The sequence below is a fragment of the Niveibacterium umoris genome (genome assembly GCF_014197015.1).
Lineage (GTDB): Bacteria > Pseudomonadota > Gammaproteobacteria > Burkholderiales > Rhodocyclaceae > Niveibacterium > Niveibacterium umoris.
The window spans coordinates 794,433-1,022,035 of record NZ_JACIET010000002.1 but is presented as its reverse complement, the minus strand read 5'-3'; the positions used below and the strand labels follow the sequence as shown (position 1 = coordinate 1,022,035).

Genomic DNA, 227,603 nt, shown 5'->3' with positions numbered 1-227,603 from the left:
GTCGCACCAGTCTGAACGAGGGGCGCTCCGGCGCCCCTTTTTGTTGTACCGGCGCCTGCCGAAGCGATCAAGGCGGATCGCCGAACGCCGGCCGGCAGCTAGAATCGACGCTCCTTACCGCGGCCCGCCCCATGTTCCTGCGCATCGTCTCGATTCTGTTCCCGCTCTTCGCCATCATTGCCCTGGGCTGGCTGGTCGGGCGCCGCGCGAAACCGGATCTGACGATCGCCAACAAGCTCAACATGGATGTCTTCATCCCGGCGCTGGTGTTTGCCGCGCTGGTGTCCAAGGACTTCCGGCTCGGCGAATTCCTGCCGCTCGCCGGCATTTCGGTCTTCATGGTGGTGGCCTTCGGCGCCGTCGGCTGGGTCGCGGCGCGGCTGAGCGGCGTGGCGGTGAAGACACTGGTTCCGCCGACCATGTTCAACAACTGCGGCAACCTCGGCCTGCCGCTCGCGGTGCTGGCCTTCGGCGAACAGGCGCTGGCGCCGGCAGTGGTGATGTTCATGGTCTCGAACCTGCTCCATTTCTCGTACGGCGCGTGGTTGCTCGACCACAAGACCCGGCTCGCGACGATCTGGAAAGTCCCTTCCGTGCTCGCGACGCTCGCCGGTATCGCGGTCGGCGCGGCCGGCATCACGGTCTGGGCGCCGCTGCTGCTGGCGATCCGGATGGTCGGCGACATCGCGATTCCGTTGATGCTGTTCTCGCTCGGCGTGCGACTCACCGACGCCAACTTCCACGCCTGGCGCATCGGTGTCGGCGGTGCGCTGTTGCGGCCGCTCAGCGGCCTTGCGATTGCGGCGCTGGTGGTGTCGGTGGCGGACCTGCCGCCCTTGCAGCGCGCATTGGTGATCGTCTTCGGCGCGCTGCCACCCGCGGTGCTGAACTTCATCTTCGCCGAGCGCTACCGGCAGGAGCCGGAGAAGGTCGCCTCGATCGTGATGATCGGCAACCTGTTCGCGCTGATCTTCCTGCCGATCGCGCTGGCGCTGACCTTGCAGCACTGACAAATTCTTACGATTGCGACACGTTGGCGATCCAATCGCCGCTGAACATGCGCAGGCCCCATTGACGAGACCTGCCATGAAGCCCATCTGCCTCGCCCTGCTGCTGTTCCCGCTCGCCGCCTATTGCGACGAAGTGCCTCCCGCACCCGCAGATGCGCCGTTGGTGTCCGACAAGATCGTGGTGAAGGGCGTACGCGACCCGGCGATCATGCCCTACGCCGACGCGTACAAGTTCTTTACCCAGGTGGACAAGGTGCCGCACGACAAGGTGCGGATGCGCATGCAGATCAAATCGGCGGACAAGTCGGTCAAGGCCTCCGACATCCGCATCCGGCTGGTCGGGGATGAGACCGACATTCCCGTTCCGCTGGGTGAAGAAGGCGACATCGACGTGCCGCGCTCCGAGGCGGCGCTGGCCGACAAGGCCGAGTTCGTCACCAACCAGAAGAAGGGCAGCCTGCAGGTGCACCTGACCCTGTCACCCGAGTTTCCGAATGCAGAACGCATCGCCTACGCCGATGCGCTGATCTCGCGGGATCAGGCCATTCACCTGATGAAAGAGATCGTTCCCTGGTACTTCCGCCTGCTGATCGCAGAACCGAATGCGATCCGTGCCTGTTTCGAGCGCGAGGGTGCGCATGCCACGCTGATCACGACGGCCGGCGAAGAAACGCTGCCGATCAAGAGCAAGCGCCAGTGTGCGGTGCTCAAGCTCGACGCCGGCAAGCGCGAGAGCTGGCAGGCATTGGCACTGACACCACCGAGCAAGCTCGAATTCACGCACGTCAATTGGTTGTCCGACGGCCTGCCGGACTGATCAGGCGTTCGGCGCAATACCCTGCGCGGCGCGCCAGGCAGCGACGCGCGGGTCCATCAGCCGACGCCACAAGGGCGGCACCAGCGCCAGCACGACCAGTGTCGCGTAGCCGGCCGGCAACTGCGGCGCGGCTTCCATATGGCGCAGGATCTGGTAGCGCCGCACCGCATGCGCGTGATGGTCGGAATGCCGCTGCAGCTGGAACAGCAGCAGGTTGGTCAGCAGGAAGGGGCTGTTCCAGGAGTGATGCTCGGTGACCGGGCCATAGCGCCCGTTCGCCAGCGGCACCCGCAGCAAGCCGTAGTGTTCGAGGTAGTTCACGATTTCGAGCAGCGCGATCGAGCCGATGCACACCACCGCGTAGACCACGATCGCGAACGGCCCGAGCCAGATGCCGAAGCCCGCCGCCCAGGCGAGGGTCAGCCCCCACAGCAGCAGCATTTCGTTGCGCCACCAAGGCAGCTGGCGCCGCGTCAGGCGCGCACGCTCCAGCGCCCAGGCGCGCGCCGGGTTGGTCGTGAAGGCGCGCCACAGGAAGGCATACACGTTCTCGCCAAGGCGCGCGGTCGAGGTGTCGCGTGGCGTTGCCACGTCGACATGATGGCCACGGATGTGTTCGATCTTGAAACCGCCGTAGCCCACGCTCGCCAGCAGCCAGCCGCCGGCAGCACGTTCTCCGCGATTCGTCTTGTGCACCAGTTCGTGACCGACGTTGATCGCCACGGCACCGCCGATCGTGCCGAGTGACACGAGCAGACCGAGGATGCCGACCACACCCAGCCCGGTGGTAGCCACCGCGTGGATGCCCCACACCAGCAGCACGGACCACGCCGGCACCGCGAGCAGCGTCAGCAGCGGATACCAGCGGTCGGCGAGCAGCACGCGTTCTTCATCCGCCGTCGGGTTCGCGGTGTCGCGACCGATCAGCGCATCGAGCAGCGGCACCAGGCCGAACACGACGAACACCGTCAGCCAGGCACCGAGCGCCGGCACGCCAAACTGCGCCCCCCAATGCAACCCGAGCGGTGGCAGCGCGAGCGGGATCAGGAAAGAAGCGAAGCCGAGGCGCTTGAGTCGGATGATGCCCTGCATGCACGGTCTCCTGAAGAATGGGCGATCAGCATAGTCCGGCGGGGCGATGCGACGTCTTGTGCGATCGCGACAGCGCACGGCCGTTGCCGCGGCAGGCATCAGGGCTTCTTGCGCGCGCGCGGGTGGGCGGCGTCGTAGACCTTGGCGAGGTGCTGGAAATCGAGGTGGGTGTAGATCTGCGTGGTCGCGATGCTCTCGTGCCCGAGCAGTTCCTGCACCGCGCGCAGGTCGCCGGAGGACTGCAGCAGGTGTGTCGCAAAACTGTGGCGCAGCATGTGCGGATGCACGTGCACGCCCAGCCCGCTGCGCTGCGCCCACAGTGCCAGCCGCTGCTGGATGCTGCGCGGCGCCATGCGCGCACCCCGGGTATTCACGAACAGTGCGACTTCGTCCGCACGGGCATGTTTGGCACGCTCGGCGAGCCAGGCTGCGATTGCCTCGCGCGCCTGCGCGCCAACCGGAACGGTGCGCGTCTTGTTGCGTTTGCCGGTGACCGTGACCTCGGCTTCGCGCAGATCCAGCGCCGGCCCAAGGTCAAGGCTCGCGAGTTCGGACAGCCGCAATCCGGAGGAATAGAACAACTCGAAGATCGCCCGGTCACGGGTGATGAAGGGGTCGTTGGCGGCTTGCGGCGCATCGAGCAGTGCCGCCGCCTGATCCGGCGACAGCGCCTGCGGCAAGGCCTTGGGCGATTTGGGCGGGCGGATGCCGACGACCGGGTTGGCGCCGAGCGCACCGCTCTTCGCCCACCAGCCGAAGAAGCCGCGCCAGCACGACAGGTGACGTGCGATCGAGCGCCCGCTCAGCCCCTGCGCATGCAGGCGCGCGACGTAACGGCGGATATCGTGGGGCGACAGGTTTTCGAGCGCGCGCCCGGCGGAAAGACTGAGCAAGGCGCGCAGGTCGCGCCGGTAGGCTTGCAGCGTCAGGGCTGCGAGCCGGCGCTCGAAAGCCAGCATGTCGAGCCACTGCTGTACCGGCGCAGGAAAGTCCGCTTCGTCCTGCGTTTGCATCTCAAGCCAGTGCTGGCGACAGCCGCGCCATGATCACGACATCCTCAAAGCCATCCGGCACCCGCACGGCAAATCGCTTGATGCCTTCCTGCACGAAGCCATGCTTGCGGTACAACGCCATCGCCGCGGCGTTGTCGGCACGCACCGACAGTTCGATCCGCAGGAAACCCGCCTGCGCCGCGCGGGTCAGCGCTTCATTGAGCAACGCATTGCCGACACCGCGACCGCGCCAGGCGGCGACGACGCCCATGCCGAGCAGCCCGACGTGACGTTTGAGCGGGCGACCTTCCGGCGTGATGTCGCACCAGCCCACCAGCGCGCCGTCGGCCAGCGCAACGATTTGCGGGTAACCATGTTCGAGATTGGTATGGACGAATCGCTCGACGGCTTCGAGCGATGGCGCTTCGTAGCTGGCAAGGAAACGGCCCTCGCGCGCAACGCTATCGACCGCCATCCGGAATGCAACGATGTCTTCTGCCCTGATCGATTCGATCGAGACCGACATGGTCACCGGCGTGTCGAGCTAACCGAGGTGGTTGAGCAACGAGGCACTCACCAGATCCGCAATGCGCGCGACGTACAGCGTGCCCATCTCGGGGTAGAAGCGCTCGATGTCTTCGCTGCCCAGCGCCAGCAGCCCGAACACCACACCGTCGCGACGCAGCGGCAGCAGCGCCACCGAACGCACATGGTTGCCCGCCTCGCCGAACCAGCCGCAAACCTCGGGCTGGGTGGCCGGGCCGCAGTAGGGGTGGCGCAAGTCGGCCGCGAAGAAACGGAACTCCTCCGAGACCGGCGAAAACTCGACCGTGTCGCGCTGGATGATGCTGTTCCAAATCCGCAGCGCGATATGCGGCACCGCAAAGTCTTCGACCAGATGGGTGTCGATCACGCCGACCACCGCCTCGACGCTGTTGCATTCGAGCAGGCCGAGCGTGAGGCGATGCACCTTCTCGCCGATCACATCATTCTCTTCGCCGAAACGCACCAGCTCGGCCATCTTGTCCTGCAGCAGCTGCAGCTTTTCGCGCATCGCCAGCAGCTGGCGCTCGGTCAGCGAAATCGCCTGCCCGGTATCGGGATGCGGCACCGCCAGCTCGGCCAGCAAGGCAGGCTGCTCGTTGAAGAACTCGGGGTGCGCCAGCAGATAGCCAACGACTTCGTGATCGGTCATGCGTGTAAACCTCGTTTCCGCGGTGGAGTGCCACCGCAGTCATCAATCGATTTCGATCTCACCTTCGAATACCGTCACCGCCGGGCCGGTCATCAGCACCGGCTGGCCCGGGCCGGCCCAGGCGATGCTCAACTCGCCGCCGCGCGCATGCACGCGCACCGGGCTGTCGAGCAGACCACGGCGAATGCCGGACACCACCGCCGCACAGGCACCTGTGCCGCAGGCGAGCGTTTCACCGGCGGCACGTTCGAACACGCGCAGACGAATGGTGTGGCGGTCGACGACCTGCATGAAGCCGGCGTTCACCCGCGCCGGAAAGCGCGGGTGGTGCTCAATCAGCGGACCTTGCGTCGCGACCGGCGCACTATCGACATCGGCCACCACCTGCACCGCGTGCGGGTTGCCCATGCTCACCGCACCGATCGTGATCGTCTCGCCCGCAACGTCCAGCGGCTGGGCCGGCGCATCGGTATCGGAAATGAACGGGATGCGCGCCGGATCGAGCACCGGGGCGCCCATATCGACCGTCACCAACCCATCGGCACCGAGCCGCGGCGAGATCACGCCCGCGAGCGTCTCGACGCGGATCTCGTCCTTGTCGGTGAGGCCCTTGTCGCGCACATAGCGCGCAAAACAGCGCGAGCCGTTGCCACACTGCTCCACCTCGCCGTCGAGGTTGAAGATGCGGTAGCGGAAGTCGACGCCGGGCAGGCGGCTTGGCTCGACGATCAGGATCTGGTCGCAGCCCACGCCAAAGCGGCGGTCGGCCAAGAAGCGCGCCCGCTCTGGCGTCATCTCGAAGGGCTGGCGCACCGCGTCGATCACGACGAAGTCGTTGCCCAAGCCCTGCATTTTCGTGAAGCGGAGTTTCATGTGTGCAATTGTCCCACAGGCCAGCGCGGCTCGATCATTCAGACAGCTGCCGCCAGCGGCGATAGATGCAGTCGTCCATCACCACCGTGGCGCCCGCATCGCGTGCGCGCTGAGCGGCCGCCTCGTCGACAACATGGTCCTGCATCCAGATGAAGGAGATCCCGAGCGTCACCGCTTCGTCCACCATCGGCCCGACGCGCGCCGCGTTGATGTAGAAGTCCGCCAGATCGATCTTCTCGGGCACGTCGGACAGGCGTTTGTAGACCTTCTCGCCGAAGATCTCCGCCGCCGCCGGATGGATCGGAATCACCCGATAGCCTTGCTGCTTAAGGAAGGCGCCGATGGTGTGACTGGGCCGCTCGGGCTTGGGCGATGCGCCGACGATCGCGATCGTCTTCACCTTGCCCAGCGCCGCGCGTAACGCGTTGGTGTCCGGATTCTTGAACATCTCATGCTCCACAGATGTGTCAGCGCGCCTTGCGCTGCGGGGTGGTGCGAATGAAGGGCCGGATCGCCGCAACCTGCCACGGCCGGCAAGCGAGCAACAGGCTCACCGGCTGGCGCTCGCTCTGCGGCAGCGTGCCCTCGTCCCAATGCAGCTCCGCAAACTCACGCGCGAGTTTCTTCAGGCGTTCGGCCAGCGCATGACGCGCACCGGGCGTAAGGCGCCCGTTGAGCAGAAACATCGCCTCGCCGGCGCCAGCGAAGTCGCTCGCGAAGAAGTCCGCCACGTTGTCCTTGAAGGCTTCCATGATCGGCCCGTTCGGCGTCCACGAGAAGGTGCGGGCCACACGCAAACGTATCCGGTTGTTAGGCATCAACTCGATGAAGCCGATGCGATCGAGCCGCGCGAGCAGGCCGATCAACTCGGCGCGCTCGAATTCGTAGAGCGCAAGCATGTCCTCGAAACCGAGCAGATTGAGTGCGGACAAGGCCGCGAGGAAGAGCTTGGGCTCGCTGACGATCTCGCGCTCCTGCGCGACGGTCAGCCGAGATACCAGCCGTGCCTCGCGATCGAAGCCGCCGGTCAGCTCGGCAAAGTCGATGCCGACCGCATCGCACACGGTATCGAGCCGCGCCAAGGTGAAGTTGCGTTGCGCAAACCAGCGCTTGACGCTGGCCTCTGACTGCCCGACGCGACGGGCCAACTCGGCGTAGGTGATGCCGCGCGCCTTGAGTGCGGCTTTCAGCAGATCGACGACTTCCACAGCTTGGGTCATGGTGGCTGGCCAGTAGTGCGTATCAGGAAATGATACCGGCGGCCGCGCGTACCTCGACAGCGAATCCGCCACGCGAGCATCCGGTGCGTGCAGGCACAATGGCGCCATCGCTCCGCCCCGAAGGCCAGACATGACGCTCCGCATTCAACGCGCCGACCTCGATGCCGCCAGCCAGGCCGGTCTGTTGCCCGCCGAGTCTGCCGACGCACTGTGGCAGTTCCTTGCCGCCCGCCGCGCCGGCGACCCCGACGCACCGCGTTTCGACTTTACCCATGTGCTGTACTACCTCGGTGGCCTGCTCGCGATCGGCGCCATGTCGCTGTTCATGACGCTGGGCTGGGAGCAATTCGGCGGCTGGGGCATCTTCTTCATCGCGCTGCTGTATGCGGGCGTCGCATGGAAGCTGGCGGAACGCTTCGAGCGTATGGGGCTGGCGGTGCCGAGCGGGATCATGGCCGCGCTGATCGTGGTGCTGGTGCCGCTGGCGGTGTGGGGCCTGCAGAACGCCTTCGGGCTATGGGCCGAAGCGGAGCACATCAAGGGCTACCGCGATTACCACGTGTACATCGACTGGCGCTGGATCACGCTGGAGTTCGCCACGCTGGTCGCCGGCACGCTGATGCTCTACCGCTGGCGCACGCCCTTCCTGGTCATGCCGATCGCGGTGACGCTGTGGTACATGAGCATGGACCTCGCCGTCTTCATCCTCGCCGCGGACGACAACTACCACTGGAGCGAAGCCTCATGGACCTTCCGCAAGTGGTTCTCGCTGGCCTTCGGCCTGATCATGCTGCTGGTAGCCTTCTGGGTCGAGCTGCGCAGCCGTTCGCGCAAGGATTACCCGTTCTGGCTCTACCTGTTCGGCCTGATGGCGTTCTGGGGCGGGCTCAGCTCACTCGGCTCCGGCTTGTTGTCCGGCAAGCTGATCTACCTCGCGATCAACCTGCTGCTGATCGGTATCGGCGCGGTGCTGGTGCGGCGCACCTTCGTGGTATTCGGCGCGCTGGGCGTCGCGATCGTGCTGGGCGACCTGTCGCACCACTACTTCCGTGACAGCTGGCTGTTCCCGCTCGCACTCACCGCGATCGGGCTGGGGATCGTGTTCGCAGGGGTGGCGTGGCGCAAGCACGAAGCGCGGCTGACCCAGCAACTGCGCGCCCTGCTGCCGGACGAACTGAGGCGGCTGATCGAAGCGCGTCAGGCCACGCGCTGAGCGAGCACCCGCACCGCGGAGGCGTGACCCGGCTGCATCAGCCAGCGCTGCAGCAAACGGGCCACCTCCAGATCGAAGGCGCGCCGTGGCGGCGATTCGAGCAGATCGGCGAGCGCAGCTTCGTCGCGCGCCGAGCCGAGATGGCACCACTGGTCGAACACATGCGTCGCAGCACGACCGCTTGCCTCATGCAGTTCGGCGATCGCGACCGGCCCCGGCCAGGGCCAGGCGCGCGGCGCCAGCGACGCCAGGGCTCGCAGCAGGCGCGCGTCGTGGATCTCGGGTCGTTCGGCATCGACGCAGACGCCGTCGCAGCGCTTCAAGCCGTAGGCCTGACACGCGCCGCGGCCGTTTTCCAGCCCCAGGCGCTGCGGACACAGACGGTGCAGCAAAGCCAGCTCGCGCAGCGTGTTGTCGGCCTCGCGCTGGCCGCGGAAAGTGCCGAACACTTCGCGCCATTCGAGCGGGTCGCTGCCCTGCAGTTCGAGTTCTTCCAGCACAGGCGGGCGCCGGCGGTTAGGGACGAAGTGCCAGCCGAGTGCGCGGGTCGGGTGTTTCTCGGGCACATGCCTCCGCAGCAGGGTCAGCTCGCGCAGTTGTGCGTCGAGATCACCGGCGGTGAATTCCGTTTCCACACGGCGGACCTGATTGCCGAGCTTCACGCTCTTGCTGTCGCCGCGTCCGGTGAAGAGGCCCAACACCTTCGAGCGCAGATGGTTCGAGCGACCGCTGGCGAGCAACTGGCCGCCCGCGCCAAACAGCAGATAGACACCCGGCGCTTCGGGCAGGGCTTCGAGGTCGCCCTCGGGCAGCTTGGGCACCGCGGCGCCCGCGCTGCCTGCGCGCCGCAGCGCGAGCAGCAGACGGTCGTCATCGAAGGCGCCGGCTGCATCCTGCAGCAGGCGCCAGACGAGGTCGGCATCGGTCATCGCACGGTGGCGGTTTTCGACGACATAGCCATGGCGCTCGATGATCGCGTCAAGGCCGTGACGTGCATGTTCGGGGTAGAGCGCACGCGAAAGCTTGACGGTGCATAACACCGGCGGATCGAAGGCGATCTGCCTTGCAGCGAAGGCCGTGCGCAGGAAGTTGTAGTCGAATCGCGCGTTGTGGGCGACAAACACCGCGCCTTCGAGACGCTGCGCGATGTCGTCGGCCAGCGCGCGAAAGTTCGGCTGCCCCGCCACCATCGCGTCGCTGATCCCGGTGAATTGCTGGATCCGGTACGGAATCGGGATTTCCGGGTCGATCAGGCTGGACCAGCGATCAACCACCTCGCCGCCCTCCACCCGCACGATCGCGACTTCGGTGATGCGGTCCCGATGCGGATCGGCACCCGTGGTTTCCAGATCGACGATCGCAAGCGGACGTTCAAAGAGCGGATTCATCGGGCTGCAGATGCGAAAAGCCTCTCCGCAGAGAGGCTTGGGGAATCAGACTTCGTTCTGATACGGGTAGGGTTTCTGCGCGACCTTGGATTCGGCATTGCGGCGCAGGGTTTCCAGATCCTGCGGCTTGTCCCACCACAGCGCGCGGCCCTTGCGCTGCTCTTCGCGCTCTTCGGGATGCTTTTCCATCCACTCGCGCATGAATTTGGTGTGCTCGGATTCGTACATCGCCATCGTGATTCCTCCTCGATCCGGGATTCTAGCAGGCCGCTCAGCCCGGCCGTGCTTCGGAAGCCTTGAGGCGGGCGATACGCACGACTTCGGGAATGCGGCGCACGGCGCGCATCAGGCGCGCCAGATGCAGGCGGTCGCCCACCTGCAAGGTAAAGTAGATCTGGTGATGCACCGCGCCCTCGCCATCCATGCTCACATGCTGGATGTTCGAATGTTCTTCCGCGATCGCGGCCGCGATCTTCGCCAGCACGCCGCGCCGGTTCTCGGTGATGACGCGGATCTGCACATCGAACAGGCGCTCGGTCTCCGATTCCCACTCGACATCGACCCAGCGTTCGCGATCGGCACGATTGCGCGAAAGGTTGGGGCAGTCGTTGAGGTGCACTTCCATGCCCTGCCCCTTGCGCAAGAGGCCGACGATCGGGTCACCGGGAATCGGCCGGCAGCAGCGGGCGAGCTGCACCGCCATGCCCTCGCTGCCGCGGATCAGGATCGCGCCGGCAGGTTTCGGCCGGATCGGCTGCCCTTCGACACCTTCGACACCCACCGACTCGACTGCGTTTGCGAGTCGCTTGGCCACCACCGCCGGCAAGCGTTTGCCCAGCCCGATGTCGGTGTAGATCTCGTTGCGTTCGCGCGCGCCGGCATCGCGCAGGAAGCGATCCCACACCAGCTTGTTGAGCGCCGCCGGGGTCAGCCCGTGCGCGCGCAGCGCCTGCGCCAGCAGCCGCTCGCCGAGCGCGACCGACTCGTCCTGCTGCGCGGTCTTGAGGAAGTGGCGGATCTGCGCGCGCGCCTTGCCGGATCGCACATACGACAGCCAGGCCGGGTTTGGGCTCGCGTGCGAGGCGGTCACCACCTCGACCTGATCGCCATTCTTCAGCTCGGTGCGTAGCGGCATCAAATCGCCGTTGATGCGGCAGGCGACACAGCGATTGCCGATGTCGGTGTGCACCGCGTACGCGAAATCCACCACCGTGGCGCCACGCGGCAGATTGAAGATCTTGCCCTTGGGGCTGAACACGAAGACCTCGCCGGGGAAGAGATCGATCTTCACGTGTTCAAGGAATTCGGTCGAGTCGCCCGATGTGGACTGCAGTTCGATCAAGGACTGCAGCCAGTTGTGCGTGCGCTGCTGGATGTCCGACAGCGGACCTTCGGATTCCTTGTAGAGCCAGTGCGACGCGACACCGCTGTCGGCGACCTGGTTCATCTCGTGCGTGCGGACCTGCACCTCGATCGGCGTGCCATAGGGGCCGAACAGCGTGGTATGCAGCGACTGGTAGCCGTTCGCCTTCGGGATCGCAATGTAATCCTTGAACTTGCCCGGTACCGGCTTGTACAGCTCATGCAATGCGCCGATCGTCAGGTAGCAGGTCGGGATGTCCTTCACCACGATACGGAAGCCGTAAATGTCGAGCACCTGCGAGAAGGTCAGGTGCTTGTCCACCATCTTGCGGTAGATGCCATAGACGTGCTTTTCACGGCCCCAGACTTCGGCGTCGATCTGCCACATCGGCAGGCGTTCCTGGATCGCGCCGAGCAGCTTGCCGACGATCTCGCGCCGATTGCCGCGCGCCGCCCGAACCGCCTTGGACAACACCCGGTAGCGCATCGGGAAGAGGTAGCGGAAAGCGAGTTCCTGCAATTCCCGGTACAGGTTGTTGAGCCCTAGGCGATTGGCGATCGGTGCGTACAGTTCCAGCGTTTCGCGCGCCACGCGCCGCTGCTTTTCAGGCCGCACCGCGTCCAGCGTACGCATGTTGTGCAGGCGATCGGCGAGCTTGATCAGGATCACCCGCACGTCGCGCGCCATCGCGAGGAACATCTTGCGGAAGTTTTCCGCCTGCGCCTCTTCGTGGGTACGCGCTTCGATCTTGTCGAGCTTGGAGACCCCGTCCACCAGTTCGGCCGAGACCTTGCCGAAGGCGTCGGCGATGGCCTGCTTGGTGATGTCGGTGTCTTCCATCACATCGTGCAGCAATGCGGCGATCAGCGCCTGTGCATCGAGGTGCCATTCGGCGAGGATCTCGGCCACTGCCACCGGGTGCGAAACATAGGGTTCGCCGCTGCTGCGGAATTGCCCAAGGTGGGCTTCGGCGGCAAAGAGGGCGGCGCGTTCAAGCCGCTCGCGATCCTCTTCTTTCAGATAAGTGGCCGTTCGGGAACGCAGGATCGACAGATCGACGCCGTCGAGCGGATCGCCGTCGCCGAGCGCACGCGGCGCATCGTTCAGAGGCACCAACGCGACAGGAACCTGGGGAGCCGCGGCTTCCATGCTCACCCCTCGCGCTGACGGCGCAAGCACGATTCCGCCGTCGCACACCCTGCGAGAGACGAACATCGCTTCATGCCATCAGCATTCATGCGTCGTTCCCCGTTTCAATCGTTCGACTGAAGAAATGCAAAGGCCTCCGGATGGCGGGCTTTCTGCACGTTCAAGCGCACCCGGCATGAACGCACGATTGCCAGCAGGTCGGCGTGAGCCTCTGCTAAGTCCTTGTTGATAATACAGTAATGGAATTCGTCCACGTGCTCCATCTCGCCCCGCGCTGCTTCGAGGCGACGCGCGATCACCGCGTCGCTGTCCGAATTGCGACCCCGCAAACGCCGTTCGAGTTCCTCCAGCGACGGCGGCAGGATGAAGATGCCGACCGCCTGCGGAAACGCCAGCCGCACCTGGCGCGCGCCCTGCCAGTCGATTTCGAGCAGGATGTCCATGCCGGTCGCCATCTGCGCTTCGATCCACGCGCGCGAAGTACCGTACAGGTTGCCATGCACCTCGGCGGATTCGAGGAAGCCTCCGCCCGCCCGTAGCGCCTCGAAGGCGGCGCGATCGGTGAAATGGTAGTGCTGGCCATCAACTTCACCCGGACGCGGCGCCCGCGTGGTGTGCGACACCGACAGCCGGATGCCGGCGTCCTGTTCAAGGAGCCCACGCACCAGGGTGGTCTTGCCGGCGCCCGACGGCGCTGAAACGATATAAAGCTGTCCTGGCATGGGATTACTCGATGTTCTGGACCTGTTCGCGCATCTGCTCGATCAGCAGTTTCATTTCCAGCGCGATGCTTGAGAGCGCGCCGGACACGGCCTTGGATGCCATTGTGTTGGCCTCGCGGTTGAGCTCCTGCATCAGGAAATCGAGACGCTTGCCGGCTTGGCCGCCGACCTTCAGCACACGCTCGACCTCGTCACAGTGGGCCCGCAGGCGCGAAAACTCTTCGACCACGTCGGCGCGCTGGGCGAACAGGCTCACCTCCTGGCGGATGCGGTCTTCGTCCAGCGTCGCGACGGCTTCGCGCAGGCGTGTCGTCAGCTTTTCCTGGTACTCGGCCACCGCGGCGGGCAGGATGGGTTCGGCCTTGGCGACCAGCGCACGGATCGCCTGGACCCGCTCGAGAATCATCGCCGCGAGCTTTTCGCCTTCGCGCGCACGTGATGCGACCAGATCATCGAGCGCCTGCTTGACGAGTTCGCCCGCCGAGGCGAGCAAGCTGTCGAAGTCCGGCCCGCTCTCGCCGAGCATGCCCGGCCAGCGCAGGATTTCGCCCACCGACAAGGGCGCGGCATCGCTGAATCGATCGCGAATCAAGGCTTGCGCCGTCGTCAGCTGGTCGATCAGGGCAGGGTTGAGCGTGATCTCGGCCGGGACGGCCGCATTGGCCTGCCAGTACAAACGGCACTCGACCTTGCCACGCGACAGCCGCGCCGTGATCGCCTCGCGCAACGCCGGCTCGGCCAGCCGCAGCTCTTCGGCCATGCGGAAGCCGAGGTCGAGGAAGCGTGAATTCACGCTCTTGAGTTCAAGATTGAGCCGCGCGCGCCCGGCTTCCCGGGCACAGACCGCGTAACCGGTCATGGAATGAATCATCGGAAGCTTCCGGTCTGACGACTGCAAAAATGACAAATTCACGCAGCCGAATTGCAGGGGGGGGATAAAAAGCTGAAAATCAAGGCCCTTTCGCCGAATCATACGTGCGCCCCGATGCCCGCTCAAGCAAACTGCCCGTTGCCTTCCGGCTTTCAGTTGGAGCAGTACCGCATCGAGCAGCAGCTCAGCCTCGGTGGTTTTTCGATCGTCTATCTGGCGACCGACCCCGACGAAATCCCCGTCGTGATCAAGGAATACCTGCCGAATTCACTCGCGCTGCGCAAGGAAGGCGAGATCGAGCCGCGCGTGCCGGACGACCATCAGGCCGCCTTCCGCTACGGCATGAAGTGCTTTTTCGAGGAAGGCCGTGCGCTGGCGAGCCTCAACCACCCGAACCTGGTGCGCGTGCTGAACTTCTTCCGCGCCAACGGCACGGTGTACATGGTGATGGCCTTCGAGCGCGGCCGCACGCTGCAGGACTTCATCAACAAGAACAAGGGCGACATCCGCGAGAAGTTCATCCGCGGCGTGTTCACCCGCCTGCTCAACGGCCTGCGCGAAGTGCATGCGAACAAGCTGCTGCACCTCGATATCAAGCCCTCGAACATCTACCTGCGCAACGACGGCACGCCGGTGCTGCTCGATTTCGGCGCGGCGCGGCAGACGCTGTTCAACGACGCACCGATGCTCAAGCCGATGTACACACCCGGCTACTGCGCGCCGGAGCAGTTCCGCGACCGTGAGCATCTGGGGCCGTGGAGCGACATTTATTCCGTCGGCGCCAGCATGTACGCCTGCCTGTCGGGCGCGCCCCCGCAGCGATCCGACGAACGCATCAAGAAAGACCAGCTCGACGCCGCGCGCAAGCGCTGGTCGCAGCAATACTCAGCCCAACTCCTTGACACCATCGACTGGTGCCTCAAACTCGATCCGCTGGAACGCCCGCAAAGCGTCTATGCCCTGCAGAAGGCACTGGCGCGGCGGGTACGGCAGCCCAGTCCGGGAGACCCGGTCGAAGCCAACTGGATCGGCTCGATCGGACTCAAATTGCGGTCACTCATCTCGCGCTCATGAAATTCACCATCTATCAGGAAAGCCGGCCGGGCAAGCGCCGCTCCAACCAGGACCGGATTGCCTACTGCTACTCGCGCGACGCGTTGCTGATGGTCGTCGCCGACGGCATGGGCGGCCACCTGCACGGCGAGATCGCAGCACAGATCGCGGTGCAGTACATCACCGAGAGCTTCCAGCGTGAGGCGCGCGGCCAGCTGCAGGACGAGATGCTCTTCCTCTCGCGTGCGCTGACCAACGCCCACCACGCGATTCTCGACTACGCCTTCGACAAGAACCTGCCCGACCCGCCGCGCACGACCATCGTCGCCTGCGTGGTACAGAACAGCCTCGCGCACTGGGCGCACGCCGGCGACTCGCGGCTCTATCTGCTGCGCGACGGCCGCGTTGCTTTCCACACGCGCGACCACTCGCGGGTGCAGGTGATGGTCGAGCAAGGCCTGATCAAGGAAGGCGAGCAGGCCACCCACCCCTTCCGCAACCGTATTTTCAGCTGCCTCGGCGGCACGCATTCGCCGCAGATCGAATTCTCGCGCCGCACGCCGCTGTATGCCGGCGATACCCTGCTGCTGTGCTCGGACGGCGTATGGGGCCCGGTCGGCGCCGAAGAGGCCATCGCCGAAGTCGACACCCGCAACATCCTCGAATCGCTGCCCAAACTGATGAGCCGTGCCGAGATGCTGGCCGGCCCGACCGCCGACAACCTGTCGATTGTCGGCATGACCTGGCACGACGACTTCTCGGAATCGCCGCCAACAACGATCTCGACGATGACGATGCCGATGGACAGCTTCACGACCAAGATGGAAGGCTTCGCCGCCGGCCAGACGGCACCCGCCAACAGCGAATTGAGCGACGACGACATCGAACGCGCGATCGCCGAAATCAACTCTGCGATCCGGAAGTACACCAAATGACGAGCACCCGACCGAGCGGCCGCGCCGCCGACGCCCTGCGCGAAGTGCGCATCACCCGTGGTTTCACGCGCCACGCCGAAGGCTCGGTGCTGGTGGAATTCGGCGACACACGGGTGCTGTGCACCGCCAGCGTCGAGGAGTCGGTGCCGCCTTTCCTGCGCGGCAAGGGCGAAGGCTGGGTCACCGCCGAATACGGCATGCTGCCGCGCTCGACGCATACCCGCAGCGCCCGTGAAGCCGCCAAGGGCAAGCAGAGCGGTCGCACCCAGGAGATCCAGCGCCTGATCGGACGCAGCCTGCGCGCGGTGGTCGACCTCAAGGCGCTCGGCGAGCGTCAGATCACGCTCGACTGCGACGTGCTGCAAGCCGACGGCGGTACCCGCACCGCCGCGATCACCGGCGCCTGCGTGGCGCTGCATGAGGCGCTCGACAAGCTGGTGGTCGCCGGCAAATTGCCCGCCAACCCGATGCGCGAACTGGTGGCGGCGATTTCGGTCGGCATCGTCGATGGCCGCCCGGTCGCCGACCTCGACTACGCCGAAGACTCCAGCTGCGACACCGACATGAATGTCGTGATGACGGCCTCTGGCGGCATCGTCGAGGTGCAGGGCACCGCCGAAGGTGCCCCCTTCTCGCGTGCCGAACTGGACGCGCTGCTGGCCCTGGCGGAACGCGCCATCGCGCAGCTGGTCGAAGCACAGAAGCGGGCACTCGCCGGCTGACTTGTGTCTGCTGTCACCGCGCACGCCTGTTTGGCGGCGCAGTGTCGACCCCGCCATACGACCCCGGCTCACGCGCGGTGATTCGCGATCCGCGCGCGTCGACGCTAACTGAAGCAACCCATTCCGTGAGTGCTCCACGATGAAACAACTCGTCCTCGCATCCAACAACGCCGGCAAGCTGCGCGAATTCGCCGCGCTGCTCGCACCGCTCGGCATCGAAGTCCTGCCGCAATCGCGCTTCAAGGTGCCGGAAGCCGAAGAGCCCCACTGCACCTTCGTCGAGAACGCGATCGAAAAGGCGCGCCACGCCGCGCGACTCACCGGCCTGCCCGCACTCGCCGACGACTCGGGACTCTGCGTGGCAGCACTCGGCGGCGCTCCCGGCGTGCAATCAGCACGCTTTGCCGGCGAACCGAAGTCGGACGCGCGCAATAACGCGCTGCTGCTCGAAAAGCTGGCAGGAAAGGCCGACCGCCGCGCCCACTATGTCTGCGTGCTGGTGCTGGTACGCAGCGCCGACGACCCGCAACCGCTGATTGCCGAGGGCGAGTGGCACGGCGAGATCATCGATACGCCGCGCGGCGAAGGCGGTTTCGGTTACGACCCGCTGTTCCTGCTGCCGGATCTGGAACAGACCGCGGCGGAACTGGAGCCCGCGCTGAAGAACACCTTGTCGCACCGCGGCGCGGCCTGCCGTCACCTGCTCGAGCGGCTGCAGCGCAGCGCCGGCTGAGACGGGCGCATGAGTGAACGCCGCGTCATCCCGCTGGTATCGCGTCCGAAGGCGGTCGCCAGTGCGCGCCTGAGCGCACCGCCGCCGCTTTCCCTGTACGTGCATTTTCCGTGGTGCGTGCAGAAATGTCCTTACTGCGATTTCAACTCGCATGCGGTACGTGGGGGCATCCCTGAGCAGGCCTACCTCGACGCGCTGGTGGCGGATCTCGAGGCTGCGCTGCCCCAGGTATGGGGGCGCCGGGTGCAGTCCATCTTCATTGGCGGCGGCACCCCGAGCCTGATCTCGGCGGCCGGGCTCGAACGGCTGCTCACCGATATCCGCATGCGCCTGCCGCTGGCCGGGGACTGCGAGATCACGCTGGAAGCCAACCCGGGCACGGTCGAGGCCAGCCACTTCGCGGATTTCCGCGCGGCGGGCGTCACCCGGCTTTCACTCGGCATCCAGAGCTTTGACGATGCCTTTCTGGAGCGCATCGGCCGCATCCACGGCGGCAGCGAGGCACGCCGCGCTGCCGAACTTGCGGCGAAGCACTTCGATACCTTCAACCTCGATCTGATGTATGCCTTGCCGGGTCAGACACCGCAGCAGGCACTCGCCGACGTAGCGGTGGCACTGAGCTTCAGCCCGCCCCATCTGTCCTGCTACCACCTGACGATGGAGCCCAACACTGCCTTCGGCGCGAATCCCCCCGCCGATCTGCCGGACGACGATACCGGTGCCGACATGCAGGAGGCGATCGAGGCACGGCTCGCCGAGGCCGGCTTCCTGCACTATGAGACTTCCGCTTTTGCGCAGCCAGGCCACAAGTGCCGCCACAACCTCAACTACTGGGCGTTTGGCGACTATCTGGGCATCGGCGCTGGCGCCCACGGCAAGCTGTCGTCGCACACCGGCATCGTGCGCGAAATGCGCCACAAGCATCCGAACGCCTATCTTGAAGGGGTCGCTGCAGGCAACGCGGTGCAGGAAAGACGCGAAGTTGGCCTGTCTGACCTGCCCTTCGAGTTCATGATGAACGCCTTGCGCCTGACCGATGGGGTGCCGCTGAATTTGTTCGCCGAGCGCACCGGGCTGCCGCTGTCGAGCATCGAACCGACCCTTGTGCGCGCGCGGCGCGACGATCTGCTGGCGGTCGACAACGAACGCCTGTTTCCGACGCTACGGGGCCAGCGCTACCTCAACGCGCTGCTCGAGCGCTTCCTGCCCGATGAGCCAGGCGCCTGAAAGCAAATCGCCCCTGTTCGTGCAAACCGACACCCGCAGGCAAAGAGGCGCGCGCTAGACTGGGCTTCCCGCCATCGAGTCGCTTCACGTGCGCGTATTCATCGCCCTCTTCCTGCTGACCGCAGCCGCCGTCACCGGCCTCTTCGCCCTGATGCACGGCGACCCCCGCCCGCAACTCAAAGCCGCCGTCGAGCGTGCGACGCCCCCGATCCCCGCGCTGCCGGATCCGGCCGGCGTGGTGCAGGTGGAGCCCGCCCAGCCGCCCGGGGCCGGCATCCACAAGTGCGTCAAGCGCGGTCAGGTGGTCTACACCGATCAACCCTGTCCGAAAGACCACGATCAACGTGCGCTTGACCCGGAGCGCAGCCGCATCGTGACCCTGCCGGCGACGAAACCGGCGGCGCCCGCCGGCCAGAACGTCGCAAAGCCGGCGAGCGGCGGCCTCGATATCGCCGAAGACGGCAGCGTGCGACGCGCGCCATAGGCGCTCAAGGCCAGCAATGCTGACGCGCCTAATCGGTTGATCCTGGTTCCAGCGCGCCTGGACTGCGAGCCGTCCCGGCGACGGCCTCAAGATGCAAAGTCAGGGATTCGCCGTGCGCGCGATCCACTCGCGCAGCTTCTGTTCGAGCACCGGAATCGGCAGCGCACCATCGACCAGTACCTCACGATGGAAGGCGCGGACATCGAAGGCTGTCCCGAGGCGCTGCTCGGCAGCTCGGCGCAGCGCCAGTATCCGCAGTTGCCCGAGCTTGTAGCCCAGCGCCTGCCCCGGATCGGCCATGTACCGTTCGACCTCGATCACCGCATCGCCGTCGGACATGACCTGGTTGTGCTGCATGTAGGCGATCGCGCGTTCGCGCGACCATCCCATCGCATGCAGACCGGTATCCACGACCAGACGCGACGCGCGCAGCATTTCATCGTTGAGCTTGCCAAAGCGCTGATACGGATCGCTGAACAGCCCCAGGTCGCGACCCAGTGTTTCAGCGTACAGCGCCCAGCCTTCGGCGTAGGCGTTGTCGTCGCGAAAGCGCCGGAAGCGGGGCAGATCGGTGATCTCCTGGGCGAGGGACATCTGGAAATGGTGCCCGGGCGAGGCTTCGTGCAGCGACAGTGTTTCCATGCCCCAGATCGGCACCGCACGCAGATCGTGCGTGTTGATGTAGAACACGCCCGGCCGTTTGCCGTCCGCCGACGGTGCTTGGTAGAAGGCGCCCGGTGCGGCATTCGCGCGAAACGCCTCAATCGGCCGCACCTCGTAGTCCGCAACCGGCATGCGGGAGAACAGCTGCGGCAGTTGCGGATCGACACGACGCTTGATCGCCACGAAGCGTTCGACGATCTCTTCCGGCGTGCGGGCATAGAAGCGCGGATCGCTCGCCACATGCGCGAAGAAGGCCTTCAGGTCGCCTGCGAAACCCGCTTCCTGGCGAACACGATCCATCTCGTCGCGGATCCGCGCCACCTCGGCGAGCCCGATGCGGTGGATCTGTTCCGCGCTGAGGTCGAGGCCGGTATTCGCGCCGATACGCTCGCGGTACCAGGCGGCACCATCGGGCAGCCCGGACCAGCCGTCGCTGGCACGGCAACGCGGAAGGTATTCGTGTTCGAAGTAATCGGCCAGACGACGATAGGCCGGCAACAACTCGTCGCCGATCAGCTTCTCGTAGGCCGCAACGAGGCGGTTCCGATCCAGCGTCGACAGATCTTGCGGCAGGCGTGCGATCGCGCCGCGAAAGACGCTCTTGTCGAGCGGCGTGTTGGCGATCACGCGCAGCTGCGGCAGCACTTTCTCGGCGGCGCGGCGCGGCAGCGTGACGCCCCGCGCCACACCGAGCCGCATGTTGGCAATCGCCGCATCGACCCAGGCCGGGAATTCTGCGGCCCGCTTGAGCCAGGCTTCGTGTTGCGCGGTCGTTGCGAGCGGCTGCTGGCCTTCGCCCGACCCCAGCACCGCGAGATCGATTGCAACGCTGTTCAACTGGGTGATCGGCATCAGATGCGACGGGAAGCGCATCGCAGCGAGCGTGCGTTCGCAGTCTTCGATGAAGATGTCGAGCGTCAGCCGGTCGGCCGGCGACAAGGCCGCGCGTGGCAGCGCGCGCGCTGCGCGCAAGGCCTCCCGTTGCAGGTTTTCAAAACGCACCCGTTCGAGCGTCGAGGCCGGGTTGCCAAGGCGATCGTCATAGCGCGAATCGCCGATTGCGGTGGCAAACAGTGGTGCGAGTTCGAGTGTGCGTTCGAAGTGGGTTTCAACCAGTTCGTGCAACGCGTGCGCGGCTTCCGCCGCGGGCGGATGCACCGCTTCGACTGCTTGCAGGTGTGTGCTGAACACCGCGGCCGCAATCCAGAGTGCTGCACGCAGCCGTGTATGAGCTTTCAATGTGTGGGTACTCGCTGCTGATCAACGCCGCAACAATGGCGCGGCAAAGCGCGGAGCGTATCAGCCGAAGCCTGTGGCACGCCACGCAATCATCGCGACGCTTCAGCGTGGCGCGTATTTGGCACGCGATGGCCCAAGCAGGCCGACGCCCCCTTCGAACGATTCGTGTGCGAACGCTGCGTCATGCGCTTGCGGACGCACACCATGGAGGCCTCGGGTACCGGCGCGTCGTTTCGGGAGCGCCATGCGGCGCTCGCTCACCCGCAATCGCCACCGGCCAGCGCTACCAGCGGATCAGAGCACGTAGCGCGAGAGATCTTCGTTGCCTGCAAGCGTCTCGAGGCGCGCATCGACATAGGCGCGATCGATGCGCAAGGATTCCGTACCCGGCTTACCTGCATCGAAGCTGATTTCTTCGAGCAATTTCTCCATCACGGTGTAGAGCCGACGCGCACCGATGTTCTCGGTCTTTTCATTGACCTGGAAGGCGATCTCGGCGAGGCGTCGAATGCCTTCGTCGCCGAATTCGAGCTTGACCCCCTCGGTCGCAAGCAGCGCCTCGTACTGGCGCGTCAGGCAGGCGTCGGTCTGGGTCAGGATGCAGACGAAATCCTCGACCGAGAGCGAATCGAGTTCGACACGAATCGGAAAGCGGCCCTGAAGTTCAGGGATCAGATCCGAAGGTTTGGCAAGGTGAAACGCGCCGCTGGCGATGAAGAGGATGTGGTCGGTCTTGATCATGCCGTACTTGGTCGTCACGGTCGTGCCTTCGACCAGCGGCAGCAGATCGCGCTGCACCCCTTGGCGCGAGACGTCGGCGCCACCCACCTCCGAGCGCGAGGCGATTTTGTCGATCTCGTCGAGGAACACGATGCCGTTCTGCTCGACGTTCTTCACCGCGTCGAGCTTCACCTCCTCGTCGTTGACCATGCGCGCCGCCTCTTCATCCGCCAGCACACGCAGCGCCTCGCGGATCTTCAGCTTGCGCAGTTTCTTCTGCTGGCTGCCGAGGTTCTGGAACATGCCCTGCAATTGCTGGGTGAGTTCTTCCATACCCGGCGGCGCAAAAATCTCGGCGGTGGGGCCATGGGCCGATGCCTCGATCTCGATCTCCTTGTCGTCCAGCTCGCCTTCACGCAGCTTCTTGCGGAATTTCTGGCGTGTCGCATTGTCCTCGGCGCTCGCGGGTTCGGTGCCAAAGCCGACCGGACGCGCCGGCGGTAACAGCACGTCGAGTACCCGATCTTCTGCGGCATCTTCGGCGCGCGCGCGGACGCGGCGTGTCGCCAGTTCGCGCGCGTCTTTCACCGCGATTTCGACGAGATCGCGGATGATGGTGTCGACATCGCGGCCGACATAGCCGACCTCAGTGAACTTGGTGGCCTCCACCTTGACGAAGGGGGCGTTGGAGAGCCGCGCGAGTCGCCGCGCAATCTCGGTCTTGCCAACGCCGGTCGGCCCGATCATCAGGATGTTCTTGGGCGTGATCTCGTGGCGCAAGGATTCATCTACCTGCGCGCGGCGCCAACGGTTGCGCAGGGCAATTGCGACAGAACGCTTGGCGCGCGTCTGCCCGACGATATGCTTGTCGAGTTCGGAGACGATCTCCGGCGGGGTCATCTGGGTCATGTTCGTGCCTGCATGGCTGGGAAGGTGAGCGGGGCGCGCGGCCACTCCAGCTGGCCGCCAGCTACCCCCTTAACTCACCATTCCAGGGTTTCGATGGTGTGACTGTGATTGGTGTAGATGCAGATGTCGCCCGCGATTTCGAGCGACTTCTTCACCACTTCCGCCGCCGGCAATTCGGTGTTTTCAAACAAGGCGCGCGCGGCGGACTGGGCGAATGCGCCGCCTGAGCCGATCGCGCCAATGCCGAGTTCGGGTTCGAGCACATCGCCGTTGCCGGTGATGATCAGCGTGTGGTCCTTGTCCGCCACCACCAGCATCGCTTCAAGGCGGCGCAGCATGCGGTCGGTGCGCCAGTCCTTGGCAAGCTCGACGGCGCTGCGCATCAGGTGGCCCTGGTGCTTTTCCAGCTTGGCTTCGAAGCGCTCGAAAAGGGTGAAGGCGTCTGCCGTGCCGCCGGCAAATCCTGCAAGGACCTTGCCATGAAACAGGCGACGCACCTTGCGTGCGGTGCCCTTGATGACGACGTTGCCGAGGGTGACTTGTCCGTCGCCACCCAGCGCGACCTGGTTCGCGCGTCGGACCGACAGGATGGTGGTGCCGTGATATTGCTCCATGGCTCTTCCGGTAGCGGCCGTCGGGTGCGGCCCGTTCTACCAGTGTGGGGTCGCTGTGCCGAAACGCAAGCGCCCTGTCGCCGGTTCCTAACTTAGAGCGCGCGCACTTCCATGCTGGCGACCTGATGCACGCCCATCACCCGCAAGAGCGCCGCCACCATCGCATTGAGGTTGTGGAAAACGCACAGCTTGCCCTGTGCCTGAAATTGCACCAGAACATTGAAGAGGTTGCCGGCCGTCACGAAGTCCATGCGCCGCAGGCGGCTGGCATCGACTTCCACGGTGCTGCGGTCGGCGCCGTACTTGGCGAGCTTGCGAATGGCTTCGGCCTGCGCGGAGGTGAGGTCACCCTCCATCACGAAAGCAGGCGCTTCTTCTTCGATCGGCACCAGCTCAAGCCCCGGAGAACTGGTCGCCGCATCCGGCTGCTTCATCCGCGGACCGGGTTCGGCCGCCGGCGCTTCGTAGGAAGGCGGCGACTCTTCGAACGTAATCGCGTAATCGAGCGCTACTTCTTCAAATCGATCGACTTCAGACAGCGCCTGCAAGAGTTCGAGCACCATCAGCCAGATACTCTGGCCTTCGCGCCGCCCCTGCACCACCTGCCCTTCGATCATCGGCAGCATGTTGCGGGCATTGAGAAGAGACACCTGGACTCGCGCCTGGCGCAAGCTCCGCAAGCCGCGCACCAGAACATCACAACCTGCCTCGTCGGCGCCGCGCAGCTTGCCCAGATCGATCCGCAGCTTGCCGGCCTTGATCGCAATCTTGGAAATCTGTTCGAACTGGGGCCCCGCCGCTGCGCTCAAGGTACCGGTCAGGCTCACCGACGGTGTGGCGTCGCGCGAACTGGGTTTGGGCGCCTCGGCGCTTGCATCCGCGTCGCTCCAGATCGGCGGCGAGCGACCGAACTGTTCGGCATAGCCGACACCACGCGCTTCGAAGGGCTCACGACGGCCGGTCAGGCGATAGAGGTCGAAGAGCATGTGCCACAAGGTCTCGTTGCTGGCGGCACCTTCGTCGAGCGCGGCTTCGAGCACCGCGGCCGCTGCCTCGTCGCTGGCATTGGCGAACAGGATCGCGGCTTCTTCCACCGCCGGATGGTCGGCGTCGGTCAGCTCGTCGACATGGATCTTCCCCGCGGCGACCGCGAGTGCACGGGCGTCACCCTGGGTGAAATCCAGCGTCGAAGTGCTGTCGGACTTGGGCTTCGGACGCGCAGCGGCGGCATCGCCAGGCGCTGGTTCCTGCGGCTGAGGTCCTTTGCGGAAGAACGGGATGACCACGTTAGTTTGCTCAGAGTTGTCGAGAGAGGCCCCACCTCCTACCCTCGCACGGACGCATAGGATAGGCAGCAAACGCCTTCACTGCAAATGACGATACCCTAGACTGGCGGGCTTACCGAGTACTTGCACGAGAAAAATCTCAAGACGGGATGTGACTGATTTCACCTCCGGCATTCGGCCGACCTAATTCGAGGTGTTGCACGCGTTGCTTCAAAGCCGAGACGTCCTGTTACAACTTCGGTCATTCTATTCACTTGAAGTTTACGAAATATGGGAAATAATTCCATTCAATGACGAGCGAATCACATCGCCATCTGGACGAGGCCATGGACGCACCCACAGGACAACCCACCCGCGCTGACGTACTGCTCGACGAAGCGGAGCGCTTCCTGCTGCCGCTTGCGCGGCTGCTGATCGCCAATGGCGTCGGCTATCCGCAACTTGCCGCGCGACTCAAGGGCGTGTTCCTCGACGCAGCCCGCTACGAACTCGCGATGGCCGGCGGCCGGCAGACCGACTCTGCGCTGAGCCTGCTGTCCGGCGTGCACCGCAAGGACATTCGCGCAGCCAAGGCAGCGGAAGAGTCCGGATTCGGACAGAACGGCAAATCACTCTCACTCGCGGCCGAAGTATTTACGCGCTGGCTGCACGACCCGGCTTTCCGTGGTGTCGATGGCAAACCGCTCGAATTGCCCCGTAGCGGCCCCGCACCGTCGTTCGAAAGCCTGGTCGCCTCGATATCCACCGATTTCCATGCGCGCAGCATGCTCGACGAGTTGTTGCGGCTTGGCGTCGTGACACTGCAGGGCGAGGTGGTCATCCCCAGCGCGAACGGGTTCGTGCCGCGTGAGGGCTTCCGCGAACTGGCCTTCTATTTTGGCGAGAACCTGCGTGACCACATCGCTGCCGCCGCCACCAACCTTCGCGCGGCCGAAGGCGGCGCGCAACCCGTCTTTCTCGAACAGAGCGTTTTTGCTGACGGCCTGTCCGAAGCCTCGACCGAAGCGCTCGGCGAACTGGCACGCACGCTCTGGCGAACTGCGTTTGACCGCATGGTGACAGAGGCGGGTCGCCACTGTGACGAAGACACCGCGACGGCCGCAAACCGCCGCATGCGTTTCGGCGTCTATTACTACGCCGAACCGACGACACCCAAGGAGGACGAATCGTGAAACTCGGTATCAAGGGATGGCTCGCCGCACTGGCGACTGGTGTGCTGGTCGCCGCATGCGGCGGCGGGGGCGGAGGTGACTCCGGTGTCGGCTCGGGCGGAACCGGCGTCGTCACGCCACCTGGCTTGGCCAGCGGCACGGTGACCGGTTTTGGCAGCGTGATCATCGACGGCAACAAGTTCGATGACAGCGGCGCAACGATCGACATCGATCGTGATCCCTCCAGCCCGAGCGCGGGCACCAGCAGCGATGTCAAACTCGGCATGAAAGTGGAAACCGAGTTGTCGCCATCCGACAAGATCACGCACCTGACCGTGCGACCGGAACTCATCGGCCGCATCACCAGCGTCAGCGGCACCGGGTTCGTCGCGGCGGGCCAGACGGTGCTGATTTCAACCGACCCGGCCGCACCGACCGTGTTCGAGGGTGCCAGCAGCCTGGCGGACCTCGCTATCGGCGACATCGTCGAAGTGCATGGCGCACGCGACACCACCGGCGCGATTGTCGCGACGCGGGTCGAGCGCAAGGACCCGACCAGCGCGCTGCTGATCCGGGTGGTCGGAACCCTCGCCTCACTCGACGCCACCGGCAAGACCTTCAAGATCGGTGACCTCGTGGTGGACTACAGCGAGGCCACCGTGCTGCCGGCGGCAGCCACCCTTACCGAAGGGCAGCGGGTTGCCGTCTGGAGCAATGTCGCGCTGAACAATCTGGGCGTCATGAAGGCCAAGGTGGTGCGGATCAAGAATCCGACCGCCGCGGATGGGGCCAAGGTGCGCCTCGGTGGCTTGATCAGCGGCCTCGACACCACCGCAGTGAGCTTCAAGGTGGCCGGCGTCAGCGTCGACGCCAAGAGCGCCACCTTCGAAAAGGGCACGGCTGCAGACCTTGCCAACGGTCGCGCAGTGCGGGTCGAAGGCGTCTGGAAGGCCGGCGTGGTCGTGGCAAGTAAGGTGCATTTCATCCGCGATGAGGGCGATGCAACGGTCGACCTGACCGGTGCGATCACCGACTTCGTGTCTTCGTCGAGCTTCAAGCTGCGCGGCGTTCCGGTCGATGCGTCGGCGGCTACCTTCAGTGGTGGCACTGCTGACAACCTCGCGAACGGCGTCATCATCAAGATCGAAGGCGCCTACTCGGCAGGGGTAGTGAAAGCCACCTCGGTGAGCTTCTCGACGACACCGGACGGCGGCGTGCGCACCTTCCCTGGCAAGGTCGGCAGCTATGACGCCACCACCGGCGACTTCAAACTCACCGGTTTCGACGTCGCAATGCGCATTACCGACGCAACCACCTTCAGCAACGCCAATGGCAGCGCCGCGAGCAAGGCGGATTTCGTGATCGGCAAGCGGGTGCTGGTGCGCGGCAGCTTCGTCACCGGCGTGCTGGTCGCCAGCGAAGTGAAATTCGTGCCTGACGCCACCATCGGCGTAAAGCTCGAAGGCCTGATCTACGCACTGGACGCCACGGCAAAGACCTTCACGATCAATGGTGCGACCGTGGCGTGGGATGACAGCACCAAATTTGCCGACAACGCGAGCGCGAGCGACCTCGCCAACGGCGTCAGGGTCGAGGTTCGCGGCAAGGTGGTGGCGGGCAAACTGGTCGCGAGCAACATCGAGATCAAGCGCAGCGAGTTGCCGACGATCGGCGAAGTCAAAGGCAGCATTACCGACTTCGTCTCGGCCACCAGCTTCAAGGTCGGCGGCCAGAGCGTAACCACCACTACGAAGACCGTGTTCAAGGATGGCACCGTAAGCAGCCTGGCCAACGGCCGCGTTGTGCAGGTCAAGGGCACGCTCAGCGCAGGCGTCCTGAGCGCGGCAGTCGTCGAATTCGAGGACTGACGCGGCGCCCCGCCGGCGCTATCGGCCGGGGTGAGCAACAGGGTCGGGCGAAAGCCCGGCCCTTTTTCATTGCGGCCAGGATCGGTCTCTGGCAGTCTCGCGCCTATGCCCCTGGTATTTTTCCGGACCTTTGCAGCTTGGCTGCTACTCCTCGTCGTTCTACTCGGCGGATGTGGCGGCGGAGAAGCCTCGCCCGCCGCGCCACCGGACACATCGCCGCGCCAGCAGTTCTACGCACCCGGTCTGGCGGCCGACGTTTACCTGCCCGCGACCTTTGCTGCCGCCCGGCCGGCGGTCCTGTTGCTTCACGGCGGGGGGTGGGGGGCCGGTGACCGCGGCGAGTTTGCGGACCTCGCCCGCTGGCTTGCTGCACAAGGCGTGGTAGCCGTCGCTATCGACTATCGCCTGACCACGGCAGGCTATCGTTGGCCCGCGCAACTGGAGGACGCCCGGCACGCGGTCTGGTGGATGCGCATGCACGCCGGAGATCTCGGCATCGACCCGCAGCGCATCGCGGCACTTGGCGGCTCGGCGGGCGGCTTGCTCGCCGCCTGGCTCGCAGTGGATGACGCACACGATGCCGCCGGACGCAGCGATCGCGTGCAAGCTGCGGTGAGCTTGTGGGGCCCCTGGGACCTGACGCAGCCGGATGACAGCCTGCTGCCGGACGCGCGCGGCATGCTCGAAAGCCTGCTCGGGCCCGGGCGCCCGGGTGCCCGCGACGCCTCGCCCTATTTCCGCATCGCGGCCGACAGCGCACCGGTCTTGCTGGTGCATGGACTGGACGACCGCCTCGTGCCACCCATCCAGTCACAGCGCGCCTGCGCGCGTTATCGCGAACTTGGCGCCCGTTGTGATCTGCTGGAGCTCCCCGGCGAGGGACACGGCCTCGCCCGCAGCGAGGACGTGAACCGTGTCACAGAAGCGGTCAGGGCCTTTCTGGGCCGGGAACTGCTGGCGAGACGGTAGTCGCCCGGGCGGCACGCCACCGTCCGGTAGAATCCGGCCTCCACGCCTGCGGTTCCGATCCCGATGCTGTCTACCCTCAACGCCCCGCAACGCGAGGCGGCGAAATACCTTGATGGTCCCTGTCTCGTGCTGGCCGGCGCCGGCTCAGGCAAGACGCGCGTCATCACCGCCAAGATCGCGCATCTTGTGCAGACCTGCGGCATGGACCCGCGCAACATCGCCGCGATCACCTTTACCAACAAGGCGGCGAAGGAAATGCAGGAGCGCATCGGCAAGCTGATCGACAGCCGCGCGGCGAGCCAGCTGACGGTATGTACCTTCCATGCCCTAGGCGTGCGGATCGTGCGGCAAGAGGCCAAGCTCGCCGGTCTCAAGCCGCAGTTCTCCATCCTCGACTCATCCGATACGGCGCAGATTGTCTCGGACCTCGCGACCAACGCCGACAAGGCGATGCTCAAGGCGATCCACTGGACCATCTCGGGCTGGAAGAACGCGCTGATCACGCCGCAAGACGCCGAGAAGCTCGCCAGCGATGAGATCGAAGCGGCGGCAGCAAAGCTTTACCCCGCCTATGAGAAGACCCTGCGTGCCTATCAGGCGGTGGATTTCGATGACCTGATCGCGCTGCCGGCGCGTCTTTTCGACGAGCACCCGGACGCCCGCGAGCGCTGGCAGAACAAGCTGCGTTACCTGCTGGTCGACGAATACCAGGACACCAACCGCGCGCAGTACAAGCTGCTGCGCCAGATCGCCGGTGTGCGCGGCGCCTTCACCGCGGTCGGCGACGATGATCAGGCGATCTATGCCTGGCGTGGCGCCGACGTCGAGAACCTGAACCAGCTCGCGCGCGACTACCCCAGCTTGCGGGTCATCAAGCTCGAACAGAACTACCGCTCCACCAACCGCATCCTCACCGCCGCGAACACGCTGATCGCAAACAACGAGAAGATGTTCGACAAGCGGCTGTGGTCCGAGCACGGCATCGGCGACCCGATCCACATCGTTGCGACCCGCGACGCCGAAGCGGAAGCCGAGGTGGTGCTCAAGCGCATGCAGGCGCACAAGTTCGAATCGCGCACCCACTGGCGCGACTACGCGATCCTTTACCGCGGCAATCACCAGGCGCGGGTGATCGAACAGGCGCTGCGCAACTTCAAGGTGCCCTATGTGATCTCGGGCGGGCAGAGCTTCTTCGATCGCGCCGAGATCAAGGACATCACGTCTTACCTGCGTCTGCTGTTGAACCCTGACGACGATCTGGCCTTCATCCGTTCGATGACCACGCCGCGTCGCGGCATCGGGCCCGCGACGCTCGAAGCGCTGGGCAACTACGCCGGCAAGCGCCACATCAGCCTTTTCGCAGCCGCCTTCGAGGAAGGCGCGGAGCAGCATGTGCCGCATCGCCAGCTCGAAGCGGTGCGCGAATTCGGCAACTTCATCAACAAGATCGAATACCGCGCCCAGCGCGAGCCAGCCAAACAGGTGCTCGATGACCTGATCCGCGCGATCGGCTACGAGGCCTGGCTTTACGAGCACTGCGAGCAGCGCGAGGCGGAAACCAAGTGGAGCAACGTCTCCGACTTTGTCGGCTGGCTCGGTCGCAAGGGCGAGGAAGACAAGAAGAACCTGATCGAGCTGACGCAGACGATCGCGCTGATCTCGATGCTCGACAAGGAAGACGAAGATTTCGACGGCGTCCAGCTCGCCACGCTGCATGCGAGCAAGGGCCTGGAGTGGCCGCATGTGTTCCTGATCGGCGTCGAGGAAGGCCTGCTGCCGCACCAGAGCAGCATTGACGAGGACAAGGTCGAGGAAGAGCGCCGCCTGATGTATGTCGGCGTCACGCGCGCGCAACGCAGCCTGACGATCACCTACTGCGACCGCCGCAAGGCAGCCGGCGAATGGCACACGGTGGAGCCCTCGCGCTTCATCGAGGAACTGGGCGCCGAGAGCGTGAAACGGCCGGACAAGAACGCGGTCGTCTCAAAGGAAGACGCCAAGGCCAAGCTCGCAAACCTGCGGGCGATGCTCGGGCGCAACTGATCGCCGCCATCAGCACGCTGGCGCAACGCGCAGCCTGCGCTACGCTGAAGACATCCAGTTCGCGAACGGAATTGCCATGCGCTACCTGCTCGTGCTGTCGGCGCTCTGCTTGAGCCCGACCGCTATCGCACAACGTTATGTCGAAGTGAAGTGCCCGCCGGCGTTCGACGCTTCGCTCAAGCTCGACGGCGGCTTTTCGACCTTCGCGCCGGCAGATGCCGCCCCGGGCACTGCCGATATTCCGACCACACCCGCCGCGCTGGCCGGTGCCGAAGTGTACGTCGGCGATCCGACCAAGACGCCGCAACTGCAGGAAGAGCGTGGCAGCGGCAGCAAGCGCATCGTGTGGTATCTGCCGGGGCCGAAAATCATCGCCTGCCGCTACGAAGGCACCGAGCGGCGCATCTACCGCATGATCTATCCACCTGCCAACGAGTGCTCGGCACTGCGCAACCCACCCGCGGGCAAACCTCTGATCGTCAGTTGCAGAACGCGCTGAGTAACACGCGCCAGAACCTGGGGCCGTCAGCCGCCGGAAAGCGCGGCAACGATCATCACCTCGTCGCCATCGCGCACTGGCGCAGCGATCCCGGGCACTGCGGCGTTGCCAACAAAGATGCGGATGTGGCGGCGGATGCCATCCTGTTCGTCGATCACGCGATGTCGCACGCCGGGCCAGCGCGCATCGAGCGCGGCCAGCACATCGCCCAGCGTGGCCGGCGCGGCGCAGTCGACCTGAACGTCGGCGAGCCCGCCGCTGTACTGGTGCAGATGCGTGGGCAGGCGAACCGCCACCCTCATGCGAACTGCACCGCCTCGACTGCGTAGATCTCCGGCAGATGGCGTGCGATGCAGCGCCAGTTCTCGCCCTCGTCGGTGCTCGCCCAGACCTCACCGCCGGTGGTACCGAAATAGACCCCTGCCGTGCGCTCACCATCCACCGCCAGCGCTTGGCGCAACACCGTGAACCAGGCCTGTTCGGCAGGCAGCCCGGCCGTGCACTTCTGCCAGCTGTCACCGCCATCCCGTGATCGCAGCACGCAAGGCTTGCCCTCTGGCGACACCCGCGGCCAGACGCTGCCGGCATCCATCGGGAAGGTCCAGATCGTGTCGGGCTGGTGCGCGTGTATCACGACGCCGAAGCCGATATCGCGGCGCACGCCGTCCTGCGGAATGTGGGCGCCGATGTCGACCCACTTGCCGTCGGCTTCGTCGCGGCGGAAAAGGCCGCAGTGGTTCTGCTGATAGAGCCGACTCGGGCGCGCCGGGTGCATGCGCACGCAGTGCGGGTCCTGACCGAACACCGGATAAGGATCAGGGTAGAACTCGGCGCGCACGCCCTGGTTGATTGGCGTCCAGTCAGCGCCGCCGGCGCGTGACTCGAAGGTGCCGCCGCTCGACATCGATACGAACAGGTGTGCGGGGTCTCGCGGGTCAACCAGCACCGAGTGCAGCTTGCCGCCATCCGGCGTCTGGTCCTTGTCATCGCCGCACCATGCGCGTCGGTCGGGGTGCGCGTTGAAACCCTCGACACTGGCCCAGTGGAGGCCACCGTCACTCGAAACGAAGAGGCCTTGCGGACTGGTACCGGCATACCAGGTGCCGGGCTCGCTGGCATGGCCGGGCGTGAGCCAGAACACATGCTCAACCACCCGACCGCCTTCGGCTTTCGGGAAAGCCGGCGGTGTCTCGGCCTCCTGCCAGCTCGCACCACCGTCGGCCGAGCGGAACACCGTCGGGCCGAGGTGGCCGGTGCGTGCCGCCACCACCAGGGTGCGACCATCGCGCGGGTCGAGCCGTGCATGGTGAATCACGTTGCCGAGGAAGTGCGGCCCTTCAAGGCGCCAGTCTGTGCGCGCGGCGTTGCCATGCAGAATCCAGAGTCCCTTGCGGGTTGCGATCAACAGTGCGGTGGCAGCCATGGCGCGCTCCTCACTCGATCCGGGTCACCATGACCTGGTCGATCTTGAAATTGTCGATATCGACCGCCTCGAAGCGGTGGCCGGCGAACTCGAAGCCTTCAGCGCGTTTGGGGATGCGCTTCATCATGTACATCATGAATCCGGCGGCGGTGTCGTAGCCCTCTTCGCCCGGCGCGTACTCGACATCGATCAGCCCCTTCACATCGCCGATCGGTGTCATGCCATCGACCAGCCACGACCCTGGGCCACGCTGCACGATCTGCTGGTCGTACTGCGGCACGACGATGTGGTCCATCAGGCAGTGCACCAGATCGTCCAGCGTCACGGTACCGACCACCAGCGCGTACTCATTGACCACCACGGCGAAGTCGTTGCGCGCATCCTTGAAGCGTTCGAGCATGTCGGCAAGGTTCAGCGCGTCGGGCACCACCAGTGGCTTGCGCAGCTCCAGCTTCGACAGCACCGCCGGCAGGTTGTCGATGTCACCGGCGGCGAGCACCGGCATCAGGTCGCGCAGTTCAAGAAAACCGATCACATCGTCGATGCGCTCTCGGCAGACGAGAAAGTCTTCGGCGCGGCCTGTCATCAGCTTCTCGCGCAACGTCGCGGCGTCTTCGGTGATGTCGAGAAAGACCACGCTGTCGCGCGGCGTCATCGCAGCGGCAACCGGGCGTTCGCCGAAACCCAGCACGTTGCCGATCAGCTGATGCTCATTGCCCTGCAGGGCACCCGAATCGGCCCCCGCATCAACCATCGCAACGATATCGTCGGTGGTGACACGGTCTTCCCGCGCCGCGGGCAAGCCAGTCAGATGGAAGAAGAGGTTGGCGACACCATTGAAGACCAGCACCAGCGGCGCCATCAGCACCGTCAGCACGCGCATCGGGCGCACGATGCGTATCGCCCACTGCTCCGGCTCGGCCATCGCAATGCGCTTGGGAATCAGATCGGCAAACTGGATGAAGGCCGCGGTGATCGCCACGAACGAGAGCAGGAAGCCGAGCGACGCGGACATGTCTGCCCCCGCCCCGGTCAACTGCACCAGCCGCGTGAAGGTGGGAGACAGTGCGCCCTCGCCGACCATGCCGCCGAGGATGGCCACCGTATTGAGCCCCACCTGCACCACGGTGAAGAAGTAGCCCGGTTGCTCCTGCAGGCCCATGACTTGCGCCGCACGGGCCTCGCCGTTGTCGAGCATGGCCTGCAGCTTGATGCGGCGGGCGCTGGCCAGAGAGATTTCCGAAATCGAGAAGAACGCGCTGAATACGATCAGGACCAGCACGATCATCAGTTGCAGCGACGTCGACATCCCCATCTCTCCTTGTTTCGCGATCCGCCCTGCGGACTATAGGGGATGACGCGCGGCACGGCGAGCACCGCCCGCAAACGACAAGGGCGGGCCACTTGCGCGACCCGCCCTGCGGCCTGCCCGGCGCGAACGTTCAGTCGCGGCCGTGCATCAGCTTCTTGAGCATCGGCGTCAGCGCGAGCAACACGAGGCCAGCACCGACCGATGAGCCGACCAGGAACCAGTAGAGCGGCACGCCGCTGCCGGCAAGCATCGCTTCAAGCGTACCGGAGAGGTAATTCGCCACCGCCGAACTGAGCATCCAGACCCCCATCAACAGGCCGGCAAATCGCGCTGGCGCGAGCTTCGAGACCATTGACAGACCGACCGGTGAGAGCATCAACTCGCCGATGGTGTGCAGGAAGTAGACGATGAACAGCCAGTGCGGGCCAACGCTGCCGAATTTCTCGGCGCGACCCTGCGCGATGGCCAGCACGATGAACCCCAGCCCCAGCACGACCATGCCAAGCGCCTGTTTCGCGCTGACCGACAAGGCAAAACGGGTGCGATCCAGCCGCGTCCACAAGGCGGAAAAGGCCGGCGCCAGCAGCACGATCACCAGTGGATTGATCGACTGGAACCACGACGCCGGAATCTCGAAACCAAAGGCGTGGCGGTCGGTCTGCTGATCGGCGAACAGGTTCATCGTGCCGCCGGCCTGCTCGAAGCCCATCCAGAAAAAGATGACGAAGAAGCAGACGATGCAGATGGCGAGGATCGCATCCCAGTCTGCGCGGGTGAGCGGCTTCGCATCCGGATCAACGGAGCCGAAGCGGGTCGGGATCCACAGCGCGGCGCCGATGACGGCAAAGCCCAGCAAGAGCTTCACCAGCAGCGGCAACGGTGCGATTACGCCGGAAACTGCACCCCACAGCGCGATCGTACCGAGCACGGTCGGGATCGCAGCGGCAGTGAAGGCAAGGATGCGCACCCAGTCACGGCGGTCGATGCAGGTCTGTCCGGCGCGCAGGCCGGCGTTACCCAGCAGGCCCTGCCAGCGCAGCAGCGTGAACACGCCAATCGCCATGCCGACGCCAGCAGAGGCAAAGCCCCAGTGCCAACCCAGCTTCTCGCCCAAGGTGCCCGCCACCAGCGGCGAGAAGAAGGCGCCGAGGTTGATGCCCATGTAGAAAATCGTGTAACCGCCGTCGCGGCGAGGGTCGTGCTCGCGATACAACTGCCCCACCATGGTCGAGGTGTTGGGCTTGAAGAAGCCGTTACCCAGGATCAGCAGGCCGAGCGCGAGATGCAGCAGCGGTTCGAAGGCCATCGCAAAGTGGCCCAGCATCATGATCAGGCCACCGATCACCGCACCCTGGCGCAGGCCAAGGTACTTGTCGGCGAGGTAGCCGCCGAGCAAGGGCGTGAGGTAGACCAGTCCGGTATAGATGCCGTACAGCTCGAGCGCGTCCTTGCGGTCGTAATGCAGGGCGTTGACCAGATACAGCACGAGCAGCGCCCGCATGCCGTAGTAGGAGAAGCGCTCCCACATTTCGGTGAAGAAGATGACCTTGAGGCCGGGCGGATGGCGCTCGAACTCGTCTGCGTCGGGGACAGCCGGATGGACGATCGTGGACATGGATTCTTTTTTCTGTCGTGTTGGGGCCGGATAGGCCGGAAATGAAGGCGGCGCTCCGGTAGGAGCGCCGCGATTGTCGCACTACTGTTGCAGGCCCGCAGCGCTTTGTTGGCGGGAACCTGTCGCGCCGGATTCAGTGCCCGCCGCAACCGCCGCCGCAGCCTTCGGCGGCGGCTTCCGCCTCGCCATGGCAGGCGTGGTCGTGCTCGTCATCATGGTGATCGTGATTCTTGCAGGCGTGCGAGCCACCGCAGGGCGAGGCGATCGGCGCCTTGTCGATGTCGGCCATGGTGAGGCCATTCTTCAGCATCGCGGCCAGCGCGGCGTCCATGCTCGCGGCGTGGTGCTTGAACCAGACCGGCAACTCCTCGGCCAGGCGGCGCCCAAGTCCGTGATCGCCCTTGTCGAGTTCGACACGCACCGCACGCATCACCGCCAGCACCCGTTCATGCTCATTGGCATGGCAGCCGGGAAAGCCGATCGCGGCGGCCCAGGCGTTCTCCTGCGCGAAGTGCGATTCGCAGTGCGCGATCAGGGCGTCGAGCGCGACGCCCATGGTGTCGTCGTCGGCGACACGCAAGGCATTCACCGCCCACACGAAGTCTTCGTGGGTGGTGTCCATGTCACGGTGGCCAAACAGGAGATCGGGAGTCAATTCGAACGGGGTCATGCTGCAGCTTCCGGCGATTCAAACCCGGCATTGTAGGCGAGTGCGCCGGGCCGGGGCGTGAGCCGCATCAAGCAAAAAGGGGGCGCTTTCGCGCCCCCGCAAGGCATCCCGGAGGTGACCGGGGAGGCCGACTACCCGCGAGCGCTCAGCGCTCGTTGGAGCCCGACATCACATCGACCCAGACCGCCAGCAGCAGGATGCTGCCCTTGACGATCATCTGCCAGAAGGTTTCCACGCCAAGCATCGACATGCCGTTGTCGAGGCTGGTCATGATCAGCGCACCGATCATCGCGCCCGACACCGTACCGGCGCCGCCGCGCATCGAGGTGCCACCGATGAAGCAGGAGGCGATCGCGTCAAGTTCGCCCATGTTCCCCGCGGACGGCGAACCGGAAGCGAGCCGCGCGGTGGTGGTCAGGCCGGCGAAGGCGCACATCAGGCCCATGATGCCGAAGATCGTCATCTTGACGAACTGCACGTTCACACCGGAGAGGCGCGTCGCTTCAAGGTTGGAACCAATCGCGTAGATGCGGCGGCCGAACACCGTGCTGTTGGCCATGAAGCTGAACGCGCCGGCAATGACCAGCAGCACCAGCACCGGCACCGGCACGCCCTGGTAGGACTCCAGCGTATGCACGAAACCGAAGATCAGTGCGCCGGTGAGGCCCAGCTTGAGCGCGTCCTGCCACATCGGCGCAATCGTCAGGTTGTACTTGGCGCGGTTGGCGCGGGTACGCAGGCTGATGAAGACGAGCAGCGCAAACAGCGCCAGCGCCAGGATGTAGCCGATGTTGGCCGGCAGGTAGGCCTGCCCGATCGCGATCAGCCCGGCGGATTCGACCGGCACGGTGGAACCCTGGGTCAGGCCGACCAGGACGCCGCGGAAGGCAAGCATGCCCGCAAGACCGACGATGAAGGACGGCACACGCAGGTAGGACACCCAGTAACCGTTGATCAGGCCGGCCAGCACACCGCCAAAGCAGACGATTGCGATGGTGCCCGCGACCGGCACCTTGTAGGTCGCATCCAGCACCGCAGCGAGGCCGCCCAGCAAGCCGAGCAGCGAGCCGACCGACAGGTCGATTTCGCCGGCGATGATGACGAAGACCATGCCCGAAGCAAGCATGCCGGTGATCGCCATCTGCCGCAGCAGGTTCGAGAAGTTACGCGACGTGAGGAAGGACGAGCCATCGTCCGTCATCGTCATGTAACCGAAGAAGGACCATATCAGGACGATCGCGATCCCGAGCGCCAGGACTTTGTACTGTCCGAAGAGCGTCTTGATGTTTTTGGCAACGGAACTCATTTTGGTGTGCCTCTGTATGTTCTTGTGGTGGTCTCGCGGATCACGCCGCAATCGGTTGATCGGACTGGCCCAGCGCCGCGGTCAGCACCTGTTCCTGCGTCAGGCCCTGATTGACGAAGTCGCCGCGCAGCTTGCCTTCTCCCATCACCAGTACCCGGTCGCTGATGCCCAGCACTTCGGGCAATTCGGAGCTGATCATGATGATCGACAGGCCCTGCTTTACCAGTTCGAACATCAGCTTGTAGATCTCGTACTTGGCGCCCACGTCGACGCCGCGCGTCGGCTCGTCGAGGATCAGCACCTTCGGGCTGGGCAGCAGCATCTTCGACACCACCGCCTTCTGCTGATTGCCGCCTGACAGGCCGCGAATCTGCAGCAGCGGGGTTGCGGTCTTGATGCGCATGCGGGCGATCGACTGCTGGATCGTGTGCATCTCGGCTTCCGCGTCGACACGACCGAAGTGCGCGTAGCTCGGAAGCGTGGACAGCGTGATGTTGTGCCCCACGCCCATCAGCGGCACGATGCCGTGGCGTTTGCGGTCTTCCGGCACCATGCAGATGCCCTGCTCGACCGCGTCCTTCGGCGTATGGACGTGAAGCGGCTTGCCTTCCAGCGTCATCTCCAGCGAGTGGTGGCCGGCGTAGCAACCGAAGATCGCCATCGCGAGTTCGGTACGCCCGGCACCAACGAGACCGGCAACCCCAAGGATCTCGCCTTTGCGCAGCTGGAAGGAAACGTTATCCACCCGCTTGCGCTTCGGGTTGTTCACGTCGTAACAGGTGACGTTCTTCGCTTCGAAGATCACCTCACCGATCGGGTGTTCTTCGCGCGGGAAAAGGTTCTTGATTTCGCGGCCGACCATCATCGTGATGATCTCGTTGGTGTCCATCTCGGACATCGGCCGGGTGCCGACGTGGGTGCCGTCGCGGATCACGGAAATCGTGTCGCAGACCTCGGCAATCTCGTCGAGCTTGTGGCTGATCATCACGCAGGCCACGCCCTTCTTCTTCAGATCCTTGATGATGTTGAGCAGGATCTGGGTTTCGGACTTGGTCAGCGAGGATGTCGGTTCATCGAGAATCAGCAGCTTGGCCTTCTTGTTCAGCGCCTTGGCGATCTCGATCAGTTGCTGGTGTCCGCCGCCGTAGTTAAGTACCGGCAGCGCGACATTGATATCCGGCATCTTCAGTTCATGCATCAGTGCTTCGGCGCGCTGGTACATCGCCGCATAGTTCATGCGACCGCCGGGCAAGGTGATCTCGTTGCCCATGAAGATGTTTTCGGCGACCGACAGCTGCGGGACGAGCATCAGTTCCTGGTGGATGATGACGATGCCGGCATCTTCGGTTTCGCGGATGGTTCGGGCGGTAAGTTCCTTGCCTTCCCAGAAGATCTGCCCCTCCCAGGTTCCATGTGGGTACACCGCGGAGAGCACCTTCATCAACGTGGACTTGCCGGCACCGTTCTCGCCGCACAAACCCACACATTCACCAGCGCGCACCTTCAGGTCGATCCCGTCGAGTGCCTTGACGCCACTGAACTCCTTGACGATGCCTCGCATGTCCAGCAGGTATTCGGACATGTCTGTTCCTTCTTTCGAAAGTTGGGGGCGGATGCAGCGGGAAGGGGGTGCTGCACCCGCCGGGGGCCGGCGCCCCTTCCGCACCGGAGCGGAAGGAGGCCGGTGCTGCTGACTTACAGGCCGAGTTGCTTGGCGGTGTAGAAGTTGTCCTTCACCAGCGTGTCGATGTTGGCCTTGGTGATGATGGTCGGCGTCAGGAGCAGCGAGTCGACCTTCTTGGCACCATTATCGAGCGCGTTGTTGTAGGCCGGCTTCTCACCCTTGGCGAGTTGCACCGACAGCTTGGCGGCTTCGGAAGCGATCAGCTTGAGCGGCTTGTAGACCGTACCGGTCTGCGTGCCAGCGATGACGCGCTTGCAAGCGGCCAGGTCAGCATCCTGACCCGACACGGCAACCTTGCCAGCCAGGTTCTGGGCAGCCAGGGCCTGGATTGCGCCGCCGGCGGTGCCGTCGTTCGAAGCGACGATGGCGTCGATCTTGTTCTTGTTCGCGGTCAGCGCGTTCTCGACGATCGACAGCGCTTCAGACGGGTTCCATTCCTTCACCCACTGCTGGCCGACGATCTTGATGTCGCCCTTGTCGATGCTTGGCTTGAGGACCTTCAGCTGGCCTTCGCGCAGCAGCTTGGCGTTGTTGTCGGTCGGCGAACCGCCGAGCAGGAAGAAGTTGCCCTTCGGCTGGGCCTTGACGATCATTTCGGCTTGCAGCTGGCCGACGCGCTCGTTGTCGAACGAAATGTATGCGTCGACATCGGCGTTCAGGATCAGGCGGTCATACGACACGACTGCGATACCGGCCTTCTTGGCTTCCTTGATGACGTTGGTCAGCACCTTCGAGTTGAAGGGCACGATCACGATCACGTCTACCTTCTGAGCGATCAGGTTCTCGATCTGCGAGATCTGGCGCTGCTCGTTGGCATCGGCCGATTGCACGCTGACGGTAGCGCCCAGGGTCTTGGCGGCTTCAACGAAGTAGTCACGGTCGCGGGCCCAGCGCTCGACACGCAGGTCATCGATCGAGAAACCAATCTTCGGGTTGGCCTTGTCGGCGAACGCCGGAGCGGCCATGAGGGCGGTACCAACGGCAAAAGCGGCAAGCAGGGCACGACGCATCGGGCTGGATTTCATTGAAGTCTCCTTTGTAGTGGCTCTCGCGGGCATTTGCCCGCCATCTCTTCTGGCCCGGTCGCTAAGCGACCGGGGGTGAAGGCTTTGGATCTCTTTCGGGAACCCTAGGGTTATCCCTGACTAGGGTGAACCCTAATCGAGATTTCTAGCTTTGCCAATGGGGTCATCAATGTTTTTTTTGATCCAGGTCGAGTTTCCGCAATCGGCATCAAGCGCGCCGTTGGAAACCCGCTCGACGGGATCGGCGTCAGCGCATGGCTTCGGCGCGCAAACGCAGGGCTTCGTTCATGGCCTCGAAGCCGGGGCGCGCCTCGCGCTCGATGCGGTCGCGCAGCAAGGGCACCAGCAGCCCGGTGAAGCACTCACTATGGACGAGGCGGGTGCTGCCGTCAGAACGCTGCACCAACTTGAATCGATGTTCGCCCTCAAGCAAGCCGCCAAACATCATGCGCTGTTGCCAGCGCAACTCGCGCGGCGCTTCGGAGCTGAGCACGCGCGGCCAGTAGCTGCGGGTACGCTTGGCCGCGCCGCTCACCACGCTCACATTCAGCGAACGGCCGGCGATCGGCTCGCCGCGCACCGCGCGGATGAAGGGATTCCACTCGGGATAGGTCGCGAAATCCGTGAGGATCGCCCATACCTGATTGGGCGATGCCTGGATGTCCACCGTTGTACGCAACTCATGCATCGGGCGACCTCTGGGGCCGGTTCGTGGCGGCCCTCACCTATTTGATTTGCATTGCAGTCTAGCAGCGCCGCCGGCGCAGGGGCAGCGCCACTTGCGCAAGACTGGTCAAACCAGTCCCGCGGGCCTCAGAAAACCGCCGCTGCGCTGCGCAACGCCGGCCTGCACCAGCGCATCGACGAGCCACTCCGCCAGCGCATCCGGCGTCTGCTGCAGGTAGCGCGCGTTGGCCTCGCGATACAGCGGCACACGCGCCAGGTAGTCAGGCAGGGCATCAATCGAGAACACGCCGCGTTCGAGCAGCGTGAAGGTCATGCAGGCACGCAGCGCGTTGCGCGCCATGCGGCTTCCGTCCTGCTCGAAGGCTTGCAGGCGGGCAAACGCCGACTCGAAGGCCTGGTCGACCTCGACGAAGGGCGCGCCGTGCCCGGGCAGCACACAGTCGATCGGCAAGCGCGCCAGCATCTCAAGTGTGCTGCGCGCGGCCTCCAGCCCGCCACCGGCGCCGATCACATCCGCGAACAGGATGCCGAAACCGTGCCGCCAAAGCGCATCGCCCGAAATCAGGAGGCGCGCATCGGCGCAGTGAAAGACCAGCGCGTCCATGTCATGGCCCGGCGCGGCGATCGCTTCCCACTCCAGCCCGCCGGCGATGAAGCGATCGCCCGCGCGCAACACCGACTGCGCGGCGAAGCGCTCACCGCGCTGATCGGCGGCGGAAAGCAGCAGCGCTGACTCATCCCAGCACGCCACCGCATCGGCCATCCCCTCCGGGACGCTCACGCTGCACCCGAAAGCGCGCACCAGAGCGGCATTGCCGCCGACATGGTCCGAATGGGAATGCGTGTTGAGCAGCCGCGCGAGGCTGCGACCGCAGAGCGCGTCGCGCACAAGCTGCACCGTCTGCGGTGCGTCGGTCACATAGCCAGAATCGATCGCGCTTGCGCTTGCGCCGTCAAACAGCAGGATCGTGTTGGCTGACAACCACCCGCGCTGCAGCACGCGAACCGAATCGGGCAAGGCAGCTTGCATCGCGCGCTGCAGCTCAGCGGTCGCAATCGCCGCGCAAATCGCCCTCGAACCACTCAGCCGCTGCGCGTCGCTGGGCGACCCGCTGCAGGATCGCCCGCTGACCGGCGAACCCGGCCTGCGACCAGCCGCCTATCTCCTCAAGCGTGCGCTGGCAGCCCTCACACAAGCCGTTGCGCGGGTCGATGCGGCATACGCCAATGCACGGCGATGCGGGCGTCGTCTCTTGCATCGCTCAAGCAAAAACCCAGGGCAGCGCGTGTGTCAGCACGCCATCGACCAGACGCCGGTCACGTTCAGAGCGGGTGTTCGCCATTTCAAGGAGTCGCTGATAGGCGCTCGCCTGCAAGGCAAGATCGCCGGCGGCAATCGCCATCTCGATCAGCGTTTCGTGCGCCTTGCGCAGCCAGTCCTCGCGCATCGCGTCGGGTGTCGCAACGACGCGCTGCAACAGTTCCAGCGCTTCGGCATTCTGGCCACGCAAGCGGGCCACACGCGCGCGATGGAAAAGCTCCGCCACTTCCGAATACTCGGTGCGATGGCTCTCGAAAGGGTCGGTGGCGCGGCGGATCATGAACTCCGCCTCGTCGGCATCGCCACGTGCCAGCAAGACATCGATCAGGCTGTCGCAGATACGCGCCTTGAGGTAGCGCGGCAAGCGCTTGTCCACCAGATAGGGCCGCAGCAACTCATAGGCTTCGTCGGGGCGACCGAGTTCGATCATGCTGCACGCAAGATTGTTGGCGGCACCCACTTCACGTTGCAACAGACCACGGATGCGCCAGTCCTCGACCACCTTGCGCCCGATGCGCACGGCGTCTTCGTTGCGGCCGGAAATCGCGAGGAGGAATTGCAGGTCTGAATGCGCCGCGAGCACATCCTCGTCGCGCCCGAGCGCCTCGAAATCGGCAATCGCCCGGCGCAGCGCGCGTTCCGCCGGCAGCCCCGCCCCCAGCAGCGCCAAAACCAAGCCGAAAGCCTGTCGTACCTCGGCACGGGTCAGCGCGTCGTCCAACTGCCCCGCAATCATGCCGGCGCGGCTGATGACCTCAAGCGCCAGTTCGCCCTCATTGAGGATGGCGCTGAAACGTGCCGACCGCGCCAGCAGACGCGCCTGCGCGCTCGCCAACGCAGCGTCGGCGGCCTGTCGCACGCCCTCGTCGCACAGCGCGCGCGCAGCGTCGAGTTCGCCCGCGGCGTAGCGCGCCTGCGCATCTGCGAGCAGGCGCTCGACATCCAGCACTTCAGACTCGTTTGGTTCCATCTCAGCAGCCTAGCACTTCCCTCAAGCCGGTTTTGCAAGACCTTGTTGCCGCGCCAGCCACGCGCGCGCGACACGACTGGCAGGCGCACGGCCAAGCGCCGCCGAGATGAAGGCGGCGGCGTCGACGAGGCGCTCCAGCGACACGCCGGTGACGATGCCCAGACCGTCGAGCATGTAGACGACATCCTCGGTCGCAACGTTCCCGGTCGCGCCCGGTGAATAGGGGCAGCCACCGAGGCCGGCCACCGAGTTGTCGAAGGTGGCGACGCCAAAGTCGAGCGCGGTGAGGATATTCGGCAGCGCCTGGCCCCAGGTGTCGTGGAAGTGACCGGCCAACTGGGCGGCAGGCACGCTTGCACACAGCCGCTCGAAAAGCCGCGCCGTCGACCCCGGCGTGCCGACGCCGATCGTATCGCCCAGGCTCACTTCGTAGCAGCCGATCTGCAGCAGGCGTTGCGTCGCGTCCAGTACCGCCTGTGGCGCAATCGCACCCTCGTAGGGGCAGCCCAGCACGCAGGAGACATAGCCGCGCACCGCCACACCGGCATCGCGCGCCGCCGCCATGATCGGCGCGAAACGCACGAAGCTCTCGTCGATGCTGCAGTTGGTGTTCTTCTGGCAGAAGGTTTCCGAGGCCGCGGTGAAGATCGCCACCTCTTTCGCGCCGGCGGCCAGCGCCGCCTCGAAACCTTTCAGGTTGGGTGCCAGCACCGGGTAAGCGATGCCCGCGCGCTGCGGCAGCCCGGCCATCACTTCAGCGGCGTCCGCCATCTGCGGCACCCATTTGGGTGATACGAAGGCAGTCGCCTCGATCACGCCCAGGCCCGCGTCCGCCAGACGCTCGATCAACGCCAGTTTGGTCGTGGTGGCGACCGGCAGCTTCTCGTTCTGCAGCCCGTCGCGCGGGCCGACTTCGACGATTCGCACCCGCGCCGGGTAATTGCCGTTCAGCATGTCTTTGCCTCGCTCCCCTTCACAGCCAGCCCTTCATGCGCAGCAAGCCGAGTGCCGCGATCGTCGTTGCATCCTTGATCTCGCCCTCGCAAATCATGCGTTCGACGTCCCGCAACGGAAAGCGCCGCGCCACCAGATCCTCTTCTTCCGCATCTCGCGCGTCGCCCTCGAACGCAAGATCGGTCGCGAGAAAGACGCGGTAACCCTGATTGCAGAAGCCGTAGGCGAGGAAGAGGTGGCCCGCGTCACGGATCGCGCCAGCGACAAGCCCTGTCTCTTCCCGCAACTCACCCACCGCCACCGACTCGGGCGTGGCATCCGGCTGCCCCTCCCAGGCACCCTGCGGTAGCTCCCAGAAGCGCGCGCCGACCGGGTAACGGAACTGCTGCACCAGGTACAGGGCGTCGTCCTGCAACGGCACGATCACCACGAAATCCGGCTTCTCGACCACGCCGTAGATGCCGGTCGCGCCGCTGCGGCGCCGGATCCGGTCTTCACGCACCTTCAACCAGCGGTTTTGATAGATGACCTCCGAGGCGAGGCATTCAATGTCCGGCACCTCATCGTGCGGCGTGTGTTCGCTTTTCATCGTGGCCTCCTTGGGCCTGGCATCCGGGCAGCGAGCGTCAGTATCCGCGCACACGATCGACCACGCCGCTGACCGGCAGCCCGGCTTCCAGCCGCGCGATCTTCGCAGTGACCTGTTCGGCCGTCAGCGGGATCTGGGTGCGGGCCGCAATATGCGGCGTCACCGTGACACGCGGATGGCTGAGGAAGGGATGCCCTGCAGGCAGAGGCTCCTCACGGAAAACGTCGAGCACCGCTGCGCCGAGCCGGCCGCTGTCGAGTGCGGCAAGCAGATCGGCTTCGACGATCAGCGAGCCCCGACCCGCGTTGAGCACCAGCGCACCGGGCGCGAGTCGCGCCAGACGGCCGGTATTGAGCAGATCCACCGTGTCTGCCGTGTGCGGCAGCACGCAAACCAATGCGTCGAGTTGATCGAGGAAGACGTCGAGCGCGTCGGCGCCGGCATGGCAGGCGACGCCCGGTAGATCGCGGGGGCTACGGCCCCAGCCGCGCAGCGTGAAGCCGAGCGGCGCAAGTGCTGCCAGCACCGCCTGCCCCATCACCCCCAGCCCCATCACGCCTACCCTCGCGCCGGTCGCCGGCGGGCTGCGCCAGCCGCCCCAGTCTTCACCGCGGCGGGCTGCCGCGGCACTGGCATCGAACTGCCGCAGATGGCGCAGTACGCCCCACACCGCGTAAGCGGCCATCTGCGGCGCCATGCCCGCGTCTTCCAGGCGGATCAGGGGCAAGTTCGGCGGCAGCGCAGGGTCGCCCAGCAGGTGTTCGACCCCCGCCCCCATCGAGAACACCGCTTCAAGTGCTGGCTGGCTGGCATAGAGCGCCGCTTGCCGCCCCCACACCAGGGCGTAGCGGCAAGGCGGCGCGACGGCAGCCTCATGCACTTTGATCGACGCACCGCTGGCGTCGAACCCGGCTTGCCAGTCGGCCGCCGAGTAGCCGCCCGCCACCACCAGGTCAATGCTCATCCGGCCACCCAGTCGAACACCAGCGCCTTGTCGAGGCGCGGCTGGATGTATGCCACGAAGGCCTTATGCGCGGGGTGGTGCAGGTAGGCGTCACGCGCAGCCGCATCCTCGAAATCGAGCAGGAAGGCGTGCGTGAAACCGTGCGCAAGCCCTTCTGGGCTGACGTTGGTGCCGTCCTCGAATGCGCGCACTTCTGGGATCTTTTCCTGCAGGGCACGGAAGCTCGCGATCGCCTCGGCGACCTGCGCAGCGTCGAGTTCGTCGCGGAAGCGGAACAGCACGATATGGCGGATCATGGCGCGGCCTCCTCGAACTCGACCAGTTCGGCGCCGTCGCTGACCTGGTCGCCGACGCCGTAACGATAGGCCTTCACCGTGCCGGCCGCCGGTGCGGTGATGGTGTGCTCCATCTTCATCGCTTCGAGCACCAGCAGCGGCGCACCGCGCTCGACCGCCGCACCGGCCTGCGCCAACAGTGCGACCACCTTGCCCGGCATCGGCGCGGCAAGCCCGCCGCCGGCCTCGCGGCCCTGTGCGCTGCGCGCCAGCGGATCGACCGCCGCGACGACCCAGCAGCGGCCATGCAGGAACACATGGCGGCGTTCCTGCGCCACGACCACCGTCGCATTCAAGCGGCTGCCATCGAACACCGCGCGCAATTCGTCGCGCGGGCCGAGCTCGCCACCGGCGAGTACGCTTTGGCCGTCGCAACTGAGGCGGAAGCCGCCTGCCTCGTAGGCCACCGTGACCTTCACCTCGCGCTCGGCGTGACGGTAGGCAAGTACGCGCCGCGCCGCACCGGTGACGCGCCAGCCGTCGCGGGCCGCCCACGGCGAGGCATCGACCACCGCGTCCTGCCGCTCGCGCAGCAGGCGTGCCAAGGCGGCAAGCAGGAAAACCTCGGCCGGCGCTTCGGCCACGGCAGGAAACAGGTAGCCGTGCTCGCGTTCAATCAGGCCGGTATCCAGATCCGCCGACGTGAAGGCCGGGCAGGCCACCAGCCGCGAGAGGAATTCGACGTTGTTGCCGACGCCGACGATGCGATAGCTGCCCAGCGCCTGCAGCATGCGGGCGATGGCGCGCTCACGGCTGTCGTCCCACACGATCAGCTTGGCGATCATCGGGTCGTAGTGCGGCGTGATCGCGTCGCCTTCTTCGATGCCGGAATCGATGCGCACATGCACGCCCTCGGCCGGTGTCTGCAAATGGTTCAGCGTTCCGGTGGCGGGCAGGAATCCCCGCGAAGGATCTTCGGCATACACCCGCGCCTCGATCGCATGGCCGCGCAGCGTGATCTGTTCCTGCGCCAGTGGCAGTAGTTCATCGGCCGCCACCCGCAGCTGCCACTCGACCAGATCCAGCCCGGTGATCATCTCGGTCACGGGGTGCTCGACCTGCAAGCGGGTATTCATTTCCATGAAGTAGAAACGCCCGTCCGGCTCGCAGATGAATTCGACCGTGCCAGCGCCCACGTACCCGATGGCACGCGCCGCGTCGCAGGCCGCCGCACCCATCGCAGCGCGGCGCTCGGCGCTCATGCCGGGTGCCGGCGCTTCTTCCAGCACCTTCTGGTGGCGTCGCTGCACCGAGCAGTCGCGCTCGAAGAGGTGCACCACATTGCCGAAGCGGTCGCCGAAAACCTGCATCTCGATGTGGCGCGGGCGCTGCAGGTAGCGCTCCACCAGCACCTTGTCGTCGCCGAATGCGGCGCTGGCCTCGCGCTTGCAAGACGCCAACGCCGCCATGAAATCGTCCGGCCCATTGACGATGCGGATGCCCTTGCCGCCGCCCCCGGCGCTCGCCTTGATCAGTACCGGAAAGCCGATCGCCGCCGCTTTCGCTGCGAGCAGGTTCGGGTCCTGATCCTCGCCGTGGTAGCCGGGCACCAGCGGCACGCCGGCTTTTTCCATCAGTGACTTGGCCGCCGACTTCGAGCCCATCGCGCGGATCGCCGCGGCCGGCGGGCCGATGAACACGAGGCCCGCCGCTGCGCACGCCTCAGCGAAGTCCTCGTTCTCTGACAGGAAACCGTATCCGGGATGGACCGCCTGCGCGCCGCTGCGACGCGCCGCGTCCAGGATCGCGGTAATCGACAAGTAGGACTCGCGCGCCGGTGCCGGCCCGATGCGCAACGCCTCGTCGGCCAGCCGGACATGGCGCGCGCCGACATCGGCATCGGAATACACCGCCACCGTACGGATACCGAGCCGCCGTGCGGTGCGGATGACGCGGCAGGCGATCTCGCCACGGTTGGCGATCAGGATCTTGTCGAACATTCATCTCCCCCGATGAAGGTTTGGGTGCGCCGCTGGGGCGGCGTTCGGTTGTGGTTTGCGTTGCGCTGGCAGATCCCCCGATCTGCCAGGCGACGTTGTTTTTGGGCGGCGCTTGATACGTGCCGAGCAAGACTTTCCGACGCCCGACCAAGAGAGCTGCGGTTTGCCACTTGCAAAGTTCAGGATCAAGGCACAACCGTACGTTGGCCGGGGTCCCGCCCCCGACAGGCGTCTTACTTTCTGGCAACAGCACCAGAAAGTAAGCAAAGAGTGCCGCCCGGCGTTCGCGGCCCTACGGGCTTCCCTCACTGCGGCATCGCCCGTCGGCCGGCCTCGCGAACTCGGCGCTGCGCGCCTCAAACAGCGAGTCCGGACTGCCCCGCCGGCCGACACCTCCGTTCGGCGCTCTCGACGGGACCCGAAAATCAAAACCATCTGCGGCGCGACGCTAGGGCGATGTTCATAGCCTGGATAGAGCGCATCAGAATTCGGGGTGGGCGTATCCGGAGGCTCAACCGCGTCTCCCAGATTCCGGCCTTCGGCCTGCATCGAGGCAGCGAAGTTCCGACAACGACGAAACATCGACGCCTTTCCCTCCCCCTCTGAAACGCCGAGCAGCGCAGAAGCGTCGGGTTCCGACGCGCAGCGGCGGTGGCGAGGACTGTCTGAGGCCCGCCGGGCCGAGTTCCGCAGCCACCCGATGCTTCGAGCAGCGCAGGGCACCGCGTGCGAAGCGCGCGGCGTTGAAGCGGGGCGATTTTCTTTGGGTACTTTCTTTGTTCGCACAAAGAAAGTACCCCGGCCGCCGGGCCGGGACCCGGCTTGAGAGGGACAGCCGCCACAAAGCGGCAGCGCTGATCGCAAGCCGACCACACCGAAAGGTCGGGCCAGCCGGCCCAAGCCCGCCCTCACCCCCTTACTCCCCGTCCCAATAATCCACCGCATCCCCCCGTCGCCCGACATGGCGAAACGTCGCCACGCCCTCGGCGCCCGGCGACTTGCCGGCCATGACGAGGAACTTGTCCGAATCCGGGTACTCGCACACGTCGGGCTCGCGCATCGAACTCATCACCAGCACCCGCAGCGGCACGCTGCCGGTGTTGATCAGGTGGTGCGCAGTGTCACGCCCGCCGGCGGGTGCGCCCATCACGTCGCCGGCGGCAACCGGGTAACGCGCATCGCCAAAGCGGTAGGTGCCCTCGCCTTCGAGCACCACATAGAACTCGTCGTTGGCGTAGTGGTTGTGGAAGGGGCAGATGGCCTTGCCGGGTGGAATGACGTCGTAGCTCACGCCAAGGTGGCGCAAGCCGAGCAGCGCCCCGACCGCTGCGTAAGCGTCGGCGTAGCGCTCGCCGTGGGTGAAGCTTTCCAGCGGGACATCGGCAAGCCTCACGACAGGTTTCGCGTCGCTCATCGCATCACCCCTTCGGTACCCAGTTGGGGGGACGTTTTTCGAGGAAAGCGGCGATGCCCTCGCGCCCTTCCTGTCCGGTGCGGATCATCGCAAGGCGCCGCGCGGTATCGTCGGTCAGCGCGCGCGACAGCGGCTCGCCGTCGAAGTCGCGAACCATGTCCTTCACTGCGCTTTGCGCATGCGGCCCACCTAGCAGGAGCAGCGCGACGATGCGATCGACTTCGGCATCGAGCTGCTCGGCGGCCACCACTTCATGCAGCAAGCCGTAGGACCGGGCGCGGTGCGCATCGAAACGCTCGCCGGTGAGCACCAGCCGACGCGCTTGCCGTGCGCCCAGCGCACCCAGCACGTAGGGGCTGATCGTCGCGGCAGCGAGCCCGAGCCGCACCTCGGTCAGCGCAAACTGCGCCGTCTCGACGCCGATCGCAATGTCGCACACGCAGATCAGGCCGACACCGCCGCCGTAGGCCGCGCCCTGCACGCGGGCCACCACCGGCTTCGGGCTGCTCGCGATTGCGAACAACAGGGACGCGAGCTGCCGCGCGTCCTGATAGTTGGCCTGCCCGTCGAGCTGCGCGGCGCGTTTCATCCATTCCAGGTCCGCCCCCGCGCAGAACGAGGGGCCATCGGACCCGATCACGATCACGCGCACCGACGGGTCGCCGACCAATACGTCGAACGCACGGTGGGCGTCGTGAATCAGTTTCTCGTCGAGTGCGTTGTGACGCTCGGGGCGGTTCAGATTCAGCCGGGCCACGCCGGCCGTAATCGTGACGTTGACGACTTCGCTCATGCGAATCTCCTTACATGCGGAACACGCCGAAGCGTGTCGGTTCAATCGGCGCGTTCAGCGATGCAGCGATTGCGAGACCCAGCACGCGGCGGGTGTCGGCCGGGTCGATGATGCCGTCGTCCCACAGGCGCGCGCTGGCGTAGTAGGGGTGGCCCTGGGTTTCGTATTGCTGGCGGATCGGCGCCTTGAAGGCCTCTTCCTCCTCCGCGCTCCAGCTGCCGCCCTTGGCCGCGATGCCGTCCTTCTTCACCTGCGCGAGCACGCTCGCGGCCTGCTCGCCGCCCATCACCGAGATGCGCGCGTTGGGCCACATCCACAGGAAGCGCGGTGAGTAAGCACGGCCACACATGCCGTAGTTGCCGGCGCCGAAACTGCCACCGATCACCACGGTGAACTTGGGCACCTTCGCGCAGGACACCGCGGTGACCATCTTCGCGCCGTCTTTCGCGATGCCGCCGTTCTCGTACTTGCGGCCCACCATGAAGCCGGTGATGTTCTGCAGGAACACCAGCGGAATGCCGCGCTGGCTGCACAGTTCGATGAAGTGCGCGCCCTTCTGTGCGCTCTCCGAAAACAGGATGCCGTTGTTCGCGACGATGCCGACCGGGTGGCCGTGGATGTGTGCGAAGCCGGTGATCAGCGTGGTGCCGTAGCGCGCCTTGAACTCGTCGAAGCGCGAGCCGTCGACGATGCGCGCGATCACTTCGCGCACATCGAAGGGTTTCTTCGCATCGGCCGGAATCACACCGTAGAGCTCACTGGCGTCGTACAACGGTGGTCCGTGCTCCGCCATGGCGGGGCCAACCGGGCGCTGCGTATTCAGGTGCGAAACGATGCGGCGCACCTGCCCGAGGGCGTCGTGATCGTCTTCAGCGAGGTAGTCGGCCACGCCCGAGAGCCGCGTGTGAACATCGCCGCCACCGAGGTCTTCGGCACTCACTTCTTCGCCAGTGGCGGCCTTCACCAGTGGCGGGCCGCCGAGGTAGATCGTCCCCTGGTTCTTCACGATCACGGTTTCATCGCTCATCGCCGGCACATAAGCGCCGCCCGCGGTGCACATGCCCATCACGCAGGCGATCTGCGGGATGCCCGCAGCACTCATGTTGGCCTGGTTGAAGAAGATGCGGCCGAAGTGATCGCGATCGGGGAAGACCTCGTCCTGCATCGGCAGGAAGGCGCCGCCCGAATCGACCAGGTAGATGCAGGGCAGCCGGTTCTCGGCAGCGATCTCCTGCGCACGCAGGTGTTTCTTCACCGTGATCGGGTAATAGGTGCCGCCCTTCACCGTGGCATCGTTGGCGATGATCAGGCATTCGCGGCCCGATACGCGACCGATGCCGGCGACCACGCCGCCAGATGCGACATCGCCGCCATACATGCCCCACGCCGCCATCGGCGAGAGTTCAAGGAAAGGCGTGCCCGGATCGAGCAGCGCTTCGATGCGTTCGCGCGCGAGCAGCTTGCCGCGTGCGCGATGCTTGTCGCGCGCATCGGCGCTGCCGCCCTGTGCGACCAGCGCAAGCTTGGCATGCAGATCGTCGACGACTTTGCGCATCGCCTCGGCATTGGCCTGGAATGCCGCGTCGCGCGGATTCAGATGTGAGTGCAGGACTGTCATTGTTGCTGGCCACCCCCATGGCCGGACACTTCAAGCACAGCGCACGTTCGCACGCTGTTTTCCCCCGCATGCGCACCGCCCACCGGCACGCATGCGCCTTGCGCGCTCAGAACACGCGCGTCCCGAACACCGTGGCGCGGTAGTTCAGGACATAACGGCCCTCCACTGCATGCGCCTCGAACGTCGCGGCGATCGCCGCTTCCGCTTCGGCACGGCGCGGGCTGTTGGCACGCGGCATGTAGGAGCGTGACAGCGCAAGTGCGACAAAGGCTTCGCGATCGACCGCCAGGCGGTGCGGCACTTCGAAATGGCGCGCCGCCGCGCCCAGAAAGGCCTCTGGCGCACAGTCTTCGAGCATCCGCATGCGTTCGTGCGCATCCCCCCGGAAGCGCGCGAGCAGATCTGCGAAGGCTGCATCGGCATCGGCGACGACATGGCGTTCATTGCCGATCAAGGCGACCCAGCCCCCGGGGCGCAGGATGCGGCGGAATTCGGCGCGCGTCAGCGCCGGATCAAACCAATGGAAGGCGGTGCCGACCGCGATGCCGTCCACCGACGCATCGGCCAGCCCGGTTTGCTCGGCCGTGCCGCCGCGCATGTCGAACGAGGGCAGCGCCGCCAGCAAGCGGGCACCGGCCTCGCGCATCGCATCGTTCGGTTCGATCCCGGTGACACGAAAACCACGCTGCAGGAAGGCCTGTGCCAGCAAGCCGGTGCCGCAACCCACATCGGCCACCTGCTGGCCAGGGCTGGCGCCGACCGCCTCGGCCAGCAGGCCGATCAAGATCGCGGGATAGCCGGGACGACCGACGATGTAGTCACGCACCTTGTCCGTAAACAGTGTGCTGACATCCGCGTGCGTCATCTCAGAAAGCCCCTTCCGACAGCCACTTCTCGATCTGCGGCAGGCGGTCGACGCCCCAGAAGGGCTCACCCTCGACGATGAAGAAGGGGGAGCCGAAAACGCCGCGCGCCAGCGCCACGTCGACTTCGGCCTTGAGCCGCTCCTTGATCGCGCCGGTGCTGATCGCGTCGGAGAGCTCGACGCGCGCGATGCCAAGCCCTGCAGCGATGTCGAGCACCGTGTCCGCTTCGGAAATGTTGATGTCTTCGACGAAGTAAGCGCGGTACAGCGCACGGGCCAATTCGCGGGCCTTGGTCGTGTTGCGGTCGTTCAGCCACAGGAAGGCACGCGCCGCGTTCTGGGTGGGAATCGGGAAGTGCGTCGGCCGCTTGAACGGGAGCCCGAGAAAGCGGGCCGAACGTGCCACGTCGCGCAACACGTATTCCCCTTTGAGCGGCACATTGGGCAGTGGCACCGCGCCCATCGCCTTGAACGCGGCGCCGAGCAGGATGGGGTGCCAGATCACGGCACGACCATGCTTGCTGGCGATCGTGTCGATCACCTCAGCCGCCAGGTATCCGTAGGGCGAGGAAAAGTCGAAATAGAAATCGATCGGAGCGGGCATCGCGGTGTCCTCAGAACGGGCCGTCGGCCAGCCACTTTTCGAGAATCGGCAAGCGCGAGTAGCCCCAGAAGGGCTCGCCGTCGACAATGAAGAAGGGCGCAGAGAACACGCCGCGCGCGATCGCAAGCTCGGTCTCGGCCTTGAGCCGCTCCTTCACCGGCGCGCCATTGAGCGCCTCGTGAGCGGCGCTGCGATCGAGCCCGAAGGATTCGATCAGGTCGAGCACGACGTCCAGTTCGGCAATGTTGCGCCCCTCGACAAAGTAGGCCTGAAAGACCTGCGCGGCGAAGGCCTTGGCGCGCTCGGGGTCGCGGTCCTGCCCCCACAGGAAGGCTGCCGCCGCGTGCTGTGTCGGTATCGGATACTGCTTGGGGTGCTGGTAGGGCAGGCCGTAGAACTTCGCCAGGCGCGTGACGTCTCGCTCGACATAGTCGTGGCGCAGCGGCAAGGTCGGCAGCGGCGCGCCGCCCACGGCCTTGAAGGCAGCACCCAGCACCATCGGATGCCAGATGACCGTGCGGCCATGCCGCTCGGCGATCTCTTCGATCAGCTTCGAACCGACGTAACAGTAGGGCGATGCAAAATCGAAGTAGAAATCGATGAAGGCGCTCAAGTCAGTTCTCCATGGACGAGGTATTGCTCAAGCCGCAGGCTGCGCGACATCCGGCAATGCTAGTCCAAGGCGTGCGCAGCGTCTTGCGCTTTGCTGCAACGCGCGTCGCTCAGCCGGCCGCCAGCGCGCGACTGATCACCAGGCGCTGGATATCGCTGGTGCCTTCGTAGATCTGGCAGACCCGCACATCGCGGTAGATGCGCTCGACCGGAAAGTCGGTGACATAGCCATAGCCGCCGTGGATCTGGATCGCGTCGGAGCAGACCGCCTCCGCCATCTCGCTGGCGAAAAGCTTGGCCTGCGAGGCTTCCTTCAGGCACGGCCGGCCGGCGTCTTTCAGCGCGGCTGCGTGCCACACCAACTGGCGTGCAGCCTCCAGCCGCGTCGCCATGTCGGCGAGGCGGAAGGCAACCGCCTGATGCTGGATGATCGGCTGGCCGAAGCTCTCGCGTTCCTTCGCGTAACGCAGCGCCGCGTCGAGCGCCGCCCGCGCCATGCCGAGCGCCTGCGCAGCGATCCCGATGCGGCCACCTTCGAGGTTGGCCAGCGCGATGCGGTAGCCCTCGCCCTCGCTGCCAAGCAGCGCATCAGGGCCCACGCGGCATTGCTCGAACAGGATCTGTGCAGTGTCCGACGCGCGCTGACCCATCTTGTCTTCGACCCGGGCGACGACATAGCCGGGGGTTGCGGTGGGCACGACGAAAGCCGAGATGCCTTTCTTGCCGGCCTTCGGGTCGGTCACGGCGAAGACGATCGCGACGTCGGCGTGCTTGCCGGTGGTGATGAACTGCTTGACGCCATCGAGCACCCAGCCGTCGCCATCCCGTACGGCGCGGGTACGGATGGCGCCTGCGTCGGAGCCGACATGCGGCTCGGTCAGACAGAAACAGCCGAGTTTCTCGCCGCGCGCCAGCGGCACCAGCCACTCGAGTTTCTGCGCCGCGTTGCCGAAAGCATTGAGCGGCCCGCAGACAACCGAGTTCTGCACGCTGACGATGGTGGAGGTGGCGCCGTCTGCCGCCGCGATCTCTTCGATCGCCAGCGCCAGCGAGACATAGTCTAGGCCCGCGCCGCCGTGCGCTTCGGGAACCACGATGCCGAGCACACCGAGTTCGGCGAGACCGCGCAGGGCCTCGCGCGGGAAACTGTGGTCGCGATCCCATGCCGCGGCGTGGGGGGCGATGCAGTCCTGCGCGTAGGCGCGCACCGCATCGCGGATCATTTCCTGTTCTTGCGTGAGCAGCATGTCTCCTCCTCGCCGCCGGGTAGGCGTGCCGATCAGGCCGGATGTTAATCGCACCCCGTGTGCGGGGCTGTCACCGGAGGGACGCTTGTGGCGGCACCGTCGGGGCCGCGATTGTCGCTGCTACGTGGGCGGGAGTCTGACGCCAGGAAGACGATCGCTCGCGCCGGGACACCCCGACGCGAACCGATGCTGCGCGATCAGGGCCCCGTGTTGGTCGAGCGCGCGCCGTCCGGGATCGAGCGCCGGATCGAGTCTTCGACCGCATCCTTGTCGGCGGTGGTCACGCTGTCAGCGCGGACGCGCTTGGGGATGTTGCTGCCGGTGGAATAGACGACCCGCTCTTCCGGGTCGCGCGCTTCTTCACCATCGGTCGCGCATCCGGCGAGGTTGGCGAGGCCGGCAAGCGCAGGAATGATCAGCCATTTCTTGTTCAAGGGTAGCTCTCCACAAGGGTTTCAGGCGCATCGGGTAGACGCGTTCGTGAAGACTATCGACACCTCTGCTGCTTGAACAGTTCTGCGACGGACAAAGTGCGCATTCGCCAACAAAAACGCCCCTTCGGAGGGGCGTCTGTGTTCTTGCGAACCGGTGGCAACAGGCGATTGCGTGCCCGCCGCCAGCTCAATGGCGATCGTTCTTGTTCTTGTTTTCCAGCGTCGTCACCAACGCGATCAGCAGGACGCCGACCACAACCGCCACCACATAACCACCAAACACCCCGACCAACCCCGACGTGATATCCATTGCGCCTCCCCTGGCATCAGGGCGCCACCGCGCCCGTTCGTGTTCCTCTGGATGCGGCAGCGGGCTTTCCCCTGCTGCCAACAGGGGGAAGCGTACGGGCGGGCGCTCCGCCGGCGTTGATGCGGGTCAAACCGTCGCGCGGGTCGCAGCGCCGGGTCAGCCCATGGTCTTCGCGATTGCATCGCAGACCGGGCGCTGCGGATCGCCGGATGGCAAGCCTTTGCATACCGCACGCGCCTTCGCCGCGATTGCGGCATGACTGGCCGTGTGCTTGCCTGTGGCATGCCAGGCAGCCAGTTTCTTCGCGCTGCGCTCAAGCGCCGTGCGGTTGCGCAGGTAGAACGCGTCCGGCGTGCTCGCGACCTCGTCCAACAGCCGCGTAGCAGCCGCTTCGATCCGCACCGCGTCATCCGGCGTCAGATCGAGCAGGCCGTTGAGGTAACCCGTGCCCCACTGCAAACGGGTTGCGCCACCGTGCGAGGCGGCCCAGGCGTCCTCGTACCATTTGAGCGCGGCGGCGGTGTCGCCCCGCTTCTTCGCATTGCCACCCAGCATCCGCATGAAGTAGTAGGGCGCATGCGAGCGTTTGAGTTCGGCCTTGAGGAGCGCGTCGGAATCGTCGAGCAAGCCCGCGTCGGTCAGCACGCCGGCAGCGGTGTAGATCACCGACTGGCGCTCGAAGCCGTTGTTCGTCGCCGCGTCCGCAGCCTGAATCTGTTTGCGCAGTTGCGCCGGCTCGACCGGTGTGGCGCCTTCCAGCTTGCCGAGCGCCACCCGCGCCCCGAGTGCGGACAGGCGATCGGTGGTCGACAGCGTGGCGTCCTGCGTCAAACGTTCGAGCGCCTGGCTCCACTGCTGCGCAAGCGCGCGGCGCGCCGCGCCGCCCGACGGTGTCACCAGCGGCACCACCTTGTCGGGGTCGATGATCAGCAGATCGAAGAGCGACCGCGCTTCCGCCGCATCCGCGAGCAGCTTCTCGATTAGCTGCGCACCGGCGTCGCTGGCCAGCGTCGGTTGTGGCGTCATCTGCGCCTGCGCAATGAAGGCCTTGAGCGCGAGACGCGTCGCCAGTGCCGATTCGGCCGGCGGCACGCTGGCGGCGAGCTGCGCCAGCGTGGCGGGCAACGCCGCCTTGCGGACGAGTTGTTCCTCGTCCGCATCGAACGGGTAGTACGCGAGCAGGCGCCAGTCGTCGGCCGTGGTCGGGCGTCCGGCCAGCGCTGCGGCGAGGACTTCCTTTACCGGTCGGCCCGCGTTCATCCCGAGCGCGAGGACTTGCAGGTAGTGCTGGGGATCGACTTCGCCGGGCAAGCGGGTGAGCTCGGTGCCGTCGGGGCGGAAGAGGATCATCGTGGGGTAGCCGCTGACCTTGAAGCGGCTCGCGAGTTTCTGCCCGTCGGCCGAATCGCCATCGAGTTCGACCGGAATGAATTGCTTTGCGCGTTCGGCGAAATCCGCGCGGTTGAACAGCGTCGCCTTGACCTGGTTGCAGTAGGGACACCACTCCGCACCCCAGTACAGGAACACCGGCTTGTTGGTGCGCGCGGCCTCGGCGAAGGCGGCATCCACACCGCCGTTGAACCACGACACAGCACCACTGCCGCTCGCGGCCGGAAGGCTTTGTCCGGTGGCGGGCAGAGCTGGAGCGGGTTTGGGGTCAGGCGCTTTCGAGCAGGCCAACAGCAGGAACACGCTGAGCGGCGCCAGGCGCCATGCGAATGCGGGCATCGGAGTATCCAGTGGGCCGGCGGATGGCGCCGGCGGTTTCAGGGCGCACCGCGCTTCTGGCGCGGCAGCAAGTGAGCATTTTGCCCCAAGCCACTGCAAAGACTTTGCGGGATCGCTGCAAAGCAATCCCGCGCAAGGCCTTACCAGGGAATCGGTGTGCCGTCGTAATTCAAGTAAGCGCCGTTGTCGGCCGGACCGACACGATCGAGCACGCCGCGCATGCCGAGCACCGAGTCGTAGGCTTCGATCTGCGCGTTGGGTCCGCCCATCGCCGTCTTGACCCAACCCGGGTGCAGCGACACCACGGTAAGGCCGCGCGGGCCATATTCGCTGGCAGCGCACTTGGCCACCATGTTCACCGCCGCCTTCGAGGCGCGATACAGCAGCCCGGTGGCCGACGTGGTGCCACTGATCGAGCCCATCGTGGACGAGATCACGGCGATCTTGCCGCGCCGACTGATGAGCGAGTCGGCAAACGCCTGGATCACGCGCATCGGGCCCAACACGTTGGTGTGCATCACCGCATCGAAGTCTTCATTGCCGGGCGCGAGAAAACCCTGGGTTTCTGGGCCGTAGAGCCCGGCACACACGACCAGCAGGTCGAGCGGATCCTCGTCCGCATGCCAGGCCGCACCTGCGATCGAATTGGCCGAGGTCACGTCGAGCGGGATCACCTCGACGCCCTTGACCCGCATCAGCTCGGTCGCCTTCGCCGGCGTACGCACGCCGGCATAGACCTTCCAGCCCTGGATCGCGTACTGGCGGGCGAACTCCAGCCCGATACCGCGCGATGCCCCTGCAATCAGAACCGTCTTCTGCGCCATCAACCCCGCCCTCCAGGATTCCTGAGATTCGTCAGCCACACCCCGGCCAGCACCAGCACACCGCCCGCCAGCACCGACATGCCGACATGTTCGTCGAGGATCAGCGCCGCAAGCAAGACTGCGCTGATCGGCACCAGATTGATGAAGACGGCGGCGCGCGCCGCGCCCAGGCGCATCACGCCCTGCGCGTACCAGACATAGGAGAACCCGCTGCCGAGTATGCCGAGGTAGAGCAGCGCCGCCACGGCATGCCACGACACTACGGGCAGCGTGCGCAGGCTGCCTTCGGCGAGGCCCGCGCACAGCAGCATCAGACCGCCGGCCACCGAGGCATAGAAGGTCATCGTCAGCGGTGCGAGGGTACGACTCACGCGCCGCCCGATCAGCGTATAGGCACACCACCCGGCGACGCAGCCGAGGATTGCGATCTCGCCGCTGCCGATTTCGCCACGCAATAGCGCCAGCGGGTCGCCGCGACCGATCACCATCAGACACCCTGCCAGCGCAATCGCAACACCTGCCAGGCGCGCGAGACTCAGCGCCTCACCCATCAGAAGCCATGCGGCAAGGGCCACCGCCACCGGGTTGAGCGCGATCACCAGTGCGCCGCGGCCTGCCTGCACATGCTGGAGTCCATAGAAGAAGCAGAGGTTGTAGGCGAGGATGCCGGTGAAGCCCATCGCCAGAATGCGCGCCAGATCGGCGCGACCGATCCGTGGCAGCTTGCCCGCGCTGTGCCAGACCAGCAGGCCCAGCGTCAAGGTGCCCAGCAAGAAACGCCAGCCGGCCGCAGCCAGTGGCGGCATCTCGGCAGCAACGATGCGGCCCGCGATCCAGGTGCCACCCCAGATGAAGGCAACCACGACTTGCAAGGCAATCACGGGCGCGAGACGGGATTCCGGTTTCACTTCAGTCCCTGCTTGCAGAACCCGAACATGGTAACGGCAGCGACGCCGCCAACAAAAAGGCCGCCCGCAGGCGGCCTTTCTGATGCGCAATAAAAACTCAGAGCAGTTCGACCGCCATCGCGGTCGCTTCACCGCCGCCGATGCACAGGCTGGCGACGCCGCGCTTGAGGCCGCGCTTCTTCAGCGCGCCGATCAGCGTCACGATCACGCGCGCACCGGAGGCACCGATCGGATGGCCCAGCGCACAGGCGCCGCCATTGACGTTGACCTTCTCGTGCGGCAGCTTGTGGTCGTGCATCGCGGCCATGGTGACCACCGCGAAGGCTTCGTTGATCTCGAACAGATCGACGCTGTCGGTGTTCCAGCCGGTCTTGGCGTAGAGCTTTTCGATCGCGCCGACCGGGGCAGTCGTGAACCAGCCCGGCTCATGTGCATGGGTGGCATGGCCGACGATCTTCGCGACCGGCTTGAGGCCCAGCTTGTCGGCGGTCGAGGCGCGCATCAGCACCAGCGCGGCGGCGCCGTCGGAGATCGACGACGAGGTTGCGGCGGTCACGGTGCCATCCTTGCGGAAGGCCGGCTTGAGCGACGGGATCTTCTCCGGCTTGGCCTTGAACGGGGATTCGTCCTTGGCGATCTGGACGTCACCGCCCTTGCCGGCCACGGTCACCGGTGCGATTTCCCACTCGAAGCTGCCATCGGTGTTGGCGGCCAGCGCGCGGCGGGTCGATTCGATCGCGAAGGCATCCTGCGCTTCACGCGTAAATCCGTACTTGGCCGCGGTGTCTTCGGCGTAGTTACCCATCGACTTGCCACCGCCGTTGGGGGTCTTCTCGTAGGCATCTTCCAGGCCGTCCAGGGCCATGTGGTCGAACACCGTGGAATGGCCATAGCGGTAGCCACCGCGGGCCTTGGGCAGCAGGTAGGGCGCGTTGGACATGCTTTCCATGCCGCCGGCGACGATCACGTCGACCGAGCCGGCGAGCAGCTGGTCGTGCGCCATCATCGTGGCCTTCATGCCCGAGCCGCACACCTTGTTGATCGTGGTGGCGACAGCCGACAGCGGCAGCCCGGCGCCCAGCGTGGCCTGGCGCGCCGGGGCCTGGCCCTGCCCGGCGGGCAGCACGCAGCCCATGATGACTTCCTGCACCTGCTCCGGCTTCAGGCCGGCGCGCTCCACCGCCGCCTTGATGGCGACGCTGCCCAGCTGATGACCGGCAAACCCGGACAGTTCGCCCATCATGGCGCCGATAGGCGTACGGGCGACGGATACGATGACGACGGGATCAGACATGATGCGTTCCTCGATATGGGTAGAGAAATCAGACCTGCCGAGACTGCGCTGCCTGGCCTACGTGGCGCTTACGACGCCCGTTCCCCCGGCCATTGCACGCCCAGTCAAGAGTGTTCCGCAGTGCAGCAATCCACTTGATGGTACAGAGAAAACGTGAAGTTTCCACTGCATAAGCAGCAGGCAGAGTGTACGCCGAAGGGGCGATCTACTCGCAAGCGTTCATGCACGGGGCATCGATCAACGCCGGCAGTTTGTGCGCGGCGCCAGGCCCCGAGCGGTCGTGCCGTGACTCAGGCGGTCTCGGCGAAGAGCTCGCGCCCGATCAGCATGCGCCGGATTTCGCTGGTGCCGGCACCGATCTCGTACAGCTTGGCGTCACGCCACAGTCGACCGACCGGGTATTCGTTGATGTAGCCATTGCCGCCCAGCGTCTGGATCGCCTCACCTGCCATCCAGGTCGCCTTCTCCGCTGAGTAGAGGATCGCGCCGGCGGCATCCTTGCGCAGACTGCGTGCGTGGTCGCCGCGGTCGCAAGCCTGCCCCACCGCATACACATAGGCCCGCGTCGCCTGCCAGGTGGTGTAGAGGTCGGCCACCTTGCCCTGCATCAGCTGGAATTCGCCGATCGCCTGACCGAACTGCTTGCGGTCGTGGATGTAGGGAATCACCACGTCCATGCAGGCAGCCATGATGCCCAGCGGGCCACCCGACAGAACCGCGCGCTCGTAATCGAGGCCGCTCATCAGCACCTTCACGCCGTTGCCCACGCCACCCATGACGTTGGCCTCGGGCACCTCGCAGTCGACGAACACCAGCTCGCCGGTATGCGAGCCGCGCATGCCGAGCTTGTCCAGCTTCTGCGCGACCGAGAAGCCTTTCATGCCCTTCTCGATCAGGAAGGCAGTGATGCCGCGCGGGCCGGCCTCCGGGTCGGTCTTCGCATACACCACGAGCAGGTCGGCGTCGGGGCCGTTGGTGATCCACATCTTGGTGCCGTTGAGCACATAGCGGTCACCGCGCTTGTCGGCCCGCAGGCGCATCGACACCACGTCGGAGCCGGCGTTCGGCTCGCTCATCGCGAGGGCGCCGACATACTCGCCGGAAATGAGTTTCGGCAGGTACTTGTCCTTCTGCGCGGCGTTGCCGTTGCGGTGGATCTGGTTCACACAGAGGTTCGAATGCGCCCCGTACGACAGCCCCACAGAGGCCGAGGCGCGCGAGATCTCTTCCATTGCGATGATGTGCGCGAGATAGCCCATGTTGGCACCGCCGTAGTCCTCGCTCGCCGTCATGCCCAGCACGCCCAGATCGCCGAACTTGCGCCACAGGTCCATCGGGAACTGGTCGGTCCGATCGATTTCGGCCGCGCGCGGCGCGATCTCCTTCGCCGCGAAATCGGCGACCGAGTCGCGCAGCATGTCGAGGGTTTCGCCGAGGGCGAAATTGAGGCCAAGGCTCATCGGTGTGCTCCTGATACGTGCGAGGAAGGCAACGCCGCGCTGCGTTCGTGGCGCAACGCGGCACTGCCGGTTTCGGGCCACCCTCCCCTGGTTGGCGACCCCTGCGGTGCGGCGATGGTAAGCCGCGCGATGCGCCGCGGGTGTCCCGCGCCTGACAAACGGCCTTGACAGGCAATGCCGCAGCGCAACATAAGAGCGCTACACTGCCCGGCTGGACACCGCAATGACCGATACGCTCGACTTTCCTTTCACAGAATTGCCCGCACCGGGCAGCACACTCCCGCTCGAAGGCGGTGTGCGCTGGGTGCGCATGCCGCTGCCGTTCGCGCTGGACCACATCAACCTGTGGCTGCTCGACGACGGCGAGGGCGTCGCGATCGTCGATACCGGCATTGGCGACGCCACCACCCGCGGCCTGTGGGAGCAGATCTTCGCGACGCTCGACCGCCCGGTCACACAGATCGTCGTCACCCACGCGCATCCCGATCACATCGGCAACGCGCGCTGGCTGTCGGACCGTTTCGGCGTGCCGGTGCATGCCACGCTCGGTGAATACCTGTGGGCGCATGCGATCCGCGATGGCCACGCCGGTTTCACCACCGAAGCGCTGGTCGCGCTGTTCCGCCGCCACGGGCTGGATGAAGCACGCGCCGACGCGCTGCTTGCGCGTGGCAACCATTACGCCCGCGGCGTACCGGAACTGCCGGAAAGCTATCTGCGGATCCGCGACGGCAGCACGATCACGATCGGCGGCAACGCGTGGCGCGTGATCAACGGCTACGGCCATTCCGCCGAACACGCCGCGTTGTGGTGCGAAGCGCTGCACGTGCTGATCTCCGGCGACATGCTGCTGCCGCGTATCTCCACCAACGTCAGCACCAGCACCGTCACGCCGCAGGACGATCCGGTCGCACAGTACGTCGAATCGCTCGGCCGCTTCGCCGCATTGCCCGCCGACACGCTGGTGCTGCCCTCGCACGGGCGCCCCTTCCGCGGCGCGCAGGCGCGCATCCAGCAGTTGATCGCGCATCACGAAGAACGTTGCGGCGCGCTGCTCGCCGCACTGGATCAGCCGATGAGCGCCGGCGAGCTGCTGGCCACCTTGTTCCCGCGCGAACTCGACACCCATCAGGTGATGTTCGCGATGGGCGAGGCCATCGGTCACCTCAATCACCTTGCCGCCCGGGGCGCCGTAAGCGCCATGGAAGCCGCGGACGGCATCCTCCGGTTTGCGCGGGCCTAGTACCCGCAACGAACACGTCACTCAGGGAGTCCATCCACCATGTCCACTGCCGAAACCGCCAAACCCGAACTGCCCGATCCGCAGGAAGTCGCCAAGACCTACGCGGAAGTCGCCCAGCGTGCCTCGAAGCTGCTGCACGAACATGTGAAGCGCCAGGCCGCGCGCGGCATCACCCCGCCGGAGGACGAACTGGGCATCGCCCAGGCCTTCATGGACATGATGGCCAAGCTGCTGGCGAACCCCTACAAGCTCGCCCAGGCACAGATGAACCTGGTGTGGGACTACTTCTCGCTGTGGCAGCACTCGACGATGCGCTTCATGGGCATGAGTGGCGCGCCGGTCGCGGCCCCTGCCAAGGAAGACAAGCGCTTCAAGGATCAGGAGTGGCAGGATCACTTCCTGTTCGACTTCATCAAGCAGAGCTACCTGATTTCCGCCCGCCATATCCATGACGTGGTGGGCGGCGTTGAAGGGCTGGACGAAATCTCGCGCAAGAAGGTCAACTTCTTCACCCGCCAGTACATCGATGCGCTGTCGCCGTCGAACTTCGCGCTGACCAACCCGGAAGTGTTCCGCGAGACCGTGAAGAGCCACGGCCAGAACCTGGTCAAGGGCCTCAACAACCTGCTGCGTGATGTGGAAGAAGGCGACGGCCAGCTGCGCGTTCGCATGACCGACACCAGTGCCTTCGAGTGCGGCAAGAACGTCGCCACCACGCCGGGCAAGGTGGTGTTCCAGAACGATCTGATCCAGCTGCTGCACTACACCCCGACCACCACCGACGTGCTCAAGCGCCCGCTGCTGATCGTGCCGCCGTGGATCAACAAGTACTACATCCTCGATCTGCGCGAGAAGAACTCGCTGATCAAGTGGGCGGTCGAACAGGGCCACACGGTGTTCGTGATGAGCTGGGTGAACCCGGACGAAAAGCTCGCCGAAAAGGGCTTCGACGACTATGTGAAGGAAGGCGTCGTCGCCGCCGTCGACGCGATCGAAAAGCAGACCGGCGAGAAAGAGATCAACGCTGCGGCGTACTGCCTCGGCGGCACGCTGCTCGCCACCACGCTCGCCTACATGGCTGCCAAGAAGGACAAGCGCATCGCCAGCGCCACCTTCTTCACGACGCTGACCGACTTCTCGCAGCCGGGCGAACTGGGCGTGTTCATCGATGAAGGCCAGGTCACCAGCCTCGAGAAGAAGATGGCCGAGCGCGGCTACCTCGAAGGCAGCGAGATGGCCAACACCTTCAACCTGCTGCGCAGCAACGACCTGGTGTGGTCCTTCGTCGTCAACAACTACCTGATGGGCAAGGACCCCTTCCCCTTCGACCTGCTGTACTGGAATTCCGATTCCACCCGCATGCCGGCGAAGATGCACAGCTACTACCTGCGCAACATGTACATGAAGAATGCGCTGGTGCAGCCGGGCGGCATCGAGATCGACGGCGTGAAGATCGATCTGGGCAAGATCAAGGTGCCCTGTTACTTCATCTCGACGATCGAAGACCACATCGCGCCGTGGAAGTCGACCTACCTCGGCGCGCAGGTGTTCGGCGGCCCGGTGCGCTTCGTGCTGGGCGGCTCCGGCCACATCGCCGGCATCGTGAACCCGCCCTCGGCCAACAAGTACGGCTACTGGACCAACCCGACCAAGGCGCTGCCAGAATCGTCGGAAGACTGGCTCGCCGGCGCCTCGCAGAACCCCGGTTCGTGGTGGACCGACTGGCAGGCTTGGGTCACCGCGCACGACGATGCAAAGGTGCCGGCACGCGATCCGCTCAAGGGCACGCTCAAGGTGCTGGAAGATGCGCCCGGCAGCTTCGTGAAGGCAAGGCTGGACAAGGCACCCAAAGCGGCCTGAGCGGGATCAAGCTTGCGCAAGAAGGGGCTTCGGCCCCTTCTTTTTTGCTGCATCTGCGCTTCCCATTGTCACGCCGACAGTCCTACACTGGCCGTCTGCCGCGTACCCAGGAGAAAGCGCATGCCGTCCCGGCCGTCCCGAATCCTTTCGCTGCTCATCTCTGGCGCTGTCGCATTCACAGTCAGCGCCCCGCTTGTTCCGGCGTTTGCCGAAACCGCGCCGGCGAGCGCACCCGCGAAACAGTCATCTGGCAAGGTCTTCTCGCAGCAGGAACTCGATGAGCTGCTCGCACCGATCGCGCTGCACCCCGACGCGCTGCTCGCGCAGATCCTGATGGCTTCGACCTACCCGCTCGACATCGTGGAGGCGGCGCGCTGGCGCAAGGCCAATCCGAAGATCGAGGGCCAGGCACTCGAAGACGCCATGGTCAAGCAAAGTTGGGATCCGAGCGTCAAGTCGCTGACGACTTTCCCGACCGTGCTCGACATGATGAGCGAGAAGATCGACTGGACCCAGAAGCTCGGCGACGCCTTCCTTGGCCAGCAGACAGAAGTCATGCAGACGGTGCAGAAGCTGCGTGCCAAGGCCAAACAGGCCGGTTCGCTGGCTGACACCAAGGAACAAAAGGTCACGACCAGCAACGAAGGCGGCTCGTCGGTGATCATCATCGAGCAGGCCGACCCCAAGGTCGTCTATGTGCCGACCTACAACCCGGCCGTCGTGTATGGCACCTGGTGGTACCCGGCCCCGCCGCCCTACTACTACTACCCGCCTGGCTACGTGCCCGGTGCGGCGTTCTTCACATTCACCGCAGGCGTGATCGTCGGGGGCGCCCTGTGGGGTAACTGCAACTGGGGCCACAACGACATCAACATCAACGTCAACCGCTACAACCAGGTCAATCACTTCGACAGCAACAACGTCAACAACATCAAGAACGGCAACTGGCAGCACAACCCGGAACAGCGCCGCGGCGTGCCTTATCAAAGCCAGGGTGCGCAGAGCAAGTTCGGCGGGGCGCAGGTGCAGAACAACAAGGCGCGGGACGAGTTCCGTGGCCGTGCGGAATCTGGCCGGCAGGACCTCGGCCAGCAGGGCTTCGACCGCAATGCTGCGGGCAATCGCCCGAGCGCCGGCACCAGTGATCGCGCCAGTGCGGGCAACCGAGCCGGTGGCGGGGCTGCCGACAACCGGGCGTCGAGCATGGATCGTGGCGGCGGGTACGACCGTGGCAGCGCGCAACCTCGCGCGTCGTCAAGCGATCGCAGTTCAAGTTCCGCATTTGGCGGAGTGAGCTCAGGCGCGCGTGCCAACGACTACAGCAGCCGCGGCAGTTCCAGCCGCGCCGGCATGAGTAGCGGCGGCGGCGCACGGGCCGGTGGTGGTGGCGGACGCCGCCGTTGAGTGATGCGCAACGCAGAACGGATGATGAACTGATGACCCTATCGCACTCTTCGCGCATGGCGCGCACCCTGCGTGGATTCACCCTTGCAAGCGCACTGATCGCGCTTCCCGCCTTCGCAGCCGGCAGCGCGCCGCGCGTTTTCCCGCAACCCGAAGAAGCCGCCGCGGCGCTGGTCGCCAGTCTCAAGGCAGCCGACGGCAAGGCCGTACTGGCGGTACTCGGCAGTAGCGCCCGCGAATGGGTGTTCAGCGGAGACCGGCCCACCGACGTCAAGCTGTGGCAACTCTTTGTAGATGCCTACGACGCGCAGCACACGGTGGTCGAGGTCGCCGACGGCCGTGCCGTGCTGATCGTCGGCCCCGGACGCTACCCGTTTTCCTTCCCGATTCTTCGCGTCGCGGGCGGATGGCGCTTCGATGCGGAGCAGGGCAAGGAAGAACTGATCAACCGCCGCGTCGGCATGAACGAACTCTCGACCATCGAGGTGCTGAAGGAAGTCGTGGCGGCCCAGCGTGAATACGCGCTGATGGATCGCAACGGAAACGGCTCGCCCGAATATGCGGCGCGCTTCACCAGTACAGCGGGCAAGCGCGACGGCCTTTACTGGGACACGGCGGCAGGCGAGGCACCGAGCCCGCTCGGCCCGCTGGTCGCCGAAGCGCAGGCCGCCGGCTACAGCAAGCACAGCAGCGGCAAGCCCTTCCACGGTTACATGTTCAAGATGCTCGACGGGCAAGGGCCGGACGCCGTCGGCGGCGCCCAGACCTATACGGTGGACGGCAAGGTCGGCGGCTTCGCGGTGCTTGCGTACCCGGCAAAATACGGCCTCAGCGGCGTGAAGTCCTTCATCGTGAACCAGGTCGGCGTGATCCTGGAAAAGGATCTCGGCGCGAAGACCGCGAGCATTGCCGAGAAGACAACGCTGTTCAATCCGGACAAGAGCTGGGCGCCCGTCGCCAAGCGCTGATCCGTGCTGCACAAAATGACGGGCCGGTCGCTCACGCGCACCGGCCCGTTTCCTTGATGCCGCTGCGGCCAGATCAGCGCAGGCTCAGGTCGAGGAAGGTCCAGGTCAGCGCCCACATCCGCGCGCGCTGGGTGTTGTCGGCTGCGCCGGCATGGCCGCCTTCCATGTTCTCGAAGTACCACACGTCCTGACCGAACTCGCGCATGCGGGCAGCCATCTTGCGGGCATGGCCCGGATGCACGCGGTCATCGCGGGTTGAGGTCACGAACAGCGTGCGCGGGTAGCTCACCCCCGGCTTGAGGTTCTGGTAGGGCGAGTACTTCGAGATGTAGGCCCATTCCTCCGGGATGTCCGGATTGCCGTACTCACCCATCCACGACGCGCCGGCCAGCAACTGGTGGTAGCGCTTCATGTCCAGCAGCGGCACCTGGCACACCACCGCCGCGAACAGGTCGGGGCGCTGTACTTCGGTCGCCCCCACCAGCAAGCCACCATTGCTACCGCCCATGATCGCGAGCTTCTTCGGCGAAGTGACGCCGCGCCGGATCAGGTCTTCGGCCACCGCGATGAAGTCGTCGTAGGCGTTCTGGCGCTTCTCTTTGAGCGCTGCCGCATGCCAGCGCGGGCCGAACTCGCCGCCGCCGCGGATGTTCGCCACCACATAGGCGCCGCCGCGCTCCAGCCAGCCCGCGCCGACGCCGCCGTTGTAGCCGGGCGTCATTGCAATCTCGAACCCACCGTAACCGTACAGCACTGTCGGCAAGGAACCGTCGCGCGGCGCCCCCTTCGGTGCAACGATGAAGTACGGCACTCGGGTGCCATCACGCGAGGTGGCTTCGTACTGCGCCACCTCCAGCCCGGAGGCATCGAAGAAGGCCGGCAGCTGCTGCAGCGTTTGCACACCCGGCTTGCCGAACTGCACATAACTGAGCGTGGAGGGCGTGAGGTAGTCCGAAGTCGTCAGCAGGTAATCGTTCGACCCCTCCGGATCGATCGGGGTCGCCTTGCTGTCGCCCAGCGCCGGCACCGGTACCACGCGCTGCACCCAGCCGGAGCGGCCACGACGCACTTCGAGCACCCGACCGCGCACCTTGTCGAGCAGGTCGAGCACGAAGCCGTCCTTGACCGCGTGCCAGTCTTCCATCGCCACCGTTTCATCGGGGACAAACAGCACTTCGGGCAGCGCACGGCGCGCTTTCGCCACGTCCAGCGGCAGGGCCAGCAGCGAGCCCTTCATGAAGGTGTGGCCGTTGCGCGTCCAGTCGTCGCGCAACTCCAGGATCAGGCGGTCGCGCCACACCCGTGCCTTCGCGCTGTCCGGCTTGTCGATCTTCGCCAGCTTGCCGTCGCGCCCGAGGGCATACAGTTCTTCGGTGAAGAACGTCGGCAACTTGACGATGAAACTGCGCGACACAGGCTGGGTCTGGTCGAGCAGGGCGTAGGCCAGCATGTCTTCCTTGCGCGCCTCAAAGACGGTCTGCGCCTGCGCCAACGGCGTACCGCGTTTCCAGCGCTTGAGCACCCGCGCATAGCCCGAATCGGTGAGGCTACCGGGGCCGAAGTCTGTACCCACGATCAGCGTATTGCGATCGACCCAACTCGCGCCCGACTTGGCCGTCGGGATACGGAAACCGCCATCAACGAAGCGCGACGTCTGCGTATCGAACTCGCGGATCTCGACCGCATCGCCGCCACCCGGCGACAGGCTGATCAGGCAGCGCTCGCCCTCCGGCCCCAGACAATCGGCGCCTTTCCAGACCCAGGATTGGCCTTCCGCACGCCCGAGCGCATCGACATCCAGCACCGTCTCCCACTTGGGCGCGCCCTTGCGGTAGTCGACGAGCGCGGTGCGCCGCCAGATGCCGCGAGGGTGTTCGGCGTCCTGCCAGAAGTTGTAGGCCCACGCCCCGTTGAGCGTGATCGGCACCAGCCGCTGCGGCGAGTTGTAGATGCCGAGCAGGCGCTGGTGCAGTGCTGCGTAGCCGGGCGCCTGCTCGAGCTTCGGCAAGGTTTCGGCGTTGCGCGCGCGTACCCAGTCGAGCGAGGCCGGCGCATCGATCGCCTCCAGCCATTGATAAGGGTCTTCATCAGCGGCGCGCGCGCTGCCAGCAACGGTGACGGCAGCGACAAAGACGGCGCTGAGGGCAAAACGCAAGCTCATCGGACTTTGCTCCGGATTCGGGTGGTCGTGATCAGGGCAGCCACGCGGGCCACGCCAAGGCAAGCCAGGCAGGCTAGCACCCGGCAGACGCAGAAGCTTGTCAGTGTGTATCCGCGTCGACGATTTGCGCCGCGCAGGCCTGCAGCAGCACGGGCAGTTCCGAAGTGTCCGGATCGAAGCTGTGTGCCATCACGTGGCAGGAATCCACCAGCTTGATCACATGGTCGTCGCTGCTGGCGGTCGCCGCCGAACGCAGCGCCGGCCAGCGAGGCAACGGATCGGGCAGGGGCTGCAGTGCCATCGGCCAGGGGCGGCCGATCGCCACGTACGCGGCACAGAAAGCGAACCAGTAACGCTGCAGCACCGCTTCGCGATCCTCGATCCAGGGCCACAGCACCTGCAGGGCATGCAAGCTGGTGATCAGATGCAGCGCCGTGAAGTCGCCCGTCGCCCGGTAGAGCCGTCCAGCCGTGACGGCGAGAGAATGCCAGGCGCGATCGGCGCCCTTCTCGATGCGCAGGCTCGGCACCGCGCCGAGAAAGGCCGGACGCGCCATCACCTCGATCAGCCGCCCCATGATCAGCGGCCGCTCGAAGCTGACACCTTCGAGCGCCGGGCCTTGCGCCAGGCAACGCAGCCCCTCTGCCGCGCCGATGCTGCCCGGCGCCGAAGGCCGCGGCGTCTCGCGCCGGTGCGCGGCGAGCAGCGCCAGCCCCGCAGCCGTCTCGCTGATCGATTCGAAGCGCACGCCGTAGGCGAGCCGGATCAGGCCATGGAACGCCGCCGTGGCAAGGCCTTCGAACAATACCGGCAACTCGCGGCGCAAGACCGCATCGCGGTGTTCCGCCGACAGCATCGCCTGGAAGCGCGCCCACTGCGCCGGAAAGTCGTGCGGGGTCTGCGAGGGCGGCAAGGGTCGCAGCTGCGATCGATACGCGGCGGCGAAGGCATCGAGCCGATCGACCGACGCCCCCAGCGCATGCAGTGCCGCGAGCGCCATCGGCAGGTGATTGGAGAACCCGTTCGTCAGAGACGCGTCATCGCCGCGCAGGGCGTCGAGACGTGCGATCAAGTGTGAATCCGGCGCCATCGTGAGTGGTTCCATCCATCGGCGATCCGCGATTGTGTCACCCGCAGCGGTGGTACGCTCCGCGATCCGCTCATCTCGCTCGTCCGCATTACATGTCGCCAATCCGCACGCCCCGTCTCGCCCCCCTGCTCGCCGCGCTGTCCGGCGCGTTGCTCGCCCTTCCGCTGCCCGCACTGGCCGAAGACTGGCTGGTCATCTCCGGCTACTCGTACCACTTCGAACGCCGCGACGAGTACCGTGCCGACAACCCCGGCCTCGGCTGGGAGCGCCCCTCCACCGAGTACCCCTGTTCCTGGATGGCCGGCTACTACCGCAACAGCTACGACCGCGACACCTTCTACGCCGGCGCCCGCTGGGAGCCCGACGTGGTGAAGTGGGAGCATGTAAAGCTCGGCGTCTTCGTCGGCCTCGCCAGCGGCTACTGGACCCCGGTCGTCGCGCTACCGATGGCCAGTTTCCAGTGGGGCCGCGTCGGCCTCAACCTCGTCGCCCTGCCGTCGATCCGCGAGTACTCAGGCTATGTGGGCGGGCAGGTGAAGTTCAGGTTTGACTGAACGAATCAGCCACGCGCTCCGATCGCCGCCAGCAGCGCCCGCGCCTCTCCCCCGACATTCGGAATCACGCTTTCCTTCGCGATGCGGGTCAGGGGTTCGCGGGCGGTTTGCTGCAGCAGGCTGCGAAGTTCGGGGTGGCGGGCGTAGAGCTGGCCGAGGGCAGTGATGGCCTTGGTGCGGTCGGCGTGGCTGGGCAGTGCGATGGCGCGCGCAAGGCTGCCGGCGAGGGCTTCGGCGACAGCCGGGTCGCGCACACGTTCGATGAAGCTCAGCACGAAGCGGCCGGTGAGGTTGCGCACTTCGGTGTCGGGATCGAGCAGGCGCGCGTGGATCGCGTCGATCGAGGCTTCCGGGTTGCCGGTCCAGGAAAGCAGTTGGATCGCGTCACGCCGATCGGGGTGGTTGGCATCGAGCGCCATCGCGACCATCGCCTCACGCTGCCCCACCATCAGGTCGCGCAACTGGGCGTCGTACATGCGCAGTTCGGAATCGTCGGCGACGAGAACGCCGGAAGGCGTGATGCGCTCGCCGGGCGAGTAGCCTTCGGCAGCGATTTCCTGCACCCGGTATTCGCGATGCGCGAGCATCTGGTGCACGTCCGGCGGCACGCGACCGATCGCCCTCGGCGCGGTGGAAGGCTGCAGACCGAAGTCGACATTGGCGTCTTCGAGAATCTCGACGATGTAGTGCAGCTGACCGCGGTCCATCGCGCCATTGCAGCTCACCGCGGCGATTGGCAGCTTCTTGAGCCGCTCGCACCACTTGAGCATTTCCTTTTCCTTCTGCGTCACCTCTTCGCCAAGGCGTATCGGCAACAGGGAGACGACCTGCTCGCGGGTGATGCGCTGGATGCCGATGATTTCGGTCTCGCCCCACACCATCTTGCGCTGCGCAAACGCGACGGCGGGCAGGGCGGCAACAACGAGAAGGGCGAGACGAACGGTGGCGTGCATGAAAGAATGATCCGGACTGGGATGGCGGGATTCTGGGGCGATCCGTGCGCGCACTCAAGCCGGCACCACCTGGCGGGCGCGTCGCCACCGCGGGAATCTTTCCACCTTCAGGCAGTCAATCGCAGACCCAACAGACGGAGCGTACCGATGGACACGATTCAGAAGGACCCGTTGCAGCAGCAGTTCGACAGCCTCAACCCGGCGATCCCCACCGACCGTCGCGGCTTCATCGCGGGCCTGGTCGCAAGCGGGTTTGCGCTTGCAGTGCAGCCGGTAGCGGCGCAGACGGTGATCAAGACCCCGGCCGACGGGCTCGTGACCGGGGCGGTCGACATTCCCGCCGGCGACCTCACGATCCGCGGCTACCGCGCGATGCCGGCCGGCAAGGGCCCCTTCCCGGTGGTGATGGTGGTTGAGGAGATCTTTGGCATTCATGAGTGGGTGCAGGACATCTGCCGCCGCCTGGCCAAGGCCGGCTACCTGGCCGTCGCGCCCGACCTGTTCGCGCGCCAGGGCGACCCGAGCAAGATCGATTCGATCCCCAAGATCATCGAAACCGTCATCTCCAAGGTGCCGGACGCACAGGTGATGCGCGATCTGGACGCGACCGCCGCCTGGGCCGCGGCCAATGGCGGCGATGCCACGCGGCTGGGCGTGACCGGCTTCTGCTGGGGCGGCCGCATCACCTGGCTGTACGCCGCGCACAACCCGAAACTCAAGGCCGGCGTGGCCTGGTACGGGCGCCTGGTCGGCCAGCCTGCGGAACTGACGCCGAAGCACCCGATCGACCTGATCGGCGCGTTCAAGGCGCCAGTGCTCGGTTTCTACGGCGGCAAGGATCAGGGCATCCCGGTCGCTTCGGTCGACCAGATGCAGGCCGCCCTGAAGGCGGCCGACAGCAAATCGGAAGTCCGCCTCTATGCCGAGGCCGACCACGGTTTCCTCGCCGACTACCGGCCCAGCTACAACCCGGCCGCGGCCGCAGATGCTTGGCCGCGGGCGCTGGCGTGGTTCAAGCAGCACGGCGTCTGATCGGCCGGAATTGGCCGGGCGCAATGCCCGGCCGGCGGGGGCGGCGTATGCTGGGCCGCCCTTTCCGCCAACGGCGATAACCATGCAGATCCCCACACCTCCGGTCAATATTCCGCTGCTCGGCTACTGGCTTGGCATTGCCGCGGTAGCGGCGTGCGCGGCGGCCGCGGTGCTGGAAGTGGGGCGCAAGCGTTTCGATGCCTTCGGCGTGGTGGTCGTCGCGTTCGCAGCCGCATTGGGTGGCGGCACCACTCGCGACCTGCTGCTTGGCCGACAGGTGTTCTGGATCGCCGATCCGACTTACCTGATCGCCGCCGCGCTCGCCGGCATCGCGGCCTTCGGGCTGGCGCGCCGCATGCGCCTGCCGCTCGACCTCTTCCTGATCCCCGACGCCATAGGGCTGGCGCTGTTCACCATTGTCGGTACCAAGGTCGCATTGAACGAAGGTACGCACTGGACGGTCGCCGGGCTGATGGGCGTGATCACCGGCGTGGTCGGCGGCATCCTGCGCGACGTGCTGGCCAACGAGGAGCCGGTGGTCTTTCATGGCGAGCTGTATGCAACGGCGGCCGGTGCCGGTGCGCTGACGCTGCTCGGCTTGCTGGCCCTCGACATCGACCCGCGCTGGGCGGCCTTCTGGGCGGGCAGCCTGATCTTTGCGGTGCGGCTTGCGGCGATCCGCTGGCACCTCCGCCTGCCGGAATTCCAGTCGCTGCGCTGAGCGTTACGCGCCGCCGGCATTGGCGTATAGTCCGCGCCTTCGCAAAAAGGAACCCGCCATGCAACTCGACCGCATCCTCCAGTCCCAGGGCTTCGGCAGCCGCAAGGAATGCCGCGGACTGGTCCGCCACGGCTTCGTCGTCATCGGCGGTGAAGTGCAGGAAGACCCGTTCGCCGACCTCGACCCGACTGGCCTCGAAATCGAGGTGGATGGCGAAACCTGGGCCTACCACGAGGTGGCCTATGTGATGTTGCACAAGCCGACCGGCTACGAGGTTTCGCACAAGCCGATCCACCACCCCAGCGTGTTCTCGCTGCTGCCCTCGCCGCTGCGCGCGCGCGGCGTGCAGGCGGTGGGCCGGCTCGATGAGGACACCACCGGCATGCTGATCCTCACCGAAGACGGCCAGCTGATCCACCAGCTCAGCTCGCCCAAGCGCGCGATTCCGAAGATCTACCAGGTCACGCTGAAGCACCCGGCCAACGATGAACTCGTTGCGGCGCTGCTCGCCGGCGTGCAGCTGCATGACGAGCCGGAGCCCGTGGTCGCGGCGGGCTGTGAAATCGTCGGGGAATGCGCGCTGCGCCTGACCATCACCGGCGGCAAGTACCACCAGGTCAAACGCATGATCGCCGCCGCCGGCAACCGGGTCGAGGCGCTGCACCGCAACGCCATCGGCCGGCTTGAGTTGCCGGCCGATCTGGCGCCTGGCGAATGGCGCTGGCTCACGCCGGCCGACCTCGCCGCACTGCGCTGCGAGGCCGACTGATCCGCTGCCCCTCAGCGCGCGACGGTTACCGATTTCGCGTTGAGGCCGCCTGACAGGCTGAATTCCCACTGCCCGCCGGCGGGCAGATTGTCCAGCGGCAGACTGGCGCTACCACCGGTCAGCCGCAGCGCCAGCACCGTCGCCTCGGCGCCGAGGTGCCGCACGCGCAGCACCGGGTAGCGCGCGGCGTCCCAGGTCAAAGTCAGCTTTCCGCCGGACTCGCTCCAGCTCACTTGCGCCGCGCTCGTCGTTGCGGTCGTACCGGCCACCGACGCAGCGGCCACAGGCGGTGCATCGAGCGTCACCGGCAGGCTCCGCGTGCCGCTCAGCACCTCGACTTTGGCAATTTCGCCGGGATTCTTCAGGAAGACGTGGAAGTGCTTCACGTCACCGGCCTCGTCGGCGACCTTGATCGGCGCGAATGGCACATCGACCACCGCGTTCGCGCTCGTCGTCACCCGCAGCGTATGGCTGCCGCCGCCGGCATAGGGCTGATCGCTCATGCGCGCGCCGGGCGGCTGCAGCCGCACCTTGCCATCGCGGATCTCGCCATAGAAGTCGAGCATCTCTACCGGTGCCGCAAACGGCGTCACCGCGGGGTAGGCGAAGGTCTGCATGTAAGTCTGAACCTGCGCATAGTAGTAGTCGGAGAACCACTCACCGTCGCAGTAGCCCATCACGTCATGCGCGATGCTGGCACCCGGGAAGTAAACCGTCTCCGGCCCGGTCGTGCCATTGCGGTCACTGTCGAATTCATGCACCGGATACGGCCCGAGCCCGCCGCCGGAATACGGGAAGCTGGTATCGGCATCCGGCGGGTTGCCACACGGTGCGTGGCCGAGCGTCATGTTATGGCCGACCTCGTGGGTGATCGTGTCGAGCGAGGCATTGGCGCTGAAGCCGTGACTGGGCGACAGGGCCACAGCGTCGAGAACGATCGCGCTCATGAAGCCACTGCCGCCCGAAGCGGGGTCGTTCTGGTAGGCCAGACCCGAAGTGCCACCGCTGAACCCGGGGGACGGCACCAGACCGACATAGTGCTTGCCGTTGCCTTCGAGATTGCGCAGCGCGTTCACTTCGGCGAGCGCGCTGCTCCAGCTGCCGCCCGCACTGCCCGACACGACAGTCGTGGTCAGCGTGTAAGGCGTGCGCACCGTCACCTGGATATTCGCGGCGTCGACCGGATAGGCGCGCGCAAACATGCGGCGCACGGTTTCGGTGTCGGGCACGGTACCCGTCGAACCGTTTGTCACCAGCGGCACCAGCAGCACTTTCAGGTTGGTCGCCTTGCCAACCGCGGGCGTTGCAGTCCGCGTCGCGCCGCTGTTGACCGGCGCCGTATTCGCGACGGTGATCTGCACGGACAGCCCGGTCTTCACGCAACTGGCCGGGATCTGAGCGCTGAAGGTGCCGGCCAGATTGTCGAGCGCCGGCGTTGTGGTCGGCAGACTCGACGGGCCGCTCAGCGTGACGCTGGGCAAGGCCGCGCAGCCGCTGATCGTGGCCGTCACGGCCGGACTCGCGATGGCCTGGTTTGCAGTGACATAGGCACGCAGGAGCGCCGCTTTTCCCGGAACCAGCAACTGCCGGGTACCGCCACTGGGCTGCGACATGGCCTGGGCCACGTCGACCTGGCTGATCGAAACAACCGGTGCAGTGCCGGTTGTCAGCGTGAAGCTGCCTACATTGAAGCTCTGCCCGCCGGAAATGCTTAGCACGATCGCACCACTGGCGTTCGGCGCGGCGAGATCGAGCGTCGTTGAAGTCTGCGCGAGGATGCTCGCAGCGACGCCGCCAATCGTTGCGCCCGTCGCCGAATCGAGCGCCGTGCCGGTCAAGCGAATCACCGTACCTTGCGGGCCGGAATTCGGCGAAATGCTGGTGACCGTGATCACCGCCGGCAGCAGGTTGAAGGTCTGGGTGACGGTACGGGTGGAACCATTGGTCATCAGCAGCGCGAGCGTGCCGTTGCTGGCGCCGGTCGGCACCACCACGACCACTTCGGTACCGCTGCGCGAGGTCGGTATCACGCTGACGCCGCCAACGATCACCCGCGACACATTGGCCAGGTTCACACCCGCCAGGGTCAGCGAGTCGCCCGGCCTCGCCGAGGCGGGCGTGACCGCGGTGACCTGCGGCACGCCGAGTACGGTCAGCGCGGTCGGCGCCGGGAAGGAAGCGGTGCCCGACAACAAGGTCACGGTGCCGCTGACCGCGGCATCAGGAACCACGAACGTCAGGCGGGTTTCGCTGACCAGGGTAAAGCCGACGTCGAGCGTGCCGACACGCACCCCGGTCACGCTGCTCAGGCTGGTGCCGGCCACGGTCACCGTGTCGCCCGGATAGACGAAAGCCGGGCTGATCCCGGTAATGGTGAGCGTGGTCGTATTGCCACCGCCCGACGAACTTCCACCACCCCCGCCACCGCAGCCGGCAATAAAGGAAAGGGCAATCAGCAGCGTCAGGAAACGAGTCAGGCAGCGCATGGCGGGCATCCTCAGACCGATCAGGTCTGGTTGAAAACAATCAGTGGGTGGCAGCGGAAGATCCGGTCTGCGAATCGCTTCCAGTTCAGCTTGCCGGGGCGGACTCAATGGCGATGGCTGCGGGCAGCCAGTTCGCGAATCAGTCTCACGGTATCAATATCGGCAGCGTGGTACGCGGCCTTAACGTAAGCGGCATATTCGCCGTCGCGACCCTCGCTGGTGTCGTCGAGCGTCGTGCTGTAAGCAAAGCGCAGCACCATCAGCCCCTCGCCCGGCTCTTCGATCGTCACCGCGAGTCGCGCTGCCGGTCTCGCGCCTTCGGCCTCGGACTCGAACCTCACCGACCGCTCGGTATCGAGATGCACCGTGTCGCGCATGCGGAAATTGCCGAAATCCAGCACGCGTTCGACCTGCGACCCAACCCGACTGAGGATTTCGCAACCCACCAGCGCCGGCTGAAAGGCGCACGGATCTTCGACGCGCCACATCAGTCCGGCCCACACTTGCTCGCGCGTCAGCGTGTCGGCAAGGGGTTCCAGAGGATCGTTGATCACCACTACATGTTCGAACTGCACGCGGACCTCGATTTCCGGCGGAATATTGCCAAGTCTCGCACAGGCGGCACATGCCTCGGCGAGTCGCAGCGGTTTCCATTTGTTTTCAGCGAGATAGCTTGGGCTTGCCGGATGCGTCGTCTATAATCCCGGAACTCCGAGGAGCGCTGCGAGAGGCGGGCATGGCCCGCATCCCAGGCTCGGACCCCGCCGGTCGGCGCAATGCCGCGGCAGGCAAGAACCGCGCTCACCCTGTCCAACCCTCGCCGGGCTTGGGTAGCGTGAGACGGCCAGACTGCCCCACCTCCCTCCCGGCCACACCGTTCAAGGAGTTCACATGAACACCGTGGCTGATACCAAAGATTACGTCATCGCCGACCTGTCGCTCGCCGACTGGGGCCGCAAGGAAATCAAGATTGCCGAGGGCGAGATGCCCGGCCTGATGGCGATCCGCGACGAGTACGCCGCTGCGCAGCCGCTCAAGGGCGCGCGCATCACCGGCTCGCTGCACATGACGATCCAGACCGCCGTGCTGATCGAGACGCTCACCGCGCTGGGCGCCGAAGTGCGCTGGGCCTCGTGCAACATCTTCTCGACGCAGGACCACGCCGCCGCCGCGATCGCCGCGCAGGGCATCCCGGTCTTCGCCGTGAAGGGCGAAACGCTGACCGATTACTGGGACTACACCCACCGCATCTTCGAGTGGGCCGACGGTGGTTTTTCCAACATGATCCTCGACGATGGCGGCGACGCCACGCTGCTGCTGCACCTGGGCGCGAAGGCCGAGAAGGATCTGTCGGTGATCGCCAAGCCGACGTCCGAAGAAGAAACCATCCTCTTCGCGGCGATCAAGGCCAAGCTCGCGACCGACCCGACCTGGTACTCGACGCGTCTGGCACAGATCAAGGGTGTCACCGAAGAGACCACGACCGGCGTGCATCGCCTGTACCAGATGCACCAGCGCGGCGATCTGAAGTTCCCGGCGATCAACGTGAACGACTCGGTCACCAAGTCGAAGTTCGACAACCTCTACGGCTGCCGTGAATCGCTGGTCGACGGCATCAAGCGTGCCACCGACGTGATGATCGCCGGCAAGATCGCCGTGGTGTGCGGCTACGGCGACGTGGGCAAGGGCTCCGCGCAGGCGCTGCGCGCGCTGTCGGCACAAGTGTGGGTCACCGAAATCGACCCGATCTGCGCACTGCAGGCCGCGATGGAAGGCTACCGCGTGGTGACCATGGAGTACGCCGCCGACAAGGCCGACATCTTCGTCACCACCACCGGCAACTTCCATGTGATCCAGCACGACCACATGGCGGCGATGAAGAACAACGCCATCGTCTGCAACATCGGCCACTTCGACAACGAGATCGACGTCGCCTCGCTCGAGAAGTACCAGTGGGAAGAGATCAAGCCGCAGGTCGATCACGTGATCTTCCCGGACGGCAAGCGCATCATCCTGCTCGCCAAGGGCCGCCTCGTGAACCTGGGCTGCGGCACCGGCCACCCGAGCTACGTGATGTCGTCGTCCTTCGCGAACCAGACCATCGCGCAGATCGAACTCTTCACCAAGACTGCCGACTACCCGGTAGGCGTCTACACGCTGCCCAAGCACCTCGACGAAAAGGTCGCGCGCCTGCAGCTGAAGACCCTCAACGCCCAGCTGACGACGCTGCGCCCCGAGCAGGCCGCCTACATCGGCGTGCCGGTCGAGGGTCCGTACAAGGCCGAGCACTACCGCTACTGATGCGCGCACGCGCCCTCGCACCGCTCTGCGCACTGCTGCTCGCCGCTTGCGGCGGGCAGCAGTTCGTGCGCCTGACACCCGAGGAACAGCAGAAGCTCGCCACGCCCGGCATCCGCATCAACGCGATCGCAGAGCAGGCCACGCCCGTCGTGGCCGAGCTGCTGGCGCGCACGGAGGCCGAGGTGCTCGCCGCCGGTCGGCCCTTGAGCGATGCCGAACGCGAGATCGCGCGCGCGCTCGGTGTTGCCGCGCCGGAAAAGGTCCGCATTGAAGTGCGGCAGCGTTTCCCGATGCCGGACGATCCGCGGCTGGTCACTGTCGCACGTGAGATGGGCCTGATCTTCGGCACCGACGAGGAAGCCGGGCGCACGCAGGGCCACGCGATTCTGGTCAAACCCGGCTTCGCGGAATCCCGCCGCGTGATCTCGCACGAGCTGGTGCACGTCGCCCAGTACGAGCGTTTGGGTGGTGTTACGCCTTACGCACGGGAGTATCTGATCGAGATGCTTGCGCTGGGCTATGCTCGCGCGCCACTCGAACAGGAAGCCTACGCGCGGCAGATCACCACGCCGTAGTCCGACCGATGTCGATGAACTCCTTCCACGCGCGCAACAGCAAGCCGCGCGCCACGCAAAGCAAACGCAGCGTCACCGCGCATGCCGGCACCCGCGCCGACCAGTTGCTCGTCGAGCGCGGCCTCGCTGGGTCGCGCACCGCGGCGCAGCGGCTGATTGCGGCGGGCCGAGTGAGCTGGCAGTCGCCGCAGGGGACGCAGCGGGTTGGAAAACCGGCCGACTACCTGCCCGACAGTGCCGAGCTGCAGGTCGCCGAGGATGCCGAGGACCGCTTCGTGTCGCGCGGCGGCCACAAGCTGGCTGGCGCGCTGGCGCAAAGCGGCGTCGCAGTCGCCGGACGCTGCTGCCTCGACCTGGGCCAGAGCACCGGCGGTTTCAGCGACTGCCTGCTGCAGGCGGGCGCGGCGAATGTGATTGGTGTCGAGGTCGGGCATGGCCAGTTGCATGCGCGCCTCGCGGACGACGCACGCGTCGTCACGCTGGAAGGCCTCAATGCCCGTTCGCTGAGCGCCAGCGATCTGGGCGAACACTTTCCACAAGGCGGCTTCGACCTGGTCACCGGCGATTTGAGCTTCATCTCGCTGACCCTGGTCTTGCCCGCCGCTGCCGCACTGATGCACCCGCAAGCTGACCTGCTGATGCTGGTGAAGCCGCAATTCGAAGTGGGCCCAAAAGGCCTCGCGAAAGGCGGCATCGTGCGCGACACGGCGCTTTACCCGGAAGTCGAAGCCAGGATCCGTGCGGCCTGCGCCGACTGCGGCCTCACCGTGCAAGGTTGGTACGACTCGCCGATCACCGGCGGCGACGGCAACCGCGAATTTTTCGTCCATGCGCGCCGCGCAGCGGACGCCCCCGAATCAGCAGGTCAGTCATGACAGACAAACCCACATTCAGCATCGAATTCTTCCCGCCCGCGACGCCCGAAGGCGTCGAGAAGCTGCGCCTTGCACGCGCCCAACTGGCGCAACTCAACCCGGCGTTCTTCTCCGTCACCTACGGGGCCGGCGGCTCTACGCGCGACCGCACGCTGGAGATCGTGCGCGAGATCCAGGCCGAAGGCCTGCACGCGGCGCCGCACCTGTCGTGCATCGGCGCAACCAAGGACAGCATCCGCGACCACCTGGCGGAGTTCCGCGAGATGGGCGTGACCCGCATCGTCGCACTGCGCGGCGACCTGCCCTCCGGCATGGCCGACCCGGGCGAGTTCCGCTACGCCAACGAGCTGGTTGCCTTCATCCGCGCCGAAACCGGTGACGCCTTCCATATCGAGGTGGCCGGCTATCCGGAATTCCACCCGCAGGCGCGCAGCGCCACCGCCGACCTCGACGCCTTCGCGACCAAGGTGCGCGCCGGGGCCAACTCCGCGATCACGCAGTACTTCTACAACGCCGACGCCTACTTCCAGTTCGTCGACGAAGCGTGGGCCCGCGGCGTGGAGATCCCGATCGTGCCAGGCATCATGCCGATCGCGTCGTTCAGCAAGCTGGCGCGCTTCTCGGATGCGTGCGGCGCCGAGATCCCGCAATGGATGCGCCGCCGCTTCGAGGCACTGGGCGACGACACGGCGAGCGTGAAAGCGCTGGGCCTGGATATCGTGACCGAGCTGTGCGAGCGTCTGCTCGAAGGCGGCGCGCCGGGCCTGCACTTCTACACGCTGAACCAGGCCGGGCTGACCACCACCATCTGGCAGCGGCTCGGACTGGCCTGAGGCCGCTCAGAAGCTGGAACCCGGCTGGGCGAGGAACTGGCGCTCGACTTCGGTCGTCTTGCGGCCGAGTTGGGCGTTGCGATGCGGGAAGCGCCCGAAACGGGCGATCACCTCGCGATGACGGCGGGCGTAATCAAGGTAATCGGCGGCGCCCGGCCACTCTGCGGTGAGCGCCTCGAACAGGGCCACGGCGCGATCCTGCATCACCAGTGATTCCGAATGCTCGAAGGGCAGGTAGGCGAAGACGCGCTTGACCGGCGAGAGGTAGCGGTCTTCGCCGGCGTCGATCAGAAGCTGGGCCGTCGCCAGTGCGAGTGCATCGCCCGCAAAGGCGAGCGCGGTGCCGCGATGGACGTTGCGGGTGAATTGGTCGAGCACAATGATGCGCGCCAGCGCGCCTTGAGGGTCGTCGGCCCACTCCTGGAAGCCGCCGGCCAGGGCTGCATCGATGACAGTGCCGAAGCGCCGCGCAATCGATGCATCGAAGGCGTCGTCCTTGGCAAACCATTCGCGGCGCGGGCGGCCGTGCGCCGGATCGTGCGCAGGCAGGAACCAGAAGTCGAGGACGGCACGTGCGCCAAGGCTCATCCCTTGCTCCTGTCGCCGCGCACCGTCGCGAGCGCGGGCGGCGCATCGCCGTAAGCCGATTTCCAGCGTGCGTTGAGTGCCTCAAAAGCATCGGCGCGTTGTTCCGGCAGACCATCGGGGGTATGCCAGTTCGCCACCCTTGTCTCGATCGCGAAGTGGCTGGTCGGCGGAATCGCCGACGGGTCGTCGAAGCTGCCGATGGACAGGTCGAGCCGCGGTGAATCCGCAAACTGAAAGCTGAGCGGCGTGCCGCAATGCGGGCAAAAGCCGCGTTCGGCGATGCGCGACGAGGCATACCGCCGCGGCTGCTCTGCCTGCCACTCGACGTCGGCCGCCGCGACGTTGACCCAGGGTGCGAAGACGCTCCCGAACGCCAGCTGACACATCCGGCAGTGGCAGTAGTAGCCCTCCGGCCTTTCGATGCGTACCCGATAGCGGACCGCGCCGCACAGGCAACCGCCGTGATAGATGCGCGCAGCTTCGTTCATGACGCCCCCGTCTGACAGTGCTTCGCCTCGGAACGCCCCAGGGGTGCGGGCGGCGCAACCCGCACCGGGTGGATCTTGCGATCGCCAGGTTACGGCCGAGATGCGGCAACAAAACCTGAAGGCGCGAGTGTCACCGAGCCTTGTCGGATCCCGCCATCAGGTGTTCCCAGTACTGGGTGCGGCGAGGATAGTCCTCTACCGGCTCGAGCCAGATCAGCTTGTCCTCAGGACGCGCCCCTCCGCCGCCGCCCGACGCGAGCGTGTTGGCCAACCCCTGCCGGGCCGTGAGTTGTGCGCTAACTTCCGGCGTCAGCGTGAAGTTGATCCAGGCTTCGGCAAGGGCCCGGTTCTTTGCGCCGCGCATCACCGCCCAGCAGTCGAGCCAGGCCAGCGCCCCTTCTTTCGGGATGACGTAGCCGATGTCGGCGCCCGCCTTTTCGAGTTGCTGCACCTGCTGGTCGCCATAATTGGCCCACACCAGCGCTACCTCCTTGGTGCGGAACAACTCCACAACCTGCTCGGGCTTGCTGTAGAAGACGAGCGCACTGTCACGCAATTGCTTGAGCCGGTTCTCGGCCTGTACGAACTGCGGCTGCGAGAGATGGAAGGGGTCGCTGACACCGAGCGACAGCGCTGCGAGGCTGAAATTGTGACTGCTGCCGTTATAGGCCAATACCTTGCCGCGGTACTTCGGATCCCACAGCGCGTTGATCGAGGCCGGCGCCTTCGGCACGAGCTTGCGGTTGTAGATGATGCCCATCGCCGAATAGGTGAAGGGGACCGCATAGGGCACGCCCTTGCGGGTGATGCCCGGGATGTTCGCCGTGCTCCGGAATCGCGCACTTTGCTGCTGCGTGTTCGGCACATTTGCAAGCCGCAGCGGCACCACCAGCTCCCGATCGATGTAGCGCTGCAACTCGGCCGTATTCGCGGCGATGACGTCGAATGCCTTGCTGTTGGCGCGTTCCCACATTTCGTCGTCGGAGCCCACGAAGGTGACTTCGACACTGACCTTGAAACGAGACTCGAAAGCCTGCACCCAGTCCGGATCTGCATACCCTGGCCAGGTGAGCACCCGCAGGGTTTCGCCAGCCAGCGCGACAGGCGAAAGGCACAACGCAAGCAGCAGAGGAAGGAGTTTCCGCAGCACCGTCGTCATGCCCGCACCCTGTTCGCTACGCGCTCTTGCGGCGGCTGCGCGGCGCCGGCTTCTCCGCCGGAGCCGCCTCGTCGGCATCCGCCTTCTTCTTCGCCGGCGCCTTTGGCGCCTTCTTCTCGAACTCGAAACCCACCTTGCCGTCCTCGCCACGTACGAGGAAGGCGGAGAACTTGCGCCGCGTGCGCGACGAGACGAAGTTCTTCAACAGATCGGTGCGCCCTTCGCCGAGCAGCTTCTGCATCTGCGACGCTTCGATTTCCTGCTGCAGGATGACCTTGCCGGAGCGGAAATCGCAGGATTTCCCCGGGCCGACCGACTTCTCGCAAACATACGAGAGACCATGGTCGTAGACGTTTGACCGGCACTTCGGGCATGGCCCCAAGGCTTCCTGACCGGAGAAGTCGACCGGCTCGGCGTTCTCGTCGTCCTTCGGTTGGCCGAAATCGAATTCGGGCTGCTTCTCGTCGTTAAGCTTGATGATCGCGTTGAACGGCCGCCCCATCTTGTTGCGGAAGCCGACCAGCGGGCCGACCGTGCCGTCGGTCAGCAAGGTTTCGATCTCGCCCGGTTCGAACTGACGCCCGGCGACGATCTTCCACAGCGAGTAGTCGCAGTCGCTGCACTGGAACTTCTTGTAGGTTTCGCGGATCAAGCCGCCGCACTTCGGGCACGGCGACTTCAGGATGCCGAAATCGCCCGGAATGGTGTCGCTATCGTAAGTCTTGGCGCGCTCGACGATGTGCTTCGTCATCTCGGCGATCTCGCGCATGAAATCGGCGCGCGAGAGTTCACCGCGTTCGATGCGACCCAGCTTGTATTCCCACTCGCCGGTCAGCTCCGGCGAGGTCAGCTCCTCGACCGACAGGCCCTTGAGCAGCGTGATCAGCGAGAACGCCTTGGCCGTGGGAATCAGTTCGCGGCCTTCGCGCAACATGTACTGCTCAGCGATCAGGTTCTCGATGATCTGCGCCCGCGTAGCGGGTGTGCCAAGGCCGCGGCCACCCATCGCTTCACGCAGCTCTTCGTCATCGACCAGCTTGCCGGCACCTTCCATGGCCGACAGCAGCGTCGCTTCGTTGTAGCGCGCCGGCGGCTTGGTGACATTGGCCCTCACGATGACGTCATCGGTACGTACCACCTCGCCCGGTTTGACCGGCGCAAGTGCGGGGGTGGCGTCGTCCTTGTCCTCGGCACTTGCCGCTTCCTTGCCCCACACCGCGAGCCAGCCCGGATTGACCAGCACCTTGCCCTCAGTCTTGAAGGCCTCGCCCTCGACGCGGGTGATACGGGTGGTCACCAGATACTCGGCGGCGGGATAGAACACCGACAGGAAGCGTTTGACGACGAGGTCATACAGCTTCGCCTCGGCATCCGACAGGCTCTTGGGCACCGTCCCGGTCGGGATGATGGCGAAGTGATCGGAAATCTTGGCGTTGTTGAAGATGCGCTTGTTCGGCTTGACCCAGCCCTGCTTGACGATCTGGTTCGCAAACGGGGCATAGCGGTCTGGCAGCCCGGCAAGTACGCCGCCGACGGTCGGCAGATAGTCTTCCGGCAAGGCGCGCGAATCGGTCCGCGGATAGGTCAGGGCCTTGTGCTTTTCGTACAGCGCCTGCGCCAGTTGCAAGGTGGTGCGGGCGGAAAATCCGAAGCGGCCGTTGGCTTCACGCTGCAGGCTCGTCAAATCGAACAGCAGCGGCGAGAGCTGGGTGGAAGGCTTGCTCTGCTCCTCTACCTTGCCCGGCTTGCCGTCGCACTTGGCGCGGATCGACTCTGCACGCGCCTTGTCCCACAGACGGCTGGCGGTCGCGTGCTCGTCGTTCTCGTCTTTCTTGAACTTTTCATCGAACCAACGCCCGACGTAAGGCCCCGCCGCCGCGCCGAACTGGCCTTCCAGTTCCCAGTAATCGCGCGAGACGAACTTGCGGATGCGCTCCTCGCGCTCGACCACCAGCGCCAGCGTCGGCGTCTGCACGCGACCGACCGTGGTCAGGTGAAAACCGCCACTCTTCGAGTTGAAAGCGGTCATCGCGCGGGTGCCGTTGATGCCGATCAGCCAGTCGCTCTCGGCACGGCTCATCGCGGCGTCTGCCAGACCGGCGAGCTCCTTGGCCGGGCGCAGGCGCGCAAAACCATCGCGGATCGCTGCTGCCGTCATCGACTGCAGCCACAGGCGCTGGGTCGGTTTGTCGGTCTTCGCATGCTGGGCGATGTAATTGAAGATCAGCTCGCCTTCTCGCCCCGCGTCACACGCGTTCACCAAGCCTGTCACGTCCTTGCGCTTGATCAGCTTGCTCAAAAGCTTGAGCCGATCGGCGGTCTTGTCGATCGGGTTCAGGGCGAAGTGCGGCGGAATCATCGGCAGGTGCGCAAAGCTCCACTTGCCGCGCTTGACCTCATATTCCTCGGGCACCGCGAGTTCGAGCAGGTGGCCGATCGCCGAGCTGAGCACGTACTGCTCCGACTCGAAGTAGTCGCCTTCGCGGGTAAAGCCGCCCAGCGCGCGGGCGATGTCCTGCGCCACGGAGGGCTTTTCGGCAATGATCAGTAGCTTGCTCATGTTGGATCGATTACGGCAGCATCCGCGCCGCCTTGAGGACGACAACGGGTGGACTGAAATGCGGGACGCCGCGCGCCATCGCGCGCCGGCAATGTTTTGCTAATGCAGCAGTTCGGCGCCGGAGCCCTCGTCGCTCCATGGCGGCACCTCGGCGTTCGACAGCAGCTCTTCCATGATCAGGGCATCAACGTTGTCCTGCTGTTGCCACAGCACCATCAGGACGATGACCTTCAGCTTGGCAAGCGTCAGGTCGACGCCGGGCAAGGCCAGTGCGCGCTCGATGATGCGCTCGCGACCCAGCGGGTCAAGCACGCCGGAGTGTTCGAGGAAGGCGATGAAGCCGCGGCAATCCGCGTCGAGGCGCGCAAGTTCGGGCGCACCGTAGATGCGGAACGAGCGATTGTCGCGTTCGATTTTGGGCGAATCCGTTCCCGCTACACGCTGCAGGCCCGACAACCACTCGAGGGCGGTATCGATGTCCTCTGGCTCGAAGCCGGCCGCGGTGAGCTTGCGGGCGAGCTGTTCCGGCTCGGGGCAGGCTTCCGGGTAACCGTAGCTTTCAAAGACGTAAACGAGGATGTCGATCATTGCGCAGCCAGTATTTATTGGAGACGCTGGAAGCGTCCACCGGGCAGTCGTGCGACCCGGCCGTCAAGCTCCAGCTCCAACAGGATGGCGAAGAGGGCATCGGGCGTCAAGTTGCTGCGAGTGCACAATGTATCCACGTCGGCCGGATCGAAGCCCATCGCAGCCAGGACACGCTCTTCACCCGGTGCAGGCGGCGTACCCGCCACAAGCGTTTGCGGCGCTGCTGACCGGGCACCCGGCACCGCCCAGCGCAGTTCATCGAGCACATCTTGCGCGGATTCGACCAGCTTGGCGCCTTGCTTGATCAGCTGATGGCAGCCTTTGGACATCGGTGAGTGGATCGAGCCGGGTATCGCGAACACCTCGCGCCCGAGTTCGCCGGCCAGCCGCGCGGTGATCAAGGATCCGCTCGCCGGCGCTGCCTCCACCACCAGAACCCCTTGCGCGAGCCCGGCAATGAGTCGGTTGCGCTTGGGGAAGTTATGCGCGACGGACGGAGTGCCGAGCGGAAACTCGCTCACGATCGCGCCGCCTTCGGCGATGCGCCGTGCCAGCGGCGCGTTTCGCGCCGGGTAGATACGATCGGCGCCCGTCCCGATGAACGCGAGCGTGCCGCCCACGCCTTCGAGTCCGCCGCGATGCGCCGCCGCGTCGATGCCCAAAGCCAGGCCGCTGACAATCAGCAACCCCGCTTCCGACAACGCTCGCGCGAAGGCCTCTGCATTGGCCAAGCCCTGCGCTGTAGCGTTGCGGCTACCTACCATGGCAAGCGCCGGCCGGTTGAGCAGCTCGGTGCGCCCTTTGACGTACAGTAGCAGCGGCGGGTCGGCCGATTGCAGCAGGGCTTGCGGATAGTGAGCGTCGGCAAGCGTAACGATGGCGTTGCCGGGCTCCTCCACCCAGGCGAGCCCGGCGTCGATGGCTGATCTGTTGTCGGTATCGAACAGCTTGGCGGCCAGCATGTCGCCGACAACGCCTGCCACTGCGCGGCGCCCCGACGCAAAAACGGCCTCCGGTAGTCCGAAGGCCGTCAACAGGGCTCGCTGTTTTTCAGGGCCGACGCCCGGCGTCAGCGTCAGCCTCAGCCAGGCCGAGCGTTCGGCCGTCGGGTCGCTCAAGGTTGGCGCACGGAATCGGCAACCTTGACCGGGCCACCGCTTTCCATGACCAGCGCGTAGGCGACGCGGTCGAACACGCGGAACACGAAGATCAGCCCATAGCGTTCATCAGGCAGCTTGATCGTCTCTTTCTTGCCGTCCATGTCGTACTTGGCGTCGCCACGATTACGATAGACCGCCAGCACATGCCCCGGCTCAACGCCGGCCGCGCGGCCGGCGGAAATCGTCACCACACTGTACTTGCCGGTGTACTGGATGCCGTCGTGAACCTTGACGATGCGGGCATCGACATTGCCCGAAGGCGCGTGCGGCACGAAGGACATGATGTCGGCCTTGGCCGCCGGCAACATCCGGTCGCCGGCATTGACTTCATGCTGAACGGAGGTCACCTGCAGCGTTGCCGGCGCACCTTCCTGCATCACACGGGCGGTGCCGAGATAGGCCGCCTCGTAACCGAGCAACTCGTTGGTGACCGGATCCTTGACCGGCTGAGCACGGCGGTAGATCTGCCAGTCACGCACCCCGGCGGTCACGTCCCGACCGAAGATCGTGTCACCCGGACCATTGAGGAGGCGCGCATCGTCAGAGGCGACGATGGTGGCGCTGCCGGCGAGATCTTTTTCCGACACGAACAACGGACGCGTCAGGAAGGGCTCGATCCGGTGCAGCGGCACGCTCGGAATCGGGCTGATGTCTTCCACGCGAACCTGGGGCTTGAGCTTGACGGTGTCGCCGCTGGCGCCCGGCGGGGTCGTAGTCAGGTAGGGGCCGCTGCGATCCAGATAGATCGTCTGACCCGGGTAGATCCAGTGCGGATCCTTGATCTGCTCGCGGTTAAGACGCCACACCTGGGGCCACAGCCACGGATGCTTGAGGAACTTGCCGGAGATATCCCACAGGGTGTCACCTTTGACTACGGTGTAGGAATCCGGGGCGTTTTCGGCCAGCTTGACGGTATCGGCCACCGCGGAAACGGAAGCGGTGAAGAGTCCCAGAGTCAGGGCCAGCACGGATATAATGCGGAGCATGAATGCGCCTCGGTGTTGTTGAGCCGTCGCGGGCGAGTGCCGCAGCGGCCTGTTATTGGTGCTTTAGCACACGAGCATCGAGATTTCACTTCAGATTCTGCACATAGTCACTTCTTCCAGCAAGCATTTATGGCGCTCTTGCCCATTCTTCACTACCCCGATCCGCGCCTTCACAAGAAGGCCGAACGGGTCACCGAGGTGGACGATTCGGTCCGCCAACTCGTACGCGACATGGCCGAGACCATGTACGCCGCGCCCGGCGTCGGGCTCGCCGCAACGCAGGTCGACGTGCACAAGCGCATCGTCGTCATCGACGTCAGCGAGGACAAGACCGGCCTGCGAGCGTTCATCAATCCGGAAATCACCGAACGCTGGGGCGAACAGGACTGCGAAGAAGGCTGTCTGTCGGTTCCCGGCATCTACGAGCGGGTTTCCCGGGCAGAGCGGGTGAAGGTACGCGCGCTGGACGAGAACGGAAAACCCTTCGAGCTTGAGGCCGAGGGCCTGCTCGCGGTGTGCATCCAGCACGAACTGGATCATCTGGACGGCAAGGTGTTCGTCGAATACCTGTCGCACCTCAAGCAGAACCGCATCAAGGTCAAGCTGGCGAAGCGCGCGCGCATCACCGCCTGACCGCCGCAGCGGAGCCTGGCTCCGCGCCCTGACTACGAGAGCGGACCCCCATGCGCGTCGCCTTTGCCGGAACCCCTGAATTTGCCGCCGAAGCCCTGCGTGCGATCCTCGCCGCCGGCTACGACGTGCCGCTCGTGCTGACCCAGCCTGACCGCCCCGCCGGGCGTGGCATGCAGATGGTCGCAAGCCCGGTCAAGCAACTCGCGCTGCAGCACGGAATCCCGGTCGATCAGCCGGAAAAACTGCGCACGGAAGAGCAGCAGGCCACGCTGCGGATGGTCAAGGCCGACGTCATTGTTGTCGCCGCCTACGGACTGATCCTGCCGCAAGCCGTGCTCGACTTGCCGCGCTTCGGCTGCGTGAATATCCATGCCTCGCTGTTGCCGCGCTGGCGTGGCGCAGCCCCCATCCACCGTGCGATCGAAGCGGGTGACCGGGAAACCGGCATCACGATCATGCAGATGGACGCAGGACTCGACACCGGCGACATGCTGCTGCGCCGCGCGCTCCCCATCGATCCGGCGGACACCACCGCGACACTGCACGACAAGCTCGCCGTGATGGGCGGCGAACTGATCGTCGAGGCACTGCCGCGCATCGCGCTGTGCGAGATGGCGCCGGCACCTCAGCCAGCGGCAGGCGTTACCTACGCGGCAAAGATCACCAAGGCCGAAGCGGCGATCGACTTCCGGCAACCCGCCGAGCTTCTGGCCCGTCGCCTGCGCGCCTTCGATCCTTTCCCCGGCGGCGTGGCGACGCTCAACGAAAGTGCCATCAAACTCTGGAAAGGCTTCGCCGAACCCGGCAGCGCGGCGCCCGGCAGCATCGTTGCCGCCGACGCCGAGGGCGTGCTGGTGGGCTGTGGGCAAGGCCTGTTGCGTCTGACCGAGTTGCAGAAGCCCGGCGGCAAACGCCTCGCGGCGGGCGACTTTCTGCGCGGGCTCCCGCTGCAGGCCGGTGCGGCATTCGCCCTGCCACAGGCTTGATTTCCGCCACACCCGAACCCAACTCAGCGCCTGAAAGCATCGCTTCGAAAGGACCTCCGATGTTCGGAAACTGGCTGAAGACCTCGATCCTGATGGCCGGGATCATTGCGTTGTTCGGCATCGTCGGCGCCGCCATCGGCGGACGCAGCGGCATGCTCCTCGCGCTGCTGCTCGGCGGTGGCATGAACCTGTTCTCGTACTGGTTCTCCGACAAGATGGTGCTGCGCATGTACGACGCGCAGGAAGTCGACGCAGCCACATCGCCCTACCTGTACAACATGATCGCTGGCCTGGCACGCAACGCCGGGCTGCCGATGCCGCGCGTCTACATCATCAACGAACAGCAGCCGAACGCCTTCGCCACTGGCCGCAATCCCGACCACGCAGCCGTTGCGGCGACCACCGGCATCCTGCAGATGCTCACCGAGCGGGAACTTCGCGGCGTGATGGCGCATGAGCTCGCGCATGTAAGGCACCGTGACATCCTGATTTCGACCATTTCGGCGACGCTCGCCGGCGCAATCTCGGCTCTGGCCAACTTTGCGATGTTCTTTGGCGGCCGCGACGAAAACGGTCGCCCGGCCAACCCCTTGGTCGGCATCCTGGTGGCGCTGCTCGCGCCGCTCGCCGCCAGCCTGATCCAGATGGCCATTTCGCGCGCCCGTGAATACGAAGCCGACCGTGGCGGCGCGGAAATCTGCGGCGATCCGGACGCACTCGCCGACGCGCTGCAGAAGATCGACTACTACGCGCGCGGCATTCCGATGCCCGCGGCCGAAGCGCATCCCGAAACCGGCCAGATGATGATCATGAATCCGCTCTCCGGTGGCGGCATCGCCGGCCTTTTCTCGACCCACCCGCCGACAGAAGAGCGCATCCGGCGCCTGCGCGCACTCGCCCGGGCATGATCAGTGTCGCGGACAGTACGCTGCCCGCCTCGCTGATCGAGGCCTACCGCAGCGCCCGATACCGCATCCTCGCGCCGCTCTCGCTCACGTTGCAGATCGATCAACCCGAGCCTGCGCTGACCAAGCTGTTGAACGCCCACGGCAGCGCCGCAATCGTGACGGCGGTGAACCCCGGCAGCCGACTCCTTGGCGCAGAGGAGAACGCGCAAAGACTCGCAGCACTGCGCCGCGTCGTCGCCGAACACGGCGTAGCGGCTTGGCCAGCACGCGGCGAATCGCCGCTTGGCGAGTGGCCAGATGAAGAGAGCCTGTTCCTGCCCGGCGCCTCGCACGCATTTGCCAGAACGCTTGCCGAATCCTTCGGCCAGAACGCCTTCGTTGCCATCGCGCACGACCTGACGCCACGTCTGATCCTGTTGCGCTGAACCGCGGCAGCTTGCGTCGCGGCCGCCAAACGGGTACATGTCATGGCCAAACCTTACCGGACCGAAAGCGGCCCCGCCTCCATGTCCAGCTTCCGCCCCCGCCCGCCCGGGCGCACCCCGATGCGTTCTGACGCATCGGCCTCGCCACGCCGGCCCGCGACTGACCGGCCGCCGCAGCTGCCGCCACTACCTCCGGATTCCCTGGCGCGTGCCTTGTGGGTGGCTGCCGAAGCGGTCGCCCAAGTTCGCGAGGGCTACGCCCTCAATGACGGACTGGCCAGCCTGTGGAGCGCGCACCCCGATCTGCCACCCGCGACGCGTGGCGCCGCGCAGGACCTGATCTTCGGCACGCTGCGCGACTATGGGCGCGGCGATGCGATGCTCGCCCGACTGCTGCGCCAGCCGCTCACCGAACCCACCATCGACGCACTGCTGCGCGTGGCGCTGCATCGGCTGGAGGTGCGGCCCGACACCGCCCACACCGTGGTGGACCAGGCCGTCGAAGTCGCTGCGCGGGTCGCCCGCGGCGGACTCAAGGGCCTGGTCAATGCGGTGCTGCGCAACGCGCTGCGTCAGCGCGACACACTCGCGAGCGCGCTGACGCGCAGCCCGGAGGCTCACTGGCGGCATCCGGTATGGTGGATTGAACGCCTCAAGCGCAACGCGCCGCACGACTGGGAAACCGCACTCGCGGCGAGCAACATGCATCCGCCCATGACCCTGCGGATCAACCCGCGCCGCAGCGCGCCCGAGGCAGTCATCGCCGGTCTCGTCGAAAAAGGCTATGCCGGACGCCCGCTCGGCCCGCACGGCTGGCGGCTCGACCACCCCGTTCCGGTCGCCACGCTGCCGGGCTACGCCGAGGGCCTGCTCTCAGTGCAGGACTGGGGTGCGCAGCAAGCGGCCCCGTTGCTGGACGTCGCACCGGGCATGCGGGTGCTGGATGCCTGTGCCGCCCCCGGCGGGAAGGCCGCACATTTGCTGGAACTCACCGACTGCCAGCTCACAGCCATTGACGCAGACCCACGCCGCGTCCTGCGTATCGAAAAAAACCTTGAACGCCTCGGCCTCGTCGCCGACGTGCGCTGCGGCGACGCGCGCGAACCGCGCTTCTGGTGGGACGGCCTGCCATTCGACCGCATCCTGGCAGACGTTCCCTGCTCGGCATCGGGCGTCACCCGGCGCCACCCGGACATCAAGTGGTTGCGCAGAGCCGACGATATCGGCAATTTTGCAACAGTGCAGCGCGAGATTCTGGACGCGCTCTGGCCGCTCCTCGCACCGGGCGGCAAAATGCTCTATGTGACGTGCTCGGTGTTCCCGGAGGAAAACAGCCTCCAGATTGCCCGCTTTGCGGGCAGCCATGCGGATTGCCGACGCGCCCCGCTCGGCTCGGCGCTCGAGCGAACGCTGCTGCCCGATGCGGACCATGACGGTTTCTTCTTTGCTTTGCTCGAAAAACAGGCTTGACCCGACTGCCCCCTTGCGGGCGCTGCTGCTCGTCGCAGCGCTGCTGCTGGCTGCATTTGCGCCCCTCGCCCAGGCACAGAGCACGGCGTCGATCCGTTACGCCGAGCTGCTGCCGACCGACGATCAGTACATCCTGAACGCCGACATCTCGGTTGAGCTCAATCCGCGCCTTGAAGAGATCGTGTTGCGCGGGATTGCGCTGAATTTCGTCGCCGAGTGCATCCTGACGCGTAGCCGCTGGTACTGGCTGGACGAAACCATCGTTGAACGCCGTGTCGGCTATCGACTCACCTACCATGCGCTGACGCAGAAGTACCGGCTGGCGGTGGGCGCCCTCGGGCAGAACTTCGACAGCCTCGGCGAAGCGTTGCGCACGATGACCCGCCTGCGCAACTGGAGCATCGTCGATCGCTCGCGCCTGCGCGGAGGGGATTCCTACAACGTCGCCCTGCGATTCCGCCTCGACACCGAGCAGTTGCCCAAGCCGTTCCAGGTCACCGCAATCGGGTCGCGCGACTGGAGCCTCGAAACCGACTGGTCTCGCTGGACTTTCCTGGCGGCGCCCGCCGAACACCGATGAAGGCCGTCGTCGCCGCAGTCTCGGCACTCGCGGGCATCCTGCTCTTCCTGCTCGCGGCGGCGAGTTCAAAGTCTTCGGTCCTGATCCGCAACTACCCCTTGCTGCTCGGCCTCAACGGCTCGGTGGCGGCACTGTTGCTCGGGCTGGTCGGCTTCCAGGTACGCACACTGTGGATCCAGTACCGCGAACACCAGTTCGGTTCGCGCCTTAAGGTCAAGCTGCTAGGGCTGTTCGCCCTGATGGCCCTGGTGCCGGGCCTGGTGATCTACGGCGTGTCGCTCCAGTTCGCGACCCGGTCGATCGAATCCTGGTTCGACGTCAAGGTGGACGCCGCTCTCGACTCCGGCATCCAGCTCGGCCGCAACGCCCTCGATTACCTGCTGGAGCAACTGGCAAACCGCGCCAAAGACACCGCCGAGGCGCTCGGCGAGAGCCTCACCAGCGGCAACGCGGCGGTATCCGCCGCGCGCCTCGATCGGCTGCGAGACGAAGCCGGCGCCGATACCGCGGCACTGCTGGCCGGCAACGGCAAGGTGCTGGTGTCCAGCGTCGGCACCGGCACCGCGCTGGCGCCCGAGTCGCACTCCAGCGCCACCCTGCGCCTCGCGCGCGGCACCCGCGGGCTGCGTACGGTCGAAGGCGAGGGCAGCGGGGAGCTGTGGCTACGCGTGATCGTGCCGATCCCGGCCCGCAACCTGGCCACCAATGCCGAATTCCTGCAGATGTCCAAACGCGTGCCGCCGCAGATCGCCCGCACGATGGAAAACATCCAGAACGGCAATCGTGACTATCAGGAACTGCTGCTCGGCCGCGAGGGCCTGATGCGGATCTATGGCCTAACCTTGACACTGACCTTGCTGCTGGCCTTGTTCGCCGCGATCGCCGCGGCCTTCGAAATCGCGCGCTCGTTGTCGGCGCCACTGTCGATCCTCGCCGAGGGGACGCAGGCCGTCGCGGCGGGTGACTTCAGCCCGCGCCAGGCGTTGCCGGGTCGCGATGAACTCGGTGTGCTGACCCAGAGCTTCAATCGCATGACGCGGCAGTTGCAGGACGCGCGCGGCCAGGCCGAACGCAGCCGCGCCGAGGTGGAAGCGGCTCGGGTCTACCTCGAGAGCGTGCTCGGTAACCTGTCTGCCGGGGTGCTGGCGTTTTCCGACAACGGCCGCCTGCGTGCAGCCAACCGCGGGGCCATGCAGATCCTCGGCGATGATCTCGCCGGCTTCGAGACACTGACGCTCGAGACCTGGCCGCGGCACCACGCCTTCCGCGACGCCGTGCTGCGCGGTTTCGACACGAATGACGAAGACTGGGCGCGCGAGACCGAACTCACCCGCGACGACGGTCGCAACCAGACGCTGCTGTTGCGCGGCTCGCGTCTGCCGCCGGGCAGTGCCGGCGGCTACGTCGTGGTGTTCGATGACGTCACGGAACTGATCTCGGCCCAGCGCAATGCCGCCTGGGCGGAAGTGGCGCGGCGACTCGCGCACGAGATCAAGAATCCGCTCACGCCGATCCAGCTCTCGGCTGAACGCCTGCAGCACAAGCTTTCTTCCAAGCTGGATCCGGATTCGCAGGCGATGCTTGCGCGCGCCACGCAGACCATCGTGAATCAGGTCGAAGCGATGAAGAACATGGTCAACGACTTCCGCGACTACGCCCGGATGCCACCGGCCACGCTCGCGCCCCTCGACCTCAATGCGCTGATCCGCGAAGTGCTCGGCCTCTACGAAAGCTCGCGGGTGCGCATCGAACTGGTGCTGGCGGCCGACCTGCCGCGGGTGTTGGGTGACCCGACACAGTTGCGCCAGGTCATCCACAACCTGCTGACGAATGCGGAAGATGCGCTGGTCGAGACCGATGCACCTCAGGTGAGTTTGCTCACCCGTCGCGAAGGGCGCCGCGTTGAATTCCTGGTGCGCGACAACGGTCCGGGCTTTCCGCCGGCGATGCTCGCGCGCGCCTTCGAGCCTTATGTCACCAGCAAGGCGCGCGGCTCCGGGCTTGGCCTTGCGATCGTCAAGAAGATCGCCGATGAACATCGCGGCGATATCACGATCACGAATATCGAACCCCACGGTGCGGAAATCCGGCTTCGACTTCCGCTTGCTCCCACCGTCTGATACCGTTGCAGGCTATGGCAAAGATTCTGGTGGTCGACGACGAGGTCGGCATCCGCGAACTGCTCTCCGAAATCCTGTCGGACGAAGGCTACGACGTGATGCTGGCCGAGAATGCAGCGGCAGCACGTAACGCACGGCTTTCTGCGCGTCCGGACGTGGTGCTTCTGGACATCTGGATGCCGGATACCGACGGCGTCACCCTGCTCAAGGAATGGGCAGCGAACGACCTGCTAACCATGCCGGTGATCATGATGTCCGGCCACGGCACGATTGATACCGCGGTGGAAGCAGTGCGCCTGGGCGCGATGGACTTCCTGGAAAAGCCGATCGCGCTGCAGAAGCTGCTGTCGGCCGTGCGGCGCGGTCTTCAACGGCAACCCTCGGTGCGCCCACGTGCGGCGTTGTCGCTGGCATCGTTCCCGCGCTCGGCACCGCTCAAGGAGCTGCGCCGTCGGCTGGAACAGATCACCGAGAAATCGCGCTTGCTCACGCTGCGCATCGGTTCCGGCAGCATTGTCGAGCTGTGCGCGCGCACACTGCAGAAGCCCGGCGCGCCGTGGTTCGATCTCGCCACACTAACGCAACCGATCGACCTCGCCGCGCTTGAAAACGCGCGCAGTGGCGTGCTCTTCGTCGAAGATCTGGCGAGTCTGTCGCGGGCACAGCAGAAGAACCTGAGCTTCGCCCTCGAGCGCCTCGACAAGTACGACCTCAGCGCGGTCTGCGGATCGAGCCGCAGCGCCGAGGACCTGATCGCCGAGGGCTGGGATCCGCTCACCCTGAAGCGCCTGTTCGAAGTGACGCTGGCACCACCGTCGCTGGCCGAACTCAAGGACGAGATTCCCGAACTCGCGAATCAGGCGCTGGTGCAATTGTCGGAATCGGGCGAAGTGCCACCGCGCCGCTTCGCGACGGCCGCATTGAATGTGTTGCGCACGAAGGGCTGGCCCGGTGGTTTCAACGAGTTGCGCGCCGCGGTGCGCTCGCTGGCGCTAGGCACCCTCGAAGAGGAAATCGGTGCCGAGGATGCGCAGCGCCTGCTCGGTCGCACACCGACGGCCGCCGCGTCCGCGTTGCCGCTCGACCTGCCGCTGCGCGAGGCGCGCGAGTGCTTCGAGCGGATGTACTTCGAATACCACCTGCAACTTGAGAGCGGCAACATCACCCGCCTGGCGGAGAAAACAGGGCTGGAGCGCACCCACCTGTACCGCAAGCTCAAGCAGCTGGGCATTCCACTCGGTCGCCGCAACGACGTCTGAACGATCGCCGCTTCAACGAAAAGGCCGCCCAAGGGCGGCCTTTTGTTTCGGCGCACAGCGCCTCAGGCGACTTCGCCGAGATAGGCGGAACGCACCTTCGGGTCGTGCAGCAGATCCTGACCGCTGCCGGTCAGCGTGATCTTGCCGCTCTCCATCACATAGGCACGGTTCGAGTAGCCCAGCGCCAGATTCGCGTTCTGTTCGACCAGCAGCACGGTAACCCCCTGCTTCATGACCGTATGGATCACCTCGAAGATCTTTTCGACGATCAGCGGCGCCAGCCCCATCGACGGTTCGTCGAGCAGCAACAGCTTCGGACGCGACAGCAGTGCCCTGCCGATCGCCACCATCTGTTGTTCGCCCCCCGAGAGCGTGCCGGCGACCTGCGCCAGACGCTCCTTCACCCGCGGCAACAAGTCATAGACGCGCTGCAGATCGGCTTCGATCTCGGCGCGGTCCTTGCGGGTATAGGCACCCATGCGCAGGTTCTCTTCCACCGTCAGCCGGGTAAAGATGCCGCGCCCTTCCGGCACCAGCGCGATGCCCGCGCGCAAACGCTTGTGGGCAGGCAGGGCGCCGATCGGCTCGCCGAGGTAGCGCAGGCTGCCGGCGGAGAGTTGCAGGGTGCCGGCGACTGCGTTGAGCGTCGTGGTCTTGCCGGCACCATTGGCGCCGATCAGCGAGACGAGTTCGCCGGGAAAGAGCTCAAGGCTGATGCCCTTGACCGCTTCGATCTGGCCGTAGGCGACCTTCGCCTCGCTCAGCTGCAGGATCGGGGACGCCGGATTAGTGTGCGGCATGGTGCGCCCCTCCCAGATAGGCCTCGATCACCGCAGGGTTGCGTTGCACTTCGGCGGGTACGTCTTCCGCAATCTTCTTGCCGAAATCGAGCACCGCGACGCGATCGCACAGCCCCATCACCAGCTTCACGTCGTGCTCGATCAGCAACACGGTCGTGCCATCGCCGCGGATGGTTTCGATCAGCGTGCGCAACTGGCCAGTCTCGGTCGCGTTCATGCCCGCGGCGGGTTCGTCGAGTGCGAGCAGGCGGGGTTCGGTCGCCAGGGCGCGGGCGATTTCCAGACGCCGCTGATCGCCGTACGAGAGGTTGCGCGACAGCGTACGTGCATGGCGCTCGATGCCGACGTACTTGAGCAGTTCGTAGGCGCGCTCGGTGGTCAGCTTCTCTTCCTCGCGGGTGTGGCGGGTTTGCAGCAGCACGCCGAGCAGCCCGGTGCGGGTGCGGATGAAGTGGCCCGCCATGACGTTTTCCAGCGCCGTCATTTCGCGGAACAGACGGATGTTCTGGAAGGTGCGCGCGATGCCGCGCTTGACGATGCGATCAGGCTTGCCGAGCGGCAATTCGGAGCCGTTGAAGACGAATTCGCCATCTTCCGGGGTATAGGCGCCGGTCAGCACGTTGAAGAAGGTCGTCTTGCCGGCACCGTTCGGGCCGATCAAGCCGTAGACCTCGCCTTTGTTGATCGTCAGCGAGACTTCGCTGAGCGCCTTGAGTCCGCCGAAACGCTTGCTGACAGCGCGGGCTTCGAGCAGACGGATCATCGCGCCGTCTCCTTGTCGCCGAGCAGATCGGCCCGGGAGTAACGGGCCTGCGCGGGAATCAGGCCCGCCGGTTTGAGCAGCATCATCAGGATCATGGCGAGTGACAGAAGCAGCATGCGCAGCACTTCGGGGTCGAGATAGACCTTGCCGAAGAGCATCTGCTGCACCGGCAAAGCGATGTAGCGCAGCACCTCGGGCAGGAATGACAGTGCGAGCGCGCCGACGATGACGCCGGCGAGGTTGCCCATGCCGCCGAACACGATCATCGTCAGGATCGCGATCGACTCCATCAGCGTGAAGCTCTCCGGACTGACGAAGCCCTGAAACGCGGCGAAGAGGCCGCCAGACACGCCGCCAAACGTTGCCCCCATCGCGAACGCCAGCAACTTCAGGTTGCGGGTATTGATGCCGATCGCCTTGGCTGCCAGTTCATCGTCGCGGATCGCCGCCCACGCGCGCCCGATGCGCGAGACCTGGATGCGCTTGATCAGGATCACCGCCAGCACCACCGCCGCGAGGAATACGAAGTAGTAGAGGTAGAGCGACTTGATCTGCAGCGATTCGGTCAGCACGAGCGAGCGGTTGATCTCGACACCGAACAGCGACATCCCGTCGATCTGATCAATGCCCTGCGGGCCATTGGTGATATTCACCGGATGGGTCAGGTTGTTCATGAAGATGCGCACGATCTCGCCGAAACCGAGCGTCACGATCGCCAGGTAGTCGCCACGCAGGCGCAGGGTCGGAAAACCGAGCGCGATGCCGGCCAGCGCCGCAAACGCCGCGCCGAGCGGCAGCACGATGTAGAAGGGCAGGTGGATGCCGAAGTGCGGCGACGCGAGGAAGGCCCAGGTGTAGGCGCCGACCGCGTAGAACGCGATGTAGCCGAGATCGAGCAGGCCGGCAAAGCCAACCACCAGGTTGAGGCCGATCGCGAGCAGGATGTAGAGCATCGCGAAATCGAGGATGCGCACCCAAGTGTTGCCGAACATGCCAGCCACGAAGGGTGACAGTACCGCCAGGGCCACCAGCGCCCCCAGCGCCGCTTTGGGGTTGCGCTTGCCGAGATAGGGAATGGCTTGCGAGATGTCGTTCATGTCCGCTCCCCGACTCAGGCGCGATCCGCCACACGCTCACCGAGCAGGCCGGTGGGGCGGAAGATCAGCACGATGCCGAGAATGATGAAGGCGAAGATGTCCTGATAACTGGAATTGAGCCAGCCTCCGCTCCAGGTCTCGATGTAGCCGGCGCCGATGGCCTCGACCAGACCGAGCACGATACCGCCGACCATCGCGCCGGCAAGATTGCCGATGCCGCCGAGCACGGCTGCCGTGAAGGCCTTGAGGCCCGGCATGAAGCCCATCGAATAGTGGGCAACGCCATAGTTGGACGCAATCATCACACCGGCCACCGCGGCCAGCGCAGAGCCGATGACGAAGGTCATCGCGATGATGCGGTTGGTATCCACGCCCATCAGGCTCGCGACGCGGTGGTTCTCGGCCGTGGCGCGCATCGCGCGCCCCATATTGGTCTTGGTCACCAGCACGATCAGGCCCACCATCATCGCAGCCGACACGCCGACGGTCGTCATCTGCACCGGCGTCATGAACACGCCGCCGAGGATTTCAACCGGCGCGGTCTGGATCAGTTGCGGAAAGCTGTGATAGCTGCGGCCCCAGATGATCATCGCGAGCGTCTGCAGCAGGAAGGAAACACCGATCGCCGTAATCAGCGGTGCAAGGCGCGGTGCATTGCGCAAACGTCGGTAGGCGGTGCGCTCGATCGTGTAGCCGATGAGCATGCACACCGGCATCGCGACCAGCAGCCCAAGCACGAAATAGGTGATCGGGCTCAGCCCCGGCACGGCGATCTGCAGGAACGAGATTGCCGAGAAGGCCACCAGCGCCCCGACCATCAGCACATCGCCATGCGCAAAGTTGATCAGGCCGAGAATGCCGTAGACCATCGTGTAGCCCAGCGCGACGACGGCGTACACGCTGCCGACCACCAGGCCGTTGATGATCTGTTGAAGAAGGGTTTGCATCACGGGAGGAGTCCTCGCGGAAGGGGCGCTTGGCCCCGGTCGGATCCGGCGCGCGGCGGAACGCCGCTCGCCGTTCGCCCCTTGCGGAGCGCATCCGAACACGGAGCGCGCCGGGATGGCGCACTCCGGGGTTACATCAGTTCTTCAAGGCCTTCCAGGCACCGTTTTCGTACTGGTACACGGTGATCGAGCCCGCCTTGATGTCGCCCTTGTCGTCAAACGCGACGACGCCGGTCACGCCCTTGAAGTTGCTGGCCTTGAGTGCGGGCAGATACTTCGCCGGGTCGGACGAGTTGGCCTTCTTCATTGCCTCGATGAGGGCCGCGGCCGCGTCGTAGGCATACGGCGCGTAGATCTGCACGTCAGCACCGAACTTCTTCTTGAAGCGCTCCTTGAAGTCCTTGCCACCCGGCATCTGCTCAAGCGGCAGACCCGCCTGGGTGCAATAGTCGTTGGGGCCGATCGCGTCGCCCGCCAGCTTGATGATCTCGCCGGTGCAACCGCCGTCGCCGGTGATCCACTTGGCCGTGATGCCCAGCTGCTTGACCTGCTTGAGCATCGGGCCGCCTTGCGCATCCATGCCCGAGTACACGATTACATCCGGGTTGGTGGCCTTGATCTTGGTGAGAATCGCCATGAAGTCGGTGGCCTGGTTGTTCGTGAATTCACGTGCAACCACGGTGCCGCCGCCAGCCTTCACACCCTTGTCCACTTCGTCGGCAAGGCCCTGGCCATAGGCGGTGCGGTCGTCGATGATGGCGACCTTCTTGCCCAGCTTCTGGGCCGAGTACTTGCCGATCACCGCGCCCTGCTGCACGTCGTTGGCGATGGTACGGAACACCGCCTTGTAGCCCTGCTGCGTCAGCTTCGGGTTGGTTGCCGACGGGGTGATGACCGGGATACCCGCCTGATCGTAGATACGCGAGGCCGGGATCGTGGTGCCCGAGTTCAGATGGCCGACGACGCCCTTGACGCCGGCGTCCACCAGGCGCTGCGCAACCGTGGTGCCGGTCTTCGGGTCGGCTGCGTCGTCTTCGCCGATCAGTTCGAACTTCACCGCCTTGCCGCCGATCTTCACGCCCTTGGCGTTGTACTCGTCGACAGCCATGCGTGCGCCGTTTTCGTTGTCCTTGCCAAGGTGAGCGATGTTGCCGGTAAGCGGGCCGACGTGGCCGATCTTGATCACATCTTCGGCGTGGGCTGCGGACAGACCCAGACCCAGTACAGCAAGGGCGACTGCGGTTTTCTTCATGAACTCTTCCTCCTGTTGAGAAATCGAACTGGTGCGTGGCCATGATGCCGTTGAGGCCGATGACACCCGCCTGACGACGTGAGGCGCGGCGAGCGTTGCCGCCGCATCTGCTGGCACGATGGTAACCAAAGCGGTGAAGCGCGGTGCATTATGCCCCAGCGCGGGGCGGCAAATGACCCGGAAAATACGTACGCCGACACCTGCCACAACAGTGACGCAAGCGTCGTGCCATCACTCGCCGCGAGCAAGCGAAGAGATGACAGGCGCGCGGCCGGCGGTATTCGCGATGGGCGAGGTGTCGTTCGCCGCGCTGGCGGCGAGTCCCACGCGTCTGCCGGAGTCTGGCTTCGATGGCAGGCGTGCTTGCGGCAGTCGGCCCGCGAGAGGATGTTTGGCAGCACCCGAACGGTGCGCAGTAGTGCAGCTTCTCGGTGATGTCTGACGGCTGACTGGCGACGCTAGATGCCGGCGTCGGCTGGTTGCAAACGAGCTCGCGAAGCGACACGTCAATGGTGTAGCTCAGGGCCAGCAGGCGCCGCAACACCCAGTCGCAAACACCGGCTGACGCCCGCCGACTTCGCCGGTAGAAGTTCGCGCTGTGGGTGTGGAGGAGGAGGCGCCGAGGAAGGGGTGGGGCGCCTGGTCAGTGCATTTCGGTGCGGATGGGCGCGTGCTGCGCACCACCCGGACCGATGTGCCGCGGCTCCAGGCCGCGCCAAAACACTGCAGCCAGTTCAGGCGCGCGCCGCAGCGGGGATCTGACTCCAGCCGCGCGCACGCGCTTCGTAGCGTGACAGCGCAAGATCGTCGGCGCGAATTTCCGGCACGCGACCCAAGACCAGATCCGAGACCACACGGCCTGAGCCGCAGGCCATCGTCCACCCCAGCGTGCCGTGGCCGGTGTTGATGAAAAGGTTCGCGAATCCGGTTGCGCCCACGATCGGTGTGCCATCCGGCGTCATCGGGCGCAAGCCGGTCCAGAACTCCGCCGCTTTCAGGTCGCCGCCGCCCGGGAAAAGATCGTGGGTGACCATTTCCAGCGTGGCACGGCGCTTCGGGTTGAGGCGCAGATCGAAACCGCCGAGTTCGGCCATGCCGCCGACACGGATGCGGTCGTCAAAGCGCGTGATCGCAATCTTGTAGGTCTCGTCCAGCACCGTCGAGACCGGCGCACGCGCCGCGTCGATCAGAGGCACGGTCAGCGAGTAGCCTTTGACCGGATACACCGGCAGCTTCAGGCCCAGCGCTTTTGCGAGGCCACGCGAGTAGCTGCCCGCAGCAAGCACATAGCGATCGGCAACCAGGCGCTCGCCGCCGGCGCGCACCGCGGTGATGCGCCCGCCTTCGGACTCGATCGCCTCGATCGTCGTGTCAGTGCGGAAACGAACACCCAATTTCTCGGCCATCTGTGCGAGGCGCGTGGTGAACAGCTGACAGTCGCCCGTCTCGTCGTTGGGCAGGCGAAGGCCACCGCTGAGTCGATCGGCCACGCGAGCCAGCGCCGGTTCCGCGCCAGCGAGCTGGTCGGCGCCCAGGAGTTCATGCGCGACACCGAGTTCGCGCAGCACGGCGACGTCACGTGCCGCGGCTTCGAGTTGCGCGTCTGAACGGAACAGCTGGAGCGTGCCTTGCGTCCGTGCTTCGTAGGCGATGCCTGTTTCGTGGCGCAAGCTGCGCAGGCAGTCCCGCGAATACTCGGCCAGCCGCATCATGCGCGCCTTGTTCTCGCTGTAGCGTTGCGCCGTGCAATTGGCCAGCATCTGGGCCATCCAGTTGAGCTGGAAGAGGCTGCCGTCCGGGCGAATGGCGAGCGGCGCGTGTTTCTGGAACAGCCACTTCATGGCCTTCAGCGGAATCCCGGGTGCGGCCCAAGGGGTTGAGTAGCCGGGCGAGACCTGCCCCGCGTTGGCGAAGCTGGTTTCCAGCGCGACACCGGGCTGACGGTCGATGACCGTCACTTCGACGCCGGCACGGGCAAGGTAATAAGCGGTGCTGACACCGATGACGCCGCCACCTAGAACTAGTGTTTTCATGGCACTTTCAGTCCGAACTCAAGTTATTTCGAAGTCTATGGACCTGTCGGCAGAGCTTTTCACTATTTTCGTGGTGCATTACAGTGAGCGTGCAGCCCGAGGATCGGGCGTCACCGAGAGAAACAGGAAAAATGCGGGCGCTCGACAAGATTGACCGGAAGATTCTCGACGTCCTCCAGCAGGACGGGCGCATCACGATGACGGAATTGGCCGAACGCATCGGCTTGTCCACCACGCCGATCGCGGAGCGCGTCAAGCGCCTGGAGCGCGAGAAAGTGATCACCGGCTACTACGCCCGGGTTGATCCGAAAGCGCTGGGGCTAAACCTGCTGGTGTTCGTCGAGATTCGCCTGACCTCCAAGTCGGGCGAGATCTTCGATCAGGTGAAGCGTGCGCTGGAATGGATGCCGGAAGTCATGGAGTGCCATCTGGTTTCCGGCGACTACGACTATCTGATCAAAGCGCGGATCACCGAGATGGCGGATTACCGCCGCCTGCTGGGGCAGGTGCTCAATCGCCTGCCCGCGGCCGCCGAATCGCGCAGCTATGTGGTGATGGAAGAACTGAAGGAGACACTGTACCTGCCCACCGCTTAAGCGACCCAAGCCACGCTAGGTGGCTTGCACGGGTTCGGGATAGGTCGGCTGCTGCGCGAGGATGCGCCGCCGGGTCGCACGGGCGTGGCTGACCCAGGCGAGGCGACGCCAGCGGATGTACATGGCAATGCCGCGCACCCACTCATCAGCCGCCATCGCGATCCAGACCCCGAGCAGACCCCATCCGGCGTGGACCCCGAGGAGCCAGGCCACACCGACCGCCACGCCGAACATCGAGAAGACACCGAAACCCACCGGAAAACGCGCGTCGCCGGTGGCACGCAAGGCGTTGATCACGACAAGGTTGAAGGCGCGACCGGGTTCCAGCACCAGCGTCACCCACAGCAACTGGCTTCCCGCCGCAATGATGGTCGGGTCGTCGGTAAAGAACGAGAAGATGGCGCGGCCGCAAAGTGCAGCCACCAGGGCCAAGGTGGTCGAAACGCCCAGCCCCCATGCGAGGGCACGCTTCACATCGGTATTCGCATCATGCAGGTGCCCGGCACCCACCTGATGGCCGACCACAATCTCGGTGCCAAACCCGATCGCAAGACCGGTCAGCAGGATGAAGTAGCTGACCTGCAGCAGGTAGGTGTGGGTCGCGAGTTCCGAGCTGCCCATCGCCGCGACGAAGGCGAGCACCCAGGTGAATGCGATTCGGTAGGCGACGTTCTCGCCCGCCCCGGGCAGTCCGATGTGCGCCATCTCGCGCATCGGGCCAGCGCGCAAGCGCCACCAGTCCGAGCCGTGGGGGCGAATCTGCAAGCGCAGCCGCCAGAGCCAGAGGTGCAAGGCAACCGATGCGATGCGCGCAAAGAGGAATCCAAGCCCGATACCAACCAGACCGAGTTTGGGGATGGGCCCGAAACCGAACATCAAGGGCAGGCCCGCCGCCAGCGAGACCACATACATGCCGACCATCAGACGCAGGGTGTCGCGGGTGTGGGTGTGGGCGCGCAGGACCGATGACATGGTGGCGATCACCGCGTCCGCGCACAGGACGAAGCCGAGGATCACCAGATAGGGTTGCGCTTCGGGTCGCAGTGCTTCCGGCAATTGCATGAGGCTCAGCAACGGCCCCGCACCCAACGCAACCACCGCACCCGACGCAAGCCCCAGCCAAACGGCCGCGCCGAGGCTGGCACGCGCGATGCGCTCGGCACCGGCGCCGTCGCGGGCACCGAGATACTGCGTGATCACGACGCTGGCCCCGACCCCGACGAGGCGAAACAGGATGATGAAGAAGGCCATGATCTGGTTTGAAAGACCGAACGCGGCGGCCGTGTCATCGGAAATGCGAGCGGTGAGCCATACGAAGAGCAAACCCACCAGCGCGTGCAGCAGGTGCTCCGAAAAGATGGGCCAGGTAATTGCGAAGAGTCGCGGCCGGGGAGGAATGGGATGGCGGGTCATGCGGGGCACTCGAGGTGATGTGGGTGCGCCGCGTTCGCAAGGCGATGTGACGCGGCAACGGGCAAAAGTATGCCCGACGCACTAATCGCCTCCCCGGTGGATTTTGTAGGGTTGAGCCCCCAAAAGTGTTAGCAGAAACGAACAAGGGCAGCTTTCGCTGCCCTTGTCGGGGTACTGCTGCAAGACCGCTCGGCTCAGTGCCCGCGCTTCTTCATCCGCTCGATCATCGCCAACTGCGCGGCGGCCTCGGCCAGTTCGGCCTGAGCGCGCGCGTAGTCCAGCTTGGATTCGCGATTGGAAAGGGCTTCCTCTGCCTGGCGCTTGGCATCCATGGCCTTGGCTTCGTCCAGATCGCGACCGCGAATCGCGGTATCGGCCAGAACGGTCACCAGACCCGGTTGCACTTCCAGGACGCCGCCCGCGACGAAGATCAACTCGTCGTGAGCCTGATCCGGCAGCTTGAGACGCACCGCGCCCGGACGGATCCGGGTCAGCAAAGGCGTGTGACCGGGCAGGATGCCCAGTTCGCCCGCTTCACCCGGCAGCGAGACCGCTTCCGCCAGACCCGAAAAGATCTGCTCTTCGGTGCTGACTACGTCGACATGAACTGTCATTGCCATTTGCGTTTCTCCGCTCCAAGGGCCGCACGCCGCTCACGCACCGTGCGGCGCCCATGGATTACTGCAGGGTCTTGGCCTTTTCGAGTGCTTCCTCGATGCCGCCGACCATGTAGAAGGCCTGTTCCGGAATCGCGTCGCATTCGCCGGAGGTGATCATCTTGAAGCCCTTGATCGTGTCCTTCAGCGTCACGTACTTGCCCGGCGAACCGGTGAAGACCTCGGCCACGTGGAACGGCTGCGACAGGAAGCGCTGGATCTTACGGGCACGGGCGACAAGCAGCTTGTCTTCCGGTGCCAGTTCGTCCATACCCAGAATCGCGATGATGTCGCGCAGTTCCTTGTACTTCTGCAAGGTGGCCTGCACAGCGCGCGCGGTCTGGTAGTGCTCTTCACCCACGACCAGCGGGTCGAGCTGACGCGAGGTCGAGTCGAGCGGATCGACCGCCGGGTAGATACCCAGCGCGGCGATGTCACGCGACAGCACGACGGTCGAGTCGAGGTGCAGGAAGGTCGTCGCAGGCGACGGGTCGGTCAAGTCATCCGCAGGCACATACACGGCCTGGATCGACGTGATCGAGCCGACCTTGGTCGAGGTGATGCGTTCCTGCAGACGGCCCATTTCTTCCGCCAGGGTCGGCTGATAGCCCACCGCAGACGGCATACGGCCCAGCAGCGCGGACACTTCGGTACCGGCCAGCGTGAAGCGGTAGATGTTGTCGATGAACAGCAGGATGTCGCGGCCTTCGTCGCGGAACTTCTCGGCCATCGTCAGACCGGTCAGCGCGACGCGCAGACGGTTGCCCGGCGGCTCGTTCATCTGGCCAAACACCATCGCGACCTTGTCGAGAACGTTCGACTCTTTCATCTCGTGATAGAAGTCGTTGCCCTCACGGGTACGCTCACCGACGCCAGCAAACACCGAGAGACCCGAGTGCTGCTTCGCGATGTTGTTGATCAGCTCCATCATGTTCACGGTCTTGCCGACGCCGGCGCCACCGAACAGACCAACCTTGCCGCCCTTGGCGAACGGGCAGATCAGATCGATAACCTTGATGCCGGTTTCGAGCAGTTCCACCGACGGCGAGAGCTCGTCGAACTTCGGCGCCGCAGCGTGGATGACACGCTTCTCGTCGCCTGCGATCGGACCCGCTTCGTCGATCGGACGGCCCAGCACGTCCATGATGCGACCCAGCGTACCGTGACCGACCGGCACCGAGATGCCGGCGCCCGTGGCGTTAACCTTCATGCCACGACGCAGACCGTCCGACGTGCCCATCGCAATGGTACGTACCACACCGTCGCCCAGTTGCTGCTGGACTTCCAGGGTCAGGCCGGACTCGACCAGACCGTTGTCTTCGGCAGCATCCAGTTGGAGTGCTTCGAAGACCTTGGGCATCGCCTCGCGCGGGAACTGAACGTCCACCACCGCGCCGATGCACTGAACAATGGTTCCTTGACTCATCGTCTTTCCCCAATCATTAAAACCGTTACACCGCCGCGGCGCCGCTGACGATCTCGGAGATCTCGCGGGTGATCGCTGCCTGACGTGTCTTGTTGTAGACCAGTTGAAGCTGCTTGATCACGTTGCCTGCATTGTCGGAGGCCGCCTTCATCGCAACCATGCGCGCGCTTTGCTCGGACGCCATGTTCTCGGCAACGGTCTGATAGACCGCCGCTTCGACCAGCCGCAGCATCACCTCATCGATCACCGCCTGCGCATCGGGCTCGTAGATGTAGTCCCAAGAGCTGTCCGGCGTACCCATGCTCTCGCCCGTGAGCGGAAGCAGTTGGACGATCCGTGGCTCTTGCTTCATCGTATTCACGAACTGGTTGAAAGCGATAAAGACCGCTTCGACCTGCCCCGCCATGTAGGCGTCGATCATGACCTTCATCGGTCCGATCAGGCGCTCGAGGTGAGGCGTGTCGCCCAGCTGCGTGACATGCGAGATGACCTTCGCACCCATGCGCTGCATGAAACCCAAGCCTTTGTTACCGATACAGGTCACGCGGATGTCGCTCGCGCCTGCCTCTTCCCATTCCTTCAGACGGTTGAGGACCATCCGGAAGAGGTTGGTGTTGAGACCGCCGCAGAGCCCCTTGTCGGTGGAGATGAGTACCAGTCCCACCTTCTTGGGATTCTCGACCTTGGCGAGGAACGGATGCCGGTAGTCGGTAACGTTCGCAAGCGCGAGGTTGGCGGCAAGCCGGCGAATCTTCTGGGTATAGGGTCGGCCCGAACGCATGCGCTCCTGCGCGCGACGCATCTTTGAAACCGACACCATCTCCATGGCCTTGGTGATCTTGCGCGTGTTTTGTACGCTCTTGATCTTGTTACGGATTTCCTTTCCGCCCGCCATGTCGCTCTCCGCGCCTTATTGCCAGGTCTTCTTGAACGCTTCGATCGCGGCGCACAGAGCCTTTTCGCCTTCGGCGTCGAGGTCCTTGGTGCTTTCGATCTTGGCGTGCAGATCCGAAGCCTGACTACGCACGTATTGCTGCATTGCGGCTTCGCAAGCCAGTGCGCGCACGACCGGAACGTCGTCAAAGTAGCCCTTGTTGACAGCGATCAGCGTGACAGCCATGTCGGCCACCGACAGCGGCGCGTACTGCGCCTGCTTCATCAGCTCGGTGACGAGACGGCCGCGCTCGAGCTGCTTGCGGGTGGCTTCATCAAGGTCAGAAGCGAACTGTGCGAAGGCCGCAAGTTCGCGGTACTGCGCGAGTGCGAGACGCACACCGCCGCCGAGCTTCTTGATGACCTTGGTCTGTGCAGCGCCACCGACGCGAGACACCGAGATGCCAGCGTTGATCGCGGGACGGATACCGGCGTTGAACAAGTCGGTTTCAAGGAAGATCTGGCCGTCGGTAATCGAGATCACGTTCGTCGGAACGAACGCCGACACGTCACCCGCCTGAGTTTCGATAACCGGCAGTGCGGTCAGCGAGCCGGTCTTCCCCTTGACTTCGCCGTTGGTGAACTTCTCGACGTACTCTTCGTTCACGCGAGCGGCACGCTCGAGCAGACGCGAGTGCAGGTAGAACACGTCACCCGGATAGGCTTCGCGGCCCGGCGGACGACGCAGCAGCAGCGAGATCTGACGGTAAGCCCAAGCCTGCTTGGTCAGGTCGTCGTAAATGATCAGCGCGTCCTGGCCACGATCGCGGAAGTACTCGCCCATCGTGCAGCCCGCGTAGGGGGCGATGAACTGCATCGCCGCCGACTCCGAAGCCGAAGCTGCGACCACGACGGTGTATTCCATCGCGCCGTGCTCGGTCAGCTTGCGCACCACGTTGGCGATGGTCGAGGCCTTCTGGCCCACCGCCACGTAGATGCAGATCATGTTCTGACCCTTCTGGTTGATGATCGCGTCAACCGCGACGGCAGTCTTGCCCGTCTGACGGTCGCCGATGATCAGCTCACGCTGGCCACGGCCGATCGGCACCATCGAGTCAACCGACTTCAGACCGGTTTGCACCGGCTGCGACACCGAACGACGCGAGATCACGCCCGGCGCGACCTTCTCGATCTTGTCGGTCTGCTTGGCGTTGATCGGACCCTTGCCGTCGATCGGCTGACCCAGCGAATTCACGACGCGACCGATCAGTTCCGGACCGACCGGCACTTCCAGAATGCGGCCGGTACACTTGACGGTGTCACCTTCGGAAATGTGCTCGTACTCGCCCAGCACCACGGTGCCGACCGAGTCGCGCTCGAGGTTCATCGCGAGGCCGAAGGTGTTGCCCGGGAATTCGAGCATTTCACCCTGCATGACGTCCGTCAGGCCGTGCACCCGGCAGATGCCGTCGGTCACGGAAACGACGGTGCCTTCGTTGCGCGCCGTCGCCCCCAGTTGCAGGTTCTGAATGCGACTCTTGATGAGATCGCTGATTTCAGACGGGTTGAGGTTCATACCTAGTGCTCCTAATTCTGTAGCGCGGCGGCCATGGCGGCGAGCTTGCCGCGGACCGAGGCATCGATCACTTCGTCGCCGACGGCGATCTTCACCCCGCCAATCAGCTCGGGGTCGATCTTCACGGTCGCCTTGACCTTGGCCTTGAAGCGAACCTCAAGGTCGGCAATCAGGCGTGCCAGCGTTGCGTCATCAATCGGGAAAGCGGAACTCACCAGCGCATCCTTGACACCCTCGTGCGCATCTTTCTGCGCTGCGAAGAGATCATGGATTTCCGGAAGAACACCCAGGCGCTCGTTTTCAGCGAGCACAGAGACGAAGTTCTTCTGGTCTGCGGTCAGATCGCCGGCAACTTCGACAAACATGCGCGCCGCCTGCGAGGCGGTGACGCGGGGGTCGCCGATGCTGTCCTGGATACGCGGCTCGCTGGCGACCGCCGCCAAGCGCGACAGCGCCTGAACCCAAGCATCGAGTGCATTGGCTTCACGCGCCAGCTTGAACGCCGCTTCGGCGTAAGGGCGCGCGACGGTGACGTTTTCGGCCATGGCGTCTTACAGTTCCTGTTTCAGGTTGGCCAACAGGTCGGCGTGGACTTGGGCGTTGATTTCCTTGCGCAGGATCCGCTCGGCACCTGCCACGGCGAGCAGCGCGACTTGTTCGCGCAGACCTTCCTTGGCCTTCTGCATTGCGGCACCCGCTTCCTTCTCGGCAGCCTCGCGGGCGGCAGCGACGATACGCGCTGCTTCTCCACGTGCTTCATCGATCAGGGCAGCGGCCTGCTTCTCAGCCCCGGCACGGACATCGGTCGCGGATTCGCGCGCTTTGCGCAGCTCGTCGACAACCTTCTTCTCGGCCAGAACGAGATCTGTCTTGGCCTTGTCCGCAGCCGCCAGCCCGTCGGCGATTTTCTTCGCACGCTCGTCCAGTGCCTTCGCAATCGGCGGCCACACGAACTTCATCGTGACCAGCGCGAGGACGAAGAACACAACAAGCTGGGCAAACAGCGTTGCGTTCAGATTCACGGCATTACTCCCGAATCAGTGGAAGGAATGGACCGGATCAGAGCTTGAACGGGTTGGCGAAGGCGAACATCATCGCGATACCGACACCGATCAGGAACGCGGCATCGATCAGACCGGCCAGCAGGAACATCTTGGTCTGCAGCGCGTTCATCAGTTCCGGCTGACGAGCCGAGGCTTCGAGGTACTTCGAGCCCATGATGCCGATACCGATACAGGCACCGATAGCGCCGAGACCGATGATCAGACCAGCGGCCAGAGCAACGAAACCAAGAACGTGTTCCATGACGACTCCTCTATTTCACAAAAAGTGGGGTTGAATCAAAAACGGTACTGAAGCAGCAACTCTAAGGTCAGTGGCTTTCGTGAGCCTGACCCACATAAACCAGGGTCAGCATCATGAAAATGAAGGCCTGCAAGGCAACGATCAGGATGTGGAAGATCGCCCATGCAGAGCCGGCAAGGACATGGCCGGCGAACAGCAGCGGGCCGGCAACGCCCGACGTGCCCCACGCCGCACCCATCAGTGCAATCAGCATGAACAGCAGTTCGCCTGCGTACATGTTGCCGAACAAACGCATGCCGTGCGAGATCGTCTTGGCGGCGAACTCGATCATCTGCATCAGGAAGTTGATCGGGTACAGGAACCACTTGTCGCCGAAGGGTGCCGCGAACAGTTCATGCACCCAACCGCCGATGCCCTTGATCTTGATGTTGTAGTACAGGCAAACCAGCAGCACACCGGAAGACATACCCAGCGTGGCATTCAGGTCGGCCGTCGGCACAACGCGGAGGTAGGCGTGATGATTGCCGGTGATGGTCTGCCAGATCATCGGCAGCAGATCGAGTGGCAGGAAGTCCATCGAGTTCATCAGGAACACCCAGACGAACACGGTCAGCGCGAGCGGCGCGACGAACTTGCGCGATTCGGCGCTGTGGATGATGCCCTTGGCCTGGTCATTGACCATTTCGACCAGAATTTCAACAGCCGCCTGGAAGCGCCCCGGCACGCCCGAAGTCGCCTTGGATGCAGCACGCCAGAGCAGGAACACGGTGATCAGGCCGAGCCCGATCGAGAAGAACAAGGTGTCGTAGTTGACGACGCCCCAGTCAACGATGTTCTGCTGCGCGTGGCCGGTTGAATTGTTGTGGGTCAGGTGGTGAACGATGTACTCGCCCGCGGTAGGCGCGCTTGCTTCGTGTCCGGTGGCCATGTCAGGTCTTAACCAAAAAAGCGAAAACGTTAGCTTGGAGCGTGACCACCAAACCGAGGACCACCGCGCCCCAATGGACGTCGGGATACACCAGTCGGGCAGCCGCAAGTAATCCGATACTCAAGGCAATCTTGATCAATTCACCCAAGAAAAAGGCCAGCGCATAAGAAGCACCGGGGCGCTTCGAAGCAGCATGGAGCCTTATGGCGAACAGCCAAGCAGGAAGGACGCAGGCGGCGCCCCCCAACGCCGCCGAGAACGCACCACGTAATCCGAAAAACACCGATCCCAGAACGGTGCCAATCAGTGCGGCCACTATCTGCAGGACAACCACCTTGTACATTCCCTGCACCGCCGCGTGTGTTCTTGCGCCTCGAAAAACCATGCAATCTTAGGTATTTAGCTGATCGAAGTCAAACCTAGAGCTTCCCCTAGGTGGCGGATCTTTTGCGGCGCAACACGCGCCGGCGCAAGTGGTGCCGAGGCCCTGCACACCGATTCGAGCATGGCGACCACGCGGCGTCGCCGGCATAATCGCTGCGCCGGGAAGTTCCCCGACGCCTGCCCCCAGATGCCATGACCATTGAGCACAACCCGTTTTCCCTCCTGAAGACGCGGCGCTTCCTGCCCCTCTTCACCACGCAGTTTCTCGGCGCCTTCAACGACAACGTGCTCAAACAGGCGCTCTTGTTGCTGATCACCTTCCAGGGCGGCGAGGTCATGGGACTGTCGCCAGCGCTGATGGTGCAGGTGGCATCCGGGCTGTTTGTGCTGCCGATGTTCCTGTTCTCGGCTTCCGCGGGCCAGATCGCCGACGCTTTCGACAAGGCGCGGCTGATCCGCTGGGTGAAACTCGCGGAAGTCGGCATTGCGCTGATCGCCGCGGCGGGCTTCTTCTTCAAGCAGGTGCCCTTGCTCCTGACGGCATTGTTCCTGATGGGACTGCACTCGACCGTTTTCGGCCCGCTCAAGTACGCCATCCTCCCGCAGCACCTGCATCCGGACGAAGTGGTGGGCGGCAATGCCTGGGTCGAGAGCGGCACCTTCGTCGCGATCCTACTGGGCTCCATCCTTGGGGGTCTGTTGATCGCGGTGCCGGGCACCGGGCCCGCGTGGGCCGGCGGCGCCTGCGTCGTGCTGGCGATCTGCGGCTTCTTCGCCTGTCAGGCCATCCCGTCGGCCCCGCCGCTGGGCACGGTGAAGCTGAACTGGAACCCGTTTACAGAGATCGCGCAGAACATGCGCATCGCGCGCGGCAATCGCACGGTGTTCATGGGCATGATGGGCATCTCGTGGTTCTGGTTCTACGGCGCGATGATGCTGTCGCAGTTCGGCCCCTTCGTGAAAGACGTGATCGGCGGCAGCGAGCACCTGTCGACCTTCCTGCTCTCGACCTTCATCATCGGCATCGCACTCGGCTCGCTGCTGGCGGAGCGCGCCTCGGGCGGCAAGGTGGAACTGGGGCTGGTGCCGCTTGCCTCGATCGGCATGACCGTCTTCGGTGTCGATCTGTACTTCGCGAGTCCGGCCACCCCGCATGCGGGCATCGAGGTCGCAGGCTTCCTCGCCCTTCCCGGCGCGTGGCGGCTGATGGCCGATCTGGTGCTGATCGGTGTCTTCGGCGGCCTCTACACGATTCCGCTGTATGCCTTGATCCAGACGCGCTGCGAGCCCGCCTATCGCTCTCGCATCGTGGCGGCCAACAACATCCTGAACGCGGGTTTCATGGTGGCCTCGGCGGGATATGCCTTCTTCGCGCTCCATCAGGGTGCGACGATTCCGGAGATGTTCCTGTACGCCGCGCTGATGAACGTCGCGGTGGCCGTCTTCATCTACAGCCTGGTACCGGAGTTCCTGCAGCGCCTGATCGTCTGGCTGCTGGTGCACTCGTTCTACAGGGTGAAGGCGCGCGGCTATCAGAACATCCCGGCCGAAGGGCCGGCGGTGGTGGTCTGCAACCACGTCAGCTTTGTCGACCCGCTGATCCTGATGGCCGAGAGCCGGCGCCCGATCCGCTTCGTCATGGATCACCGGATCTTCCGCATGCCGATCATCAACTTCGTCTTCCGGCAGGGCCGCGCCATCCCGATCGCACCGGCCAAGGAAGATCCGGCCATGCTCGAGGCGGCCTATGAAGAAGTCGCCAAGACGCTGGAAGCCGGCGATCTGGTCGGCATCTTTCCGGAAGGCCGCATCACCGACACCGGGGAACTGAACCCCTTCAAGGGCGGCATCAGCCGCATCGTCGAACGGACTCCCGTCCCGATCGTGCCGATGGCGCTCTCCGGGCTTTGGGGCAGCTTCTTTTCGCGCAAGGATGGCCCCGCCATGAGCAAGCCTTTCCGGCGCGGCCTTTTCAGCAAGATCGAACTGCACATCGGCGAAGCCCTTGCCCCCGGCGACGCAACGCCGGAAGCGCTGCAGCAGCGTGTTGCCGCACTGCGCAGCCGCCCCTGACCCCACCCCTCACATTGCCCCGGAGCGTCGCCCATGCACAACTACCCCCTCACCGCCGGCGTCACCCTGCTGTTGGTGCTGCTGATGTTCGGCACGGCCTGGAACGTCGGCCGCGCCCGCGAGAAATACGGGATCAAGGCGCCGGCGACCACCGGTAACGAATACTTCGAACGCGCCTACCGCATCCAGCTCAACACCATTGAATGGGCGCTGATTTTCCTGCCCACGCTCTGGATATTCGCCGCTTTCGTCGGCGACCGTCACGCGATGATCGCCGGGCTCGTCGGACTCGCGGGCCGCATCCTGTACGCGGTCAGCTACCAGCGCGACCCGGCCACGCGGGGCACCGGCTTCATGATCGGCATGGCGGCCTTTGGCGTCGCCGGGCTGTGGTCCGGTTTTGCCGTGGTGAAAGCCCTGCTCGGATCCTGACCCTTGCCAGCCTCCTGACACCACGCTGTCAGGAGGCCGCCGGCATCCTGTGCGCACCTCAAACGCAACAGGAGCCACACCATGGACAAAGCCCTCCGCCAGCCGCAGCGCGTCGTCTGGTTCGAAATCCCGGCGCTCGATCTCGATCGCGCCTGCAGCTTCTACGAGCATCTGTTCGGCGAGCCGCTCAAGCGCGAAGCGATGGGCCCGGATGTCACCATCGCGGTCTTTCCGTATGACGGCACCGGCGTATCCGGCTGTCTTCAACACGCGCCGGGCGTTGCGCCCGCACTCACCGGCAGCAAGGTCTATCTGAACGCCGATGCCGGCCTGGACACGCTGCTTGGGCGCGCCGTCGCCGCTGGCGGTAAAGTGGCACTGCCACCGGTGGCCCTGCCGGAAGGCATGGGGCGCTTCGCCCACATCGTCGACACCGAAGGCAACCTGGTCGGCCTGCACGAAGCCTGAGCACGGAGAGGAGCCCGCGATGAAGTTCGGCTACACCATCATCTATGTCGCAGACGTCCGGGCGACGCTGGACTTTTATGCGCGGGCATTCGGTTTCGCAACCCGATTCGTCACCGACGACGCCCAGTTCGGCGAGCTGGAGACCGGCGCCACTGCACTGGCCTTCGCGCGCCACGATGTCGCGGCGGGCAGCCTGCCCGCCGGCTATCGTGCGCTCGACGAAAGCGACTTGCCGGCCGGCATCGAGATCGGTTTCACCACCGAAGATGTGCCGGCCGCGTATCAGCGCGCGCTGGATGCCGGCGCGGTGAGTCTCGCCGCGCCGCGCACCAAGCCTTGGGGGCAAGTCGTCGCCTACCTGCGCGCACCGGAAGGGACCTTGGTCGAACTCTGCACACCGATGGGCTGAGCGCCGATGCGCCGTGCCGACCGCCTGTTCCAGATCACGCAAATCCTGCGCGGGCGCCGTCTCACAACAGCGGCGCACCTGGCGTCCCGGCTCGCAGTGTCGGAGCGCACGATCTATCGCGACATTGCCGATTTGTCCGCGTCCGGCGTGCCGGTCGAAGGCGAAGCCGGTGTCGGTTATCGGCTGCGGCCGGGCTTCGACCTGCCGCCGCTGATGTTCAGCGCCGACGAACTGGCTGCCTTGGCGCTTGGCGCCCAGGTGGTCGGCGCCAAGGCGGGCAGCGGCCTTGCCCAGCATGCCGCCAGCGCGCTCGAGAAAATCAGTGCGGCGGTCGGCCCGACATTGCGCGCCCGGCTCGAAACAACCGGCCTTCATGTGCCGGATTTCGGCGAGACGCCCGGCGCACAACACATCGATCTGCTGCGCCGTGCGGTCGATCAGCGCCTGCGCATCGCCTTCGATTATGTCGACGAAAAGGCCGCCCGCAGCACCCGCTTCGTGTGGCCGCTCGGCCTGTTCTTCTGGGGTGCGGTGTGGACGCTCGGCGCATGGTGCGAATTGCGCGGAGATTTCCGGAGCTTCCGCCTCGATCGCATGCTCACGCCCGAGGCCGCCGGCGATCGCTTCCCCGATGTCGAGGGACGACGCCTCGCGGACTTGCTGCGCCACTACCACGCCTGAACTCAGCGGGCGGGGCCGGCGCCATCCGGTGGCGGGATGATCGGCGGGCTGTCGTCGGGTGGCGGGATATCCGGCACCTCGGGGTCGGCCTGCGGCGCGGTCTGCTGCAGAATCGCCGCGGCACCATCCTGCATGTCCGCGGCCGGCGCGGCCTCGAGTGGCGCCCGCAGCACGGTTGTGAGCGCGGGCCAACCCAACACTGCAGCCAATACCACCCCCTGTGCGAGCAACCATGGCATCACCGCGCGCGCCAGTGCCGCCTGCGGCACCGGGCGTCCGCGCAAGGTCTGCAGCATCATCAAGGCATAGCCCAGCGGCGGTACCAGAAAGCCCGCTTGCAGGATCAGCAGGAAGAGCACCGACACCCAGGCCGCGTCGGGCACTTTCATCAGCAGCGGTGGCGCGACGATGGGCACGATCACGAACAGGATCTCGAAAGCATCGAGCACCAGACTCGACACGGCCAGTACGCCGAGCACCGCGGCCAACACCGTCGTCGCCGGAAGCGCTGGGTCGCCGAGCAGCGCCGCGACCCAGCGGTCGGTGCCGTACATGCGCATCACCAGCGTGAAGACGTTCGCCGCCAGCAGCAACGCGAACAGTGCGCCGGTGAGCGCTAGCGTCTCCCTCAGCACCTGGGCAAACACAATACGGGTCAGCGTGCCGCTGAGCGCGCCGTACAGCACCAGCACGGCGCCACCAGTGGCCGCCCCTTCCACCGCATACAGATAGCCCAGGGCGACGCTTACCAGCAGCGCAACGATCAGCAGCAACGCAAGCGCTGCCACCACGCGTTCGCGCATCGTCGTCGCTGGCGTGACCGCAACTCGGGGCTCGCCTCGTGCAGGCCAGGCGGCGATGACGATCGCCAGCAGCAGGAACAGTCCGGCGGCGGGCAGGGCAGCGCGAAAGACATCCTGCGTGTTGAGGATACGCACCGCCGCGTGAGTGGCGTTCACCGCTTCGGTGTGGGCGCGCATCATCGCGTCGCCGAGCAGGATCAGCACCAAGGACGGCGGCACGACGATGCCCAGGGTGCTGGCGGCGGCGACCAGCGCGGTGGCGCGCACCTCCGGCACGCCTGCCGCCTCAAGACGCGGCAGCACGGTGCGATGGAGCATCGACACGCTGGCGCCGATCGATCCGTTCATCGGCGCCAGCACCATCCCCAAGCCCAGGCCAGCAATCCGCGGCGCCGCGGCGCGACGCCCCAGACACGCCACGCCGACGCGATAGAGCACGTCGGCCAGTGGCAACCGGTTCAGCAGCACGCCGAGCAGCACATACAAGGGCAACGCCTGCAGCAGATCGTGCTCCAGCAGCCCGACGATGCGGCCCGGCAAGGCCATCAGCAGCGTCGCGGGAATCGCGCCGAGCGCGCTGCCCACGGCGGCGAACGCACCTGCGATGCCGATCAGCACCACCCATGCGGGCAGGCCGGTGAGCACGATGCCTAGCGCGACACAGAGCAGCATCCACACGCCTGTGGTCGGGCTCATGCGTCGTCCGCCGGCAACAGATCGAGAAGCGCCTGCAAGGCCACCAGCACCGCCAGCAAGAGGCCGGCAACCCGGATCATGAAATACCCCGGGTTGTAAGTGTCCGGAAACCCCTCGCGCTGCAATACGGACTGCCAGGCTGCCGGCGCGCCCGCCCAGATCAGGAACAGCGAGAAGGGCAGCAGCACCAGCGCCGCGGCGGCGCGTTCCAGCGCGTGGCGCGTGCGGCTTCGATAGCGGTGGGCGAGCAGATGCGAGGCGAGATGGCTGCGAGCGCGCGTTGCTGCCGTGATCGCCATCGCCACATACAGCGCGAACAGCCACTGCGCGAGATCGTTCGCTTCGCGCGACCAATGGTGCAGCCAGTCACGCAATGGCCATTGCAGGCACAGCAGCAGCGACACCGGAATCACCAGCACGCCGCCGAGCATCAGCGCGCGGGACAGCAGTACGTCGAGTGCGGGTCGCATTGCACGCATGGCGGCTTGGGCTGGCAGTCGCATCGACGTTCCCCGAAATGGTGTGCGCCGATTCTAGGGCAGTCGCCCTATTCGCGCCGCATGGGCGGTCAGCTTCAGCCATGAGGGCGCACAATGGACTTTCGCCTATGCGCCCGGGAGCCGCCATGAGCAAGAACGACAAGCCCAAACCCAAGCCGCACTATGCGCCGGCCCTGCAACGCGGCCTGCACGAAGTCAGCCACCAGGTCGAAGCCATGCATCGCGCGATTGCGGGCAAGACCTTCGGTGCGCTGAAACAGGTGCCGGTGGTCGCGCAACCCGCTGCCTTGATCGAAAGCATTCACGACGCGGTGAGCACCGGCATCCACGCCGCTGTGCGGCTGGGCAACCGCGGGCTTCTGAACCTTGCCGGTCGCGCGGAAAGCGCGCTCGCCAGCGACGCCCCGCCCGGCCGGCGCGAGAGTGGTGTGCGCGCTGCGATCAACGGCGTATTCGGCGACCATGTGGCCGCCAACGGCGAGGCGCTGGCGACGCCGATGCAGTTTTTCGAACGGGGCAAGACCGCGCCCGTCGCAATCGAGCACCTCAAGCTGCGCCACCACCGGGTCTGCATCTTCCTGCACGGGCTTGCCTGCGACGAACATTGCTGGACGCCCGACGACGAAAGTGATCAGCCCGACTACGGTGCGCGTGTCCTGGCCGATTTCGGCTACACGCCGCTGTACCTTCGCTACAACACCGGACTGCCGATCGCCGACAACGCCGCGGCATTTGCCGAACAGATGGAATCGCTCGTCGCCGCACGGCCTGACATCGAAGAGTTCCTGCTGATCGGCCACAGCATGGGCGGCCTGGTGGCACGCAGCGCCTTCTGGCAAGCGGCCGGGGCGGAGTGGCTGACGCGGGTGCGCATGCTGATCTGCCTCGGTTCGCCGCAGCTTGGCTCGCCGCTTGAACGCCTCGGCATGATCACCAACCGCGTGCTCGACAGCTTCGACGTCACCGCCCCGATTGGCGCCATCGCGCGGCGCCGCAGCGCCGGCATCCGCGACCTGCACGACGGCATCGGCAGTGACGAAGGGCAAGACCCGCCGGATATCGAGTTGCGCTTTCTCGGCGCGACCATCGCCGAGGACAGCGACAGCACGCTCGGCAAGCTGGTCGGCGATGGTCTGGTCACGCCCGACAGCGCACTGGCCGAAAGGACCCGCGCCAACGTGGCCCGGGCGCAACTCGGCGGACTCGGCCATATGGCCATGCTGCATGATGCACGCGTCTGGCAGCAGATTCGCACATGGATCGGCGAAGGCTACGTGCCAGCGGCGTAAAATCCCGCGTTTCGCCCGAACGCAGCGCCGACAACCATGAGCAAACCCGATCCCGCCCGCTGGGGCTTCACCACCCGCACCGTACATGGCGACCGCCTCGGCGGCGTCGAACATGGGGGCATCCACAAGCCGATGCACACCTCGGTGCAGTACGGCTATGCCAACGCGGCCGAACTGATCGGCGTGTTCCAGGGCGAGATCGCCGGCTTCAATTACGCACGCCAGGGCACACCGTCCGTGGCCGCGCTCGAAGCCTGCGTCAATCGCATGGAAGACGGCCGCGGCACGATCTGCTTTGCCACCGGCATGGCGGCCATCGTGGCGGTGTTCACCACATTGCTGAAAGCGGGCGATCACCTGATCGCGAGCAAGTTCGTGTTCGGCAACACCAACAGCGTGCTGGGCACCCTGCAGGGGCTGGGCATCCGCGTGAGCATGGTCGACGCGACCGACGCAGCCGAGGTGGCAGCTGCCGTCACCCCGCAGACACGCATGGTCTTCGTCGAGACGGTTGCCAACCCGCGCACCCAGGTCGCCGACCTCGCCGGCATCGGTGCGCTCTGCAAGGCCCGTGGCCTGATCTACGTCGTCGACAACACCGTTACCTCGCCCTGGCTGTTCAAGCCCAAGGCGGTCGGCGCCTCGCTGATCATCAATTCGCTGACCAAGTCGATCGGCGGCCACGGCAACGCGCTGGGCGGCGCGGTCACCGATACCGGGCTGTTCGACTGGTCGACCTATCCGAACATCTTCGAGGGCTACCGCAAGGGCAACCCGGCCGGCTGGGGGCTCGGGCAGATCAAGAAAAAGGGCCTGCGCGACCAGGGCGGGTCGCTGTCGTCGGAAGCCGCGCACAAACTGTCGGTTGGCGCCGAAACGCTCGGCCTGCGCATGGATGCCACCAGCCGCAACGCGCAGGCACTGGCCGAGATGCTGGAAGCCCACCCCGCCGTGCGCCGCGTGTACTACCCCGGTCTCGCGTCACATGCGCAGCATGCCCGCGCGCGGGAACTGTTCTGCGGCAACAGCTGGCTGCTCGCTTTTGAGCTCAAAGACGATGCCGACTGCCTGCCCTTCATAGACCGTCTCAGCCTGCCGATCATCGCCACGGGCCTCGGCGACACCCGCACATTGATCATCCCGGTTGCCCACACCATCTTCTGGGAAATGGGCGCCGAGAAGCGCGCCGAGATGGGCATCGCCGAATCGCTGATCCGGGTATCGGTCGGCATCGAAGACGCGCAGGACATCCTCGACGATTTCACCCGGGCGCTCGGTGGCGGATCGGCCTGACCGCCCAAGTGGCGCACGACGTGCATTTCGCACAGCGGCCGACACATCGGTCAGCGCAGAGGGACACATGAGAAACCCCTCCGATCATCTAGATGTTGCGACGCCCCGGTAGAATCGTGCGCTCGATGAACGAGGGGCTGCACACGGGATGAAACAAGGCAAGTCAGCGGGGGTGGAACGCGGCAGCGGCATCGCGCTGTGGCGGCAGATCGAAGAGGCGCTGGTCGCTGACATTTCCGCGCAGCGGATCAAGGGCCGCCTGCCGAACGAGCTGGAGTTGGCCGAGCGCTTCACGGTGAACCGCCACACCATCCGCCGCGCGGTGCAGGGGCTGGAAGGCCGCGGGCTGGTCACGATCGAACAGGGGCGCGGCACCTTCGTGCGCGAGGACGTCATCGACTACCGCCTCGGCCGCCGCACACGTTTCTCGCATTCGCTGGAACGCCAGCATCTTGCCGGCGGCAGCCGCGTCTTGAACGCGCGCCATGAGGCGCCGGCCGAAGACATCCGCAAGGCCTTGCAGCTCAAACCCCGCGCCAAGGTGCTGCATGTCGAGGCCCATGACATGGCCGACGGCCGCGTGGTTGGCGTCTGCGACCAGTACTACCCGCTACCGCGGTTCGATGGCTTCGACCAGGCCTACGCCGGCAGCGCGACCACCGCGCAAGCACTGGAGGCCTTCGGCGTGCAAGGCTTCCAGCGCCTGCTGACCCGCGTCAGCGCGCACATGCCGGACGCCGCAACCGCGGCCGCACTCGGCCAGCCGCGCACCCGCCCGGTGTTGCGGGTCGAAAGCCTTTATGGCGACGGCGGCGGGCAGCCGGTGGAGTACAGCGTGACACGGTTTTCGGCCGACGCGATCCAGCTGGTGTTCGACCCGGCGAACCCGGATCTCGCATGACGGCGCCGCGCTTCATCGCGCCCGATGACGTGCGCACGCAGCGCCTGCCCTTCGAGGTGCTTGGCCTGCAGCTCGGCTGGGTGGAAGCGGACATCGCGGAATGGCTGCTGGCACGTTCGTCGGCTTTCCAGCGCCGCGCTGGCAGCCTGACGCTTCAGGTGGCGAGCTTTGCCGAAGCGGGCGAGACGCTGCGCACCCTTGCACCAGACATGCGCGACGCCGGCCTGATCCGCGGCTGGCGCAACGAGGCCTACACCTGTTTCGCGCCAAGCGCCGACGGCGATCTGGATCTCGCGCGTCCGCTCTTCGAGTTGGAACGCGCGGCCTTCCGGCGTTTCGGCCTGACCAGCCGCGCGGTGCATATCAATGGCTACACCGCATCGGGTGATATGTGGATCGGCCGCCGCGCCGCCCACAAGGCGATCGACCCCTCGCTGCTCGACAACCTTGCCGCCGGCGGTATTTCCGCCGGTGAAACGCCGGATGCCTGCGTGATCCGGGAACTGTTCGAGGAAGCCGGGGTGCCGGAAGAGATCGCGACCCGCGCCGTCGCCTGCGGCGCCATCCGCACCACCCGCTGCGAGCACGACGGTACGCACGACGAAGTCATCCATTGCTTCGACCTGCTGCTGCCGGACGACTTCACGCCGGCGAATCAGGACGGCGAGGTGTCGGGATTCCAGCGCATCGCGCGCGGTGCCTTGCCGGCGCACTTGGCCAACATGACGCCGGACGCCGCCGCGGTGACGCGCGACTTCCTGCGTCGTCACACCGCCTGAGCGCGCGACTCAGCCCTTGTCCGCCTTGCCGGCGGCACCAGCGAGCCGCGACAAGCGCTGATCGATCCACGTCGCGCGGCGGCCCTCGTCTTCCGCGCACTCCTTGCGGCGGATCGCGTTGCGCACCATGTGTGCGCCGACCCAGCGCACCGGCTCGGGCGGGAACAGGGCACGCGGGCCGCCGACGAAGCCGCAGCGGCTCCATTCGTCATCGCGGTCGAGCGCCAGCGACGCGAGAATCTTGCCGCCGAGATAACAGGTGCCGACACCGTTTCCCGAGTAGCCGAAGCCATACAGAATCTGTGGCGCGTGATCGAAGCGCCCGAAGAAGGGGAAGCCTGTCGCCGAACGATCGGAGGGGCCGGTCCACGATGCCACGATCGGCACGCCGGAATAGGCGGGAAAGAAGCGCTGCAAGGCGTCGGCCAGCATTGGCGTCAGCGTGCTCGGTGCGTCGAAGGCCGGCACCATGCGGTTGCCGTAGGGAAACAGGTTGCCGCCCTTGCCCATCATGATGCGGCCGTCCGGCGTGCTGCGCGCGTAATGCACGAAGGTGCGCAGGTCGCAGACCGAAACGCCGCCCGCCGGCCCGCGCGCGGCGACCGCTTCGGGTGCCGGCTCGGTGATCACCATGTCCGACGACACCACCGCGATGCTGCGTGCGAAGCGCGGGAACAGCGTCGCCATCCACGCATTCAGCGCGAGTACGACACGCTTCGCGGTAACGCTGCCTTCGGCGCAGCGCACACGCGGCGGGTTCGATTCCTCCAGCGCAAGCATCGGCGAGTGTTCGCGAACGTCGACACCCATCTCGCGCGCGACCCTTGCCAGCCCGCGTGCAAGCAGCGCCGGTTGCACGCTGCCGGCCGCCGGCGAGAAGTGGCCCTCGAGGTGCGCCGGGCTGCCGGATCGCTGCGCCAGCGCGGCGGCGTCCTGCGCCTGCCAGCTGTTGACGCTGTTCGCCTGCAAGGCAGAGAGCACCTGCGCCAGCGCGCTGAGCTGCGCACGGTTGGTCGCCACATACAGTGCGCCGTCGCGGCGCAACTCGGCATCGATGGCGTGCCTCGCACAGAAATCGGCGATCTGGTCGACGGCGGCCTCCGAGGCGCGCACCAGGCGCACCGCCTCCGCCTCGCCATAGCAGGCGCGCAGCGACAGGAACTTGGTTGCGAGCGTGAGCAGGCAACCGCCGTTGCGGCCGGAGGCCCCCGCGCCGCAGACATCCTGTTCGAGCAGCACGATCTTCAGCGCCGGCGCGGCCTGTTTGAGCTGGATCGCCGTCCACAAGCCGGTGTAGCCGCCGCCGACGATGCACACGTCCGCGCTGTGTTCGCCCCGCAGCGGCACCGGCGTCGGCGGGTCTTCCCGCCGCAGCGCCTGCTCCAGCCAGAACGGGCGGAAGGCCGCAGTCGCCATCAGGGGCGTTCACCCACCGCGAGGCGCGCCTCGATCAGGTCGATCAGCGGCAGGATGTCGGCAACGCTGTCGACCACGTAATGCGCGCCGGCCGCGAACAGGCGCTGCTCGGCGGCGGCGCGCAGGCGATGCTGCTCGGCCGGTTCGAGCGCGTCCCACTCGGCGCGGGTCAGGCCGACCTCATTACCGGAAACAGCCAGGCCGATACACCACATGCCTGCATTGCGCCCTTCCTGCATGCCGACGCCGGTGTCGTCGACCTTCACACAGGCGGCGACACGGCCGATGCCCAGTTCGATGACGTTGGCGAGTGCCATCCACGGGCCCGGGCGGGCACCGGCCTGGAGGTCGTCGGCGGCGATCACGCAGTCGGGGGCAAGGCCGAGCGCACGGGCGTGCGGGATCAGTGCGTCCATCACTTCGCGCGGGTAGCCGGTGCAGCTGCCGATGCGGATGCCGCGACTGCGCAGCGTACCGAGCACCTCCAAGGCGCCGGCGATCGGGTAGGAGTATTCGGCCACTTTTGCGATCTGCAGCGGCATGAACTTCGCGTACACCGCGTCGACGTCCGCGTCGGTCATCTCGCGGCCGTACTTCTCAACCCAGCGCGCCGCGACGGCGGGCAGCTTGCCAAGCGTCTGGATGTGCTTCCACTTCGCCATGCCCATGGGCACGCGCGCTTCGGCCAGCGTGACCGGCACGTCAAAGCCGGCGAACGCATCGATCAGCACCTGGGTCGGTGCGAAGGAACCATAGTCGGCAATCGTGCCGGCCCAGTCGAAGATGACGGCTTCGATCTTGCGTTGCGTCTGGATTTCGGTGGCATTCATTTCGGGGGTCCTTTGCAGATCAGGCAAGCAGGTGTTGTTCGCGGATCACGCGGGCGATGGCGGACACCGCCTGCAGCATCTCGGCGCGATCCACCGCGCCAATGCAGCCGATGCGGAAGGTGTCGGCCTCGGTGAGCTTGCCCGGGTAGAGGATGAAACCGAGCGCGCGCACGCCCTGGTAGAAGCGCTGGAAGTCGTAGTTCGGACTGGCCGGCGCGTGGAAGGTCAGGATGATCGGCGCCTGGATCGCGCGCGGCAGGTAGAGCTTGAGGCCCAGTTCGGTGAGCCCGTCGATCAGTGCGTCGCAGTTGTCGCGGTAGCGCGCCAGCCGCGCCGGCTGCCCGCCTTCCTCGATGAAGCGGGTGATCGCCGCGTCGAAGGCGGCGACCACATGGGTCGGCGGCGTGAAGCGCCACTGGCCGGTCTTCTCCATGTACTGGTGCTGGTCGTGGAGGTCCATCGCGAGCGAGTGGCTGTTGCCGGCGCTGGCCGCGATCGCGGTCTTTTCGACGATCACGAAGCCCATGCCTGGCACGCCTTCGATGCACTTGTTCGAAGAGGCGATCAGCGCATCGAAGGCGATCTCGCGCGCATCAATCGGCAGCGCGCCGAAGGACGACATGGCATCGATGATCAGCTTGCGGCCGGCCTTCGCGACAACCTGCGCGATGGCTTCGAGCGGGTTCAGGATGCCGGTGCTGGTCTCGCAGTGGATCAGGCCGACATGGGTGATGGACGCGTCCGCAGCCAGTATCGCGGCAAGGCGCGCGACGTCCGCCGGCTCGTTGTCGCGCGTTTCATGCACGAGAAACGGCCGGCCCAGCACCTCGGCAATGCGCGCCATGCGCTTGCCGTAGGCGCCATTCACCAGGATCAACAGCTTGCCGTCGCGCGGCACCAGGTTGCCGATCGCCGCCTCGACTGCGAAGGTGCCGGAGCCCTGCAGGGGTACGCAGACATGCGTGGCACCTGCGTGGGCAATGCCGAGCAGATTGCGGCGCACGCGCGCGGTGATGTCGTTGAAGGCGCTGTCCCACGAACCCCAGTCGGCCAGCATGGCGGTCTTGGTGGCGGTGGCGGTGGTGAGCGGGCCGGGGGTGAGCAGGATCGGTTCGCGCATGGATATTCTCCTGGACGTCTAGATGACTAAGGGGATGCGAAGGGTGATTGTTGGGAGGCCATCGGGAATTCAGCGGTGGCGCCAGGCGCCGTTGCGACGGACCACGCCGGCGGACAGCAGCGCAAAGATCAGCGACGCAGCCGCCGAGGTGCCGACGATCATGCTGGCCATGGCGGCCGCGGCGGCGGTATCACCGGCGTCGTCCATGTTGAGGACGGCGACCGAGGCGATCACCGTGTCCGGCGTGTACAGGAACACCAGCGCCGACACGGTGGTCATGGCCGAGATGAAGAAGTAGCGGGCGATTTCGAGGATCGCCGGCAGACAGACCGGCACCGTGACACGCGCGAAGGTCTTCCAGAACGGCACGCGCAGCGAGGCGGCAACGTCTTCGAAATCGTTGTCGAGTTGCTTCAGCGCCGTGACCGCAGTCATGTGCGCGGTGGTGTAGAAGTGCGCGACGGTGCACAGCACCATGATCGCCAGCGTGCCATACAAGCCATGCAAGGGATTCGCCGGCGCATTGAAGAAGAAGATGTAGCCCAGGCCCAGCACCAGCCCCGGCACCGCCATCGGCACAATCGCCAGCATGCGGATCGCGCCGTTCAGCAGTTCGGGCAGCGCGCGTTTCTCGCTCAGGTAGGCACCACCGAACACGGCGACGACACCGGCAGCGGCGGTGCCGAGCGCGATCAGCAGGCTGTTGCGGTAGGCCAGCCAGCCGCCACCATCCATGTTCTCGAAGTCGAAGTTGCGCAGCGTCGGGCTCAGGTTATAGGGCCACTGCGTCATGAAGGCCGCCGCGATGGAGATGCCCAGCATCAGCACCAGCAGACTGCTGATCAGCATGCAGACCGTTGCGCCGGCGAGGTCGGTCGGCAGATGGCGTTGCGGCACCAGGGGGCGAGCGCGCGCGCCGAGCCCGCCACGCTGGCGACGCTGCAGCGTGCGATCAACGAAGAAGGTCAGCACCGCGGGGGCGAGCAGCAACAGGCCGATCACTGCGCCACGCGGAAAGTTCTGCTGGCCGATGACCTGCTTGTAGGCTTCCAGCGAGAGCACGTTGTAGCCGCCGCCGATCACCTTCGGCACGCCGAAGTCGGTGATCACCAGCGTGAACACCACCAGCGCCGCCGACGCGAGTCCGTAGCGCACACCCGGAAAGGTGACCGCCAGCCAGCGCTTGAACGGACCGGCGCCGAGCGCGCGCGCCGCATCGTGCAGACTCTGGTCAGACAAGGACAGCGCCGTGATCAGGATCATCAGCGCATGCGGAAAGGTGTAGAAAGCCTCGCCGATCACGATGCCCCACAGCCCATAGATGCTGCTGCCGGCCGGCAACAGGCTGCGGAACAGCCCCTGGTTGCCGAACAGGTACACGAGCGAGATGCCCGGCAGCAGCGAGGGCGCCAGCAGCGGGATCAGTGCCAGCGCACGGGACAAGGCCTTGCCCGGCATGGCGGTGCGGGTCAGCGCGGCAGCGAAGGCGTAGGCCAGCGGCAGCACCACTGCCACGGTGATCAGTGATGCGGTGAAGCTGTTGGCCAGCGCCCCGACGAAGCCCGGCGAAGACACGACAGCGACGAGTTGCGCCGCGCCCACCCAGCGCCCCGCACCGTCTGTGGTCGCCTTGCCGAGGATGCTGAGCAGCGGTGCGCCCACGCCGAGCAGCAGCGCGAGCAGCAACAGCGCCGCCAGCGCGATCGCGAGCCAGCGTTCGCGATCGATGATGCGCATCGGCGCGGATGGCAGCGCGACGCTGCTCACCTGCTCGCTCCGTCGGCCGGGAACACGCGCAAGCGTTCGGCCGGAAGGGTCACCGGGATCACCGAGGCCTCGGCGCAGCGCTGGCGGTACACGCTGCGGCTCACATCCGCCTGCACACGCGCGGCGCCCAAGTGCGGCAACAGCAGGCTGACCCGATAGGCGCCGCCAATCAGTTCCGCGCCGAGCACCTGCGCCAGCCCGGTGTTGGGGTCGCCCGCCATGTCTGGCGTCCATCCGCCATGGAGGACGAGATCCTCCGGCCGGATCATCAGGCGAACCTGCGCGCCGCTTGGCATCGATGGGGACACCTGCGCGGCAAGCTCGCTCTGCGCGATGGCGACGCGGCCCGCGTCGACGACCGATCCGGCGAGCCAGTTTGCCTGGCCGACGAAACCGGCGACGAAGGCGTTCGCCGGCGCTTCGTAAATCTCTTCCGGTGTGCCGATCTGCTCGATGCGGCCGGCGTTCATGACCACGATGCGGTCGGCCATCGCCAACGCTTCTTCCTGATCGTGGGTGACCATCACCGTCGTCACGCCGAGGCGCTGCTGCAAGGCGCGGATCTCGCCACGCAGGTGGGCGCGCACCCGCGCATCCAGCGCGGAAAGCGGCTCGTCCAGCAGCAGCAGGCGCGGATTGGTCGCCAGCGCCCGCGCCAGCGCGACGCGCTGCTGCTGGCCGCCAGACAACTGCGCCGGATACTTCTCCTCGTTGCCGGAGAGCCCGACCAGCGCCAGCAACTCGGTCACCCGCGCGCGCTTGCGATCGCCCGGACCATCGAGGCCGAAGGCGATGTTCTTCGCGACGTCGAGATTCGGAAACAGCGCATACGACTGGAACACGATGCCGAATTCGCGCCGCGCCGGCGGCAGCCGCGTGATGTCTTTGCCGAAACTCGACACCGAGCCAGCGTCCGGTTTTTCCAGGCCGGCCAGAATGCGCAGCAGCGTTGTCTTGCCGCAGCCGGACGGACCCAGCAGACACACCAGCTCACCCCGCTGGATGTCGAGGCTGACCTGTTGCAGGGCGCGGAAGGCTTCGAAGCGCTTCTCGATGCCATCGATGCGGATGTGCGTCTCGCCTGCCACGGCGTCGGCCGCCAAAGCTGCGGCGGCGGGATGCAGATCGGTGTCGGGAAGCGCGTCGCGGTGCATGCTCGGTGTCTTCAAGAGGGGCGTGCGCGGCCGGGGCAGCGGCCGCGCGTTCCGGGCTGTGTGCTTACTTCTTCGGTTCGGACTTGGCGTCGTAGCGGCGCGTCCACTCGGCGAGGATGCGGTCGCGGTTGGCCGCGGCCCAGCGCAGATCCTGCTTGACCATCATCTGCGGGTAGTTGGCCGGGATGTGGGCGTTCGGCTGCGCCACGCCCGGCATCGCGACGATCGCGAAGTTCTTCTCGTACAGCTCGTTGGCCGAGCGCGAGGCCGACCAGTCGGCGAGCTTCTTCGCTGCCGCAAGGTTCTTCGTGCCCTTCATGATCGCTGTGGCTTCAACGTCCCAGCCCAGGCCTTCCTTCGGGAACACCAGGTCGATCGGCGCGCCGCTGTCCTTGAGCTTGGCGGCGCGGTACTCGAACGAAATACCGATCGGGAATTCGCCGGCCGCCGCCTGCTTGCAGGGCTTGGAACCGGAGTGCGTGTACTGCGCAATGTTCTCGTGCAGCTTGTCCATGTAGGCCCAGCCATCCTTCTCGCCGAAGGTGGTGAGCCAGGCGGTGACGTCGAAGAAACCGGTACCGCTGGAGGCCGGATTCGGCATCACGATGCGGCCCTTGTATTCCGGCTTGGTCAGATCCTTCCAGGATTCGGGTTTCTTCAGACCGAGCTTGGCGGCCTCGACGGTGTTGAAGCACACCGTGGCGCCCCACACGTCCATGCCGACCCAGGCGGGCGGATTCGCGTCGTCGACGTAGCGCTTGTCGAGCTTGTCGACGCCGACCGGCGCGTAGGCTTCGAGCATGCCTTCCTTTTCCAGCACCAGCAGCGAGCTGGCCGCAACGCCATAAACGACGTCGGCTTGCGGGGCCGCCTTCTCGGCCAGCAGCTTGGCGGTGATGATGCCGGTCGAATCGCGCACGAAGCGCAGCTTGATGCCAGGGTTCTCTTCTTCGAACTTGGCCTGGTACACCTTGAGCTGATCGGCTTCCAGCGCGGTGTAGACGGTCAGCGTGGTGTCGGCGTGGGCTGCCGCGGCAAACGCGGCGACGGAAAGCAGTGCGGTACGGAAGATGGCTTTCATGGCGTTTCCTGTGGGAAGGGAAGCTGGAGAACGCGGCCATTCTAGAAAGCAATTGTGACAATATAGAGACGTCTAGATGTCTTTGAGAAAACCCTTGTTTTTCATAAGTTTGCTTTTACGGATTGCGCGGCACAAGCGGCTGGCATGACGCCAGCCGCAATCCCCAGAACGGGCGTGGCAGCCTGCTCAGGTCGGCTCGGCCGCAGGCTTGGGCGTCACCGGGTCGACGTGCGTCATCAGGTACAGCACCGGGTGCCGCGCCATCACCGTGAGCTTGGCCTGGCGCGCGATGTCGTGCCCCTGCGTCACCGTCAGCGAGCCGTCGATTTCGAGATGTACGTCGGCGAGGATCATGTCGCCGGTCTTGCGTGTCTTCAGTTCGTGCATGCCCAGCACCCCCGGCGTGGCGAGGATGTCGGCGGCGATCGCGGCAACCTGCTCTTCGGTGGCGGCGCGATCGGTCAGGTCGTGCAACGCGTCCCAGGAAAAACTCCAGCCCATGCGCGCCACCATGAAGCCAACGATGAGCGCGGCGATCGGGTCGAGCAGCGCGTAGCCCATCAGGTTGCCGCCGATACCGATCGCGACCACCAGCGACGAGGCGGCATCCGAGCGCGCATGCCAGGCATTGGCTACCAGCATGCTCGAGCGCACCTTTTCAGCGACATGCAGCATGTAGCGGAACAGCACTTCCTTCACCACCAGCGCGCTGATCGCCACCCACAAGGCCGTCATATGAACGGTGGGGATGCTCTCCGGCGTCTGCAGCTTGTGCGCGGCCGACCAGATCATGCCAACGCCTACCGCGAGCAGCAGTCCGCCGAGCACCAGCGAGGCCGCATTCTCGTAGCGCTGGTGACCGTAGTGGTGATCGTCGTCGGGGGCCTTCTGGCTGTGATGCACGGCGAGCAGCACGACGAAGTCGGCCACCAGATCGGACAGCGAGTGGATGCCGTCGGCGATCAAACCTTGCGAGCCGGACCAGATGCCGGCGACCACCTGCCCGATGGTGAGGCAGACATTGACCACCACGCTGACCCAGGTGCTGCGCTTGGTGGCGGCCTCTCGCTCGGGCGCGGCGTCTTCGGTTTCGAGTTCGGCGAGGTCTTTGAGTTCGTTCATGATGGTCGCAAATCGGGGGGAGACGGTCGGGAAGCATGCGGCAGGCGCCCTTCGGGCTGCCTGACCTGCATCATCCCGCTGTTTGGATGATGGAAGCCAGCGTGCTCAGGCCATCAGGGTGCTCACACCATGGGCGCCGACATACAGGCCAACCAGCAGGATCAGCGCGCCGGAGAAATACGGCGCCTTCTGCGCAAAGCTGCCGAAACCGCGCCAGCGCTTTGAAACGTGCCGCACGCTCAGCGCCGCCAGCGCACCGGAAGCGACCAGCGTGATCGCGAGACCAACGCTGAAACCCAGCACCAGTGCGGCACCCAGCGCCACCCGCTTGAGCTGCAGGCACAGCAGCAGCACCGTGATCGACGCCGGGCAAGGGATCAAGCCACCGGTCAGCCCGAACAGGACAATCTGTCCGGTCGTCACCTGACGATTCGCAAAGCGGCGCCGGATGTCGTTCGCGTGCGCCAACTCATGGGGATCCTGATAACCCGGTGCCGCCTCGTCGAGTACGCCATAGTCGGCGAGCGCGTGGTGATGCGCGGGGTCGTGCTCAACAAACTCGACGTCGAAGTCGTGCGCATGGCGACCGTCATCGAGATGCAGGCGCGCGACGAATTCGTGGGGCTCTGGCACCGCTTCAAGGGAATCAAAGCCGCCGTCCCGCGCTGCGAAAGAGAAGGACTGCCGCGAACCATCCGCGCGCTCGGTTTCGACGCGAATCTGCCCGGCACGCCAAGCAAGCGCCCCCGCCGCCGCGGTCAGCCTGAAACGCGGCGCGGCGCCGCTCTCGTCGATTTCGAGTTGCACGACGCCGTGCCCGGTGTCGATGCGCTTCGAGGAATCATGGGTGTGATGCGCGTGATCGTGGTCAAGAGCATGGTCATGCCCATGAAAACAGCTGTGCTGCGACCGCCAGGTCCGCCACAGCATCCAGGCGGCCACGCCGACGATCAACACCGCGGACAGCACCTGAAAGTAGGGCTCGCTGGTTTCCGGGTTCCAGTTCTGTCCGAGGTAAAGGCCCGCCATCGCCACCGCCCACACGACAGCGGTGTGCGACACGGTCGCCGCGAGGCCGAGCAGGACTGCCTGGGTCAGGGTGCCGCGCACCGCGACGATGAACGCCGCCATCATGGTCTTCGAATGCCCCGGCTCAAGGCCATGCAGCGCACCGAGCAGCACGGCGCTGGGCAGGAACAGCCAGGCATTGCCCTGCTGCAGCAAGGCAGAAAAATCCGTCATGGAATGCTTTCAGAGGTACTTGGTGATGGCCTTGAACTCGCTGACGGTGTCGCTGGCGTTCCTCTTGCCATCGCGAACGGCGTGTTCCAGACAGTGGTCGATATGGTCGTGCACCAAGGCCTTCTTGGCGTTGACGATGGCCCTCTCCACCGCCAGCAATTGCTGGGCGATATCGAGGCAGGGCCGTTCCTCTTCCAGCATCGTGACGATGCTTTTCAGGTGACCCTGCGCCCGCTTGAGGCGCTTGATGATTTCCGGGTGTGATGCATGGGTGCTCATGCCCGCCATTATCCCCTCCCGGGGGATAGGTTCATAGCGAAATTCGGCATCCCCATTTTCCGAGGCTCAATGCGCGGTGATGACGGCCATTGCGGACATCTCACGCCGCAGCTCGGCAGTGCGAGCCGATGCAGCAACAAACCGATACAACTTTCGCGACAACGATACGCATCGGCAGGACAAATCGCGGCACAGTACGCCACCGGCATGACGCCGGTGCGGACCCGGAAGCTGCCATCGCCAGCGCTGCATTGCGGCGATGCAGTTCGCGGCGGGGCGCTTGAAAACGCTCCCCGCGACCGGATATTCGCAGCAACGATGAATCGGAGAACGGACATGACACGAACGCTCATTGCCAGCCTTGCCTGCGCCACGCTGCTGATGACCCCGGCGCTCGCATCGGCCGCGGAACCCACGCTGCATCAGGTGTATCAGACGGCCGAATCGGGTCGCCTCAAAGAGGCGGAAGACATGATGGCGCAGGTCTTGCGCGACCACCCGAACAGCGCGAAGGCACACTTCGTCGAGGCGGAGATCCTCGCGAAGGAAGGCAAACTCGCCGAGGCACGCAGCGAGCTTTCACGGGCAGAGCGCATCGCCCCGGATCTGGGCTTCGCCAAGCCCCAGGCGCTGCAGTCGCTGCGCACCGCGCTCGCAACACCGACTGTCGCAGGATTCCCGGACGGTGCCGCGCCTTCCCGCGGCTCACCGTGGATCTGGGTGCTGTTCGCCGGCGCCGCCATCGCGATCTTCTTCCTGCTCGCGCGCTGGGTGCAGGCACGCGCGCGCGCGCCGCAGGTTGTTGCAGCTGGCGGCTACGGTCCGGCCGCGTATGGCTATGGCGCCCCCGCGCCGGGCTATGGCCCGGCCCCTGCCGGCGCAACCGGCAGCGGCATCGGTTCGAGCATGCTCGGCGGGCTGGCCACCGGCGTCGCAGTGGGCGCTGGCGTAGTGGCGGGCGAAGCGCTGATGCACCGGGTACTCGACGGCGGCGAACGCCACACCAGCAGCTACACCCCCATCGACACCGGCAGCGAAGTGTTTGACGACAAGCGCTACGACATGGGCGGCAGCGACTTCGGCGTCAGTGACTCCGGCGGCTGGGACGACAGCGCCAGCAGCGGTTCCGACGACTGGAGCTGAGCAAAAAAAAGATGACCGCCCGCTGCTCGCCGGGCGGCCGTCAAATCCGGCCCCCCTGCGGGGCCGGCTCCCCCTACTTCGCAGTAATCGTGATCGGCATGGTTACCTGTGCGGTCTTGCCGCTCGCATCTTTCGCGGTAATCGTCAGCGTGTAGCCGCCGGTCACCGGTCTCGCCCAGTTCAGCAGGATCGATTGCCCGCTGAGCGCCAACGTGACACCCATCGGGATCCCGGTGATCGTCACCGACAGCGACTGGCCGCTCGGGTTCGAGACGCTGATCGTGCCCGACAGCGGCACCCCCGCCACACCGGTGAGCGGCGGCGCCTTGATCACCGGCCCGGCGACAGGCGCGGCAACCGTCAGCTTGATGACGCCCTGACCCGTGAGCCCGGTCTTGCTGTCCTTCGCCCTTACCGTGACGGTGTAGCTGCCGACGAGCGGATTCGCCCAGCTCAGCACACCGCTGGTGCTGATCGTCATGCCGGTCGGAGCGCCAGCCAGCGTGTAGCTGACCGCGTTGCTGGCGGTCACCGCCACGTTGAAGGACAGCGGCGTTCCGGCGGTCGCGTTGATCGAGGCCGAAGCCACCGTCGGCGCTGTCGGCGGATCGATCTTGACGGAGTAGACCGCCTGACCGGAAAGGGCGGTCTTGCTGTCCCTGGCCACCACCGTCACCGCGTAGCTGCCGGCGACCGGGCTCGCCCAGCTGACCACGCCCGATGTGTTGATCGACATGCCGCTGGGCGCGCCGCTGAGCGTATAGGTCACCGGATTGGCGGCGCTCACCGTGACGCTGAAACTGAGCGGCGTACCGACCTTGCCGCTGATCGCTGCGGCGGTGACAACCGGCGCCGTCGGCGGCGCGCTCGCACTGCTGCCACCCAAGGCGCTCAGCAGCGCCGCGGCGTTCGGCGTGCCGAGCCCCGTCAGATGGTCGTACCCGGTACGTGCGGTGCAGCTGGCGCAGCTGCCATCCGCGCCGGTCGTCACGTCAGCGAAGGCCGCGGCGTAGCTGCCGGGGATCGCGCCGATCTGGCCGTACAGCGCGATGTGCGGGGCGCCCAGCGCCGGCTTGCCAGCTTGCGCGCGCATCGCGTTGGCCACCGCTACCAGGCCCGCCCATTGTGGCGTCGAGAGACTGGTGCCACCGGCACTGATCCAGTTCACCGCAGAACTGCCCGGCTGGATCACGGCGACGAACTGGCCGGTCGCCGGGTCCGCGTTGAACGCAACGTCGGCGACGCCACGGCTGGCGAGACCGCCCACGCCCGGTACCGCGCTCTTCTGGTAGGCCGGCGTCGGCACATAGGCGCTGACGCCGCCGCCGGTGCCCGACCAGCCGGTTTCACGCCGTGCACCGCTGCCGGTGTAAGTGAGCGAGGTGCCGCCCACGGCAAGCACGTTGGCCGACACCGCGGGCCAGGACACGGCCGCGCCGGAATCGCCGGTCGCCGCAAGGTAGCTCATGCCCGCGCCAGTGAACGCAGCATCCACCGAACTGGTCCAGCTGCCTTCATTGGCGCCGAAACTCATCGACACCACGCCCGGGCCCATCGTGTTGGCGAGGCGCACCGCGCCGATCAGGCTGTTGAGCGAAGCGTCCGGCGCTTCGATCAGGACGATGCGCGCCAGCGGCGCGGTGGCATGCGCCCACTGCACGTCGAGCGTGATCTCGGTGGCCCAGCCCGAATCGTAGGCAGGCGCGGTATTGGTCAGGGTGCCGCTGGCGCTGCTGTAGGCCACGGCGAATTCGCAGCCCGAGGTGGACGCAGCGGCGAGCGGCAGGGCGGTGCCGGCCGCGATCGTGCGGCTGGTGCAAGCCGGCAGGCCGAACTTCTGGTTGAAGGCATTGAGCTCGGCCACGACGTTCGGGTCGTGCTGCGCATCGACGATGTAGATCGTCTGGCCCGCGCCCAGTTGCGCCGCTTGCGCCGCGCTCAACGCAGCGCCCGCAGCGGGCAGCGCCGGCAGGCCGTAGGCGGCGCGGATCTGCGCCGGGGTGTAGGTGGATACCGCCGTGCTCGCGGCCAGCGGCGCAACGCTGCCATCCGGATTGAGCGGCAGCGTCATGCGCGGCTGCATGCGCCGTGCGGTCTGCAGCGCGTCAACGGTGAGGTGGCGCGTCGCCATGGCGGCCTGTTCGGACGGCACGGCCTGAACATGCGGCTTGATGCTCGCGCTTGCGGCGTTGTCCGACTCGTCGAGGTCATCCGGTTCTTCGAGCAGCACCGGCGCAACGTGGAAGGCGGGCTCGGCCAGCATGGTCGCCGCCGCGGCCGGCAGGGTTTCCGCCGGCACCACCAGCGTCGCTTCGCTCAGCGCGACCGGTACGGCCTGCGCCTCGCTCGCGCTGTTGCCGCCGCTGCCACCGCCACACGCGGCGAGCAACACGGACGCGGACGCTGCGAGTACGGCCCAGCCGCCTCGCGTCGATCGTATTTGGGGAAACTGCTGTTGCATGACCGCTCCTTCGTGACCGATGAGGAGGGCCGTGCACGCTGACAACAGCCGCGCAGAGTGCGCAAGTGGCTGCCGGCAACCCCGCTACCGTGGCGCTTGCGCGCTGTAGGCCGGAGGCTTTGCGTCCCCGTCTTTCGACGGGTTTGCCCTCGATGTTTCGCTTCGGGGCCGCAGCGTTGGCACGCATGGACCCCGGTACGACTTCAGATTAAGTGAGCGTTGCTGCAATTGAAAGGCGCGCTTTGTGGAATTGTGTGTCGCCCTGGCGAATGGCCGCCGCGCAGTGCTCTGCTATACATCCACGCATCCGCACCACCTGCCCACGCCGCATCGTCAGGAGCCCGCCTTGTCCCGATTCAAACCTTCGCTGTCGCACATCCCTGAAGGCGCAGGCGCGCTGTTCTTCATCCAGATCTTCGCGACCCTCGGTTTCGCGGTGCTGTACTCGACGCTGGTGCTGTACGCCACCCAGCATCTGAAGTTCAGCAACGCGCAGGCGGCCGCGACGATGGGCGTGTTCGGCGCCTTCAACTACGGCCTGCACCTGTTCGGCGGCTACCTCGGCGGGCGCTTCCTCTCGAACCGCAACCTCTTCGTCGGCGGCATGGTGCTGCAGGTGATCGGCTGCGCCGCCATCGCCGGCGGCAGCACGGCACTCTTCTACAGCGGGCTTGCGCTGTTCCTCACCGGCAGCGGACTCAACGTAACCTGCCTCAACATGATGCTGACGCAGCGATTCCACCCGGACGACATCCGCCGCGAAGGCGCCTTTCTGTGGAACTACGCCGGCATGAACGTCGGCTTCTTCGTCGGCTTCACGGTCGCCGGCCATTACCAGCTGACCGGCGACTACCCGAGCCTGTTCATCTTCGCGACGATCGGCAATGTGCTCGCCATCGTGATCGCCGCGCTCAACTGGCGTGTGCTCGCCGATCTGGATACGCCGCTGATGAAGACATCGCCGGCGCAGTTTCGTGTGCGCGCCGCAGCGGGCCTGGCGATCCTGGTCGGACTGGTGCCGGTGGTGTGGATCATGCTGCAGCACACCGACTCGACCAGCTGGCTGGTCAAGGGCATCTGCGCGCTGGTGGGGATCTGGCTGCTGGCGCTCACGCTCAAGCACCCGGACGCGCGCGAGCGCGACAACATGAAGGCCTACCTGATCCTCGCGCTTGGCTCGCTGGTGTTCTGGACGCTCTACCAGATGGCCCCGAACGGCCTGCAGCTCTTCGCGCTGAACAACGTGGACCGCATGGTGATGGGCGTCGAGATCGCGCCGCAGTGGATCCAGAACATCAACGCCGCGGTGATCGTGATCGGCGGCCCGCTGATGTCGGCGCTGTTCGTGCGCCTGCGCGCGCGCGGCTGGACGATCGACATTCCAAGGCAGTTCGCGCTCGCGCTGGTGCTGATGGGGCTGGGCTTCCTGGCGCTGCCGGCCGGCATTGCGCTGGCCGGCAGCGACGGCCGTTCCGCCTTCGTGTGGCTGTTCGCCAGCTATGTGCTGCAGAGCGTGGGCGAGCTGCTGATCTCGCCGATCGGCTACGCCATGATCGGCCAGCTCGCCCCGCGCGCCTACCAGGGGGTGATGATGGGCAGCTGGATGCTGGTCACCGGCCTCGCCTCACTGTTCGCCGGCGATTTCTCGGGGATGATTCCGGAGCCCTCCGAAGGCGCCGCGCTGTCGACCAACGCCGCCTACTCGTCGCTGTTCGGCGAACTGGGGCTCGGCAGTCTCGCGGTGGGCATCGTGCTGTGGCTGCTGATCCCCTACCTGCGGCGGCTGATCACCGACAAGGCGCCGCACCGCGCGGCCGCGGGTGCAACACCGGTGGCCGCCGCCCAGCCGGACTGATCGCGCCGGCTCAGCCCGCGAGCGCGAGGTTGAGCGGCGACACGACGCAGTTGCGCCCGCGCTGCTTGGCAGCGAGGGCCAGTTCGCCAACGCGATCGAAGAGCTCCACCGCGCGCATTTCCGCGCCACGCTGCACCACTCCGATACTGGTGGTCACCTTCACCGGGCGACCATCGCTCGACACGATGGTCAGCGCCTCGGTGTGCTCGCGGATGCGCTCGGCGACTTCCACCGCTTCGGCCAAGAGCGTATCCGGCAGCACCAGGCAGAACTCTTCGCCGCCGTAGCGCGCCGACCAGTCGATCATGCGCACGCTGCGCTCCAGCACGCCGGCAAAGGCGCGCAGCACCGAGTCGCCGGTCGGCCAGCCGTAGGTCATGTTGATGTCGTGGAAGTGGTCGAGGTCGAGGAAGACCAGCGACAGCGCGCGGTGGTTGCGCTGCGCGGCTTCGAGTTCGCGCTCGACATGCTCGTCGAGGTAGCGCCGGTTGTGCAGGCCCGTCAGCGCGTCGCGGTAGGCGTCGCGCGTGGCCTCGTTCATCAGGCGCCGGCCCATCAGCGTGATCAGGCTGGTCACGCGCTCGGTCACGACCCGGGTGACGTTCTCGAAATGATCGACGCGCAGATCCTTGCCTTCGCTCGCCAACACTTCGGCCAGTTCGTCCACCACGATCAGGCGGCCACGCCCCTCGCTCTTCGCGCGATAAAGCGCCAGATCGGCCGCCTCGACCAGTTCATCGAGCGCGAGCTGCCCGCGCACGAAGGTCAGCCCGCCGCTGACCGACAGGGGCGCGCGCTGTGCCGCGCCGCCCGCTTGCGTGCCGCGCCAGTAGCCGCGGTTGCGCGCGCGGGCGCGTTCGCCGCCTTCGCCGGCGCCGGGCGAGATCGGGTAGCGGATGGTGCAGAAGTGCGCCACGAAACGCCGCGCGTCGTTGGCCACCGCGAGCTCGTCGTCGCGTCGCAGCATGACGACGAACTCATCGCCGCCCAGGCGCGCGATCAGGTCGTCCGGCGCGAACCAGTCGCGCAGGCAGTCGGCGACAAAAAGCAGGATCTCGTCGCCGATCGCGTGCCCGTAGCGATCGTTGATCGCCTTGAAATGGTCCAGATCGAGATACAGCAAACCAACCGTCGTGGTGCTGCCGACGCAGGTCTTGACCAGCTTTTCGGCACGCTCCTGCCAGGTTGACCGTCGCAGCAGCCCGGTCAGGCTGTCGTGATTCACCCGCGAGAGTTGTGCGCGTCGATGACGATGCAGTTCGGTCAGGCGCCACACCCGCCACGCCAGGAATTCTTCGACATCGGCGGCGCGCAGCACGTCGTGCAGCGAATCCGCCTCGGGCCGCTGGTCGAGCAACGCAAAGTAATCTTCGACCGCCGCGGCATCACTGATGATCAGCACCACCGGCAAGCCGCCCGCGGGCAGCGCAAGCTTCACGGCGGCAGGCTCGATCAGCAGGTCGGCGCGGATCACGAACACCGCGTCCGGATACTGGCTCTGCAGCCCTGGCGCCACACAACGCACATCGTGGCCCGCCTGCCGCAGCACCGCCGCGCGCACCTCGTCGGCATGCTCGATCCCGTCAGGGGTGACCCAATACACCTTTGCCTGCACCACACGCTCTCCATCGACAACGACCCGGCACGCCTCATGGCGTGGTCCGAGGGTCAGCTTAGCGTAACGGCAAGCCGATGCCCCAACTTGATGCAAACCATCATTGTCGCAAGAGGCACCGCTCAGGCAGTGCGCAGCGACGCGGACAAGGCCTCGCGCAACCAGAGCTGCGCTGGATCGGCGTGGGCACGTGGGTGCCAGCCCATCAGCACCGAGAAACCGGCGACGTCGCACGGCGGCGCGAGCACCGCGAGCGTTTGCCCCCAGGCGCGCGCGAGGCGGGCCGGCACGGTGGCGATCAGGTCCGACCCGGCAAGCACCGCAGGCACCAGCATGAAGCTATTGACCGAGATTGCAACGCGGCGCGAGCGCCCAAGCGCCGCCAGCGCTTCGTCCACCGTGCCGTGAAAGCCGCCGCCCGAGGGCGAGACCAGCACATGATCGAGCGCGCAGAAACGATCCAGATCGAGCGGTTCGGCTGCGGCCGGGTGCTCGCGCCGCATCACGCAGAGGAACTGTTCGTCGTAGAGCGGCCGTGCGTGCAACGCGGCCGGCATGGACGGGCGCGCGGCGAGCATCAGGTCGATTTCGCCGGCCGCCATCAGCTCGACCACGCCGCGCAGGTCGGCGGCCATCAAGGCAAGACGGCAGCCGGGCGCCTCGCGTGCAAGTCGCGCCGCCAGTGGCGCGCTCGCGGCATTGTGGATGGCGTCGCTGGCGACGATGCGAAAGGTCTGCTGAGCGGTGGCCGGGTCGAAGCGGCGGCCCGACGCAACCAGCCCCTGCAATTCGCCGAGCAGTTGCCGCAAGGGCGCGCGCAGGGCTTCGGCGCGCGCGGTCGGGGTCATGCCCCGCGCCGCCGGGATCAGCAGCGGATCGGCAAAGGCCTCGCGCAATTGCTTGAGCTGGGCCGACAGCGCAGGCTGCGAGAGCCCGAGACGCTGGCCGGCGCGGGTGACGTTGCGCTCAGCGAGCAAGACGTCGAGCGAGACAAGCAGGTTCAGATCAAGGCGCGGCGGGATCACAGGTATCGATGTCATGGATTATGGCTATCACGATAATCCATTTCTCCAATGCCTTGCAGCCCCCTAGGATGAAGCAATCGCACACCACAACCGGAGTTCAACGTGGCCTTCGCACAGCAACGCATCCTCATCATCGGCGGCAGCAACGGCATGGGGCTCGCCGCCGCACAGCGGCTTGCCCGCGCCGGCGCCGAGGTGTTCATCGCCGGTCGCTCGCAGGCGCGGCTCGACGCCGCCCGCGCGCAGATCGACGGACGCGTCGCCACGCTCGTCATCGACTTCACCGACGCTGCCTCGCTCGCCGGCGCAGCCGCGCAACTCGGCCGCCTCGACCACCTGGTGCTGGCCGCATCCAGCGAGGCCGCCTGGGGCCCGTTCGCGCAAACGCCGGCCGACGCCCTGCGCCGAGCGCTCGACAACAAGCTGCTCGGCTACTGGCAGGCGCTGCAGGTGATGCTGCCGATCCTGCGTCGCGACGGTTCGGTGGTGATGCTGAGCGGCGCCGCGTCGCGCACCGCGATGCCGGGCACCGCCGGCCTGGCGGCGGTCAACGGTGCGATCACGCAGATGGCACAGACGCTCGCGAAAGAGCTCGCGCCGCTGCGGGTGAATGTGGTCTCGCCGGGCCTGGTCGACACGCCGGCCTACGACGGCATGCCTGCCGACGCCAAGCGCGGCATGTTCGACAACGCCGCGCGGCACCTGCCGGCCGGCCGCACCGGCACCAGCGCGGACATCGCCGCCGCGATCGAATACCTGCTCGACAACGGTTTCACCACTGGCGCGCTGCTCGATGTCGACGGCGGCGCCCGCATGAGTCTTTAAGGATTACCCGATGAACGTACTGATCGTCTTCGCCCACCCCGAGCCGCAAAGCTTCAACGGCGCGCTGTTCGACACCGCCGTCCGGACGCTGCGCGAGGCGGGCCACACGGTAGCCACCAGCGACCTCTACCGCATGGGCTTCAACCCGGCATCGGACCGCCACAACTTCACCACCGTCAAGAACCCGGAGTTCCTGAAACTGCAGCAGGAGGAAATGCATGCGACCGAGACCCATGGCTTCGCGCCCGATATCGAAGCAGAGCTGGCCAAGATCGAAGCGGCCGATCTGATGATCTGGCAGTTCCCGCTGTGGTGGTTCGGCCTGCCCGCGGTGCTGAAGGGCTGGGTGGATCGCGTGTTCGCGATGGGCCGCACCTACGGTTACGGGCACATCTACGAGACCGGTGTGTTCAAGGGCAAGCGGGCTCTGTTGTCGCTGACCACCGGCGGACCGCAAGAGGCCTACACGCCGGAAGGCTTCAATGGCGACCTCGACGCGATCCTGCGGCCGATCCAGCGCGGCATGCTCGAATTCACCGGCTTCTCGGTGCTCAAGCCGCAGGTGCATTGGCAGCCGGTGCGCGTCGACGACGCCACCCGCGAGGCATGGCTGGCCGCCTGGGCCGACCGCCTGCGCAACATCGAAGCGGAATCACCGATTGCGGTCGGCCGCTACTGAGGCGAATCATCCGGCGGACGACGATCGCACGCCTGCCGGATCCTCGGCTGTGGTGTGATGACGCCGTTGCCTCACCTACAGACCCCATGCCTACACCGGACTTCACCGACCGCATGCCGGACCTGCGGATCCGCCCCGCCGAACGGCGCGATGCCGCCCGCATCGCCGCGCTGGGCATGCAGGTGTGGCTGCACACCTATGCCACCGGCGGCGTAAGCGGCGCGATGGCGGACTATGTGCTGAGCGAGTTCACGCTGGCGAAACTCGCGGCGCGCATCGAAGACCCGAAGCGTCTGGTGCTGGTGGCGGAGGAGGAAGACCACCTGCTCGGCTACGCGGTCACCAACTTCGACGCACGCCACGGCGACATCGCAAGCGAACTGGAAACGCTTTACGTGCAGGCGCATCTGCTCGGGCGCGGCATTGGCCATGCCCTGCTGCTGGCGGCACACTCGGCCGCCGCCCGCTACCACGGCGACAGCCGGCTCTGGCTGACGGTGAACGCGCAGAACGCGCGCGCGATCGCCTTTTATCAACGGCAGGGCTTCGTCGAAGCCGGCGAGACCGACTTCGAGCTGGGCGGCAAACCGCACCGCAACCTGCTGATGGTATCGCCGCCGGGCTGAGCCGCCGGCGCTCAGGGCGCGAGCGGGTCTTGCAGGCGGATCAGTTGGCGAACCGGCCGATAGGGCGTCATGCCGAACGGCAGCTCGGCACGGCACGTAGCTTCGTCAATAGCGCCCACATCGTGTTCCGCGAACAGCGGCACCACCGAGCTGGACAGCAGGGCCGTGCTCAGATCCGCCGCCCGCGCGGTCTCGCGCTCGATCGCATCGCTCACGACATGGCGGGTCGCGAGCAGGATCACCGCCGTGGCCAAGGCGTAGATGACGCAAGTCACCACTACGAGTTGCTGCCGGAGCGTGTTCATGAGCCTCGCGCAAGTCCTGACGGCAGCCAGTTTCTGCCCCTTTGTATTGACGGCGCCGGCCTTCGCGACTTGAGCGCAATCCGAGGGTGCCCGACTGCGCGGTGGCCGGCACGGGTGCGGCGTGCTAAGGTCTGCGCGTTCTGGTGATCGGTCGTGCGGGATAAAAAAGGCGGATTTGGCGGTAGGTGGCGCCGGGAATAACCCGGCAGCCCGAACGACCAGCCCAGGACACACCCATTACTCTCTTTGGAGAACCAAGATGAAACACAGCAAGCTGATCCTTGCGGTGTTCGTCAGTGCCATGGCTGCCGCCGTCATGGCCGACGAAATACCGCAGGAAACCATCGATGCATGCCAGAAGGCGGCCAACGCCAAGAAACTCAAGGGCGAGGCCTTCAGCAAATCGGTCGGGCAATGCATTGCCGCCAAGGGCAACAACAAGGCGGGCACCACGGCCGGCGGCGCCATGCCCGACGAGAAGGAGCGCGGCTGCGACGCGCAGGCCAACGCCAAGAAACTCACGGGCGACGCGCGCAAGACCTTCGTCGACCAGTGCCTCGCCACCGAGAACAAGGCGGGCGATTCGACGCTGAACGTTCCGGCCGAGAAGAAAGCCGCCTGCGATGCCGAAGCGAGTGCCAAGAAGCTCAAGGGGGCGGCACGCAACAGCTTCGTCACCAAGTGCGAGAAAGGCTGAACGGCTGCGCTGCACGATAGCGCCGTCACACGGCGGCGCAAGCTTTCGCACCAGAACCAGAAGGGGGCACAGCCGGCCCCCTTTTTTCATGGCAAGCCGCCTTGGCTTCGAACGCGCGCGACACGCGTGCGCCGCCGATTCAGCACGGCCGTGTCAGTTCCGCGATGCCAGCGCGGCTGGTTTGCCGCGCTCCGCGCCGAGGGAAGGTCTGAATAAGTGAGCGAGAGGGATGCAGCGCAAGGCGCGGCGCGCGCAGCGACCAAGACATATCAGATGGATAGGCGCGGAAGCGAGCACGCCGCAACGCAGCGATGCGCCATCGCAGCCACTTAGTCAGGCCTTCCCTAGACTTCGGCCCACATCCGCAATAGGTTGTGGTAGCTGCCGGTAAGGCGCACCAGTTCGCGCGTCTCGCCATGCTGCTGACGCAGTTGCGTGATCGCCAGATCCATCTCGAACAGCAGTGCACGCCGGCTGTCTTCACGCACCATGCTCTGCAGCCACATGAAGCAGGCCACGCGCTCACCGCGCGTCACAGGCTCGACCCGGTGCAGGCTGGTCGAGGGGTAGAGCACCAGGCTGCCCGCGGCGAGCTTCACTTCATGTTCGCCGTAGGTGTCTTCCACCACCAGTTCGCCGCCGTCGTAGCTATCCGGCTCGGCAAGAAACAGCGTGGCCGAGACGTCGGTGCGCACCGGGCGTCCGCCACCCCCCGGCAACCTGCGCACCGCATTGTCGACGTGGGCGCCGAAATGCTCGCCGCCGCCGTATCGGTTGAACAGCGGCGGATACATCTGGGCCGGCAGTGCGGCGGAGAAGAACATCGCGTTGCGCGACAGCGCGGCCAGCACGATCTCGCGCGCCTCGGCGATGACCGGGGATGATTCCGGCAACTGCCGGTTGCGCTTGACCTGCGCGCTCTGGCTGCCGGCCGTGACACGCCCGTCGGCCCAGTCGGCCGCCTCGAGCAAGTGGCGCAGGCGCCTGAGTTCGTCGGCGTCGAGGACCGAAGGGACTTCTATCAGCATGGTGTGTGATCCGGTGGCGGCGACCACCCTCTACAGGGCGGCCGCCGATTTGTCAGAAGTTGATGTCGAGCGTGACCGAGCCGGAACGGCCGACGCCCGGCACCACATGGCCGCGATACAGCCCGTCGTAGTAAAGCTTGTCGAGCAGGTTGTCGAAGTTCACCCGCAACGTGTAGCGCTGCCAGTTGTATTCGGCCATCGCGTCCCAGCGCGCGTAACCCGGCGCCCGGTTGGTGTAGTTCTCCGGCGGCGTGCGGCCGCTCATGCCCTGCACCCCGGTGCCGACCTTCCACGCACGCCATGCGTAAGTGGTCCACAGGCTGCCGGAATGACGCGGCGTGTTGCCCGGCACCTGGCCGACCTGCGACGCCGCCCCTGCGTCGATGAGCGCGTTCATGTAGGTGTAGCTGCCGTAGACCTGCCAGCCCGTCGCCAAGGCGCCGGCGAAGGACACTTCCACCCCGTTCGTGTGCCGCTTGCCCGAGAGCAGGTAGTTCGTCTGGCTGGCCGATTCCACATCGGTGTTGCGCTCGTGGTACTTCTCGGTCCGGAAAACAGCAGCAGACAGGTTGCCTGCGCCATCAAACAGCACCCACTTCGCACCGAGCTCGATGTTGCGGCTCTCTTCCGGCGGTGTATTGGCCGACCGTGCGTCGAACTGGTAGAGGTCACCGGAGGTTGCGAACGCACTGCCGGCGCTCAGGTAGTAAGTGGTGAAATCGTCCGGCTGGAACAGCAGACCCGTGCGGTAGCTCCACTTCCCGTCGCTGCGTTCATAGATCGGGTTCGGGTCCGCCGCGCTGGGGGTACGCACATAGCGGCCACTGAAGTCGTCATGGCGGGCGCCAATGAGCAGCTTCCAGTGTGCGGCGAAGCCGACAAGGTCCTGCGCATAGAAGGCGAGGCTCTCGGCGTCAAAGCTGTTCGGATTCGCACGCACCCGCTTGTCGATGACGGCCGCGTCGTTGCGCGCATCACCAATCGTGGCGGCAGGCTTCGTGCCGGCGCCGGTGTAGCTCCAGCGCGCATCGGACTCGCGCCCGATCTCGATACCGGCGGCAATCTGGTGCTGCATGCCGAAGACGAATTCGTCGGCGGTATAGTCGGACTGCAGGAAGCGCTGCGCGTACTCGCCGCCGCGTGTCTGGTTGCCGCGCACCACCGGCGTCGCGTCGGTGATCGGCGCGTTCAGCGGCCACTGGCCGGTACCGTTGCCGCTGTTGACGCCCGCCGTGGTGGCCCACAGGTCGCGCTTGTATTCGCCGTAGCGCGCGACCGTGCGCAGCTGGCGCTGGCCGTCGAAACGGTGCGTCCACCTGAGCGTGCCGATGTCGGCGGAATCGCGCTGCGTGTCCTGCCTCAGTCCGTACCACTTCTGCGCCGCCTCATCGACCGGGCGACCATTACGCCAGCGAAAGCCGTAGTCCGGGTTGTCGTCATAGTCGAGGTGATAGTAGGCGACATCGAACTCGTTGGCGCTGCCGATGCCCCAGCGCACGCTCGGAGCGATGCCCTTGCGCTCGGTCGTGGGCCCTTCGCGCCCCGGTTCGCCACCGGTGTACATCGCGTTGATGCGGACAGCCGCGTCGTCGGCGATGACACGGTTCACATCGGCAACGATGCGCTGGTAGTTGTCGAAGCCCAGCGTGGCGGAGACGCGCCCCTGATTATCGAGGTAGGCCTGCTTGCTGACCTGGTTGATCACGCCGCCGGTGGTGCCCCGCCCGAACAGCATCGATGCGCCGCCCTTGAGCACCTCGACCTCGTCGGTGTTGAACAGATCGCGGTTGTACTGGCCGACATCCTTGATGCCATCGATGTAGATGTCGTTCGCCGCCGAGAAGCCGCGGATGTTCATGTTGTCGCCGATGCGGCCGCCCTCGCCGGCGTTGAAGGTGATGCCGGCGACGTTCGACAGCGCCTCGCGCATCGTGTCCTGCCCGCGGTCGCGGGTCAGCTGCTCGGGCACGGCGCTGTAAGTGTTGGGAATTTCATGCGGCAACTGCTTGGTCTTGCCGATCGTTGTCGTGCCCGGCTGGTAGGTCTGGCGCGGTGCGTCCGGCACCTCGCGCGTGGCCTCGACCGGCACTTCCTTCAGCGTGTTCTCGGCGGGCTCGTTGCTGCGCTGCGCATGCGCGCCCTGCGCCGCGAGCAGGCTTGCCGCGATCAGTGACGCAAGCGGTTTCTTTCGACTCTTGATGCTCACAAGTGACTCCGTGGGGTTGGGGTTGGCGCTTCCGCACTTAGTGGCGGATTGCGTCGGGTTTGGTAACGAACTGGATGCGGGTGAGCCCCGCCTGCGCCGCGTCGGCGATCAGCTTGGCGACATCGCCGTAGGGCACGCTCTCATCGGCCAGCAACTGGATCTCGCTCTCCGGCTTGTCGCGGCCGAGCGTCGTCAGCCGCTCTGTAAGTGCCTCGCGGGTGATCGGCTCGCCGTTCCAGTGCGGCTGGCGCGCGGCATCGATCGCGATGCGAAGCGGATCCGGTGGCGTCTGCATCGGTGCGGTGCTGGCGCGCGGCAGTTGCAGCTTCACCGCCTGCGACACCGAGGCGGTGACCATGAAGATCACCAGCAACACCAGCATCACGTCGATCAGCGGCACCATGTTGATTTCGGCGCGCGGCGCGCCGACTTCGGATTCGAAACTCCCGAATGCCATGGCGGGCGACCTCAGGCCACCTGGCCGCGCGTGCGCGCCGCCAGGCTCATCACACGCTCGCCGGTCTGGCGCGCATCCTGGCTGCCAAGATCGGTCTTCACACCGGTCGACAGGAAGGCGAACACGTCGTACGCGAAGGCGTTGAGCTGCGAGAGCGTCTTCGCGTTCTCACGCGCGATCAGGTTGTAAGCCAGCGCCGCCGGAATCGCGACCGCGAGCCCCACACCCGTCATGATCAACGCCTCGCCAACGGGGCCGGCGACCGCCTCAAGGGTATTGGTGCCCGCCGCGCTGATCGCCGACAGCGCGTGGTAGATGCCCCACACGGTGCCGAAGAGGCCGACGAAGGGCGCGATCGATGCCACCGAGGCAAGGAAGGTAAGGCCGTTCTCGAGCCGCGTACGGTCCTGCTCGATCGCACGGCGCAGCGCACGGGTGAGGAATTCGTCCGGGCTCGCCGACGCAATCACGCCGGCAACTTCACGGCCACGGGTGCGCAGGGTATCCACCGCGTTGAAGCCGTGGTGCACCAGATGCGAGAACGGGTCGGTCACGCCACGGCCGCGCAGCCACTGCGCGATCTCCTCGATCGACGCGGCCTGCCAGAAGTGCGTCAGAAAACCGCGGCTCGCGCGGCGCTGGCGGACACCAGTCACAAGACGCGTGAGGATCAGCGTCCAGCTACCGATGCTGGCCGCCAGCAAGATCACGAAAGTGCCACGGATCACGCCGTCGGCTTGGGCAATCAGGGGGCTGAGGTTGGCGAGGGCTTCCAAGATGGGCTCCAGTCAAAATGGGCGAAGGCGGTCGTATGCCGCCGTCGCGGGTCAATGCAGGATGAAAGGAATGGGCACCAGCACCCATTCGGCGATCGCTTCGCTACCGCGGCGGGCGGGTACGAATTTCCAGCGGCGCACCGCTTGCAGCGCCGCTTCGTCGAGCCGGCTGAAGCCGCTGCTGCGTTGCAGTTCCACCTGGCTTGCGGCGCCACTCGGCTCGACCCGCACGCGCAGCACGACGCGGCCTTGCTCGCCGAGTCGGCGCGAGAGCGAGGGATAGTCCGGGCGCGGGTTCTGCAGGTAGTCGGCATCAAAGCGCGGCGCGCTGACCGGCGCCGGCTCCGCGCTGGCCTCGCCGCCGGCGGGTGGCGACGCGGGCGCGGCCACCGGCACAGCCGGCGCATCGTTGCTTGCCACGCTGCTGGCCGGTGCGCTGACGACGGTCTCACGCACCGGGCGCGGTTGCGGCTGGCTCGTCGGTCGCGTGTTCGTCTGCGGCAAGGGCTTCGGCGGCGTAACCGGCGCGGGCTCCGCCTGCGGCGCCGGTGCCATGGCGACCGATACCGACATTGACGCGATGCGCGGCATCGTCACGGACGGCGCACGCGTCACCACGAATACCCAGAGCACCAGCGCATGGGCAAGGATCGCAGCGATCGGAATCCAGAATCGGTGTGTCGGCACCGGCAGGGCGAATTGCATGGTGTGGGGCTCAAGAAAACGCGGGCACGACTGCGTCGAGCCCGCTTTCGAAACGCGAATTATTCGCATTTGCACTTATCGCGTCAACCCGAGAGCCTGTGGCTGGGCTGACGCCGCAGTCGTGCCGCTCGTGTTTGCTCAACAAATCGCGTTGATCGGCGCTGCCTTGACACGCCGCAAGGCCCCCCGGACGGCCACGACATACCCTCGCCGGGCTCATTTCTGGAGGGCTGTCTTGCGTAAACCCGAACTTGTCTGCCCCGCCGGCAGCCTGCCTTCGCTCAAGGCCGCGATCGACCACGGCGCCGACGCCGTCTACATGGGCCTGAAGGACGCCACCAACGCGCGCAACTTTGCCGGCCTGAATTTCGATGCGGCCGCGGCGCGTGAGGGCATCCGCTACGCGCACGCCAAGGGCCGCAAGGTGCTCATGGCAATCAACACCTTCCCGCAGGCGGGCCAGTCCGCCACCTGGCGACGCGCGGTGGACACCGCGGCCGACTGGGGCGTCGACGCGGTGATCCTGGCGGACGCGGCCTTGCTCGACTACGCGGCGAAAACCCATCCGAACCTGCGACGCCATCTTTCGGTGCAGGGGTCGGCAACCAACTACGAAGCGATCAACCTGTGCCGCGATCTCTTCGGCATCGAGCGCGCCGTGCTGCCGCGCGTACTGACGGTGCCGCAGGTGGAGCATGTGATCCAGAACACCCCAGTCGAGATCGAAGTGTTCGGCTTCGGCAGCCTGTGCGTGATGGTGGAAGGGCGCTGTTTGCTGTCCAGCTACGCCACCGGTGAATCACCGAACACCGCCGGCGTCTGCTCGCCGGCCAAGGCGGTGCGCTGGGCGCAGACGCCGCAGGGCATGGAATCTCGCCTCTCCGGCATCCTCATCGACCGCTACGGCAATGACGAGCCGGCCGGTTACCCGACGCTGTGCAAGGGCCGTTTCGAGGTCAATGACGAGACCTACTACGCACTGGAAGAGCCGACCTCGCTGAACGTCGTCGCGATGCTGCCGGATCTGATGAAGATCGGCGTCTCGGCGATCAAGGTGGAAGGGCGCCAGCGCAGCCCCGCCTATGTCGCGGAAGTCACCAAGACGCTGCGCGCCGCGATCGACGCGGCCGTCAGCGAAGGCGCGCGTTACCACGTCAAACCCGCCTGGCAGGCAGGCCTCGGCAAACTCGCCGAAGGTCAGCAGCAAACCCTCGGCGCCTACAGCCGCCCGTGGAAATGAGTCGTTCGATGAAGCTCTCTCTTGGTCCCCTGCTTTACTTCTGGCCGCGCGATACCGTGATGGCCTTCTACGCCGAAGCGGCCGCATGGCCGGTCGACACCATCCACCTTGGCGAAGTGGTCTGTAGCCGCCGCCAGCAGATGCGTATGGCCGACTGGCTGGATCTGGCAAAAACGCTCACCGCCGCGGGCAAGGAAGTCGTGCTGTCGACGCAGGCGCTGCTGGAATCGGAATCCGAACTCAAGACGCTGCGCCGCCTCGCCGAGAACGGTGAATTTCTCGTCGAAGCGAATGACCTGGGTGCGGTGAACTGCCTGCGTGGAAAAGGCCCCTTCGTGGCCGGCCCGCACCTGAACATCTACAACGCCGATACGCTTGCGCTCTACGCCGGACTCGGTGCGACCCGCTGGGTGCCGCCGGTCGAGATGAGCCGCGAGCGACTCGCCACGGTGCTCGAAGGCAAACCGGCGGGCATCGAGACCGAGCTCTTTGCCTGGGGCCGGCTGCCGCTGGCCTTCTCGGCCCGCTGCTTCACTGCGCGCCACTTCAACCTGCGCAAGGACGACTGCGAATTCCGCTGCCTCGAGTTCCCGGACGGCCTGCAACTCGACACCCGCGAAGGTCAGCCCTTCCTCGCGATCAACGGCATCCAGACGCAGTCGGCGGCGAGTCATTCCTTGCTTGGTCACCTGGCCGAAGTGCAAGCCCTCGGTGTTGAACGCCTGCGCATCAGCCCGCAAGCGCAGCACACCGAAGCACTCATCAAGCACTTCCGCGCCGAACTCGCGGGCCAGACACCCCCGGATGCCACCAAGCTGGCGCCCACCACCACCTGCGACGGTTACTGGCGCGGCGTGCCCGGAATCCAAATGGAACAACACGATGCCCTTGCCTGACTTCACCCTGCCCGCCCCGTTCGCGGCAATCGCTCGCCACCTGCCTGAAGCACCAGCGGCATTCGCCTTCACGACCGCTTTGAACTTCGCCAAACGCGCCGGCAAGCTCGCCGGCGACTGGGCGTTCCTCGAAGGCCGCACGGTGCGAATCGAGGTCGAGGATCTGGGCGCTGGCGTCACCTTCACCGCTGCGGCCGGTCGCTTCCGCCCGGTCGGCAGCGCAGCGGAAGTGCGTTTCGCTGCCCGCGCGGCGGACTACCTGAAGATCGCACTGCGCGAAGAAGACCCCGACACGCTGTTCTTCCAGCGCCGCCTGAAGATCGAAGGCGACACGGAACTCGGGCTGGAACTGAAGAACCACCTCGACGCCCTCGAACTGCCCGCCTTCCTCGACCGCCTGCGTCCGCACTGAACGCGCTCACCGGCCTGCAATGGCCGGTGAACGAGGCATCGCCCAGCGGCCCGGCACACGCGATCGATTCGCGCCCGTTCGGCCTGACGCATCGCACGCACCGCCGCGCCCGCCGGGGGCATTCGCTTGTCATGCTCAAACCCAAGCCCGGCGCGGGTTTGCGGAATGTTAATCCCTGTGTCGACGTGACGCAGTTCACCGACGCAAGTCCCCCGGCACGGCACTCTCCGATCAGGCATCATCCGCACTGCGGCCGGGCAACGCTGTGCATTCGTTCGCCTCGCCCGATAACGTTTCTTGCACGAAGGCGGGACCCCGATGTGCCAGCTGCTTGGCATGAACTGCAATACGCCAACGGACATCTGCTTTTCGTTCACTGGCTTCCAGGCGCGAGGCGGTCTGACCGACCACCATCGCGATGGGTGGGGTATTGCCTTTTTTGACGGCTGTGGCGTGCGTGTCTTCCTCGACGCGCAGGCAACGGTGGAATCGCCGATTGCGTCGCTGGTACGCAGCTACCCGATCCGCTCGAAGAACGTCATCGCGCACATCCGCAAGGCCACTCGCGGCGCGGTCGGTCTTGAGAACACGCACCCGTTCCAGCGCGAGTTGTGGGGCCGCTACTGGATCTTCGCGCACAACGGCCATCTGCGCGATTTTTCGCCACCGTTCGACGGTAGCGTGCTGCCGGTCGGCGCGACCGACAGCGAGCGCGCGTTCTGCTGGATATTGCAAAGCCTGCGCAGCCGTTTCCCGGCTGGCGAACCAGAAGCGCAGGTGCTGTACCACGCGCTGCGCGAGCTGGCTGCCAGCATCGGCCGGCACGGCGAGTTCAATTTCCTGCTCTCGGACGGACGCCGGCTGTATGCGCACTGCGCCTCGCGTCTCGCGTACGTCGTGCGCAAAGCGCCTTTCGGCGTCGCACACCTAAAGGATCAGGACCTCAGCGTCGATTTCAAGGAAGTGACCACGCCTCACGACCGGGTGGCGGTGCTGGCGACAACGCCCTTGACCGACGACGAAGCGTGGCAGCAGGTGCCTCGCGGCACGCTGCTTGCATTCAAGGATGGTGAAGCCGAACACTTCGACGACATGAGCACCGGTGCCGGATGTGAACCGGGTTGCAGTCTGGAGGCTGCCGCATGAGCACTGATGCTTGCGAACTCTGCACCACTGCCTGTGGCGAGGTCCTCTGGCAGGACGCCGACTGCCGCGTCATCAAGGTCGACGATCCAGGCTACCCCGGCTTCTGTCGCGTGGTCTGGAATGAGCATGTTGCCGAAATGAGCGATCTGAGTGATGAACAACGCACCCGATTGATGCATGTGGTCTGGGCCACCGAGCGCGTGATCCGTGAATTGATGCAACCAAAGAAGATTAATCTGGCGAGCCTGGGGAACGTGGTGCCGCATCTGCACTGGCATGTGATCCCGCGCTTCGCCGACGATCCGCACTTCCCGCAACCGGTCTGGAGCAGCGCGCTGCGCACCGGTGCGGTGCGGGATGCGCCGGCGAGCGAAACGCTGGCCGCAGCGCTGGCCGCAGCACTGTCGCTGGTTTAGGCCGGGCGACAACAAGAAGACAGACAAGAACGCGCAGCACAACGCCGTCCTGGACGGCACGGAGAGGAACAGCACATGGCCATCGCGACCGAAAATCGGCCCGATTTCAGCAACCCGGATACCTGTCTGGCCTGGCTCGCAAGCCTGAACCCGACGAATCTGCACGAGGCGCACAGCGCCTTGTCGGCGATGTTCAGCGCGCTTGCCGAGACGCCGCCGCTGCCGGCCCGCCACCTTGAGGTGCTGGAGGCAGCGCGCAGCCCGGTCGAGTTCGTGCAGACCGAACTGGCGCGGCGCTATGCCGCGCGGCCCCTGCCGCCAGTCAGCCAGGAAGACGAAACGCTGCGTATCGTGCTCGAGCTTTGGCAGCACATGTTGCGCAGCTACACCCTGATCGCGCAGCGCAGCGCGCTCGACCCCGCCTTCATCGACCGTCGCCCGATGCTGGCCCAGCGCCGCATCCACTACCACGGCGCGCTGATCATCGAGTACTTCCGCGCGCGTCGCGAAGTCCCGCCGGGGATGTGGTCTGAACTGCATCGTTTGTACGGTGCAGCCGAGGACTGGAGCGTCGCGACCGTGCGCGTCGCCGAGCCGCTCAACGAGACGTGGCGTGCGCAGAGCTGCGCAGAAGCCTATATCGCAATCCTGCTGACCGACGCCTCCAACCCGTATGGACGCACGCCGCGCGAATTCACCTGGATCTTGCGCTGGGCCCAACGCTTTGCGCCGCACTGCTCGATTCACACCGACGTCAGCGTCGATGAAAAGTCCGCTTACGCCATCGACCTGTCGCAGGACTTTGGTCTGCGTCCGATAGCGGTGGCCACGGCCGGCAAGTCGCTGCGGCGGGTCGATAGCCAGCGGCTGGCCGCGCACATCCAGGCCGTCGTGGCGCAGTTCAAACGTGGCGCCTCGCCAGCATCGCTCGGCTTGGGTGAAGACTGCGTGCAGCCGGCATGCGCGCGACTGCTCGTTTCCCTCTATCGCCCGTGGGGCCTTGCCGCCGCCGGGCGGCGCTTCCCGCGTCGCAGCAGCGCCGGCTCGATCCAGATCGCCACAGACCTGCCCTCGATCGGCTTTTTCGTCGCGGGCCGGCCCTTCGAACAGCCGTCCGAAATGCGCGCGGGCACCTTCCGCGACACGATGTCGGTCTACACGATCGGCGAACAGGTCGAATCCGCAGCGCGTAGTGAAGCCGAAACCTACGCCCGCGCAGCGCAGCTCGGGTTGGTGCTGGAGCACTGGGAAATTGCTGACCAGTCGTTGCAAGGCTTCCGCATCGCGCGCCACACGTCCGGATCGCGGATCGATCACCGCCAGCTGGTGGCGCTGCGGCCAGCCGACGGCGAGAACTTCCTGCTCGCAGAGATCAGCTGGCTGATGTACCGCGGCAACGGCCAGCTTCTCGCCGGCGTTTCGCTGATGGCAGGCGTGCCGCAGATGGTCGGTGCGCGCATCCGCAACGCCAATGGCGTGGGCCTGCGCGAGAACTACCACCAGGCCTTCATCCTGCCAGCGGTGCCGGCGCTCAAATCGGAATCGTCACTGGTGATCCCGGCAGGCTGGTATCAGGCCGACCGGGTGATCGATGTGCACGGCGAGAAACCCTTCACTGCACGCATCTTGCGTCTGGTGGCGCGCGGGACAACCTTCGACCGCGTTACCTTCGAGCGCCTGCCAGCCTGATTGCGGCGCCCGGTAGTATCGGGCGCCCGCTCAAGCGTCGGTCGGACGCGCGATCCGTTCGGCCGGAAAGGCCGCGGCGAAGGTCGAGCCGTGCCCGGGCCGTGACTCGATCTGCAGCGTCGCCTGATGTCGGCTGAGCGCGTGCTTGACGATCGCCAGACCAAGCCCGGTGCCGCCACTCTCACGTGAACGGCCACGATCGACGCGGTAGAAACGCTCGGTCAAGCGGGGAATGTGCTGTGGTTCGATACCCAGCCCGGTGTCGGTGACGGCAAAGCGTGCGCCGCCGCCAGCGGCAACGTTCCAGCGCAGGTCGATGCGCCCGCCGGCCGGCGTATAGCGGACGGCATTGGACACCAGATTGAGCATGGCGCTGTGGATTTCCTTGCGTGACCCGCGCAGGTTGGCCGGGCCGTCGAAATCGAGCGTGATTTCGTGACGTCCGGAAGACAGCGCGCGCCCCTCTTCAAGGATCGTATTGAGCAGCGACGCCATCTGCACGGTTTCGTCGTAGGACGCCGCGGCGCTGGTTTCGAGCGCAGCCAGTTGCAGCAGGTCTTCGACCAGATGCTGCATGCGATCGGCCTGCTCGCTGGCCAGATGCAGGTAGCGGCGCACATCTTCGGGGGGCAGTTCGTCTATCAGGTCATCGAGGGTTTCGAGAAAACCCGACACCACCGTGAGCGGTGTCTTGAGTTCGTGCGACACGTTGGCCACGAAATCGCGCCGCATGGTTTCGAGCTTCTCGAACTGAGTCACGTCACGCGACAGCACCATGCTCTGGTCTTCGCCGAAGGGCACGATCTGGATCGAGAGCACCGTGCCCGCCTGACGCGACAGGCGGCAGGTCAGGGGCTCGGCGGTGCGCGTGCCGGTCAGGTAGGCCACGAAGTCGGGCTGACGGACGAGATTGGTGAGCGGCTTACCGACATCCCGCGCGCCTTCGAGGCCAAAGTGCTGGGCTGCCGCCGGGTTGATCCACTCGATGAAATGCTCCGCCGACAGCAGGATCACGCCCGATGGCATGGCGGTGGTCGCTTCGCGGAAACGTGCCAATGCTTGCGCCAGCCGGTCGCGCTGGTCGAGGCTGACGCGTGCGCGCCGCGCCAGATCGGCGTAGACGTAATCCCACACGCCGAATGCCTGCGGCAGCGGCGCGCCGATCGGCTCACGCGACCACAGCACCAGCTTCTTCAGGCAACGAATGTGGTACAGGAACAGCGCACCGAGCTGCAGCGAAAACACTGCCAGCGCGGCCGTGCCGCCCAGCAGCGGCCAGAAAATCAGCGCGATGACAAGAAAGGCAATCAAGGCACCGCTGAAACCGCCCCAGACGTATCCAGCAGGCCGCATCGATTGTCCTTATTCGCTGACGGCAGTGACGTCTGACGAGAAACGGTAGCCCGCACCACGCACGGTCTGGATCAGTGCGTCATGCGACGTCGGTTCGAGGGCGCAGCGCAGGCGCCGGATGTGCACGTCCACCGTGCGCTCCTCGACAAACACATGGTCGCCCCATACCTGGTCGAGCAACTGCGCACGCGAATGCACACGTTCAGGGTGCGTCATCAGGAAGTGCAGCAGCCGGAATTCGGTCGGGCCGAGCGAGAGCGGCGTCGCGCCGGCGCTGACGCGATGCGTGGCGGGGTCGAGCCGCAGGCCGCCCAGTTCAACCGCATCGTCGGTCACCTGCGGCGCGCGGCGCCGCAGCAGCGCCTTGATGCGTGCGACAAGCTCGCGCGGCGAGAACGGTTTGGTGATGTAGTCGTCGGCACCGATTTCCAGCCCCGAGACCTTGTCCGCCTCGTCGGAACGGGCGGTGAGCATGATGATCGGGATCGCGCGGGTGCGTTCTTCCGCCCGCAGGCGCTTCGCCAGTTCGATGCCGGAGATGCCGGGCAGCATCCAGTCGAGCAGCACGAGATCCGGCAAGGCGTCACGCACGATGCGCTGCGCGGTTTCGGCGTCCGCGGCGCGCACGACGGTATGCCCGGCGCGGGTGAGGTTGGCGGCAATCAGTTCTTGGATTGCGGGCTCGTCTTCGACAAGGAGGATGTTGGCTGGCATGGCGTAACTCCGGTCGCCTCCGGGTAGAGGGTTCGGCCGCGAGTCTATTGCGTTCAGTTGAACGATTTATTACACGTCATGCGAATGAAACACAATCGCTCGTTTCGCTGACGTCCGGACGACACATGACACTCTGGCGACAGACTTCCCGCGCGGCCCTGCGCAGCATTGTCGCGCGCCGTCCCGCGCGCCGCCGGGGTCGTCCGATGAACCACCATTACGATGCACTTGAATCTCGCCCTCCCGCGCTGCGCGAAGCCGCGCTGATGGCGCGCCTGCCGCGGCTGGTGGCTCTGGCGCAGACCCGCGCCCCGGCGTTCGCCCGCATGCTGCGCGAGGTCGACGCTGCAGGTATCACGTCGCGCGCAGCACTGGCCCAACTGCCTGTGCTGCGCAAGTCAATGCTGCTTGCGTTGCAGAAACAGCAGCCCCCGTTCGGCGGCTGCGCGACGGCGGAATGGGGCCCCGAATGTGCGCGCGTGTTTGCGTCCCCCGGCCCGATACACGAGCCGGAGGCACCCCGGCGCGACTACTGGCGCACCGCCCGCGCGCTGCATGCGGCGGGATTCCGGGCGGGGATGCTGGTGCACAACACGTTTTCGTATCACTTCACGCCGGCCGGATCGATGCTCGAATCCGGCGCGCATGCGCTCGGCTGCACGGTGTTTCCGGCTGGCACCGGGCAGACCGAGCTGCAGCTGCAAACCATGGCCGCGCTGCAGCCGCACGCCTATGTCGGCACGCCATCCTTCCTGCGCATCCTGCTCGAAAGAGGCGATCAGCTCGGGCTGGCCAGCCCCCGCCTCAAACACGCCGCGGTCTCGGGGGAAGCGTTCCCGCCCGCGCTGCGCGACCTGCTGGCGAACTGCGGCATCGAAGGCTTCCAGATCTATGCGACCGCCGATCTGGGCACGATCGCCTACGAAACTGCCGCGCGCGACGGCCTGGTGGTTGAAGAGGATGCCGTGGTCGAGATCGTCCGGCCCGGCACCGGCGATCCGGTGGCCGACGGCGACATCGGCGAGGTCGTGGTGACCGTCTTCAACCCGACCTACCCCCTGATCCGCTACGGAACCGGCGACTTGTCACGCGTATTGCCGGGCACCAGCCCGTGTGGCCGCACCAACATGCGACTGGCCGGCTGGCTCGGGCGCGCGGATCAATCGGCGAAGATCCGCGGCATGTTTGTCCATCCGGTCCAGATCAACGAAGTGCTGCGCCGCTTCAGTGAGGTCCGGCGCGCCCGATTGGTGGTGGACAACCCCGAAGGACCGGACCGGGTGCGCTTGCAATGCGAAGCCACCGAGGCCAGCGCCGCGCTGGCTGACGCGCTGGCCGTGGGCTTCCGCGATGTGACGAAACTGCGCGCCGAGATCCAGTTGCTCGACCCCGGCACACTGCCTGACGACGGCAAACTGATCGACGACCAGCGTCGCTTTGACTGACCCGCCGCCCAGGCCGACGCCGCGACGGGCGGCTCAGGTCGGCAGATTGCGTGGCTTGTGCTTGGCCTTGGCGAACACGCGATCAAACAGCCAGTTCGGCGCAATCGCGAGGATCCGGGCAACCACCCCCATCCGCCACGGGATCACCGTGTAACTGGCGTTGCGGTCGATCGCGCGGGCAAAGCGTTGCGCCGCATCGTTCGCATCGATGATGAAGGGCATCTTGTACGGGTTCTTGGCGGTCAGCGGGGTACGGATGTAGCCCGGCGCAATCGTCACGACCTTGACGCCGCTGGCACGCATCTCCACCCGAAGGGCTTCGAGATACTTGACCGCCGCGGCCTTCGAGGCCGAGTAGGCACTCCCGCCCGGCAATCCACGCACGCCGGCGACCGAGGCGATGCCCACCAGCTTGCCCTGGCCACGTTCGCGCATCGGCACCACGAAGGGGTGAAAAGTGGCGAACATGCCCAGCACGTTGGTGCGCATGACCGCTTCGAAGACCTGGAAATCTTCCGCATGCTCGGTCAGCACCCCGACCGATATGCCGGCGTTGGCGATCACGATGTCCGGCAGGCCGTGTCGCGCAACGAAGGCCTCGGCGGCAAGCTTCATTGCGGGCAGGTCGGCCACATCGGCCGAGAGGGCCATGTGGCCCTCTCCGGGCAGGGACCTGACGAGATCGTCGAGCTTTTCCGCACGCCGTGCCACCAGCCCCAGCACCGCGCCACGCGCCGCATAGTGGCGCGCAAGCGCTTCGCCGATGCCGCTGGAGGCGCCGGTCAGGAAGACGCGTTCGCGCGACCCTGCGGCCGCCGTCTGCTGCGTCACTTGCGCCCGCGCTCGGTGCGCGCGCGCGCGATCAGCTGATCCACCACCACGAGTGTGCCGTCGAGCGAGTTGGTCATGCTCGGCGCAGTCATGAACTTGCCGTCGACGACCATCGTCGGCACGCCCTGGATCTGGTAGGCGGCGGCGACCTGGGTGGCGCGTTGCAGCTTGCTGCCCACCGAGAAGGAACGGAAGTTCTCATTGAACTTCGCCACGTTGATCCCGCTCTTCTGCAGCCAGGCGTTGCGTGCCGCCTCGTCTTCCAGCGGCACATGGTCGTTGTGCACGGCCGAGAAGGTGAGCGGCACCATCTTTTCGGTCTCGCCCATCACTTCGTAGGTCAGGTACATCTTGGCCAACACCGCCCACGCATCGCGATTGAAGGTGATCGGAATGCGACGGAACAGCACATCCTTGGGCAGGCGCTTGACCCACCCCGCCACCGAGGGTTCCAGCTCATGGCAGTGCGGGCAGCCGAAGGAGAAGAACTCGATCACCTCAACCCGGTCGCCGCTTTCAGTGGGCTGGGCCGGGTTGATGGCGCGGAAGTCCTTGCCCACCTGCAGCGCCTTCTGCGCGAGTGCGGGGGAAGTCACCGCCGCCAATGCGGCAAACGACGCAAGCTGCTTGATCAGGTCACGACGATTCATTCAGAACGGCTCCGTTGGTTTCAGTGTCCGGACTGCGAGGCAGCCGGTACGCTAGGTTTGACCTTGACGACACTCGATTCGATACCGGCCTGCGCCAGCTGCGCACGCGCCGCGTTCATGTCTTCCGGCTTGGCATACGGGCCGATGCGCACGCGATGCAAGGTTCCCTTGTCGCCGGCGTCGACCCGTTGCACCGTCGCCTCGACCCCCATCAGGGCAAGCCGCGCCTTCAGGTTGTCGACTTCGGACGGATCGGCGAACGCGCCAAGCTGCAGGAAGAATCGATCCGCGGTTTCGCTTTTGGTTCCCGGCTTGGCGCCGTCGGCCGAGGGGAGCGTCGCCTGATCGCCCTTGGGCAGGATGTCGTAGAAATCGAACTTTTTCTCGCCTTCAGGCGCCGACTGGGCCGCAGGCGGATTAGCCGCGTGCGCCGCCGTGCCGGTGTCCGCAGGCTTTTCCACCGGCTTGTCGCCGGGCTTGCCGGGCAGCGCGATCGGCGCGGTCGGAATGCTTTGCGGCGCATCCCCAGCGCCGCCGCTCTTCTGGAAGTTGTAGGGCCGCGAGAAGTACCAGGCCAGCGCGGCGGCGATCAACACGCCGATGACAAGACCGACGAACACGCCGATCAGGGTGCTGCCATGGTTGCTGTTGCGGGCGGCCGGTTGGCGCGGTTTCTGAGCGCGGCTCATCATGTATGGGCGATTGGACGGTAACGCGGCAGTATAGCGTGCTGCCCGTTGCCACGCCGACGCTGCCGGCTTTGTGGCGCGGAGCTTTGCTGCCAGAGTCTGGTATCTTCCGCGTTCCGGCCCCTGTGGGGTGCCGGCCCACCCAACCCCGACCAGCCCCCGCTCCCTGTGCGCCTGTTCCGTTTGATCAAGATCGTGCATGTCAGCGCCCGTTTCGGGCTCGACCGCATCGTGCTCGACAGCACCTCGGAGCGGCTCTCGGCCTGGGCCGGCCGTCTGCTGTTCTGGCGCGACCTGTCGGCACCGCGCGCGGTACGCCTGCGCGAAGCGCTCGAATCGCTCGGCCCGATCTTCGTCAAGTTCGGCCAGGTGCTGTCGACCCGTCGCGATCTGGTGCCCACCGACATCGCCGACGAACTGGCCAAGCTGCAAGACCGCGTACCCCCCTTCCCGACCGAACAGGCGTTGGCGCTGCTCGAAGTCGACTACGGCCGGCCGGTGGACGCGGTTTTCAAGCACTTCGAGCGGGTGCCGGTGGCATCCGCTTCGATTGCACAGGTGCACTTCGCCGAGTTGCATGACGGCACGGAGGTCGCGGTGAAGGTGGTCAGGCCCGGCATCGAGCGCGTCATCGAGCATGACCTCGGCTTGCTCGAAGCGGCGGCCTACCTGATCGAGAGAGTCTGGGTGGACGGCCGGCGCCTGAAGCCGCGCGAGGTCGTCGCGGAATTCGCCAAGCATCTGCGCGACGAACTGGACCTGATGCGCGAAGCCGCCAATTGCTCGCAGCTGCGCCGCAACTTCAAGGGTTCGTCGCTGTTGATCGTGCCCGAGGTGCATTGGGACTACTGCACCTCGCGGGTGATGGTGATGCAGCGCATGACCGGCACGCCGATCTCGCAGCTGACACGGCTGCGCGAGCAGGGCGTTGACCTCAAGGCGCTGTCGCGCGCCGGCGTCGAGATCTTTTTCACCCAGGTCTTCCGAGACGGTTTCTTCCATGCCGACATGCACCCGGGAAACATCTTCGTTTCCGGCAGCGGCAAGTACATCGCGCTGGATTTCGGCATCATGGGTACGCTGGAAGAGCGCGACAAGCAGTACCTCGCGCAGAACTTCATCGCCTTCTTCCGGCGTGACTACAAGCGCGTCGCGCAGGCCCACGTCGACGCCGGCTGGGTGCCGGCGGGCACGCGCGTCGATGAGTTCGAGAGCGCGATCCGCGCCGTCTGCGAGCCGATCTTCGACAAGCCGCTCAAGGACATCTCCTTCGGCAAGACGCTGCTGCGCCTGTTCCAGACGGCGCGCCGCTTCCAGATGGAAGTGCAGCCACAGCTGGTGCTGTTGCAGAAGACCCTGCTCAACATCGAAGGCCTCGGTCGCGACCTCGACCCCGAACTGGATCTTTGGAAGACCGCCAAGCCCTTCCTCGAGCGCTGGATGAACGAGCAGGTGGGCTGGCGCGCGTTTGCGCGGCATATCGAGGAAGAAGCGCCGAGCTGGGCGACCTACTTCCCGCAGTTGCCGCGCCTCGTGCATCAGGCCCTGCAGCACGAAGACCGCGACGCGATCCGCCAGTCGCTCGCCGAGATCGAGTTGCAGCAGGTCCGCAATGCGCGCTGGATGCGCCTGCTCGGCATCGCCGCGCTGCTGCTTGCGGCAGTCGAGATCTGGCATATGTGGCGGGGCTGAGACAGGCCGCCGACAGCACCGCAAAATCGGACGAATCCTCATAGGAATCAGGGCTATAATCGCGCCCGATCGATCGCGCCGTCACCCCATGACGACGGCTGGCAAGCGAACGAGTAGGGCCTCCGGTGAAAGCGGGGGCTTTTTGCTGGCCCTGCGTGCCGCCCCCATCGCGGCGCGCTGAATCTCCTCCCTGACCATGCTGCTGAGCTTCGTCATTGCCTACTGGCTGATCTCGATCGGAATCGGCCTCTACGCCGCCTTGCGCGTGCATAACAGCCGCGACTACGCGGTCGCCGGTCGCAGCCTGCCGATGTACATCGTCACCGCGACGGTGTTCGCGACCTGGTTCGGTTCCGAAACCGTGCTGGGCATCCCCGCCACCTTCCTCAAGGAAGGCCTGCACGGCGTCGTCGCCGACCCGTTCGGCTCCTCGCTATGCCTGATCCTGGTCGGCCTGTTCTTCGCCAAGCCGCTCTATCGCCTCAACCTGCTGACGATCGGCGACTACTACCGCCAGCGTTTCGGCCGCACGGTCGAGATCATCACGACGATCTGCATCGTGATCTCGTACCTGGGCTGGGTAGCCGCACAGATCAAGGCGCTCGGCCTTGTCTTCAACGTCCTGTCCGACAACGGCATCTCGCAGGAAACCGGCATGGTGCTGGGCGCCGGTTCGGTGCTGATCTACACGCTGTTCGGCGGCATGTGGTCGGTGGCGATCACCGACTTCATCCAGATGATCGTGATCGTGATCGGCCTGCTGTTCATCGGCTGGGAGGTCTCCGATCAGGTCGGCGGCGTCGGCGTGGTGGTGAACCACGCACTGGCGAGCGGCAAGTTCAACTTCTGGCCCGAGCCGACCTTCTCGGCCATCGTGCCCTTCATGGCGGCCTGGCTGACGATGATGCTGGGCTCGATTCCGCAGCAGGACGTTTTCCAGCGCGTGCAGTCTTCCGCCAATGAAAAGATCGCGGTGCGCGCCTCGGTGCTGGGCGGCTCGCTGTATTTCGTGTTCGCCTTCGTGCCGATGTTCCTCGCCTATTCGGCCACGCTGATCGCGCCGGATCTGGTGGCCAAATACATCGACTCCGACTCGCAGTTGATCCTGCCCGAACTTGTGCTGCAGAAGGCGCCGCTGTTCGCGCAGATCATGTTCTTCGGCGCGCTGCTCTCTGCGATCAAGAGCTGCGCCTCGGCGACGCTCTTGGCACCTTCGGTGACCTTCTCGGAAAACCTGCTGCGACCCATCGTCACCGCCTGGCGCCCGAACCTCACCGACCGCCAGTTCCTGCGCATCATGCAAGGCGTGGTGCTGGTGTTCACCGCGACCGTCACCTATATCGCGATGAACTCCAAGCTCTCGATCTACGGTCTGGTCGAGAACGCCTACAAGGTCACGTTCGTTGCCGCCTTCGTGCCGCTGGTCACTGGCCTGTACTGGAAACGCGCCACCAATCAGGGCGCGGTGGGTTCGATGGTGCTGGGGCTGATTTCGTGGCTCGCCTGCGAAGCGATGGCCGCCATGCCGACGCCGCCGGAGTGGATCGCGGTATGGCCGCCACAATTCGTCGGCTTCCTCGTCGCGATCTTCGCGATGGTGCTGTTCTCGCTGCTGCCGCAAAAGATCCGTAACGACGCCACCCTTGCAGGTCACAGTGGGCCGGCCGGGTATCACCCCGCGGCCGGCCACGGCCATCGCCACACCGAAGAGCAGACAAAACACGCTCACCACAGCGCGGCCAGGGCGCAGCATCCGCAACCCTGACGTCCGGACCATCACGCCGTACAGCACCCAGGGCCGCCCCGCAAGGGCGGCCCTGATGCCTTTCATGGCGTCGCACGCGGCGTGCTAAGGTTCGCCAAGAACCTATCCCGAAGGCCGCAGGACGTTCGCCTTGCCACAAGCCAGGAACCACCTTCCGCGAGATCTCGCCATCGCCGTCACGCTGTTGACGGCCTACGCCTGCCTGCACCCGTTCGCGGGCTGGCACTCGATCGGCGTCGGGCCGTTTGATTTCCTCGCCGCGCCCTGGCCTAAGTACTTCACCTGGCTCGATGTCGCACTCAACATCATCGGTTTCATGCCGATCGGTTTCGCCTGGGCCACTGTGCTCGCACGCAGCATGCGGCCGGGGCGGCGGGTGCTGATCGTATGGGCGGCAGCGAGCCTGCTGAGCCTGGCAATCGAGACGACGCAGAACTACCTTCCAACCCGTGTCGCGAGCAATCTGGACCTGCTCGCAAACAGTGTCGGTGCCCTGCTCGGCGCGATCGTGGCGCTGCGTTTCGGGCGCATTTTCGAGGCCGATGGCGCGCTGTCTCGCTGGCGCGACCGACGCATCCTGCCCGGGCGCACCGGCGGCTTCGGCGTCCTGGTCGTCGGCTTGTGGTGGGTCTCGCTGCTCAACCCGAGCAGCTACCTGTTCGCCAACGGCGACCTGCGCAACCTGATCGACCTGACACCGAATTACACGCTCACCGGCCATGATTTCATGCGTGTCGAGCTGGTGCTGACCGCTGCGAACACATTGGCGATCGGACTGTTGGCGCGGCACGCAATGCGTGCGCCGTCGGTGTTGCTCGCCCTCACCGCCGTGCTGCTGGGCGTCGCGGTAAAGACACTGGCAAGTTCGGTGTTTCTTCAGCCGGCGCAGCCCTGGCACTGGGCAACGCCCGGCGGCCTGCGCGGCATCGCCACCGGCCTCGTACTGCTCGCGCTGAGCTGGCGCAGCAGTGTGCATACCCGACACAGCCTGATCGGGCTGGCACTGATGACGGCTACCGCACTGATGAACCTCGCCCCCGAGAACCCCTACTGGGACGACATGACCCGCATCCGGCAGGAAGGCCATGTGTTGAATTTCCACGGCCTGACCCAGCTGGTCGGCAGCTTCTGGCCCTTCTTCGCGCTGCTCTGGCTGAGTTTCGGCACCCGCCGCGCCGAGGCGCAAAAGTGAGTGCGTTTGCGAACCGCCTGATCGCATGGCAACTCGCCCACGGTCGCCACGACCTGCCCTGGCAAGCGAATCGCGATCCGTACCGGGTGTGGCTGTCGGAAATCATGCTGCAGCAGACGCAGGTGGATACGGTGGTGCCGTACTACCTGCGCTTCCTCGAGCGCTTCCCGACGCTGGAACAGCTTGCGATGGCGCCGGCCGACGATGTGCTCGCGCTGTGGAGCGGCCTCGGCTATTACGCCCGTGCCCGCAATCTGCACCAGGCCGCGCAACAGGTGATGCGCGATCACGGGGGGCGCTTCCCGCAGGCGGCCGAGGCGATTGCCTCACTGCCGGGGATCGGGCGCTCGACCGCCGCCGCGATCGCCGCCTTCTGCTTCGGGCAACGCACGGCGATCCTCGACGGCAACGTCAAGCGCGTGCTGGCGCGACAGTTCGGCATCGAAGGCTTTCCGGGCACACGCGCAGTCGAACTCGAGATGTGGGCGCTGGCCGAATCCCTGCTCCCCGCCGAACACGTCGACACCTACACGCAAGCCTTGATGGACCTGGGTGCCACGGTGTGCACCCGCAGCCGGCCGACATGTGCGGCCTGCCCGGTCAGCGAAACCTGCGTCGCTCGCCGGCAGGGGCGGCAAGCCGAGCTTCCCTCGCCACGCCCGCCGCGCGTGATTCCCGAGCGCCAGAGCCGCGTCCTGATCGCGCGCAGCGAGGCCGGCGTACTGCTGCTCAAGCGGCCGGATCGCGGCATCTGGGGCGGGTTGTTTGCGTTGCCGGAGATTCCCGATGAGGTGGATGCCGAGTCCTACGCGCTGACACTTGGACTGGTCGCCGAGGGCACGGTATCGGCGCTGCCACCGCTGCGCCACGCCTTCACCCACTTCCGTCTGACGCTGGAAGCGCAATCACTTCGGGTCAAGTCACGCACGCTGCACGACCCGCGCTGGCGCTGGGCGAGCGCCGCCGAGTGGGACACCCTGGGCCTGCCGGCGCCGATCCGGCGCCTGCTCGACAGCCTCGATACCGCGGCCTGATCAGGTGTCGCGCGTGAGCAATCCGCGCTGCACGAGGAACTGCTGGATGATCGTCAGCCGCATCATCGGGTCGTCCAGTTCGAGCAGCTTCTGCTTGGCCTTGACCGGAATCGGCAGGATCTCGGTGTAGCGGTAGCCGACCCAGTTCGCGTCGTCGAAACGGTGCGGCTCGGGAATCGCCTTGAGTCCGGCGTCCGCCACCACCGCCTGCAGCAGCGGCAGGGTGTCTTCGAGGGCTGCATCGGGCGCGATCGGTGCCGCCTCCGGCAACCATTCGACCACCGCCCGCAACAGACCGTCCGGCTGTGTCGCGACATGAGCGACGCGGAAGCGGCGTTCGCCCGCAACAACGATCTTCAGGATGCCGAGCTGCTCCATATCCCACTCGACAACGCGGGCGCTTGTGCCGACCTTGGCGGGCACCGCTGGCGGCCCGACCTCCTGCCCCTCTTCGATCAGGCACACGCCGAAGGCCGAGCCATCCTTGATGCAGGCCTTGATCATGTCCATGTAGCGCGGCTCGAACACCTTGAGCGGCTGACGCGCCTCGGGGACCAGCACGGTGTGCAGGGGAAACAGGGGGAGATCAGCGGGCAGTTCGGACATGAGGGGCACTCGGGCTGGGCCGGACGTCGACGCCCGGAGAAGGGGAGGAAGTGTGCCACGGTTTGGCAGGCAGCCCTCATCAAGAAGCACGCAATCTCTGTGCCATAATCTTCGCCATCGAATCGAGGAATACCCCATGGACGACAACAAGGCAAAAGCACTTCAGGCCGCGCTGGCTCAGATCGAGAAGCAGTTCGGCAAGGGTTCCATCATGCGTCTGGGCGACGGCGAGGTGGAGTCCGACATCCAGGCGGTATCGACCGGTTCGCTCGGTCTCGACATCGCGCTGGGCATCGGTGGCCTGCCGCGCGGCCGCGTGATCGAAATCTACGGCCCGGAATCCTCCGGCAAAACCACGCTGACCCTGCAGGCGATTGCCGAAATGCAGAAGATGGGCGGCGTCGCTGCGTTCATCGACGCCGAACACGCCCTCGACGTGACTTACGCACAGAAGCTGGGCGTCAATGTTGGCGACCTGCTGATCTCGCAGCCGGACACGGGCGAACAGGCTCTGGAAATCGCCGACATGCTGGTGCGCTCCGGCGGTGTGGATATCGTCGTCATCGACTCGGTCGCGGCGCTCACGCCGAAGGCGGAAATCGAAGGCGAGATGGGCGACCAACTGCCCGGCCTGCAGGCCCGCCTGATGTCGCAGGCGCTGCGCAAGCTGACCGGCAACATCAAGCGCACCAACACCATGGTCATCTTCATCAACCAGATCCGCATGAAGATCGGCGTGATGTTCGGCAACCCCGAGACCACCACCGGCGGTAACGCGCTGAAGTTCTACGCCTCGGTGCGCCTGGATATCCGCCGCACCGGCACGATCAAGAAGGGCGACGAGGTGATCGGTTCTGAGACCAAGGTCAAGGTCGTCAAGAACAAGGTCTCGCCACCGTTCAAGGAAGCACACTTCGACATCCTCTACGGCGAAGGCATTTCGCGCGAAGGCGAGATCATCGACATGGGCGTGGAACAGCGCTTTGTCGACAAGTCCGGCGCGTGGTACGCCTACAACGGCGAGAAGATCGGCCAGGGCAAGGACAACGCGCGCGAGTTCCTGCGCGCGAACCCGGCGATTGCACGCGAGATCGAGAACAAGATCCGCGTCCAGCTGGGTCTGCCCGAGCTGCCGGCCGGGGAAGCCGCGGCCGCCTGATGCCAGCCGAGCCGGCTGCCATGAGCCGCGACGAACTCAAGGCGCGCGCGTTGCGCAGCCTGGCTCAGCGCGAACACAGCCGGGCTGAGTTGGCGCGCAAGCTGGCGGCGCATGGCGAGCCGGATGCGGTCGAAGCGGTACTGGACCGGATGGGCGAGCTGGGCCTGCAGTCGGACGCCCGTTTTGCCGAGAGCTATGTGCGCAGCCGCGCCGAGCGGCTGGGCGGGCGCCGCATCCAGCATGAACTGGCGCAGCGCGGGGTCGATCCGGAAACGATCGATGCCGCACTCGCCAGCGAACTCGGCGAACCGGAGCTGGCGCGCGCCCGCGCCGTTTGGGCGCGCAAATTCGGGCAGTTGCCGGCCGACGCGAAGGACTGGGCGCGACAGGCGCGATTTCTGACCGCCCGCGGGTTTGCCGCGGAGGTCGTCAGGAAAGTACTGAAAGAACCGTTCGATGAGTCTGCTTAAGGTTGGCGGTCTGTCCAAACGCTACAAGGCGCGCACCGTGGTGCGCGATGTCGGCTTCGAGGTCGGCAGCGGCGAGGTCGTCGGCCTGCTCGGCCCCAACGGCGCCGGCAAGACCACCTGCTTCTACATGATCGTCGGCCTGGTACGCGCAGACGGCGGCCAGATCATCCTCGACGACAAGGACATCACCCATCTGCCGATTCACCGGCGCGCGAAACTTGGACTTTCCTACCTGCCGCAGGAAAACTCGGTGTTCCGCAAGCTCACCGTCGCGGAGAACATCCTCGCGGTACTGGAACTGCAGAAGCGCCCCAAGGACAAGCAGGCCGAGCGTCTCAACGAACTGCTCGCAGAACTGGGCATCACCCACCTGCGGGACGCCACCGCACTGTCGCTGTCGGGCGGCGAGCGGCGCCGGGTCGAGATTGCCCGTGCGCTCGCCACCGATCCGCAGGTGATCCTGCTCGATGAACCCTTTGCCGGCGTTGACCCGATCGCGGTGATCGACATCCAGAAGATCATCCGCTTCCTGAAGGAACGCAACATCGGCGTGCTGATCACCGACCACAACGTCCGCGAGACGCTGGGCATCTGTGATCGCGCCTACATCATCACCGACGGCGTCGTGCTTGCCTCCGGCCGCCCGGCGGAGATCGTGCAGAACGACAAGGTTCGCCAGGTCTATCTGGGTGAGCATTTCCGCCTCTGATCCCCCCCCTAGCCGACGATGAAACCTTCGCTCCAGCTCCGCATCTCCCAGCAGCTCGCGCTGACCCCGCAGCTGCAGCAGTCGATCAAGCTCCTGCAGCTATCGACGCTGGAGCTCAACAGCGAGATCGAGCGCATGTTGCTCGAAAACCCGCTGCTCGAACGCGAAGACTCCGAATCGGACCCCGAAGCCTGGGGCCAGTCCGCCGCGGCGCCCAGCAGCGGCGAACAAGGCGATGCCCCGGCCGAGGGTGGCGACACCGATTTCTCCGACGCCCCCGCCGAACCGCCCGAACCGAGTTTCGAGGAGGGTGGCAGCTACGATGAAGGCAGCGCCGAATGGTCGGGCGAGGGCGGTGGCGGTGGCAGTGGCAGCGGCAACCGCGACGACGACGAGGAAACCGACTTTCAGGAGTTCCGCGCGGCCCAGACCAGCCTGCGCGATCATCTGGACGGCCAGATCGCCCTGATGTTGCTGTCGGAGCGCGATCGCGCACTGCTGCGTTTCATGATCGAAGCGCTTGACGACGACGGCTACCTGACCCAGCCGCTCGACGAGCTGATGGAACTGCTGCCGACCGAATCGGAAGTCGAGATCGAGGAACTGCAGATTGCGCTGGCACATCTGCAGAACCTCGACCCGCCGGGGGTCGGCGCGCGCTCGCCGGGAGAATGCCTGAAGCTGCAGCTGCGGCTCTTGCCCGCCAGCGCTGCACGCGACGCGGCGATCACGATCGTCGAACATCACCTTGAGTTGCTTGCGGCGCGCGATTTCGTACGCCTGAAGCGCCAGCTCGGTTGCAACGAAGAGACCCTGCGCGAGGCGCATCAACTGGTTTGCAGCCTTGACCCGCGCCCGGGCGCGAAATTTGCCGCGCTCGAAACCCGTTACGTGATCCCGGATGTGATCGTGCGCAAGGTGCGCGGCCACTGGAGTGCGACACTGAATCCGGACGCGATGCCCAAGCTGCGGATCAACCAGCTCTACGCCGGTATCCTGCAGCAGCACCGCGGCTCGGCCGGTTCGCTGGCCGGCCAGTTGCAGGAGGCGCGCTGGATGATCAAGAACGTACAGCAACGCTTCGACACGATCCTGCGGGTTTCGCAGGCGATCGTTGACCGCCAGCGGCAGTTCTTCGATTATGGGGACGTGGCCATGCGGCCGCTGACCTTGCGCGAGATCGCCGAGCAGCTCGATTTGCACGAATCGACGATTTCGCGGGTCACGACGCAGAAGTACATGGCCACGCCACGTGGCATTCTTGAACTGAAATACTTTTTCGGCAGCCACGTCGCCACAGATTCTGGCGGCGCGTGTTCAGCTACGGCGATTCGTGCGCTGATTCGCCAGCTGGTTGCGGCAGAGGATCGCAAAAAACCGCTATCCGACGCCCGGATTGCCGAACTTCTCGGCCAGCAGGGGATTGTCGTTGCGCGACGCACCATCGCAAAGTACCGCGAGTCGCTCAACATCCCGCCGGTCAGCCAGCGCAAGATGATCTAAGAGGAGTGATCATGAACCTGAACATCACCGGACATCATCTCGAAGTTACCGCCGCCCTGCGCGACTACGTAACCTCGAAACTGGATCGCGTGATTCGCCACTTCGACCATGTCACCAGCGTCAACGTGATCCTGTCGGTGGAAAAGCTCAAACAAAAGGCGGAGGTGACGGTGCATGTACGCGGGAAGGACATTTTTGTCGAAAGCATCGACGAAGATCTCTACGCCGCAATTGATGCCATGACCGACAAACTCGATCGGCAGGTTCTCAAGCACAAGGAAAAGTCCTACGATCACGGCCACGAGGCGCACAAGCGCCAGTCCGCGGAATCGTAATCACGTTCGCTCTGATGAATCCCGGCGCGTAAGCTTGCGGAAAGCCGCCGCGCCGAAGATGAGCTGAACCCGGATCTGCGCGCCTTCGGGCGCGCAGTGCATTTCTGAACCCCAAGCATGAATCTCATCGCCCCCCTGCTGCCGCCATCCAACGTGCTCGTCGATCTGGAAGCGAGCAGCAAGAAACGCGTCTTCGAACAGGCCGGCCTGCTGTTCGAAAACCACCAGGGCCTTGCGCGCAGCGCCGTCTACGACGCCCTGTTCGCGCGCGAAAAACTCGGCTCCACCGGGCTCGGGCAAGGGATCGCCATCCCCCATGGCCGACTCAAGGGCCTGCGCGACGCGATTGGCGCCTTCATCCGCCTGACCCAGCCGGTGCCCTTCGAGGCGCCGGATGGCAAGCCGGTGAATCTGCTGTTCGTGCTGCTGGTACCCGAGAGCGCCACCGAACACCACCTGCGTCTGCTCTCGGAACTGGCGCAGATGTTCTCCGACCGCAATTTCCGCGATGCGCTGATGCAGGCGAGCGATGCATCGGAGGCGCACACCCTGTTCGTCAACTGGGCTCCGAATGCGTCGAACTAGCGTCGGACGCATCTTCGAGGACAACCGCGAACGCCTCGGCCTGAGCCACCTCGCCGGTCCGCTGGATGTCGAGGTGCAGGTCCCGAACGAGAAGGTCTGGCCGGCCGAACTGGTCGGCCACCTCAACATCATCCACCCGAACCGCATCCAGGTGATGGGCGAGGCCGAACTGGCCTGGATCCGCCGCCAGGCGCGCGACAAGGTGCAGCACCAGCTCGAAAGCATCCTGCTCGCGCACCCGCCGGCGATGATCGTGGCGGATGGCTGCGAGGTGCCGCCGCTTATCCTCAACGCTTTCGAAAGCGCGCGTGTGGCGATGTTCACCACGCCGGCGGAAACCGCGCGGGTGATCGACTCCTTGCGCATCTATCTGGCGCGCAATCTGGCCGAGAAGACGTCGCTGCACGGCGTATTCATGGACGTGCTCGGGCTTGGCGTGCTGATCACCGGGGATTCCGGCGCAGGCAAGTCCGAACTGGCGCTGGAACTGATCTCGCGCGGCCACGGACTGGTCGCCGATGACGTTGTCGAAGTCTCCCGCATCGCGCCCGGCGTGCTTGAAGGGCGCTGCCCGCCGATGCTCAAGGACTTCCTTGAGGTCCGCGGACTCGGCATCCTGAACATCCGCACCATCTTCGGTGAGACCGCCTGCCGCCGGAAGATGAAGCTCAAGCTCGTCGTGCACCTGCATCGCCAGCTGCGCGGCGAGAGCGCGCAGATGCCGCGCCTGCCGCTCGAAGACGACGTGCAGGACATCGTCGGCGTGCCGACCCGCCGTGTGACCCTTCCAGTGGCGGCGGGTCGCAACCTGGCCGTGTTGCTCGAAGCAGCGGTGCGAAATACGATTCTTCAATTGCGTGGAATAGACTCGATGCAGGAGTTCGTCGACCGGCAACGGAACGCGCTCGACACCGACGACGACGAGCTCTGATTCGCCTGATTCTGCTGTTGCCGCGCCCGCGGCGATCCCTGTCCTTGCCCAAACCGGAGATTTCGCATGAAGAAGCTTGTCGTTCTGGCTGCCGCACTGGCCACGCAGTTCGCACTGATTCCCGCCCATGCGGCCGAGGAAGCCAAGAAGCCGCCCACCGCGCAGCAGCAGAAGATGGCCGATTGCAACAAGCAGGCCACCGGCATGAAAGGTGACGAGCGCAAGAAGTTCATGAGCAACTGTCTGAGCGCGAAGCCCGAGGCCGCCGCATCCGCACCCGCCGCAGCCAAGGCACCGGAAGCCAAGGCCGCCGCGGCGGAGGCCAAACCCGCGACGCAGCAGGAGAAGATGGCCGCGTGCAACAAGCTGGCGACCGGCAAGAAGGGCGACGAACGCAAGGCGTTCATGAGCGAGTGCCTCAGCGCCAAACCGGACGCAGCCGCGTCGGCACCTGCCGCCAAGCCCGCCAAGTAAGTCAGATCCGCCGCAAGGCGACCCGCCCGGCGCGCCCGTCGGGGGCCAGAAACCCGCCCGGAACCCCGCCCGCAAGGCGGGGTTCCTTTTTGCCCATGCCGCGCCAGCTAGAATGGCGGTTTTCCCTGTCCGCCGCCTGAGGTCGAGGAAGCCATGCCCGAGCCGGTCCTGATCGTCCTGTGCAACCTGCCGGATGCCGATAGCGCGGCGAGCGTCGCGCGCATGCTGGTGGAACGTCGGCTCGCCGCGTGCGTCAACATCCTTGCACCGGCGCGGTCGGTGTATCGCTGGAAGAACGAGATCGAGCAGGCCGAGGAAATCCCGCTGCTGATCAAGACCACCGCGACGCGCTATGCGGCACTCGAAGTTGCGCTGATCGAAGCGCACCCCTACGAAGTGCCTGAAATACTTGCCTTCGAGGCACGCAGTGGCGCACCGGCATACCTGCAGTGGGTGGTCGAGTGCACCGTCCCCGATGACCAACTGCCCGATGGGCTATGAACTGATGAAGCGATTCACGACACTGTTGTTCGCCCTGATGCTGGGCAGCGCGCATGCCGCCCCCGACCTGCTGGAACCGGAGAAGGCCTTCTCCGTCAGCGGGCGCGCCGCAGACCCGCAGAGCGTCGAACTCCAGTTGGGCATCGCCAAGGGTTACTACCTCTACAAGCACCGATTCGCGTTCGCACCCGCCGAGGCCGCCGTCAAATTGGGCGAGCCGCGATACCCCGCGGGCGAGCGCAAGCAGGACGAGTTCTTCGGCGAAGTCGAGATCTATCGCAGTGACATGCAGGTCGCCGTGCCGGTCGCGGTCGGCGAGGTACGCGACGGTTCTGTGCTGCGCGTGACCTATCAGGGCTGCGCCGAAGTCGGCGTCTGCTATCCGCCGGTGACGACCGAGGTGACCCTCGGCCAGACAGGCGGCGGCGTGTTCAAGCGAGCCTTCGGCAAGCTCGCCGCGGCGCCGTCCGACAGCACCGCACCGGCTGCCACTCCTGGCATTGCGAAGATCGAACCGGTCAGCGGCGACGAGAGCGGCCGCCTTGCTGCGCTGCTCGGCAGCGGCAATCTTGCGCTGGTCTTGCTGAGTTTCTTCGGCGCCGGCCTTTTGCTGGCCTTCACGCCGTGCATGCTGCCAATGCTGCCCATCCTCTCTGGCATCATCGTCGGGCAGGGGGTACATGTGGGCCGCGTGCGCTCCGCAATGCTGGCGAGCACCTATGTGCTCGGCATGGCGCTGACCTACGCCATTGCCGGTGTCGCAGCCGGGCTTTCGGGCACCTTGCTGTCGAGCGCGCTGCAGAATGCTTGGGTGCTGGGCGGATTCGCCGCGATCTTCGTCGCCCTGTCCGGCGCGATGTTCGGTTTCTACGACCTGCAACTGCCCAGCGCGCTGCAAAGCAGACTCTCCAATTCGGCCAATCACCAGCGCGGCGGCTCATTCATCGGCGTAGCGGTGATGGGGGTGCTCTCCGCCCTGATCGTCGGGCCCTGCGTCGCGGCGCCGCTCGCCGGGGCGCTGCTGTACATCGCGAAAACCGGAGATGCCGTGCTCGGCGGCCTTGCGCTGTTCGTAATGGCGCTCGGGATGGGTGCGCCGCTGATCCTGCTTGCCGTTGCCGCACGTGGCCTGCTGCCGCACGCGGGCCCATGGATGGAATCGATCAAGCAGGCTTTCGGCGTCCTCCTGCTGGCGCTGGCGCTTTGGCTGGTCACGCCGGTACTGCCGGAAGTCGTCGTGATGCTCGCCTGGGCGGCGCTGGCGATCGTCTGCGCGGTGTTCCTGCACGCGCTCGATCCGCTGCCGCCCAACGCCCACGGCGTGCGCCGATTCTGGAAAGGCGTCGGCGTCGTGCTGCTGATCGCCGGTGGCGCCTTGCTGCTGGGCGCCCTCGGTGGCGCCCGCGATCCCTTGCAACCGCTGGGCTTCCTGCGCGGCGCGAGCGCGGCAGAGGCATCGCCAAAGCTCGTCTTCGAGAAAGTGAAAACGCTGCAGGAACTCGACGCGCGACTTGCAGAAGGCCGGCCGGTGATGCTCGATTTCTATGCCGACTGGTGCGTCAGCTGCAAGGAAATGGAACGCTTCAGCTTCAGCGATGCCCGCGTGGTAAGTGCGCTCAAGGACACCCTGCTGCTGCAGGCCGACGTCACCGCCAACAGCCCGGCCGACCAGGCCTTGCTCAAGCGATTCGGCCTGTTCGGGCCGCCGGGCATCGTCTTCTTCGACCGCAACGGGCAGGAGATCCGCAGCACGCGGGTCGTCGGTTACCAGAAGGCGGACGACTTCCTCGCGACGCTTTCCCGGCGCGCCGAATAAAAAACGGGTCGCGAGGCCCCCGCCTCACGACCCAACACGACTACCGACCACGAACCTCGGACCCGCAGCCAAGCCACAGGTACCGAGCCCCGCCGCAAGGGAGCCCAGCAGCGGAGCGAGGCGGATTCTGCCTTAAAGCTTTGTCACCTGTCCATTCCATTTGCATATCTTCGTGCCCTGCGTCACGGCTTGATCGGCGTGCGCTGCACCGACCACTGGATCGCAAAGACCCGGCAGCGGCCAAGCCCGAAACGGCAGCGTCAGCCGCTTCGGGCACGGCGCGAAAGGCGAACGATGCAAACAAAAACGCCCGGGCTTGCCGGGCGTTATCGGTGACGATGCGTTCTGCCTGATCGATCATCGCCCTCATGTCCGGGGCGCGATCAACGCAAGCGTGTCGCTTCAGTCTGCCGCCAGATTGGCCGCGAACACGGAATCCGCGTTGTCCGGAAATGCGTAGCGGGCAAATGCGCGACGGATACGAGCCTTGTTCTGGCGGGCACCGTGGTCGATGAAGCGGATGCCGATTGCCTTGCCGTTCTGCGCCATCGTCATGAAGGCAAACCGCCAGCGGGCGGTTTCCGCCAGACGCTCACGCAATTCACACTCATTGGCGATCTCGACACCCGCTGCTTTCAGCGAATCGAGGAATTCAGCGTAGGACTCTTCGCAAAGCCTTCCCATCTTCATGCTCCGTGTTTTCTGCGGTGATCATTCACCATGTAGCCATTAACGGGGCAGTTACCGAAAGGTTGACGAAATGTTGCTTGAAATGACGGGTTCCCCGGCCTTGGCCCGAAAGCCCGATCGGCGGGGCTTGCACGATCCCGCATGACGCCCGAGACTTCGAATTCCCACAAAGATGCCGAAACTCATGAGCGACACGCCGATCAGTAACGAACGCCGCAACCGCCAGCGCTTTGCCGCCCAGCGCGAAGGCCGCACGATCTTCTGGGTCGAACTCGATGGCCACCGGCTACCGCTGAATGATCTTTCGCTGGAGGGCTTTGGCTACGGATCCGCGATCGAACCGGAACTGGGGCTGGAGTTCCCGTTCGCGCTGCGACTGGAGGGGATCCCGGACCGCGTGCGGGGCCGTGCCCGCATCGTCAATTACGTTGCCAACGCCAACGGTGGCCAGGTCGGCTGCCGCTTTCTGTCGTTCGAAGGCGATGGCGCGTTCGATCTGCACGACTGGCTGACGGTACATGTCATCACCAGCGCGTCGGTACGCATTTCCGAACAGGAGGCGAAGGCTATCGTCGCCGGGCCTTCGCTGATCTGATACACGCCGCGGGCGGCGCAAGCGCCGCCTGCCCTCGCGTTACTGCAGGGCGCCTTTCAACTCGCGCTTGAGCAGTGTGAGCAGCATCGTGTCGCCGTGCACCCGCAGCACCGGCCAGACATGGTGCAGCGCCATTTCCGCCTCCTGCTTGCGGCCCAGTTGGGCCAAGGCCAGCGCATAGGCCCCGGAACACAGCGCGAGCGAGGTCCACACCGCGGGATTTGCCGCGTATTCGAGAAACCCCTGGGTCGCCGCCCCCAGCACCTGCACCGCTTCGGGGCGGCCATGGCGCAAGGCCACCATGCCGCGCGCCCAGTCGACGAACGGGCGCCCGAAACTCGGCAGCTTGCGCTCGTCCAGACCGGCCATGATATCCGCGACTACATCCGGGTTGCCCACGCGCGCCTCTGCCAGCGCAAGATCAAGCCGGTGGGTCATGTTGCCGGGGGCCGCCTCGAAGGCCTTGCGCATCGCCGCGACAAAGCCGGCATAGTCGCCGCCGGCATGGCAAACCGAAGCGATCCGCTGATCGACCATGCCCGGGGATTTGTCGAGTTTCGGACGCCACGCCTCCAGCGCCGAACGGGCATCCTGCAGATCCCCCTGGACGGCGCGGATGCACGCCGCGCGAGCCGCTAGATCGAAGGCCAGCAAAGGCTTTCGGGGGTTGCGCGCGAGCTGCCCGATCAGGTTTGCCGCCACATCCCACTGGCCCAGCGCGCACGCACGCAGCATGCGGTCGTAGCGCATTGCGTGACGGTATTGCCAAAGGGGCGGCAGAAACGAGAACGCGAGAAAACCGAGCGCCAGCACCACCAGCACCCGGTCGCCGCCAATCAGGCCCCACAGCAGCAGCGCGCCATCCACACCCAGCCAGATCCGGTTGCGACGCAGCAGCTCCAGGCCAAAGGTACGGATACCCGGCTCGGTGTGCAGGCGCAGCTCGAAAGCGGCTTGCTGCTGGCGCATCGCGGGCGGGATCGCCATGCGATCTTCGCGCATGGCAGCAATTTCCACCGCATCGTGCAGCCGGATGTTGGCAAGGCCGCGCGCGGCCAGCGAGGCGAGCGCCTCTTCCGCGTTGCCCGCATCGACATAGTCGGTCACGGTATGGCCACCGGTGTCGTGCGCGCTGAACAGGATGCGTGCCATGGTGAAGTCCTCCTTGCGGCGGTGCCTTTGCGACACCGTGACTTACGATGTTGGCATAGATGGTGCCGCTCGCGCGTACCGTTCATCCGCCAGTCCCGACCGGTCTTCGCTGAGCGGCCGGCAGAACCCCGGCGGGCTGTAGGAAGCCAGCCTACGCGGGTTGTGGCGCGCTAATAGTGCGGCGGGATTTCGTCGCGCAGGTCGCGCGATTCGCCGACGCCGTGTCCGCTGGAAGCGACTGCGCGCACCTGCTCGGTCAGCGCGAGCACATGTTTCTGCAGTTGGTCGATCTGCTGCTGCTGCCGGAACACGGTGCGGTTGAGTTCATCGAGCAGATCCTCGGCAAAACTCAGCTTCACTTCGAGGCGTGTGATCTGTTCCTGCATCGTTGGCACCGACAACTCAGCGGCCCGGCGTCGAGCGGCTCGTGCCTTTCAGCACTGCGCGCAGGCAGGCCGACTGCACACGCCAGCCGACCAGTGCCGCGAAGAAGAAGGGCGACAGGCCAACGCGCACCGCCGTGCTTGCAACCGGCACCAGATCGGGCACACGCGGGCCGCGCATGATGCGGCGACCCAGCGCAAAAGGCACGCCGACACCATAGGCGAAGAGGCGATAGGTGACTTCTGCGCTGGGGCGGCGCGGGATGGTGGCGGCTTCGACAATGATCGGCTGCGGCATGCTGGAATCGGCTCCTGAATGAGCGAGAAGACTACCCGATTTGCGCCGTCGCCGGCGGCTCGACCGGCGCCCACGGCAAGTGCACGCCCCTGGTGGCATGCGCGCGGCAGAACGCACCGAAATCGGCAGCGAGAAGCGGCCGGCTGAACCAGTAACCCTGGATCGCATCGACATCCAGATCACGCAGGTACTGCAATTGCGCGACCGTCTCGACACCTTCGGCCACCAGCGACAGGTTCAGCGTCTTGGCCAGCGCGACGAGCATGTGCACGATCGCCTCGTCGTCAGGATTCGTCGTCAGGTCACGTACGAAGGCACGATCGATCTTCAGCGTATTGAGCGGGAAGCGCTTCAGGTAGGCGAGCGCCGAATGCCCCTGGCCGAAGTCGTCGATGGCGATGCTGATGCCCATGGCGCGAAAACGCTTCATCAGCTCGATCGTCTGCTCGGGGTTCTCGATGGTCAGGCTCTCGGTGAGTTCCAGCTCCAGGCACGAGGCCTCCAGCCCGTTTTCGGCAAGCGCCTCGACGATGTCCTGCAGAAGCGTTTCAGACTTGAACTGCAGGCCCGACAGGTTGATCGCCACCTGCATCCCGCCCATGCCCGCGGCGCGCCACTCGCGGATCTGTTGGCACACGCTGCGCACCACCCAGCGGCCGATCGGCACGATCATGCGCGACTCTTCCGCGATTGGGATGAAACGGTCGGGGCCGATCCGCCCGCGGGTCGGGTGCTGCCAGCGCAGCAACGCCTCGGCACCGATGACCCGGCCGTCGCGCAAGGACAACTTGGGCTGGTATTCGAGAAACAGCTGTTCGCTGCCGAGCACGTTGCGCAGCGCATGTTCCAGCTCCATGCGCTCGCGGTTCTCGTGTTCGATCGCCTGCGAGAAGAACACCGCCGTCCCGCGGCCCTGATCCTTGGCACGGTAGAGCGCCAGATCGGCGCAGCGCAGCAGCTCGCTGATCTCAGCGGCGTCGCGCGGATACAGCGCGATGCCGATGCTGGTCGAGATGAAAGCTTCGTTGTCGCCAAATGCGAACACCGCTTCGAGCGCGTCGATGATGCGCCGCGCCACCTGCGAGACTTCGACCGGGTCGGCGGTGGAGGTAATCAGCGCGGCGAATTCGTCGCCGCCAAAGCGACTGACCACGTCCACCTCGCGCAAGCAGCCCTGGATGCGACGCGACGCCTCGCTCAACAACTGGTCGCCAACGCCATGCCCGAATCGATCATTGACGCTCTTGAAGCGATCCAGATCGAAGTACAGGATCGCGAAGCCCTCATCGTTGCGACGCGCCATCTTCAGCAATTCGTCCGCGCGGGCGCGGAAAGCGCGGCGGTTGGGCAGCCCGGTCAGCGTATCGACGAAGGCCAGGCGATGGATCGTCTCCTCGCTGCGGATGCGATCGGTCACGTCTTCCATGACCCACACGTATTGTTCCGGCGCCCCGTTGCCATGGCTGATCGTCGAGATCACCTTCTGGCAGCGGAACTCCGCGCCATCCTTGCGCCGGTCGGCGAACTCGCCGCGCCAGGTGTGGCCTGAAAACAGCGCCAGCCAGATCTGTTCATAGGTGTCCAGCGGCGTCGATTCCGCGCGCAGCAACAAGGCCGACTGACCCTTGACCTCGGCCAGCGAATAGCCGGTCATGGCACTGAACTGCGGATTGACGTAGCCGATGATCGCGTTCGCGTCGGTCATCATGATCGCCGAGCCCGAGTTCTCGACGGCCAGCGATAGCTTGCGCAACTCGTTGCGTGCCTTCACTTCGCCGGTAACGTCGAAGTCGATGCAGATCTGTCGCTGCAACGCCTTGTCGGTATCGAAGATCGGCACCACGGTGCGCTGGAAGTAAAGGCGCGCGCCGTCGCGACGTCGCAGCGACACCTCACCGTGCCACACCGCCGGCGCAGCGGCGCCCTCCGGCCCCACGTCACCCCAGCGCGTGATCAGGTCGCCGATGAGTTGTTCCCGGCTCACGCCGACGGTGCGGCAAAAGAGGTCGTTCACATAGGTCAGGCGAGCGGCGGGATCGAACTCCGACACGATGGCCGCCTCGTCCATCGCGTTCTTCTGCTGCACCAGACTGTCCATCAGCGCATCGATGCGGCTGCCGAAATGCGTCCGCAGGCTCTCGGTCGAACGGCTGATCGCCTCCATCGCCTGCTTCACTTCGGACGGCGCGTCGGCATCCAGGGCGATCGTCTCGATTTGCCCGTCGATCACTTGCCGCCCGGCCTGACCGAGTTGCTTGAGGTAGCCGAGCCACTGCCCCAGCGCCAGACGCACCGCGGCGAGCCCCAGCGCGAAGGCCCCCAGCAGCAGGCCCAGGGCGTGCAGCGACAGCGACCAGATGTTCCCCGCGATGCGGGCAGCGGCGAAATTCAGGCGAATCACGCCATAGTCCCTGCCGCCCACGGTGATCGCCCGGTTCACCTCGGCCAATTCGTTCTCGACACGCCGGATCAGCCAGCCCGGCGCATCGCTGGCAGGGGTGGCGTGTCCGAGCACCTCCAGCCTGGTGGCATCCATCGCGATGAACACCGCGGACTCGAACGGTGCCCGCACCAGCGCCTTCTCCAGCGTACGGCGGATCGCGTCGTAGTCGTTGACGACGACGCTATCGGTCACCGCGACGGCCACCACCTCGATCACCATCTGCGCGTTTTCCTGCGTGTCGCCGATCACGTCCTTGAACATGCCGCGCAGGAACAGGGCTGCACCGAAGAGTGCAAGCAGCAGCAGCACCACGCCCACCAGCAACGTGATGCGGTTGATCAGCGAGCGCGGCAGCAGGCGCATCAGCAGGCCCTGGCGCTAGCGCAGTTCAGCCGGCGCGTCGCGGTAGAAGCGCCGGTAGGGTTCGTATTCGGCGCCGGTCGCGCTCACGAAGCGGAATGGCGGCAGCTTGGCGGCTTCGGCTGCGGCCTTCAGCACGGCCTGACCTTCGGGGTTCTCGCTCATGCCGATGAAGGCGGCGGCAACCGCAGCAGCATCCTTGGGTACCACTCGTGGCGACACCATCAGGGCCAGATCGGGGTATGGGTCGGAGGTCCACAGAATCCGGTACTGGCGGCCTTCGCGTCGCGCCCAGCCGTCCAGCAACTGCTGGTTGGCACCGACTGCGGCGACCTTTCCGCTGTCCAGTTGCACAAGCGAACCGTCGGTATTGCCGGCGAAGACCACTTTCACCGCGATCTTGCGCTGCAAGAGCTGTGCGTAAGGGTTCTTGTAGGCGATGAAGGCCTCGGGGCCGGGAAAGGCCACTTCCTTGCCGGCCAGGTCGGCAAGCTGCTTTACCGGCGAATCGGCCGGCACCGCGATCACTCCATGCACAAGCGGGTCGTCACGACGCGCGAACACCCGCCAGCCGAGCTTTTCCCGCTCCGGCGAAAAGAGATGGTTGGTGAAGGCGAAATCGACCTCCTGTGCCAGCACATAGCTGGTCGTGTCAGCGGAGGTCCGCCCGATCTTCAGACTCAGCGGCACGCCGCTCTTGCGCGACACATAGTCGAGAATCGGATTCCAGAGCGACGCCGTCACTGGCACGCTGTGCTGGTTGACCGGCGAAAAGCGGTAGCCTTGGGCATCGGCAGCACGCACCGATGCCGTGCCAAAACACAGCGCCAACAGGGCAAGCAAGCATCGCAGCATCTGGGTCACCTGAGCGGAGGAACACGCAGGCGCACGCCTGGCCTGTGCCCGCCTTCTCCGGTTATCGGCGTGGCGGCTGTTCCCTTGAGCCCAAACGTCGCCAGCAGGCGCCGGAAGTCAGCTTGCGGACCCGTCCGGCGTCGCTTCGTCGGGCGTCTCCAGGTCAACTGCGTCGCCGTCGGCGGCCGCAGGTGTGGCCTGGGCCGCCTTCGCAAGCATCGCCGACCGGGTATCCGGCGTTTCAAGGCTGATGCGGCCGAGCATGCCGCCGCGATAGTCGGTAAGCAGGATCAGCGCTGCCTTCTCCAGATCCAGATCGCCACCCTTCATGCGGCAACCGCGCCGCCGCGCAATTTCTTCGACCACCGCCGGGCCGTCAAAGCCCCGCGGGTCGAACTTGTAGCGCGCGCCGAGCTGGGTCGGATAGCGCGCCAGCAATACCTCGGCGAGGAAGGAGGCGACCTCTTCCTCGTTGACCGCGTTGGTGCCGACCGCATGGCTGGCGGCCAGCATGTAGCCGTCGCTGTCGAACATGATCTTCGGCCACAGCAGACCAGGCGTGTCGGTGAGCGTCATGCCCGGCCCCAGGTCAAGCGTCTGCTGGCCCTTGGTCACCGCCGGCTCATCGCCCACCGCAGCTACCTTGCGCTTGAGCAGCGCGTTCATCAGCGTCGATTTGCCGACGTTGGGGATGCCCATGATCATCATGCGCAGCGGCTTGGTGTTGTCGTCGCGATGCGGCGCGAGCCGCTTGCAGGCCGGCACGATGCGCGCGACATCAGCCGGCTTCTTGAACGACAGCGCGAGCGCCAATACGCCCGGCTGGGCGTTGTAGTAGTCGAGCCAGGCGCGGGTCGCTTCCGGGTCGGCGAGGTCGGCCTTGTTCAGCAGCTTGAGGCAGGGCCGCTGCCGGAACCGGCGCAGTTCCTCGATCATCGGGTTGCGGCTCGCCTCCGGGATGCGCGCGTCGAGCACCTCGATGACGATGTCGATGATCTTGAGACTCTCGGCCGCTTTCTTGCGCGCCGAAGCCATGTGTCCGGGGAACCACTGGATCGCCATCGGGGTTGTGTCCGTTCAGGGAAGTTCTGGGCCGCCATTGTCCCATCCTGCGGGCGGCAATTCATATCGGGGCATCACCAGCGCGGCCACCGCCAGGTCAAACCGCGGTCGCGCCGGGCAGATAGATCGTGAAGGTCGCACCGCATCCGGCCTCGCTACGCACCGCAATGCGCCCGGCCAGTGACTCTTCGACAATGCTGCGGACGATGTCGAGCCCGAGCCCGGTACCGCCCTGTCCCGCGCGGGTGGTGAAGAAGGGCTCGAATACCCGCGGCAGGTCATGCGCGCTGATCCCTGCACCATCGTCGGCCACCGTCAGCTCGGTCCAGCCATCGCCGGTGCGGGTGGCGGCGATCCGGATCAAGCCGCCGCGCCGGCCCGCATACGCATGGGTCACCGCGTTCGAAACGAGGTTGGTGATCACCTGACCCAGCAAGCCCGGCACGGTCGCAAGCGTCAGCCCGGCCGGCACATCGAGCACGATGTGGTGGCCCCCCTCGGCCAGTGCCGGCGACAGCGTGTAGCTGAGCTGGCCCAGCCATACGAGCAGATCCAGCTCGCGGCGCTGCGACGTCGCCTGATCGAGCGCGAGCTGCTTGAAGGTCACCAGCAATTCGCGCGCGCGCTCGAGATTGCGCATGACCAGTGCACCGCTCTCTTCGCTGACGGCAAGAAAGGCGTCAAGATCGGAACGCTTGAGGGCGCCGTTCGCGATCTGTTCGCGCAGGTCGCGCTGCTTGTCGGCCAGCATCGAAGTCAGGGTCGCCACGTTGCCGATCGGATTGCCGATGTCGTGCGCGAAGCTCGCCACCAGGCGGCCGAGGGACGCGAGTTTCTCGGCCTGGGTCACCTGCTCCCGCGCGACGGACAGTTTGCTGAAGGCATCGAGGAGCTCGCGATTGCGCGCCTCGAGCTCGGCGGTGCGCTCACTGACGCGGTGCTCGAGATCGTCATTGAGTTCGCGCAGCCGCGCTTCGATCTTCGCGCGATTGCTCATGTCGACCACCGACACCAGGATCTGCTGCCCTTCCTCCGCTTCGATCGGGCTCAGGCCCACCTCGCAGGGAAACTCGCTGCCGTCGGCGCGCACCGCACACAGCTCGCGTCCACCGCCCATACCCCGCGACAGCGGTTGGGCCATGAACTGCGCGAAATACGCGTGGTGGCGTTCGCGCGCCGCGGGCGGGATCAGCGCCTCATGGGCCATGCCGGTCATCTGCTCGGGCGTGTAGCCAAAAATCGCAGCGGCACCGGGATTGGCGAAGCGGATGCGCCGCGCCGCGTCGACGATCATCAGCGCCGAGGGCGAGGCCTCGATGACCCGCCGGAAACGGGCTTCCGCCTGCTTGCGGCGCAACAGGTTGCGCACCCGCGCGAGCAGCAGGGCCGGCACCACCGGCTTGGTGAGGAAGTCATCGGCCCCCAGTTCAAGGGCTTCGAGCTGGCTCGACTCCGAGGTATCCGCGGTGACCACGATCACGGCCACCTCCCGTGTCGCCGGGTCCGCCCGCAGCGCGCGCAGGACGTCGAGCCCGGATACCTCGGGCATCATCACATCGAGCAGGACGAGGTGGGGACGGTCTTCCTCCTGACGCGCCAGTTGCAACGCCAGCACGCCGCTGGTCGCCGTCTTGATCCGGTAGTGAGCCTTGAGCGACGCGACCAGCACATGAAGGTTGGCCGCCTGGTCATCGACCAGCAGCAGCAAGGGTTTCTTCGGTTCGACAGCGATCATGCGGAACGCTCCAGATCGTGCGTGGCAGCCAGTTGCGCCAGCGTGGCCAGCGCGCCATCGGCATCGAAATGCTCGATCTGGCGCAGCAGGCGCGTCAGCAGCCCACGCGCCGGATCGTACTCCGCCCGCTGCCGCAAGGTCTCGAGCAACGCATCCGGCACCAGTTCATGGCCTTCCAGATACGGGGTCAGCGCAGCCAGCAAGGGCCCCAGCGCGTTTGCTGCCGGTGCGGCGGCCGCCGGGGCCGGCGCAGACAGGCTCCGGATGCGCTCGAGACTCGCCACCAGCGCATCGCCAAAGGCTTGCGCGCTCGCTTCGATCGCCCCGCCGTCGCGCAAGGCCTGCTCGTACGTGGCAGCGGCATGTGCGAGTACCTCCGCCCCGAGATTCGCCGCCGCCCCCTTGAGCGCATGCAGGCGCGCAATCGCCTCTTCGCGGCGCCCTGCGCCGCGCACGGCAGCGATCTCGTCCACAACCTGCGCATGCGCGTCGGCAAAGCCTTGCAGCAGACGCCACAGCAGCGCGGTGTCGCCTTCCATGCGGCGCATCGCGCCGGCAAGGTCAAAGCCCGGCAAGGCCGGCAGCACCGCCGCCGGCGTGCGGGGCGGGGCGAGGTTCTGCACTTCGCCCACTTCGGCGGTCAGCCAGCGCGCCAGCACCGCATCGAGGACTGCGGGTTCGACCGGTTTGGGAATGAAGTCCACCATCCCGACGGCGACGCAGCGGGCGCGGTCTTCCGGCAACACCGCCGCGGTCATCGCCACCACCGGCACCTGCTCGCAGCCCGGGAGCTGGCGTATCGCATGGGTCGCCTGCAGCCCATCCATCACCGGCATGTGCAGATCCATCAGGATCAGGTCGAAGCGGCTGGCGCGCGCATGGGCCAGCGCCTCTTCGCCGTTGCCGGCAAGGGTCACCGTGATGCCGCGGCGCGCCAGCAGGCCGGCAGCAACCTGCTGGTTCTGCAGATTGTCTTCGGCCAGCAAGACGCGCGTCGCCCCATAGTGCGGCAGCTTGGCGCCAAGCCGCTCGCTGGCCTTGGGGTGAGCGCCCGCGCGGGCTTGCGCGATCAGGTCGAAAAGCTGAGAGGCGGTCACCGGCTTGGCGGCGATCGCGGAGACGCCTAGGGTCGGTGCGCGCGATGACAGTTCGGCGCGTTCGCGCGCACCCACCAGGGCCAGCAACACACAGGGCGCTTGCGCGCCGCCCGACTCGACGGCGCGCAGCGCCTGGGCGACCACGGCCGCGCCCGGGTCCGGCAGCGACCAGTCGAGCAGCGCAAGGTCGAACGGCTGCTGGTTGTCGCGGGCGGACTCGATCTGCCGCAGCGCGTTCGCCGCGTCGGGCGCCACTGCGACCGTTGCACCCGCGTCGGCGAACCAGCGTCCGACCGTCTCGCGCGCGGTGTCGTGGGCGGACACGATCAAGGCCCGGGACCCTGCCAGCGGCGCCGGCAGCGGCACCGCCTCACCCAGCGTGCGTACGGCTACGGTAAAGCTGAAGGTGGCGCCCGCTCCGAGGGCGCTCGACACGGCAATCTCGCCCCCCATCAGCCCGACCAGCTTGCGCGAGATCGCCAGGCCCAGACCGGTACCGCCATGCCTGCGTGTGACGCTGCCGTCGGCCTGGGTAAAGGCCTGGAAGAGACGGCCCGCCTGTTCCCCGGACAGACCGACGCCGGTGTCCCGCACCGCAAAGCGCAGCCGCACGGTGTCGCCCTCCCGCCCCGCCACCTCGACGCGCACCGCCACTTCGCCGCGGTCGGTGAACTTGATGGCGTTGCCGACAAGGTTATTGAGCACCTGCGTGAGGCGCAGCGGGTCGCCCTCCACTTCGGTGGGCACGCCGGGTGCGACATCGAGAAAGAGCTCCAGCCGCTTTTCCTCGGCGCGCGCGGCAAACAGGTCGGCCACGCCGCGCAGCAGCGCTTCGATCGACATCGGCACCTGCTCGATCTCGATGCGTCCCGCTTCGACCTTGGAGTAGTCGAGCACATCGTTGAGCACGCCGAGCAGCGCCCGCCCCGAGGTGAGTACGGTTTCCAGATACTCCCGTTGCTCGCGCGCCAGTTCGCCGTCGAGCACCAGCTGGGTGAGCCCGAGCACGGCGTTCATCGGGGTGCGGATCTCGTGGCTCATGTTCGCCAGGAACTCCGATTTCGCCTGGCTGGCTGCGTCCGCAGCCCGGCGGGCGGCTTCGAGGTCAGCGACGGTCTGGCGCTCCTGGGTCACATCGTCGAAGGTCCAGACCGCGCCCCGCGAGAGGTCGTCGGGATCGATCGCACGGCCGGACAGCCGGCTGACGAAGCGGGACCCATCCCGGCGCTGCAGCACCTGGTCGCGGCGGTGGATGCCCCCGGCCGCGAGTTCGCCGTAGATCTCGCCGCCGGCGATATAGGCCGTCTCATCGAGGTACCAGCTGCGGGTGGAATGCCCGATCAGCTCACCGGGCGCGGCGCCCAGCATCTCTTCCAGACGCCGGTTGCACTTGATGACGACCCGGTTGCGCAAGAGGCAGATGCCGAGGGTCGCGGTCTCGAAGATCGTGCTCTGCTCGTCGGCCGCCTGCTTGAGCGCCAGCTCGTCGCGTTTGCGCCCGGTGATGTCCCAGTTGGTTCCGACCATGCGCACGGCGGTGTTGTCTTCGCCGCGCACTACCATCGCCAGGGCACGCAGGTAGTGGAGTTCGCCATCCGGGCCACGTACCCGGAATTCGGTGTCAAAGGCGCTTTCGCCAGCGATCGCGGCATCGAGTTCGCCCCTCAGGCGTGCCAGATCTTCGGGCAGCACCCGCGAGGTCCAGGCATCGAGCGCCCCGGAAAAGTCCTCCGGTCGCGCGTGGTACAGCCGGAACATCGCGTCGTCCCACAACAGCGCATCGTTGCGCAGATCCCAGTCCCAGATGCCGATGCCCGCCGCGCGGGTCGCGAGCGCCAGCCGTTGCTGGCTTTCCTGGATCGCCGCTTCGGCGAGCTTGCTCTCGGTGATATCGGTCAGCACGCCATTCCAGAGGCTGCCGCCCTCGGGCAGCTCGATGCCGTCGGATGCCAGCCGGAACCAGCGGTTGTCGCCACCGACCTTGAAACGGCACTCGACGCGAAACGGCGCCATCGTGCGGGCCGCAATGTCGTTCAGGCGCGCGACTTCCGGCAGATCATCCGGATGGATCGCCGCAAATGCCTGGCTGGCGTCGCGCATCAGGGTGGCCTCGGGCACGCCGATCAGCTCGCAGAAACGCGGGCTGACGTAGTCGAAGGCAATGCCGCCATCGGCCCGGAAGCGGAACACATAGACCCCCACCGGAATGCGCCGCACCATGTCGTCGAAGCGGTTGCGGCTCGACGCCAGCGCCTCGGTGCGCTCTGCCACCCGTTGCTCGAGCAGCGCCTGTTCCTCGGCCAATCGGTCGGCCATCTGGTTGAAGCGCTCGCCCAGGACGCGGAACTCCGCACTGCCGGCAATCGGGGCGCGTTCGCCGAGCTTGCCATCGGCGATGCGCTCGGTCGCCTCGGTCAGCCGGGTAATCGGCTGCACGATGCTGCGGGCGAGGAACAGTGCAGCGATGAAACCGGCGCAGGACAGCACCACCAGCGCGATGAGGCTGCGCTCGCGCAGGCGTCGGGCCGGTTCGAGGGCCTCCTGCACGTCCTGTTTCACCACCATGAACCAGCGCAGGGCCGGCAGATAACGCCAGGCCGCCACTACCGGCGTGCCGCGATAATCGGCGCCAATGCCACTGCCCCGCTCGCCGCGGATCGCCGCCTGCATCGGCGAGCCGAGCTTGCTCAGCGGACGGCGCAGGCGAAAAGCGGCATCCGGGTCGGTCTTCAGCGGCGTCACCGAGAGCGCCTCGTTGCCTTCGAGCTGCGTGATGATGGTCTCGCCGCTCTTGCCCAGCCCGGTGGCATCGGTAGTGACCACCGTCAGCTGGCTCAGCTGCAATTGCAGTGCCACCGTGCCAAGCGCTTTGCCGTCGCGGATCACCGGCGACACGACGAACACCGACGGTTTGTCACCCGAAGGCGCATACGCCGCGACCGGTGTCACCTGCGTTTCGAGCAGTTCCAGCGCCTGACGGTGCGCGCGGGCAAGAATCGTGTCGCGGTAACGGCCGGTGTTGAGGTTGCTGGCGAAATCCGGCTCGTGCAGGATCGAGAAGACCACCGTGCCATCGTTGGCGGTCAGCAGCAGGTCATAACCGTTTCCCTGGATATAGGCATCCTCGAAATAGTCGCGATAGCGGCGCTCGTCGACGCCGTACTGAACTTCGTCGGAGCTGGCGATCAAGGACGGCAGGATGCTCAGCGCATGCTGGGTGGTCGGTGATTTGGCGAGTGTCTCGGTGTCCTTGACCCGCTCATTGACGTAGGCGTTGATCTGGTCCGCCTTCTTGTCGGCGAGTGACGAGAGCGTGGTGACCGCGGTGTCGCTCAGGGTCCGCTCGAAAGCGGCGCTGGACCACCAGGCCAATCCGGCCAGCGGCAGGGGCGACAGCAGCAGAAAGCCGAGCAGCAGCTGCGGCAGGATGCGGTAAGCCTTCACGGCGCAGCCTCTTCGATGCGCCGCTTCCACTCCTCGGTCGAGCGATAGCCGGGCCAAGGCGCGGGGCGGATGGGCTGGTCCGAGGCAAAGACCTGTTCGAACTGGCCGTCGCTGCGGGCATGGCCGACCCGCACCATCTTCCACACATGCCGGGTACGCGCGTCGACCGCGACCAGCGAGGCGAGACCGGCAATCGTCTGGCGCAACAGCGCGGGGTCGACGCGCTGCGGCTCCGGGCTGCCGGCATCGCGCACCGCCTGCGCCCACAGCTTGACCCCGATGTAGGTGGCTTCGACCGCATCGCTGGTCTGCCGATCGGCACCGAAGCGCTGCTGCCATGCCGCCACGAAGTGCTGGTTGGCGGGGGTCGGGAGCGACTGGAAATAGCTCCAGGCGGCGTAGTGGCGCGTCAGGCGCCCGCCACCCCAAGCCTTGAGTTCCGGCTCGGCGACGCTGAATGACATGATCGGCTGGTCGACCAGACCCGCGCGGACCAGCGCGTCAAAAAAGGCGGCGTTGCTGTCACCGTTAAGCGTGTTGAGCACCACCACAGGCCGCGCCGCCGCGATTTCGTCGACCACTTCGGCGAAATCCCGGGCGCCCAGCGGCAGGTAGCGTTCGCTGACGATCTCGCCGCCGCGGGCTTCCACCAGGTCGCGGATGATCAGGTTGGCGATGCGCGGAAAAACGTAGTCCGAGCCGATCAGCACCACCCGCGTGCCAAAGCGCTGCAGCATCCAGTGCGTGCCCGGCACGATCTGCTGATTCGGCGCCGAACCGGTGTACAGGATGTTGGGGGACTGCTCCATCCCTTCGTACTGCACCGGGTAGAGCATGAGGTGACGATGGCGCTCGACGACCGGCTTCACTGCCCTGCGACAGGCCGACGTCCAGCAGCCGAACAGCACATCGACATGCTCCTGGCTGATCAGGCGTTCGGCTTCCCGAGCGAAGTGATCCCAGTTCGAACGGCCATCCGCCACCACCACTTGAAGCGGCCGCCCGAGCACCCCGCCCTCTGCGTTGATCTCGTCGGCGGCCATGCGCACCGCGTCGACCAGGGGCGCCTCGCTGGCCGCCATGGTGCCACTGAGTGAATGCAGGGCCCCGATGCGGATCGGCGACGGAGTCGGCCGCCGCTGTGCGAAAACCGCCAGCGCCAGGGCGATCGCCACAACAGCCACCAGGAGAGCCTTGCGCCAGATCATCAAGTCGTGCCAAAGGGAGTGAACACCTGCACTATCGGCCTGCGCCTGCGATCCTTGACCCTCAGGGGTGCGTGTTTGTGCCCGACTGCGTGGTCCCTCACAAGCCGCAGCGTCCGCCTGTGGGAGACTGCGGCCTTGTGGCATGTCAGCCGCATGTTCCGGTTGCCGGGAGGAAATGGCGTGAGCTTCATGATGCTTGTGGTCGGCCTGATTGCAGGTTTGGTCGTAGCGCAGTGGCAGGATGTAAGCGGATGGGTCGGTGCCCTGCTCGGGGCGGCACTGGGTTTCCTTGCCGGGCGGGTGCTGGAGTTGCAGCAGCGCTACGAGGCCCTGGCCGCGCGCATCGACGAGCGGGAAACGGCGCTGGACGCCTTCCGCGAACACTTCGACCGCGTCACGCTGGCGATCCACCAGCGTTTCGTCGCACTGGAGGCCGTGCGGGAAGGCGCACCGGGCGCGCACGCCGACGCCGGCACACATGCCACCACCGATCAGACGGTGCCGCCGGACGCGGCCGCCTCGGAGCAACCTGCCCAAGCGCCGGTCGCGGCACCCCCCGCCGAAGTCCCCGGCGCCGAGACCGCTGCCGCCGCGAGCGTGAGCGCGGAAAGCGCCGAAGGTGCCGCCCCCGCGATGCCACCGGCGGTAGCGCAGATGGCCACCGCGCAATCGGCGCCCACCGACGATGCGGCGGTTCAGGCCCGGGTCGATGCGGCACTTGCTGCGGTGCGGCGCGCCCCGGTCGAGCGCGAGGCGGAGCAGGCGGTCGCGGCGACCGAAGAAGCGCTCGAAGCCACGCCGTCCGGCCCCGGCCTGGTCGAGCGCGCCTTCGACGCCGCGCGCGCCTGGCTTTTCGGTGGCAACACGCTGGTGCGCATGGGCATCGTGTTGCTGTTCCTCGGGCTGGCCTTCCTGCTGCGTTACGCGGCCGAACGCACCACGCTACCGATCGAATTCCGCTACGCCGGCGTCGCCGCCACGGCGCTCGGCCTGCTGGTGGTCGGCTGGCGGCTGCGCGAGCGCAACGGGCCTTACGGCTTGTTGCTACAAGGTGCGGCGGTGGCGGTGATGTACCTCACCACCTTCGCGGCGATGCGGCTGCATCCGCTGATCCCGCTGCAGTTTGGCTTCGTGCTGATGGTGGCGGTCGCGGCGCTCGCTGGCCTGCTCGCGGTAAAGCAGAACGCGCCCTCGCTGGCAATCGCCGGCACGCTGGGCGGCTTTGCGGCACCGATCCTCGCCTCCACCGGCGGCGGCAGCCATGTGGCGCTGTTCTCCTACTTCCTGCTGCTCAACGCCGGCGTGCTGGGCATTGCCTGGTTCAAGGCCTGGCGGGTACTCAATCTGGTGGGTTTTGCCGGCACCTTCCTGATCGGCACCGCATGGGGGCTGCGCAGCTACCAGCCGGAGCTCTTCGCCAGCACCGAACCTTTCCTCGTCGCCTTCTTCCTGATGTACGTGACGATCGCACTGCTGTTCGCACGCCGACGCATGGCCGAATGGACATCGCCGATCCGCGATGCCGACCACGGCGAACTGCTGCGCGGCGCGCTGGCGCATGCCAACGCGATCGACGGCACCCTGCTGTTCGGCGTGCCGCTGCTGGGCTTTGGCCTGCAGGTGGCGATCATCCGCCACATCGAATACGGCATGGCTTTCAGCGCCTTCGCGCTGGGCGCCTTCTACCTGATCCTGGCACGCGCGCTGCTCGGCCGCGATCGCATCCGCAACCTGCTGCTGGTGGAAGTCTTCCTCGCGCTCGGCGTGATCTTCGCGTCGCTGGCGATCCCGCTCGCGCTCGACGACCAATGGACCGCCGCCGCGTGGGCGGTGGAGGGCGCCGGCATCTACTGGCTCGGCCATCGCCAGCAGCGCACGCTGGCGCGCGCCTTCGCGCTGCTGCTGCAAGCCGGTGCCACGGTGTTCTTCCTGCGCACACTGGGCAGCGGCACTGCCGACCCCGGCTCGCTGCTGGCCGGTTCCTGGCTCGGCACGCTGATGCTGGCCGGCGCGCTGCTGTCGAACTGGCGCGTCGCCCGCATCGAGGCTGCGAACGACAACCCGCCCGCCGACGCCGCCCTCAAGCCGCTCTTCGCGGTGCTGGGCCTCGTCTTCGCCTACCTGCTGGCGCCGATGCTCGCCGGCAGCACCACCACCGCGGTGGCCTGGGCGATCGCCGGCGTCGCCACGGTGTGGGCGGCACTGCGCTTTGCGGACCGCGCCGCGCTGCTCACCGGCATGCTGGTGCAGGTGGCTGCCGGCATCGTGTTCTTCGCCAACAACCACGGCGCGGCGGCGGACGGCGCGCAGGTCTTCGCGGCCGGGCTGTCGGGCCTGGTGGTGTGCGGGCTGATCGGCCTCACGGTGCTCGCCAGCACGATCCTCACGACCCGGAATGCCGATGCGCTGCCGGGGCTGTCGGCCGGGGTCGGGCTCTTCCTCGTCTTCGGCCTCGCACTCATCAACCTGGCGGTGCTCTTCGTGCTGCCCTGGCGGGTTGCGAGCGGCGTGTGGGCGCTCAGCGGCGTGCTGATCCTGTGGCTCGCGATTTCGCTGCGGCAGGCGGTGGCGATGTGGTTCGGCATCGCGCTGCAGGTGGCAGCCGCGGCGGCCTTCCTGATGCAGGTGTGGCCGAACGTCGCGCTGCATGCCGACCCGGATCTCTCACCGCTGCGCCATGCCGGTTTCCTGGTGCCGCTGGTGATCGCGCTCGCGGCCTGGGTCGCCGCATGGCGCCTGCAGCAGCGCGGCGACGCGCAGTTTGCCGACATCGCACCGAAGCTCTCGCTGCTCGGCCTGCTGTGGGGCGCGCTGTGGTGGGGCTATGCCTGGCTCGCCGAGATCGAACGCTTCGTCGTACCGGTGCAGCAGCACGCCGCAGCGCTGGGCCTGATCGCTGCCACCGCGATGCTGTGGACGCTCGCGGCACGCCGCTGGGCCTGGGCCACGCTGGCAAACCTGTGCCTTGCATTGACGCCGCTCGGTTGGTTCGCACTCGCGGCCGACTATCACGCCGGCTATGCGCCTTTCGCCGGGCTCGCGGGCGCGGGCTGGGCTGCGATGCTGGTCGCACACCTGCTCGCGCTGCGCCTGCTCGCGGAAGGCGATGAAGCGCCGTGGCCGGCGATCGGCATCAAACTCGCTCACGCGCTCGGTGCATGGCTGCTGTTGACGGTGCTGGCGCTCGAAGCGCGCGCACTGTTCGCCGAACTGGGTGACGAACGGTCTGCATGGCGCTGGCTCGGCTGGGCGCTGGTGCCCGCCGCCTACCTGATCTTCACTGCGCGCGAGCAGTGGCCTCAGCGCTGGCCCTTCGGCGCGCGCGAATCCACCTACCGCACCCTGGTCGCAACGCCGGTGGGGCTGTTGATGGTGCTGTGGGTGATGGCGGCAAACCTGCACTCGACAGGCTCTGCAGCACCGCTGCCGTACATCCCCATCGCCAACCCGCTGGAGATCGCCTGCGGCATCGTGCTGCTCGCTGTGTGGCGCTGGCTCACGCGTGTCGACCTGGCGGACGACGCGCAGCAATTGCTGCGCCCGAGCTTCGGTGCGGTCGCCTTCCTCGTCTACACCTGCGGCGTGGCCCGCGTCGTGCATCACTGGGCCGGCGTGCCCTTCGAATCGCATGCGCTGTTCGCCTCGATGACGCTGCAGGCAAGCCTCTCGATTGCGTGGAGCATCGCCGCGCTGGCGCTGATGGTAAGCGGCCACCGCGCGCAGGATCGGATGCGCTGGCTGATCGGCGCGGTGCTGATCGGCGTGGTCGTCGCCAAACTGTTCCTGATCGAACTCTCAAACACTGGCGGGCTCGCGCGCATCGTGTCCTTCATCGCGGTGGGCGTGCTCTTGCTGGTGGTCGGCTACTTCGCGCCGCTGCCGCCCAGGACCAACGAATCGAACGAAGAGGCCACATCATGAGCCGCATCGCCACCCTCCTAGTCGCGCTGCTGTGCTACAGCGTTAGCCACGCCGCCGAAGAACAAGTGGCGGACTTCGCCACCCGCGCCAGTATTCGCGTTGCGCAGGCGGCACCGTACGCGCGGCTCACGCTGCCGATCGACGCCTACCTTGCAGCCCGCTCGCCGGATCTGCGCGATCTGCGGGTCTTCAACGCAAACGGCGAGGCGGTGCCCTTCGCGCTGATCGCTACACCGCCGCAGACGCGCGCCAGCGAACAGCAACGTGCGCTGCGCTGGTTCCCGCTGCACGGCGAAGCCAACACCACTGGCGGCGACCTGCAGGTGGATGTGCGGCGCGACACCGCTGGCACCGTGGTGTCGGTACGCGAGCAGGCGGGCAAAGCGGCCGGCAAGCCGCTGCGCGGCTACCTGATCGATACCGGCAGCAAGGATGCGACGCTGGCGGCGCTCGACATTACGCTCGGCGAGGGCGTCAGCGGCTTCCACCGCGTCAGCGTCGAAGGCAGCGACGATCTCGCGCAGTGGCAAAGCCTGCAGGCCGACGCCGTGCTCGCAGTGCTCGATTTCAACGGCGAACAGATCCGCCGCGAGCGCATCGAACTGGGTCAAACCAACGCGCGCTACCTGCGCGTGCTGTGGCGCGAGCCCGCCGAAGCGGCGCCGATCACCGCGGCGAAGTTCATCACACGCGAAGCGCACACCGAGCCCCCCGCGATGGTCTGGACGCCCGCGAGCGCCGTGCTGCGCGACGCCAAGGGCGACTATGTGCTGAACCTGCCGACGCCGATCCGTGCCGAGCAACTGCGTGTCACGCTGCCGCCGGGCAATCTGTTGGCCCCTGTCGAAGTCGCTACGCGCAACGACGAACGCGCGCCCTGGCAGCGCCTCACCAGCGGTGTCGTCTACCGCCTCAGCGGCGAAGGGTCGGATCGCACCTCGCCCGACATCGCGCTCGGCAACATCGCGATTCAGCATCTGCGCCTGCACGCCGACCCGCGCAGCGGCGGCCTCGGCAACACCGCGCCCACGCTGCAGCTCGGCCTCACGCCGCAGCAGCTCGTCTTCCTCACCCGCGGCCCGGCGCCCTACACCCTCGCCCTCGGCAACCCCAAAGCCGCACCCGCCGCGCTGGCGATCGGCACCCTGGTGCCCGGCTACGGCCAACCCGGCGCACCCAGGATCGCGGACGCCGAAGCAGCCTTCGGCCCCCAGGCCAGCGCCGCCGACAGCAGCAGCCCCAGAGCCGCCGAATCGCCGGTCCAAATGCGCAAGTGGGTGCTGTGGGCGGTGCTCGTCGTCGGCGTTGCCGTGATGGGAGGAATGGCGTGGTCGCTGGTGAAGCAGACACGGCCTTGATCGGCCTGACTGCCCAATGACTAACTGCGAAACCGACGACGCGATGCCGCAAAGCTCGCCTTTCGTGCTGCGAAGACTTCACCCTGCAAGCCTGTGCGTCCTGCTCGCGATGCTTCTGGATCTGGGTATCCGGATTCTCGCCTCATACCTTCTGGATGCAGGTGGCGTTGCGGCATGCACGCCGCACACCCGATCAGGAATCGGGTCGGTCTGTTTCGCGCGGGTACTCCACTATTCGGCTGTGACGAACCCCGGACGCTTCGGCCTTTACGCCAGTCAAAAACATGTGCTGCCCATACTCGTCGGCGCCGCAATGATTTGGGCATTTTCGCCCACCAGCCCGCTGGGACGGCTTGCCCGCAAAGACCTGAGCAACGGGCAAGTACTGCTCATGACGGTAGTACTCAGGTTGATCGCAGCTGGCGCGGTAATGAACATGGGCGAAATGATCGTAGCGGGTCATGTCACCGACTACATCGCCATCGTTCTGCATCGGCACACTGCCACTGTTGGTGGCAAGGCCTTGAACATCGCGGACGGGATGCTGGGCTGTGCCCTGCTTGGATCGGCCGCAGCACTGATCTGGAGCGGCGCGCGATGCGTGGGCCGCTGGTGCCACCGTCGTCGTGCGCAGGAGTGGCACGTCGCGGATTGAAGGTTCGGCGGAACGCGGCAATTCGCGCAGCAGTGGCCGAAAGTTGTGACGGCGCTGCTAAGGCATCCCAGCGAGCGCGACAGCGGCCACGGCAGGCGCAGCTTCCCTTTGCATCCCCACGGCGGCATCCTGTCCGGCCACGCAGGACACATCGGATCGGAGGCCATCGATGGACGACGCATCCGCAAGTCAGCAGGGCCTTGGGCTGACGCTGAGCTTTGACGAAACGGCGCGCGCCGTGCTGGCGCGCAACAGTGCGACGGCCGGTGCCGCGCCGATCGACGAGGGCTGGCTGCGCGCCGCGCTGGCCGAGCACGGCTGGGGTGAGCTCCGCGTGCTGCCGGACGCGGTGGCCGAATTGCTGACGCGCTACCACGCTGGCCAGGCATTCGAGGCGCTGCGGGTCGCCGAAGCGGTGGACGCGAGCTTGAGCGTAACCCTGAGCGACGACCACATGCTGGCGCAGCTGACGCTGGTGCCCGCCGAGGGCGGTACGCCGGTGTCGTCGGAGTCTGTGCTGGCGCGCTTGAACGAGCTCGGCGTGCAGCATGGTGTGGACCACGCGGTGCTCGCCGAAGCGCTCGCCGCCGGGCAGGCCGAAAACCTGATCGTGGCCCGCGGCCGCGCGCCGGAAGACGGCAAGGATGGCGCGCTCGAGCCCTGCCAGTCGCAAGCCCGCAGCCGCAGCCCGCGTGTCAGCGAGAACGGACAGGTGGATTACCGGGATCTGGGCGACATCGTCGTCGTGCACCCGGGCGATGCGCTGATGCGACGCGTTGCGCCCACTGCCGGCACGCCCGGACGCACACTCACCGGCGACACCCTCGCGGCGCAAGCGGGCAAGGCGGTGATGTTCGGCATGGATCTGCCCGGCACGCGACTGAGCGCCGACGACCCGGATCTGCTGGTCGCCGCGATCACCGGCCAGCCGGTGATGCGACCTGACGGCATGAGCGTCGAACCGGTGCTGGCGATCGAATCGGTGGATATGGCCAGCGGCAACATCCGCTTCGAGGGCAGCGTGAAGATCAAGGGCGACGTCGGTGCCGGCATGTCGGTCACCGCCACCGGCGACATCGAAGTCGGCGGCGTGGTCGAACTGGCAACGCTGGAGGCCGGCGGCAGCGTCGCGGTACGCGGCGGCATCATCGGCGGGCTCGGGCGCAAGGACGGCAAGCGCAGCGGCGCACCCTGCGTGCGTGCGGCGGTGAATGTGGAAGCCGGCTATGCGCAGAACGCCCATATCGAAGCGGGCGACTGCATCGTCATCGAAGACACCGCGGTGCAATGCGAGCTGATCGCGGCGAACCACATCGTGGTCGGGCGCAAGCACCGGGGCTGCCTGATCGGCGGCCACCATCAGGCCACCCTCAGTCTCACCGCCAAGGAAGTCGGCAGCCCGCAGCGCATCGCGACCGTGATCGAGATCGGCGTCAACCCGGCGATGCACAGGCAGATGCTGGAGCTGGCGAAGGCGCGCGATGCCAAGGAAACCCAGTTGCTCGATGTCAGCAAGCTGCTCGCGCTGGCGCGACAGCAACCCGGCAGGCTGCCGGAAGCCACGGTCGACAAGGCGCGCCAGACGGCGGCCGCGATTGCAGCCGCGATTGCCGATCTGCGCGAACAGTTCGAGGAGCTCAACCGCAAGGTCGGCCTCGCGATGGGCGCGCGCGTCATCGCCACGACGAAGCTGCACGAAGCGGTGGAAGTGCGCCTCGGCGAGCGGCACTTCCGGGTGCCACGCGAATACGAAGCCTGTGCGATCGGGCTTGACCGCGACGGAACATTGGGTCTGCTGGCAGTCGACGAAGAGGCATGGCATTGACCGGCCGCGCGCCGCCCTGATGCCGTGCGGCGACGTATAGTGTGCACACGTGTTGCGGCTTCGTGGCCGACGCAGCGCGCGGGCAAGTCCCGGTCACCCTTCGCTGCATTCACGACACGGCGCTCAAATCATGGCACCCGCACCCAGACGCAAGGCAACGACACCGGTTACGTCGGTGGATGACGCGCCGCAGAAACCCTTCCTCCGCTTCTACCATTCCGAAACGCTGCGAGAGAAGACGCTCGCGGTGCTGCTACGGCTTGAACAAACCGATGAGCCGATCGAGCACGCAAGTGACCTGGCCGACGTGGTGATCGAGTTGATGAACAGCGGCATGGACTACTTCTTCATGCAACCGCTGAAGGAATCGAAAGCCGGCTTCATCCTGCAGCAGTCCGCCAACCTCGGACTGGTCGGCGCGCAGCAGTTGATCGGGTCCGTGATCCGCAAGATCCTGCTGCGCATGGACGGAGCGCAGCTGGTATCAGTATCCGGGTCGATACGACGACTGATGGTCTGAGCACAGCGCGCGCATCATGTCGACGCCCGCCGTTGATCCGCGCAAGCAAGCACCGCGGCACCGTAACAAGCCGCACTGACGCCCGCAATCCCTATGTCCCCCGTATTTGTTTTGCATGAAGCGCCGACCGCGGGGAATGGTGTATGAAGCCGTTTCCGCCTCACAACAGGGACCGGCAACATGGCAACACTTCGGATGGCGCTTGCCCGCGCGCAAGGATCTGTATCGCACTCGTCAGGTCGCCTCACCCGATCAGCACTGCTCCTGGGCCTCTGCGGGCTGGTCGCGTGCGGGGGCGGCGGCGCTGGCGACGCGCGCACGGCCGGCACGCAAACCGCCGTGGCACTTGAAGCGCCGGTCTGGCTCAACACCGGCGTGCGGGTGATGGCGCTGGGTGATTCGATCACCGAGGGCTGGCCATCGAGCTACGGTGGTTACCGCTACGAGCTTTACCGACGCTTCATCGCGCTGAACCTGCCGGTCGATTTTGTCGGCGGGCTGACCAACACTTCGAATGGGCTGCCCGATCCGGCCCATGAAGGCCATGGAGGCTGGACTTCCTACGAGTTGCGCGACGGGCGGCGAAGCGACCCGGCTGCCGGCAATGTCACGCAGTGGATCGCCAGCGCGCGGCCCGATGTGATCCTGCTTCTGGCAGGCACCAACGATGTCTACACCACCATCAACGACGGGACGATCGCCGCCGATCTGCTGGCGCTGGTCGATCGCGTGCGTGCGAGCGCCCCGCAGGCCGAGCTGTTTGTCGGTACCACGCTGCCGCTTCGTGAGAGCGCCGCCAACGCGCGGATCGATCGCTTCACGCCGACCGTCCGGCAAGGCATCAGCACGCGCATGCAAACCGATGAGCACCTGCATCTTGTGGATACGCACGCGGCGGTCAGCGTTGCAGACCTCGCGCCGGACGGCGTCCACGTCGATCCGCAAGGCGACGGTAATGCACGCCTCGCCGACGCCTGGCTCAGCGCGATCCTGCCTACGCTGCAGCGATTGAACGCCAAGTAAGGTGGTTAGCGTTCAGGGCGCCTTTGACGGGTCGGGCGCGGTTTTCAGGCCAAGTTGCGCCAACCACGCCAGCGCATCGTCGACGCTGCGACTGCTGCGGTAGTGCGCAAGCCGCATCGCACGTTCCGCCAGCGGGCTCACCATCACGCTGTTGAACATCGAGGCGTGAACATCCGATGCGGCGATCAATCCGTGTGCAACGCCATCCTCGAAGAAGGCCCACCAGGCCTCGAGCGCCTCCGGCGTGGCGCCGGTCCAGTCGCGCGCGTCGCTCAGCAGGCCCCAGGCCGCCGGGCCACGCAGCTGCCACAGGATGCGCGCATCGCGATGCAGGTGCTTCGCCGCGACGTCGTTCCAGGCGCCCTCGTAGCGGGCCACGAGGATGTCACCCTGCCAGTGCAGCGCGTAACTGCCGTGCTGTGTCCATTCCATGCTTGCCCCCGGCGCATGTGATGCCAACAGTATAGCTACCCGCAGTCGCCGCGCTCAGCCCACCCCGGCATGGCGGCGATCATGAGCGAACGGCTGTGGCGGCACGGACAGCAGGCGCGAACCCCGCGGCGCCGCTGCAGTGACGCGCAATCGCCTCGACCAGCAGGGGCTGCACGCCGGGCGCGAGGTCGTGACCCATGCCGGCGATGATCTGGAGCTGCGCGCCGGTAATGTGCCGCGCCGTATCGCGACCGGCTTCGAGCGGCACCAGCGGATCGGCGTCGCCGTGGATCACCAGTGTCGGCACGCGGATCTGGCGCAGCACATGGCGACGATCGCCGGAAGCGATGACCGCGAGCAGCTGGTTCACCGTTCCGGCCGGATGCCAGGCGCGGTGCACCGCGGCCGCGACATGGCGGCGCAGAGCGTCTCGCTCGTAGGGAAAGCCGGGGCTGCCGACCACGCCGAACACGCCGATCAGGTGTTCGATGACGCTCTCCGGATTGCCCGGTTCGGCCGGCCGGCTCAGCAGCGCCCGCGCTGCGTGGACCTTGGGCCGCGACAGGCGCGGGTTGCCGCTCGACGACATGATCGAAACCAGACTGAGCACCCGCTGCGGGTAATGCGCGGCGACCAGCTGCGCGATCATGCCGCCCATCGAAGCGCCGACGATGTGCGCGCGTTCGATGCCCAGCGCGTCGAGCAGCGCGACGGTGTCGGCGGCCATGTCCTCGAGGGTGTAAGGCACCCGTGGCTTGAGTCCGCAGGCAGCGCGCAGCAAGGTCGGCAGCAGCCCCGGCCGCTTGTGCACCCGCAGCCTGGTGGAGAGACCGGCATCGCGGTTGTCGAAGCGGATCACCCGAAAGCCCCGCTCGACCAGTGCGTTGCAGAACGCATCCGGCCAGCTCACCAACTGCATGCCGAGACCCATGATCAGCACGATGGTTGGCGCCGCCGGGTCACCCAGCGATTCGTACTCGATCTGCAAACCACGCGCCAGCACGTTGGGCATGCTGCCGCCTCAGCCGGCCTTGCTGCGCGAACGGCGCGGCACCGCGGCAGCCGGTGTATCGCCGCGCGCTTTGGCGACCGGCGTCGCACTGCGACGGGGGCGCGTCTCGTCCCCCTCGGCGGCGGCCTGCGTGGCCGCGTGGCTGCGCGTACGTTTGGGCCGCGCGGCCGGCGCGTCGCACAGCACCAGCTCGGCAAAACTCTCGCGCAGGCCGTCCGCCAGCGCGTCCGGATCGGGCATTGCGCTGTGGGCGCTGACAATGCCGAAGCCCAGCGTGCCGGCATAGCTCATGACGGTGATGTTCACACCCAGTCCGTGCTCGACGATCGACAGCGGCCAGTACTCGGTCATCCGCGCACCGCAGGCATAGAGCGGCTGGGCCGGACCCGGCACGTTCGAGATGATGAGGTTGGCAATCGGCGGCACGCGGTCGGCGACGCCGGCAAGGCCGTAAAGGGAGGCCAGCCCGCCCAGCAACCACGGCACGCCAATCGACGGTGCATCGGTCGGCAACACCGATTTCGCGTGGCGGGTGAGCGCCTTGCTCGCAGTCGCGGCATCGCGAATGGCGTGCAAACGGCGCAAGGGATGGGCGATGTCGGTCGCAAGGCTCACCAGATTCATCGTCACCTGCGTGCTGAACTCGGTGTTGCCCGCTTCGCGCAGCGAGATCGGCATCGCGGCGATCAGGGGTTTGTCCGGAATGCCACCGTGGTGCGCAAAGTAGCGCCGCAGCGCGCCACTGCACAGCGCCAGCACCACGTCATTGAGCTTGGTTCCGTGTTCGCTGGCGATGCGCTTCACCGCATCGAGCGGGAAGTCCACCAACGCGATACGCCGCTCGCTGTCGATCGTGATGCTGAGGGGCGTTTTCGGCCCAAAGGCGAAGTTGCGCCGCAGCGCGCCCTCGCCCTGCGGTGCGTCGCCCCCCGTTCGCCCCATGAGGCCGGTGAGCACGCGAACGACATCCGGCAGATGGCGGGCCAGCTTCATGTACTGGTCGGCATCGCGCGTCAGCGCAGCGCTCATCAACGCGAACACCCCGGGCGCGGCTTCGCGACGACGCGGCCGCGGCAGCGCGCGCGGCGCCGGCTCGGCCTCGGTGTCGAACAAGGCGTGAGTGAGTGCAACACCCGCGGCGCCATCGAGCATCGCGTGGTGGATTTTCATGTAGAAGGCGGCCTGGCCGTCTTCCAGTCCGTGAATCACGTACAGCATCCAGAGCGGGCGCTCGCGGTCGAGCGGCCGTGCGTGCAGCTCGCCGATGCAATCTTCGAGTTGCGCCCTGGTGCCGGGGCAGGGCAGCAGCACGCTGCGCACATGCAGGTCGAGATCGAAATCCTCGTCCTCCACCCACACCGGGTTGGCGAACTGCCAGGGCAGCGCAGCCAGCTTGCGCCGCAGCATCGGCGCAAGATCGATGCGCTCGCCCATCATGCGGCGCACCGCGGCGTGGAAATCGGCGCTCGCCGCCGGCGGTGGCTCGAACACGTGCAGTGCGGCGACATGCATCGGCGTCGCCTCGGTTTCCAGATGCAGGAAGAGTCCGTCCAGACCGGTCAGCGGCTTCACTGCACGACTCCCGTCGGTTCGTCAGCGCATTGGCGGCGCGAGGTCAGCGCCGCGCGCGGGGTCTGGCGGCGGCGGGGCGGCCGGCGGCCGGTCGCCGCACCTGGCCGGACTGCTCGCGCTTGAGTTCAGCCTTCTCGGTCTTGGTCAGCGGCGGCAGGCTCGCCTCGTAGCTGGCGATCGCGGTGCCCAGCTGTTCTGCGGCCAGCTGGATCACCGCGTGCTTGCCGGCCGCCTCGAAGGCCGCGAGGCGTTCCTTGACGCGGAACACGCGTTCGTCGTGCTCGTAGGTCTTGCGGCCGAGTTCCAGCACGCCTTGTGCCGCTTCGGTCAGGGTGTAGCCGTCGTCCTGCTGCTGCAGCAGGCCGTGCGCCGAGAGGCGGGTGAAGGCGTCGTGCAGCTTGCCCTTGGGCGGCAGGCGCTTGTCGTGCAGCGCGAGCGCGACGATGACCTCGTCGAGCGTGGCAGGCTTGCGTTTGGACGCCAGCGCCACCGCAAGCAGCAGCTGGACGTCGGTATCGTGGATCGGATTCATGGCGCGCCTTTCAAAACGACAGGGTAATCGATTCGGCGCCCTCTTCGATGCGATTCGCGCATCCAACTAGTAGTTCGATTCAAACTCGAAATCACTGCCCCCACGGAGCGGCACAATTCGCATCCGTATTGTCATCGATTGCGCGGAACGATTGATGTCTGGTGGAAAAGCCGAATAGGGTGCCGCTCGCTCGATGACCTGCTTGATATAGGCGATCTGGTCAGCCTGGTCAGCAGCGCTGAGTACGTCGAAACTGCGAATAGTGCCGTTAGCGTTCAGCCTCAATTGCACCAAGAGGTCTTTGTAACCGACTTGCTTTGGTTCGGCTCTGACATGACCCTTGCTGCGATTGAGTTTGTCCACCAAAGCACGGTAGTAAAGCTTGAGACTGAACCGATCGACCACTGGTGAGCCCGGAACTTGCTCTAGCGATACCGATCCTTCATCAAATCCGGATGTAGCCTCGCGTCCGATCTGCCGGGCCATGGCCAGCGAATGCTGGGCGAGACTCGGTTGCTCGCGCGCCTCTTGCTCCAGCGATTCAAGGAAGCGGTTCATTTCATCGCGATCGGCCTGACTGAATGTCGGCGCCGGATCGACACTGGCCCCCAGCCCCCCTTCCTTGCGGGTAATCACTGGTTTGTGGCGCTGCGGTGGAACCTTGGTTGGCGGAGGCGGTGGTTCAGGTTGTTCAATGACCTCGGGCGGCGGTTCGGGGGCGCGTAGCGACAGCCGGGTGTTCAGGCGTGGCGGCGCGTGCGCCACCTTGCCCGGCACATGGATCGGCGCGAACAGGATCGCCGCATGCAGGGCGAGCGACAGGGCAAATGCGACGCGCAGGGCGCGCTGTGAGCGTTGTAAGCGTTGGGCTGCTGAAACCGGCATCGCGGAAGTCTAGACGGACTTGCCCCCTTTTCGCGACCCGCCGACCGTGGGACCCGCGGGCCCAGCGGTGGCGCAGCACCGCCGGCTCGGTCGCGACGTGCCGCTCAGCGCAGCGCAACCGCCTCGAAGCGCGCCAGCGTGGCGCCCTTGGCGTCGCGCAGCACAAGTCGCTGCCCCTCGATCCGCCAGTGCCTGACCTCGGCCAGCGCGGCCAGGAAACGCTGCTCCTGCTCCATGCCTTCGACGCAAGCCATCATGGTCGAAGCCACCCGCCCGAAGCTCAGTTCGTCACCTTTGAGCGTGTAGCCACCCGTGAGGCGATTGCAGCCGGCTGATCCGCTGACGCGCGCGCCTTCGGTGTGCAGCACGAAATGGGGCTCGGGCTGCTGCGCCGGTTTTTCGACCGGCACCGTGCCGAGGTGCGTGAGCCGCCAGTAGGTCTCCTGCAAGGTCGCCGCGGCCAACGGCGACGGTTGCTCGTGGCGCGCACAGGTGCCGCCTGCCATCACCGTGTTGAAGCGTTCGACCACCACCGTCGGCCGCAGGCCCTTGCCTTCCATCGGCGGGCGATCGGCGATGCGCGCCTCGACGCTGACGAAGACCAGCGCACCCGCTTCCTTGCGCGCGCCAGCGTAGGCACGTTCGAGCGCCGCGTTGTCACCTTCGGTGGCCACCGGCAGTCGCTTGCCGATGGCACAGGGTTCGATCGTGCCCGCGTCCGCCATGTAGCGGTAGAAGCCGGTCAGGTTCACAACCGGTTCAATCAGCGCCGCCGCCGGCAGACGCGTCAGCGAGTGGTTCAGGGTCGAGGGAATCGGCTTGCCGTCCGCATCGAGCTTGTCGAGCGTACCGCCCGCAGCGAGCGCAAAGCGTTGCGGCTGGCCCTGGCCCGTCGAGAGGCGCAGTTCCGCGGGTTTGCCGGCGAGCGACCAGGTGCCGATTTCGTCGAAGTGACGATCTTCAGGCTTGCCTTCGTAGGCGATGCGCAGGCGGTAGCTGTGGTCGCCCAGCAGATCCAGATGCCAGCGTGTGCCGCTGCAATCGGCACACGGCAACACCCCTTCGAACGAGGCAGGCAGAGGCCCGAGGCTGGCGCGAGGCGCCGGCACCGCGTGGCCACCGGCCATGCGCAGCATCAACTGCAGCGGTGCGTCACTCGCCCCTTGAAGCACCGGATAGCTGCGATCGGTCGTGAACATCAAGCGGCCTTCGTGATGCACCGTCGCACGCACGGTGTAACGATGCCCGGGCTGCACCGCCGCAGCGTCGTACTCGATCGTGAAATGGAACGGCGGCTGCCCCGCGGGCACCAAACGTGCGCGCCCCAGCAACACCGCCGGCGCATCGGCGCGGGAGACGTCTTCCAGCGTGGCTTCGAAAACCGCATCGGGCGGCAACGCAATCCGCTCGCGGTAAAAAGCGCTACCGGCAAGGGTGGCAGCGCCCGCTGCTGATGCAAACGCGGCAATGCAAAGCGGCACAATAGCTTGGCAAATCTTGGCGCCGATCATCGTTCTAATGCCTCCGGGTAAGACCGATCACCGTACTATCCCACTCCCGGCGATCGCATGACACATCCCTGCGTGCCAAACAGTCGGCATAACGCGCCGCGGGTTCCGGCAGAATGCCGCTAACGTGTTATCGGTGCGTTCAGACTGTTGCTCCAGGACCCCAACATGCTCCTCCGCCGCTTCGCTCTCTTGCGCCAGATCTCTTCGCGCCCACGGCTGTTTATGGGGACGCTCGCCGGCATGGCGACGGTGGTCGCCTTGCCAGACGGGCTGGCACACCATACCGTGACGCGCCTGATCATCGGCTGGAATGTCGGCGCCTGGCTGTATCTTGCGCTGGCCGTGTGGTTGATCTTCAGGGCACCGCATGACCACATGCGCCTGCGCGCGCGCCTGCAGGACGAGGGCCGCATCGTGGTGCTGGCGCTGGTCGTGCTGGCGGCGGTTGTGAGCCTCGCCGCCATCGTCGCTGAACTGCAGGTGGTCAAGGACATGCAGGGGGTGCTGAAGTTTGCACACATCGCGCTCACCGCGGCTACGATCGTTTCCTCGTGGGCCTTCACGCAGGTGATGTTCGCCTTCCACTACGCGCATGACTACTACCTCGCGCGGGCGCGCGGCGAGCACGGCGGGTTGATCTTTCCCGAGTGCGATGCGCCCGACTACGTCGACTTCCTGTACTTCGCCTGTGTCATCGGCACCTCGGGTCAGACAGCGGATGTCAGCATCGCGTCACCGACGATGCGGCGTACCGGGCTCGTCCACTGCGTGCTCGCCTATGCCTTCAACACCACCGTGCTGGCGCTGACGATCAACATAGCCTCCGGGCTGCTTTGAGCAGCGCGTCGACGTTCCGCTCCGATGAAGCCGGAAGATCTTGAACTCTTGCTGCTGCGCGAGATGCCTTACGGCAAGTACAAAGGCCGTGTCATCGCCGACCTGCCGGGGCACTACCTGAACTGGTTCGCGCGCGTCGGATTTCCCAAGGGTGAACTCGGCCACCTGCTCGCGCTGATGCAGGAACTCGACCACAACGGCCTCTCCGGCCTGCTCGAGCCGTTGCGCCGGCGCTGAACGCGTCGCCACCCATTGGGAGACGCCGCGCTGGCCGGCCTACTTCTCGATGAAGACGAGTTCGGTCAGATCGGGCATGAAGGCGATGCGGGCGTTGCGCTGTTCGATCGCGGCATGCAGCGGCACGACGATCGGCCGGCTGCGGCCGCCGTGCTCGATGAACAGCTTGTCGTCCTCCGAAGGGTTGTCGCGCAGCCAGTCGGCAAGGTTGTAGTCGACCTGCGCAGCAAGCGCCTGCTTGAGGTAGTCGGTGCAGCGGCGGAACAGCTTCGGATAGATCAGCGCGCCGTGGATACCGATCGAAGCCGCGTCGACCAGCGAGAACAACTCGCTCTCGTCCTGCCCCCAGACACCCAGCGAATGGGCGCGCGCATGGCGTGCCGCTTCGCGCAGCGCCGAACGATGCGCCCGCGGCGTCGACGAGTAGCACAGCGGGTAGGCGTCGCCACTGCTGACCATCTTGCAGTTGGCCGATTCGTAGAACAGGTTGCCGCCCAGCGGCACGACATCGCCGTCGTCGTGCGGAATCACGCCATCGCGGAACAGGTAGGAAATCGGCCTGCCATGCACATCCGCAGCCTTGGTGAGGATGGTCGCGCTGACCGCCTCCGGGCTCGTCATTTCCACCGTCGCGCCGTCCGCTTCAAAGTCCCAGGACGCGAAACCCAGGGTGCTCAGCAACGCGTCGCGTGCAGCATCGCCAAGCGGCTGCTTGGCCTTGCCGTAGTGGGTTTCGGGCGCGTCGATGCCTTCCAGCCGCAGTTGCACACTGCCGTCGCGGCGCGACGGGATCACCTGGTGACCGCGATGCAATTCGCCGAACTGGTCCGGGTCGTCGGCGACGAAGCGGATCGAATCCCCATCCGGCTGATACGAAACTGCGACCAGCGTGCCGTGAATCACCTTGTAGTAGTCGAGCGCCATGGTGTGTCTCCTCCGGTGGGTGAGTCACCATGCTTTCACCGGCGCGTGACGGTTGTTTGACGGCGCGATGACAGGCGCTACCGGCAGCGCCTGAGCGGCCGTTTCTCAACGCAGCGACGCCGGCTCCTAACGCCGCCCTCAAGTCCATGGACTTTCTGGTCGTAAACATAGGTCTTCGATGCGACACGAGAGGTGGCTGGAAATGCTGACGTCGGCGAGTCTCAAGAACAAGTTGATCGCAATCGGCCTCGCTTCACTGGTCGGCATGCTGGCGATCGGCATCTGGGGCGCTTACGCCCAGCGCAGCAGCGGACTTGAACAGCGCAAGGCGCTGATCCGCGCGGTGGTCGAAACGGCGCATGGCCAGCTCAATTACTACGTGCAGCAAGAGAAGGACGGCAAGCTCAGTCGGGACGCGGCGCAGGCGCAGGCAAAGGAGTCGCTGCGCAAGATCCGCTTCCGCGAGAAGGAGTATTTCTTCATCTACGCCTTCGACGGCAAATGCGTGCTCTTGCCACCCCGGCCAGAGTGGGAAGGCACGCCGCGCATGGACGAGGTCGACAAGACCGGCCAGCGACTGGTTGAAAACATCACCCGGCTGGCTCAGGCGCAGGGCGGTTTCACCGACTACTACTTCCCGCGTGCGGGCGGCACCGAGCCGCTGCGCAAGGTGTCGTACATCATGGGGGTGCCGGAATGGAACTGGGCGATCGGCACCGGGCTGTACGTCGACGATATCGATGCGGCGTTCCGCACCGATCTCGAGATCAGTGTCGGCGTGGTATTGCTGCTAGCCGGCTGCGTATTCGCACTGATCGCCGTGATCGGTCGCTCGGTGCTGCATCAGGTGGGCGGCGAACCGGCCGATGCGGTGGCGGCCATGCGGCGGGTGGCCGGGGGCGACCTGCGGGTGCAACTGAGCGGTAGCGCGCCGGGCAGCCTGCTGAGCGAGCTGGGCGGATTGATCGCGCGCTTGCGCGAGACCATTGCCGAGCTGAGCAACGACGCGGCGGAACTGGGCGCAGCCTCGCAAGAGATCAGCAGTACCTCGCAGGCGGTCGCCGAGTCCGCGCACCGCCAATCGGAATCCACACAGTCGATGGCGGCGGCGATGGAAGAACTCACCGTCAGCATTTCGCACATCTCCGACACCGCACAAGACACCGAACAGCACGCGCGGGGTGCGGCGGGGCTGGCGCGGCAAGGTCAGGGCGAAGTCGAATCCGCGACGAACGACATGCAGGCGCTGTCGAGCACGGTATCCGATGCCGTCCAGCGCATCGCCAGTCTGAGCACACGTGCCAGCGAAGTCGGCACGGTCGCCTCGTCGATCAACGAGATCGCCTCGCAGACCAATCTGCTTGCGCTCAACGCGGCCATCGAGGCGGCGCGTGCCGGCGAGCAGGGCCGCGGCTTCGCGGTGGTGGCCGATGAAGTACGCAAGCTCGCCGAACGCACCACCCACGCTACGGTGGAAATCGGTCGCATCGTCAACGCGATCCAGTCCGAGACAGCCGGTGCGGTGGACGTGATGACCACCGCCTCGTCGCAGGCGTCACAGGGTGTCGACGCCGCCGAGCGCTCGGCGCAGCTGCTGCGCCAGATCGTCTCGAACGCCGAACACGCGAGTGGCCGCGTCGCCGAGGTCGCCAGTTCCACCCGCGAGCAGGGCACCGTCAGCACCCTGCTCGCCGGGCAGGTCGAACAGGTCGCCCAGATGGTGGAAGCGACCAGTGTCGGCATGGGCGAAACCGCGCGTGCGACGCAGGAGCTGGAACGCATCGCCTCGCGCCTGAACGTGGTGGTGTCGCGCTTCGAGACCTGAGCGCAGGGCGTCGGCGCGACCGCAGCGCGCGAAGCCGCCGCGGCGACGCGTCCCGCGCAAGCCCTGACCGGCTATTCCGCGGCTTGCGCGTCGTCTACCGTTGCGCCGTCACTTGCCGCCGCTTCGATCAGTTGCGCTTCAATGCTCGCCGCCAACCCGCGCGCTTCATCCGGCGCGAGCTTGGCGGCGTCGTAGCCCATGTTGATCGTGAGGCGGCCGGCGTAGGTGCTGACCGCGCTGAACACGCTCTGGTAAGGCATCGGGCAGAGCGCGAACGAGATCGACGCGACCGCCGGGTCCGCCGCCACCGTGTCGATGCGGCCAAGGTTGCTGATCATCGAACCTTGCGGGGTGTTCATCAGCAGCTTGTTGAAGCGACGCTGCGCATCGGCGTCGCAGGCTGCGTCGTCGAGCCCGTAAAGGTAGAAGAAGAGGTGGCCATCGCCACGCTTGAGCTTGTCGTGGATCTGCCGCGCGACGCCCTCGGCCAGCGGCCAGAAAGCAGCCTGTGGCGCGACCACATGGCAGGCGGTCACCAGCGTGACGTACAGGGCTGCGGGCAGATCGGCAGGTGCCGGCGCGAGGTGCGGCCGCATGTCGGCCGGACAGGAGAGAAACAGCGTGGGCGGCGTATCGGTGGCGAGGCGCCGGCTGTGCGCGATCAGCTGCGCCGCGCAGAGCGCGCCGTGTACCGTGGTGTGGTGCGCGCGGGCCTGTGCGAGCAGGCGCTGCGTCGTCGCGGCATCGAGTACGATGCGGATGAAGCGCGGATCGCGTTTCGCCGCTGCACTGTCGAGCCAGCGCAGGCGCGCCGGTGCGCCGTGGCGGTTAATGTCGTCGGTGAGCGCATCCATCACCGCCTCGGCGCGCGCTTCCTGTTCGTCCCAGCGAAACGCGGGCGGAAACAGCGCATGCATCGGAGGCTGTGGCGGCGCGGCCGGCGGCCGTTCGGGCTGCGCGATCAGGCTCAGCAGCCGACACAACAGGGCCGCGCCGGAGCGCCCGTCGGCGATCGAATGGTGGAACACCAGCGCGAGCACCGAACGCGCGCTGTCGCTGATCGCCAGATGCAGGCAACGCAGCAGGGGCGCCTCGCCATCGGCGAAGGCTTCGGCAAGTGTCGCTTCGACGTGGGCTTGCCATCCGGCCGCGTCCGTCTCGACGCTGCGCATCGCAATCGCGCGCCCCGGCGCCGGCGCGAAATGCAGGCCGGATTCACTGCGGTGGATGGCCACCTGCAAGAGGGGTTCGGCAGCCTGCAGGGCAGTCAGCGCCGCCGGCAAGCGCGCGACGTCGAGCGGTGCGTTGCGTTCGGCGAAGACGACGAAGTTGGCGCCGGAGAGCTTGTCGAGCAGGTAGAAGAAGGTTTCGACATAGTCGAGCGGGCGTTCGACCATCGCGGGCCTCGGTTCGGTCGTTGCGGGGAGTGCTGCCCGCACGCTAACCGAAGCTGCCTGCGCCGGGTAGGGGGCGAACGCAAGCGCCGAGTGGGATGCTGCCGATCCCGCTACCCGCCCCGCTCGCTGACGCGCTGCTCCACCATGCGGTCGAGTTGCGACATCATCTGCGCGCTCGCCTTCTCGGCATCCTCGAAGCAACGGTAGATCAGCTGCTTGCGGGCGGCGTCACGCTCCCACTGCGTCTCGCCCAGGGTGGCAACCATGCGCTGCATGGCGTCGTGCACACCGTGATGGGGCGTTTCGAGCCTGCGTGCCGCATCGGAAGCAAAGAGCCCGGTCTCACCATGGCCGTGCGCCAGCCACTGGCCGAAGCGGCACTCGCCCGGCCCGACGGCGATCGCCGACGCCTGCGGCGACGCGGCGCCATTCACCGGCACCAGATAGGCGTTCTGCTTGTAGAGGATGTGGTCGGTCTTGGCGAGCGACACGACGCTGATGTCGCTGACCTTCTCGACTTCGGTGAGGGCCTGTTGTGCAGAGCTTTCAAACCGCACGAAACTCTGTTCGAGCGTCGCGATGTGATCGCGCGAGGACACCGTCGCATGGTGCATCTGTTCGGCGTTCTGCAGGATCTGCTCCGCGTCGCCGGAGAATTCCGTCATCACGCGCGCGATTTGTTCCGATGACTGTTTGGTGTTTTCAGCGAGCTTGCGCACCTCGTCGGCCACGACCGCGAAACCCCGCCCCTGTTCCCCCGCGCGGGCCGCTTCGATCGCCGCGTTGAGCGCGAGCAGGTTGGTCTGGTTGGCGATGCCGGTGATCAGACCGACCGAGCGGTTGATCTGATCGCTGTGTGCCTTGAACACCCGCACCGCGTCGAGCGTGGCTTCGACGCGGGCCGCGATGTCGCCGAGGCTGCCGACAACCTGGCCGATCGCGCTGCGGCTCTGGCGCGCGTCGTCGAAGTTGGCACGCGCGATCGCGCTGAGCGCATCCGACGCCTCGGCCACCGACTGCATGTCGCGCACATTGGTCTGCAGGTCCGACAGCAGGTTGGTGCTGTTGAGCGTACCCAGACGTGAGAGCAGGTCGTTCTTCTGCTGTTGCTCGTAGTCGCGCGCAAGCTGGCGCATGACTTCGTTGGTGCGCAGCAGCTCGGCGCGGAATTCGCCGTGCAAGCCGCTGGGCTGCGTCAGGCGGAAGAACTTTCCTTCACCGGCCATCGCCAGCGCGGTCTTCTGCTCGCGGAAGGTCGCCTCGAGCTGGTCGAGCATGTCGTTGAGCGCCCAGCACAGGCTCTCGTCCGCAGCGCCGGGGCGGATACCGGTGATGCGCCCTTCGAGCTTGCCGGCGGCCACCTCGTTGCATAGCGCGGTGAGGCGCTGCAGGTTGCCACCGTCGGCAGCGCGCCCCCGCCAGCAGAGCGTCAGCAGCACGGCGCCGGCGATCAGTCCGGCGAGCGGCCATAGCCAGGTGCGATGCAGCCAGCCGGCGCCCAGGCACAGCGCTGCCAGCAAGGCGTAAAGCGCCGTCGCGCCAACGCGCGCGTCAAAGCGCGAGAACCAGTTCGGCATAGCTCATCCCCTTGTCGCGCAACACGGACTGCAGCAAAGCGATCGACGCGTCACAGGCATCGCGCGGGCCGGCCTTCTGCTCGGCTTCGAGCATGAGCCGGTAGAGCCCGTCGCAGACGCTGACCCCGCTCGCCTTGGGTTTGCGCCGCACCGACAGGTAGCCGACGACATTGCCCTGTGCGTCGTAGGACGGCGTGACGTTGGCGAAGACCCAGTAGAAGCTGCCGTCCTTGGCCATGTTTTTCACATAGGCAAAGATCTCCTGCTTCTGCGCCAGGGTGTCCCACAACAGTTTGAAGACCCCGCGCGGCATGTCCGGGTGACGGATGATGTTGTGCGGTGCGTTGAGCAGTTCGGCTTCCGAGAAGCCGGAGAACTCCACGAAGATGCGGTTGCCGTAGGTGATGCGACCCTTGCGGTCGGTTTTCGAGACGATGAAATCCTCGTCGCGCATCACCCGCTCGACCATTGTCGGCTGGACCTTGTATTTCACGCTCCCCCCTCCGTCTGCTTGTACGTCTCCCCTGCGCTTGCATACGGCAGGCCGCGCGATAACTTGAACCGGCGTTCTTGCGCCCGAGCACCGTGCCCGACCCGCGCGGCGCCCAACCGGTCTCAGGCGTGCCGCCTGAAGACGCCGAGTTTGGCCAGCAGGTCGCGCAGCTTGCTCTCCAGCAGGGTCTCCTTGCCGTGCCAGGATTCGTTGAGGATGCCGACCAGGCGGCGGATCTCGACCTCGCGGTTCGTCAGGCTCGCCTCGCTTTTCGCATCGAGCGCGCTGGCGAGCTCGTCGATGGTGGCGTTGAGCAGCGCTCGCAGGCTGTCGAGGTCTTCCTTGAACTCGTCGCGCATCTTCACCACCTTCGCGGCGCGCCGGATCACGAATTCGAAATCGGCAGCAGGCGTGTCGTTCGCCTCCCTGATCTTGGCGCCGAGCAGGCGGGTGTAATCACGGATGTTGGCTTCGCAGTGCTGCTCGTATTCGACCGCGCCCTTCTGCTTGCCCTTGAAGCAGGCAATGACGCCGGTAACGGCCGCCACCGAGAGACCGGCCCCGGTGCTGGTGCTGGTGAGGTACGCGATCGTGATCGGATCCATCGGCGGCACTCCTGTCGGTCGTCCTCATCAAAGCCTGGCTCAGCGCGGCGCGGTCGCTTCGTCTGCGCGCGCCATCGGGGCAGGGCGCCCCACGCAAACGCGGTTGCGGCCGAGGTGCTTGGCCTCATACAGTGCGTCGTCGGCACGTTTGAGCACCCGGTCGACGTCGGACTCGCCCGCCTGCACCGTGGTGATCCCGATCGACACCGTGATGCGCACGATCGTCGTGTCGTCGAGCGCGACTGCGGTCCCGGCAATCGTCGCCCGCAGCCGCTCGCCGACGTCGGCCGCTTCCTGCTCGGGCGCATTCGGCAGCAGCACCGCGAATTCCTCGCCACCGATGCGCCCGATCACATCGACTTCGCGCAGCGTGGCGCGACAACAGTCGGCCAGCGCGATCAGCACGCGGTCGCCAGCACGGTGGCCGTAGGTATCGTTGATCTGCTTGAAGTGGTCGATGTCGAGCATGAAAATCGACAAGGCATTGCCGTAACGCGCGGCGCGGTTGATTTCGAGTTCCGCCTGCTCCATGAAGAACCCGCGGCTGCCCACGCCGGTGAGGTGGTCGGTGTGCGCCTGATGCCGTAGGGCAATTTCAAGCTGCTTGCGCTCGGTGATGTCGATGTTGGTGCCGAGCATGCGCTGCGGCGTGCCATCGGCGCCATGAAAGATCTTGGCCACCGCGCGGATGTAGCGGATCTCGCCGCTCGGCCAGCAGACACGGAACTCGGTTTCGAGCGGCGTGCCCTTGGCGATCGCCTCGCGCACCTCGTGGTCGGCACGCGCCAGATCATCCGGGTGCAGGGTCGCGCGCCAGGCCGCCTCGGTGCCGGAGAAGGCGTCCTTGCTGACGTGGTAGAGCGCGTACATCGACTCGTCCCAGACCATGCGCCGCGTGCGCAGATCGAGATCCCATATGCCGATGCCGTTATGCCGCGTGGCGAGCGCGAGGCGTTCCTCGCTTTCGGCCAGCGCCTGTTCGCGCCGCTTGCGTTCGCTGATGTCGGTATGCGTGCCGAGCATGCGCAAGGGGCGACCCTCTTCGTCGCGCTCGAGGATGCAGCCGAGCGAGAGGATCCATTTCCATTTTCCGTCGCGGGTGCGCTGGCGGAACTCCACCTGGTAGTCCGCGGTGCGGCCTTCGACATACTCGCGGTAGGCCCGCGCCGTCGTCTCATGGTCGTCGGGGTGTAGGCGCGCAATCCACGCCGCGTTCGTTTCATGGAAGCTGTGCGGGTCGTAGCCGAGCATCAGCGCGTACTCGTCATTGACGCGTGCCTCGCCGGTCGCCACGTTGAGGTCGTAGAGCCCCTGGTTCGCCGCCTTGAGCGCGAGCCGCAGGCGTTCCTCGTTCTCCTGCAAGGCGGTCTCGACGGCCTTCAGGTCCGAGATGTCGGTGAGCACGCCGCTCCAGAGCACGCCGCCTTCCGGTGCACGCTCGGGGATCGCATGGCAGCGGATCGCGGCCACCTCGTCGGTGGCGCGCGCCACCCGGAACTCGCAGATCAGCGGCTTCAGCGACGCCGAGGCGGCGTCCACCGCCTCGCGCACCAGCCGGCGGTCGTGAGGGTCGATGCGGTTGATCAGGCCACGGCCATCGTCGCCGACCTGCGCGGCGTCAACGCCGAACAGCACCTGGATGCCGCGGCTGACATAGACCACCGCCCATTCGCCGTCGGGCCGACGCAGCAACTGGAAGACCGCGCCAGGGATCTGTGTGATCAGTTGGGTGAGTTGAAGTACGTCCAGTTCCGACACGCGGCAGCCCCCTTTGGCGTCATTCCCCATACATCAGCGTAGCCCACCGCTTCACGGCCGCCAGCCTGGAACGTTGCGGCCATCTGCGCCAAGCGCCAAGACTTGTCCTCGCCGCGGGGCGCGCGGCAAGCCAGACACCCTCACCGGCTTGTGCCGGCGGGACGCGGTGCGAGTGATTCGGGGGATGCGCGAGCGCGCGTGCCGGGGCCGCCCAGCTTCGCTGGGCGAAGGTCCTGTCCGACCGGGCGCGGGCGTTGGCCGGCATCGGTGAGGGGTGCGGAACGGCCGGGCGCGATCGACACCGCGCGCGAACGAGTGATCGAGTCCTGCTTGTCGCGGTCCGATCGCTGTCGATCCTTCCGCGGCACCGGGTGCGCCGCGGGCAAGCGGCAGGTTGCGCCCCTCGCGCGGTCATCACCGCGCGGCGGGGCTTGCGGCCTCAGGCCTGCTTGGGTGGCAGGAAGGGTACCGGGGAAGCCTTCAGTTCCTTCTTGTGCTGTTTGGCGACGCGTTTTTCCTTCGCGCTCAGCAAGGGTTGTTTCTTCTGTTCCCGGTTGCTCTTTTGGGTTTTGCTCATGACTGTCTCCTTGGGCCTGTAAATCTGTCAGCGGCGGCGCTGTCTCGTCGGCGGCGGAATCGTCGGGGCGTGAGCGTCTTCGAGCTTGCAGTATAGGCGCCGCAGCCGCGTTCGGCGCCAGACACGATGTGTTGGCCCGGTATGGCAGCCCCAACGGCAGGTTCGAATCAGGCGCGCGGCTTGCTCTGCATGGGGCAGACACCGCAATCGAAAGTGTCGGCCCAGGCATCCGAGTGTTGCCGGAATCGAACACATCGACCGGGAGAAGGTGAAATGCGTAACCAGGAACGCGCAGACTTCGCAGCAGCGAAACGGCGAAACACCGTTACCGGTTACGAGCCGGTCCAGCCGGTGTCCGCTTCGCCCCCGTCTTGCCGAACGCAGGTGGTCGCATGATCAAACTCCGCATCCCCGAATCCCGACGCACGCTGGAAGAAGGTCACTGGCACCCGCTTGGTGCGACGCTGACGCCGCGCGGCGCCAACTTCGCGCTGTACTCGCACCATTCCACCGAGGCTTACCTGCTGCTGTTCGACACACCGGACGGCGAGCCGACCGATGTGATCCCGATGAAGATGCGCACGCGCCACACCTGGCATGTGTTCGTCGAAGGCATCACCGCCGGCCAGTTGTACGGCTACCGCGTGGCAGGGCCTTACGACCCGGCGCACGGCATGCGCTTCAACCCGAACAAGCTGCTGATCGACCCCTACGCCCGCGCGCTCAGCGGGAAGTGCCGCAACACCGACAACCTGCTGCTCGGCTACGACACCCGCGCGCTGGAACGCGACATGAGTTTCGACCGCCGCGACAACGCCCGCATCGTGCCGAAGGCGGTCGTCGTGGAAGACGATTTCGACTGGGGCGACGACGCGCCGCCCGACGTCCCCTTCGAGCAGCTGATCATCTACGAGACGCACCTCAAGGGCTTCACCGCACACCCCTCGTCGGGCGTGGCGGAGCCGGGCACCTACCTCGGCTTCATCGAGAAGATTCCCTACCTCAAGTCGCTCGGCATCAACGCGGTCGAGTTCCTGCCGATCCAGGAGAAATACCCTGAGGACTTTCTGGTCGAGAAGGGGCTTACCAACTACTGGGGCTACAACACGATCGGCTTCTTCGCCGCCGAATCGTCCTACAGCTCGGGTCGCACCCCCGGCTGCCCGGCGCGCGAATTCCGCACCCTGGTCCGCGAGCTGCACCGTGCCGGCATCGAGGTGATCCTCGACGTCGTCTTCAACCACACCGCCGAAGGCAACGAGCTGGGCCCCACGGTGAGCTTCCGCGGTATCGACAACCCGACCTACTACTGTCTCGCCGGCGTTGGCGACATGCCTGCGCGCTATTACATGAACCACAGCGGCACCGGGAATACGGTGGACTTCGACAAGGCGCCGGTGATCCGCTTCGCGATGGACTGCCTGCGTTACTGGGTCGAGGTGATGCATGTGGACGGCTTCCGTTTCGACTTGGCCGCCGCGCTCGGGCGCGAGGGTGGCCAGTTCGAGAAGACCGCATCCTTCTTCGATGCGATTGCGCAGGACCCGGTGCTGACCCGGGTGAAGCTGATCGCCGAACCCTGGGATACCGGCACCTACGAGGTCGGCAACTTCCCGGTCGAGTGGCTCGAATGGAACGGCCGCTTCCGCGACACGGTGCGGCGCTTCGTCAAGGGCGACGCCGGCCAGCTGCGCGACATCGGCTGGCGGGTGTCCGGCTCGGCCGACCTCTACCACGATGGCCGCAAGGCCTACAACAGCGTCAATTTCATCACCTGCCACGACGGCTTCACCCTCAATGACCTCGTCTCGTACAACGAGAAGCACAACGAGGCCAATCTCGAAGGCAACCGCGACGGCGCCTCCGACAACCACTCGTGGAACTGCGGCGTCGAAGGCCCGACCGATGACCCGACGGTGCTGCGCCTGCGCCGCCAGATGGTGAAGAATCACGCCTGCATGCTGCTGTTCTCGCTCGGCACGCCGATGCTGCTCGCCGGCGATGAGTTCCTCAACACGCAGGGCGGCAACAACAACGCCTACTGCCAGGACAACGAAGCGGTCTGGATCGACTGGCGCGATGCCGAGCGCAATGCCGACATCACCGAATTCTTCCGCAAGGCGATCGCGTTCCGTCGCCGGCACTGGGTGCTGCAGCGACGGCACTTCCTCGTCGGGCGCGACCATGACGGCAATGGCGTGAAGGATGTGAGCTGGTTCGGGCCGGATCTCAACCCGCCGCGCTGGGACGACCCCGAAGCGCGTACCGTCTGCTATCAGCTCGACGGCCGCGAGCCGCGGCTGGGCGCCGACGACTACTGCCTGTTCCTGATCATGAACGCCGACCCCAAGCCGGTGCGCGTCAAGCTGCCGCCACCGAGCACGGGCAAGCGCTGGCTGCGGGTGGTCGACACCAGCCTGCCGGCCGGTGAGGACTTCAGCGAGCCCGGTTGCGAGCAGGCTTTGAAATCGGCCTCGGTGTACCCGGCCGCGGCGCGCTCGACGGTGGTCTTGATCTCGCGCGGGAAACGCGCCTGACCGGCCGGGCGGCGCGTCGCCCCGAACCACGCCAGCGAGGCGCGTTAAACTCTGACCCCTTCATGGGGAATACGAGATCAATGGCCGGCAGCCCGCGATTAAAGCCTGAGCACTGCGAGCTTCCGCGCGCGGACGCTGGAGGCGTGCTGGCGTGAACACCGCATCGCCCGCCGTGGCCACCGAGGCTGCCGGACACGCGACCCGCCCGCGCGAGACCAAGCCGCTCTACGCGCAGCAGTTCGGCCTGAGCCGCGCGCCGTTCTCGATCGCGCCCGACCCACGCTACCTGTACATGAGTTCGCGCCACCGCGAGGCGCTCGCCCACCTGCTGTACGGGCTCAAGGGTGGTGGCGGCTTCGTGCTGCTCACCGGCGAGATCGGTGCCGGCAAGACCACCGTGTGCCGCTGCATGCTCGAACAGGTGCCACCGCGCTGCAACGTCGCCTACATCTTCAACCCCAAGCTCACGGTGGAAGAACTGCTCGAGACCGTGTGCGACGAGTTCCATATCGAACGCGCCGACGCCGGTGCCACGCTCAAGCACCATGTCGACGCGCTCAACCGCTACCTGCTGCGCACGCACGCGGTCGGCCAGACCAATGTGCTGGTGATCGACGAAGCGCAGAACCTCTCGCCTGAAGTGCTCGAACAGCTGCGCCTGCTGACCAACCTAGAAACCAGCGAGCGCAAGCTGCTGCAGATCATCCTGGTGGGCCAGCCGGAACTGCGCACCATGCTTGCCGCCCCCGGCATGGAACAGCTCGCGCAGCGGGTGATCGCGCGCTACCACCTGATGCCCTTGTCGACGGCGGAGACCGGCCAGTACATCCGCCACCGGCTCGCGGTCGCCGGCCTGCAGGGTGCGCTGCCCTTCGACCGTGGTGCGCTCAGGCGGGTGATGCACCACTCGCGTGGCGTCGCGCGCCGCATCAACCTGCTCTGCGATCGCGCCCTGCTCGGCGCTTATGCCGAAGCGAAATCCAGCGTCAGCGCCCGGATCGTGGACAAGGCCGCGCGCGAGGCTTTCGACGACGACGCCGGCGCTGCGGGCCGACGGCGCGTGTGGCTCGGCGCGGGCGCCGTAGCCGGTGTGCTCGTCATTGCCGCCGGCATCGCAGCCTGGGCCCAGTACGCGCACCCGGGCCGCAGCGCAGAAGCCGCACCGGTCGCACGACCGCCTATCGTCGCCCCGCCAGTCGCCCCGCCGGTGGCCCCGCCTGCCCAGGCCCCGGCAATCGAAGCGCCGGTCGCGGCATCGGCCCCCGCAGCTTCCGCCGCGGCCCCGCTGGTGGCGCTGCAGCCGGGCGCGCTGGCAACACTCTTCGGCGAACCCGGCGAAGAGCGCGCGGCATGGCAGGCGCTGGGCGAGTTGTGGGATCTCTCGCTTGACGGCGCCGAGCCGTGCAGCAGCGCCGAACGCGCCTCGGTGCACTGCTATCGCGACCCGAACGGCAATCTGGCCCTGATCCGTCGCCTCGACCGACCGGGCATCCTCAGCCTGCACGACGGCGAGCGCGTCTGGCGGGTGTTGCTGGTGGCGCTCGACGCGCAAAGCGCTACCCTGCGTGCGCCGGGCGGCAGCACACAGCACGTGGCGCTGAGTTCGCTCGCTGCAGTGTGGCGCGGTGGCTATTCGACGCTGTGGCGGGCGCCACAAGGCTATCGCCCCGGCGCCCGCGACGTCGCGCCGGGGCCCGCCGCGGAGGCGGTGGCGGCGCAGCTCACCACGCTTGCGCGCACCGCACCCGAGGCCGCCGGACAGCCGCAGGACAACCAGTTGAAAACCGCGGTCGCCGCCTTCCAGCTCGCGCAAGGTCTCAAGCCCGACGGCAAGGCCGGGCCGATGACGCTGATGCACCTGAACCCCCTGACCGGTGTGGACGAACCGCGCCTGACGTCCGAGCCCCATGTCCTACATCCTTGACGCCCTGCGCCGCGCCGAAAGCGAACGCGCCCGCGAAACGGTGCCGGGCCTGCATGAACCACAGGCTGCGCTGGCCCCGTTGCATGAACGCGAGGCGCCGGCCCGCGCGCCCTGGCTGTGGATGGCCGCCGGCGCCGCGCTCGTGCTGCTCGCCGGGCTCGCGTGGTCGCTGCTGGCACGCACTCCGGCACCTGCCAGCGCGACACCGGCGGCTGCGGCGCAGCCGGCCGCTCCGGTCGCACAGCCTGCGGCGCCGCGCGTACTTGCGCCCCCGCCACCTGCGGTCGCCGCCAGCGCACCGTTGGCGGTCGCGCCCGCGCCATCACTCGCACCACCCGCCGCACGGGTCGTCGCCGCGCCGCCGCCCGTCGAAGCACCGCGCCCGGTCAGTGTCGAGACATCGCCCGTGCCCTCACCCACCCCTGCGCCCGCGCCAGCCCAGGCCAGCGCCGAGGACGCCCCGGCACCCACCCTCGCGCAGTTGCCCGATGATCTGCGCCGCGCGCTGCCGCCCTTGCGCTTCGAAGGCACCGTCTATTCCGAGGTGCCGGCCAACCGCATGCTGATGGTCAATGGGCAGTTGCTGCATGAGGGCGAGGCCATCGGCCACGACCTGACGGTCGAGCGGATCAAGCCCAAGACGGCGGTGTTGCGCTTTCGCGGCCAGCGTTTCGAGCTGACCCGATAGCGCAACTGGCGCGCGATACGCGGCCTTCGCGTCAGGCCTTCATGAAGCCCAGATCGCTGCTCGCAAAGCGCGGCAGGTTGGGGAACAAGGTCGGCAGATCGCCCTCCGCGACGCCGAACCAGCGTGCCAGCGTGGCCGCCATCTGCTCGACGCTGGTGGTCGGGATCCAGTGCCCGCGGTCGGCATCGTCCGGCCCGCCGACCGCCAGCGTCGGAAACTTGCCGTAGAGCTTGCCGCCGTCGACGGCGCCGCCGACGACGAAATGGTGGCTACCCCACGCGTGGTCGCTGCCCTTGCCGTTCGAGAGGTAGGTGCGGTTGAAGTCCGACGCGGTGTAGAGCGTCACCTTGTCCGCAATCCCCAGTTCCACCGTCGCCGCATGGAAGGCGGCCACCGCATCGCTCACTTCGCCAAGCAGCCGGTTCTGGTCGTTGAGCTGGTCTTCGCCGTGCGTATCGAAGCCGCCGATCGAACAGAAGAAAGCCTGCCGCTTCAGGCCCAGCGCGGCGCGCGCCGAGATCAGCCGCGCCACCATCTTCAGCTCGCCGGCCAGCCCGTTATCGGGGAAGGGCGTGGCGAGCGTGCTGCTGCCCAACGCCGCGGTGAGCACGCGCTGGTTGTCGATCGAACGGCCAACCACATCGAGCCAGCCTTGCTCCAGCGCGTGGCCGCGTGGTTTCGACAGGGTCGCCTTGATTGCGGCCGAGAGCGGATCGGCGCCGGCCGGGTCGTAGAAGTCGAATCCGAAATTGCCCGAGGGCGACACCTTGTACGGCACCGACGCCGTCCCGGTACCCCACAGCGTGTTGCCGGCCACCGAGACGCTGGTGTAACCGGCGTTGACGCCATTGCTGGCGGCCACCAGATCAGCGATGCGTCCGGCCCAGCCGGTGCGGGTGCTGGCTGCGGCAACACCGCTTTGCCACTGCGACTGCTGGTCGGAATGGGAGAACAGGTTGTCCGGTACCGCGGCCCCGCCGGCGATCCACTCGGCGCGGGTCAGCGGCGCGGCGAGCGTGCCGACGTTGGCGACCACCGCCGCCTTGCCGGCATTCACCAGCCCCTGCAGCGCACCCATCGCCGGGTGCAGCGCGAAGGGCCGTCCGGCGGTATTGCTGAGCGTGATCGGCAGCAGCGCCGCGCGCGGCAGTGCGAGGTTGGAACGGTCACGGGTATAGCCGGCGAACTCGTCGCTCGCGATCGGGATCACCATGTTGTTGGCGTCGTTGCCACCGAACATGAAGAGGCAGACCACCGCGCGGTAGTCCTCGCCGGTCGCGGCGAAGGCGGTGCGCAGCAGGTCGGACCAGGCGCCCAGCCCGGCGAGGGTGGCGCCAGCGGCGGCCGCTTGCAGGAAGCTACGTCTTTGCATGGCTGTCTCCGCACCTATTTCTGGATCACGTAGTCGGGGCTGATCGCGGTCAGGATCAAGGCGGCCTTGACCCGCGCGGTCTTGTCGGCAGCGTCGAGCGCCGCCACGGTGGCCACCAGCAGCGCGCGGGTGTCGGCACTCATCGCCCCGGCGTAGAGCAGCCAGTTGAGCCGCTCGGCAAGCGCCGCCGGGTCGCCTGCCAGCGCTTCAAGCGGTGCGTAGTTCATCTTCAGCCGGTGCGGTTCTTCCCAGCCGTAGCCGCCGTCATTCACCAGCCCCGAGAAGAAGTTGAGACTGCCCACCACACTGGTCTCGGTGGTGATCTGGAACTCCGGGGAGTACAGCCCCGCGGCGGCAATGCGACCGGGCTGGCGGTAGTTGGGCGAAAAGAAGTTGAATACCGAGGGCGAGAGCAGCGGGCTCTGGCCCAGCGCGTTGTCGGCGCTGTCGAGGTAGTGGATGCGGTTGCTGCCGCTGGCCGACGCGGCGTTGGTGGCACGCAGGTAGTTGGCGAAGCGGATCACCGGCTCGCGCTGCTTGCCGAATCGACCGTCCGCCGCGCGCGCCGGATCGCGCGCTTCCGGATCAAGCAGGATCGCGCGCACCACGGCCTTGAGGTTGCCGCGCACGCCGCTGCCATCGTTCGCGAACACGTCTGCGACGCGCTGGATGTAGGCCGGGCTCGGGTTGCTGGTGACGAGGCGCTGGATCAGCTGGCGACCAATGAAGGGGCCGACGTTGGGATGCTGGAAGATCGCATCCAGCGCGCCCTTCATGTCCTGCTCGGGGGTTTGCCCGGCAGGCAGCTTCTGGCCGTTGAGCAGCAGCTTCTCGGCGCTCGAATGCTTGGCCGGCCAGGCCTTCATCGGCTGCGTCCAGTTCTCGTTGCCGTCCTCGAAACTGTCGGGGTTGGCGGTGTCGGCGCCGGCAAAGCTCCAGCCGGAAAAGGCCTTGGCGAAGCCGGCGATTTCGTCCTGCCCGTAGGTCGGGATCGGTTTGCCGCCGGCGCCGAGTTGCACCGAGCCATCGGGATTGAGCTTCACCAGCCCGATTGAGAACAGCTGCAGCACCTCGCGCGCATAGTTCTCGTTCGGGTGGGTGCCGCGATCGGGGTCTTCCTTCTCGCTGCGCAGCATGTTCAGGTAGTAACCCATCGCCGGATGCAGGGTCACGTCTTCGAGCAGGGTGCGGTAGTTGCCGAAGGCGTTGCGGTTGAGCATGTCCATGTAGCTGGACATCGCGAGCGGGTTCAGATCGGGCGCGATGTTGGAAATCACGAGGATTTCCGACAGCGCGAAGGCGACCCGCGCACGCAGCTGATCCGGCCCGCGCAGCCACTGTTGCCAGACCGCCTCGTAGCTCATCTCCTCGGTGTACTGGCCGGCCGGATGATCCTTGTCGGTCTCGCGGGCCTTCTGTGCATCGAGGTAGGCCAGATGCGAGGCGGCGTCGGTGTGGAACTGGTCCCACAGCCAGCGCTCGTAGCCGGTGCTGACCAGGGTATCGATTTCGCCGACCTGCTTGAGGCCGAAGGTGGCCTGGGTCAGGAAGCGCACCGCGTCCTCACGCGCCGGCGCGCTGCCGCTCGCGGGCGGGGGTGGCGGGTTGGTGGACAAGGCGTTGGTGCCGTCTGCCGGCGGCGGGGCCGGTGTGCCGCCGCCGCCCGCGCCGCAGGCGGCGAGTGCCGCGACGATGGCGAGCCCGGCCAGCCACCGCAAGAGCCGGGTCCGCAACCCGAAGCCAAGATGTTCCACTGCCGTCTCCCCGCGCCGCCATATGCCTGCGCGCCAGCCGGGCCCCCCGACCCTGTTGATCAGGCTAGCGCGCCGGCGGCCGTGTTTCAACCCAAATGCATATCCTGATGACATTTCACTGGTCATCAGCGCTGAGCGGCGGACCGGCGCGGGCCGCGAGTCAGATCAATTCCATCGTCGAGGTGTCGAACTATAGTGAGACATGCCGACCCGTTCTCCCCCAACCTGGCTTGCCTGCTGCACCGCGCTGTGGCGGGGCCTCGGCTTGTGCCTGTGCCTGAGTTCCACGCTGCAGGCTGCCGAGCCGGTGCTGGTGACCGGCGACGGCTACCCCCCGTACGCCGACCAGGCGCTACCCGGCGGCGGCCTGGCCACCCAGCGCGTGATGGCGGCCTTCCGCCAGGGTGGCATGGCGCCCACGCTGGCATGGCTGCCATGGGCACGCGGCTACAAGCTGACCGAGCTGGGGCAATACGACGCGACCTTCCCGTATGTGCGCACGCCGGAGCGCGAGGCGACATGCCTCTACTCGGAACCGATCCTGCTCGTGCCGCATTTCATCTACGGCCGACCGGGCGATCCGCGGCTGGAGGCCGGACTGGCGGCCCTGCCCACAGGGCGACTGTGCATCCCCTTCGGCTGGGCGGGTCCGCCGGAAGTGCAGCGCCTGGTCGGCGAGGGCCAGATCGTGCCGGAACGCCCAGCCACGCTCGGCGCCTGTGCCCGTATGGTGCTGCTGGACAGGGCCGACCTGGTGATCGCCTCACCCGACCTGATGCGCGCCGCGCTGCAGGAGACCGGGCTCGGCGCCGACGCCCTGATGGCGGGAAAGCGCAGCGTCGGCACACTCAGCCTGCACCTGATCGCGCCGCGCAGCCGTGCCGGGTCGGCCGAACTGATCCGGCGTTTCAACGCGGGGCTCGCGCGGCTGCCGCCGCCCCCCTGACGCTCAGGCGTGATGCAGGTGACGCCGCGCGCGACGCACACCCAGCCAGACCGTGATGGCGGCGAGCGGAATCGCGAGCCCGGTGATGACCTCGGGGTTCAGGTGCAGCCCGGCCGCCTTGAGCGCCTTGGTCGCATAGCCCACCAGCCCGACCGCGTAGTAGGTCAGCACGCCGACCGAGAGCCCTTCCACCGTCTGCTGCAGGCGCAGTTGCAGCGCGGCGCGGGTATCCATGCTGGCCAACAGGGCGCGATTCTGTTCCTCGTGCTGCACTTCGACCCGCGTGCGCAGCAGCGCGCTGGTGCGCTGGATGCGCGCGGTGATGCGGTCTTGCCGGCCAACGACGGTGTCGCAGGTTTCCATCGCCGGCGCGAGGCGGTGCTCCATGAATTCGTGGAAGGGCTGCAGGCCGGGCAGGCGCCGTTCGCGCAGTTCATCGATGCGGCGTTCGACCAGGCTGTAGTAGGCGCGGGACGCCGAAAAGCGGTACTGGCTCTGCGCCACCAGGTGTTCCAGCGCACTGGCCTGCGCTGTCAGTTCGTGCAGCAGTTCGCTGGCGTCGTGCTCGGGTTTGTCCATGCGTTCGGTGATGCGCCGCATCGCGTTCGACAGTGCGTCGAGCTTGGGCATCTGCTGCTTGGCGCCGGGCAGCGCGAGCAGGGCCAGCATGCGATAGGTCTCGATTTCGAACAGCCGCTGCAACATGCGACCGGTCTGCAGCGGTCCCATGCCGCGGTCGACCACGACGAAGCGCGAGAAGCCGTTGGCCACCCGGTCATCGGGATGCAGCCGCAGGTCGGTATAGGCGCAACCGTGGGCGCCGGCGATTTCGGCGCCGATCAGATCGTTGCCGGCGAACCAGCGTTCCGCGATGCCGCGCGCC

General features: G+C 66.1%; 212 protein-coding genes and 2 riboswitches (1 of these 214 only partly in view). Of the genes, 85 read left to right on the top strand and 127 right to left on the bottom strand.

What is annotated here, in order from left to right; all coding sequences use genetic code 11:
• Positions 1–131: 131 nt before the first annotated feature.
• Complete coding sequence (locus tag GGR36_RS16665; protein ID WP_183635911.1) at positions 132–1,010, top strand: AEC family transporter; 879 nt, start codon at positions 132–134, stop codon at positions 1,008–1,010.
• A 76-nt stretch (positions 1,011–1,086) separates the two neighbouring features.
• The gene (locus GGR36_RS16660) at positions 1,087–1,827 is read left to right on the top strand and encodes a hypothetical protein (protein ID WP_183635910.1); all 741 of its coding nucleotides are present in this window, start codon (positions 1,087–1,089) and stop codon (positions 1,825–1,827) included.
• Here GGR36_RS16660 and GGR36_RS16655 read toward each other — a convergent pair whose 3' ends face one another.
• From GGR36_RS16655 to GGR36_RS16625, 7 genes are all read right to left on the bottom strand, one after another.
• Positions 1,828–2,919 carry an alkane 1-monooxygenase gene (locus GGR36_RS16655; protein ID WP_183635909.1) on the bottom strand — a complete coding sequence of 364 codons (1,092 nt, stop codon included), beginning with the start codon at positions 2,917–2,919 and terminating at the stop codon, positions 1,828–1,830.
• A 98-nt stretch (positions 2,920–3,017) separates the two neighbouring features.
• Entirely contained in the window at positions 3,018–3,932 is a 915-nt protein-coding gene (xerC, locus tag GGR36_RS16650) for a tyrosine recombinase XerC (protein WP_183635908.1), read from the bottom strand.
• Position 3,933: 1 nt separating this feature from the next.
• Positions 3,934–4,437 carry a GNAT family N-acetyltransferase gene (locus tag GGR36_RS16645; RefSeq protein WP_183635907.1) on the bottom strand — a complete coding sequence of 168 codons (504 nt, stop codon included), beginning with the start codon at positions 4,435–4,437 and terminating at the stop codon, positions 3,934–3,936.
• Positions 4,438–4,455: 18 nt separating this feature from the next.
• Positions 4,456–5,106 carry a DUF484 family protein gene (locus tag GGR36_RS16640; RefSeq protein WP_183635906.1) on the bottom strand — a complete coding sequence of 217 codons (651 nt, stop codon included), beginning with the start codon at positions 5,104–5,106 and terminating at the stop codon, positions 4,456–4,458.
• Between the two features lie 42 nt (positions 5,107–5,148).
• Positions 5,149–5,979, bottom strand: coding sequence for a diaminopimelate epimerase (dapF, locus tag GGR36_RS16635; protein ID WP_172201522.1), 831 nt, complete (start codon positions 5,977–5,979; stop codon positions 5,149–5,151).
• 34 nt (positions 5,980–6,013) lie between these two features.
• Positions 6,014–6,427, bottom strand: coding sequence for a CoA-binding protein (locus GGR36_RS16630; RefSeq protein ID WP_183635905.1), 414 nt, complete (start codon positions 6,425–6,427; stop codon positions 6,014–6,016).
• 19 nt (positions 6,428–6,446) lie between these two features.
• Entirely contained in the window at positions 6,447–7,199 is a 753-nt protein-coding gene (locus tag GGR36_RS16625; protein WP_172201526.1) for a helix-turn-helix domain-containing protein, read from the bottom strand.
• Positions 7,200–7,329: 130 nt separating this feature from the next.
• Between GGR36_RS16625 and GGR36_RS16620 the strand changes: the two genes are divergently transcribed.
• Complete coding sequence (locus GGR36_RS16620) at positions 7,330–8,412, top strand: DUF2157 domain-containing protein (RefSeq protein WP_183635904.1); 1,083 nt, start codon at positions 7,330–7,332, stop codon at positions 8,410–8,412.
• Here the strand turns inward: GGR36_RS16620 and GGR36_RS16615 are convergent.
• From GGR36_RS16615 to GGR36_RS16595, 5 genes are all read right to left on the bottom strand, one after another.
• Positions 8,397–9,800, bottom strand: a complete 1,404-nt coding sequence (locus GGR36_RS16615; RefSeq protein ID WP_183635903.1) for an exonuclease domain-containing protein — start codon at positions 9,798–9,800, stop codon at positions 8,397–8,399. The two genes, GGR36_RS16620 and GGR36_RS16615, sit on opposite strands and share 16 nt — an antisense overlap.
• Before the next feature lie 45 nt (positions 9,801–9,845).
• A complete protein-coding gene (locus tag GGR36_RS16610) occupies positions 9,846–10,034 on the bottom strand; it encodes a DUF3460 family protein (protein WP_183635902.1) in 189 nt (62 codons plus the stop codon).
• A 37-nt stretch (positions 10,035–10,071) separates the two neighbouring features.
• On the bottom strand, positions 10,072–12,312 hold the full coding sequence (locus tag GGR36_RS16605; RefSeq protein WP_183635901.1) for a RelA/SpoT family protein: 2,241 nt from the start codon (positions 12,310–12,312) through the stop codon (positions 10,072–10,074).
• A gap of 104 nt (positions 12,313–12,416) precedes the next feature.
• Entirely contained in the window at positions 12,417–13,034 is a 618-nt protein-coding gene (gmk, locus tag GGR36_RS16600) for a guanylate kinase (protein WP_183635900.1), read from the bottom strand.
• Positions 13,035–13,038: 4 nt separating this feature from the next.
• The gene (locus GGR36_RS16595) at positions 13,039–13,905 is read right to left on the bottom strand and encodes a YicC/YloC family endoribonuclease (RefSeq protein ID WP_183635899.1); all 867 of its coding nucleotides are present in this window, start codon (positions 13,903–13,905) and stop codon (positions 13,039–13,041) included.
• Between the two features lie 114 nt (positions 13,906–14,019).
• On the opposite strand from GGR36_RS16595, the gene GGR36_RS16590 reads away from it, so the two are divergent.
• The 6 genes from GGR36_RS16590 (at position 14,020) to GGR36_RS16565 (ending at position 19,059) form a co-directional block, all read left to right on the top strand.
• Positions 14,020–14,979, top strand: coding sequence for a serine/threonine protein kinase (locus GGR36_RS16590; protein WP_183635898.1), 960 nt, complete (start codon positions 14,020–14,022; stop codon positions 14,977–14,979).
• On the top strand, positions 14,976–15,893 hold the full coding sequence (locus GGR36_RS16585; RefSeq protein WP_183635897.1) for a PP2C family protein-serine/threonine phosphatase: 918 nt from the start codon (positions 14,976–14,978) through the stop codon (positions 15,891–15,893). Before GGR36_RS16590 ends, GGR36_RS16585 begins: the two co-directional genes overlap by 4 nt.
• Entirely contained in the window at positions 15,890–16,615 is a 726-nt protein-coding gene (gene rph, locus GGR36_RS16580) for a ribonuclease PH (protein ID WP_183635896.1), read from the top strand. The genes GGR36_RS16585 and rph overlap by 4 nt, the downstream gene beginning before the upstream one ends.
• A gap of 139 nt (positions 16,616–16,754) precedes the next feature.
• Complete coding sequence (gene rdgB, locus GGR36_RS16575; protein WP_183635895.1) at positions 16,755–17,348, top strand: RdgB/HAM1 family non-canonical purine NTP pyrophosphatase; 594 nt, start codon at positions 16,755–16,757, stop codon at positions 17,346–17,348.
• 9 nt (positions 17,349–17,357) lie between these two features.
• Complete coding sequence (gene hemW, locus GGR36_RS16570; RefSeq protein ID WP_183635894.1) at positions 17,358–18,575, top strand: radical SAM family heme chaperone HemW; 1,218 nt, start codon at positions 17,358–17,360, stop codon at positions 18,573–18,575.
• 88 nt (positions 18,576–18,663) lie between these two features.
• Positions 18,664–19,059 (top strand): hypothetical protein, encoded by a 396-nt coding sequence (locus GGR36_RS16565; RefSeq protein WP_183635893.1) that lies wholly within the window; start codon positions 18,664–18,666, stop codon positions 19,057–19,059.
• Positions 19,060–19,158: 99 nt separating this feature from the next.
• On the opposite strand, the gene GGR36_RS16560 is transcribed toward GGR36_RS16565, so the two are convergent.
• From GGR36_RS16560 to GGR36_RS16545, 4 genes are all read right to left on the bottom strand, one after another.
• The gene (locus GGR36_RS16560) at positions 19,159–20,913 is read right to left on the bottom strand and encodes a DUF885 domain-containing protein (protein WP_221229595.1); all 1,755 of its coding nucleotides are present in this window, start codon (positions 20,911–20,913) and stop codon (positions 19,159–19,161) included.
• Positions 20,914–21,255: 342 nt separating this feature from the next.
• Positions 21,256–22,590, bottom strand: a complete 1,335-nt coding sequence (hslU, locus tag GGR36_RS16555; protein ID WP_183635891.1) for an ATP-dependent protease ATPase subunit HslU — start codon at positions 22,588–22,590, stop codon at positions 21,256–21,258.
• A 74-nt stretch (positions 22,591–22,664) separates the two neighbouring features.
• Positions 22,665–23,204, bottom strand: a complete 540-nt coding sequence (gene hslV / locus GGR36_RS16550; protein ID WP_183635890.1) for an ATP-dependent protease subunit HslV — start codon at positions 23,202–23,204, stop codon at positions 22,665–22,667.
• Positions 23,205–23,296: 92 nt separating this feature from the next.
• Positions 23,297–24,490 carry an STAS domain-containing protein gene (locus GGR36_RS16545; protein WP_183635889.1) on the bottom strand — a complete coding sequence of 398 codons (1,194 nt, stop codon included), beginning with the start codon at positions 24,488–24,490 and terminating at the stop codon, positions 23,297–23,299.
• A 290-nt stretch (positions 24,491–24,780) separates the two neighbouring features.
• On the opposite strand from GGR36_RS16545, the gene GGR36_RS16540 reads away from it, so the two are divergent.
• The 5 genes from GGR36_RS16540 (at position 24,781) to GGR36_RS16520 (ending at position 31,020) form a co-directional block, all read left to right on the top strand.
• Entirely contained in the window at positions 24,781–25,662 is an 882-nt protein-coding gene (locus tag GGR36_RS16540) for a DUF6502 family protein (RefSeq protein ID WP_183635888.1), read from the top strand.
• A complete protein-coding gene (locus tag GGR36_RS16535; protein WP_183635887.1) occupies positions 25,659–27,509 on the top strand; it encodes a DUF5666 domain-containing protein in 1,851 nt (616 codons plus the stop codon). Before GGR36_RS16540 ends, GGR36_RS16535 begins: the two co-directional genes overlap by 4 nt.
• Before the next feature lie 105 nt (positions 27,510–27,614).
• Positions 27,615–28,478: an alpha/beta hydrolase gene (locus GGR36_RS16530; RefSeq protein WP_183635886.1), complete on the top strand. Its 864-nt coding sequence runs from the start codon at positions 27,615–27,617 to the stop codon at positions 28,476–28,478.
• 63 nt (positions 28,479–28,541) lie between these two features.
• On the top strand, positions 28,542–30,521 hold the full coding sequence (locus tag GGR36_RS16525; protein ID WP_183635885.1) for a UvrD-helicase domain-containing protein: 1,980 nt from the start codon (positions 28,542–28,544) through the stop codon (positions 30,519–30,521).
• 76 nt (positions 30,522–30,597) lie between these two features.
• Positions 30,598–31,020: an STY0301 family protein gene (locus GGR36_RS16520; protein ID WP_183635884.1), complete on the top strand. Its 423-nt coding sequence runs from the start codon at positions 30,598–30,600 to the stop codon at positions 31,018–31,020.
• Between the two features lie 26 nt (positions 31,021–31,046).
• Here the strand turns inward: GGR36_RS16520 and GGR36_RS16515 are convergent, their stop codons facing one another.
• From GGR36_RS16515 to GGR36_RS16370, 31 genes are all read right to left on the bottom strand, one after another.
• A complete protein-coding gene (locus GGR36_RS16515; protein ID WP_183635883.1) occupies positions 31,047–31,322 on the bottom strand; it encodes a MoaD/ThiS family protein in 276 nt (91 codons plus the stop codon).
• A complete protein-coding gene (locus GGR36_RS16510; protein ID WP_183635882.1) occupies positions 31,319–32,443 on the bottom strand; it encodes a WD40/YVTN/BNR-like repeat-containing protein in 1,125 nt (374 codons plus the stop codon). Before GGR36_RS16510 ends, GGR36_RS16515 begins: the two co-directional genes overlap by 4 nt.
• Before the next feature lie 10 nt (positions 32,444–32,453).
• Complete coding sequence (gene paeA / locus GGR36_RS16505; RefSeq protein WP_183635881.1) at positions 32,454–33,752, bottom strand: polyamine export protein PaeA; 1,299 nt, start codon at positions 33,750–33,752, stop codon at positions 32,454–32,456.
• A gap of 133 nt (positions 33,753–33,885) precedes the next feature.
• Entirely contained in the window at positions 33,886–35,370 is a 1,485-nt protein-coding gene (locus GGR36_RS16500) for a peptide MFS transporter (RefSeq protein ID WP_183635880.1), read from the bottom strand.
• Between the two features lie 133 nt (positions 35,371–35,503).
• Positions 35,504–36,040 (bottom strand): hemerythrin domain-containing protein, encoded by a 537-nt coding sequence (locus GGR36_RS16495; RefSeq protein WP_183635879.1) that lies wholly within the window; start codon positions 36,038–36,040, stop codon positions 35,504–35,506.
• A gap of 145 nt (positions 36,041–36,185) precedes the next feature.
• Positions 36,186–37,346, bottom strand: coding sequence for a sugar ABC transporter permease (locus tag GGR36_RS16490; RefSeq protein WP_183635878.1), 1,161 nt, complete (start codon positions 37,344–37,346; stop codon positions 36,186–36,188).
• Between the two features lie 40 nt (positions 37,347–37,386).
• Positions 37,387–38,928 (bottom strand): xylose ABC transporter ATP-binding protein, encoded by a 1,542-nt coding sequence (locus GGR36_RS16485; protein ID WP_183635877.1) that lies wholly within the window; start codon positions 38,926–38,928, stop codon positions 37,387–37,389.
• A 113-nt stretch (positions 38,929–39,041) separates the two neighbouring features.
• On the bottom strand, positions 39,042–40,055 hold the full coding sequence (gene xylF / locus GGR36_RS16480; RefSeq protein WP_183635876.1) for a D-xylose ABC transporter substrate-binding protein: 1,014 nt from the start codon (positions 40,053–40,055) through the stop codon (positions 39,042–39,044).
• Positions 40,056–40,302: 247 nt separating this feature from the next.
• Positions 40,303–40,743 (bottom strand): SRPBCC domain-containing protein, encoded by a 441-nt coding sequence (locus GGR36_RS16475; RefSeq protein ID WP_183635875.1) that lies wholly within the window; start codon positions 40,741–40,743, stop codon positions 40,303–40,305.
• A gap of 105 nt (positions 40,744–40,848) precedes the next feature.
• Positions 40,849–41,772 (bottom strand): MBL fold metallo-hydrolase, encoded by a 924-nt coding sequence (locus tag GGR36_RS16470; protein WP_183635874.1) that lies wholly within the window; start codon positions 41,770–41,772, stop codon positions 40,849–40,851.
• Between the two features lie 13 nt (positions 41,773–41,785).
• Positions 41,786–42,001, bottom strand: coding sequence for a DUF1289 domain-containing protein (locus GGR36_RS16465; protein ID WP_183635873.1), 216 nt, complete (start codon positions 41,999–42,001; stop codon positions 41,786–41,788).
• Between the two features lie 3 nt (positions 42,002–42,004).
• Positions 42,005–43,033, bottom strand: coding sequence for a hypothetical protein (locus GGR36_RS16460; protein ID WP_183635872.1), 1,029 nt, complete (start codon positions 43,031–43,033; stop codon positions 42,005–42,007).
• A 21-nt stretch (positions 43,034–43,054) separates the two neighbouring features.
• Positions 43,055–43,987, bottom strand: coding sequence for a hydroxymethylglutaryl-CoA lyase (locus GGR36_RS16455; RefSeq protein WP_183635871.1), 933 nt, complete (start codon positions 43,985–43,987; stop codon positions 43,055–43,057).
• A gap of 19 nt (positions 43,988–44,006) precedes the next feature.
• The gene (locus GGR36_RS16450; protein WP_183635870.1) at positions 44,007–44,576 is read right to left on the bottom strand and encodes an NUDIX domain-containing protein; all 570 of its coding nucleotides are present in this window, start codon (positions 44,574–44,576) and stop codon (positions 44,007–44,009) included.
• A gap of 37 nt (positions 44,577–44,613) precedes the next feature.
• Positions 44,614–45,540 carry a 2-hydroxyacid dehydrogenase gene (locus GGR36_RS16445; RefSeq protein ID WP_183635869.1) on the bottom strand — a complete coding sequence of 309 codons (927 nt, stop codon included), beginning with the start codon at positions 45,538–45,540 and terminating at the stop codon, positions 44,614–44,616.
• Complete coding sequence (locus tag GGR36_RS16440) at positions 45,537–45,836, bottom strand: Dabb family protein (protein WP_183635868.1); 300 nt, start codon at positions 45,834–45,836, stop codon at positions 45,537–45,539. The genes GGR36_RS16445 and GGR36_RS16440 overlap by 4 nt, the downstream gene beginning before the upstream one ends.
• On the bottom strand, positions 45,833–47,815 hold the full coding sequence (locus GGR36_RS16435; RefSeq protein ID WP_183635867.1) for an acetyl/propionyl/methylcrotonyl-CoA carboxylase subunit alpha: 1,983 nt from the start codon (positions 47,813–47,815) through the stop codon (positions 45,833–45,835). The genes GGR36_RS16440 and GGR36_RS16435 overlap by 4 nt, the downstream gene beginning before the upstream one ends.
• A gap of 916 nt (positions 47,816–48,731) precedes the next feature.
• The gene (locus GGR36_RS16430; protein WP_183635866.1) at positions 48,732–49,229 is read right to left on the bottom strand and encodes a cupin domain-containing protein; all 498 of its coding nucleotides are present in this window, start codon (positions 49,227–49,229) and stop codon (positions 48,732–48,734) included.
• Between the two features lie 4 nt (positions 49,230–49,233).
• Positions 49,234–50,022: an enoyl-CoA hydratase/isomerase family protein gene (locus GGR36_RS16425; RefSeq protein ID WP_183635865.1), complete on the bottom strand. Its 789-nt coding sequence runs from the start codon at positions 50,020–50,022 to the stop codon at positions 49,234–49,236.
• 10 nt (positions 50,023–50,032) lie between these two features.
• Positions 50,033–51,640 carry a carboxyl transferase domain-containing protein gene (locus tag GGR36_RS16420; RefSeq protein WP_183635864.1) on the bottom strand — a complete coding sequence of 536 codons (1,608 nt, stop codon included), beginning with the start codon at positions 51,638–51,640 and terminating at the stop codon, positions 50,033–50,035.
• Between the two features lie 106 nt (positions 51,641–51,746).
• A complete protein-coding gene (locus GGR36_RS16415; protein ID WP_183635863.1) occupies positions 51,747–52,505 on the bottom strand; it encodes a class I SAM-dependent methyltransferase in 759 nt (252 codons plus the stop codon).
• 1 nt (position 52,506) lies between these two features.
• Positions 52,507–53,109, bottom strand: coding sequence for a 2-hydroxychromene-2-carboxylate isomerase (locus GGR36_RS16410; protein WP_183635862.1), 603 nt, complete (start codon positions 53,107–53,109; stop codon positions 52,507–52,509).
• A gap of 10 nt (positions 53,110–53,119) precedes the next feature.
• Complete coding sequence (locus GGR36_RS16405; protein WP_183635861.1) at positions 53,120–53,722, bottom strand: 2-hydroxychromene-2-carboxylate isomerase; 603 nt, start codon at positions 53,720–53,722, stop codon at positions 53,120–53,122.
• 109 nt (positions 53,723–53,831) lie between these two features.
• Entirely contained in the window at positions 53,832–54,968 is a 1,137-nt protein-coding gene (locus tag GGR36_RS16400) for an acyl-CoA dehydrogenase family protein (RefSeq protein ID WP_183635860.1), read from the bottom strand.
• A gap of 197 nt (positions 54,969–55,165) precedes the next feature.
• The gene (locus GGR36_RS16395; RefSeq protein ID WP_183635859.1) at positions 55,166–55,402 is read right to left on the bottom strand and encodes a hypothetical protein; all 237 of its coding nucleotides are present in this window, start codon (positions 55,400–55,402) and stop codon (positions 55,166–55,168) included.
• A gap of 187 nt (positions 55,403–55,589) precedes the next feature.
• A complete protein-coding gene (locus GGR36_RS22140; protein ID WP_276510021.1) occupies positions 55,590–55,712 on the bottom strand; it encodes a hypothetical protein in 123 nt (40 codons plus the stop codon).
• 156 nt (positions 55,713–55,868) lie between these two features.
• Positions 55,869–57,440 carry a thioredoxin family protein gene (locus GGR36_RS16390; protein WP_183635858.1) on the bottom strand — a complete coding sequence of 524 codons (1,572 nt, stop codon included), beginning with the start codon at positions 57,438–57,440 and terminating at the stop codon, positions 55,869–55,871.
• Positions 57,441–57,580: 140 nt separating this feature from the next.
• Positions 57,581–58,264, bottom strand: coding sequence for an SDR family NAD(P)-dependent oxidoreductase (locus GGR36_RS16385; protein WP_183635857.1), 684 nt, complete (start codon positions 58,262–58,264; stop codon positions 57,581–57,583).
• Positions 58,264–59,145 carry an EamA family transporter gene (locus GGR36_RS16380; protein ID WP_183635856.1) on the bottom strand — a complete coding sequence of 294 codons (882 nt, stop codon included), beginning with the start codon at positions 59,143–59,145 and terminating at the stop codon, positions 58,264–58,266. Before GGR36_RS16380 ends, GGR36_RS16385 begins: the two co-directional genes overlap by 1 nt.
• A 124-nt stretch (positions 59,146–59,269) precedes the next feature.
• Complete coding sequence (locus GGR36_RS16375) at positions 59,270–60,466, bottom strand: acetyl-CoA C-acetyltransferase (RefSeq protein WP_183635855.1); 1,197 nt, start codon at positions 60,464–60,466, stop codon at positions 59,270–59,272.
• Positions 60,467–60,756: 290 nt separating this feature from the next.
• Entirely contained in the window at positions 60,757–61,926 is a 1,170-nt protein-coding gene (locus GGR36_RS16370; protein WP_183635854.1) for an isovaleryl-CoA dehydrogenase, read from the bottom strand.
• A gap of 223 nt (positions 61,927–62,149) precedes the next feature.
• Here GGR36_RS16370 and GGR36_RS16365 point away from each other — a divergent pair, with 223 nt between their 5' ends.
• From GGR36_RS16365 to GGR36_RS16350, 4 genes are all read left to right on the top strand, one after another.
• Positions 62,150–63,169: an MBL fold metallo-hydrolase gene (locus GGR36_RS16365; RefSeq protein WP_183635853.1), complete on the top strand. Its 1,020-nt coding sequence runs from the start codon at positions 62,150–62,152 to the stop codon at positions 63,167–63,169.
• Positions 63,170–63,208: 39 nt separating this feature from the next.
• Entirely contained in the window at positions 63,209–65,029 is a 1,821-nt protein-coding gene (locus GGR36_RS16360) for a PHA/PHB synthase family protein (RefSeq protein ID WP_183635852.1), read from the top strand.
• 120 nt (positions 65,030–65,149) lie between these two features.
• Positions 65,150–66,433: a DUF3300 domain-containing protein gene (locus GGR36_RS16355; RefSeq protein WP_183635851.1), complete on the top strand. Its 1,284-nt coding sequence runs from the start codon at positions 65,150–65,152 to the stop codon at positions 66,431–66,433.
• A 32-nt stretch (positions 66,434–66,465) separates the two neighbouring features.
• Complete coding sequence (locus GGR36_RS16350; RefSeq protein ID WP_183635850.1) at positions 66,466–67,401, top strand: DUF2950 domain-containing protein; 936 nt, start codon at positions 66,466–66,468, stop codon at positions 67,399–67,401.
• A 73-nt stretch (positions 67,402–67,474) separates the two neighbouring features.
• On the opposite strand, the gene GGR36_RS16345 is transcribed toward GGR36_RS16350, so the two are convergent.
• Together GGR36_RS16345 and GGR36_RS16340 are read right to left on the bottom strand one after the other, a co-directional pair.
• Complete coding sequence (locus GGR36_RS16345) at positions 67,475–69,562, bottom strand: prolyl oligopeptidase family serine peptidase (protein WP_183635849.1); 2,088 nt, start codon at positions 69,560–69,562, stop codon at positions 67,475–67,477.
• Positions 69,563–69,662: 100 nt separating this feature from the next.
• A complete protein-coding gene (locus tag GGR36_RS16340) occupies positions 69,663–70,667 on the bottom strand; it encodes a questin oxidase family protein (protein ID WP_183635848.1) in 1,005 nt (334 codons plus the stop codon).
• 77 nt (positions 70,668–70,744) lie between these two features.
• Here GGR36_RS16340 and GGR36_RS16335 point away from each other — a divergent pair, with 77 nt between their 5' ends.
• Complete coding sequence (locus tag GGR36_RS16335; protein ID WP_183635847.1) at positions 70,745–71,206, top strand: hypothetical protein; 462 nt, start codon at positions 70,745–70,747, stop codon at positions 71,204–71,206.
• A 5-nt stretch (positions 71,207–71,211) separates the two neighbouring features.
• Here the strand turns inward: GGR36_RS16335 and GGR36_RS16330 are convergent, their stop codons facing one another.
• Positions 71,212–72,159 carry a hypothetical protein gene (locus tag GGR36_RS16330; protein WP_183635846.1) on the bottom strand — a complete coding sequence of 316 codons (948 nt, stop codon included), beginning with the start codon at positions 72,157–72,159 and terminating at the stop codon, positions 71,212–71,214.
• A gap of 147 nt (positions 72,160–72,306) precedes the next feature.
• Here GGR36_RS16330 and GGR36_RS16325 point away from each other — a divergent pair, with 147 nt between their 5' ends.
• From GGR36_RS16325 to GGR36_RS16315, 3 genes are all read left to right on the top strand, one after another.
• Positions 72,307–73,191, top strand: coding sequence for a dienelactone hydrolase family protein (locus GGR36_RS16325; protein ID WP_183635845.1), 885 nt, complete (start codon positions 72,307–72,309; stop codon positions 73,189–73,191).
• 82 nt (positions 73,192–73,273) lie between these two features.
• A complete protein-coding gene (locus GGR36_RS16320) occupies positions 73,274–73,912 on the top strand; it encodes a trimeric intracellular cation channel family protein (RefSeq protein ID WP_183635844.1) in 639 nt (212 codons plus the stop codon).
• 58 nt (positions 73,913–73,970) lie between these two features.
• Positions 73,971–74,681 carry a 16S rRNA pseudouridine(516) synthase gene (locus GGR36_RS16315; protein WP_183635843.1) on the top strand — a complete coding sequence of 237 codons (711 nt, stop codon included), beginning with the start codon at positions 73,971–73,973 and terminating at the stop codon, positions 74,679–74,681.
• A gap of 11 nt (positions 74,682–74,692) precedes the next feature.
• Here the strand turns inward: GGR36_RS16315 and GGR36_RS16310 are convergent, their stop codons facing one another.
• Together GGR36_RS16310 and GGR36_RS16305 are read right to left on the bottom strand one after the other, a co-directional pair.
• Positions 74,693–77,167: a M12 family metallo-peptidase gene (locus GGR36_RS16310; RefSeq protein WP_183635842.1), complete on the bottom strand. Its 2,475-nt coding sequence runs from the start codon at positions 77,165–77,167 to the stop codon at positions 74,693–74,695.
• 104 nt (positions 77,168–77,271) lie between these two features.
• Entirely contained in the window at positions 77,272–77,742 is a 471-nt protein-coding gene (locus GGR36_RS16305) for an AtaL-like protein (RefSeq protein ID WP_183635841.1), read from the bottom strand.
• Positions 77,743–77,874: 132 nt separating this feature from the next.
• Positions 77,875–77,977, top strand: a riboswitch (S-adenosyl-L-homocysteine riboswitch).
• Positions 77,978–78,058: 81 nt separating this feature from the next.
• Between GGR36_RS16305 and ahcY the strand changes: the two genes are divergently transcribed.
• Genes ahcY through metF form a run of 4 tightly spaced genes read left to right on the top strand, consistent with a single transcriptional unit; the run spans position 78,059 to position 81,751 of the window.
• Positions 78,059–79,468 carry an adenosylhomocysteinase gene (gene ahcY / locus GGR36_RS16300; RefSeq protein ID WP_183635840.1) on the top strand — a complete coding sequence of 470 codons (1,410 nt, stop codon included), beginning with the start codon at positions 78,059–78,061 and terminating at the stop codon, positions 79,466–79,468.
• A complete protein-coding gene (locus tag GGR36_RS16295; protein WP_183635839.1) occupies positions 79,468–80,043 on the top strand; it encodes a hypothetical protein in 576 nt (191 codons plus the stop codon). The genes ahcY and GGR36_RS16295 overlap by 1 nt, the downstream gene beginning before the upstream one ends.
• A 14-nt stretch (positions 80,044–80,057) precedes the next feature.
• A complete protein-coding gene (locus tag GGR36_RS16290; RefSeq protein WP_338086711.1) occupies positions 80,058–80,918 on the top strand; it encodes a TlyA family RNA methyltransferase in 861 nt (286 codons plus the stop codon).
• Positions 80,915–81,751 carry a methylenetetrahydrofolate reductase [NAD(P)H] gene (gene metF / locus GGR36_RS16285; protein WP_183635837.1) on the top strand — a complete coding sequence of 279 codons (837 nt, stop codon included), beginning with the start codon at positions 80,915–80,917 and terminating at the stop codon, positions 81,749–81,751. The genes GGR36_RS16290 and metF overlap by 4 nt, the downstream gene beginning before the upstream one ends.
• Positions 81,752–81,757: 6 nt before the next feature.
• Here metF and GGR36_RS16280 read toward each other — a convergent pair whose 3' ends face one another.
• From GGR36_RS16280 to GGR36_RS16250, 7 genes are all read right to left on the bottom strand, one after another.
• Positions 81,758–82,339, bottom strand: a complete 582-nt coding sequence (locus GGR36_RS16280; RefSeq protein ID WP_183635836.1) for a DUF924 family protein — start codon at positions 82,337–82,339, stop codon at positions 81,758–81,760.
• Positions 82,336–82,827 (bottom strand): GFA family protein, encoded by a 492-nt coding sequence (locus GGR36_RS16275; protein ID WP_183635835.1) that lies wholly within the window; start codon positions 82,825–82,827, stop codon positions 82,336–82,338. Before GGR36_RS16275 ends, GGR36_RS16280 begins: the two co-directional genes overlap by 4 nt.
• Positions 82,828–82,957: 130 nt before the next feature.
• On the bottom strand, positions 82,958–83,986 hold the full coding sequence (locus GGR36_RS16270; protein WP_183635834.1) for an extracellular solute-binding protein: 1,029 nt from the start codon (positions 83,984–83,986) through the stop codon (positions 82,958–82,960).
• Positions 83,987–84,002: 16 nt separating this feature from the next.
• Positions 84,003–86,546, bottom strand: coding sequence for a DNA topoisomerase III (locus GGR36_RS16265; protein ID WP_183635833.1), 2,544 nt, complete (start codon positions 86,544–86,546; stop codon positions 84,003–84,005).
• A 99-nt stretch (positions 86,547–86,645) separates the two neighbouring features.
• Positions 86,646–87,134 carry a Smg family protein gene (locus GGR36_RS16260; protein ID WP_183635832.1) on the bottom strand — a complete coding sequence of 163 codons (489 nt, stop codon included), beginning with the start codon at positions 87,132–87,134 and terminating at the stop codon, positions 86,646–86,648.
• A gap of 14 nt (positions 87,135–87,148) precedes the next feature.
• On the bottom strand, positions 87,149–88,252 hold the full coding sequence (gene dprA / locus GGR36_RS16255; RefSeq protein WP_183635831.1) for a DNA-processing protein DprA: 1,104 nt from the start codon (positions 88,250–88,252) through the stop codon (positions 87,149–87,151).
• Positions 88,249–89,280, bottom strand: coding sequence for a LysM peptidoglycan-binding domain-containing protein (locus GGR36_RS16250; protein WP_183635830.1), 1,032 nt, complete (start codon positions 89,278–89,280; stop codon positions 88,249–88,251). Before GGR36_RS16250 ends, dprA begins: the two co-directional genes overlap by 4 nt.
• Positions 89,281–89,409: 129 nt before the next feature.
• Here GGR36_RS16250 and def point away from each other — a divergent pair, with 129 nt between their 5' ends.
• The 8 genes from def to GGR36_RS16210 all read left to right on the top strand — a co-directional run bounded on the left by def (position 89,410) and on the right by GGR36_RS16210 (position 97,661).
• A complete protein-coding gene (gene def / locus GGR36_RS16245; protein ID WP_183635829.1) occupies positions 89,410–89,913 on the top strand; it encodes a peptide deformylase in 504 nt (167 codons plus the stop codon).
• A 50-nt stretch (positions 89,914–89,963) separates the two neighbouring features.
• On the top strand, positions 89,964–90,899 hold the full coding sequence (gene fmt / locus GGR36_RS16240; protein ID WP_183635828.1) for a methionyl-tRNA formyltransferase: 936 nt from the start codon (positions 89,964–89,966) through the stop codon (positions 90,897–90,899).
• 59 nt (positions 90,900–90,958) lie between these two features.
• The gene (gene htpX, locus GGR36_RS16235) at positions 90,959–91,807 is read left to right on the top strand and encodes a zinc metalloprotease HtpX (RefSeq protein WP_183635827.1); all 849 of its coding nucleotides are present in this window, start codon (positions 90,959–90,961) and stop codon (positions 91,805–91,807) included.
• The gene (locus GGR36_RS16230; RefSeq protein WP_183635826.1) at positions 91,804–92,232 is read left to right on the top strand and encodes a DUF3293 domain-containing protein; all 429 of its coding nucleotides are present in this window, start codon (positions 91,804–91,806) and stop codon (positions 92,230–92,232) included. The genes htpX and GGR36_RS16230 overlap by 4 nt, the downstream gene beginning before the upstream one ends.
• Before the next feature lie 120 nt (positions 92,233–92,352).
• The gene (gene rsmB / locus GGR36_RS16225; protein ID WP_183635825.1) at positions 92,353–93,702 is read left to right on the top strand and encodes a 16S rRNA (cytosine(967)-C(5))-methyltransferase RsmB; all 1,350 of its coding nucleotides are present in this window, start codon (positions 92,353–92,355) and stop codon (positions 93,700–93,702) included.
• Between the two features lie 13 nt (positions 93,703–93,715).
• Entirely contained in the window at positions 93,716–94,282 is a 567-nt protein-coding gene (locus GGR36_RS16220; RefSeq protein WP_242533281.1) for a DUF4390 domain-containing protein, read from the top strand.
• A complete protein-coding gene (locus GGR36_RS16215) occupies positions 94,279–96,402 on the top strand; it encodes a sensor histidine kinase (protein ID WP_183635823.1) in 2,124 nt (707 codons plus the stop codon). Before GGR36_RS16220 ends, GGR36_RS16215 begins: the two co-directional genes overlap by 4 nt.
• Before the next feature lie 14 nt (positions 96,403–96,416).
• Entirely contained in the window at positions 96,417–97,661 is a 1,245-nt protein-coding gene (locus GGR36_RS16210; protein ID WP_183635822.1) for a sigma-54-dependent transcriptional regulator, read from the top strand.
• 62 nt (positions 97,662–97,723) lie between these two features.
• Here the strand turns inward: GGR36_RS16210 and GGR36_RS16205 are convergent, their stop codons facing one another.
• The 6 genes from GGR36_RS16205 to GGR36_RS16180 all read right to left on the bottom strand — a co-directional run bounded on the left by GGR36_RS16205 (position 97,724) and on the right by GGR36_RS16180 (position 104,553).
• On the bottom strand, positions 97,724–98,461 hold the full coding sequence (locus tag GGR36_RS16205; RefSeq protein WP_183635821.1) for an ABC transporter ATP-binding protein: 738 nt from the start codon (positions 98,459–98,461) through the stop codon (positions 97,724–97,726).
• Complete coding sequence (locus GGR36_RS16200) at positions 98,448–99,224, bottom strand: ABC transporter ATP-binding protein (RefSeq protein WP_183635820.1); 777 nt, start codon at positions 99,222–99,224, stop codon at positions 98,448–98,450. The genes GGR36_RS16205 and GGR36_RS16200 overlap by 14 nt, the downstream gene beginning before the upstream one ends.
• Complete coding sequence (locus tag GGR36_RS16195) at positions 99,221–100,321, bottom strand: ABC transporter permease subunit (protein WP_183635819.1); 1,101 nt, start codon at positions 100,319–100,321, stop codon at positions 99,221–99,223. The genes GGR36_RS16200 and GGR36_RS16195 overlap by 4 nt, the downstream gene beginning before the upstream one ends.
• A 14-nt stretch (positions 100,322–100,335) precedes the next feature.
• The gene (locus GGR36_RS16190; protein ID WP_183635818.1) at positions 100,336–101,268 is read right to left on the bottom strand and encodes a branched-chain amino acid ABC transporter permease; all 933 of its coding nucleotides are present in this window, start codon (positions 101,266–101,268) and stop codon (positions 100,336–100,338) included.
• Positions 101,269–101,404: 136 nt separating this feature from the next.
• Positions 101,405–102,520 (bottom strand): branched-chain amino acid ABC transporter substrate-binding protein, encoded by a 1,116-nt coding sequence (locus tag GGR36_RS16185; protein WP_183635817.1) that lies wholly within the window; start codon positions 102,518–102,520, stop codon positions 101,405–101,407.
• A 734-nt stretch (positions 102,521–103,254) separates the two neighbouring features.
• Positions 103,255–104,553, bottom strand: coding sequence for a D-amino acid dehydrogenase (locus GGR36_RS16180; RefSeq protein WP_183635816.1), 1,299 nt, complete (start codon positions 104,551–104,553; stop codon positions 103,255–103,257).
• Between the two features lie 131 nt (positions 104,554–104,684).
• On the opposite strand from GGR36_RS16180, the gene GGR36_RS16175 reads away from it, so the two are divergent.
• Positions 104,685–105,149: an Lrp/AsnC ligand binding domain-containing protein gene (locus GGR36_RS16175; RefSeq protein WP_183635815.1), complete on the top strand. Its 465-nt coding sequence runs from the start codon at positions 104,685–104,687 to the stop codon at positions 105,147–105,149.
• A gap of 15 nt (positions 105,150–105,164) precedes the next feature.
• Here the strand turns inward: GGR36_RS16175 and GGR36_RS16170 are convergent, their stop codons facing one another.
• The 10 genes from GGR36_RS16170 to GGR36_RS16125 form a co-directional block, all read right to left on the bottom strand.
• Positions 105,165–106,562, bottom strand: coding sequence for an MATE family efflux transporter (locus GGR36_RS16170; protein ID WP_183635814.1), 1,398 nt, complete (start codon positions 106,560–106,562; stop codon positions 105,165–105,167).
• Positions 106,563–106,756: 194 nt separating this feature from the next.
• A complete protein-coding gene (locus tag GGR36_RS16165) occupies positions 106,757–107,182 on the bottom strand; it encodes a F0F1 ATP synthase subunit epsilon (protein ID WP_183635813.1) in 426 nt (141 codons plus the stop codon).
• Between the two features lie 58 nt (positions 107,183–107,240).
• Entirely contained in the window at positions 107,241–108,644 is a 1,404-nt protein-coding gene (atpD, locus tag GGR36_RS16160; RefSeq protein WP_183635812.1) for a F0F1 ATP synthase subunit beta, read from the bottom strand.
• Between the two features lie 25 nt (positions 108,645–108,669).
• Positions 108,670–109,539 (bottom strand): F0F1 ATP synthase subunit gamma, encoded by an 870-nt coding sequence (gene atpG / locus GGR36_RS16155; protein ID WP_183635811.1) that lies wholly within the window; start codon positions 109,537–109,539, stop codon positions 108,670–108,672.
• 15 nt (positions 109,540–109,554) lie between these two features.
• The gene (atpA, locus tag GGR36_RS16150) at positions 109,555–111,093 is read right to left on the bottom strand and encodes a F0F1 ATP synthase subunit alpha (RefSeq protein ID WP_183635810.1); all 1,539 of its coding nucleotides are present in this window, start codon (positions 111,091–111,093) and stop codon (positions 109,555–109,557) included.
• An 11-nt stretch (positions 111,094–111,104) separates the two neighbouring features.
• Positions 111,105–111,638: a F0F1 ATP synthase subunit delta gene (locus GGR36_RS16145; RefSeq protein WP_183635809.1), complete on the bottom strand. Its 534-nt coding sequence runs from the start codon at positions 111,636–111,638 to the stop codon at positions 111,105–111,107.
• 6 nt (positions 111,639–111,644) lie between these two features.
• On the bottom strand, positions 111,645–112,115 hold the full coding sequence (locus GGR36_RS16140) for a F0F1 ATP synthase subunit B (protein WP_183635808.1): 471 nt from the start codon (positions 112,113–112,115) through the stop codon (positions 111,645–111,647).
• A 37-nt stretch (positions 112,116–112,152) separates the two neighbouring features.
• Entirely contained in the window at positions 112,153–112,398 is a 246-nt protein-coding gene (atpE, locus tag GGR36_RS16135) for a F0F1 ATP synthase subunit C (protein WP_148579106.1), read from the bottom strand.
• A 67-nt stretch (positions 112,399–112,465) separates the two neighbouring features.
• Positions 112,466–113,326 (bottom strand): F0F1 ATP synthase subunit A, encoded by an 861-nt coding sequence (gene atpB / locus GGR36_RS16130; protein WP_183635807.1) that lies wholly within the window; start codon positions 113,324–113,326, stop codon positions 112,466–112,468.
• A 1-nt stretch (position 113,327) separates the two neighbouring features.
• Positions 113,328–113,669 (bottom strand): ATP synthase subunit I, encoded by a 342-nt coding sequence (locus GGR36_RS16125; RefSeq protein WP_183635806.1) that lies wholly within the window; start codon positions 113,667–113,669, stop codon positions 113,328–113,330.
• Between the two features lie 233 nt (positions 113,670–113,902).
• On the opposite strand from GGR36_RS16125, the gene GGR36_RS16120 reads away from it, so the two are divergent.
• The 5 genes from GGR36_RS16120 to GGR36_RS16100 all read left to right on the top strand — a co-directional run bounded on the left by GGR36_RS16120 (position 113,903) and on the right by GGR36_RS16100 (position 117,773).
• Positions 113,903–115,783: an MFS transporter gene (locus GGR36_RS16120; protein WP_183635805.1), complete on the top strand. Its 1,881-nt coding sequence runs from the start codon at positions 113,903–113,905 to the stop codon at positions 115,781–115,783.
• Positions 115,784–115,816: 33 nt separating this feature from the next.
• Positions 115,817–116,215, top strand: a complete 399-nt coding sequence (locus GGR36_RS16115; RefSeq protein ID WP_183635804.1) for an MAPEG family protein — start codon at positions 115,817–115,819, stop codon at positions 116,213–116,215.
• An 81-nt stretch (positions 116,216–116,296) separates the two neighbouring features.
• Positions 116,297–116,683 (top strand): VOC family protein, encoded by a 387-nt coding sequence (locus GGR36_RS16110; RefSeq protein WP_183635803.1) that lies wholly within the window; start codon positions 116,297–116,299, stop codon positions 116,681–116,683.
• 19 nt (positions 116,684–116,702) lie between these two features.
• Positions 116,703–117,092: a VOC family protein gene (locus tag GGR36_RS16105; RefSeq protein WP_183635802.1), complete on the top strand. Its 390-nt coding sequence runs from the start codon at positions 116,703–116,705 to the stop codon at positions 117,090–117,092.
• 6 nt (positions 117,093–117,098) lie between these two features.
• Positions 117,099–117,773 carry a helix-turn-helix transcriptional regulator gene (locus GGR36_RS16100; protein ID WP_183635801.1) on the top strand — a complete coding sequence of 225 codons (675 nt, stop codon included), beginning with the start codon at positions 117,099–117,101 and terminating at the stop codon, positions 117,771–117,773.
• Between the two features lie 2 nt (positions 117,774–117,775).
• Here GGR36_RS16100 and GGR36_RS16095 read toward each other — a convergent pair whose 3' ends face one another.
• Positions 117,776–119,272, bottom strand: coding sequence for a TRAP transporter large permease subunit (locus GGR36_RS16095; protein ID WP_183635800.1), 1,497 nt, complete (start codon positions 119,270–119,272; stop codon positions 117,776–117,778).
• Positions 119,269–119,775 carry a TRAP transporter small permease subunit gene (locus GGR36_RS16090; RefSeq protein ID WP_207064472.1) on the bottom strand — a complete coding sequence of 169 codons (507 nt, stop codon included), beginning with the start codon at positions 119,773–119,775 and terminating at the stop codon, positions 119,269–119,271. The genes GGR36_RS16095 and GGR36_RS16090 overlap by 4 nt, the downstream gene beginning before the upstream one ends.
• A gap of 122 nt (positions 119,776–119,897) precedes the next feature.
• Here GGR36_RS16090 and GGR36_RS16085 point away from each other — a divergent pair, with 122 nt between their 5' ends.
• From GGR36_RS16085 to GGR36_RS16070, 4 genes are all read left to right on the top strand, one after another.
• Complete coding sequence (locus GGR36_RS16085; protein ID WP_183635799.1) at positions 119,898–121,061, top strand: alpha/beta fold hydrolase; 1,164 nt, start codon at positions 119,898–119,900, stop codon at positions 121,059–121,061.
• A 36-nt stretch (positions 121,062–121,097) separates the two neighbouring features.
• Positions 121,098–122,354 carry a cystathionine gamma-synthase family protein gene (locus tag GGR36_RS16080; RefSeq protein WP_183635798.1) on the top strand — a complete coding sequence of 419 codons (1,257 nt, stop codon included), beginning with the start codon at positions 121,098–121,100 and terminating at the stop codon, positions 122,352–122,354.
• Positions 122,355–122,502: 148 nt separating this feature from the next.
• A complete protein-coding gene (gene phnF / locus GGR36_RS16075) occupies positions 122,503–123,255 on the top strand; it encodes a phosphonate metabolism transcriptional regulator PhnF (protein ID WP_183635797.1) in 753 nt (250 codons plus the stop codon).
• Positions 123,252–124,034 (top strand): NUDIX hydrolase, encoded by a 783-nt coding sequence (locus tag GGR36_RS16070; protein WP_183635796.1) that lies wholly within the window; start codon positions 123,252–123,254, stop codon positions 124,032–124,034. Before phnF ends, GGR36_RS16070 begins: the two co-directional genes overlap by 4 nt.
• Before the next feature lie 9 nt (positions 124,035–124,043).
• Here the strand turns inward: GGR36_RS16070 and GGR36_RS16065 are convergent, their stop codons facing one another.
• The 9 genes from GGR36_RS16065 to GGR36_RS16025 form a co-directional block, all read right to left on the bottom strand.
• Positions 124,044–125,450 carry an FAD-dependent oxidoreductase gene (locus GGR36_RS16065; RefSeq protein ID WP_183635795.1) on the bottom strand — a complete coding sequence of 469 codons (1,407 nt, stop codon included), beginning with the start codon at positions 125,448–125,450 and terminating at the stop codon, positions 124,044–124,046.
• Positions 125,450–126,280 carry a phosphonoacetaldehyde hydrolase gene (gene phnX, locus GGR36_RS16060; protein WP_183635794.1) on the bottom strand — a complete coding sequence of 277 codons (831 nt, stop codon included), beginning with the start codon at positions 126,278–126,280 and terminating at the stop codon, positions 125,450–125,452. Before phnX ends, GGR36_RS16065 begins: the two co-directional genes overlap by 1 nt.
• A 19-nt stretch (positions 126,281–126,299) precedes the next feature.
• The gene (locus GGR36_RS16055) at positions 126,300–127,400 is read right to left on the bottom strand and encodes a 2-aminoethylphosphonate--pyruvate transaminase (protein WP_207064471.1); all 1,101 of its coding nucleotides are present in this window, start codon (positions 127,398–127,400) and stop codon (positions 126,300–126,302) included.
• 69 nt (positions 127,401–127,469) lie between these two features.
• Positions 127,470–129,167, bottom strand: a complete 1,698-nt coding sequence (locus GGR36_RS16050) for a putative 2-aminoethylphosphonate ABC transporter permease subunit (protein ID WP_207064470.1) — start codon at positions 129,165–129,167, stop codon at positions 127,470–127,472.
• Entirely contained in the window at positions 129,164–130,321 is a 1,158-nt protein-coding gene (locus GGR36_RS16045; RefSeq protein WP_183635793.1) for a putative 2-aminoethylphosphonate ABC transporter ATP-binding protein, read from the bottom strand. Before GGR36_RS16045 ends, GGR36_RS16050 begins: the two co-directional genes overlap by 4 nt.
• Positions 130,322–130,385: 64 nt before the next feature.
• The gene (locus GGR36_RS16040) at positions 130,386–131,402 is read right to left on the bottom strand and encodes a putative 2-aminoethylphosphonate ABC transporter substrate-binding protein (RefSeq protein WP_183635792.1); all 1,017 of its coding nucleotides are present in this window, start codon (positions 131,400–131,402) and stop codon (positions 130,386–130,388) included.
• A 186-nt stretch (positions 131,403–131,588) separates the two neighbouring features.
• Positions 131,589–132,524: a cation diffusion facilitator family transporter gene (locus tag GGR36_RS16035; RefSeq protein ID WP_183635791.1), complete on the bottom strand. Its 936-nt coding sequence runs from the start codon at positions 132,522–132,524 to the stop codon at positions 131,589–131,591.
• 105 nt (positions 132,525–132,629) lie between these two features.
• The gene (locus GGR36_RS16030; protein WP_183635790.1) at positions 132,630–133,766 is read right to left on the bottom strand and encodes a nickel/cobalt efflux transporter; all 1,137 of its coding nucleotides are present in this window, start codon (positions 133,764–133,766) and stop codon (positions 132,630–132,632) included.
• Positions 133,767–133,775: 9 nt separating this feature from the next.
• Positions 133,776–134,045 carry a metal-sensing transcriptional repressor gene (locus GGR36_RS16025; protein ID WP_183635789.1) on the bottom strand — a complete coding sequence of 90 codons (270 nt, stop codon included), beginning with the start codon at positions 134,043–134,045 and terminating at the stop codon, positions 133,776–133,778.
• Between the two features lie 336 nt (positions 134,046–134,381).
• Between GGR36_RS16025 and GGR36_RS16020 the strand changes: the two genes are divergently transcribed.
• Positions 134,382–135,188 (top strand): tetratricopeptide repeat protein, encoded by an 807-nt coding sequence (locus GGR36_RS16020; protein ID WP_207064469.1) that lies wholly within the window; start codon positions 134,382–134,384, stop codon positions 135,186–135,188.
• 73 nt (positions 135,189–135,261) lie between these two features.
• Here GGR36_RS16020 and GGR36_RS16015 read toward each other — a convergent pair whose 3' ends face one another.
• Entirely contained in the window at positions 135,262–137,649 is a 2,388-nt protein-coding gene (locus GGR36_RS16015; RefSeq protein ID WP_183635788.1) for a S53 family peptidase, read from the bottom strand.
• Between the two features lie 71 nt (positions 137,650–137,720).
• A riboswitch (cyclic di-GMP riboswitch) is annotated at positions 137,721–137,807 on the bottom strand.
• Between the two features lie 188 nt (positions 137,808–137,995).
• Here GGR36_RS16015 and GGR36_RS16010 point away from each other — a divergent pair.
• Positions 137,996–139,504, top strand: a complete 1,509-nt coding sequence (locus GGR36_RS16010; protein ID WP_183635787.1) for a peptide MFS transporter — start codon at positions 137,996–137,998, stop codon at positions 139,502–139,504.
• Positions 139,505–139,514: 10 nt separating this feature from the next.
• Here the strand turns inward: GGR36_RS16010 and GGR36_RS16005 are convergent, their stop codons facing one another.
• Together GGR36_RS16005 and GGR36_RS16000 are read right to left on the bottom strand one after the other, a co-directional pair.
• A complete protein-coding gene (locus GGR36_RS16005; protein WP_183635786.1) occupies positions 139,515–141,122 on the bottom strand; it encodes a diguanylate cyclase in 1,608 nt (535 codons plus the stop codon).
• 119 nt (positions 141,123–141,241) lie between these two features.
• On the bottom strand, positions 141,242–142,159 hold the full coding sequence (locus GGR36_RS16000; protein ID WP_183635785.1) for a LysR family transcriptional regulator: 918 nt from the start codon (positions 142,157–142,159) through the stop codon (positions 141,242–141,244).
• An 87-nt stretch (positions 142,160–142,246) separates the two neighbouring features.
• Here GGR36_RS16000 and GGR36_RS15995 point away from each other — a divergent pair, with 87 nt between their 5' ends.
• The 3 genes from GGR36_RS15995 (at position 142,247) to GGR36_RS15985 (ending at position 144,274) form a co-directional block, all read left to right on the top strand.
• The gene (locus tag GGR36_RS15995) at positions 142,247–142,969 is read left to right on the top strand and encodes an SDR family oxidoreductase (protein WP_183635784.1); all 723 of its coding nucleotides are present in this window, start codon (positions 142,247–142,249) and stop codon (positions 142,967–142,969) included.
• A gap of 10 nt (positions 142,970–142,979) precedes the next feature.
• Positions 142,980–143,648, top strand: a complete 669-nt coding sequence (locus tag GGR36_RS15990; protein ID WP_183635783.1) for an NAD(P)H-dependent oxidoreductase — start codon at positions 142,980–142,982, stop codon at positions 143,646–143,648.
• Between the two features lie 86 nt (positions 143,649–143,734).
• Positions 143,735–144,274, top strand: a complete 540-nt coding sequence (locus GGR36_RS15985) for a GNAT family N-acetyltransferase (protein WP_183635782.1) — start codon at positions 143,735–143,737, stop codon at positions 144,272–144,274.
• An 11-nt stretch (positions 144,275–144,285) separates the two neighbouring features.
• On the opposite strand, the gene GGR36_RS15980 is transcribed toward GGR36_RS15985, so the two are convergent.
• A complete protein-coding gene (locus GGR36_RS15980) occupies positions 144,286–144,579 on the bottom strand; it encodes a hypothetical protein (RefSeq protein WP_183635781.1) in 294 nt (97 codons plus the stop codon).
• A gap of 259 nt (positions 144,580–144,838) precedes the next feature.
• On the opposite strand from GGR36_RS15980, the gene GGR36_RS15975 reads away from it, so the two are divergent.
• Complete coding sequence (locus GGR36_RS15975; RefSeq protein WP_183635780.1) at positions 144,839–145,276, top strand: PsiF family protein; 438 nt, start codon at positions 144,839–144,841, stop codon at positions 145,274–145,276.
• 344 nt (positions 145,277–145,620) lie between these two features.
• Here the strand turns inward: GGR36_RS15975 and GGR36_RS15970 are convergent, their stop codons facing one another.
• From GGR36_RS15970 to GGR36_RS15950, 5 genes are read right to left on the bottom strand one after another with little or no spacing between them, the layout of a single operon-like run.
• Positions 145,621–146,304, bottom strand: a complete 684-nt coding sequence (locus tag GGR36_RS15970; RefSeq protein ID WP_183635779.1) for a Fe2+-dependent dioxygenase — start codon at positions 146,302–146,304, stop codon at positions 145,621–145,623.
• Positions 146,305–146,356: 52 nt separating this feature from the next.
• Complete coding sequence (locus GGR36_RS15965) at positions 146,357–148,510, bottom strand: TonB-dependent siderophore receptor (protein WP_183635778.1); 2,154 nt, start codon at positions 148,508–148,510, stop codon at positions 146,357–146,359.
• Positions 148,511–148,547: 37 nt separating this feature from the next.
• The gene (locus tag GGR36_RS15960) at positions 148,548–148,967 is read right to left on the bottom strand and encodes an ExbD/TolR family protein (RefSeq protein ID WP_183635777.1); all 420 of its coding nucleotides are present in this window, start codon (positions 148,965–148,967) and stop codon (positions 148,548–148,550) included.
• An 11-nt stretch (positions 148,968–148,978) separates the two neighbouring features.
• Entirely contained in the window at positions 148,979–149,743 is a 765-nt protein-coding gene (locus tag GGR36_RS15955; protein ID WP_183635776.1) for a MotA/TolQ/ExbB proton channel family protein, read from the bottom strand.
• 51 nt (positions 149,744–149,794) lie between these two features.
• Complete coding sequence (locus GGR36_RS15950; RefSeq protein WP_242533280.1) at positions 149,795–150,448, bottom strand: energy transducer TonB; 654 nt, start codon at positions 150,446–150,448, stop codon at positions 149,795–149,797.
• A gap of 235 nt (positions 150,449–150,683) precedes the next feature.
• Between GGR36_RS15950 and ubiU the strand changes: the two genes are divergently transcribed.
• The 6 genes from ubiU to GGR36_RS15920 all read left to right on the top strand — a co-directional run bounded on the left by ubiU (position 150,684) and on the right by GGR36_RS15920 (position 156,247).
• A complete protein-coding gene (gene ubiU / locus GGR36_RS15945) occupies positions 150,684–151,688 on the top strand; it encodes a ubiquinone anaerobic biosynthesis protein UbiU (RefSeq protein WP_183635775.1) in 1,005 nt (334 codons plus the stop codon).
• Positions 151,689–151,696: 8 nt separating this feature from the next.
• Positions 151,697–152,584: a U32 family peptidase gene (locus GGR36_RS15940; protein WP_183635774.1), complete on the top strand. Its 888-nt coding sequence runs from the start codon at positions 151,697–151,699 to the stop codon at positions 152,582–152,584.
• A complete protein-coding gene (ubiT, locus tag GGR36_RS15935) occupies positions 152,571–152,996 on the top strand; it encodes a ubiquinone anaerobic biosynthesis accessory factor UbiT (RefSeq protein WP_183635773.1) in 426 nt (141 codons plus the stop codon). Before GGR36_RS15940 ends, ubiT begins: the two co-directional genes overlap by 14 nt.
• 318 nt (positions 152,997–153,314) lie before the next feature.
• Positions 153,315–154,142 carry a class II glutamine amidotransferase gene (locus GGR36_RS15930; RefSeq protein ID WP_183635772.1) on the top strand — a complete coding sequence of 276 codons (828 nt, stop codon included), beginning with the start codon at positions 153,315–153,317 and terminating at the stop codon, positions 154,140–154,142.
• On the top strand, positions 154,139–154,558 hold the full coding sequence (locus GGR36_RS15925) for an HIT family protein (RefSeq protein ID WP_183635771.1): 420 nt from the start codon (positions 154,139–154,141) through the stop codon (positions 154,556–154,558). Before GGR36_RS15930 ends, GGR36_RS15925 begins: the two co-directional genes overlap by 4 nt.
• A 75-nt stretch (positions 154,559–154,633) precedes the next feature.
• The gene (locus GGR36_RS15920) at positions 154,634–156,247 is read left to right on the top strand and encodes a hypothetical protein (RefSeq protein WP_242533279.1); all 1,614 of its coding nucleotides are present in this window, start codon (positions 154,634–154,636) and stop codon (positions 156,245–156,247) included.
• 30 nt (positions 156,248–156,277) lie between these two features.
• Here the strand turns inward: GGR36_RS15920 and phoR are convergent, their stop codons facing one another.
• The gene (gene phoR / locus GGR36_RS15915) at positions 156,278–157,600 is read right to left on the bottom strand and encodes a phosphate regulon sensor histidine kinase PhoR (protein ID WP_183635770.1); all 1,323 of its coding nucleotides are present in this window, start codon (positions 157,598–157,600) and stop codon (positions 156,278–156,280) included.
• 9 nt (positions 157,601–157,609) lie between these two features.
• The gene (gene phoB / locus GGR36_RS15910) at positions 157,610–158,314 is read right to left on the bottom strand and encodes a phosphate regulon transcriptional regulator PhoB (protein ID WP_183635769.1); all 705 of its coding nucleotides are present in this window, start codon (positions 158,312–158,314) and stop codon (positions 157,610–157,612) included.
• A 206-nt stretch (positions 158,315–158,520) separates the two neighbouring features.
• Between phoB and GGR36_RS15905 the strand changes: the two genes are divergently transcribed.
• A complete protein-coding gene (locus GGR36_RS15905) occupies positions 158,521–159,759 on the top strand; it encodes a phenylacetate--CoA ligase family protein (protein WP_183635768.1) in 1,239 nt (412 codons plus the stop codon).
• A 33-nt stretch (positions 159,760–159,792) separates the two neighbouring features.
• On the opposite strand, the gene GGR36_RS15900 is transcribed toward GGR36_RS15905, so the two are convergent.
• From GGR36_RS15900 to GGR36_RS15890, 3 genes are read right to left on the bottom strand one after another with little or no spacing between them, the layout of a single operon-like run.
• Complete coding sequence (locus GGR36_RS15900; RefSeq protein ID WP_207064468.1) at positions 159,793–160,590, bottom strand: SDR family oxidoreductase; 798 nt, start codon at positions 160,588–160,590, stop codon at positions 159,793–159,795.
• Entirely contained in the window at positions 160,587–161,240 is a 654-nt protein-coding gene (locus GGR36_RS15895) for a thiol:disulfide interchange protein DsbA/DsbL (protein WP_183635767.1), read from the bottom strand. Before GGR36_RS15895 ends, GGR36_RS15900 begins: the two co-directional genes overlap by 4 nt.
• Before the next feature lie 20 nt (positions 161,241–161,260).
• The gene (locus GGR36_RS15890; protein ID WP_183635766.1) at positions 161,261–161,929 is read right to left on the bottom strand and encodes an SPOR domain-containing protein; all 669 of its coding nucleotides are present in this window, start codon (positions 161,927–161,929) and stop codon (positions 161,261–161,263) included.
• 168 nt (positions 161,930–162,097) lie between these two features.
• Here GGR36_RS15890 and ubiB point away from each other — a divergent pair, with 168 nt between their 5' ends.
• The 4 genes from ubiB to mutY all read left to right on the top strand — a co-directional run bounded on the left by ubiB (position 162,098) and on the right by mutY (position 167,612).
• On the top strand, positions 162,098–163,621 hold the full coding sequence (gene ubiB / locus GGR36_RS15885) for a ubiquinone biosynthesis regulatory protein kinase UbiB (RefSeq protein ID WP_183635765.1): 1,524 nt from the start codon (positions 162,098–162,100) through the stop codon (positions 163,619–163,621).
• A 196-nt stretch (positions 163,622–163,817) separates the two neighbouring features.
• A complete protein-coding gene (locus tag GGR36_RS15880) occupies positions 163,818–165,386 on the top strand; it encodes a high affinity choline transporter 1 (protein ID WP_183635764.1) in 1,569 nt (522 codons plus the stop codon).
• Between the two features lie 130 nt (positions 165,387–165,516).
• Positions 165,517–166,578, top strand: coding sequence for a VanZ family protein (locus tag GGR36_RS15875; RefSeq protein ID WP_183635763.1), 1,062 nt, complete (start codon positions 165,517–165,519; stop codon positions 166,576–166,578).
• Positions 166,575–167,612, top strand: coding sequence for an A/G-specific adenine glycosylase (gene mutY, locus GGR36_RS15870; RefSeq protein WP_183635762.1), 1,038 nt, complete (start codon positions 166,575–166,577; stop codon positions 167,610–167,612). Before GGR36_RS15875 ends, mutY begins: the two co-directional genes overlap by 4 nt.
• Here mutY and GGR36_RS15865 read toward each other — a convergent pair whose 3' ends face one another.
• Positions 167,613–168,218 carry an LON peptidase substrate-binding domain-containing protein gene (locus GGR36_RS15865; protein WP_183635761.1) on the bottom strand — a complete coding sequence of 202 codons (606 nt, stop codon included), beginning with the start codon at positions 168,216–168,218 and terminating at the stop codon, positions 167,613–167,615. It abuts the gene before it with no gap.
• 136 nt (positions 168,219–168,354) lie between these two features.
• On the opposite strand from GGR36_RS15865, the gene recA reads away from it, so the two are divergent.
• The 10 genes from recA (at position 168,355) to dsbD (ending at position 176,701) form a co-directional block, all read left to right on the top strand.
• Positions 168,355–169,377, top strand: coding sequence for a recombinase RecA (gene recA, locus GGR36_RS15860; RefSeq protein ID WP_183635760.1), 1,023 nt, complete (start codon positions 168,355–168,357; stop codon positions 169,375–169,377).
• A gap of 20 nt (positions 169,378–169,397) precedes the next feature.
• Positions 169,398–169,847 carry a recombination regulator RecX gene (recX, locus tag GGR36_RS15855; protein WP_183635759.1) on the top strand — a complete coding sequence of 150 codons (450 nt, stop codon included), beginning with the start codon at positions 169,398–169,400 and terminating at the stop codon, positions 169,845–169,847.
• On the top strand, positions 169,834–170,556 hold the full coding sequence (lptB, locus tag GGR36_RS15850) for an LPS export ABC transporter ATP-binding protein (RefSeq protein ID WP_183635758.1): 723 nt from the start codon (positions 169,834–169,836) through the stop codon (positions 170,554–170,556). The genes recX and lptB overlap by 14 nt, the downstream gene beginning before the upstream one ends.
• Before the next feature lie 18 nt (positions 170,557–170,574).
• The gene (locus GGR36_RS15845; RefSeq protein ID WP_183635757.1) at positions 170,575–172,059 is read left to right on the top strand and encodes an RNA polymerase factor sigma-54; all 1,485 of its coding nucleotides are present in this window, start codon (positions 170,575–170,577) and stop codon (positions 172,057–172,059) included.
• A gap of 11 nt (positions 172,060–172,070) precedes the next feature.
• Positions 172,071–172,394 (top strand): ribosome hibernation-promoting factor, HPF/YfiA family, encoded by a 324-nt coding sequence (hpf, locus tag GGR36_RS15840; protein ID WP_172201854.1) that lies wholly within the window; start codon positions 172,071–172,073, stop codon positions 172,392–172,394.
• 117 nt (positions 172,395–172,511) lie between these two features.
• On the top strand, positions 172,512–172,979 hold the full coding sequence (gene ptsN / locus GGR36_RS15835; RefSeq protein WP_183635756.1) for a PTS IIA-like nitrogen regulatory protein PtsN: 468 nt from the start codon (positions 172,512–172,514) through the stop codon (positions 172,977–172,979).
• Positions 172,966–173,910, top strand: coding sequence for an HPr(Ser) kinase/phosphatase (gene hprK, locus GGR36_RS15830; RefSeq protein WP_183635755.1), 945 nt, complete (start codon positions 172,966–172,968; stop codon positions 173,908–173,910). The genes ptsN and hprK overlap by 14 nt, the downstream gene beginning before the upstream one ends.
• A gap of 66 nt (positions 173,911–173,976) precedes the next feature.
• A complete protein-coding gene (locus GGR36_RS15825; RefSeq protein ID WP_183635754.1) occupies positions 173,977–174,384 on the top strand; it encodes a PsiF family protein in 408 nt (135 codons plus the stop codon).
• A gap of 153 nt (positions 174,385–174,537) precedes the next feature.
• Positions 174,538–174,885: a divalent-cation tolerance protein CutA gene (gene cutA / locus GGR36_RS15820; RefSeq protein WP_183635753.1), complete on the top strand. Its 348-nt coding sequence runs from the start codon at positions 174,538–174,540 to the stop codon at positions 174,883–174,885.
• Positions 174,860–176,701: a protein-disulfide reductase DsbD gene (gene dsbD / locus GGR36_RS15815; protein WP_242533278.1), complete on the top strand. Its 1,842-nt coding sequence runs from the start codon at positions 174,860–174,862 to the stop codon at positions 176,699–176,701. Before cutA ends, dsbD begins: the two co-directional genes overlap by 26 nt.
• A gap of 402 nt (positions 176,702–177,103) precedes the next feature.
• On the opposite strand, the gene GGR36_RS15810 is transcribed toward dsbD, so the two are convergent.
• Complete coding sequence (locus GGR36_RS15810; protein WP_183635752.1) at positions 177,104–177,385, bottom strand: hypothetical protein; 282 nt, start codon at positions 177,383–177,385, stop codon at positions 177,104–177,106.
• Between the two features lie 190 nt (positions 177,386–177,575).
• Here GGR36_RS15810 and GGR36_RS15805 point away from each other — a divergent pair, with 190 nt between their 5' ends.
• Positions 177,576–177,986, top strand: a complete 411-nt coding sequence (locus GGR36_RS15805) for a PilZ domain-containing protein (protein WP_242533276.1) — start codon at positions 177,576–177,578, stop codon at positions 177,984–177,986.
• A 39-nt stretch (positions 177,987–178,025) separates the two neighbouring features.
• Here the strand turns inward: GGR36_RS15805 and GGR36_RS15800 are convergent, their stop codons facing one another.
• The 9 genes from GGR36_RS15800 to GGR36_RS15760 form a co-directional block, all read right to left on the bottom strand.
• On the bottom strand, positions 178,026–179,138 hold the full coding sequence (locus tag GGR36_RS15800; RefSeq protein WP_183635750.1) for a hypothetical protein: 1,113 nt from the start codon (positions 179,136–179,138) through the stop codon (positions 178,026–178,028).
• A gap of 170 nt (positions 179,139–179,308) precedes the next feature.
• Positions 179,309–179,524: a SlyX family protein gene (locus GGR36_RS15795; RefSeq protein ID WP_183635749.1), complete on the bottom strand. Its 216-nt coding sequence runs from the start codon at positions 179,522–179,524 to the stop codon at positions 179,309–179,311.
• A gap of 16 nt (positions 179,525–179,540) precedes the next feature.
• Positions 179,541–179,819, bottom strand: coding sequence for a hypothetical protein (locus GGR36_RS15790; protein WP_183635748.1), 279 nt, complete (start codon positions 179,817–179,819; stop codon positions 179,541–179,543).
• Positions 179,820–179,850: 31 nt separating this feature from the next.
• Entirely contained in the window at positions 179,851–182,625 is a 2,775-nt protein-coding gene (locus GGR36_RS15785; protein ID WP_183635747.1) for a putative bifunctional diguanylate cyclase/phosphodiesterase, read from the bottom strand.
• 15 nt (positions 182,626–182,640) lie between these two features.
• Positions 182,641–183,477 (bottom strand): phosphate/phosphite/phosphonate ABC transporter substrate-binding protein, encoded by an 837-nt coding sequence (locus GGR36_RS15780; protein WP_183635746.1) that lies wholly within the window; start codon positions 183,475–183,477, stop codon positions 182,641–182,643.
• Between the two features lie 117 nt (positions 183,478–183,594).
• Complete coding sequence (gene ylqF, locus GGR36_RS15775; RefSeq protein ID WP_183635745.1) at positions 183,595–184,539, bottom strand: ribosome biogenesis GTPase YlqF; 945 nt, start codon at positions 184,537–184,539, stop codon at positions 183,595–183,597.
• 97 nt (positions 184,540–184,636) lie between these two features.
• Complete coding sequence (locus GGR36_RS15770; protein WP_183635744.1) at positions 184,637–186,274, bottom strand: ATP-binding response regulator; 1,638 nt, start codon at positions 186,272–186,274, stop codon at positions 184,637–184,639.
• Positions 186,271–190,815 carry a response regulator gene (locus tag GGR36_RS15765; protein ID WP_183635743.1) on the bottom strand — a complete coding sequence of 1,515 codons (4,545 nt, stop codon included), beginning with the start codon at positions 190,813–190,815 and terminating at the stop codon, positions 186,271–186,273. The genes GGR36_RS15770 and GGR36_RS15765 overlap by 4 nt, the downstream gene beginning before the upstream one ends.
• Complete coding sequence (locus GGR36_RS15760; RefSeq protein WP_183635742.1) at positions 190,812–192,023, bottom strand: urea ABC transporter substrate-binding protein; 1,212 nt, start codon at positions 192,021–192,023, stop codon at positions 190,812–190,814. Before GGR36_RS15760 ends, GGR36_RS15765 begins: the two co-directional genes overlap by 4 nt.
• A gap of 189 nt (positions 192,024–192,212) precedes the next feature.
• On the opposite strand from GGR36_RS15760, the gene GGR36_RS15755 reads away from it, so the two are divergent.
• The 6 genes from GGR36_RS15755 (at position 192,213) to GGR36_RS15730 (ending at position 201,325) form a co-directional block, all read left to right on the top strand.
• On the top strand, positions 192,213–195,944 hold the full coding sequence (locus GGR36_RS15755; RefSeq protein WP_242533374.1) for a DUF2339 domain-containing protein: 3,732 nt from the start codon (positions 192,213–192,215) through the stop codon (positions 195,942–195,944).
• The gene (locus GGR36_RS15750) at positions 195,941–197,302 is read left to right on the top strand and encodes a DUF3999 domain-containing protein (protein WP_183635741.1); all 1,362 of its coding nucleotides are present in this window, start codon (positions 195,941–195,943) and stop codon (positions 197,300–197,302) included. The genes GGR36_RS15755 and GGR36_RS15750 overlap by 4 nt, the downstream gene beginning before the upstream one ends.
• A 109-nt stretch (positions 197,303–197,411) precedes the next feature.
• Entirely contained in the window at positions 197,412–197,957 is a 546-nt protein-coding gene (locus tag GGR36_RS15745) for a signal peptidase II (RefSeq protein ID WP_183635740.1), read from the top strand.
• Between the two features lie 169 nt (positions 197,958–198,126).
• The gene (locus GGR36_RS15740) at positions 198,127–199,782 is read left to right on the top strand and encodes a DUF342 domain-containing protein (protein ID WP_183635739.1); all 1,656 of its coding nucleotides are present in this window, start codon (positions 198,127–198,129) and stop codon (positions 199,780–199,782) included.
• Between the two features lie 130 nt (positions 199,783–199,912).
• A complete protein-coding gene (locus GGR36_RS15735) occupies positions 199,913–200,302 on the top strand; it encodes a hypothetical protein (protein ID WP_183635738.1) in 390 nt (129 codons plus the stop codon).
• Positions 200,303–200,482: 180 nt separating this feature from the next.
• Positions 200,483–201,325 (top strand): SGNH/GDSL hydrolase family protein, encoded by an 843-nt coding sequence (locus GGR36_RS15730; RefSeq protein WP_183635737.1) that lies wholly within the window; start codon positions 200,483–200,485, stop codon positions 201,323–201,325.
• Between the two features lie 12 nt (positions 201,326–201,337).
• On the opposite strand, the gene GGR36_RS15725 is transcribed toward GGR36_RS15730, so the two are convergent.
• From GGR36_RS15725 to GGR36_RS15700, 6 genes are all read right to left on the bottom strand, one after another.
• On the bottom strand, positions 201,338–201,757 hold the full coding sequence (locus tag GGR36_RS15725) for a hypothetical protein (RefSeq protein ID WP_183635736.1): 420 nt from the start codon (positions 201,755–201,757) through the stop codon (positions 201,338–201,340).
• A gap of 79 nt (positions 201,758–201,836) precedes the next feature.
• Complete coding sequence (locus GGR36_RS15720) at positions 201,837–202,769, bottom strand: alpha/beta hydrolase (protein WP_183635735.1); 933 nt, start codon at positions 202,767–202,769, stop codon at positions 201,837–201,839.
• 9 nt (positions 202,770–202,778) lie between these two features.
• Positions 202,779–204,341, bottom strand: a complete 1,563-nt coding sequence (locus GGR36_RS15715; protein ID WP_183635734.1) for a wax ester/triacylglycerol synthase family O-acyltransferase — start codon at positions 204,339–204,341, stop codon at positions 202,779–202,781.
• Between the two features lie 43 nt (positions 204,342–204,384).
• On the bottom strand, positions 204,385–204,873 hold the full coding sequence (locus tag GGR36_RS15710) for a hypothetical protein (protein WP_183635733.1): 489 nt from the start codon (positions 204,871–204,873) through the stop codon (positions 204,385–204,387).
• 66 nt (positions 204,874–204,939) lie between these two features.
• On the bottom strand, positions 204,940–205,758 hold the full coding sequence (locus GGR36_RS15705; protein WP_183635732.1) for a hypothetical protein: 819 nt from the start codon (positions 205,756–205,758) through the stop codon (positions 204,940–204,942).
• Between the two features lie 104 nt (positions 205,759–205,862).
• Complete coding sequence (locus GGR36_RS15700) at positions 205,863–207,269, bottom strand: META domain-containing protein (protein ID WP_183635731.1); 1,407 nt, start codon at positions 207,267–207,269, stop codon at positions 205,863–205,865.
• 165 nt (positions 207,270–207,434) lie between these two features.
• On the opposite strand from GGR36_RS15700, the gene GGR36_RS15695 reads away from it, so the two are divergent.
• Together GGR36_RS15695 and GGR36_RS15690 are read left to right on the top strand one after the other, a co-directional pair.
• Positions 207,435–208,106 (top strand): DUF1345 domain-containing protein, encoded by a 672-nt coding sequence (locus tag GGR36_RS15695; RefSeq protein ID WP_183635730.1) that lies wholly within the window; start codon positions 207,435–207,437, stop codon positions 208,104–208,106.
• Positions 208,107–208,130: 24 nt separating this feature from the next.
• Positions 208,131–208,343, top strand: a complete 213-nt coding sequence (locus tag GGR36_RS15690) for a DUF3820 family protein (RefSeq protein WP_183635729.1) — start codon at positions 208,131–208,133, stop codon at positions 208,341–208,343.
• A gap of 39 nt (positions 208,344–208,382) precedes the next feature.
• Here the strand turns inward: GGR36_RS15690 and GGR36_RS15685 are convergent, their stop codons facing one another.
• Positions 208,383–209,267: a thermonuclease family protein gene (locus GGR36_RS15685; RefSeq protein WP_183635728.1), complete on the bottom strand. Its 885-nt coding sequence runs from the start codon at positions 209,265–209,267 to the stop codon at positions 208,383–208,385.
• 178 nt (positions 209,268–209,445) lie between these two features.
• Between GGR36_RS15685 and GGR36_RS15680 the strand changes: the two genes are divergently transcribed.
• Positions 209,446–211,092, top strand: coding sequence for a methyl-accepting chemotaxis protein (locus tag GGR36_RS15680; RefSeq protein ID WP_207064466.1), 1,647 nt, complete (start codon positions 209,446–209,448; stop codon positions 211,090–211,092).
• Positions 211,093–211,163: 71 nt separating this feature from the next.
• On the opposite strand, the gene GGR36_RS15675 is transcribed toward GGR36_RS15680, so the two are convergent.
• From GGR36_RS15675 to GGR36_RS15650, 6 genes are all read right to left on the bottom strand, one after another.
• Positions 211,164–212,489: a phthiocerol/phthiodiolone dimycocerosyl transferase family protein gene (locus GGR36_RS15675; protein WP_183635727.1), complete on the bottom strand. Its 1,326-nt coding sequence runs from the start codon at positions 212,487–212,489 to the stop codon at positions 211,164–211,166.
• Positions 212,490–212,599: 110 nt separating this feature from the next.
• On the bottom strand, positions 212,600–214,066 hold the full coding sequence (locus GGR36_RS21960) for a methyl-accepting chemotaxis protein (protein WP_183635726.1): 1,467 nt from the start codon (positions 214,064–214,066) through the stop codon (positions 212,600–212,602).
• Positions 214,041–214,559: a PAS domain-containing protein gene (locus GGR36_RS15665; protein ID WP_207064465.1), complete on the bottom strand. Its 519-nt coding sequence runs from the start codon at positions 214,557–214,559 to the stop codon at positions 214,041–214,043. The genes GGR36_RS21960 and GGR36_RS15665 overlap by 26 nt, the downstream gene beginning before the upstream one ends.
• A 122-nt stretch (positions 214,560–214,681) precedes the next feature.
• Positions 214,682–215,164 (bottom strand): hypothetical protein, encoded by a 483-nt coding sequence (locus GGR36_RS15660; RefSeq protein WP_183635725.1) that lies wholly within the window; start codon positions 215,162–215,164, stop codon positions 214,682–214,684.
• 39 nt (positions 215,165–215,203) lie between these two features.
• Positions 215,204–216,922 (bottom strand): diguanylate cyclase, encoded by a 1,719-nt coding sequence (locus GGR36_RS15655; protein WP_183635724.1) that lies wholly within the window; start codon positions 216,920–216,922, stop codon positions 215,204–215,206.
• A 439-nt stretch (positions 216,923–217,361) separates the two neighbouring features.
• Entirely contained in the window at positions 217,362–217,499 is a 138-nt protein-coding gene (locus GGR36_RS15650; protein ID WP_183635723.1) for a hypothetical protein, read from the bottom strand.
• A gap of 392 nt (positions 217,500–217,891) precedes the next feature.
• On the opposite strand from GGR36_RS15650, the gene glgX reads away from it, so the two are divergent.
• The 3 genes from glgX (at position 217,892) to GGR36_RS15635 (ending at position 222,648) form a co-directional block, all read left to right on the top strand.
• On the top strand, positions 217,892–220,036 hold the full coding sequence (glgX, locus tag GGR36_RS15645) for a glycogen debranching protein GlgX (protein WP_183635722.1): 2,145 nt from the start codon (positions 217,892–217,894) through the stop codon (positions 220,034–220,036).
• A gap of 151 nt (positions 220,037–220,187) precedes the next feature.
• Positions 220,188–221,960, top strand: coding sequence for an ExeA family protein (locus tag GGR36_RS15640; protein WP_338086710.1), 1,773 nt, complete (start codon positions 220,188–220,190; stop codon positions 221,958–221,960).
• Positions 221,944–222,648: a general secretion pathway protein GspB gene (locus tag GGR36_RS15635; protein WP_183635721.1), complete on the top strand. Its 705-nt coding sequence runs from the start codon at positions 221,944–221,946 to the stop codon at positions 222,646–222,648. The genes GGR36_RS15640 and GGR36_RS15635 overlap by 17 nt, the downstream gene beginning before the upstream one ends.
• Positions 222,649–222,679: 31 nt before the next feature.
• Here GGR36_RS15635 and GGR36_RS15630 read toward each other — a convergent pair whose 3' ends face one another.
• On the bottom strand, positions 222,680–224,020 hold the full coding sequence (locus GGR36_RS15630) for a DUF1501 domain-containing protein (protein WP_183635720.1): 1,341 nt from the start codon (positions 224,018–224,020) through the stop codon (positions 222,680–222,682).
• 14 nt (positions 224,021–224,034) lie between these two features.
• Entirely contained in the window at positions 224,035–225,774 is a 1,740-nt protein-coding gene (locus GGR36_RS15625) for a DUF1800 family protein (protein ID WP_183635719.1), read from the bottom strand.
• A 202-nt stretch (positions 225,775–225,976) separates the two neighbouring features.
• On the opposite strand from GGR36_RS15625, the gene GGR36_RS15620 reads away from it, so the two are divergent.
• On the top strand, positions 225,977–226,720 hold the full coding sequence (locus tag GGR36_RS15620) for a substrate-binding periplasmic protein (RefSeq protein WP_183635718.1): 744 nt from the start codon (positions 225,977–225,979) through the stop codon (positions 226,718–226,720).
• A gap of 3 nt (positions 226,721–226,723) precedes the next feature.
• On the opposite strand, the gene GGR36_RS15615 is transcribed toward GGR36_RS15620, so the two are convergent.
• Positions 226,724–227,603, bottom strand: the 3' portion of a protein-coding gene (locus GGR36_RS15615; protein ID WP_183635717.1) for a DUF3422 family protein. It continues 419 nt past the right edge of the window; the window shows 880 of its 1,299 coding nt (coding positions 420–1,299); its start codon lies off the right edge, out of view; the stop codon is at positions 226,724–226,726.

Bases quoted from the DNA above. Each gene is read 5' to 3' on its own strand.
- GGR36_RS16665 (WP_183635911.1), top strand. From the start codon at position 132: ATGTTCCTGCGCATCGTCTCGATTCTGTTCCCGCTCTTCGCCATCATT.
- GGR36_RS16660 (WP_183635910.1), top strand. From the start codon at position 1,087: ATGAAGCCCATCTGCCTCGCCCTGCTGCTGTTCCCGCTCGCCGCCTAT.
- GGR36_RS16655 (WP_183635909.1), bottom strand. From the start codon at position 2,919: ATGCAGGGCATCATCCGACTCAAGCGCCTCGGCTTCGCTTCTTTCCTG.
- xerC (WP_183635908.1), bottom strand. From the start codon at position 3,932: ATGCAAACGCAGGACGAAGCGGACTTTCCTGCGCCGGTACAGCAGTGG.
- GGR36_RS16645 (WP_183635907.1), bottom strand. From the start codon at position 4,437: ATGTCGGTCTCGATCGAATCGATCAGGGCAGAAGACATCGTTGCATTC.
- GGR36_RS16640 (WP_183635906.1), bottom strand. From the start codon at position 5,106: ATGACCGATCACGAAGTCGTTGGCTATCTGCTGGCGCACCCCGAGTTC.
- dapF (WP_172201522.1), bottom strand. From the start codon at position 5,979: ATGAAACTCCGCTTCACGAAAATGCAGGGCTTGGGCAACGACTTCGTC.
- GGR36_RS16630 (WP_183635905.1), bottom strand. From the start codon at position 6,427: ATGTTCAAGAATCCGGACACCAACGCGTTACGCGCGGCGCTGGGCAAG.
- GGR36_RS16625 (WP_172201526.1), bottom strand. From the start codon at position 7,199: ATGACCCAAGCTGTGGAAGTCGTCGATCTGCTGAAAGCCGCACTCAAG.
- GGR36_RS16620 (WP_183635904.1), top strand. From the start codon at position 7,330: ATGACGCTCCGCATTCAACGCGCCGACCTCGATGCCGCCAGCCAGGCC.
- GGR36_RS16615 (WP_183635903.1), bottom strand. From the start codon at position 9,800: ATGAATCCGCTCTTTGAACGTCCGCTTGCGATCGTCGATCTGGAAACC.
- GGR36_RS16610 (WP_183635902.1), bottom strand. From the start codon at position 10,034: ATGGCGATGTACGAATCCGAGCACACCAAATTCATGCGCGAGTGGATG.
- GGR36_RS16605 (WP_183635901.1), bottom strand. From the start codon at position 12,312: ATGGAAGCCGCGGCTCCCCAGGTTCCTGTCGCGTTGGTGCCTCTGAAC.
- gmk (WP_183635900.1), bottom strand. From the start codon at position 13,034: ATGCCAGGACAGCTTTATATCGTTTCAGCGCCGTCGGGCGCCGGCAAG.
- GGR36_RS16595 (WP_183635899.1), bottom strand. From the start codon at position 13,905: ATGATTCATTCCATGACCGGTTACGCGGTCTGTGCCCGGGAAGCCGGG.
- GGR36_RS16590 (WP_183635898.1), top strand. From the start codon at position 14,020: ATGCCCGCTCAAGCAAACTGCCCGTTGCCTTCCGGCTTTCAGTTGGAG.
- GGR36_RS16585 (WP_183635897.1), top strand. From the start codon at position 14,976: ATGAAATTCACCATCTATCAGGAAAGCCGGCCGGGCAAGCGCCGCTCC.
- rph (WP_183635896.1), top strand. From the start codon at position 15,890: ATGACGAGCACCCGACCGAGCGGCCGCGCCGCCGACGCCCTGCGCGAA.
- rdgB (WP_183635895.1), top strand. From the start codon at position 16,755: ATGAAACAACTCGTCCTCGCATCCAACAACGCCGGCAAGCTGCGCGAA.
- hemW (WP_183635894.1), top strand. From the start codon at position 17,358: ATGAGTGAACGCCGCGTCATCCCGCTGGTATCGCGTCCGAAGGCGGTC.
- hslU (WP_183635891.1), bottom strand. From the start codon at position 22,590: ATGACCCAGATGACCCCGCCGGAGATCGTCTCCGAACTCGACAAGCAT.
- hslV (WP_183635890.1), bottom strand. From the start codon at position 23,204: ATGGAGCAATATCACGGCACCACCATCCTGTCGGTCCGACGCGCGAAC.
- GGR36_RS16540 (WP_183635888.1), top strand. From the start codon at position 24,781: ATGACGAGCGAATCACATCGCCATCTGGACGAGGCCATGGACGCACCC.
- GGR36_RS16530 (WP_183635886.1), top strand. From the start codon at position 27,615: ATGCCCCTGGTATTTTTCCGGACCTTTGCAGCTTGGCTGCTACTCCTC.
- GGR36_RS16525 (WP_183635885.1), top strand. From the start codon at position 28,542: ATGCTGTCTACCCTCAACGCCCCGCAACGCGAGGCGGCGAAATACCTT.
- GGR36_RS16520 (WP_183635884.1), top strand. From the start codon at position 30,598: ATGCGCTACCTGCTCGTGCTGTCGGCGCTCTGCTTGAGCCCGACCGCT.
- GGR36_RS16515 (WP_183635883.1), bottom strand. From the start codon at position 31,322: ATGAGGGTGGCGGTTCGCCTGCCCACGCATCTGCACCAGTACAGCGGC.
- GGR36_RS16510 (WP_183635882.1), bottom strand. From the start codon at position 32,443: ATGGCTGCCACCGCACTGTTGATCGCAACCCGCAAGGGACTCTGGATT.
- paeA (WP_183635881.1), bottom strand. From the start codon at position 33,752: ATGTCGACGTCGCTGCAACTGATGATCGTGCTGGTCCTGATCGTATTC.
- GGR36_RS16500 (WP_183635880.1), bottom strand. From the start codon at position 35,370: ATGTCCACGATCGTCCATCCGGCTGTCCCCGACGCAGACGAGTTCGAG.
- GGR36_RS16495 (WP_183635879.1), bottom strand. From the start codon at position 36,040: ATGACCCCGTTCGAATTGACTCCCGATCTCCTGTTTGGCCACCGTGAC.
- GGR36_RS16490 (WP_183635878.1), bottom strand. From the start codon at position 37,346: ATGAGTTCCGTTGCCAAAAACATCAAGACGCTCTTCGGACAGTACAAA.
- GGR36_RS16485 (WP_183635877.1), bottom strand. From the start codon at position 38,928: ATGTCCGAATACCTGCTGGACATGCGAGGCATCGTCAAGGAGTTCAGT.
- xylF (WP_183635876.1), bottom strand. From the start codon at position 40,055: ATGAAATCCAGCCCGATGCGTCGTGCCCTGCTTGCCGCTTTTGCCGTT.
- GGR36_RS16475 (WP_183635875.1), bottom strand. From the start codon at position 40,743: ATGCATGAGTTGCGTACAACGGTGGACATCCAGGCATCGCCCAATCAG.
- GGR36_RS16470 (WP_183635874.1), bottom strand. From the start codon at position 41,772: ATGCAAGCTGCCTTGCCCGATTCGGTTCGCGTGCTGCAGCGCGGGTGG.
- GGR36_RS16465 (WP_183635873.1), bottom strand. From the start codon at position 42,001: ATGCAAGAGACGACGCCCGCATCGCCGTGCATTGGCGTATGCCGCATC.
- GGR36_RS16460 (WP_183635872.1), bottom strand. From the start codon at position 43,033: ATGGAACCAAACGAGTCTGAAGTGCTGGATGTCGAGCGCCTGCTCGCA.
- GGR36_RS16455 (WP_183635871.1), bottom strand. From the start codon at position 43,987: ATGCTGAACGGCAATTACCCGGCGCGGGTGCGAATCGTCGAAGTCGGC.
- GGR36_RS16450 (WP_183635870.1), bottom strand. From the start codon at position 44,576: ATGAAAAGCGAACACACGCCGCACGATGAGGTGCCGGACATTGAATGC.
- GGR36_RS16445 (WP_183635869.1), bottom strand. From the start codon at position 45,540: ATGAGCATTGACCTGGTGGTGGCGGGCGGCTACTCGGCGGCCGACTGG.
- GGR36_RS16440 (WP_183635868.1), bottom strand. From the start codon at position 45,836: ATGATCCGCCATATCGTGCTGTTCCGCTTCCGCGACGAACTCGACGCT.
- GGR36_RS16435 (WP_183635867.1), bottom strand. From the start codon at position 47,815: ATGTTCGACAAGATCCTGATCGCCAACCGTGGCGAGATCGCCTGCCGC.
- GGR36_RS16430 (WP_183635866.1), bottom strand. From the start codon at position 49,229: ATGAGCGACGCGAAACCTGTCGTGAGGCTTGCCGATGTCCCGCTGGAA.
- GGR36_RS16425 (WP_183635865.1), bottom strand. From the start codon at position 50,022: ATGAGCGAAGTCGTCAACGTCACGATTACGGCCGGCGTGGCCCGGCTG.
- GGR36_RS16420 (WP_183635864.1), bottom strand. From the start codon at position 51,640: ATGACAGTCCTGCACTCACATCTGAATCCGCGCGACGCGGCATTCCAG.
- GGR36_RS16415 (WP_183635863.1), bottom strand. From the start codon at position 52,505: ATGACGCACGCGGATGTCAGCACACTGTTTACGGACAAGGTGCGTGAC.
- GGR36_RS16410 (WP_183635862.1), bottom strand. From the start codon at position 53,109: ATGCCCGCTCCGATCGATTTCTATTTCGACTTTTCCTCGCCCTACGGA.
- GGR36_RS16400 (WP_183635860.1), bottom strand. From the start codon at position 54,968: ATGCTGCTCACGCAAGAACAGGAAATGATCCGCGATGCGGTGCGCGCC.
- GGR36_RS22140 (WP_276510021.1), bottom strand. From the start codon at position 55,712: ATGGATATCACGTCGGGGTTGGTCGGGGTGTTTGGTGGTTATGTGGTG.
- GGR36_RS16390 (WP_183635858.1), bottom strand. From the start codon at position 57,440: ATGCCCGCATTCGCATGGCGCCTGGCGCCGCTCAGCGTGTTCCTGCTG.
- GGR36_RS16385 (WP_183635857.1), bottom strand. From the start codon at position 58,264: ATGGCGCAGAAGACGGTTCTGATTGCAGGGGCATCGCGCGGTATCGGG.
- GGR36_RS16375 (WP_183635855.1), bottom strand. From the start codon at position 60,466: ATGTCTGATCCCGTCGTCATCGTATCCGTCGCCCGTACGCCTATCGGC.
- GGR36_RS16370 (WP_183635854.1), bottom strand. From the start codon at position 61,926: ATGAGCCTTGGCCTCAATTTCGCCCTCGGCGAAACCCTCGACATGCTG.
- GGR36_RS16365 (WP_183635853.1), top strand. From the start codon at position 62,150: ATGACCGATACGCTCGACTTTCCTTTCACAGAATTGCCCGCACCGGGC.
- GGR36_RS16360 (WP_183635852.1), top strand. From the start codon at position 63,209: ATGTCCACTGCCGAAACCGCCAAACCCGAACTGCCCGATCCGCAGGAA.
- GGR36_RS16355 (WP_183635851.1), top strand. From the start codon at position 65,150: ATGCCGTCCCGGCCGTCCCGAATCCTTTCGCTGCTCATCTCTGGCGCT.
- GGR36_RS16350 (WP_183635850.1), top strand. From the start codon at position 66,466: ATGACCCTATCGCACTCTTCGCGCATGGCGCGCACCCTGCGTGGATTC.
- GGR36_RS16345 (WP_183635849.1), bottom strand. From the start codon at position 69,562: ATGAGCTTGCGTTTTGCCCTCAGCGCCGTCTTTGTCGCTGCCGTCACC.
- GGR36_RS16340 (WP_183635848.1), bottom strand. From the start codon at position 70,667: ATGGAACCACTCACGATGGCGCCGGATTCACACTTGATCGCACGTCTC.
- GGR36_RS16335 (WP_183635847.1), top strand. From the start codon at position 70,745: ATGTCGCCAATCCGCACGCCCCGTCTCGCCCCCCTGCTCGCCGCGCTG.
- GGR36_RS16330 (WP_183635846.1), bottom strand. From the start codon at position 72,159: ATGCACGCCACCGTTCGTCTCGCCCTTCTCGTTGTTGCCGCCCTGCCC.
- GGR36_RS16325 (WP_183635845.1), top strand. From the start codon at position 72,307: ATGGACACGATTCAGAAGGACCCGTTGCAGCAGCAGTTCGACAGCCTC.
- GGR36_RS16320 (WP_183635844.1), top strand. From the start codon at position 73,274: ATGCAGATCCCCACACCTCCGGTCAATATTCCGCTGCTCGGCTACTGG.
- GGR36_RS16315 (WP_183635843.1), top strand. From the start codon at position 73,971: ATGCAACTCGACCGCATCCTCCAGTCCCAGGGCTTCGGCAGCCGCAAG.
- GGR36_RS16310 (WP_183635842.1), bottom strand. From the start codon at position 77,167: ATGCGCTGCCTGACTCGTTTCCTGACGCTGCTGATTGCCCTTTCCTTT.
- ahcY (WP_183635840.1), top strand. From the start codon at position 78,059: ATGAACACCGTGGCTGATACCAAAGATTACGTCATCGCCGACCTGTCG.
- GGR36_RS16295 (WP_183635839.1), top strand. From the start codon at position 79,468: ATGCGCGCACGCGCCCTCGCACCGCTCTGCGCACTGCTGCTCGCCGCT.
- GGR36_RS16290 (WP_338086711.1), top strand. From the start codon at position 80,058: ATGAACTCCTTCCACGCGCGCAACAGCAAGCCGCGCGCCACGCAAAGC.
- metF (WP_183635837.1), top strand. From the start codon at position 80,915: ATGACAGACAAACCCACATTCAGCATCGAATTCTTCCCGCCCGCGACG.
- GGR36_RS16280 (WP_183635836.1), bottom strand. From the start codon at position 82,339: ATGAGCCTTGGCGCACGTGCCGTCCTCGACTTCTGGTTCCTGCCTGCG.
- GGR36_RS16275 (WP_183635835.1), bottom strand. From the start codon at position 82,827: ATGAACGAAGCTGCGCGCATCTATCACGGCGGTTGCCTGTGCGGCGCG.
- GGR36_RS16270 (WP_183635834.1), bottom strand. From the start codon at position 83,986: ATGACGACGGTGCTGCGGAAACTCCTTCCTCTGCTGCTTGCGTTGTGC.
- GGR36_RS16265 (WP_183635833.1), bottom strand. From the start codon at position 86,546: ATGAGCAAGCTACTGATCATTGCCGAAAAGCCCTCCGTGGCGCAGGAC.
- GGR36_RS16260 (WP_183635832.1), bottom strand. From the start codon at position 87,134: ATGATCGACATCCTCGTTTACGTCTTTGAAAGCTACGGTTACCCGGAA.
- GGR36_RS16250 (WP_183635830.1), bottom strand. From the start codon at position 89,280: ATGCTCCGCATTATATCCGTGCTGGCCCTGACTCTGGGACTCTTCACC.
- def (WP_183635829.1), top strand. From the start codon at position 89,410: ATGGCGCTCTTGCCCATTCTTCACTACCCCGATCCGCGCCTTCACAAG.
- fmt (WP_183635828.1), top strand. From the start codon at position 89,964: ATGCGCGTCGCCTTTGCCGGAACCCCTGAATTTGCCGCCGAAGCCCTG.
- htpX (WP_183635827.1), top strand. From the start codon at position 90,959: ATGTTCGGAAACTGGCTGAAGACCTCGATCCTGATGGCCGGGATCATT.
- GGR36_RS16230 (WP_183635826.1), top strand. From the start codon at position 91,804: ATGATCAGTGTCGCGGACAGTACGCTGCCCGCCTCGCTGATCGAGGCC.
- rsmB (WP_183635825.1), top strand. From the start codon at position 92,353: ATGCGTTCTGACGCATCGGCCTCGCCACGCCGGCCCGCGACTGACCGG.
- GGR36_RS16215 (WP_183635823.1), top strand. From the start codon at position 94,279: ATGAAGGCCGTCGTCGCCGCAGTCTCGGCACTCGCGGGCATCCTGCTC.
- GGR36_RS16210 (WP_183635822.1), top strand. From the start codon at position 96,417: ATGGCAAAGATTCTGGTGGTCGACGACGAGGTCGGCATCCGCGAACTG.
- GGR36_RS16205 (WP_183635821.1), bottom strand. From the start codon at position 98,461: ATGCCGCACACTAATCCGGCGTCCCCGATCCTGCAGCTGAGCGAGGCG.
- GGR36_RS16200 (WP_183635820.1), bottom strand. From the start codon at position 99,224: ATGATCCGTCTGCTCGAAGCCCGCGCTGTCAGCAAGCGTTTCGGCGGA.
- GGR36_RS16195 (WP_183635819.1), bottom strand. From the start codon at position 100,321: ATGAACGACATCTCGCAAGCCATTCCCTATCTCGGCAAGCGCAACCCC.
- GGR36_RS16190 (WP_183635818.1), bottom strand. From the start codon at position 101,268: ATGCAAACCCTTCTTCAACAGATCATCAACGGCCTGGTGGTCGGCAGC.
- GGR36_RS16185 (WP_183635817.1), bottom strand. From the start codon at position 102,520: ATGAAGAAAACCGCAGTCGCCCTTGCTGTACTGGGTCTGGGTCTGTCC.
- GGR36_RS16180 (WP_183635816.1), bottom strand. From the start codon at position 104,553: ATGAAAACACTAGTTCTAGGTGGCGGCGTCATCGGTGTCAGCACCGCT.
- GGR36_RS16175 (WP_183635815.1), top strand. From the start codon at position 104,685: ATGCGGGCGCTCGACAAGATTGACCGGAAGATTCTCGACGTCCTCCAG.
- GGR36_RS16170 (WP_183635814.1), bottom strand. From the start codon at position 106,562: ATGACCCGCCATCCCATTCCTCCCCGGCCGCGACTCTTCGCAATTACC.
- GGR36_RS16165 (WP_183635813.1), bottom strand. From the start codon at position 107,182: ATGGCAATGACAGTTCATGTCGACGTAGTCAGCACCGAAGAGCAGATC.
- atpD (WP_183635812.1), bottom strand. From the start codon at position 108,644: ATGAGTCAAGGAACCATTGTTCAGTGCATCGGCGCGGTGGTGGACGTT.
- atpG (WP_183635811.1), bottom strand. From the start codon at position 109,539: ATGGCGGGCGGAAAGGAAATCCGTAACAAGATCAAGAGCGTACAAAAC.
- atpA (WP_183635810.1), bottom strand. From the start codon at position 111,093: ATGAACCTCAACCCGTCTGAAATCAGCGATCTCATCAAGAGTCGCATT.
- GGR36_RS16145 (WP_183635809.1), bottom strand. From the start codon at position 111,638: ATGGCCGAAAACGTCACCGTCGCGCGCCCTTACGCCGAAGCGGCGTTC.
- atpE (WP_148579106.1), bottom strand. From the start codon at position 112,398: ATGGAACACGTTCTTGGTTTCGTTGCTCTGGCCGCTGGTCTGATCATC.
- atpB (WP_183635807.1), bottom strand. From the start codon at position 113,326: ATGGCCACCGGACACGAAGCAAGCGCGCCTACCGCGGGCGAGTACATC.
- GGR36_RS16125 (WP_183635806.1), bottom strand. From the start codon at position 113,669: ATGTACAAGGTGGTTGTCCTGCAGATAGTGGCCGCACTGATTGGCACC.
- GGR36_RS16120 (WP_183635805.1), top strand. From the start codon at position 113,903: ATGACCATTGAGCACAACCCGTTTTCCCTCCTGAAGACGCGGCGCTTC.
- GGR36_RS16115 (WP_183635804.1), top strand. From the start codon at position 115,817: ATGCACAACTACCCCCTCACCGCCGGCGTCACCCTGCTGTTGGTGCTG.
- GGR36_RS16110 (WP_183635803.1), top strand. From the start codon at position 116,297: ATGGACAAAGCCCTCCGCCAGCCGCAGCGCGTCGTCTGGTTCGAAATC.
- GGR36_RS16105 (WP_183635802.1), top strand. From the start codon at position 116,703: ATGAAGTTCGGCTACACCATCATCTATGTCGCAGACGTCCGGGCGACG.
- GGR36_RS16100 (WP_183635801.1), top strand. From the start codon at position 117,099: ATGCGCCGTGCCGACCGCCTGTTCCAGATCACGCAAATCCTGCGCGGG.
- GGR36_RS16095 (WP_183635800.1), bottom strand. From the start codon at position 119,272: ATGAGCCCGACCACAGGCGTGTGGATGCTGCTCTGTGTCGCGCTAGGC.
- GGR36_RS16090 (WP_207064472.1), bottom strand. From the start codon at position 119,775: ATGCGACTGCCAGCCCAAGCCGCCATGCGTGCAATGCGACCCGCACTC.
- GGR36_RS16085 (WP_183635799.1), top strand. From the start codon at position 119,898: ATGAGCAAGAACGACAAGCCCAAACCCAAGCCGCACTATGCGCCGGCC.
- GGR36_RS16080 (WP_183635798.1), top strand. From the start codon at position 121,098: ATGAGCAAACCCGATCCCGCCCGCTGGGGCTTCACCACCCGCACCGTA.
- phnF (WP_183635797.1), top strand. From the start codon at position 122,503: ATGAAACAAGGCAAGTCAGCGGGGGTGGAACGCGGCAGCGGCATCGCG.
- GGR36_RS16070 (WP_183635796.1), top strand. From the start codon at position 123,252: ATGACGGCGCCGCGCTTCATCGCGCCCGATGACGTGCGCACGCAGCGC.
- GGR36_RS16065 (WP_183635795.1), bottom strand. From the start codon at position 125,450: ATGGCGACTGCGGCCTTCCGCCCGTTCTGGCTGGAGCAGGCGCTGCGG.
- phnX (WP_183635794.1), bottom strand. From the start codon at position 126,280: ATGAATGCCACCGAAATCCAGACGCAACGCAAGATCGAAGCCGTCATC.
- GGR36_RS16055 (WP_207064471.1), bottom strand. From the start codon at position 127,400: ATGCGCGAACCGATCCTGCTCACCCCCGGCCCGCTCACCACCGCCACC.
- GGR36_RS16045 (WP_183635793.1), bottom strand. From the start codon at position 130,321: ATGCACCGCGACGCGCTTCCCGACACCGATCTGCATCCCGCCGCCGCA.
- GGR36_RS16040 (WP_183635792.1), bottom strand. From the start codon at position 131,402: ATGAAAGCCATCTTCCGTACCGCACTGCTTTCCGTCGCCGCGTTTGCC.
- GGR36_RS16035 (WP_183635791.1), bottom strand. From the start codon at position 132,524: ATGAACGAACTCAAAGACCTCGCCGAACTCGAAACCGAAGACGCCGCG.
- GGR36_RS16030 (WP_183635790.1), bottom strand. From the start codon at position 133,766: ATGACGGATTTTTCTGCCTTGCTGCAGCAGGGCAATGCCTGGCTGTTC.
- GGR36_RS16025 (WP_183635789.1), bottom strand. From the start codon at position 134,045: ATGAGCACCCATGCATCACACCCGGAAATCATCAAGCGCCTCAAGCGG.
- GGR36_RS16020 (WP_207064469.1), top strand. From the start codon at position 134,382: ATGACACGAACGCTCATTGCCAGCCTTGCCTGCGCCACGCTGCTGATG.
- GGR36_RS16015 (WP_183635788.1), bottom strand. From the start codon at position 137,649: ATGCAACAGCAGTTTCCCCAAATACGATCGACGCGAGGCGGCTGGGCC.
- GGR36_RS16000 (WP_183635785.1), bottom strand. From the start codon at position 142,159: ATGACATCGATACCTGTGATCCCGCCGCGCCTTGATCTGAACCTGCTT.
- GGR36_RS15990 (WP_183635783.1), top strand. From the start codon at position 142,980: ATGAACGTACTGATCGTCTTCGCCCACCCCGAGCCGCAAAGCTTCAAC.
- GGR36_RS15985 (WP_183635782.1), top strand. From the start codon at position 143,735: ATGCCTACACCGGACTTCACCGACCGCATGCCGGACCTGCGGATCCGC.
- GGR36_RS15980 (WP_183635781.1), bottom strand. From the start codon at position 144,579: ATGAACACGCTCCGGCAGCAACTCGTAGTGGTGACTTGCGTCATCTAC.
- GGR36_RS15975 (WP_183635780.1), top strand. From the start codon at position 144,839: ATGAAACACAGCAAGCTGATCCTTGCGGTGTTCGTCAGTGCCATGGCT.
- GGR36_RS15970 (WP_183635779.1), bottom strand. From the start codon at position 146,304: ATGCTGATAGAAGTCCCTTCGGTCCTCGACGCCGACGAACTCAGGCGC.
- GGR36_RS15960 (WP_183635777.1), bottom strand. From the start codon at position 148,967: ATGGCATTCGGGAGTTTCGAATCCGAAGTCGGCGCGCCGCGCGCCGAA.
- GGR36_RS15950 (WP_242533280.1), bottom strand. From the start codon at position 150,448: ATGCAATTCGCCCTGCCGGTGCCGACACACCGATTCTGGATTCCGATC.
- GGR36_RS15940 (WP_183635774.1), top strand. From the start codon at position 151,697: ATGAAGCTCTCTCTTGGTCCCCTGCTTTACTTCTGGCCGCGCGATACC.
- ubiT (WP_183635773.1), top strand. From the start codon at position 152,571: ATGCCCTTGCCTGACTTCACCCTGCCCGCCCCGTTCGCGGCAATCGCT.
- GGR36_RS15930 (WP_183635772.1), top strand. From the start codon at position 153,315: ATGTGCCAGCTGCTTGGCATGAACTGCAATACGCCAACGGACATCTGC.
- GGR36_RS15925 (WP_183635771.1), top strand. From the start codon at position 154,139: ATGAGCACTGATGCTTGCGAACTCTGCACCACTGCCTGTGGCGAGGTC.
- GGR36_RS15920 (WP_242533279.1), top strand. From the start codon at position 154,634: ATGGCCATCGCGACCGAAAATCGGCCCGATTTCAGCAACCCGGATACC.
- phoR (WP_183635770.1), bottom strand. From the start codon at position 157,600: ATGCGGCCTGCTGGATACGTCTGGGGCGGTTTCAGCGGTGCCTTGATT.
- phoB (WP_183635769.1), bottom strand. From the start codon at position 158,314: ATGCCAGCCAACATCCTCCTTGTCGAAGACGAGCCCGCAATCCAAGAA.
- GGR36_RS15905 (WP_183635768.1), top strand. From the start codon at position 158,521: ATGAACCACCATTACGATGCACTTGAATCTCGCCCTCCCGCGCTGCGC.
- GGR36_RS15895 (WP_183635767.1), bottom strand. From the start codon at position 161,240: ATGAATCGTCGTGACCTGATCAAGCAGCTTGCGTCGTTTGCCGCATTG.
- GGR36_RS15890 (WP_183635766.1), bottom strand. From the start codon at position 161,929: ATGAGCCGCGCTCAGAAACCGCGCCAACCGGCCGCCCGCAACAGCAAC.
- GGR36_RS15880 (WP_183635764.1), top strand. From the start codon at position 163,818: ATGCTGCTGAGCTTCGTCATTGCCTACTGGCTGATCTCGATCGGAATC.
- GGR36_RS15865 (WP_183635761.1), bottom strand. From the start codon at position 168,218: ATGTCCGAACTGCCCGCTGATCTCCCCCTGTTTCCCCTGCACACCGTG.
- recA (WP_183635760.1), top strand. From the start codon at position 168,355: ATGGACGACAACAAGGCAAAAGCACTTCAGGCCGCGCTGGCTCAGATC.
- recX (WP_183635759.1), top strand. From the start codon at position 169,398: ATGAGCCGCGACGAACTCAAGGCGCGCGCGTTGCGCAGCCTGGCTCAG.
- lptB (WP_183635758.1), top strand. From the start codon at position 169,834: ATGAGTCTGCTTAAGGTTGGCGGTCTGTCCAAACGCTACAAGGCGCGC.
- GGR36_RS15845 (WP_183635757.1), top strand. From the start codon at position 170,575: ATGAAACCTTCGCTCCAGCTCCGCATCTCCCAGCAGCTCGCGCTGACC.
- hpf (WP_172201854.1), top strand. From the start codon at position 172,071: ATGAACCTGAACATCACCGGACATCATCTCGAAGTTACCGCCGCCCTG.
- ptsN (WP_183635756.1), top strand. From the start codon at position 172,512: ATGAATCTCATCGCCCCCCTGCTGCCGCCATCCAACGTGCTCGTCGAT.
- hprK (WP_183635755.1), top strand. From the start codon at position 172,966: ATGCGTCGAACTAGCGTCGGACGCATCTTCGAGGACAACCGCGAACGC.
- GGR36_RS15825 (WP_183635754.1), top strand. From the start codon at position 173,977: ATGAAGAAGCTTGTCGTTCTGGCTGCCGCACTGGCCACGCAGTTCGCA.
- cutA (WP_183635753.1), top strand. From the start codon at position 174,538: ATGCCCGAGCCGGTCCTGATCGTCCTGTGCAACCTGCCGGATGCCGAT.
- dsbD (WP_242533278.1), top strand. From the start codon at position 174,860: ATGACCAACTGCCCGATGGGCTATGAACTGATGAAGCGATTCACGACA.
- GGR36_RS15810 (WP_183635752.1), bottom strand. From the start codon at position 177,385: ATGGGAAGGCTTTGCGAAGAGTCCTACGCTGAATTCCTCGATTCGCTG.
- GGR36_RS15805 (WP_242533276.1), top strand. From the start codon at position 177,576: ATGAGCGACACGCCGATCAGTAACGAACGCCGCAACCGCCAGCGCTTT.
- GGR36_RS15800 (WP_183635750.1), bottom strand. From the start codon at position 179,138: ATGGCACGCATCCTGTTCAGCGCGCACGACACCGGTGGCCATACCGTG.
- GGR36_RS15795 (WP_183635749.1), bottom strand. From the start codon at position 179,524: ATGCAGGAACAGATCACACGCCTCGAAGTGAAGCTGAGTTTTGCCGAG.
- GGR36_RS15790 (WP_183635748.1), bottom strand. From the start codon at position 179,819: ATGCCGCAGCCGATCATTGTCGAAGCCGCCACCATCCCGCGCCGCCCC.
- GGR36_RS15785 (WP_183635747.1), bottom strand. From the start codon at position 182,625: ATGCGCCTGCTGCCGCGCTCGCTGATCAACCGCATCACGTTGCTGGTG.
- GGR36_RS15780 (WP_183635746.1), bottom strand. From the start codon at position 183,477: ATGCTGCGATGCTTGCTTGCCCTGTTGGCGCTGTGTTTTGGCACGGCA.
- ylqF (WP_183635745.1), bottom strand. From the start codon at position 184,539: ATGGCGATCCAGTGGTTCCCCGGACACATGGCTTCGGCGCGCAAGAAA.
- GGR36_RS15770 (WP_183635744.1), bottom strand. From the start codon at position 186,274: ATGATCGCTGTCGAACCGAAGAAACCCTTGCTGCTGCTGGTCGATGAC.
- GGR36_RS15760 (WP_183635742.1), bottom strand. From the start codon at position 192,023: ATGATCTGGCGCAAGGCTCTCCTGGTGGCTGTTGTGGCGATCGCCCTG.
- GGR36_RS15755 (WP_242533374.1), top strand. From the start codon at position 192,213: ATGATGCTTGTGGTCGGCCTGATTGCAGGTTTGGTCGTAGCGCAGTGG.
- GGR36_RS15750 (WP_183635741.1), top strand. From the start codon at position 195,941: ATGAGCCGCATCGCCACCCTCCTAGTCGCGCTGCTGTGCTACAGCGTT.
- GGR36_RS15745 (WP_183635740.1), top strand. From the start codon at position 197,412: ATGCTTCTGGATCTGGGTATCCGGATTCTCGCCTCATACCTTCTGGAT.
- GGR36_RS15740 (WP_183635739.1), top strand. From the start codon at position 198,127: ATGGACGACGCATCCGCAAGTCAGCAGGGCCTTGGGCTGACGCTGAGC.
- GGR36_RS15735 (WP_183635738.1), top strand. From the start codon at position 199,913: ATGGCACCCGCACCCAGACGCAAGGCAACGACACCGGTTACGTCGGTG.
- GGR36_RS15730 (WP_183635737.1), top strand. From the start codon at position 200,483: ATGGCAACACTTCGGATGGCGCTTGCCCGCGCGCAAGGATCTGTATCG.
- GGR36_RS15725 (WP_183635736.1), bottom strand. From the start codon at position 201,757: ATGGAATGGACACAGCACGGCAGTTACGCGCTGCACTGGCAGGGTGAC.
- GGR36_RS15720 (WP_183635735.1), bottom strand. From the start codon at position 202,769: ATGCCCAACGTGCTGGCGCGTGGTTTGCAGATCGAGTACGAATCGCTG.
- GGR36_RS15710 (WP_183635733.1), bottom strand. From the start codon at position 204,873: ATGAATCCGATCCACGATACCGACGTCCAGCTGCTGCTTGCGGTGGCG.
- GGR36_RS15705 (WP_183635732.1), bottom strand. From the start codon at position 205,758: ATGCCGGTTTCAGCAGCCCAACGCTTACAACGCTCACAGCGCGCCCTG.
- GGR36_RS15700 (WP_183635731.1), bottom strand. From the start codon at position 207,269: ATGATCGGCGCCAAGATTTGCCAAGCTATTGTGCCGCTTTGCATTGCC.
- GGR36_RS15695 (WP_183635730.1), top strand. From the start codon at position 207,435: ATGCTCCTCCGCCGCTTCGCTCTCTTGCGCCAGATCTCTTCGCGCCCA.
- GGR36_RS15690 (WP_183635729.1), top strand. From the start codon at position 208,131: ATGAAGCCGGAAGATCTTGAACTCTTGCTGCTGCGCGAGATGCCTTAC.
- GGR36_RS15685 (WP_183635728.1), bottom strand. From the start codon at position 209,267: ATGGCGCTCGACTACTACAAGGTGATTCACGGCACGCTGGTCGCAGTT.
- GGR36_RS15680 (WP_207064466.1), top strand. From the start codon at position 209,446: ATGCGACACGAGAGGTGGCTGGAAATGCTGACGTCGGCGAGTCTCAAG.
- GGR36_RS15675 (WP_183635727.1), bottom strand. From the start codon at position 212,489: ATGGTCGAACGCCCGCTCGACTATGTCGAAACCTTCTTCTACCTGCTC.
- GGR36_RS21960 (WP_183635726.1), bottom strand. From the start codon at position 214,066: ATGCCGAACTGGTTCTCGCGCTTTGACGCGCGCGTTGGCGCGACGGCG.
- GGR36_RS15660 (WP_183635725.1), bottom strand. From the start codon at position 215,164: ATGGATCCGATCACGATCGCGTACCTCACCAGCACCAGCACCGGGGCC.
- GGR36_RS15650 (WP_183635723.1), bottom strand. From the start codon at position 217,499: ATGAGCAAAACCCAAAAGAGCAACCGGGAACAGAAGAAACAACCCTTG.
- glgX (WP_183635722.1), top strand. From the start codon at position 217,892: ATGATCAAACTCCGCATCCCCGAATCCCGACGCACGCTGGAAGAAGGT.
- GGR36_RS15635 (WP_183635721.1), top strand. From the start codon at position 221,944: ATGTCCTACATCCTTGACGCCCTGCGCCGCGCCGAAAGCGAACGCGCC.
- GGR36_RS15630 (WP_183635720.1), bottom strand. From the start codon at position 224,020: ATGCAAAGACGTAGCTTCCTGCAAGCGGCCGCCGCTGGCGCCACCCTC.
- GGR36_RS15620 (WP_183635718.1), top strand. From the start codon at position 225,977: ATGCCGACCCGTTCTCCCCCAACCTGGCTTGCCTGCTGCACCGCGCTG.